Below are 181377 nucleotides of genomic sequence, written 5' to 3' on the forward strand. Positions count from 1 at the left end.
CGGTACGGCGCTTTCGGCGCGCATGGCGGTGCTGCATGCACGCGGTGAGATGAAAGAAGGCCAGACGCTGACGGCCGTGTCGCTCATCGGCTCCACCTTCACCGGTCGCATTCTGGGGACGACAACGGTGGGCGACCGCCCGGCCATCCTGCCGGAAATTTCCGGCCGCGGCTGGATCACCGGCATTCACCAGCACATGCTCGATCCTTCCGATCCGTGGCCGGAAGGATATCGTCTGACGGACACTTGGGGCGCTCGATAAGGACGATACACCGTACTTCCCTCATCCCTGTGACCAGCACAGGGATGAGGGAAGGAACGCCTCACCCGCCCACCCGCTTCGTCGTCTCGCGCACGATCAACTCGAACCCGACATCCACCCGCGCGCCTTCGGGAACGGCAGCGCCTTTTTCCGCTTCCAATATGGAAAGCAGCAATTCGCCCGCTTTTCGGCCGATCATCTGGGCGTCTACACGGATCGTTGAAATCGCTGGATAACATTGCCGGCCGATGTCGAAATCGCCGAAGCCGAGGATGGAAATCTGTTCGGGCACATGAATGCCGCGACGATGACACTCCATCAGTGCGCCGACGGCGGAAATATCGGAGACCGCGAAAATGCCTTCGACATCCGGCGCCTTCGCCAGCAATGAGCCGAGCGTTTTGGCCCCATGGTCGTAGGAGGCTGGGGCGCTGCCCTCGCGGATGATGAGGTCGTCGGCAATCCCGGCTTCGCGAAGTGCAGCACCAAAACCGAGCAGACGGCTTTCGCCGCGCCAGTCCTTTACATCGCCATCCGCACGCGATCCCAGTGCGCCAATTCTCTTAAATCCAAGCGATATTAAATATTTGGCGGCGTTTCTTCCCACTTCGTAGTTGGAAAAGCCTACCGCATGGTCGATCGGATGTTCGGGAACGTCCCAGATTTCGACAATCGGGATGCCGGCGCGCATCAAAACTTCGCTCGCCATCTTGGTATGCACCGTTCCGGCAACGACTATGGCGTCGGGCCGGCGCTCCATCATGGTGCGGATGACGCGCTCCTCCTCCTGGAGATCGTACATGGTATAGCCGATCAGCAGTTGGTAGTCGGCGGCGCGCAGAGCATTGGCGAGCCCCTGTGCGCTGTCGGCGAAGTTGGAGTTGGTGAGCGTCGGCAGGATGGCGGTGATGAAATTGGTGCGCCGGGAAGACAGCGAACCGGCGATCCGGTCAGGCACATAGCCAAGCTTCTCGATGGCCTTCATCACCTTCTGGCGCGTGTCCTCAGACACCAGCGCCGGATCGGCCAGCACCCGCGAAACGGTCATCTTGGAGACGCCCGCGAGTTTCGAGACGTCGCTCATGGTTGCTTTTTTTGACGTGACTAACGCTGCGGCCAAGGGCGTGCGCTCCACCAAAGCATGTCTCCCTGAATTAGAACCGGTTCAGGACAAGACATACACGAAGATATCAAGGGAAAGCACGCCGCATGATTGCAGATCGGTGCGGCGTGCACCGGATTTATGCGATGCGACGGTAGACGAGGTGATAGAAACGCCCGTCGCACATGCTCATCATCTCGTCCGTCAGCACCCGGCCTTCCAGTCTAACAGGCGAAACCAGCGCTTCTTCCACAGCCTCAATAGACGGATAGTCGATTTCCTGCACCATAATGATGGCCGCCGCGTCCGGGTCCGTGCGCTCGGTGCGCATGACGCGCACGGCCTGCGCGTTCGGCATGCGTTTCCAGACCGGCAGAAGCTTTTCCTCGACGATGCGGAAAAACTCCTCCTCCCTCCCGGCGTGGATCTTGCCTTCAAAAATTGCCGAGCGTGTATACATGGTTCCCTCCCGAATGAATGTCCGATGCAACAGTTCTGTAGATCGGACTTGCAATGATACCGATAACATGCATTATTGATCCTGCCAAGAACGCGAAATGGTGTCGACCAGAGGAAAATCGATAACCAGCCAAAAGCATTGAATTTAACGGGAAATTCTAACAGTTTTGGATCTTCGCGTCTTCTTGGGAGGAGTTTTTTGCAAATCGGGTTGAAATGTTATCGAGAACATTTTTCGGTTTGCGCAAAGGCCGCTGTTCCCGTGCGGACGGCAAATAAAGGGTTGGAGGAGAAACCATGAGCATTTCCAGATTTTTGAAGAACATGACCGTCGCAGTCGGTGTTGCCGCAGCAACGCTAGCCGCCACCACCTCGGCCCATGCCGTCTCGCTCAGCGAGATCACCGCGCGCGGCAAGGTCAAGATCGGCGTTCTCACCGGCGCGCCGCCGATGGGCATGGTGGACGAGAAGGGCAATCCTTCCGGATATGACGTTGATGTCGCCAATCTGATCGGCTCTTACCTGTCGCTGCCGGTCGAACTGGTGCCGCTGACGCCGCCGGCCCGCATTCCGGCGCTCCAGACCGGCAAGGTCGATTTCCTTGTCGCGACGCTCGCCCCGACCGGTGAACGCGCCAAGACCGTCATGTTCACGCAGCCCTACAGCGCCTTCAACATGGACATCATCTCCGGCAAGGACCAGAAATTCGAAAATCTTGATAGCCTCAAGGGCAAGCGTGTTTCGGTCAATCGCGGTTCCTCGCAGGAAACCGCGCTGCGCAAGGCCAATGTCGAAGGTCTCGAAATCGTCGTCTACGAAGACGATTCCACCAGCGCCCAGGCTCTGCTTGCCGGTCAGGTGGATGCCGTCGCCCTGCCGTCCACGGTGGGTGAGGCGATCATCAAGCAGCGTCCGGAGGCCGGTCTGCAGGTCGGTTTCACCTTCTTCCAGCAGGGCAATTCCATGGCGACGAAGATTGAGGATTTCGAGCTGCGTCAGTGGCTGAACACCTCCATCTATCTCATGAAGATGTCGGGCGATCTCGACCGCATCTCGGTGAAGTGGACCGGCCGTCCGCTGCCGCAACTGCCAAGCTTCTGATTGAGCCATTCAACGCGCCCGCCGGGAGAAATTCCGGCGGGCCGGGAAATGTCCACGGAGTGACGCATGTCCTATACATTTCAATTCGGCGCACTTGCCCAATATCAGAACGAATTGTTGAGCGGCATATGGCTGACGATCAAGCTATCGGTCCTCTCCATCGTGCTCGGTTGCGCGTTCGGCATTCTTTTAGCCTCGCTGCGTTCCATCAATGGCGGCATCGTCCGCATTATCGTGGACGGCTATGTTGAGGTGATCCGCAACACGCCATTTCTGGTGCAGCTTTTCATAGTCTATTTCGGTCTGCCGGGGCTCGGCTTTCGCGTTGGAGCCGATACGGCAGCTCTGATCGGCATGACGATCAATCTTGCCGCCTATTCCACGGAAATCATCCGCGCCGGCATCGAGGCGGTTCACAAGTCGCAGATCGAGGCGGGCGAGGCTCTGGGCTTCACCAAATATCAGATCTATCGTCACGTCATCATCGTGCCTGCCATCGCCAAGGTCTATCCGTCGCTGTGCAGCCAGTTCGTGCTGATGATGCTGGCATCGAGCATATGTTCGGCCATCTCCACCCATGAGCTTGCGGCCGCCGCTGCCTTCGTGGAATCGCAGACCTATCGCTCCTTCGAGGTCTATATCGTCGTCACGCTCATCTATCTTGCGCTGGCGCTCAGCCTGCGGCTCATCCTTGCCCTTGTTGGCATGTGGCTGTTCGGCCGCCGCGTGGCGCGCAAGACGATGACCGCCTTGCCGGAGGTGCAGTCATGACACTCAGAACTTTCGGCTGGAACGAGTTCGGCTTCCTGCTCACCGCCCTGCAATGGACCGTGCTTCTGACGATCATTGCGCTCATCGGCGGCGGCCTCGTCGGTTTCTTCGTGGCGCTTGCCCGCACCTCGGATCTGAAGGCGCTGCGTATCGCTGCCGGCACCTATATCCAGGTCATCCAGGGCATTCCGGTGCTGATGATCCTGTTCCTGTCCTATTACGGCCTAAGCCTTGCCGGACTTGAACTGCCACCGCTGATTGCCGCCGGCGCATCAATGACGATCTATACGTCGGGTTATCTCGCCGAAATCTGGCGCGGCTGCATCCAGGCGGTGCCGAAGCAGCAATGGGAGGCGTCGGAGTCGCTGGCTCTCACCCGCGCCCAGCAATATCGCTACGTCATCCTGCCGCAGGCGATCCGCATTTCCCTGCCGCCGACCGTCGGTTTTGCCGTTCAGGTCGTCAAGAATACGTCCATCGCATCGATCATCGGTTTCGTCGAACTGGCGAGAGCGGGGCAGCTTATCAACAATGCCACGTTCCAGCCGTTCCGCGTCTTCGTCGCGGTGGCCGTGCTTTATTTCATCGTCTGCTACCCGTTGTCCCAGCTGTCTCGTTGGCTGGAAAGGAGGCTTCATGCCGGAAGTAATCGTTGAAAACGTTCACAAGAGCTTTGGCGCTCTGGAAGTCCTCAAAGGCGTGTCGCTGACGGTCGGCCGTGGTGAAGTTTTCGCCCTCATCGGCCGCTCCGGCTCGGGCAAGAGCACGCTGCTGCGCTGCATGAACGGGTTGGAGAAGATCAATTCGGGCCGCATCGAAATTGCCGGCCATGCGCTGGGCGGAGATGCCACTGCGCTGCGCAAGCTGCGCACCGATGTCGGTATCGTGTTCCAGAGCTACAATCTTTTCCCGCATCTGACGGTCGGTGAAAACATCATGCTCGCTCCGCGCATCGTCAAGGACGTGGCAAAGTCGGAAACGAAGGACATTGCCCGCGAGGTTCTGCAACTCGTCGGCCTGTCGGAGAAATTCGATTCCTATCCCGACCAGCTTTCCGGCGGCCAGCAGCAGCGCGTGGCGATTGCCCGTTCGCTTGCCATGCGGCCGAAGGTGATGCTTTTCGACGAGGTGACCTCTGCACTCGATCCCGAACTGACGGAGGAAGTGCTGACGGTCATGGAAAACCTCGCCAAGGGCGGCATGACCATGATCCTTGTTACCCATGAAATGGCCTTTGCACGCCGTGTGGCGACCGAAACCATCTTCATGCACAAGGGTAAGATCTGGGAACAGGGCCGCTCGGCAGAACTCTTCGCCAATCCGCAAACACCGGAACTCCGGCAATTCGTCAAGGCCGATGTGAAATAGCGCCTGATCCACAAGGACATATCCATGACTACTGAAATCGTACAACTGTGCCCGCTGATCCCGGCACTGGAACAAGAACTCGCGCAGCGCTTCACTGTTCATCGCCTGTTTGAGGCGGCAGAAAAGGCGGCGTTCCTTTCTGAAAAGGGTGCTGCAATCCGCGGCGTCGTCACCGGTGGCCATATCGGCCTGCCGGCGGATATCGGCGCCGCACTCCCCAATCTCGAGATCGTCGCCATCAACGGCGTCGGTTTCGACAAGGTGGATCTGGCGGAAGCCAAGCGACGCGGTTTCCGCGTTTCCAACACACCGGATGTTCTGACGGCGGATGTCGCTGACCTCGCGCTCGGTCTTGCTCTGGCGCAGGCGCGCAAGCTGCCGCAGGCTGACCAGCATGTGCGCACGGGGCAGTGGCTGAAGGGTGATATGGGTCTTTCCACCCGTGTGGCCGGCCGCCGCTACGGCATTTTTGGCCTTGGCCGCATCGGTCAGGCGATCGCCAAAAGGCTGGAAGGCTTTGATGCGCGCATTTCCTACACCGCCAGAAACCGTCGCGATGTTCCCTATGATTATCACGACAGCATCGAGGCTCTGGCCGCAAATTGCGACGTGCTGATCATCGCCGCCGCCGCCACCGCCGAAACGCGCCATATCGTCAATGCGGATGTGCTGAAGGCTCTCGGTCCCCAGGGTGTGCTCGTTAACGTGGCGCGTGGTTCGCTGGTGGATGAAAAGGCACTGGTCGAGGCGCTTTCGAGTGGCACGATCAGTGGCGCAGCGCTTGACGTCTTTGAAGATGAGCCACGTGTGCCGGAGGCGCTTTTCGCCTTCGAAAATGTCACGCTCGCGCCGCATATCGGCAGCGGCACGCACCAGACCCGGCGCGCCATGGCCGATCTGGTTCTCGCCAATCTAGACGCGCATTTTGCCGGTAAAGAGCTCCCCACACCTGTCGTGTGATGGATAAGCAATTGACGGTTGCAGTCAAACGCTGCAGCCGTTGCAGCTCATGAGATAACTACAAAGTCCTGCAGCTCACGGTTCAGTGCTATGAAGTATTGAATGGGAAAAGCTTGTTTCACGGCGCAGATGCGCCGTGGCTCAATGCCAGCTCAAGGCTGGCATGTTGCAGGAGAGGTTTTGCCTTTGCCGACAATCTGATCGCGCGGTATTTGTCGCGCCATTTCGCTTCAATCCCCCACCGCCGTTCATATTTATATAATATGTATAATCCTACTATTCTGCTTCCTTATACAGTAACGAGGCGGATAGTTGCGTTCCAAAGGCCCGAAGTCACGCTTGCAGAACCGGCCGCCGCGGACGAAGTCCGATGCGCCGCCATCCGACCGGCATGCGCTGCTTGAAGCGATGATCGATCATGTGCCGGATTTTATCTACGCCAAGGACCTGGAAGGCCGCTTTCTCTTCGCCAACCGTGCCATCGTCACCGAAAACGGCTTCGACACAGTCGAGGAACTGATCGGTCTCACCGATTACGATATTAACGGCGATGCGGCGCAGCGTGCCGGCATTCCAGAGACCGAGGCGCGGGTGATGCGCACGGGAGAGCCGGATCTCGGTTTTGAGGAACGCGCAATGCGCGGCGATATCGACCGCTGGCTGATGATGTCGCGCGTGCCGCTTAAGGACAAGAACGGCGCGATCATCGGTGTGGTCGGTGCATCCAGAGATATTACCCAGAAGAAGGCCTCGGAGCGACTGCTTCAGGCGCAGGCGCATATTCTCGAAATGATTGTTGGGGCGGCGCGTATCGAGGATTTTCTCGAAGAATTCGTGAAAGCCATCGAAAACCTCGCTACGGGTCTTGCCTGCGCTGTTCGCGTATTCGATGCCGCGGCCGGCGAACCCTCGGTCTATGCCTCACCGGCGCTTTCACAGCATGCGGGGGTGACAGCACTCATCTCCAGCGTCAGCGATCCCGAAAGCCTGACCTATCCCGCCGGTAATGTGGCCTTCAGTTTCGATATTCCCGCCAGCGAAGGCAATGCGCACGGTTTCGTCTGGTGCATGTTGGCGGGCCGCAAACCGGATGCGGGGCTTCTGGAGTTCATCGCCGCCGCCGCGCGCATGGCGGGTCTTGCGATCGATCGCAAACGGGCGGCGGAACATATCGCGTTTCTTGCCGATCACGACATGCTGACACGGCTGCCCAATCGCCGCTTTCTGGATACGAGACTGCCGGAAATACTGGCAGCATCGGCAAAAGCGAAGCGGCATGTCGGCATCGGCTTTCTCGATCTCGATAATTTCAAGCAGATCAACGATACGCTCGGCCACAGCGTTGGCGATGCTTTGTTGTCCAAAACGGCTGAGCGCATCTCGCGCAGTCTCGGTCGAAACGATCTGGTGCTGCGGGTGGGCGGGGATGAGTTCGTCATCATTCTGCATAAGCAGAAGGACGATTTCGAAAGCCGCCTGCAACATATCCGGGCTGCGGTCTCGCAGCCGCTGCGCCTCGGCAACTACGATATCAAGGTCACATGCAGCATTGGCATGGCATTTTTCCCGGAGCACGGGGAAACCACGGCGGAAATTGTCGCTGCGGCCGATCTTGCGATGTATGAGGCCAAGCATAGCGGGCGAGATGGCATTGCAACCTTCACGCCGCGCATGGCGGATGATCTGAGGAAGAAGTTCACCCGCATCGAGGAATTGCGCAAGGCGGTAGAAAGAGATGAGTTCGTTCTCCACTATCAGCCGCAGGTCGATCTTTTGACCGGTCGCATCAGCGGCGTGGAGGCGCTGGTGCGCTGGCAGCACCCGGTGGAAGGTCTGCTCGGCCCCGCGGAATTCATCGGCCTTGCGGAAGAAACCGGCCTCATCGTGGAACTTGGGGAAAGCGTTCTGAAGAAAGCCTGCCTTCAGGCGCAGGCATGGTGCAATGCCGGGCTGCCGCCCGTCAAAATGGCGGTTAATATTTCACCCAGGCAATTTCAGGGCGGCCTTGTGGAGCAGATCAGGTCTGCGCTCACGCAATCCGGCCTTGCACCGTCTCTGTTGGAAATTGAGATCACCGAAACCCTCATCATTCAGGATGTGGAAACATCCGTGCGGATCATGCGCGTCATCAAGGAGATGGGCGTCAGCCTGGCACTGGATGATTTCGGCATCGGTTATTCCTGTCTCGGCATGCTCAAGACCTTCCCCCTGTCGTGCATGAAGATAGATCGGTCGTTCCTCACCCATCTGCCGGAAAAAACCAAGGACAGCGCCATCGTCTCCATCATGATCCAGCTTGCGGGGTCTCTGGGCATCGATGTCATTGCCGAGGGCGTCGAGACCGGCGAGCAGGCAGCGTTTCTGCGCGCTGCCGGCTGCCCCTATGGGCAGGGTTATTACTTCAGCCGCCCGGTGCAGGCGGATGCGATCGAGGCAATGTTGGGGAATATGATGACTTTCCCCGCTGGTCTATCGAACGACATGCAATAATTCCCACCTCGGTGGCCGGCCTCTAACCGGATTCGCCGGGCGCGAATTGGCGGAAGGCACGTTGCGCTGTCTTTGCCGCATAGTGGCGTCGGGAGGGAGTGCGGCTATATCACCCTTCTTGCGACCCCACGTGGCATTAAAAGCCCGCATCCCCTCATCTTCATCCATGAAACTTGATGCCTTTCCCAAGCGATTGCGGCATTCGGCGCAAGTTTGTTCTGGTATTATAATTCAAAAATATTAGAACTAATTTGCGCTATAACTAAGTAATAAATATCGAAATCACCGAATAAAACATTTATATATTATATATTTAACTATTAATTTGTTGTAATTTTACTACGAGATTTGAATGTATTCTCTAAGTGTATTTGTATTCTTTAGATTTGAATTGCGAGTCTCCCGAAGTTTCTGCCATTTGCTGGATCAGCGCAGAGAAGCGGGCGGCAGGGAAAAGACCAGCCCTCGGCTTTGCGCATTCGTTGAAAAATTTTTTGACTGGAGATTAAAAATGAACATCAAGAGCCTCCTCATCGGCTCCGCTGCCGCTCTCGCAGCAGTATCCGGCGCACAGGCCGCTGACGCTATCGTCGCTGCCGAACCCGAGCCCATGGAATATGTTCGCGTCTGCGACGCCTTCGGCACCGGCTTCTTCTACATCCCCGGCACCGAAACCTGCCTGAAGTTCCAGGGCTACGTTCGCTTCCAGACCGACTTCGGCCGTGACAAGGCTGGCAAGTCTGATTGGGACGCATTCACGCGCGCCCAGTTCGAAGTTGACACCCGTACCGACACTGAACTCGGCGCTCTGCGTGGCTTCATCGGCCTGCGTGGTGATGCTGATACCGGTTCTGCCGCTGCTTCCACCACTTCTGCTTCCAGCGACAAGGGATCCGCAGTTTTCGTTCATCAGGCCTTTATCGAAATCGCCGGCCTGAAGGTCGGTAAGTTCCTGAGCTGGTGGGATGATGGTCTCTCCGGTGAAACGGACGATGTGGCGACCAACGCTTTGTTCAATTCCGTTCGTTACACCTATGAAGCGGGTTCTTTCTGGGCTGGTGTCTCGGTTGACGAACTCGAAGGTATCGCGGTCGGCACGTTCAACAAGAACAACAACACAAGTAACAATGTCGGCGTCGTTGTTGGCGCTGGCGCGAATATCGATAGCGTCTCTCTTCAGCTCATCGGTGGTTATGACACTGACCGCGAAAACGGCTCTGTTCGCCTGATCGCAACAGCTGGTGTTGGTCCTGGCACGTTTGGCCTGTCTGGTGTTTGGGCTTCCGGCGCAAACGCTTACTACAATGCTTCCGAGTGGGCTGTTGCTGCCGAATACGCCATCAACGCAACCGACAAGCTGAAGATCACCCCAGGCTTCCAGTACTACAGTGGCTACGGCCTCGTCTCGTTCGACAAATTCTCGAACAACGACGCCTGGAAGGCTGGCCTGACGGTTGACTACAAGATCACGGACGGCCTCTCGGCAAAGGTTGCTGCAAACTACCTCGACGTCGACACCAAGCCTGAAGCCTGGACCGGTTTCGTTCGCCTGCAGCGCGCATTCTAATAGCCATAAGAAAAAAGCCTAAACCGGGTTAGATGACTCAGATCCACCCCGCTCTTGAGCGGGTGAGTGCTAGCTTCAGTCAAAGTTCCTGACATGATGTCAGGTTTGCTCCCCGGACCCCTCCAGGCCGGGGAGATTTTGTTTTGAGGAAAGTTCCGGCAGATTTTTGTCAACAATGTCGTTGCGGGCATTTGCGGGCGGGTCGCTGGGTTGGCGGGATGCCGGTCCTGGAGATCAGGTTGCGCTATCGCTCGCCAGGCATTGGTACCGGCGGCAGGGGAGGGTGGACCGGTTCTTCGAAGGTTCGCAGCAAACGGCCCCAGCCCGGATCATGCATATGCGCTTCAAGACCCGCGCGGGCGGCAAGCGCCAGTGCCTCTTCCTGTCCAAAGGAGAGAGCCGCATCGACGTCGGTCGTCAGAACCCGGCTGTTTTCCATCAGCATCTTGCCATCAACGAAAACGGTGTCGACGTCGCTTCCCAGAACCTGATGCACGAGACGGTGCGCCGGCATCCACATTGGCATCAGATGTGGTTTACGCATATCGATGATGACGACATCCGCCTTTTTGCCGATTTCAATCGAGCCGATTTCATCTTCCATGCCGATGGCGTGGGCGGCGTCGATGGTGATCATTTCGAATATCTTGCCCGGCGGCAACAGGTAGCGATCGTGATTGTGCAGCAGGTGTTGCGTGAACTGCGCAAGTCGGGCGGTCTGGAGCATATCGAAGTGACGGCTGGGTGCTGCGCCATCGGTGGTGATGGCGACTCGAATCCCCTTGGACATCATTTCCATGATCGGCGTTGAGCGGCCCGGCGGGGCGTGGGTCACGCGCGTGCCGGTTTCCGCCAGAATGTCGATCTCTTCATGCGAGATGCCCCAGCAGTGCTGGAGGTGGATATCCGGGCCGAGAAGCGCATTTTCCTTATCCTGAAACGCCATGCGGATTTGTCCCGCAAATGCATCCGAATGTAGCCTGACGCCCATTTTCCGGGCCGTCTCGCGTATTCGGCGCGCCTGCATGCGGTCGTTTTCCGTCAGTTTCACCGCCTGGTCGGGGCTTGAAGCGTTGGAGGGTTCCACCGAGGGAACGATGGTAAAGGGTGTCAGAAAAACACTGATGCGTCCGTCTGCCGTTCCGTTCAGTGCGTCGATCGTGGCTTCGCTGCCTTCGATCATTTCCTCGAAGCTTACATTTCGGCGCTCCGGAGAGCCGCTTTCCCATCGGGTCACCGGGTGCGGCCAGGGCAGGCCGGAAGGTCCAACGCAGATGATTTCACGAAGCCCGATTTCGTCATAAGCGCGGGCGTGGTTGATGGCAAAGACGGGGTCGTCGGCGCGTGGCATCGAGGTGATGATGCTGGCACCTGTCGTCACGCCGGCGCGAAGCCGCTCGATGCCGGAGACCAGGCCGTCCGCATACCAGTAATCGCGTGTGACGTAGTGATAGTAGGTCGGCGTCACGACCTTCATCCACATGGCGTTGGTGTCGGCCGCAATGCTGCGGATCAGCGCGTGCCCTGCATGGCCATGGGCGTCAATGAGGCCGGGGATGATGAGTTTTCCCCGGCAATCTATGATCTGCTTGTCGCTGTGACGTGGCGCCAGCTCCGCTGCTGTACCGATGTCGACAATACGGTCGCCCTGAATGGCAAGGCCACAATCCTCGATGATGCGTCTTTCACGATCCACCGTCACCATCGTGCCGTGCAGCAGCAGAAAATTCCCCATTTCGTCCTCTCCCTCATTGAAGTGCAGCTTGTATCCAGAACCTCGCGATTTTGGATACGATAATTGTCAACAATATTATTGACAATACGCCTGTGCGAAACAATACTCCGCCTTGTCCGGCCGGTAGGTCTGCCGGCTATCCAATGATTTATAAAAAGGGGGGATCAAATGTCCCGAATTAGAAGTTTCGTTCTGGCCGCCATGGCCGCCGCCGCCATTGCCGTTCCCGCAAACGCAGAAACCTTGCGTTGGGGCGGCCGCGCGGATCTTTACTCGCTTGATCCGTATTCGGTGCCTTCCACCTCCAACCTCGCCTTTCTAAATCACATCTATGAAGGGTTGGTGCGTTACGGGCCGGACTTCAAGATTGAGCCGGCGCTTGCGACGGAGTGGAAACTTGTTGATGAAAAAACATGGCGTTTCACCCTGCGCAAAGGCGTGAAGTTCCACGACGGTGCTGAGTTTACCGCTGACGATGTCGTTGCATCTTTCACGCGCGCTTCGGATGCCACCTCGCCATTGCGCGGCAATATTCCGGTTTTTGCGGGCGTGAAGAAGGTCGATGATTACACCGTCGATCTGAACGTCACCGCGCCCACCTCGCTTTTCCTCAACGACATCACCAATATCTTCATCTTCAATGCTAAGTGGTTGAAAGATAACAACAGCGAAAAGCCGACTGACTTCGCTTCCAAGGTCGATGGCTACACGACGATGCACACCAACGGCACCGGCCCGTTCAAGCTTGAGAGCCGCGTTCCCGATAGCAAGACGGTTCTTGTCGCCAACGATGCCTGGTGGGATCAGAAAAAACACAATCTCGATCGCATCGAATTCGTGCCGATTGCCTCGGCCGCAACCCGCGTTGCAGCTTTGCTCTCCGGCGAAATCGACCTGATCGATTCCGCACCGATCCAAGATCTGCCGCGTCTGGAATCCTCGCCGAACATCACGGTGAAGAAGCGCACCGAGCTGCGCACGCTGTTCATCGGCTTCAATCGCCGCGAAAAGCTTGAAGACGGCAAGCCTAACCCCTTCAACGATCTTCGCGTTCGCCAGGCATTCGAGGCCTCGATCGATCGTGATCTCATCAACAAGAAGGTCATGCGCGATCTTGCAAGACCGTCCGGCTCGCTTATTGCGCCTGAGATTGCGGGTTACGCCAAGTCGCTTGATACCTACCAGCCTGCCGATCCGGCAAAGGCGCAGAAGCTGCTTGCCGATGCAGGTATGAAGAACCTTGCATTCACCTATACCTGCATGAATGACGAAAGCATCAACGAGGAAGACATCTGCTCCGGCGTTGCCAACATGCTCAAACGCGGCGGTTTCCAGCCGACAATCGACATCGCCCCGCGTTCGGTACAGTCTCCCAAGCGCAATGGTGGCAAGGCCGATGTCTTCAACCTCAGCTGGGCGAACGAGCCCACGCTCGATGCCTTCTCGTTCCTGTCGCAGATCCTCTCGACCCGCAAGGGCGCGATGGGCGTATCCAACTATGGCGGCTGGTCTAACCCCGAGATCGACAAGCTGGTGGATCAGGCAGCACACGAGCAGGACAATACCAAGCGTCTCGCGCTTGAAGAAGCTGCATTGAAAATCGCCAAGGACGAGACGATGCTTGTTCCGCTGCACCAGCAGCCCATCGCCTGGGCCATGCTCGGAAAGGTCAAGAGCGTTGATTTCCGCGCCGACAACAAGCCGCGCCACTGGCTGACGCAGGTCGGCAAGTAATCCGGAATATCAGGGAGGCGTTGGGCATTTCGCTGAACGACTCCTGAATGCTCCGCTGCCGGTGCAATTGTTGACAATGTTACGGGCGCATGCGGCCCGTACCCCGTCTCTTGCAAAAATGGGCAAACCTGCCTGCCTTTTGGCCACGGGTTTGCATCCGAGAGGTTACAATGCTGGTTTTCATCATCAAGCGTATGGGAAATGCCATTCTGGTCATGCTTTCCGTCGCGCTTATTGCATTTCTCATTTTCAGGCTTGCCGGAGACCCCGTCGAGCTGATGGTGGGGGAGCAGACATCGCAGGAAGATCGCGCCGCCTTGCGTGAGCGTCTTGGTCTTAACGACAGTCTGCCAACGCAATATCTGCGGTTTGTCAAAGATGCCGCCCAGGGCAATTTCGGCGTTTCCTATCGCAACGGCCAGCAGGTGCTGCCGCTGATCGCGGAGCGGTTTCCAGCCACGCTGGAACTGGTTCTGGTGGCCACGATCATATCGCTTGTCGTCGGCCTGCCGCTCGGGGTGCTGACGGCGATCAGGCGCGGAAAGTGGTATACGGAGGGCCTGCAATTCCTGTCGATTGTCGGCGTCTCGCTGCCAAGCTTCGTTGTCGGCATTCTGCTTATTCTTGTCTTTTCGGTCAGCCTCGGCTGGGCGCCGGCCTTTGGTCGCGGTGATGTCGTGCAGCTCGGCTGGTGGTCCACCGGCCTGCTCACCTCATCGGGGCGTGCCGCACTCATTCTGCCTGCCATCGCGCTCTCGCTTTACCAGATCACGCTCGTCATGCGTCTGGTCCGCGCCGAGATGCTGGAGGTGCTGCGGTCCGATTTCGTGAAGTTCGCCCGTGCACGCGGCATTCCCCGCTGGCGCATTTATTTCCGCCATGCGCTGCGCAACTGTCTTATGCCTGTTGTGACGCTGACGACGATGAACGTCGGTTCGCTCATCGCTTTTGCGCTCATCACCGAGACGGTGTTTCAGTGGCCGGGCATGGGCATGCTGTTCATACAGGCGGTGACGTTTCTCGATATCCCCGTCATGGCGGCCTATCTCTGCATCATTTCCTTCATCTTCGTTGTCCTCAACACGTTCGTCGACATTGCATATGCGGTGATCGATCCGCGTCTGCGCACTGCGCGCTAACCGAAGGGAGCCGGTTTCATGGCCACAGACCTTCCGCAAACGGTAAAACCTGCCCGCCCGTCGCTCATCAAGCGCATACGCAACAGCGATCTCTACTGGTCGTTCAGCCACAGCAGATCGGCCAAGATCAGCGCGCTGATCCTTGCAGTCCTCATCCTCGCCGCCGTTTTCGCGCCCCTGATCGCACCGCAGAACCCTTATGACGGCGCGTCGCTCGACATGTGGAAGGCCGAACTGCCGCCGGTGTGGCAGGAGGGCGGCGAATGGCCCTATCTGCTCGGCACGGATACGCAAGGGCGCGACATGCTCTCCGCTATCCTCTACGGCACGCGCATATCGATAATCATCGGTGTTGCCTCGGTGGCGCTGTCCTTGGTCATCGGCATGACTGCCGGGCTTGTCGCCGGTTACTTCGGCGGTTTTGCCGATAATCTCCTGATGCGCATCGGCGATATCACGCTCTCCATTCCGACAATTCTGGTGGCAATTCTCGTCTCCACGGTCGTCAGACAGATGCTTCCGGACAATCTTCGCGAGGTCGGCGCATCTGCCGTACTCATTCTCGCCATCGCGCTTTCCGCCTGGGTGCAATATGCGCGCACCGTGCGTGCCCAGGCGATTGTCGAAACCGGCAAGGACTATGTGCAGGCGGCGAAGCTGATCGGCGTTCCCGCGCGCCGCATCATGGCAAACCATATTCTGCCCAATACGCTGACGCCGATCATGGTTGCCGCCACGCTCAACTTCGGCATGGCGATCCTGACCGAAGCGACGTTGTCGTTCCTCGGCATCGGCATGCCACCCAGCCAGCCGTCGCTCGGAACGCTGATCCGCATCGGCAACCAGTTCCTGTTTTCCGGTTCCTGGTGGATCGTGTTGTTTCCCGTTTTCCAGCTCTGCCTGCTCGTCGTCACCGTCAACCTTCTGGGTGACTGGCTGCGCGATGCGCTCAATCCGAAACTGAGGTGAGTTCCATGTACGATCTTCTGCTCCGCAACGTCAGGCCCATGGCGGGCGACACCTGCGATATTCTGGTAAGACAGGGAAAGATTGCCGGTTTTGGAAAATTCGAAGCCGAACCCGGCATGGCGGTCGAGGATGGCAACGGCGCAATCGTCGCGCCCGGTCTCATCGATGCACACACCCATCTCGACAAGACGACATGGGGCATGCCCTGGCATGAGAACAACCGTGCCGCCATCCTGCGCGGACGGATCGATTTCGAGCGCGAGAACCGCACCCAGATCGGTATCGATCCGCACCGCCAGTCCATGCGCCACGCCATCGGCCTTGCTGCAAACGGCGGCACGCATATCCGCAGCCATGTGGATATCGATCCGACCCACGGCCTGAAGCTTGTTGAAGGCATATGGGAAACACGTGAGAAGCTGAAAGGCATCATCGACATAGAGGTCGTTGCCTTCCCGCAGTCCGGCGTCATGGTCATGCCCGGCACGGTGGAGCTGCTGGACGAGGCCTTGAAACAGGGTTGCGAAGTCCTTGGCGGCATCGATCCCTGCGGCATCGATCGCGATCCCAAAGGTCAGCTCGATATCCTCTTTCAACTCGCGGTCAGGCACGGCGTGCCGATCGACATTCATCTGCATGAGGCTGCCGATCTCGGCGCCTTCACGATGGAGCTGATCTTCGAGCGTATTCGTGCCAATGGCATGGAAGGCAAGGTCGCAATCAGCCACGCCTTTGCGCTGGGCATGAATGATTACATCAGGGTCGGCAAGCTGATCGATGAAATCGCCCGGCTCGATGTGGCGATCCTGACGACGGGCGCGCCCTCGGCAACCGTGCCGTCGATCATGCGGTTGAAGGAAGCCGGCGTTCGCGTTGGCGGCGGTTGTGATGGCATTCGCGATACCTGGGGACCTTGGGGCCAGCCGGATATGCTCGACCGGGCCAAGATCATCGGCATGAAGAACGGCTTGCGCTCGGATATCGAGCTTGCGCATGTCCTGCATGTCGTCTCGCAGGGCGGTGCCGATGTCATGGGCCTCAAGGATTACGGTCTTGAGGTTGGCTGCTCCGCCGATTTCACGCTGCTGACCGGCGAAACATTGGCCCATGCCGTTGTCGATGTCGCGCCGCGGCCCATGGTCGTAAAGGGCGGACGCGTGACCGCCAGAGGCGGCAAGGCGGTGGTGGAGGCGCCATGATGAGCAATCCGCTACAGTCTATCGCTCTCGGTGAACGCCCCTCCGGTCGCACGCTGCTCACCGCAAGCTGGGTGGTCGGTCATAAGGACGGGTCTCACCGGCTGTTGAAAAACGGCGAAGTGGTTTTCGAGAACGGCGAAGTCCTTTTTGTCGGCCATGGCTTTCCAGGCGAGGTCGCGCGGCGCGTCGATTTCGGCAATGCCCTGATCAGCCCCGGCCTGATCGACCTCGATGCGCTTTCCGATTTCGATACGACTATTTTGGGGATCGACAATCATCCCGGCTGGGCGAAGGGCCGTGTCTGGCCGCGCTCTTATGTCGAGGCCGGTCCTTACGAGATGTATTCCGAGGAGGAGCTTGCCTTCCAGAAACGTTTCGCCTTTGGCCAGCTTCTCCTCAACGGCATCACCACGGCGGCACCCATTGCCTCGCTGTTTTATCGTGAATGGGGAGAAACGGTCGCTGAATTCGAGGCTGCGGCCGATGCTGCCGGCGAACTTGGTCTCCGGGTCTATCTCAGCCCCGCCTTCCGCTCCGGCGGCATGGTGCTGGAAGAGCCGGGACGCATGGTGCCCGTGTTCGATGAGGAGCGCGGTCTTCAGGGGCTGAAGGAAGCAGTGTCGTTCATCGAACGGCAGACCGGAAGACACGGCGACCTCGTCCGCGGCCTTCTGGCACCTGATAGGGTTGAAACATCGACGCTCACCCTGCTGGAAAGAACCGATGCGGCCGCCCGTGATCTCGGCTGCAAATTCCGGCTGCATATGGCGCAGGGCACCATGGAAGTTGACACGGTTCGCAAGCTGCATAGCTCAACCGCGCCGGTATGGCTCGCAAAAGCAGGCCTGCTGAGCGACCGCCTTATCGCGCCGCATGCCACCAATGCGACGCAGGAAGATCTGGCGCTCTATGCGGAAAACGGCGTGTCGATCGTCCACTGTCCGCTGGTGTCGGCCAGAAGCGGCAGTACGCTGTCGTCCTTCTCCGCGTGCCGCCAGCTTGGAATAAACATTGCGATGGGCACCGATACGGCGCCCGCCGACATGCTGATGAACCTGCTTGTCGGTCTCATAACCTGCCGCATCAATGACGGTGCTCCAGATAAGGTCCGCTCAGCCGATCTGTTCGACGCCGCCACACTCGGCGGCGCTCGGGCGCTGGGTCGCTCCGATCTCGGACATCTTTCCAAGGGTGCGCGCGCCGATATCGCGGTCTTCGATCTGGATGACACGGTCATGGCGCCGAGCCTCGATCCGATCACAACAATTGTCACCGGCGGTTCAGGCAAAATCACGCGCGCCGTGTTTGTCGATGGTCGTCTCTCCATGCGGGAAAGACAGGTCGCGAACATCGACATGGCGAGCGCCCGCATTCAGGCGCAGGCACAGTTCGATGGGCTGATCGCGAAATATCCCGAGCGAAGCTGGGCCAATCCGCCCGTTTCGGAAATCTTCCCCCCGAGCTACCCGGTGGAGGTGAATACCAATGGATGACATGAACCAGTCGGTTATCGATGTCCGCAATTTGAAAGTCGAGTTCCCTGGCCGCCGGGGAACGGTGACGGCACTTTCGGATATCAGCCTTTCCATCCGCCCTGGCGAAATCCTCGGCGTGGTCGGGGAGTCCGGTGCCGGAAAATCCATGACCGGCCTTGCGATACAGGGCCTGCTCGAAAAACCGGGTCGCATCGCGGATGGCGAAATATGGCTTGGGTCGCGTCGTATCGATCAACTCGATGACAGGGCGATGGAAAGCATCCGTGGCCGGGAAATCGGCGCGATTTTTCAGGATCCGCTCACCTCGCTCAATCCGCTGTTCACGGTTGGCGCGCAGCTTGTGGAGACAATCCGCCAACATCTGCCGCTTTCGAAAAGGGATGCAAAGGCACGCGCAGTCCAGCTTTTGCGTGATGTCGGTATTCCATCTCCGGAAGAGCGCGTCGATCACCATCCGCATCAATTCTCCGGTGGTATGCGCCAGCGCGTCGTCATAGCGCTCGCACTTGCGGCGTCGCCGAAACTGATCATCGCCGATGAACCGACGACGGCGCTTGACGTGTCGATCCAGGCGCAGATCATCTCGCTGCTGCGCAAGCTCTGCAAGGAAAAGCAGACGGCTGTCATGCTGGTCACCCATGATATGGGCGTCATCGCCGAGGCAGCCGATCGCGTTGCCGTGCTTTATGCTGGCAGGTTGATAGAGGTGGGGCCGGTCGAACAGGTTCTCCATGCGCCGAGGCACCCCTATACGCAGGGCCTGATGGCCTCCATTCCTTCGCTCGGCGCGCGAGTGGAACGGCTCAACCAGATCGACGGTGCCATGCCGCGTCTCGACGCCATCCCGCCCGGATGCGCCTTCAATCCGCGCTGCGGGTTCTCAGGACCGCGCTGTCTTCGCGAGCGGCCGGAACTGGAAGCGGTGGGTGATGGCGCCAGCGCTTGCTGGATGAATGCAGGAGGTACAGCATGAACACGCCGGTTCAAAGAACACCCGCATTGACGGTCAAGGGCCTCACCAAGACCTTCGATGTCTCTGCCCCATGGCTCAACCGGATCATTGAGCGCAAGCCCCGGCAATTCGTCCAGGCCGTAAACGACATCGATTTTACGGTTCCGGCGGGCGGCTGTCTCAGCATCGTAGGGGAAAGCGGCTGCGGCAAGTCCACGGTTGCCCGTCTGGTGACCGGGCTGTTCCGGCCAAGCGCGGGTGATTTCCACTTCGCCAAGGGTCGCAAGGATACACCGCTTTCGGCGCAGATGATCTTTCAGGATCCCTATGCCTCGCTCAATCCGCGCTGGCGGGTGAAGAATATCATTGCCGAACCCATCCGCGAACTGAAACTTCGTGCGACCCGGGCCCAGACCATGGAACGGGTGGAGGAACTGTTGCTGACGGTTGGTCTGTCTGCTTCGGACGGCGAAAAGTTTCCGCATGAATTTTCAGGCGGCCAGCGTCAGCGCATCTCCATTGCCCGCGCTTTGGCAAGTGAGCCCGAGTTTCTGGTCTGTGACGAGCCTACATCGGCACTCGATGTATCCGTGCAGGCGCAGGTGCTGAACCTGATGCGACGCCTCCAGGACGAGTTGGGGCTGACCTATCTGTTCATCAGCCATGACATGAGCGTGGTTCGCCACATGTCGGATCGCATCGCGGTCATGTATCTTGGCCGCATCGTGGAGGAGGGCGACACGGAGGAGCTGTTCGCCCGCCCGCGTCACCCCTATACCCAGCTTCTGCTGCAGACCATTCCCAATATCGACGCGCCGCGCCGTGACCGGGAACTGGTTGCCGGTGAAGTTCCAAGCCCGCTCAAACCGCCATCGGGATGCACGTTTCATCCGCGTTGCCCGCTTGCGACGGCGCGCTGTTCGGCGGAGGTGCCAAAGGTGCGCACGCTTGCCGGCGGCACACGTGTCGCCTGCCATCTGGTGGCGGACGAAGAAGAGCGGGTTGTGAAGGAGAGAGAACTCGTCTGACCGTCGGGTCAGGCGAGTGCGGCGCGCAGATCGTGGGAAAGGTCGCGGATTTCGCTGAGATCGAGTTCCGCTTCCACATGTTCCAGATGGTGGGTCATCAGATGCGTGGCTTTCGCCGGGTCGTTATTGGCAATCGCATCGACGATTTCCGCATGCTCGTCCGGTCCGCAATTGAAGCGGTCGGTGTTGCGGTAAACGGCGGTGATGAGGGAGGAACGCGAAATGAGGTCGCGCATGGTGGTGAACAGGAAATCGGAACCGGCCGTTTCCGCAAGCAGCAGATGGAACCCGCCGGAGAGCTTGATGATATCTGTGGTGATGTTGTGAGCATTGGCCACGCGCTCCTTGGCGACATGGTCGCGAAGCCGTTTCAGATCGGCCTTGGTGGCCGATTTGCACAGACGTTCAACGACACATTGCTCCACGGTGCGACGCACGAAGAACACATCTCTGGCTTCTTCGACCGATGGTTTCGAAACGAAGGCGCCGCGATTGGGAACGATGGTGACGAGACCGTCGCGCTCCAGAACGGACAGGGCCTGACGGATACGTGCACGGCTGACACTGAAAATTGTCGCCAGTTGTTCTTCCTTCAGCTGCACGCCGGGACGCAGCCGCCGCTCAGCGATGGATAGCCAGACTTTCTCGACAATTTGCTGTGTGGACTGGCCGTTCTGCTCGGTCATTTTGTTCGCTCTCCATTAGGGTTAGAAAAGCGTGATGCCGCCGAAAAAGTCAACTGTTTCAACAGGGTTTTGGTTGCATAATTGTCAACAATATGAAACAATATTGTATACTATAAACAGGGCAACGTCATGGAATTCGACTTCACCACGCTTGAGCCGCAGAGCCGCTATCGGTTGCTGACGAATTTTATTGGTCCACGGCCGATAGCGCTTGTCACGACCCGCTCGGAAGCGGGCCACAACAATGCAGCGCCGATGAGCTTTTTCAACGTCTTCTCCCATGATCCGCCCATCGTTGTTCTCGGAATCCAGCCGCGTCTGAATGGCGAGGAGAAGGACACGATGGCCAATATTCGCCGCACCGGCGAGTTTGTCGTCAACATGGTCGATATGACTATTTCCGAACATATGCTTGTCTGCGGCCTCGGTTTCGACAGCGAGGTCGACGAACTTTCCATGGCGCAGCTGACGCCGACGCCCTGCAACAAGATCGATGCAAGCTTTGCAGCGGAATCGCCCTGCGCCTTCGAGTGCCGGGTGGAGCGTCTGATCGATTATCCGCGCCGGACGCTGGTGCTGGGGGAGGTCGTGCACATGCATGTCCACCGGGACTGCCTCGACAAGGAGGGGCATTATGTCGATCCGGACCGATACCAGCCGATCGCACGCCTCCATGCCGACAATTACATTACCTCGGATCGCCAGTTCGTCTTGAAGGCGCCCCCGATTACCGACTTCATCAAGCCCGATGGCAAGTGACAGTCCCGAAAGGCTGACCTGAATGCATATTCGTCTGATCAACCCGAACTCAACCGCCTCGATGACGGCGCAGGCGCTCGAGAGCGCCTTGCGCGTCAGGCAGGCGGATACGAAGATTTCCGCTGCAAATCCTGTCGATACGCCGGTCAGTATCGAAGGCGGGGCCGATGAGGCGCTGGCTGTTCCCGGCATGCTGGAGGAAATCCGCAAGGGCGAGCGGCTGGGCGTCGATGCCTATGTCATTGCCTGCTTTGATGATCCGGGCCTGCATGCGGCGCGTGAAGTCGCGCGTGGTCCCGTGATCGGCATCTGCCAGGCCGGTATTCAGGTGGCGATGACGATCAGCCGCCGCTTTTCCATCATCACAACGCTGCCGCGCTCCATCCCCATTATCGAAGATCTCGTCGATAGCTACGGTGCACAGCGGCATTGCCGCAGGGTTCGTGCCATCAATCTGCCGGTGCTGGGTCTTGAAGAGGATCCGCTTGCAGCCGAGGCGATGTTGATCCGCGAAATCGAAGCGGCCAAGAAAGAAGATGCGGCAGAAGCCATCATCCTCGGTTGCGCCGGCATGTCCGCACTGTGCGACAGGCTGCGCGAGGCAACCGGCGTCCCTGTCATCGATGGTGTCACGGCCGCCGTCAAGCTGGCCGAAGCCCTGGTGGGCGCGGGTTACGTGACATCCAAGGTCAATGCCTATGATTATCCGCGGGTGAAGGAAACCAAGCTCGTCGCCTGACCGGGAAACGCGGGTGCGGCAAAGCGCCTCCACGGCGTTTGCGACAAAGCTCGCCTCGCTCTAGTGTCTGCTTTCGCGCCGGTCCGCAGAATGGCCGCGCGGGATGGGAGGCAGGATGATCGACAAGCTGGAGTTTTTCATTGCACTTGCGCGCGCGGAGCATTTCGGGCGGGCCGCGGAGGAGTGCGGCATCTCGCAGCCGACGCTGTCTGCGGCCATCCGGCAACTGGAAGATCAGCTCGGTGTCGTGCTCGTCGTGCGCGCGGCCCGATATCAGGGCCTGACGCCGGAGGGGCAGCGGGTGCTCGAATGGGCAAGGCGCATCGTTGCCGATACACGTACCATGCGGGAGGAAATGCGGGCTGCGCGTAAAGGTCTCGCCGGCCATATCCGGCTGGCCGTCATCCCCACCGCTCTCGCCATGGTGCCCAGGCTCACCGAACCCTTTCAGGCGCGTCACCCGGCAGTCACGTTTTCCGTCACCTCCCGCACGTCGTTGCAGGTTCTCAGCCAGATCGAAAATCTCGAAATCGACGCGGGAATCACCTATCTCGACAACGAACCTCTGGGCCGGGTGACGACGGTTCCGCTTTACTCGGAGCGATATCACCTGATTGCGGCTGCAGGCACGCCCCTTGCCGATCAAGAGAGCGTGACCTGGAAGCAGGTTTCGGGTCTTCGGCTTTGCCTATTGACTTCCGACATGCAAAACCGCCGCATTATCAACAAGCACATGGCCGAAGCGGGTGTTGAAGCGAAACCCACGCTCGAATCCAATTCGATGATTGTACTGTTTTCCCATATCCGAACCGGACAATGGGCTTCAATTATGCCGCGTAACATCGCGGAATCGTTTGGTTTTCCAAAACAGATTCGAATGATCCCGATTGTCGAGCCCGATGCCGAGCATCTTGTCGGCCTCATCGCCACCTATCGTGAACCGCATACGCCACTCGTTTCCGCACTGCTGCATGAGGCCCGATTGCGCGTCGCGGCCTCCGCTTTTGATAGAAATTTCCTATCGACTGACGGAAAGACGATATTGACCTGATCTTGCTCCGCTCGCCATTCTTTCGCCATCAGGCAGCGCGGCGCGCCGGATAAGGATGTGGAGGTCCTCCGGTTGAAACGCCCGCCACCTGTCGGTTTGGGAGGACTGGCTCATGAATATTCGTGCTGTTGCCGCAGATGAGGCGACGCGTGTGCAGGCTATCATTGACGACTGTCTGCATATGGAAGGGCCAATGCTGCCCATCCTGCACAGGGTGCAGGAAGAATTCGGCTATGTGCCTGATAGCGTCAAACAGGTGATCGCCCTGGCCCTCAACGTATCGCGTGCCGAAGTGCATGGTGTTGTGAGCTTCTATCCCGATTTCCGCGACCATCCCGGCGGGCGCCATGTGCTGAAGCTCTGTCGGGCCGAGGCTTGCCAGTCGATGGGCTGCGAGTCTCTTGCCGACACCATCAAGGGGAAACTTGGTCTCGACTGGCACCAGACGGCAAAGGATGGCTCGGTCACACTCGAGCCGGTCTTCTGTCTCGGGCTCTGCGCCCAGGCACCCGCGCTGATGCTGGATGGCGAGGTTCATGCCAGAGTGGATGAGCACTGTCTTGGCAACATTCTGGCGGAGGTGTGTCGATGAGCGTGACCGTTTTCGTGCCTTGCGATTCCGCAGCACTCGCCGTTGGTGCTGACCGCGTTGCCGAAGCAATCCAGAGTGAGGCCGCGGCCCGCAATCTTGATATTCGCCTTGTCCGCAACGGTTCGCGCGGCCTGCTCTGGCTTGAAGTGCTGGTAGAGGTCGACACCCATCATGGCCGCGTTGCTTATGGACCAGTCAAAGCTTCTGATGTTTCCGGGCTGTTCGATGCGGATTTTCTTGATGGCGGCGATCATGCGCTCTGTCTTGGGTTGACCGAAGAAATCCCTTTCCTGAAGAATCAGACGCGCCTGACGTTTGCGCGCTGCGGCGTGACCGATCCGCTTTCGCTGGAAGACTACCGTGCCAACAAGGGCATGAAGGGGCTGGAGAGAGCCGTTGCACTCACCCCCGCGGAGATCGTCAAACAGGTCACCGATAGCGGCCTTCGCGGACGGGGTGGCGCCGGTTTTCCGACCGGTATCAAGTGGAAAACCGTTGCGGATGCCACCGCCGATCAGAAATACATTGTCTGCAATGCGGATGAGGGCGACAGCGGCACCTTTGCCGACCGCATGATCATGGAAGGCGATCCCTTTGTCCTTATTGAGGGCATGGCCATTGCTGGCCTCGCGGTTGGTGCAACGAAGGGCTACATCTACACCCGCTCCGAATATCCCCATGCCGTTAGGACGATGGAAAAAGCCATCGACATTGCCCGGCGAGAAGGGGTTCTCGGCGCGTCTGTGCTGGGTTCGGGTCGCGCGTTCGATCTCGAGGTGCGCATGGGCGCCGGAGCCTATGTATGCGGTGAGGAAACCTCGCTGCTCAACAGTCTCGAAGGCAAGCGCGGCACGGTGCGCGCCAAACCGCCGCTTCCCGCCCTGCAGGGGCTGTTCGGCAAGCCGACGGTAGTCAACAATGTCATTTCTCTCGCTTCGATCCCTGTGATCATGGATCGCGGCGCGGCGTTCTACCGGGATTTCGGCATTGGTCGTTCGCACGGCACAATCCCGATCCAGCTTGCCGGAAACATCAGACATGGCGGACTTTACGAGACCGCTTTCGGTCTGCCGCTCGGGCAATTGGTCAACGAAATCGGTGGCGGCACCATTACTGGCCGGCCGGTCAAGGCGGTTCAGGTCGGCGGCCCATTGGGCGCTTATTTCCCGGTGTCGCTGTTTGATACGCTGTTCGACTACGAAGCATTTACCGCTGCAGGCGGCCTGATCGGTCATGCCGGCATCGTCGTCTTTGACGACACCGCCGATATGCTGCGCCAGGCGCGTTTTGCCCTGGAATTCTGTGCCGTCGAAAGTTGCGGAAAGTGTACGCCATGCCGGATCGGTTCGACACGCGGTGTCGAGACGGTGGACAAGATTTCCCTTGGAATAGAAGCAGAGCGAAATACGGCGCTGCTTGAGGATCTCTGCGAAACCATGAAGTTCGGTTCGCTCTGCGCGCTAGGCGGTTTCACGCCTTATCCCGTGATGAGCGCGCTCAGGCACTTCCCGCAGGATTTTGCACCCATCCCACGTGTCGAAGCGGCGGAGTAAGACCATGGCCCTTATATCTGAAATCGACTACGGAACACCAAAATCCACCTCGACAGAGATGGTCACGCTAACGATAGACGGCCGCGAGATCACCGTGCCGGCGGGAACGTCCATCATGCGTGCTTCGAGAGAAGCGGGCATCGATGTTCCCAAACTCTGCGCCACCGATATGGTCGATGCCTTCGGTTCCTGTCGCCTCTGTCTCATCGAGGTGGAGGGCCGCAATGGCACCCCCGCCTCCTGCACCACGCCAGTGGCGGCCGGTCTTGTCGTCCACACCCAGACGGAACGCCTGAAGCAGATCCGCAAGGGTGTGATGGAGCTTTATATCTCCGACCATCCGCTCGACTGTCTCACCTGCGCCGCAAATGGCGATTGCGAATTGCAGGATATGGCTGGCGCCGTCGGCCTGCGTGACGTGCGTTACGGGTATGATGGTGACAACCATGTGAAGGCCCGTGCCGGCGATGGCGACCTCAACGCCAACTGGATGCCCAAGGACGAGAGCAACCCGTATTTCACCTACGATCCGTCAAAGTGCATCGTCTGTTCCCGCTGCGTGCGCGCCTGTGAGGAAGTGCAGGGAACGTTTGCCCTGACGATCGAAGGGCGCGGCTTTGAAAGCCGTGTTTCGCCCGGCGCCCACGAGGCATTTCTTGATTCCGAATGCGTTTCCTGCGGCGCCTGCGTGCAGGCCTGTCCGACGGCGACGCTGACTGAAAAATCGGTGATCGACATCGGCCAGCCCGAACATTCGCTGGTCACCACCTGCGCTTATTGCGGCGTCGGCTGTTCGTTCAAGGCGGAGATGCGCGGCGAGGAGCTGGTTCGCATGGTGCCGTGGAAGGACGGTCAGGCAAACCGTGGCCATTCCTGCGTCAAGGGTCGCTTTGCTTATGGTTATGCCAGCCACCGCGACCGTATTCTCAACCCGATGGTCCGCGAAAAGATCAGCGACCCGTGGCGCGAAGTGACTTGGGACGAGGCATTTGCCCATGTCGCCTCCGAATTCCAGCGCATTCAGGGAACCTATGGCCGCGAATCCATCGGCGGCATCACCTCGTCTCGTTGCACCAATGAAGAGACCTTTCTGGTCCAGAAGCTCATCCGTGCCGGTTTCGGCAACAACAATGTCGATACCTGCGCCCGCGTCTGTCATTCGCCGACAGGTTACGGGTTGGGGCAGGCGTTCGGCACCTCTGCCGGAACGCAGAATTTCGATTCCGTCGAACATTCGGATGTTGTCCTTGTCATCGGCGCCAACCCGACGGACGGGCACCCGGTGTTCGGCTCACGCTTGAAGAAGCGGCTGCGCCAGGGCGCCAAGCTGATCGTCATCGATCCGCGCCGCATCGATCTCGTTCGCACGCCGCATGTGGAGGCGTCGTTCCATTTACCGCTGAAGCCCGGAACGAATGTTGCCGTGCTGACAGCCCTTGCCCATGTCATCGTTACCGAAGGATTGTTCGACGAGGCCTTCATCCGCGAGCGTTGCGACTGGTCGGAATTTGAGGACTGGGCCGCGTTCGTGGCCGAACCGCAGCATGGCCCGGAGGAAACCGAAAGCTTCACCGGCGTACCCGCCGAGGAGCTGCGTGGTGCCGCCAGGCTCTTTGCCAAGGGCGGCAATGGCGCAATCTATTACGGGCTTGGCGTTACCGAACACAGCCAGGGTTCCACGACCGTCATGGCGATTGCCAATCTTGCCATGGCGACCGGCAACATTGGTCGCCCCGGTGTCGGCGTCAATCCGTTGCGCGGCCAGAACAATGTGCAGGGTTCCTGCGACATGGGTTCCTTCCCGCATGAGCTTCCCGGTTATCGTCATATATCCGACGATGCCACCCGGGAAATATTCGAAAAGCTCTGGGGCGTTACCCTCAACAACGAGCCGGGGCTGCGCATCCCCAACATGCTGGATGCAGCCGTTGATGGCAGTTTCAAGGGCATCTACATTCAGGGCGAAGACATCCTCCAGTCGGACCCGGACACCAAGCATGTTTCAGCCGGTCTTGCCGCGATGGAATGTGTTGTCGTGCACGACCTGTTCCTGAACGAGACGGCGAACTACGCGCATGTCTTCCTGCCGGGTTCCACCTTCCTCGAAAAGGATGGCACGTTCACCAATGCCGAACGCCGCATCAATCGTGTGCGCAAGGTCATGTCGCCGAAAAACGGCTATTCGGATTGGGAGGTCACCCAGAAGCTGGCTCAGGCCATGGGGCTGAACTGGAACTATACGCACCCGTCGCAGATCATGGATGAAATCGCCGCGACGACGCCGAGCTTTGCCGGCGTTTCCTATGACTATCTGGAGAGCAGAGGCTCGGTGCAGTGGCCGTGTAACGAAAAATTCCCGGAAGGCTCGCCGATCATGCATGTGGACGGGTTCGTGCGCGGCAAGGGCAAGTTCATCCGCACCGAATATGTGGCGACGGACGAGCGTACCGGCCCGCGCTTTCCGCTGCTGCTCACCACCGGCCGCATTCTGTCGCAGTACAATGTCGGCGCGCAGACACGGCGCACCGAAAACGTCGTCTGGCATGAGGAGGATCGTCTCGAAATCCATCCGCATGATGCCGAACAGCGTGGCGTCAAGGATGGTGACTGGATCAAGCTCGCCAGCCGTTCGGGCGATACGACGCTACGGGCGCTGATCACCGATCGCGTTGCGCCGGGGGTGGTCTATACCACCTTCCACCATCCGGGCACGCAGGCAAACGTCATTACCACCGACTACTCCGACTGGGCGACGAACTGTCCGGAATACAAGGTAACTGCGGTTCAGGTCTCGCCCTCGAACGGGCCGACCGAATGGCAGGAAGGATATGACGCGCTCAGCCGCCGTTCGCGGCGGATCGCAGGCAAGCTCGAGGCGGCCGAATAGTCGGGGCCGGGGCAATCCCGGCTTTTTGAAAACGTGAACGTCGTCCGTCAGGCGGCGCGGGGAAAACAGCCATGTTGCTTAATCACACCGACGAAAAACTGGTGAGAATGGCGAACCAGATCGCGACTTTTTTCCTTTCCCAGCCGGAGGATATCCGCGTTGAGGGGGTCGCCACGCACATTAACAAATTCTGGGAACCCCGTATGCGCAAACGGTTTTTCGAGATGGTTGATGCCGGTGCCGGGGAGTTTTTGCCGCTGGTGCTCGCAGCAGCGCTCAAGATCAAGAGGCCCGGGGTGCCCGCCGCCGATGCGGTCGGGCTTGGCAAGGATGCCACGGGAACGCCGGAGGGCAAGGGCGTTGCTGCAGGCGAGTCCTTGTCCGAGCCGAGCATTCCCGAAACCACGTAAAGCCAGGCGGTAACACGCCGCAAACAGGTATTGCCGGATGGGGGACCTCCGGCGATCTCGGTAACGCCCGGTCGATGCGGCCAATGCGGGCGTATCATGGTTGTCCAGACATTCACGAGGGAGGTAGTGTCGATGGCAGTAGCAGGCGTATCTGCGGGAGGGCCGGCGCAAGCCGGGGTTCTGGACCGCGAACGGATCATAGCAAAACCGGGCTTCAACCGCTGGCTGGTGCCGCCGGCGGCTCTGGCCATTCACTTGTGTATCGGCATGGCTTACGGCTTTAGCGTCTTCTGGCTGCCGCTGTCCAAGGCATTGCCGGCAACGGACCCCAGTTGCTCCAGCCTCACCCTTGTCGGGGCGCTGTTCACCACCGAGTGCAACTGGCGTGTGGCCGATCTTGGCTGGATCTATACGCTCTTCTTCGTCCTGCTCGGATGCTCGGCGGCGATCTGGGGCGGTTGGCTGGAAAGGGTCGGACCGCGCAAGGCCGGTTTCGTTTCCGCCTGCTGCTGGTGCGGCGGCATTCTGGTTGCAGCGCTTGGCGTGATGACGCACCAGCTCTGGCTGATGTGGGTCGGGGCAGGTGTCATTGGCGGCGTTGGTCTTGGTCTCGGTTACATCTCGCCGGTCTCGACATTGATCAAATGGTTTCCGGACCGGCGCGGCATGGCAACCGGCATGGCCATCATGGGCTTCGGCGGCGGTGCAATGATCGGCGCACCGCTTGCCAATCTGCTCATGAACACCTTCAAGACGGATACTTCAGTCGGTGTCTGGCAAACGTTCGTCGTCATGGCATTGATCTATTTCGTCTTCATGATGGCGGGTGCCTTCGGTTACCGCATTCCACCGGCGGGCTGGCGTCCGGAAGGCTGGACGGCCCCGGCGGCCAAAAGTGCCATGATCACCAATCGTCACGTTCATCTGCGTGATGCGCACAAGACGAAGCAGTTCTGGCTCATCTGGGCGGTGCTGTGCCTCAACGTGTCAGCGGGTATCGGCGTGATCGGCATGGCATCGCCAATGTTGCAGGAGATTTTCGCGGGTTCGTTGATCGGTCTGCCCGGCGTTGGTTTTGCGGACCTCAATATCGAGCAGAAAGCATCGATCGCCGCCATCGCGGCCGGGTTCACGGGCCTGCTGTCGCTGTTTAACATCGGTGGCCGCTTCTTCTGGGCTTCCATGTCCGACAAAATCGGCCGCAAGAACACTTACTTCTGCTTCTTCGTGCTTGGCATCATTCTTTATGCGCTGGCCCCGACGCTGGCAACGATGGGTTCCAAGGCGTTCTTCGTTCTTGCCCTCGGCATCATCCTGTCAATGTATGGCGGCGGCTTTGCAACCATTCCCGCCTATCTTGCCGACATCTTCGGCACGCAGTTCGTCGGCGCGATCCATGGCCGCCTGCTGACGGCATGGGCAACGGCGGGTATCGCCGGGCCTGTTGTCGTCAACTATATCCGCGAAGCACAGATTGCGGCCGGTGTCGCGCCGGGTCCCGCGCTCTATACCAGCACCATGTACATCCTGGCGGGGATGCTCGCGATCGGCCTCATCGCCAACGCGTTTGTCCGGCCGTTGCCGGAGAAATGGTTCATGTCCGATGCTGAGGTTGCGACACTTCAGGCCAAGACTGCAGCCGCCAATGCAGGGCCCACCGGTTCCTTCGGTATCGGCAGGGGTGGCTTGGACGCCAAGGCCGCACTGGCCTGGGCAGCCGTCGGCATACCGCTTCTCTGGGGCGTGTGGGTCACGGTCAAAAGCAGCCTTGTGCTGTTTGGCTGATTGCGGCAAGCATCAGATCGTCCGGGCAGCCCTGTGGCTGCCCGGATTTGTTTTCAGGCCTTGAGTGACAGGCGGGCATTCTCGAAGGGCAGGCCGTCATCGTCAGTCGACCTGCGCGAGACTTCAAGGAAGCCGAGCGAACGGTAAAACCGCATCGCCTGCTCATTGGCGGTATAGACCTCAAGCGACAATTCACCCTTGAGATCAAGCGCGTGGGCGATGAGCCTGCGCCCGATACCCTTGCCCTGTTGTGCCGGTGCGACGAACAGGCCTCCGATGAAACTGTCGAGCAGGCTGATGAAGCCGACAGGGTCACCGGCCTGCGTTGCGACGAAAGTCTCCGATAGCGGCAGATAGGTATCTTCGATCAGTCTTTGCTGCTCGCGCAAACGCTGCGTGCCGATAAAGGGATGTGCCAGCAGCGAGGCATCGAGCCAGATGCGTGACAGGATTTGCGTATCCGCTGCCGCGTCAAACGGCCGGATGTCGATAGATTTGATATTCATGGAAATTCCGCAGAATTAGACATGCCAAAGGGTCAGCTCCGTTTTCAGAGCCGGCTGAAACCGCGATGGGCGGTCAGATTTTCAACCTCTGCGCATAAATCTCCCTGCTTCGAAACCTGTATTTAACGCTGCTGCGCATCAGGGTCAACAAAGGGAAAGGCGGGCTTTCCTCAAGCTCCTGCCGGCAGGGCCAGCGAACAGGTAAGCCCGCCATTTTCGCCGCGCTCCAGCCTGATGCTGCCGCCATGAAGCTCCACAAGTTCCTTGACGATGGTAAGACCGAAGCCGTCACCCGGAACGGTCTCGTCCATGCGTCTGCCCGGCTGGAAAGCCTCCGAAATCCGGTTGTCCTCGATGCCCTGTCCATCGTCCGAGATCACGATCCAGACGTCGCGTCCGGTCTTTTTCGCGGAAATACAAACCGCGCTTTTGGCCCATTTGAATGCGTTGTCGATGATATTGCCAACGATCTCGTCCAGATCCTCAGGCGTGACATGCAATAGCAACTCGGGGTCCACATCGACTGTTGCGACAATCCCCCGGTCGGCATGAATACGCGACATGATATCAACGATATCGTTGATCCTCGGTTTGAGGGCGGTCACCGTGGCCGTGCCGCCTGCTGCGGTCTTGCGGGCTCTAGCCAGATGGTGGCGGATGCGCTGGTCGATCCTGTCCACCAGCGCACGCATTTCGCGATCCGGGTCGTTGGTTTCGTTGAGCGCAATGTAGAGGCTTGTCACCGGGGTTTTCAGACCATGGGCGAGATTTGCAAAGTGCAGACGTGTTTCCGCAAGCCTCTCGATATTCTGCTCCACGAGACGGTTGATTTCGCCCGAGGCGGGACGCAGTTCCTCGACATCTGCCTCCGGCAACCTGTCGAGTGTGCCTGCCGAAATCGAGGAAATATCGGCGGTGAGTTGCCGCAGTGGTCGCAGACCATATCTGACCTGCAGGAAAATACCGCCGACGAGGCTCGCGCCCAAGAGGGTCATGGCAGTTATCAACCACAGAAGCGCGCTGCGGGCGGGTGCAACCAGCGCGAATTGCGGCGCCGTGGCAGTGATTTCGACGAGGCGCTGTCCGACCATGGTTTGAATGGATCTGAGATAGAGCTTCTCGCCGTGAAAATCGGCATTCGCGCCGGGACGAGGGCCGTGGCCCATCATTTTGCGCCATTCGAACGGGGAGGGCGGGTTGGTTATGGTTTGCCCCGCGAGCGACCGAGAGACGATAGCTACACCCTCGCCGGTGATCTGCCAGTACCAGCCGGAGCCGCGCCTGTCGAATGGCGGGCCGTCCAGCGCGGCGTTGAGTGTCACGCCGCCGCTTGCGCTGCCGGAGAGCGCGCTCCGCAATCCCTCTATCTGCGTGTCGAGCCGTTGGTCGATCTGTTCACGCACCACGCCGGCAACAATGAGATAGAGTATGATCGAGGCGACGATCACGGTCGCGGTTACGAAAACCACGGAAAAAACCGTGAGGCGGCGCGAGATCGACGAACCCGGAATGGCCGAAAACTCCCTCATGGCTCTGCCTTCAGCATGTAACCGCGCCCGCGAACGGTCTCTATATGCCCGGCACCGATCTTGCGCCGCAGGCGGGCAATGATCACTTCGATGGAATTGGAATCCACTTCCGCATCGCCCTCATAGACCCGTTCGATGAGTTCGCGGCGGTCGACCACCACTTCCTTGCGCAGGATGAGGCAGGAGAGGACCCGCCACTCCAGCGCGGTCAGCTTCAGCGGCAAGCCGTCCTGTTCGAAGGTTCCAAGCTGCGCATCGAAGATGAGCGAACCGCAGGTGATGGCGGAGGCGGCGTGGCCGGTGGCGCGGCGAACGAGTGCACGCAGCCGCAGCACCAGTTCTTCTACCTTGAATGGCTTGGTAAGAAAATCGTCTGCTCCCGCTTTGAAACTCGCCACCTTGTCCGGCCATCCGTCACGCGCGGTCAAAACGAGCACGGGCAGGTTCCGCTGCGCCGCCCGCCATGATTTCAGAACCGATACGCCATCGATTTTCGGTAATCCCAGATCGAGAACGGCCACGTCGTAAAGTTCGGTAAGCCCGGCATGTTCGGCATCCTCGCCGTTCTGGGCGATGTCGACGACAAAATTTTCCGCCCGCAGGCTGGTTGCGATGCGCCGGGAAAGATCGGTATCGTCTTCAACGAGAAGTATGCGCATGGTCCTGCCGTTTCGGTTTCCTGGGCGGTGTTTTAACTAGGCCCGGAAGGCTTAACTCAACCTGAACCACAAGGTTCAGGCTGCTGGTGGTGCCTGGCAGGTAAAAAGGCCCTGTCAAACAAACAGGAGACCACCATGTCCCACTCTGAAGAGAATAACGAAATCGCAGCACCGAAGGCCACTTCTGACACTCCCGTGCCGCCGCACCGGAAACATCGCCGTAAAACCGCAGCTTTCGCCTTTGCGGCCGTTGCCATGCTGGCCGTTGGGGCCGCTGCCGGAGCCGGTGCGGTGAAGCTGACGCAGCCGACGCCCGAGATGGCGCCGATGACGCCCGTTGCCATTTCCACCGTCAAGGAAGGAAATCTCGTGACCCTGAAGGGCAAGGTCGCCGAGATTTTCGGCAACAAGTTCATTGTTCAGGATGATAGCGGCCGCGCACTCATCGATACCGGCCCCGAGGGCGACAATGGGAAGGTCGTGACTGTCGATGAAGCGGTCAGCGTTCAGGGCCGTTTCGACAGGGGTGTCCTGCGGGCAAGCTATGTCGTCCGTCAGGATGGCAGTATCGAGGCACTAGGACCGGCAGGCCGTCCGCCGCATCATGGTCCTAAAGAGGATATGATGCGCGGGCCAAAAGGCGAAGGCCCGATGGGCGAGATGATGCCTCACCCCAAACCCTGATATTGGGGCCTGATCTGCGCCAGACGGCGCGGGCTCGAAGACGATAACCGTCCCGAGCCCGCGCCGCCGTTTTTATTAGGTTTAGCCCGCACGCTTCAACTGCAGACGCGAGACACCCGCAGCGATGTTAACGCCGGTGCCGACTTCGGCGCTGAGCGGCTGAAGCGCGAAGTTCTTGGCATTGCCGCCGATCAGTGCATTGGCGCCCAAGCCCACGCCGACCGATGCGGCAGCGGAGGCACCAACATAGTTGCCGCTCAACGCACCGTCACCCACGCGGCTGGCTGCGGTGTTCAGCACGATCCAGCTCATATAGGTCTTGCCGGTTACGCCGATATCGAGACCGAGCTTGCCGATCGTGCCGGTATAACGCTCGGTCTTGCCGGAGCGCTGGCGAAACTCGCAGGCCACGCTCTTGCTGGAGCCGACCACAAGGCCGATGCCGCCGGCAATTTCGCACGACAGGGTGCCGACGCGTTCCTTCTGCGCGGTTTCCATGGGGCGCTTTGCATTGTGCTTCGTTTCGGCTGAAGCAATCGGGGCAAGGGCCAGGGTTGCAATCGCGGTTGCGAGAACGAATGTCTTCATTGTTTTTCACTCCTGTTGTTATTCGCTAGATGGATGCGCCGGGACGGCGTCTCCAGATAGGTGCAAGGCCGCTGCCGTATCGCCAGATCGGCGATGATGGGCCGCGACGCGAAACATTCTGCGATGATGACCGCATGTTCGAAGGCAGAGAGTGTTTCCACCTCTCCGGAGAGCACGATACGGCCCTCCACGGAGGTGACGGAGATCGAGCTTTTTTCCTGCCCGTCCGCATAGGCGATCACGGCTTGCAACGCGGCGCACAGGCTGATCTCCTGGGGATCGCAGCTTGACACCTGGTTTGCATCGCACGAGAGCATCATCGTGAAACCTCCTGCCTTGAACATAGATGGTTCACTTGAGAACTTTGTTGACGGCGTCCTTTGCCTGTCCGAGCTTCTCCTGCGCCTGGCCAGCCAGTTTCTCGGCCTTGCCTTCTGCCTGAAGCTTGTCGTTGCCGGTGATCTTGCCGGCTGCTTCCTTGATTGTGCCCTTGGCTTGACGGGCGATACCTTCGATACGGTTATTGTCCATGACGAACTCCTTCCATCGTTAGAGGGTGCCGCTGTTGGTAGCGGCATGATGGTAAGGTAGTTCGGGAAAATCACAGTTTGCAGAGCAATAGCTACTAGTTGAACTGGTACAAACTGACCTATTTTCGCGTTCGGCTGCGGTTATTTTTCCCTATGGCCGGTAAAACCGCGCTCGCGTGCCCAGATCACGGCGGCGGTGCGGCGGTTGACACCGATCTTGCCGTAGAGTGAGGCGATATGGTTGCGGATCGTATGCTTGGACAGGTTCAGCCTGTCGCTCATTTCCTTGTCGCTGCATCCATCGCAGATCAGTGACAGGATTTGCTCCTCGCGCTCGGTGAGATCCTTGAGGGAGGCTGAAGACGTTGTGCCGCGGGAGTTCTGCCGCAGCCCTGCCAGCCGCTCGACAACCGTCCGGCTGAACCAGGATGTATCGGTCATGACGCTTTCGATCGCTTCAATCAGTTCGTTCTCGGTTCTACGCCGCTCAGTCACGTCCTGTATCGCCCAAATGACACAGAGCTGATCGTTGATCTCGGCGCGTTCGGCGGAAACGATGCATTCTGCCAAACCGCCACCGGAAAGATTCATGCGCATGTTCTCATCGCGGATGGGAATGTTGTCCTTCAGCCGCTTTTCGAGATCGCGGCGCGCGCCCGCGTCCTCCCACAGCCGCAATTCGCTGGCCGTCTTGCCCACGACTTCGGCCTCGTTGCGTCCGCACAGGACCAGAAACGCGTCATTGACTTCCATCAGCACGAAGTCGTCCAGCCTCGAAATCGCTGCCGGGACAGGCGACAGGCGAAAGGACTTGAAGAAGCGCTCCTCGCTCTGTCGCAGAGCGTTCTGGGCTTTGCGGCGGCCGTCCAGATCGGCGAAGGTGAACAGCATGCAGGGTTCTTCGGCAACGGCGATCGTTTCGCCGGCCACGATGACCAGCCTGTCGCCTCCGGGGATGGGAATGAGCGCCTCGCGCTGACGGATGAGCCGGCCATCCTCCAGCTTTTTCAGGGCGTCCTCGCCTGTGTCGCACTCGGAAAACAGTCCGAGTTCCTCGACACTGATGCCGATGATCTCTTCACGGCTGAACCCGGTCATCTCAAGGAAACCCTGATTGACGCGAATGAAACGCTTGTCCTCCAGCCGGCATATCAGCCCCGGCGCCGGATTGGCATTGAAGGCGCTCTCGAAGCGCGCCTCCGCCTCGAAACGCGGCGTTTCGTCCCGGATGATCAGGACCAGAACATCCGGTTTTGCGCCAGCATCTTCAAGAACGAGGCCGCGCACCGTGTGGACCCAGCATTCCGCTTCATCGCCGCTTGGCGATATCTCGACCGTCACATCTTCGAAGGTCTCGCCCGCCAGAAGCCGTTCAAGCGGATATTGCCCCTCGTCGAGCAGGTGGTTGTTGCGGTATCGAAGCGTGAAATTTCGCCGATAGGCAGCGGCATCCTCCCCAAGCTCAGGCATCGCTTCTATACGGTGCATCTGAAGGGCGGCCTTGTTGGCCCAGGCTATCGTTCCGTCGTTTTCGAGCAGGATCAACCCGTCGCTGAGGCCAGCTATGAGGTTTTGCAACACGAGCCGGTTGATCTTGGGAATGTTTACGCTGTCGTCCATGTTGCCCCCGGTATTTCAATGCTTTGTGCCCGCTATAACGCGCGGTTCCGCCAAGCGTTGCAGGGCAGGCGTGTCGCGTGGCCTTCCAGCATGGTTTGCGATGCCGGTTGCTTGCTCTCAGGTCCATTTGAGCTACTATGCGCTGATGGCGGGGAGGCCATTCTACAGGAGGGTTCATGAATTACCGGTCTTTGAAACGGCGTATGGTGTTGAAACTTGCGGCTACGGCTGCTTCTTTTTGCATGATGGGACTGACGGCGAGCGCGCAGGGTTTTCCTGATCGAACGATTACGCTGGTCGTTCCCTTCGCGGCAGGTGGCTCAACCGACGTGGTTGCGCGAGTCATCGCACAGAAAATGGGTGATGAGCTTGGTCACCAGATCGTCGTTGAAAATGTTGCCGGTGCAGGCGGTAATCTCGGTGCCGACCGTGTCGCACGCGCAGAGCCTGACGGTTACACGATCCTCATGGGCACCGTTGCGACCCATGCCTTGAACCCGCTCATTCTCAAGACAAAGCCTTACGATCCACAAAAGGATTTTGCCCCGGTCTCGCTTCTGGTCGTGGTTCCCAATGTGCTTGTTGTCAATCCGAAGCTGAACGTCAACAGCGTCGCGGAATTGATCGCGCTTCTGAAAGCCGAACCGGACAAATATGCCTATGCCTCCTCCGGCAATGGCACGCCGCTGCATCTTTCAGGGGAATTGTTCAAGAGCATGACCGGTGTGAGCATGCAGCACGTTCCCTATAAAGGTGCCGGCCCCGCGCTCAACGATCTTCTTGGCAACCAGATTTCGATCATGTTCGACAATCTGCCGTCGTCGTCCGGCCACATAAAATCCGGCACATTGCGGGCGCTTGGCGTAACGACTGCCGAGCGGGCGTCATCATTCCCGGATCTGCCGACAATTGCCGAAACCGTGCCCGGTTATGAAACCTACACGTGGAACGCGCTGTTTGCGCCTGCCGGCACACCGGCCGATGTGGTGGACACGCTGAATGCGGCGGCCAAGAAAGCGCTTGCCGATCCTGGTGTGGCGGCCCGCATGGCCGAATTCAGCGCCAAGATCGTCGGTTCTTCGCCCGATGAGCTGAAAAGCCACGTTGCGGCCGAAATCGCCAAATGGGAACCGGTCGTCAAGAACGCAAACGTCCAGATGGATTGACCAGAGACGTCTCGCCGCGCACCGGAGCCTGGGTGCGGCGGGAAGCGCCACCACGCAAAAAAACGTGGCCGAAGCTTTCATTGGCATTGGCCACGTTCGTTGCCGTCACACCAGCTGATGTGTCGTTTTCGCATCACTTGCCATAAGGTTGCAATTACCCGGTTGGCAACGGCGAACAGCTCAGGTACAAATTTCTCACCGCGTCAGATCGAACATAGGGAGGCGTTGCATGACATCATCATTCATCAAGTTTCTCCCGCGTGGAATGAACCGACACTAGGTCATTTCCATTCGTGGCCCGCCCCGAGCGCGCCCCACATGCGGTTTTGTTTTCCTTCATAGCCCGATTGATCTGACGGGATCATTTTTGTTTTCCGCCCGGGCTGTGCCATCCAACTTCCGTTTTTGAGGACCGGTTGCCGAACGCATGGCGCCGTGCTGGTTAAAATGTCTCGCAAGAAGCTCGATTTCCGCGCCGATGCCTATCGCCATGTGCTCGGCTTTGTTTTCCACCATTGGACCCACCGGCGGGCATTGGTGGGCTTTATTGTTGTGCTGGTGATTGCCAGCACGCTGGCCGAAGTCATGGTGCCGGTTTTCTCCGGTCAGATCGTTGATGCCATTGCCGGGGGCAACGGGGCTGACCGGGCGCTGCGCGCCTTTGTCGTCGTCGTGGCGCTGGGCTTGACCAGCGTAGTCCTGCGCTGGTTCGTGTTTACCGGCATCATCAGGCTGACGCTGAAAACCATGGCGGATGTGGCGAATAACGGTTTCTACCGGGTGCAGCGGTTCTCAACCGACTGGCACGCCAACAGCTTTGCCGGTTCCACGGTTCGCAAGATCACGCGCGGCATGTGGGCGCTTGATTCACTCAATGACGTGCTTCTTATCGCCCTGTTGCCCTCCATCGTCATGCTGGTGGGCGCCACCGTCGTACTGGGCAGTTACTGGCCGATCATGGGCTTGATCGTGGGCACGGGGTCGCTGATCTATGTCGGCGTCACCGTGTTGCTCTCCATGGGCTTCGTATCGCCGGCGGCAAGACTTGCAAACGCCTGGGATACCAAGCTTGGTGGCGCGCTGGCAGATGCCGTCAGCTGCAATTCGGTGGTGAAAGCTTTTGGCGCCGAGACCCGCGAAGAGGCGCGGTTGCGCCATGTGCTGGCCAAATGGGACAACCGTACGCGAAGGACATGGAAACGCGGCACGCTGAACGGCACGATCCAGGGCTTCATGATGGTGTCCATGCAGGCCGGTATTCTGGGAACAGGCCTTGTCATGTGGCAGCAGGGACTGGCGACGCCGGGCGACATCACCTTCGTGCTGGCGATGTTCTTCGTCCTGCAGGGCTATCTGCGTGATGTCGGTCAACACATCCGTAATCTGCAACGTGCCGTCAACGACATGGAAGAGTTGGTGTTGCTCGACAAAATGCCTTTGGGTGTCGAAGACAGGCCGGATGCCAGGCCGATCAGGATAGAGAAGGGCGAAATCGTTTTTGACAACGTCACTTTTCAATATGGCGCGCATCCCAGCCCGCTCTATGAGGACTTTTCAGTCACGATCAGGTCGGGTGAGCGTGTGGGGCTGGTCGGGCATTCGGGGTCGGGAAAGACAACATTCGTCAAGCTTATCCAGCGGCTTTACGATGTGAATTCCGGCTCGATCCGCATTGACGGCCAGGACATCGCCAAGGCCAGGCAGGCAAACCTGCGCAGCCAGATCGCCATCGTGCAGCAGGAACCCATCCTGTTCCACCGCACGCTGGCGGAAAACATCGCCTATGGCCGGCCGAGCGCCTCGCGGCGTGAGATCGAGCAGGCGGCGAGGCAGGCAAGCGCCCATGACTTCATCATGTCCCTTCCCAAGGGCTATGAGACGATGGTGGGTGAGCGCGGCGTTAAATTGTCTGGCGGGGAGCGGCAGCGTGTCGCCATTGCCCGTGCCTTCCTCGCGGATGCACCTGTGCTGATTCTGGACGAGGCGACATCGAGCCTCGACAGCGAAAGCGAAGTGCAGATCCAGGAGGCCATGGAACGCCTGATGGATGGCCGCACCACGCTGGTCATTGCGCACCGGCTTTCCACCGTGCGGGCGCTTGACCGTCTGCTGGTGTTCGACAAGGGCAAGATTGTCGAAGAGGGCGACCACCAGGCGCTGATCCGTCTGAACGACGGCATCTATCGCCGGCTGTTCGAGCGGCAGGCGCTGGAACTAACCAAGGGTCTGGTGGCTTAAAAATGAAACGCCGGGGCAATGCTCCGGCGTTTTTCTTTTGCGCGGCGGTCAACAAATGCTCACGGTCAACAAATGCTCACGGTCAAACACTTAGCTAATCGACGAAGTTTCCCTTGCGTTAGAGCCGTACTGTGTGATAGTTCACATTATGACTAAGCATTCGCCCGAACTATCGCTGATTTTTCAGGCTCTGGCCGATCCGACGCGCCGGTCTATTCTGACGAAGCTCGCGCAAGGGCCTGCCCGCGTCATGGAATTATCCGCTCCCACGGGGCTGCGCTTGCCGACCGTGATGCGGCATCTGTCGGTACTGGAGGAGGCGGGGCTTATCCGCACCTCAAAGGATGGGCGGGTGCGCACCTGCGCTATCGTGCCCGAGGCTCTGGAGCCGGTGCGGACATGGCTTGATGAACAGCGGGCCATTTGGGAGAGCCGGCTCGACCGGTTGGAGGCATTTGCAATGCAGGCTGCGAAGGAGCGCACGGAATGATGTCGAAACGCAATCAGGACGGCGCCCGTGCTGAACCCCATCTTGGCGATGGCCGCTTTGCAACACTGAGCTTCGAAAGGGTGATCGCTGTTCCATTGTCGGTCCTCTGGCAAGTGTGGACGTCGCCTGCCGCGCGGGCTGTCTGGGCAGCGCCCACGCCCGCCGTGACCGTGGAGTTTCTGGAAGCCGATACCAAAGTCGGCGGACGCGAAGTTTCGCTCTGCAAGGTCGATGGGCAGCCTGATATTCGCTGCGAATGCGGGTGGCTGGAATTGCAGCCAGCCTTGCGCAGCGTCAATTACGAGGTGGTGTCGTCCGGCGACGTGATGCAGTCTGCGGCGCTGGTGGCCGCTGATTTTTCGGCGACGGAGCAGGGCAGTCGCGTTGTCGTAACCGTGCAGCTTTCCTCATTGGCTGCGGATATGCAGGCGGGTTACCGGCAGGGCTTCGGTGCCGGTCTGAACAATCTGACCGAGGTGGCCAAACGGACAATGGTGCTGGAGCGAACGATAAGGGCGCCGCGCAACATCGTCTGGAAGGCCTGGATGAATTCCGAGACGCTGCCGCAATGGTGGGGACCGGAAGGGTTTTCGTGTCGCACGAAGAGGATCGATCTGCGAACCGGCGGCGAGTGGGTGTTCGACATGATCGGACCTGACGGCACTGTCTTCCCGAACCATCATCGATATATCGAGGTCAGGCCTGAGGAGAGGATCGGCTACACGCTGCTCTGGGGCGAAAATGGGCCGAAACATGCCGACGCGTGGGCTTCGTTCGAGGATCAGGACGGCGCGACGAAGGTCGTGCTCGGCATGGTGTTCAGCACGGAAGCCGAGTTCCAGGACGCGAAGGGTTTTGGGGCTATCGAACTGGGTCAGCAGACGCTCGGCAAACTGGAACGCTTTGTTTTCGCATCGTAATCGCACCGGGACTGAACTTCAACAGGGGCCGCGTCCAGCCGATGAATTCATCGCCTTTCACCGTCAGAACAGGTCGACATACGGTTCCGCTCCCGAGGTCATTCAGGTCGCCTCCGTCTAGGTTGAACGAGACCGGTGCGTCTTGACGCTACCCGTCGCTATCCGGCCAGTTCTTCCGTAATGACTTCGAACCGCTTCAGGATAGCCGGCCCGAAGGCGGTGGACAGGGCGACGTCCGTCGCATCTCGTCCTGTCGCCATCAAGATTCGTCCGATGCGGGGCCTGTTGTGACGGGCATCGACCGTATACCAGCGGCCGCTGAGATAGACCTCGAACCAGGCGCTGAAATCCATCGGATTGGGGTCTTTCGGCACGCCGATATCACCGAGATAGCCGGTGCAATAGCGAGCGGGGATATTCATGCAACGGCAGAGTGTGATCGCAAGATGTGCGAAATCGCGGCAAACCCCGGTCCGGTCGATGAAGCCGCCATATGCTGTCCTGAGCGGATCGGCTTTCTCGTAGTTGAAGACAATATGGGAATGCACAAAATCGAGGATCGCCTGCACACGGGGCCAGCCGAGCGGTGTTGCCGAGAAGTTTTTCCAGGCGAAGTCCGCCAGGCGGTCGGTATCGCAGTAACGGCTGCCCAGCAGAAATACTAGAACATCGTCTGGTAAATCCTTGATATCGTGCTGGAAAGCGTTTTCAGGAACCGGATCTGGCAGGCCGCCGTCATATATGTCGAACCGCGTCGAGATCGTCGTCACGCCTGGCGGTGCAGTTATGCGGCTGCAGGCGTTCCCGAAGATATCCATATAACCCCAGGCCTCGATCGGCCTGTCGAAGGTCAGCACCTGTTCGGTGAGCAGATCTGCGCGCCGGCTGGGGTGGAGATTGAGAACAAGCAGCATTGCCGTCTCATTCTCGCATTCATAAGCAATATCGAACCCGGCGCGAATCTTCATTCAGTACATCCTTTATGAGCCATCTTGATGTTGTTCACGCTGAAACGCTTTCACGCCCTCGGGCGGGCGATCATGCATCATCAAGGCGCGGCATTGTAGCCGCGCCCGCCTGTGATTTCACTTTACTGGCGGTGAAGCCTTGCCGAGTTTTACGGAAGGTTCCCGTCCCCAGACACGCAGCTTGCCAAGGTTCGACACGAAGCCAGCGAGGCCTTCCTCACCTGGGAGGATAATCGTGCCCTCGTCAAGATCGCCTGCGATACCGGCCTTTTCCAGCAATGGCAGCGCAGACTGGTCGTAACCGATGAACTTGCAGTGCTGGAAAGCATCGGCCACGAAGTCACGCGCCGTCGCGTCGTTGACCAGATCGTCTATCCCCTCGGCAGAAGTCAACAGTGCAACTGCATCGAAGAGAACCGATGGCCCGCCGTCGATCATGTGATGGGCCTCAATCCAGCTCCCGTCTGAGGCGGTGACGCCACCGACCTTCGGGGCTATCAATTCGCAGACGGCTTTTTCCTTGGTAATCGCCGACATCAGGCCGTTCAGCAATTTGGCGTCGACACCATCGGTGACGAGTATACCAAGCTTGCGGCCTTCGAAGCGTTTCGGACCACGCTCAACGATGCTGAGCGCCGGCGAGGGTTCCAGATCCTGACGTGTCGGCATAGCCGCGTCCGCCGGCTTCGGCATGGACTTGAAACCCAGCTTCTGCGCGACGGTGTTTGCCAGCGTCTCGTCGATGTTCATGAGATGCGATACCATGCGTTCGCGGATCACGGCTGTTTCCACCTTGCTCAGTTCGAATGTCAGGGCTGCCGCGATGTGACGCTGTTCGGGCGGGGTCTGGCTGATATAGAACTGTCTTGCCTGGCTGTAGTGGTCGGCAAAGCTCTCGGGGCGCAGCCGCGCCTTGATCCCCTGTTCTTCTGCCGGAAAATGGCGATAGCCCCGGCTCGGCGACTCTCTCGGGCCTTCACCGAACGAGTTCGGCTGGTAATTCACCCTGCCAACAGGATTGCGCATGGCCATGTGGCCATCCTGCTGGAAATGCGCGAAGGGACACTTCGGTGCATTGATCGGCAGATGGGTGAAGTTTGGCCCACCAAGGCGTTTCAGCTGGGTGTCGAGATAGGAAAAGTTGCGACCCTGCAACAGCGGATCATTGCTGAAGTCGATACCCGGCGGCACGTTCTGCGTCATGAACGCAACTTGCTCGGTCTCGGCAAAGAAGTTGTCGGGCATACGGTCGAGCACCAGTCGTCCGACCGGCTGCGGCTTCAGGATTTCCTCGGGGATGATCTTTGTCGGATCGAGCACGTCGAAATCGAAGCTGTCGGCAAACTCCTGATCGAAGAGCTGCACCTGCAATTCCCATTCCGGGAAGTTGCCGGACTGGATCGCCTGCCACAGATCGCGGCGATGGAAATCGGGATCGGCGCCATTGATCTTGACCGCCTCGTTCCAGGCGACGGATTGAAGCCCAAGCTTCGGCTTCCAGTGGAACTTGACGAAGGTCGATTCATTCTTGGCATTCACCAAGCGGAAGGTATGAACGCCGAAACCCTCCATAAAGCGGAAAGACCGCGGTATCGTACGATCCGACATTGCCCACATGACCATGTGCATGCTTTCCGGCGTCAGGCTGATGAAGTCCCAGAAATTGTCATGGGCCGTCTGCGCCTGCGGAAAAGCCCGGTCAGGTTCCTGCTTGGCGGCGTGGATCAGGTCGGGAAACTTGATGGCGTCCTGAATAAAGAAGACAGGAATATTATTGCCGACGAGATCCCAGTTGCCTTCCTGTGTATAGAGCTTCACTGCGAAACCGCGCACGTCGCGCGCAAGGTCGGCTGAGCCCTTGTTGCCCGCAACCGTCGAGAAACGGACGAATGCTGGTGTCTTTTCGCCGGCGCGCTGCAGGAAATCCGCCTTTGTGTATGCGGAGAAGGACTCGTAGGTCTCGAAGAAGCCATGCGCGCCGTAACCGCGCGCATGCACGACGCGCTCGGGAATGCGCTCGTGGTCGAAATGAAAGATCTTTTCGCGGAAATGGAAATCATCAACGACGAGCGGCCCGCGCGGCCCGACCCTTAGAGAATTCTGGTCGTCCGCGACCGGCCCCCCTTGAGCGGTCGTCAGCACCGGCGCGTCGTTTTCGGCTGTCTGATGCAGCTCGCCGCCAGCACCGCGCTCCAGCTTCTGGTCATGGATCGTCACGGTTTCGGTCTTGTCGCTTGGTGATGTGGAGGTGGTCTTGGCCATGGTGTGGCTCCTGAATTGGAAGGGGCCTATCCGACCCGGAAATGAAAAAGCCGCCCTAAAAGGCGGCCTGAGCTTGGAAGGGTCCCCGCACGGTCTTCGGCAGAGCCTTCAGCACTTGTTGTTCGGCGAGACAGATGTCCTTGAGCGTATCGAGGGACAGGTCATGCAATGTAGCTTCCGCAGGCATGTGGGAATCCGATCAACTTTGAATGATGTAACTGGACAACCCCTGAGTGGAGACGATGTTCCTGCTGCGGGAAAAGAATTCACATTCCGGTCTGCGGTGGCATCACAGCGATGCCAGTAACCGGTTGAATAGGCGGACGTTCCTCATCCGGCAGAGATAGTTCTGTGGCGTTCCGACGATGGTGGAACGGCAAGGCCTGCAAATTCTATTTTCAGATTGGCGGAACCATGAGGCCCGACATGTTGTTTCCCTGTCGAGCCTGCACTGAAGGCTACAACGAGGAAAAATCATGAAAAAGCTTCTTTTAGCCGCCGCGCTTCTCGGCGCGTCGACCCTTGGCGCCTTCGCTCAGACGTCCACCGCTCCAGCCACCGATGGCAGCAAGCCTGCCGTCGCTACGCCAGACACCAAGAATGCGACTGCGCCTGTGGAAGGCGCAAACAGCTTTACAGAGGAACAGGCGAATAAACGCCTTATGGACGCCGGATATGCCGAAGTGACCGGCCTTAAACTCGACGACAAGGGCGTGTGGCAAGCCAAGGCCTCGAAAGACGGCAAGTCCGTAAACGTGGCGCTCGACTATCAGGGCAATATTGTCGCTAACTAATTCAATCTTTGGGAGAATCCTATGAAGACCGTTACCGGACTTTTCGACGACTACTCCGATGCCAGCGCCGCCGTTACTGCACTGGAACAACGCGGCGTGCCGTCTAAAGATATCAGCATTGTTTCCAACAATGCAGACGAACGCCATGGCAATGATTCAAAAGCTGCCGAAGGCGCAGGCACGGGTGCCGGCATCGGCGCTGCCGTCGGTGGTGTTGGCGGCCTGTTGACAGGCCTTGGCATCATGGCAATTCCCGGCGTCGGACCGGTGGTTGCGGCAGGCTGGCTTGCCGCGACGGCGGCAGGCGCTGTTGCCGGTGCCGTTGCAGGCGGTGCCGCCGGCGGCCTTATCGGCGCGCTGACGGACGCAGGCGTTTCCGAAGACCACGCCCATGTTTACGCAGAAGGCGTTCGCCGGGGTGGCACGCTCGTGACCGCGAAGGTCGAGGACAGCCTTTACACGGACGCCGAAGAAGTCCTGCGCCAGTCCAACTGGGTTGATCCGGACAAGCGGCGCGCGGCCTATGCCGAAGACGGTTGGTCACGGTTTGACGACACGCTCGATCCTTATGAGCCCACTGAAATCGAACAGGAACGTCTGCGTTACAGACGCTAAGCGTTAAATCAAGGGAAGGTCGGCATGTGCCGGCCTTCTCTTTGATGGCCTCGGGGCAGGTGAAAGTGCCGGTCATTGCAACAGCTGGATGGTCCATCCCCAAGACTGTGGCGCACCGTTTTCCCGAAACGGGGAGTGGGCTAAGCCGATATGCTGCCGTATTCAACGGCGTCGAGATCAACTCCACCTTTTATCGGCACCACCGGCCGACGACGTTCCAGCGTTGGACAAACTCGGTGCGCGATGATTTCCGCTTCGCCGTGAAGCTGCCGCGCGAGATCACGCATGAGCGCCGGTTGCGGGAAATCGGACAAGTCTTCAAGGCATTTGTTGGGGAACTTGCGGCGCTGGATGGCAAGCTTGGACCCTTATTGTGCCAGTTGCCACCCAATCTCACATTTGATGTCTCCGACGCGGAGGCAGCGTTTGATACTATGCGTCAGACCTTTCCAGGCATGCTCGTACTCGAACCGCGTCACACAAGTTGGGCCACGCAGTCAGCGCAAGAGGTTCTTCAACGCTATGCCATTGATCGTGTGCTGGCCGATCCTGCACCGGTCTGGCCGGCCAGTGATTTCTCCGAGCCGCCCAAATATGTCCGGCTGCACGGCGCTCCCCGGATTTACTATTCCGACTACAGCGCCGCCGAAATCCTCTCGTTTAGAAAACGCCTTTCCGCCGAATCCTGGTGCGTTTTCGACAATACCGCCTCCGGTGCCGCAATAAAGAACGCGCTGGCAATGCTCGATGATTGCGCAACCACTAAACGGTGCGCAGACTGAAATCATGTTTCAACAGTTGGCAAAAGCGCATGAAGGCGTGACGCCTTAAAGCTGCCTTCGTGCGGTGCCGATCGCGATAACAGGCCCGGTTGCCTGACCAGTTGGTGAGCCACCGAAGGGTTCCACGCTGATCGCGAAGGTCGTGCCTTCCGAAATGTTGTTACGCATATCCGCCGGGATAATGAGATCGCCATTCGTTCCGGGCTGGAAGACACCGAGCGAACGGGTCTTGCCGCCATCCATCACAAGCCACAGTTCCAGTGATTTCTCATCGGCCTTGCCGGTCGCAACCGGTATAATGTGCATTCTGCCGGTCTCTGCATCATAGGATGCAAGCAGGTTGACCTGACTGTCCGTTGTCGAAAGTTCGGCTACCAGCGGAGCTGTGCCCTGCCATTTTTCGGGAAATGCGGCGTAAACGATCGCTGCCACGGCAGCCGCGCTCGTGGCGACAGATATCCATCGCCAGAAGGATGCGGAACTCCACAGGCTGCCATTGGCGTTGCTGGTCTTGCTGCCGAACAGGCGTTCTTCAATGCGGGCGAGAATGGCCGCACTCGGCGCCTGTTCTTCATAATCCACGTTGAAGTCTGAAAATTCGCTTTCCCAACGGTGGACCAGCTGCGCGAAGACCCTGTCGTCCTGCATGCGCCGCTCGACCTCACGACGCTTTTCAAACGGCAGCACGCCGAGCACATATTCGCCAGCGAGGATTTCGTCGCGCGAATGCATGCCCTCGCTGTTTTCGCTCGTTGTCATCGCTGCATGCACTCTCTGAGTTTGAGAAGGCTTCGCCGCAGCCAGGTTCTGACCGTGTTGAGTGGCACCCGCAATTCTTTGGCGAGTTCGATATAGCTCAGCCCTTCGATATAGGCCCGACGCACCGCCTGCGCATGAACGGTTTCAAGTTCCTGCATGCAATTGTCGATTCTGCGACCCTCATCGGCCAGAACGACCTGCTGCTCCGGATTGCGGATGCTGTCATCGGCAAGGTCATAGGCTTCGTCAATGTCGTCGCCCACGGGTTTGCGGGCCCTGATCGTATCGATCGCATGGTTTCGGGCGATTGCGGCGAGCCACGTCGACGGTGTGCCGGCGCTTGCTGCAAATGTGAGGGCTCGTTGCCAGATCTTGATATAGACTTCCTGAAGCGCTTCTTCGGCTTCGGTCCTGTCACGCAGGATTTTCAGGCAGATCGCATAAAGCTTCGGGCTGGTGGCTTGATAGAGGGAAACGAATGCCGAGCGATCGCCCATGCCGACGCGGTTTATGAGCGTTGCTATCTCTGTACCCTGCATTCGAACATCCCTTCTTGCGCCTCCTATATAGGGTTGTCCTTTGTGGGAAGGCAAGGCATGCGCGAAATGAAGTTCACGTCTTCCCGGCCAAAAATTGGCCGGGTGGAAGCAGGCGGCAGGGATGGTCGCTGTCATAACACACCTGCCGGATTTTGCAGTGGACCGACCAGCCGTACGGTGACGAGGTAACCGATGATGGCAGCGGCTGCGGACACGAAAGTGCCCCACAGAAGATCTGCGATGGTCAATGTCGTGGACCAGCTTTTCAACGTTGCCTGATTGGTGAGATCATATGTGGCATAGGCCATGAAGCCGACGGCTGCACCATAAACCAACGCGGTCGTCCACTGGCCTGATATGAGGGCTGGACGAACCGCAAGAAAGGTCAGTCCGGCCGCGTAGATGAGATAAAAGATGATCGCTGGGGCCAGTCGGAAGTTCTCAGCCAGAAGATCGCCGATCGCCGGGCGATAAAGCCGCGACGCCATGGTGCTTAGCCAGATGAAGTCGATCACCAGAAAGGCGATGAGGGTGAAGAAGTAGGCTGAGATATAGGTCTTCATCGGTTTGTCCTTTCCAGAGTCTAGTTGATGCGGGCCCAGGTAATGCCCTTGCACAGGAGACCAGCGACAATGCAGCCCTTGGTGGTCATGCTGTTGCCATCAACCGTCACGGTTATCTTGTAGGATTTGTCGCGTTGCGGATCGAAGGCGGTGCCCGAATAGACGCCTGTTTCATCTGGCTTTATGGTCATGATCAGCCGGTCACCGGTCTTTTCCTCGGGCGTGCCCGGCTTGATCCAGGTATTGGTGGCGCAAATATTGTCGCCGCAGGGCGCGATCAGCACTTTCGCGTTGCCGTCGCCGCGCGCCCAGTTTCCGTCGATCTCTGCTGCTCCGGCAGCAGAGGCCGCAAGCATCGGACCCAGGACGGATGCGATTATCAAAGGATTGATTTTCATCGTCTTTCTCCGCAGTTGTTGCCCTGCCTCTTATTTGTGCTCGATCGTGTAGAAGCCAACATTGATGGTTCCCTCGGTAAAGCCGGCTTCGCAGTAGCAGAGGTAATAATCCCAGAGCCGCCTGAAGCGGTCATCGAAACCCAGCAGCGAGATTGTCTGCCAGCGCGCATGGAAACGCTGCCGCCATTCCGCCAGCGTGCGGGCATAGGACTGGCCGAAAAGCTCGGTATCGGTGAGGCTCAGACCCGCCCTGCCGATTGCTCTTTCAAGAGCTTCGTCAGATGGTAGGAAGCCGCCCGGAAAGATGTATTTCTGGATGAAGTCCGCGTTTCGCCGGTAATTGTCGAACCGGGCAGGTTCAATTGAGATGATTTGCAGCACCGCGCGCCCGCCGGGTTTCAGGCAGCGCTTCAGTGTTTCGAAATAGCTCGGCCAATAGGCCTCTCCGACCGCTTCGAACATCTCGACGGAAACGATGCGGTCGAACTTGCCTTCGACATCGCGGTAGTCCTCGAGCCTGAGATCGATATGCTCAGCCTTGTCGGTTTTCTCCGCTGCCGCCTTTGCCCAATTCAACTGAGATGGCGAAAGGGTGAGGCCGGTAACGTTGGCATCCGCCTGGGTCGCGAGATGAATTGCGAGCGCGCCCCAGCCGCAGCCAATCTCCAATACGCTCTCACCGCCGCTCAATTGCAGCTTGTCGACGATGCGGTTAAGTTTTTTGAGTTGGGCCGCCTCAAGCGTTGGCGTCGTATCGTCGAAAATCGCCGACGAATAGAGCATCGAGGAATCGAGCCATTGCCGGTAGAATTCGTTGCCGAGATCGTAATGGGCCTCGATGTTGCGGCGGCTGCCGCGCTTTGTATTGGCGTTCAGCCGGTGGCCAAGGCGATTGATGAGGCGCATGGGCAGGCTACCGCGCGTCGATCCCCCGAAAGCGTCGTTGTTCTGTGCCGCAAAACGGATCAGGGCGGTCAGATCCGGTGTGGACCAGTCATCTTCGATGTAACCCTCGGCAAAACCGATGTCGCCATTGAGGATGAGCCGCCGTAGCGCGCGCCAGCGATGGAGAACAAGCGTCGCCTCGGTGCCCTCATGTTCCCCGGATTTCTCAATCACGCCGCCACCGGGCAGCATGACGCGCAGTCTGCCTTTGGAGACGTTGTTCAAGAGCTTGGCCATGAGCCAGCCTTCGGGACCGGTGCGTTGCCGCATCTGCGTGTTTTCCAGCGATAGTTCGTTGAGATTGTCAAACGGGGTCATGAAGTTTGGCCTCGATTTGCGATGGTGATGGGTGAATGAAGGAGACAGGGGCAGACGGTGGACGCGGTCGTTTTCTCAACCGCACACCCTTGAGCCATATTTTAAGTGCTTCCCAATGGATGCCTGCAACAACCTTGAGGGTAAGAAAGGGAATGGTGACGAAAGCCTTCAGCAACGCGCCATCGGTCAGCTCGACACGCCGCGCCAGATGCCTTGCAGTCAGGACTGGCCCCTCATCGTCAAATGTATCGATAACGATCTTCAGCTTGTCGCCGGGTGGAATGACCCGGAATACATAACGGAGATCCATGTCCATGAAGGGCGAGACATAGAAGGCCTTGTCGCAGCGCTGGACGATCTCGGCCGCACCCTCGGTCTCCACCGGAATAAAGTAGGAATGCCGCTCGCCGAACGTGTTGTCGACTTCCCAGAGAATGGCTTTGAGAGATCCGTTCCGGCCGTGGCAGAAAAACACGCTGAGTGGATTGAAGGCCCAGCCAAGTATGCGCGGCATGGTGAGCAGACGGATCGGACCACCATCGACGGTCATGCCTGCGGCCGTCATGGCGTTTTCGATCTGGTTGCGCAATTCCATCTTGCTCCCGTCGCCTCGGTCCCGGCGGTGAAAGGAAAACAGGTTGAAACGATCGACGGAGAACAGCCGCAGCTTACGGTCAAGCGCATCGAGTTCATCAAGGTCGAGAAGCAGCGAGTAAATGCGATAGGCGAGCCGGTGCGCTTTCGGCTTGAAGCGCGCATGCATGACATGTCCGGGAAAAAGGGCGGAGGAGAAATGAGACGTCATGGGATCGCCTCAACGAGTTTGATCGTTCTTTTCCGCGAAGCCAAATTCAGACGGACGATCCGGCCGCTATCATCGGTAACCTTCCAGGGCCTTGACAGGCCGCCCAGATCCTCGGCGACGGCAAGCCCTGCCTGAATGCCGTCTTCATGAAAACCCGACCCAAAATAGGCGCCGCAGAACCAGGTGTTTCTCAAACCCTGCAAGGCCCACAGTTCCTGCCTCATCTGCTCGGTGCCGGCATCAAAAACAGGATGGTGGTAGGTTTCCTCGGTGATGATTTTTCCCTTTTCCGGTTCGCGCGTCGGGTTCAGCGTTACGAAGGTGTCAGGGATTTCGCCCAGAGGCTGAAGCTTGTTCATCCAGTAGGTGATGCTCGGCTGCCCCGTTTCAATGCGTGTATCGGCCACATAGTTCCAGCTTGACCAGGCGGCGCGCCTGCGGGGCATGAAACTGCTGTCCGTGTGCAGTACCGCCCTGTTTTTCGTATAGCCAAACGCGCCGAGAATGCGCCGTTCGGCTTGCGTCGCGTCCGTCAGCATCTCCAGCGCCTGATCTGCGTGTGTGGCAATCACCACATCGTCGAACCGTTCGAATTCGCCATTAGTGTTGGCGATCTCGACCCCGTCCGCCAGCCGGTGGATGCGTGTCACGGGTGTCGAGAGCCGAATGCGATCGACGAATGGCGCAGTGAGGCGTTTCACATATTCCTGGCTGCCGCCGACAACGGTGCGCCAGACGGGGCGGTTGCGCAGCAACAGCAGGCCGTGATTGCTGCAGAACTTCACGAAATGTGCTGCCGGGTAACGGCCGACTTCCATGGCCGGGGTAGACCATATGGCTGCGGCCATCGGGTAAAGATGATCGTTGCGAAAGGCGTCGCCATAGTTGTTTTGAGAAAGATACTCATCGAGCGACATATCGCCCATCATCGGCAGATCGCGCGGGGCATTGCGATAAAAGCGCAAGAGGTCGGCAAGCATCGCCCAGAAGCGCGGCCTGACGGCATTTCTCTTCTGCGCCAAAAGGCCAAAGCCAGAGCCGCCGGAATATTCGAAACCGCCATCATCCAGCGAAACGGCAAAGGACATGTCGGATGCCGCGGTCGGCACTTCCAGCGTTTTGAAAAGTGCCGTCAGATTGGGATACGTCACCTCATTATAGACGATGAACCCCGTATCGACAGACACCACACCCTGTTCAGTTTTGAACGTCACGGTGTTGCTGTGGCCGCCGACGCGGTCCGCAGCCTCGAAAACCGTGACATCATGCCGTTTCGACAAAAGCCAGGCCGCAGACAGACCGGAAATGCCTGTTCCGATCACGGCGATGTTTCGCCGGCTGTCTTTTCTTTTGGCTTCGGTATCGAACATGGTTCCTCGCTATTGCATTCACAATTCAGTTTTACGGCCTGCGACAGATACGAAGGAGCGGATCGATAAGTTTCAGCGGCGCGCAAATTTTTCAGAATTTTGTCAGGCGCCTGAAACTCTTTTGCCGTCTCGCCCGTAGTTGCCACTGGAAACTTGGTCTGAAGTCCTTCGAATACAGTGAGCGGAATGGTGATGATGTCTGTTGTGGTGGCCCTTGCCGTGCTGATGTCGCTTCTGATGGCAGCAGCCTGGGCGTTGCAGCGTTACACAGGATCGAGTGGCTGGATCGACACCGTCTGGTCTGCGAGTGTCGGGCTCGGCGGCGTGGTTGCCGTCTTGTTTTCCGATGGAGATAGCTGGCGCCGGGGAGCGGTTCTCTTTCTTGTACTGGTGTGGTCGCTGCGGCTCGCGGGACACATCGGCATGCGGACGAGGGGAGGTGGCGAAGATCCACGTTACGCGAAGCTTATAGAAGAATGGGGCAGCAATGCCTCGTTGCGGCTTTTCGCTTTTCTCCAGATCCAGGCCGTTGCCGCATTTGTGCTGGTTCTCGCCGTCTATCTTGCCGCCAGCAATCCTTTGCCATTTCCAAGCATTATCGATGTGATAGCGTTGATCGTCGCGGCTGGTGCGCTTGTCGGCGAAGCGACCTCTGATGCACAGCTTTCACAGTTCAGAAAAACCCCGGAGGCCAAAACCGGCGTCTGCGAGACTGGTCTGTGGCGTTATTCGCGCCATCCCAACTACTTTTTCGAGTGGCTTTTCTGGTGCGGCTTTCCGTTGTTGGCCATCCATGCGCAGCCGTGGTCATGGCTGTCGCTTGCTGCGCCAGCCATGATGTACTGGCTGCTCGTGCACGTCTCCGGCATTCCCCCGCTCGAAGAACACATGCTGAAATCACGCGGAGAGAAATTCCGCGCCCTGCAAAACCGCGTCAACGCCTTCTTTCCGGGGCCACGCAAGAATGAGGACACGCCATGAACATGCTCGCATTCGCCATCAATGCTGCCGAACGCGCACCGCTGAGTGACAATATGACGCTTGCCGGCATCGACATGCTCTGCGCACGCACTAAACGGCGACTTGCCGGCGTTCCGGCGGCGGAAGAAAACGCTTTTGTGACTGATATGGCGAAATTTCCCGTCGCCACGCACACCGACGAAGCGAACAGGCAGCACTACGAGGTGCCGGCTGAATTCTTTGCAATCGTCCTTGGCGCGCAAAGAAAGTATTCGTGCTGCTTTTATCCTAATGCTCAGACAACGCTGGATGAGGCTGAAACATTGGCGCTGGAAGAGACTGTTTCCCATGCCCGATTGCAGGACGGGATGAATATTCTCGAACTCGGCTGTGGCTGGGGTTCGCTCTCCCTTTATATGGCCGGCCGGTTTCCCAATGCGCGGATTACGTCCGTTTCGAACTCGGCTTCGCAGCGCGAATATATAATCGAACGTGCAAATGAGCGTGGCCTGTCGAACCTCTCGGTGGTGACGGCCGATATGAATGATTTCACCACTGACGAGCGTTTCGACCGTGTCGTATCGGTGGAAATGTTCGAGCACATGTCGAACTGGCAGGCATTGTTCGAGCGCGTCCGCTCGTGGCTGACGCCCGAGGGCAAGTTTTTCCTTCACGTCTTCAATCACCGTGATCGATCCTATCGTTTCGACCATGGCAACCGGGCAGACTGGATCGCGCAGCATTTCTTCACGGGCGGCATTATGCCTGCCTTCGATCTTCCCCACCGTTTCCCGGCGCAGTTCACCGTGGAACAGGAGTGGCGCTGGTCGGGATCAAATTATCGCCGGACGGCCCTCGACTGGCTTGGAAATTTCGACCGGGAGATCGACCGTATCCGACCGATCCTGCAGCGGGTCTACGGCAACGATGCGCGCTTGTGGGAACGGCGTTGGAGACTGTTCTTCCTCGCGACGGCAGGTCTTTTCGGGCACGAAGACGGCAAGGTCTGGGGCGTTGGACACTACCTCATGGCGCGCGTCTAGATCGCTGCAAACACGCGCATGCGAACCCAATCCGGCGCCGCTTCGCCCTTCGTCGCGATGCGGCGAAGGTGTCTCCTCGGTTGGCGCAGGCCGCTGAGGCCGGCGAAGCGGGAAAAATGGATATGCGATTGATTGTGCATGATTTGATCGTGCAAAATTTGTGTATTTCATTCCTGTTTGCTTAACCCCGTTTTTTGAAATCTGCGAAGTTCGGCGACCTCGTCTAGCTTCCGTTCGGCTTTTGCATCAAGGAGCGGGCTCGCCCCGTAGTCCAAGCCAAGGGTCAGCATGCCTTTTCAGAAAACAAAAGACCGAGAGGAATATTCGCAGCATCTTCTTCTCCTGTGTCGAGTTGCAGCCTGGATGGGCGTGGCGCTGGCGACTGGCTGGTTTGTGTTTTTCATCCTCACGGAAAGATGGGGCATTGCGCTCAGCCTCCTCATTCTGGGGGTTGCGATCGTGCCGTGCTGGCTGACTTGCCTGATGGGCCACTTTTCCCTCGGACTCATTCTGGCTCAGAGCGCCTGTATCCTGTTCGTCTGCTGGTATTCCGTCGCTATCGATGTCTCCGACGATACCGTACCGAGGACGACGCATCTCTACCTGCTCGTCATCATCTTCGTCGGCTACATGAATTTTCAACGCCAGCGTTCCGCCGCCCAGTTTCTGGTCATCGCGGCAAGTCTCGCGGCCTTTGTTTATTTCTGCGCGTCGGCCGCGCGGTTTTCGTTCAGTACTCCCATGCCGCAGGATGTGCGCAGCATCAGCGCCTGGTTCAACAGCGTTTTCGCAGCGTTGATGCTGTGTGGCGGTGTCGCCGCCATGCAGGCGCAGTTTCGCAGTCATACGAAAAAAGCCCTGGAACTTCGCTCCGCGCTTTCGAATGGCCAGTTTGAACTTTTCTACCAGGCGCAGGTTCGCGCGGATGGCAAGCTGCTTGGCGCAGAGGCGCTGTTGCGGTGGAACCACCCGAAACGGGGATACATCCCGCCAGCCGATTTCATCGCGCTTGCGCAGCAAACCGGTTTCATGCCGACAATCGGCGCTTGGGTCATTGCCGAAGCCTGCAAGACACTTGCGAGATGGCAGGAGAACCCGGCAACCCAGAATCTCACCTTGTCGATCAACATCACTGCCGATCATTTCGTCGACGCGGGATTTTCCGGGCAGCTTCTTGATGCCGCCTCGTCTCAGGGCATCAAGCCACAGCTTCTAAAGCTGGAGCTGACCGAGAGCGTTTTCCTATTCGACATAGAGGCAGCGATCGCGAAAATGAAGCTACTTGATCGTTCCGGCTTTACGATTTCACTCGACGATTTCGGCACTGGCTACTCCTCACTGAGCTACCTCCGGCAATTGCCGCTCAAACAGATCAAGATTGATCGCAGCTTCGTGACGGGGGTGACCGAAAGCGGGCGTATGGCGACAATCACGCGAAACATCGTCCAGATGGGGCACGACCTTTCACTGGAAGTTCTGGCCGAAGGCGTGGAGACCGAGGCGGAGCTGCGGATGATGCTGTCATACGGCTGCCGATTGTTTCAGGGCTATCTTTTTGCGAGGCCGACGAGCCTTGTCGAGTTCGAGCAATATGCCGCCCGTCCATCGTCCTGACCGGACGTTTTGCGACAGGCTGAGGCATCCGGATCGAATTCAGTGGCGCGCCGACTGGTAGATCCGGGCGTTGAACAATGCACCATTCGTCGGGTAGAGCTATCTTGCCCGTCAGGATCGCAATCGATCCGCATCATTTCGTTGGTTCGCATGATCCCAGTTGCACTACCCTCCGTCGAAACGCTGCTTTTGCTTGCCTTCCTTCTTGCCACGACACTGGTCTGGGGTATCTGGACAATGGTTTTGATTGCACGATACGCAGGAGGCCGCTCGGCGCGCCCGATGATGCTGCCCTATGGCCTGGCGACCGCCATTGCGATTTTTACACTTTGGCAGTTCGGTAATTTCTATCTCCAGATGCGTATCTATGACAGGGAAATGGCGTCTAGCTATAGCCCGGAGCTCGGGGAGCCGGTGCGCCTTGGCCAGATCGACATGCCCAAAGGCACGAAACTTGAACTGGCCGTGGCCGATACCAGGGAATCCTTCAACCGCGCGGTCTTCCCCCATCCCGTGCGGGTCGCGAATGTCGATGCCGTCGAGATCGCCCGCTATATCGCGATAAAAACCAACGGAAATTATGAGACCGTCGGCTTTGTTCCGGAGACGATGCGGGTGACGGGCAACGGCGTGACCCTGCAGAGCGGCTGGCGCTGCGATGCGACACAACCGGTGGAGTTTGACCTGAAGGCTGACGGGGATGTATCCGCTTTCAGCCGATGTGTCCTTGCCGACGGGAACATCGTCGACGGCATTGTCTTGCCGAAGGGCACATTTCTGCGTGCCTCCACCGGCAATGTCTATACCGACGGTTTCATCGATTCCGACAGGTGGGTTCTCGACACGCCCACGGGCAAGGCTATCCGCATTGATGATTTCGCTCTTGAGGATGTCACGCTCGCCCTTGATGGAGAAAGAAAACTCTATGAAATCCGAAGCGCGGTTTTGTCGAAGGAAGCAACGGCGGGCGCGCTCCACTTCGCAGCCGGCACTGGAATTCGCCTCAATCCCCGGCACATCCGGACTGATTATTCCGGTGCATGGTTGATAACACCATCTCCTGCTTCCACCGGTTCTGAACCGGTGTCGCCTCGGTCAAGCGTGCTGAACAGAGGCGGGAAGCTTCTGGCCACCCTTTCAGACTAGCGCATTGGTGGACCAGATACTCTGAACGATCTCGATTGAGGGCTCTCTTGCGATCAGGTGCCCGCGACCCCAGATATCGCGCATTATTGAAAGTGCGCATTAATGAACCCTGAGACCTACCTACCGATAAAGACCGACCGGCTGATCCTTCGTAAATTCCAGGCCGCTGATCTCGCCTCATACGCCGATTACCACACGCGCGATGACGTCTACCGTTTCCTCTATGCCGCACCGCCTTCGGATGACGCGGTGAAAACGCAATTCGCAGCGCTGCTCGAGGCTCCGTTCGAAGAGGACGGCGATACGTTGCGACTTGCCGTTACGCGCAGTGACGATGACACGTTGATCGGTGAAGTCCTGCTTAAAATCGCGAGCAAGGCAGCTTTGCAGGCGGAAGTCGGTTATGTCTTCAATCCTGATTTTTCAGGTAAGGGATATGCGACGGAAGCCGTCCGGGCCATGATAAGCCTTGGCTTCGAGACGCTCGGATATCACCGGATTTTCGCGCGGCTGGATGCCCTGAACCACGGATCGATCGGCGTTGTTGAACGCCTTGGCCTGCGCAAAGAAGCGCATTTGATCGAGAATGACCGGTTTGGCGGCACCTGGGGGGACGAATTCATCTATGCCACCCTGAAGAGAGAGTGGGCATCTAGCCCGTGATCTTGCGCAGGTGATGATTATGTTGGGTTTGAAGGGAATTGTCGGTGTCTCAACTGGTCTTGATCCTCGGCGATCAATTATCTCCCTCCCTATCTTCGCTGGATGGGGTCGACAAGACGCGCGACACGATCCTGCTTTGCGAGGTAATGGCGGAGGCTACCTATGTCGGCCATCACAAAAAGAAGATCGCCTTCATCTTTTCCGCCATGCGCCACTTCGCCGAGGAACTGCGTGGCGAAGGATACCGGGTTCGCTACACGCGGATTGATGATCGCGACAATGCGGGCTCCTTCTCCGGCGAGGTGCAGCGGGCGTTAAACGACCTGACCCCTTCCAGGATTTGCGTCACCGAGGCTGGAGAATGGCGCGTCAAGTCAGAGATTGAGCGCTTCGCCAGTGCCTTCAATATCGAGGTCGATATCCGCGCTGATCGGCGCTTTCTTGCCAGCCATGAGGAGTTCGAGCGTTGGGCGGCCGGGCGCAAAAGCCTGACGATGGAATATTTTTACCGGGAAATGCGCCGCAAGACTGGCCTGTTGATGAATGGCGAAGAGCCGGTCGGTGGACGCTGGAATTTTGACTCGGAAAACCGCAGCCCCGCCAAGCCGGACCTGCTGAGGCCAAGACACCCGGTCTTCGCACCGGACAGGATAACAAGGGATGTCATCGACACCGTCGAGCGGCTGTTTCCCGACAATTTCGGCAAGCTTGAGAACTTTGGTTTCGCCGTCACGCGCGCCGATGCCGAGCGGGCGCTCAGTGCCTTCATAAATGATTTCCTGATGAATTTCGGCGCCACGCAGGATGCCATGCTGCAGGATGACCCGTATCTCAACCACTCGCTTCTGTCTTTTTACATCAATTGCGGGCTGCTGGATGCGCTGGAGGTCTGCAGGGCGGCGGAGCGCGCCTACTACGAGGGCGCGGCACCGCTCAATGCCGTCGAGGGTTTCATTCGCCAGATCATCGGCTGGCGGGAATATATGCGTGGCATCTACTGGTTTGCCGGGCCTGACTATGTCGACAGCAATTTCTTCCAAAACGACAGGCCGCTGCCGGGCTTTTACTGGACGGGCAAAACCCACATGAACTGCATGGCGACCGTAATTATGGAAACCATCGAAAATGCCTATGCTCACCATATCCAGCGACTGATGATCACGGGAAACTTTGCCCTTCTCGCCGGCATTGATCCGAAGGCCGTTCATCAATGGTATCTCGAGGTCTATGCGGATGCCTATGAATGGGTTGAGCTGCCGAATGTGATCGGCATGAGCCAGTTCGCCGATGGCGGCTTTCTCGGAACAAAGCCCTATGCCGCTAGTGGCAACTACATCAATCGCATGTCGGACTATTGCAGTAATTGCCGCTATGATCCCAAGGAGCGTCTCGGTGACAAGGCCTGTCCATTCAACGCGCTATACTGGGATTTTCTGGCCCGCAACCGTGAAAGGCTGAAATCCAACCATCGGCTGGCGCAGCCCTACGCCACATGGTCCCGGATGAGCGAAGACGTCCGCCATGATGTCAGGGCAAAGGCAGCTCTGTTTTTGAACCGCCTGAGCTGACGCGGCCCTTTCTCTGTTTTTACCGAACGGCGGGACACCCGATCAGAGCTGTCCCTGCGCATGTCTCAGTCATGACGCGGCTCGTAAAACCAGCTCCGCGTGGTACCGACAGCGCCGCCGGTCCATGCGGCAATAGTGCCAATGATAAGAGCGACGAAGGCGAGCTATCGGAAACGACGTGAAGCCTGCCGCGTTTCTCAGCTTACTTTAAACTATCACTTACCAGCCGTAGCTGAATGTCAGGCCGCTGCCGTTGTCTCCGTTCTGCTCCACGTTGGTTTCGGTGTTCCGCCCATACTGGAAAATGCCATAGGCATTGTTATTGCCGTTTTGCTGCAACGTTGCGGAATGGCCGTTGCCCCGCTGCCGGATAAAGCCGAGATTGCCGCGACCGTTCTGGGCGATGCCTGCCGCATTTCCCCGGCCCAATTGCCGGATGTCTGCGTCTTTCAGATCGCGATAAAGCGAGTAGGCGCGCAGCCCGGTTGAGAAAAGATCCCCATTCCCCGAATTGTCGGGCGCGAGGTCAAAGGAAATGCGGCCACCGGCATGGGCGGGAGCCGTAAATCCGAGCGGCACAAGGCCTCCAACAAGCAGAGTGACGGTGAGAAATTTCAACACGTTGCGGGTCATTCTGATCTCCATTCTGTCAGTGCCCTTGCCGATGATCCACTCTCGCATCCTGCAACTGAACCCGAACGGAATTGCCCATTCACATGTCGTTCAGTCGCTGCAAGAGGATCAAAGAAAAGGGCGCTCAACTGGCGCCCTCTCTGGTGGAAATGTATGGTTTAAGTCAGCCTAGTCGCCGCCAACCTGCTTCGTGCAGCTGAAGTGTCTGCCATCGATTTCGAGATCGAGCACTGCCTTGTACTGCGCTCCCTTCGCGCCAAGCGTTACCGAACTCAGAAGTTGCGAACGCCCGGCAGCGGCATCAAAGCCGCCGCCCTGGTTGATGACGGAACTCCCGCTGCCTCCTGAATTTTCGACGTGAAAGGCATAGGTACCTCCAGCACCGGTGTTGCCCTTTGCGAAGGCCTCCAGCCTGACCATGCCCGCCTGTGGTGTTGCCTTGATCTCGCAAAGCTTGCCTTCGCTCAGGTCATTTGCGGTCGACATGGCTGCAATGGCGCCGAAGGGAAGCAGTGCAACGGCAAGGATAGCCGCCAGGCGGCGTGGATGTGTGACGCTGTAGGGCATGGCTAGTCTCCTTGATGATCTGTTGACTTGATCTCGACCAGTTGCACGTCAAGGCCTGCGGCGGCTTACGGGCAGGCCTGCACGAAGGCCGCGACATTATCATTACCGCCCTGGTTCACATTGGCGCTGCAGCCACGGCCAACCTGAACGCCGGCCGCGATGTTGCCGTTGCCGTCTTGGGTCAGGATGGTGGTGTGGTTGGAGCCGAACTGGCCGATGCCCGCCACGTTGCGGCTGCCGTTCTGATAGGTGGAGCCGTAATTGTCATGCCCCTCCTGACCGACAGCCGAAAGGTTGTGACGACCATATTGATGGCCGACGATCCGGTTATAGCCGCCGTTCTGGTAGGTGCGGATCCGGTTGCCATAACCTTCCTGTGCGCCACCGGCAGAGTTCGACCAGCCATATTGTTCGATGCGCACATCGTTGGCCATGGCGGGAGCCGTGGCGGTGAAGCCAACGAGAGCGGAGAGTGCAATTGCAACGAAAGACGTACGGATCATGACTGTCTCCTCAGGCGGATAAGACCGCGGTTGAACGTCTTTGTTGTAGACGGTCTCGTTGGAACGGAAGCTGAAGAGATTATTCAGTCGTGGTTCATTGGCGGGGTATGGTCCCAGCGTCGCAACAATGGTGACGAACATGATGACTAAAGTTTTCTTGGCAGGATGAAACCAAATTGGCTCGCCTTTCGTACATGGCTTGCGCCTTCAATGTTCAGGCGAAAAGGGAGACGAATCTGGGTCCGATGGAGCTTCAAAGCCGCGCTAGCCAGCCCGCAAATGCAGGGTCTGCTGCAAGAGATGATCTGACACGAGCAACCCTAACCGTTGCCTGGGTCATCATCCTCAACAAGCCATTTTATCCGCTTTACGTGTGGTATCTGGTCGATGACGGAGCCGTGGCATCGCTTGTCACCCTATTGTCGGTGCCATTCTTTCTCGCGATACCATTCCTGGCGAAAAAAATCCCCGTTAGCCGCGCGCCTCGCTCTCCCCTTGGTGGGAACAATCGACACGCTGTTTGAAACCAAACTATTCGGCCAGGCTTCTGGCACCGAATTTTTCTTCGCAGCCTGCATCATGCTTGCAGCCATGTCGTTCCGCGCAGACGAGAAGCTCTGGCAATATGCGATGGCAATCCTCGTCTTCATCGCTTTCTTTTTCTCGCGGACGTTTCTGGGCGCGCCGCTGCAATCCTGGTCGGCAGACGATCTTGCAACGCTTCTCAATCTGAATGCGTTCTCTGCCGCCAGCCTCATGGTCTTTATCGCCCTTAGATATGCCGGCATTTCACGGCGAACCGAAATCTGAACAAGAGCCGTGCCATCGACAGGAGGAGTTTATGCTTAGACATTGTAACCGCGTGATTGGTGCCCTGACATTTTCGCTGTTTGTGTTTGCCGGTTCTGCGGTTTCCGCAGCCCCCAAACCGGTTGCCGTGGGTCTCGATCATTACCGCGGTACCTGGCTTGAAATCGGCCGTACACCCATGTTGCTGACAGACGGATGTGTTGCAGGATATTCCACCTATCGGCAGGGAGCATCGGCAGATGAAGTGCTGATAGAAGATGGCTGTCGAGCAGGAAATCCGAATGGTCGCCTCAAGACGGTGAACGGCGTCGGCAAGATCGAGGATTTCGGATCAACCAATGCGAAGATGCGCGTTCGCTACCCTCTTTTCATCACATTCAATTATTGGGTTTTCTACAAATCGCCTGATAAGTCCTGGTTCATCAGCGCCAACCCGTCGACCGGCGATGTGTGGATCTACGCCCGCAACATCCCGTCCAAAACGAAGCTCAATGAAATGATCATGAAAGCACGTGAGCTTGGCTACGACGTCAGCAAGCTCGAGTTTCCGGTCCAGAAATAACAGCTGATGGAGCGCATGGATGATGCAGTCGCTTGAAAATGGCTACAGGGCGATCGTCTTGGGCGCATCCGGCGGCATTGGTGGAGCCCTGTTGTCGTATTTCGAGGCCGACCCTCGTTGCGCGCTTGCCTTGCCGCTCTCGCGAAGCGTCGATGGTCTCGACATAACGAACGAAACCACAGTGCGCGAAGTTGCCGCCCGTCTGGAGGCTCAGCGCGGCTCCTTCGACCTGATATTCAACGCAACCGGTGCCTTGACGGTCGATGGTGCCGGTCCTGAAAAATCGATAAGGGCGATCGACGAAGTTCAAATGGCGAGGCAGTTTGCGGTCAATGCCATAGGCCCCGCTTTGCTCCTCAAGTATTTCACCCCGCTTCTGCGCAGAGACAGGCGAAGCATTTTCGCCTCCCTGTCCGCGCGTGTTGGCTCGATTGGCGACAACAGATTGGGCGGATGGATCTCCTACAGGGCGTCCAAGGCCGCTCACAATCAGATCATCCGAACCGCAGCCATCGAAATCGCCCGCACAAACCCACAGGCCATCATCGTGGCGCTTCATCCCGGGACAGTCGAAACAGAGCTGTCCCAGCAATTTTCGAAGGGCAAAGACTTGTTCACCCCGCAGCAGTCTGCCGCGCGCCTGATGGAAACAATCGATGGTCTCACACCGGTACAAACAGGGCAGTTTTTTGCCTATGACGGTTCAAGGATCGAATGGTGAGTGCCGGCATTCGTTGACGCCGGCGAATTTGAAGTGAGCGAATGATGGGCCATCATACCGCTGAAACTCTTTCCTGGCTGTCTCGTGATTTGCTCACTCCCATAAGGGAGTGTCCGGCTGAAGAGGGTGGAATCGGAAGGAAAAACTGGCTCTTCGTCAGCTAGAAAAAGAGCGCTAAGCGCATCATCCACGTTCTTGGCTGTACCAGACCAGCATAGCCCAAGGCTGATATCTATCTGAAATCGAGACATTCATGAGTTGGACACTGAAATCCAACGCATCAGCCGAACGCTTACTTTCAAGCAAATTGAATCACGCACTTAAAATGACGAATCTAGTTTTGTGGAAGCGTCTTCTCATAAGCGGCCAAAGCGGCGTCTAATTTTTGCCTGTCACCCCAAATAGCTCTTGAATCATATGCGCGAAGTGGGAACTTTCCCCAATCAAGCTCTATTTCGAGTGCGTGGTCTTTAACAAAACGTTGCACCATAGTCTTTAAGCTGACCGGTTCACCGCTGCAACAATTTATCACACCCACCACTTCCGTCTGAGACGACACTGCTGCAATCTGCGCGCCCAGATTTTTTACATGGATGAAGTCGTAAAGAAGTTCGCCACTGTTTAGTGGGAACGATTTCTTTCCATCATCTGTGGCTTGAAGCAGTTTGGCGAATATTGAATTATTAAGCTCGTCTTCGCCGTAAATGTAAAAGCACCTCAACCATTGATATACGGCAGAGAACTCTTTGCAATACAGTTCCTGTACCAGGCGAAGATGGTTTTTTGCTATCCCATAAGCATGGAGAGGCGATGTCGCCGTGTTCTCGGAAATTGGCCCAATATGATAGCCCACCTCATGCATGGTGCCGAGACCGACGACGTGCTTCAATCCACCTTCCAGCATGTTCCGGATGAAGTTGATGTGGCCAGGCAGATTTTTAAGATGTTTGTCGCTTGCGTGACTGAAACCATCCTCCCAGGCTAAATGAATCAAGATGTCCGGGCGCCCAACGGTTTCGAAGACGGACTTGTCTGAGTTAAGAATGTCGAGGTTAATGACCTCCGCACCCGGAACGTGTGTCGTTCCCCGTCGAGTAGTCAGAACGACATCGTGCCCTTGTTCTATCAGCCAAAGCGCAACATATCTTCCAACGTAACCTTCGCCGCCTGTTACAAGATACTTCAAAATTCACCACCCTTGCGCCTCGCGACGCCAACATTTCTCTACGTGACCATCCAGTAACCGCAAGGTATCTGGCAGTAGAATCGCCTGCGTATAATCACCAGGACGCAATAATAGGCAAAACTTCAGATATTTATGCCGTTGCTGCAACAATACCAAGGCGCTGCCCTGCATAGACGCCGTCCCGAAGCGGTCGCCACCACCATTCGTTCTCAAGATACCAGCGCACGGTTTTCTCTATGCCTGAATCAAAGTTTTCAGTTGCTTTCCAGCCAAGTTCATTTTCCAGCTTGCTCGCATCGATTGCATATCTTGCATCGTGGCCGGGCCTGTCAGTTACGTTCACAATTAGGTTGTCATAACGCTCGCCGGTTGGTCGCAATTGGTCCATCAGAGCGCATATACGCGTCACCACATCGACGTTGCGGCGCTCATTGCGGCCACCGACATTGTATTTCTCGCCAATCCGTCCTCGTGTTGCAATCAAGTGCAATGCTCGAGCGTGATCATCGACGAACAACCAATCGCGTACGTTAACGCCGCTGCCATAGATAGGTATATTCTTACCTTCGAGCGCATTAAGGATGGTGAGCGGTATCAGTTTTTCGGGGAAATGATATGGGCCGTAATTATTTGAGCAGTTCGATACGACGACGGGAAGACCATATGTCCGACACCAGGACATCGCCAGATGATCGCTGGCAGCCTTTGAAGACGAGTAAGGCGAGGATGGATCGTAAGGTGTTGTTTCTTTGAAGAGACCGTCATTCCCCAGAGATCCATAAACTTCGTCTGTGGAAACATGCAGGAATCTGAACGAACTTTTATCTGACGTCGAAAGACCGCCCCAATAACGTCGAGCCGCTTCCAGAAGCGTAAATGTGCCTACAACATTTGTTTGAATAAAATCGGCTGCCGTAGTTATGGACCTGTCTACATGACTCTCCGCAGCGAGATGCATCAGGAGGTTCGGTTTAAACTGGTCGAAAGCCTCGTTCATAGCAACTGCGTCGCAAATGTCGGCTTTAAGGAAACGATGGTTTGGAGCGTTCTCAACCTCACTTAGCGAGGCTAGATTGCCAGCATATGTCAGCTTATCCACTGTCAGGACTTCGGCGCGCACTTCATTGACAAGATAACGCACCAACGCAGAACCGATAAATCCCGCTCCGCCAGTTACAATAATACGCATGTATTAATTCCCATATATTAAACGGCAACGGCTGCCGAGGCGGCAACTTTCAAGAGATACTTTCCGTATACTGTCTTTGAAAATTGATGCCCATATTCGACAAGTGTATCGACCGAAATCCATCCGTTCGTAAACGCAATTTCTTCGATACAGGCGATGTGCGTGCCCTGTCTGTGTTGGATTGTGCGCACAAATTCCGACGCTTCGAGCAAGCTGTCATGTGTGCCAGTGTCAAGCCACGCATAGCCGCGAGACATGCGCTCAATATGCAATTCGCCATCTGCAAGATAAAGTTGGTTGAGGTCAGTGATCTCATATTCGCCGCGGGGCGAAGGTTTAATAGTTCTAGCGCGCTCAACCACAGATTCATCGTAAAAATAAAGCCCGGTTACCGCGAGATTTGATTTGGGTACCGTAGGCTTTTCTATGATCTGAATTGGCCGACCCGAACCATCCAACTCCACAATTCCGTATCGATGCGGATCATCGACTTCGTATGTGAATACTGTAGCACCGTGTTTTCTGGCCTTTGCGCTCAACAGAAGTTTCTCAAGCCCTGCGCCAAAGAAGATATTGTCACCCAGTACCAATGTTGCCGGTGAGCCGTTTAGAAATTCTGCGCCAATAGTGAATGCCTGAGCCAGTCCATCGGGGCTCGGCTGCACCGCATAGGAGATCGACATCCCCCACCTTGAGCCGTCGCCAAATAGCATTCGATAGTTACCGAGTGATTCCGGAGACGAGATTATCAGCACCTCTCTGATGCCAGCTTGCATCAACACCGACAGAGGGTAATAGATCATCGGCTTATCATACACTGGAATGAGCTGTTTATTTACAGCCAGAGTTGCCGGATGAAGCCTTGTTCCGCTACCACCGGCCAGAATTATTCCCTTTGTATTCATCACCAAATCCTTGCAGTCTTTACTCTATCCGGTTGTCCGGATTTTCGCCTTTTGGTTGCGCTCGGTACGTTGCACTTCGTCAGAGGAAGCTAGATCGCTCTATCTCGACAGCAAAGGACGTGGAATAGCTCGAAGTAATACACGATCAACCTCACGGCTCTACAAGTATCAGTGGCTCGCCACCATGCGCGCCATAGATGAACGGGCTATCAAATTCATTCAAGGTTGGTAATTTTAGATCTTTTTCGCTGAGCGTTGGTGTCACCCCTGGCAAAGCAGGCCATTTGATGTCAATCGCTTCGTCATCCCAGCGGATGCCGCCATCGTTCTGGGGGGCGTATCCCGAGGTAACTTTATAGGATACCTCCGTATTCGGCGCCAATGTCATAAACCCATGGGCGAATCCCACCGGTATGTACAATTGATGACCGTTCTCGGCAGACAACTCCACACCGACCCACTTGCCATAAGTGGGGGAGCCATTCCGGACATCCACTGCCACGTCAAAAATGCTGCCGCGAATACAGCGAACCAATTTTGCTTGCCCAAATGGAGGAGTTTGAAAATGCAGCCCGCGGATCGTACCAGCCGGAACGGAGAGTGAGTGATTGTCCTGCACGAACCGGTCTGTGATGCCCAGATTTTCAAATGCTTGCTCACTGTAAACTTCAGTGAACCAACCTCTCGCGTCACCAAACCGACGTGGTTTGATAAGTGTAAGTCTATAATTCATATGTCCCAAGCCGACTTAAAATTGAGTTCAGTTCACGTTTCTACTTCGTCGATTGGATATTGCAAGCCGTATGACACAAAATTACGAAATTCCTCAACCGGTGGGCGTTGTTTCTGGTTTCGCTAAATTTGAAAGCCCTATTCTTGATAAGCATTGTCTAGGAGAGCTTCTTCACAGACAGTCTGAACCGCTTTCCCCAGTGATGTGTACAAATCATTCTCTTGAACGGGCGACGCGGGTAGCGGAGTCTGCTCATTTTCCGAGGCAACGTGTTTCATGAACAAACGCATAACGTGTCCGACACCCTCTTCGGTAACCTCTCGCAATCCATCATCATAATAACGGCCGCGGTTGTAACTACCAGTTATAATCTCATATGACGGGAAATATGCGACGTTGTCGTGCAATTCACACACTGTCTCCGCCGCTACACGCAACACAGACTTGCTGTAGGTTGTGCTGACCAGAACATGGCGTGATATAGCTGTCGCGGCTAGAGGAACGGGTGACACTGTCAAGATTGCGCGAATAGACGGATTGATTGTCCGTAGCTTGATAAGGAATTCATTTAAATCAGCCACTACTTCACTCACGTTCAGGTTCGCGAACGCATATTTTTCATCACTGAATTCACCGCCTGCGACACCGGGGCACACAGGCAGAACCGTACCATCTTCGCGGCAGAACCAATGTTCTGTTAGGCCAAGCGTGAACACAAAAACATCAGCTTGCTCAAACATAGATCTCACGTGAGCAAGATGCTGCGCCCGATCTTGGAGCATTTCATCTTCGTTTATAAAGCCATTAGGCTGAATCGTCGGGCGCAAGGGATCAACTTTGCGTCCTGAAGGGATCGTCCATGCGCCTTCTCTCGGCTCAAATTCGCCAAATGCACGCTTCATCAGTTGCAGCAACTGCCGTGTGGTGTAGATATTTCCATATCTTGCGGAGAATGTTCCGTAGTTGTAAATTTGAGCGAGCCCGCTGGAAACGTTCAGCATCGGATGGGCAGACTCTGGTACAAAGTAGTTATATCCGTCGTTTTGAAGATGCCTAGCAATATGCTGGGCAAAACAACTGCCAGCCGTAGCAACCTTGTCAGATCGACTGATTTTAAATTGAAAATTTGTTACAGGATCGACTTCGTGGAAGTTTACTCCCGCAATGGCGCGTGACCAACGCGTGAAATCAGGTAGGTTTCTGTAGGGGTTTGAGGGCCTCCGAGTATTCATTTAATCCAGTCCCATCCCGCGAAATGTCCACCTAGGACTTTTTCGATATGCTTGAATATTAAGCCACCAAAGTGAACATTCCCGTGTGTCGCGTCACTGGAAATACAATCAGTCGCGAGCCATTTGCCGTCAGAAATTGCATCTTGGGGAGTGTAAATAACGTTGGCACCAATTTGGCTGCACTTCTCGATAAAAATACGATTGTGTACCTGCCATGATTTGTAACGAATTATTGCAGGAGTGACGCTGTTGCCGGTCTGAGCTAGTATCGCATCGTTGGTCACGATTTGGCTAACCAAATGATCGTCTTCGATCGTTGGAGGGGAAAGAACGTGATAAACTGGCTCCGATACGCTGCCAGCAAGACCTTCAAGGTCGATCAGGAACGCCTCAGTATTGCGATAAATCGCGGCGTGTACCGCATCGTATGGGATCAACTCCCGTTTTGAATCGAGGGGCAAATCTGTTTCACCTTCGAGCATAAAATCGTAAACTCGATCGGATGATAGTAGTGTCAGGGCGTTATGAGAGTTTCCGCCGAACATACTTATAAATACAATTTTTCTATCACACTGAACGCGCGCTCGAACTCGCTCGAGAAGAGACGGATTAAAATACACCCGTCCATTTTCGTTTATTCCGTAGGGTAATTTTGTCTCATCCTGATTAAATATATTTCGATTGTTATATATGTCGAAAACGTAATGCTCGATAGCGTTTCCCTGCTCTCCGTGCTCCAGCTCTCTATTGTAGAGGAATGGAATCATTGCAGCCAGATGGCTGTGACCGAAATAAACGGCAGCGATAGTAGCCATTGATTAGAAATCTCTCCTGCATGAACTGGATGCAGTTTTGGAATTTTGCCCATTCTTTGTCAATCAGCAACCGCGTAGCTTCGCCCCAAAGTCCGTCGGTCCATTTTCCGGATACATGGCTGGCGCATATAAAGCTATGAATCTGGATACATTGCATTTTTTAACCGCTTGAACACTTCAAATTGGTTTCAAGGTCCGTCGGCGATTGAAAAATTGACTACTGAACAGATTGATTGAATCCATTCCCCGCTGAAGTTAAAGGCAATAAATGACCTCCAACTATGAGGGAGATAGTCACTTACAAAATCTCGTTGATGGGATCGAGGTTCACCGGTTCTATCGCCCAATTTCGAGGATAAATACGGTCTGGCGCTTCGTGAGTACAAAATATTGGAGTTGTACCCGAAGACGAAGTCCTGCCGGCCGCTTCTGTATGAATACGGTTCATTTCCGAACTTTTGCCTCCGTCCTAAGCCTTCTTTGTACTTCTGCCACGTAATGAAGGAGTGGGTTGTTATCGTATTCATCCAAATTCCTGAAATGTCTCCGATAGTCGGCAACATCGAAGTTTTTATTCGGCCAACGGTTTTCATGAACGCCCATTTCGAGAAAATGAAGAAGCGGGTTCATGCCGCTCGCGTGGACGGCGGGATTTTCGCTTAAGTAGAATTTGCTGTCGAAAGCCCAATGCGGACTTCTTCCTTCACGGCCCCCGTAAACAAGAAAGTGGGAAAGAGGTTCAACGCCATGTTTGGCCACATCTTCGTTATTATCAAGGTAATAAGGTACCTCAAAGAGTGGATGTGGCGATAACCCCTCTTTCCAGCCAAACTTCACATAATCCGTCAGGGGATTTGCGACAGTTCTGCCACCGACTTGGGACATGTAATATGCAGAGTCAAACAGGGGGTGCGGATTGAGGAGACGTGTAGCTCCGACCGTCAGATAGTGGACAAGGGGATTGAACGCCGTTTCCGTCTCGAGATACTTCGTCGCATAGGTCCGAGAATCGAATAGGCTAACGAGTTCCTGCCCTTCGGCCCATGCGAAAAACATGTATTCGAGAACGTTGCGGCGCAGGACGGTCTGATTTTCTGTTTTTGTAGGTAAGCCTCTGATAGAACTTACAAAATTCTTGATCATCTCGGCATTATGTCGAACATCTTCGATGCCTGAATCACGGCGGCTTGTCTTGATTTTCGGCAAGAGTCGGCGATTAAAGCCGCATAAATCCATGAGTGTCTCAATGCAGACTTCGCGTTGATAGTGCAGGTCAGGTCGTTTTTGGATATCGACGTCCAGAGGAGGGCATTGACCTCCACAAATCGCCTGCAATTGTTGATGATTATTGGCGTGAATCCGTTTAATCACAACATCAGCATATTCTGATTTTGGCTCAGCATGCGCGGATATCTGGTTGAGAGCAAGATCACCCGATCCATCCGTTGTCGTGATTGGGTAGCCAGCTTTTTTCCACATCTCAAGCATGTGAAATTGCCAAGGCAGGTGCCAAGGCATAAATGACGAAATGTGCTCTAGCTTATATTCGAGCATCGCATAATTGTATTCTGCCTGATGTTTGCTCAGTATCTGCGTTGTCGTATATCCTGCGTCTTGGGCGCAATAGGTAATCAGCCGCTCCAATACATGCGCCAGCCCCCCATCGGTATGATTAGGTTCTGCGTTGAAGTCGGTCCAGTTCCAGCGGTGTTCGAATAGCTTACGCAGCGCCTTGGGGCGAAACCAGAACATTGTGCCATAGGCAGCCACAGGGGTGTTAGCGTCGAACTTGACCGAGATATCGAGCATTTCCGCAATTTTTATTGCTCTCGGTTTGTTTGCAAACCAGGCTTTACCCATCGTCGGAAAGGAAACATGCACCACTGGCGGAACGGCGACCCCTGTCCAAGGTTGCGATTCAAACATTTGAAGAACGCTATCGACAAGATCCGGAGTTCCGGCAATATTTTCAAGCATGTGCCGCTTGAACAGCTGTCCGCGTCCACCTTCGACTTGTGGAGATTTTTTTGTATGCAGCCGCAAAACGAGATCGTAACGGTCGCTCAAGAAGAATTCACGGCACGAGATAAATAGCGCCGACATGTCTCTGCCGCGATTTTCCTCAACGACGATGACGTGCAGTTTCTTGTACCCGCCAATTTTCGCTAATTTGGTTTCAATGGCGAGCTTTTTCTCCTGATCACTTGTCGTGATAATCAGATCGAACGGTGTGTTTATGTTGGCTGCATATTCCAATGTCTCTTCTAGGAGATCTGTATAATATATATGAGCGCATACGGCGATATTTAACTTAGAGCGCACCGAACCGTCGCTGCCGACGCTCGAGTCCGGTAGGATTTTTGTGAGGCCTGCATTTGTATTGAGTGTCCGCAGGTTCGAAGATCGCAGTATGTTTTTCCAGATCAAACCTTCGTCGTAATCAGACGTTTGGCGCATTATGCGCAATGCTCTCGGAAGATCTATTGCGTTTTGCTCAAGAAAAACGGAATCGTGGAAAAATACCCGCCGCTTCAAAATTGGGCAGCGCCTTTCAAGCGCGCTGTCAACGTTTATGAAGCAGGGATAAGGCGACGGATATGATTCATCGTCGTCGTAAACCCCACAACGGTAGCCTAGATCGATGAAGTGTTGAGTAAAATGAGACTCGTGTCGAAGTACAGAATCGACGTAACTTTCGATTTTCGGGATAGTCTGCCAGTAACGAGAGAAATCTTCTGAGTGAAGCATTTTCCCACGGGCTGTAATGAAGTGCGAGTTCAGGTGCCTGGGCAAAATTCCTTCATTTGTGAAGGGATTAGGTACCATCTCTTTGTGTGCGGTGATTCCCCAGAAATCACATTCATATTTTTCCATTTTACCAAACAGCTCGCTGAATGGAAAAATGGGTCCATAAAAAGTGTGATTTAGTAGTATGAGCTCGTCGTATTCTTTCAGGTTCTCATACCCGATATGTTCGATGCCTTCCTTGTACGCCCAAACATCAAATCCAACGTTGTCACGTTCAACGATTTCGCAATCCAGGTCGCAAAGACGCGCTTTTGCCTCTGCAGACAAAGGAGTATTTGACACGAACACGTTACGAGTGACGAAATCCCGAAGCTTTTCGACTAGAAAGAACATGTATTCATCAACAATGCCCTGTTCGTCGAAAAAGAATGTGACAGCAGCTCGTTTCACGTTTTCACCTGTAGAAAATTGGACTATTCTATTTTGCGTTGCGATCGCCAATTACATTGGCCGTGATTGCTTCGCCGAATTCTCCTATGGGTTGCCAAAAAATGCGCTCCACATCAATACCTTTATTTTACAAGGCAGCTGTGGTTCTCCTGAATATTGCTTCTAGGGAGGGACGCGGATATGAAGACCGGCATCTTCTCCGCAGAACTCATTAGATATTTGGTCAAGCATCTTATGGCCAGGAAGAGGTGCATTGATCTCGTCCGGCGGTAGCAAGGCAACAGCACCAGCCGATTTTATCCGTTTGCCGACGCGCGCTGATTTTAAGTGACAAGGGCTTGAGTTCCGCAGTGCGATACGGCATTAGGAATCTCGATACCCAACGCGAAGCTTATCCGTAAATTAGCGAGACGCGCGTCAGTCAGCTAGGGTTGTTGGTTGCCGTGTTAGGGAAGAAATTGACGAAAAGTTGTATTATAACCGGCGGTGCGGGATTTATAGGGGGCGCTATCTCGTCGTCCCTGGCTTCATCTTTCGATCGACTAGTGGTTATCGATAATTTTCATCCCCAAGTTCATGACGGTAGAAAGCAGAAACAGGCTTGCGATCCGCGCATTGAACTTGTCGTGGGAGATGTCGCAAGTGCCGACACATGGGACAGTGTGTTGGACAGTATTTCACCCGACCTTGTCCTGCATCTTGCCGCGGAAACCGGCACTAGCCAGTCGCTGAAAGAAAGTACGCGCCATGGCATGGTGAACGTGGTTGGCACAACCCAGATGCTTGATGCTTTTCTGCGGCACTCAGTGATACCGAAGCGGATTGTTCTCACATCCAGTCGAGCAGTGTACGGGGAGGGGGAGTGGATCGATGTCAATGGGCTAAGAAGTTACCCGGGACAGAGGTCGAAATCGATGCTCGACGAAAAAGTCTGGGATTTCCCCAATCTTAGATGTCTTCCCTTTGAAGCGGATACAACCCAAACGCGGCCAACCAGCATTTACGGTTCAACGAAGCTTGCGCAAGAGCATATATTGGAGTCGTGGACAAAATCATTCGGCGTTGAACTAGCGATACTTCGTCTACAGAACGTCTATGGCCCTGGACAGTCTCTTATCAATTCCTATACGGGAATAGTCCCGTTTTTTATGAGCACAGCGCGAAACAAGCAGAGTATTCCAGTATATGAAGACGGGAATATCGTGCGGGATTTCGTATACATCGACGATGTTGCTGAAGCAATTGTTAGTATTGCTCTGAATGGTCCCGATTCAGACGTTGCATACGATATCGGTTCTGGTCATCCAATCTCGCTCTACACTTTAGCAAGTAAAATTGCGAACTTCTATGGAGCTCCCCCGCCACATGTCACGGGGCAATACAGGCACGGGGACATACGGCATGCTAGTTGCAACATGCAGAAGACTATATCCAGACTAAACTGGTCTCCAAGTTGGGGCATGGAGGATGGTATCGATGCACTCAATCAATGGATTGTTACTCAGTAGCGAAAGTAGAGCAGACCAGGTGAACACTGAACCGCTCCGGGCTTGCCGGAGGCTGTTTCTGTGAAATCGTGGTGACGTAAACGATATACTTTCAAGGCGATTGCATCATAGGGGAAACCGAAGATGAGCCGTTTTTGGGGCACGCGTATTAGTTGATACCCATCTTCAGTCCTGAAAGATCACACGCCTTCTCAGCCATGCATGCGACGCGGGCACGTGTTGCATCAGCTGTATTTTCTCTCAAGTCTGCATCGTCGATGAGATCGACAATGGCCTCCGTCCAAAGCACCGAATCGTATGGCAGGAGAATTTCGTCTCCATCCCGGTTCGTCCCATATGCTTCGCTTAACGAAAAGACTGCGGCGGCTCCAAAGCGTGCCACGTCAATCCGTTTTGTTGGTGAGCGGCAGGCATTGACGTGTGAAGGGCAAAGAGGCACGAGCATGATATCGATGGGTCGGTTCGTGCTTTCCGCTAGGTACTCAGCCCAGGAGACCGGACTACGCACCGTAACTCGATCCATCTTATTCCAAATCTTCCTCGCGCGCTGGTCAGCAAAGACCTCAAACCGCGCGTTCGGCCGTTTTTGCAGGACCGTAGCGATTATCGGCTGAAGAAATCGATGTTCGCTGTAATGAACCGAGGTGGCGTGATAAGCGATCAGGACCTCGCTGCCTAAGGGGCGCGATGCTCTTTTGATATCCCACAATTGCGGAGGAGGGGCCGGTGGAACGACCAGGAATTCAACGCCGCCGAGGCTTTCACCAAGGCGTTGTGTGGAGACCCAAACAGCGTCGAGATAACGATTTAGCTGCTTCAGGGGATAGAGACCACGATAATACAGGAAGAAACGATATGCGAGAGAGGCGTCGCGTCCTAAAATGACTGCAGGTATGTCGTCGTCGAGAAACAGAACGACACCTGCAAGTTGGTCTTGGTTGCGCCTGATCCATCTCGTAGCGCTTGAGGAAGCGTACCGGCACAGAATGACCAGGGCACCCTCAGCGTTCAGATCGTCGAAATTCTTGCCTCTTATGTCGGCCAGCTGATAGTCGAGATCAGGGCGGTCGGCGAAGCGCGCAGTAAAATAATAGTCTGCAGTCGGATTGGGATGGCGGCCAAATACGATGACATTCTTTACCGGGCGCTGACGAGTTTCTCCTGCATTCTGACGTACAGCCGGTCTTGGCAGGAGTTTTTCGTGAATAGCGTGCCGGAAAATCTTGAGTATCGTCATGTTTGCGGTCCGCAGGCACGGCGTAACTTAGAGGTGTCAAATCTCATGGGTTGAGCAACCTCTTCGCCTCTGGTGTTCGATGGTGCAGCTTCCGCGGTGACGCATCCAATACATAATCTCCACCAGCCAGTGAGAGATTAGGATTATAGTGGGGATCATTCGACAGCAACGGTCCCCATTTTTCATGCATGTATTTCTCTTCGGCAGCAAAGCGCCGCTTCTTTTCAGGTGTATCGTCTGCTCGTCTGGATACTGATTCAAGGTGCGTCAGGCAAGCATGCGGGGTCCAGATAATTTTCTTGCCCTGAACGGAGACCTTCAAGCAATAATCAACATCGTTGAAGGCAACTGTCAGGGCTGCTTCATTCATGCCGCCCACATCTGCCCAAAGCTGTTTGCGGGTAAGAAGACAGGCCGCGGTGACTGCGCTAACCTCTCGCCTTTGGGAAATCAGGCCAATATCCTCGCCGCCCTGCGGATGGCGGAAGTGAAAACTGTGGCGGGCAACCGAACCTGCACCAAGCGTTACCCCGCCATGTTGGATGAAACCATCCGGGAAGAGGAGGAGAGCGCCGCAAGCTCCGACGTTTTTATCTTCCAGTTCCGTTACCATCCGCTCGAGCCATTCCGGGTGCAAGGGCTCAACGTCGTTGTTCAGAAGCAGGATCAGTTCTTGCCGCGCGGCATCCACGCCGAGATTGCAAGCCTTTGCGAAGTTGAATGGTCCGCGCATCTGGATGCGGCGGATCTGCCCACTTGCTTCGTATCTTTCGAAGAGCTGAAGCGTCTTCGCATCTTGGCTGTCATTGTCAATAACGATGACGTCAAGCTCTGCATTGGATGTTTTGTTGAAGAGGCCGTCCAGACACATCGACATGAGGTCGGCCCGATCTCTTGTCGGAATAACAACGCTTACTTTGCAAAGCCGGTCTAATGGCGGCGGCGCTATCACGCGGGCGGGAGGTCTGGGCGTTGGACGATGAAGCAGCGGAGCGGGGATATGAGCGATGCTGCCGTGGCGGGCGGCTGCAATGAGAAGCTCGCCCGCCGAACTACTGGTCAGGTCTAGGTCTGTTGGCAACGCAGCCACCCGAATTGCTGCTCCATCGGGAGCGAGCCAGCCGGATTGTGCCAGAGGTGCGTTGAAAGCCGGTTTGAAAAAGGGTTTTCTGTGGCCCGATTTCGCGTCGAAGTAATCCTCGTCGCAGTAGGTCGCACTGATTTGGTCATCGTCCGCGATAGGCTTGATAAGACGGGCAATGGCGTCACTGTCGAATTCCATCCCGGCCAGCAGGCGTATCCAGATAGCATCCCTCTCATTTGCAAATGCATCTGCACTCGAAGGCGACGGAGTTTCGCAGACGTATGGATATGTCTGATTGTCGAGGGATTTTCGAGTTTTCTCGGCGAGCGGTCCATTCCCAGTGATGGAGTAGAGAACCTTTGGGGTCTTTGCTAAATCCGCCGCATCTGACCGGATTTCGGACCGGTAGTGCACATCTCGCCACTCAAGATAGGAGGGCTCGGCCATGCTATCGAGCAGCCTGACGATGCGGAATTGGAAGCCGCGAATATTACCTATCGCAAGAAGATAAAGTGCTCGCGCCACGGTTCTGGGCGAGAAAAAACTGAGGCGCGCGATAAGCTCAATGGATGAGAGTTGCCGGGCTTGGTAGGGCAATTGCTCCATCTTTGAACCCTTGCCTGTGGTGACCGAGATTGACGATAGATCGACTGGCATCCAACCGAAAAATGTCCCCCGGCCATCCATGCCGATCAACAGGGAGCGAGTGACGACTTCAGGAACGCGATCGCGCCGATGAAGATTGACCATGCAGACATAGGGCTTGCCGATCCGCCGACCCTTAATCCTGATCATTACCGGTTTGTCCGCCAGCGCAATGAACCCTTGTTGTGCGCCTCCCTTACTCGCCAGCATCCCGTCAAAAATCCATTCTCAATTTAGCGATCAACTTCAATTATGTGCGTAAGGCGCCTGCCAGGAAACACCACATTATATCAGCCGTGGTTGCGGGCTTGCAATCTATTGTCGAAAAACCAACGGTAAGAATCAACGGCACCAAGCTGCGTCAGCGCTTAAGGAAAACTCTCTCCTTTCGTTGGGAGTTTCATCCAGTTTCTGCTAGATGCAGTTATGGGTGACGATCTGAGGCAGGTTTTGACTATTTTGCACGAAGCGGGCGGTGAAGGCGTCCCTTCCTATGAGATTGGCTGGGAAGCTTGTATGACGCCGGCCATCAACGTTGCGCTGAATATGGGCTATATGCGTTATCGTGAGCATTCGGGCGAACGGTATTTCTATCTGACACCAGCTGGCTATCAGAAGATCGGAATCGTGCCATTGTCTGCCTGGACCTATTTGGCATCCCTGTTAAAGAAAATAGTGGGGCTGGGGCGAAGATAGCAGTCGCCGCCCTCTCGCCCATCATCAGTTGAAATTGTTGTAAACGCCTGCACCACCGGCAACGATACCGACCGGCTGACCTATGATCGCCAGGAATCGTGTGAAATCCACCGATGGATGACGGGACGCATAAATGACGTCGCGGGCCTTAACGTCAAAGTTCTGTCCAGTCAGCATGCTGCCGGCTTTGGTCATGTCGAAGCGATAAACAATGGGGTAGCGGCCAAGTTTGTCCGTCCGCATGCCTTTTCTTATCAGCTCGTTGAAACGCTGCTGGCCCAGCAGGTCCATAACGATATCGGGCTCTTCATATCGGAACACAAAGTAACCCTTCATGTCGCTGGTCTCGGCCGAGCCACCGCCTCCAAGTGCGACAGCTTCCAAGAGATTGAGATCATTTGCCCCAAACTCCAGTCGGTTGTTGGACCTGACAGAACCCAGGACTGTAAATGTTCGTGGCTCTCGGGTTACGAAAACTTGATCTCCTGGCTGAACGTAGATGTTCTCTCTCGGGTTTTGCACCAGCGTCTTGAGCAACACGGTACCCGTCTTCGATTGGCGAGTAAGCGTGACGTAGCTTTCGTATGGCTGAGCTGTTGGCCCTCCCGCCTTTGCGAGAACTTCCATGATCGTTTCAGGAACCAGATTAAGCGGCACGACAGCCGGGCTCTTCACCGCGCCGGAGACGGTCACATTGCGAGATGCCGTTCCAGCGCTATTGATGATGACGTCCGGTTCGACCGCCTTGCTCACCAGAGCTGCCAATATTGTTTGCCGTGCCTGTTCAAGTGTCTTTCCGGCGAAAGTGACAAGTCCAACGTATGGAATAGCCGCCTTACCGTCCGGTTGAACCACAATATCGAGCGTTGTCTGTTTAGAATCGCCTGTTGAAAAGAGACCGTCAGAGCCAGCCTCGAAGATTGTGATCTTGAGCTGATCGCCAATTCCGATGACAGGACGCTTCACGCCTCCACCGATACCGAAACGGCTTTGCAACAGTTTTCCGTCAAATTTTGAGATGAGGGTCGCAGAATTAACGTCGATGTCCACAATGTCGAACACTACGTTTTGTCCCGTGGACGCCTGCGTCGTAGATTGCTTCGATTGCTCAAGCACATCGGACGCTAAGGGACCATCACCGGGAAGATTGTTGCACGACGTCAGGCTCAGCCCTACCAAAAACAAGCCAGCTTTCTTCACAATTTCCCCAATATCTAAAACCCACAAGCCGATCCCCAATAGCAAGAAAGTGTTAATGATGGCTAGCCCGCATAGCGAGCATAGAAAAAAAACCTTTCGTGGAACTTGAAAATTTGACATCACGGCATCATTGCAGCAGTTGTATCCGCATTGCAGCAATTGTATCTGATCGTAGTAATTTTTTGCGGCTTGTTGCTTGGTTGGTTTGTTTGAGCCACGCTAGGTTGTAAATGTTTGAATTGTTGGGCTAAGTTGAGCAAGGCCACGCGCTTAAGCGGGTGGTGCCCTAAAGTGGATTAAGTATGGCAGTCGAAATTCTTGGGCGTGCGTGTGTCGCTCCCTCTGCGGGAAATGTGCTGGAACTGCTGACTCTTCTGCGGGAAGAGGTATGCGCAGTCACTTCGATACCAGGCGATCGCTGGAACAAGGCGCGCTTCTGGCATCCTGCCAGAAGCATTCCGGGCAAAGCCTACACATTCTCTGCCGGCGTGGTCGATGATGTCTTTGAGTTTGATCCAGCATTGTTCGGCCTTTCCGCTCGCGAAGCAGCCTATATGGATCCGCAGCAGCGCATTCTCCTTCAGACGGTTTGGCGGGCGATCGAAGACGCAAGGATCGATCTTGTACAGCTGAAACAAGAACGCGTCGGCGTTTATATCGGTGCGTCGTCGCTGGACAGCGGAAATCTCCAGGTGGAGGATCCCGCATCCGGCAGTCCGCATTTTATGACCGGCAACACACTTTCGATCATTTCCAACAGAATTTCGCATATCTTCGGTCTGAATGGACCGAGCATGACGATCGATACGGCATGCTCCTCGTCTCTCGTTGCGCTTCATCAGGCAAGATTGGCGCTTGAAGGCGACGAGATCGACACCGCTATCGTTGGCGGCGTCAATCTTCTTTTGCATCCCTTTTCATTCATTGGTTTTTCGCAGGCCAGAATGCTGTCGCCAGAAGGGCTTTGCCGGGCCTATGGGGAGAACGGTGAGGGATATGTCCGCGCCGAAGGCGCTGGCGCAATTGTTTTGCGGCGTGCTGATCGCGTCGCTTCGGAAGGTAGCCGGAGCCGTGCGACCCTGGTTGCCACGGGCGCGAATTCGTCCGGTCGAACAAACGGAATTTCGTTGCCGTCCAGAGAGGCGCAGGCACAGCTGTTGAGTTCCGTGTACGATGACAACGGCCTTGATCGGAATGACCTTGTCTTCGTTGAGGGGCACGGCACCGGAACGAAGGTAGGCGATCCAGCGGAGCTGTGGGCAATTGGATCCGTCCTCGCGCAGGGCAGATCAGAGCCGCTGCCAATCGGTTCGATCAAGTCCAACATCGGACATGCCGAACCTGCATCGGGAATTCTTGGTCTTATCAAAGCAATGTTGGCGCTGGAAAATGACTTTGTGCCAGCTTCCTTGCATGCTGAGGAACTCAATCGAGCGGTAGACTTCGAGGATTTGAATATCGAAGTGAACCGTGTCGCACGACCGCTTCGACGGGGTGCGAGACGGCGGCTTGCGGGCGTCAACTCATTTGGTTTCGGCGGTACCAACGTTCATGTGGTCATCTCCGACCCCCCGAATTCAACATCTGCTCAAGCGGCACAATTTAGCGGCCTTTTCGTTTTATCTGCACACACACAGTCGGCGCTTCAGTCGTTGTTGCGAGACTACGATTCACGACTCTCGTCGTCTACGCGCGATCAAGTCGAGCAGCTTATTTCCGCCAGCCAAAATCACATGGCGCTCAAACATCGTTTTGCAGCTTCCGGCGCGAATGCAGCGGAGATTGCGACAGCGATATCGTCTTACCTGAACGATGGGAAAGGCCATTGTGCTGAAGTTGGCGAAATACCAAGCAAGTTGATCAAGACCGCGTTTGTCTATGCGGGTAACGGATCCCAATGGGCTGGAATGGGCTTGGATGCCTATAGAACAAATGCGGATTTCCGGGCTCGTTTCGATGTCTTCAGCGATTTATTCGTTGCGCGCGCAGGTCTTGATCTATCTGTGCTTCTTCAGTCGCCTGAATTGGAAAAGACCCTGCGTGACACGCGCGTTGCGCAGCCAATGCTGTTTGCCATTCAGGCCGCTTTGACGGACTGCCTGGTTGATAACGGGGTGAAACCGGACGTGGTTCTGGGGCATTCTGTCGGCGAGGTTGCAGCCGCCTATGCGGCGGGAATTCTGTCGGCCGAGGATGCCGTAACAATCGTTACAATCCGATCCAAGCACCAACATTCGCTGGCAGGCAAAGGCACGATGGCCGCTGCTGTGATGTCAGAGGCATTTGCCGTTGCGTTCGCGCAGGAGCATGGTCTTGATAACATCACCGTCGCGGGGGTGAATGCCCACAATTCGGTGACGATTTCTGGCCCGACCGAAGAGGTCAAGCAGTTCAAGGCATTGTCGCAGTTGTCGCGTCACGCGGTACATGTTCTTGATATTGATTACCCTTTCCATCATCCGGTGATTGATGGAGAGAAGGCGGAGTTTCTTGATGAGATTCCTTCGCTTACGCCAAAGTCCGGACATACTGCTTTCATATCGACGGTGACCGGATCGTTTGTCGACGGTGTGGAGCTCGACGCCGAGTACTGGTGGAGAAACGTCCGTGAACCCATTGCTTTCGAAGCGGCGGTCAGTCTCGCCACTGAAAATGGCTGCAATGTCTTTCTTGAGCTTTCGCCACGACCCATTCTATCGAACTACGTAGTAGAAACGGCGAAGCAGGCGTCTGCATCCGTCGTGGTTTTGCCGACCCTGAAACGGCCGGGTGCCGATGTCGGTGAAGACCCGATCATTTCGACGATCCTGCGCGTCGTTGCTCATGGCGTGGACGCGCAGCCAGCTGCGACGAATCGCTATGTCGCGCCCTTCGATCTGCCAACAATTCCGTTTGAGAATGTTAGCTGCCGGCCTAACTCCACAACTGACGCAATCAACGTTTTTGGTCGGGATGGCGCTGATGGGCCATACACCTTGTTGGGTTGGCGCAGCGACCCCAATTCTTCCGTATGGAAGAACCACGTGGATGCCCAACTGTTTCCGGATCTTGCCGGGCACGTTGTTGATGGCAAGTCTATTCTGCCGGGCAGCGCCTTTATCGAAATTGCCGTTCAGGCCGCACGGAAATATTACGATGTGGCGGAAGTCGAGATCACGAACCTCGAGATATTCCGCCCACTCGAATTGCGGGAAAGCAAGCTCGTCGAGCTCTCGACCAAGCTTTCTCCCGAAACGGGTCTCGTCGAAATCGCATCACGCGAGTATCTGAGTGATGACGGCTGGACGATCCACGCCACCGCACGCAGTCGCAAGCCAACGGACCGCTTCGGCGGGGTAAGGCTCCCGCTTCCCGGATGTGAGAAGATCCGTACGATCGGCGCTGTCGAGGCCTATCAGACGGCACGGAGTTTCGGTCTCGACTACTCCGCCGGTTTTCAACTTCTTACGCAGGCGGAAGTCTACGACACAAAGCACGTCTTGGTTCAGTTGCGACCTGCTGCGGCTCCTGTCCATCCCTATTTGAGTTACGGCCTCGATCCGGTATCGACAGACGCTGCGTTCCACGGGCTCGTCGCGCTCTTTGGTCTGTTGACGGGTGAGGGTGACGGTGCACCGTATATACCGGTTCGGTTTGGTTCTGTTCGCACCGCTTCATCAGCAAAAGCGATATCGAGCGCTGTCATCGAGATACAGCGTTTCAGCCCCCACAGCCTCAAAGCGAGAATTGATCTCATTGCAGAGGATGGGACACTGGTTGCTTTCCTTGATGACTGCCGGTTCCGCCGGACGTGGCTCAGGCAGCATACAACGCTGGAAACGGTTACGTTTCATTACGAAGCGGTTTCTGGAACAAGCGGTGGTTTCGGCCCGTTAAAAGCGGCGAATGCGGACCGGCGCGGTCGGCTGCCAGTCTTCGATTCTGTACCTGTCGGAGAAGCCACGCTCATACTCAATGCGGCTGTTCAGCGGGCTTCTTTTGACATCGCTCGACTGCTTGCTGACGATGAAGGCGCAGTTGCACTCGCCATGCTCCCGGGAAGCCAAGATTTCCAGTGCTATTTGTCAAGTTGCCTCTATGCGCTTGAGGACGCAGGAATGGCGCAGTCCAGTGAAGAGGGATGGCTGTTACAGCCTTCCTGTGACCTGCCGCCTGTCGAAGAGCTTCTCAGGCAAATCAACGCTCGTTTTCCTGACCGCGTTGCCGAGGCCGTGCTCGTTAACAACGCCTATAGAGAGACGCTGGAGCGGCTATCTCTTCAGCCTTCCCAGTTGCAGTCTGGTGGCAGCACTTCGTTCTTGAGCGAAGCGACGCTGGATCATGTTCGCCACCATACAGCCTTGGCACGTGAGCGCGAATCGCTCGTGCTGGCGGCGGTCGAGAATGCGCTTTCCGATGTATTGCCCGGTGATGACTTTACTATCATTGAGACTTGCGCGGTGTCCCCTGCGTTCAGTCAACGACTGTCTGAAATGGCGGTGCTCAAAGGGGCACAGCTCATCATTGTTGAACCTTCTGATCATCTGCGTCGGACGCTCGAAATAAACTTCGAACGCAATCCCTCCGTCTCCTGCCTGGACCTAGATGATGCAATTTCGCTTGCTCGCGCGGACCTGATCGTGAGTGCCAGCGGATATCTCTATGGAAAACTGGGCCGCAAAAAGGGACTGCAAGCGGTTCTGAGGACGGCAGCTTCGACCGGTGGCCGCGTTGCTGTTGTTGAGCTGGCATCATCCGGATTTGCCGATTTTGTCTTCGGCCTGACGGACGGCTGGTTCGCAGCTAGCGTTACGGCTGAGTTTCCGATTGGGCAGTTGTCCACTGAGACACAATGGGGCGACTTGCTCGCCGAGTGCGGTTTTTCTCAACCAGAGTTCAGGCAGCTCGATAATGCCGACGGCACGCTGCTGCTCGTAGAGGCTGTGGCTTCAGGCCACGTGACAGCAAATCCCGATAAGGTGAAGTCCTTTGAAACCGTTGTGGAAATCACGCAACGGCAAAAGGATTGCTCGCTCGTATCTGACGGCACCTTCAAGCGCCTGTACTGCACGGCAGAGAAAGCCGATGCGGTATTTGCTGAGTACTTTGCGAGCGCGCAGGGTCCCTTTGCATTCGTATTCGATACGGCGGGCCAAGGCGACGGATCTGACTGTTTGCAGGATGCGATTCAGATACTCAGCGCTTTTGCCGAAGCCGCACGCAATCATCTTCGCTCAGCGAGCTCACCTTCACGAATTAGACTGCTCGTCCTCGCTACGGGTGGCTCACCAGCGGGTTCGGTTGGGCTCGATCCGGCAGCAAGTGGGGTCTGGACTTTCGCTCGCGTCCTGCAAAACGAATATGACGAGTTGGACGTCTTCCTGCTCGACGCAGCCGATGATGGCGAGTTGCGGTCGAACGCTGTCTCCGTGTTGTTGTTTTACAAGGAGCGAGAGAGGGAGTGGGTGCAAGATCGAAGAACCGGTCTGCTCTCCGTCGTACGCGCGGTACCCGGCCACGCATCCCAAGCAATGCTGAAGACGACAGGTTTCGCAAGTGCGACGATCCGCCAACTTTCGGCGGGACGCATCGATTCCATCTCATGGGAGCAAACTGACGTTCCGGCTCCAGCTCCTGGGGAGGTCAGCATCAAGGTTGCTGCAACCGGGCTGAATTTTCGTGACGTCATGTGGTCTATGGGGTTGTTGCCGGAGGAAGCCCTCGAAGATGGCTTCGCCGGTGCTACAATCGGTATGGAAATGTCGGGCACCGTTGTTGCAGTGGGTACGGGTGTTACCGACCTTGTTCCCGGAGACGAAGTTATGGGCATAGCGTCGCAGGCGCTGTCCACCCACGTCACTGTCGCTCGAGACGGGGTCACAAAAACTCCCCCTGGTATCGACCCCGCTGCCGCCGCGACCGTTCCTGTGGCATTTTTGACCGCCTATTATGCGATGGTCGAACTCGGTCGCATTCGGAAGGGCGATACGATCCTTATCCACGGCGCAGCCGGTGGGGTCGGGCTAGCCGCCCTTCAGATTGCCAAGCTCCATGGAGCAAAGGTTATTGCGACGGCGGGTACGGTCGAAAAGAGACGATTTTTGTCGCTCCTTGGTGCCGACCACGTCTTCGATCCCGATCCCTTGCCTTTGTTGGCGATGTCTTGCGCGTGACCGACGGGCAGGGCGTGGAGCTTGTACTCAATTCCCTGTTCGCAGAGGCAATGGAGCGTAGTTTCGAACTCCTCAAGCCGTTCGGTCGTTTTCTGGAGCTCGGGAAAAGAGACTATTACTCCGATCGCAAGCTCGCTCTTAGACCTTTCCGTCGGAACATTTCGTATTTCGGCATCGATGCCGACCAGCTTCTCGTGAACGCACCTGATCTTACGCGGCGTATTTTTGCGGAGGTTGGATCGCTGTTTGAACAGGGCAAGCTTGCTCCGTTGCCGTACCGATCGTTCAATTACGATGAAACCGCATCCGCGTTTCGGTTGATGCAGAATGCGGGTCATATCGGCAAAATCATCATTCGCCCCCCTGTAACTGATAGGGACGCGGTGCAGAAAGCGAGTGCTGGCCAACTCGCACTGAGCCGAGGTGTCTATCTTGTCGTCGGTGGGATTGGTGGATTTGGATTGGCCGCAGCCGACTGGCTGTCGAGCAGAGGAGCGACGCATGTTGCTCTTTGCAGCAGGCGCGGAATTCCAGACGAGGAAACACTTGCCGCCATTGTGAAATGGAATGCTGCTGGCATCGCCTCAAGTGTGCATGCCTGCGATGTCGCGGACGACGCCTCACTTGGTATTCTGCTTGAAAAATTGCGCGCTCTTGGTCCGATCAAGGGTATCGTCCACGCCGCCATGGTTCTCGATGACGCGCTTATTTCCCATCTGGATCGTCAGCGCAATCGGGCGGTCATCGAGGTGAAGGCAAATGGCGCGAGTAACCTTGATCGCCTCACGCGAGAAGACGAACTGGAGCTATTTCTGCTCTTCTCGTCCGCGACGACGATGATCGGAAACCCGGGTCAGGCTAACTACGTGGCTGCGAATGGATATCTGGAAGGCCTAGCCAGATCGCGAAGGGCTGCGGGCCTGCCTGCATTGGCGGTTGGTTTCGGAGCGATTGCCGACGCAGGTTTCCTGTCGCGCAATACGGATGTGAACGATATTCTTGCGCGGCGTATCGGGAAGACGGCACTAAAGGCAAAGAGCGCTCTTGGCTTCGTTGAGCGTATTCTTGTCAACGATATCGGGACGATAGAAGCGGCCGCGGTAATGGTTGCGGAGATCGACTGGGCAAGTGCGTCATCACTACCGTTGACGTCGCAACCGCTGTTTTCCGCTATTCCTCGTCACGCCATCTCGAATTCGGGTGGTGGCGACGGTGAACGGGTCGATCTCGCTGCACTCGTCGCAGGGAAATCGCGTGAAGAGGCTAACGCCGTTCTTCACGAGTTCCTTGCTGGCGAAATTGCTTCCATCCTTAAAGTTGCGGAAGACAGTATCAAGCCCGACAAGGCCCTTAAGGACATTGGTCTGGACAGTCTGATGGCAATGGAGCTCGGAACCAGCTTCCAGCAAAAAACAGGAGTAGATATACCCTTATCGGGAATGGGAGATGGCGCGACGATCGGTGATATCGTGCAAAAGCTTCACGATAAGGTTGTATTCAGCACGGTTGCGGACCAAGCCGAGGGCGGATCGGAGGGAACCTCCATTCTTACGGAGCTGACCGAAAAGCATGGCACCAATGTGAATGAACGGAAATCAGCTTAAGATGGTGGACGAAAGTGACCGCAATGCCAGCGTGCCGAACGCAGCTGGTACCGACTACATGGAAGTACTTCGTAATCGGCACGAAGCCGCTGGCCAAAATCGTCTTGCCAGGGTCAACAGGCGAGCGCCGGCTCGCGTAAAGTCTCCCAAGCGCTTCGATGATCTGCCGGAATACAAAAAGATCGTTGCGCAGAAGGCCATCAGTGATCTTGCTGGGGTCGATAACCCTTTCTACCGCTCTCACGAAGGTGCTGCAGGCGCGACAACGCGCATCGACGGCAGAGAAGTCATCAACTTTGCGTCTTACGACTACCTTGCGACCAATACGCATCCGGCCGTGCATAAAGCTGCTGTCGCGGCCATCGATCAGTTCGGGATCTCCGCTTCCGCAAGCCGCCTGGTCGCGGGCGAGCGTCCTCAGCACGGGCTTCTTGAACAGAAGCTTGCGTCGATTTACGAGGCAGAGGAGGCGGTTTGTTTCGTGAGCGGCTATCTCACCAATTCGACCGTGATCAGCTGCATCGTAGGGCCAAAGGATCTGGTGATCCATGATGAGCTCATTCACAACAGTGTGTTGTCCGGTATCAAACTTTCAGGCGCCACCCGCCGGTTCTTCCGACATAACGACACCGCCGATCTGGAAAACATCCTGACAAGTATCGAGGGTGAGTTTGACCGCATACTCGTCATTGTCGAAGGCGTGTACTCGATGGATGGGGACGTCGCGGCACTTCCGCAGTTGATCCGCCTCAGGGCGCAGTTCGGTTTCTGGCTCATGGTCGATGAAGCCCATGCACTCGGAGTGCTTGGAGAAAAGGGCAGGGGCACGTTCGAACATTTCGGGATCGACCCTGCAAACGTTGACATCTGGATGGGAACACTTTCCAAAACGGCCTCCAGCTGTGGTGGCTATGTGGCGGGATGCTCCCCTCTCATTCAGATTTTGAAGGCGCATGCGGGCGGCTTTGTATACAGCGTTGGCCTTGCGCCAGTGCTGGCGAGCAGTGCGCTTGCGAGTCTTTCGATCCTTGAAAGCGAAACACATCGCGTTGTTCGGTTGGGTGAAAATGGCAGGTTGTTCCTCGAACTTGCCAAGCGCGCCGGTTTGGACACGGGTCCGAGTGCGGGCTATTCCGTGGTGCCAGTTATCGTCGGAGACTCACTGCGCGCCGTGCAATTATCGAATGAGCTGTTGAAGGTGGGCGTCAATGCCCTGCCTATCATCTATCCTGCCGTGCAGGAGGGCATGGCTCGCTTGAGGTTCTTTTTGACCTGCGACCACACGAGCGATCAGATCGAAACGGCTGTTCAGCTGACCGCTGACATCCTGAACGATCTCGTAGAACGCAAGGTCGGTCTCGCAGGCCTCGACATGCAACAGGTCGCAAAACTATTCACTTAATCTATCCCGAGTTTGGAAATGGCCTATGCCTCACATCATCATCACGGGCGGCTCGAGTGGTATCGGTTTGGAAGTTGCCAGGATATATCTCGCCAAGGGCTACCGCATTTCCCTGATCGCTCGTGAAGAGGCTCGGCTTCGCTCGGCCGCTCGAGCGCTTACCGGCACAGATTTGGTCGAGGACGATTCCGTTTTTGTAGTGTCGGCAGATGTGAGTGATGAAAACGCGTTGCAACGAGCGGTCATTGCTGCGGAAGCAAGGCACGGTCCCTGCGATGTTCTGGTCGCGTCAGCCGGTCGCGTCGATCCACAAGAGTTCGATAGGCAGCCCACCTCCGTCTTCGACGCACAATTAGCCGTCAACTTCCTGGGTTGCATTTATGCGGTTCGGGCTGTGCTAAGCGGTATGAAGCAGCGGTCTAGCGGCCGTATCATGTTGATCTCATCTGGGGCGGCCCTGATCGGCATTCCGGGCTACAGCGCCTATTGTGCCTCGAAGTCGGCGTTAGCAGCTTTCGGCGAGACTCTCAGAAGTGAGCTTCACGGTTCCGGTGTAACAGTGAGCATGAGTTTCCCGCCGGATACGCTCACGCCGCAATATGAGCGTGAAATTCTGCTTCGCCCTAAGCTTGCCCAGCGTCTGATGGGCACTGTGCCGCCGTGGCCAGTTGATAAAGTGGCCAAAAAGATCGTCTTGGGAACAGAGAAAGGAGCGCCTCAGGTCCACTTTGGTGCTTCGTTGACAATGTTGTCGTATTTCTCCGCTTTTATCAAACCGCTTTTATACTGGCGCATGCAACGGATATCAGCCTGATCATGGACCTTGACCTGTCTGAAATGGCGCCGCATGCCGACTACCCCTTTGCCATTACGGCCGCTTCCTTCGCTGTTGCTGTCATCATCGTGTATCTTACCGATCCGCTTGCCATGCCGCAGCAAGTGAGACGGGACAATCGCCTGCCACATAGTTGGCAGAGGGTTGTCATCGAGCATCTCGCCAGACTGCCGATCATCCTATTTGTGTTCTCGATTTTCTTTGCCATATCCTGGAGGCCGCTCTATTGCGGGCTTGGGACGATCAGCTTCTTCATCATATTTACTGGTATATCGCGCGTAAAATACGTTTTTATCCGAGAACCTCTGGTGTTTTCCGATATCGCCCTCGTGGTTGACGTCTTTAAATATAAGAGCATTTTTTACGCCACGAACCTCAACGTCCTGTTCTGGATCGTGGCTCTTTCCTATGTTTTCGGGGTATCCGCACTTTTCATGATCGCGGAGCCATCGATCATACCTGGTCAGCTCACGTGGCTGTGGATTCTGGTCGGGGTGCTCGTCCCGAGCCTGTCCGTCCTACTCCTGTTCGTCAAACCCATCGGACATTATGCAGCGTCGATAGCTCAGTGGCTCTTGACGACGCTGAATGTGAAATCGAACACGACGCGTTTCGGCACCTTTGCGTCTGTCAGCTATCATTTCATGATGTGGCTCGGCATGCGACGCGATGCAATCATCGAGGAACTGGCTCAGGGACTGCAAAGCGTCATCCACGATTTACTGGGGCAACCGAGCCGGGAATCGCCGTTGGTAATCTTCTGGCAATCGGAATCGTTTATGGATCTTCGCAACGTCGGCTGCGACGATCTCGAATTGCCGACGATCGACATGCTGAAGGACCGCGCCGCGCAATGGGGCAGACTCACCAGTGTCTTCGAAGGCGGATATACGCTGCGGACCGAGTTCGCCGTATTGAGTGGCTTGCAGCCGGATGATGTTCATGCAGATGCGAGCTATCCTTACCTTCGTGCATCACATTATGCCGACGTGGTCTGGCCGAACAAGCTACGCAAGGCAGGCTGGTATACGCACTTCATACACCCATATGACCGGACGTTTTTCCTTAGGCACAAGGCGATGCCGATTTTAGGTTTTCGCGACATGACGATGCTCGATGATTTCGATCACGTCCCAGCGCGCGATGGTGCATATGTCTCCGACATGCGTCTTACTCGGAAGGTACTGGATATCGCCGACACCATCGAGAAACAGCAGTCGGCGCTGCTCTTTGTCGCCTCAATGGCCAATCATGGTCCGTGGGAGCCAGGACGCTGTGAAGGCCTTACCGACCCGGTCGAAATCTACAAGGAACTTTTGCGCAAGGCAGATGAGGCTCTGGCTTACCTCATCGAAGAGCTCGACAAATATGATCGCCCGGTCTGGCTGGCATTTTATGGTGATCATGCGCCGCTTCTGAAAAAATATGCGGATCCTTTTCCTGATCCAAGAACGGACTATTTCATTGTCCCGCTTGCGAAAGCAAAAGAGGACAAGCACGTCACAACGCGCTCGAGGTTGGAGGCGCCCTGGACCCTGTTCGAGACGCTGCTGTGGCACGCGCATCTTTACAAGGAACAGTTCAAGTGACTTCACAAGGACCTTATCTTTTCCTGCAGGGACCATCCTCGCCGCTCTTCGCAAAAATTGCTGGACACCTCACGCGGGCTGGACATGCGTGCTACCGCATCAATCTCAATGTCGGCGACCAGATCTTCTGGCGCAGGGGCGGGGCGGTCAATTATCGCGGCCGCTTTGAAAACTGGGGTACCTTTATCCGCCGGTTCCTTATCGATCACCGTATCAGGACTATTATTCTGCTTGGTGAGGAGAGACCCTACCACAAGGAAGCGGTGAAGGCGGCCAAGGAGCATGGCGCAACTGTCGTCGTTATCGAAATGGGGTATCTGAGACCCGATTGGGTGACGGTTGAGCGGGATGGCATGTCATCCAACTCTCACTTTCCCAATGACCCCGAGGCAATCCTAAAAGCAGCAGAAAACCTTCCCGAGCCGGATTGGACGCGTAAGTTTACGCAGACATTTCTTGCCGAAGCGCTTTTCGATCTCGGCTATTATCTGCCGGCTTCTTTTCTATGGTTTCTGTTTCCCCATTATCGGTTTCACGGCATTTACCATCCCCTTGCTGAATATGCCGGATGGATTGGTCGCTTGGCGACTAAACGTCGGCGTGAAAACGGGGCGGAGCTCGTTCAGAACCAATTGAGGTCGTCACCGGGCTCCTGGTTCGTATATCCGTTGCAGCTCGAAACCGACTATCAACTGAGAGCGCATTCGCCTTTCAATTCGCAGAAAGAAGCAATAGCGCTCGTTCTGCGATCCTTTGCAGGAAACGCAGACAAGGCTGCACGGCTGGCGATCAAAGTTCATCCGCTCGACAATGGCCTCATATCGTGGCGGCGGGTTATCCAATCGAATGCCGAACAGTTAGGGATTGCCGACCGCGTTTTCTTTCTCGATGGAGGCGATCTTGGCGTTCTCTTGAAAGGCGCAGGGGGGATAGTTACGGTGAATTCGACTGCTGCACTCGCCGGTCTCACTCTCGGGATCCGGACAAAGGTACTTGGTTCAGCGATCTACGACATTCCGGGTTTGACAGAGCAACGATCCCTCAATGAATTTTGGCGGTCAGATATCAAGTCTGACAGCGCCTTGAGAGATGCGTTCTTCCGTTTGGTTGCGGCGTCTATTCAAGAAAGAGGAAATTTCTATGGGCGTGAGGGAGTTAGTGCAGCGAGCGATGCACTCGCCAAGCGCATAAGAGAGGACGCCTTAAACATGCCTGGCGGTGATGCTGGTTGGCCGCCGAGAAAAAGGACATCAAAATAAAAAGCCGCAGCGTGTTGAGGCATTGCTTGCTGTTCCTTTCAATACGGATAAAAGAGGCCGTGACTGGCTATCATTCTTGAGGTGCGATCTAGCTGTTGAAAGACAGTGCCTTCCTGAAATCAGAACTATCAAAACGCGGAATGACGGGTGAGACATGCAGCAGATATGGCGGGGTGTAAGTAAAGTTACCTCGAAGATTCTACTGAATCTAAGCGAAACTTTATTTTCGGTAGCGAATACTCTCAACGAGCGGGCAACCGTTACGACTTCCCATAACAGGCACCTCGATGTGAAATCGGAGGATGGTTTCGATCAATACGAAATGCGCATGCCTCATCCGCAAAACGCGATCGAGGCTTTAGCTGGCTGGACATCTGCATTTCCAATCGAAGGTATAGTTGCAGGGAATACTCCTCTATTTGCTGACGAGAGGATATTCGGCGCGCTTAATGCTTTCGGATCAGTTGAAGGCTTGCAACTCCTTGAGGTTGGGCCACTCGAGGGAATGCATACCTCAATTTTAAATCAACACCGTCCCGCAAACATTGACGTCGTCGAGGCTAACAAGTCCTGTTATCTTCGCTGCCTGGTTACGAAAGAGATACTCAAACTCGATCGCGCATCTTTTCATCTAGGGGATATTCAAGAGTGGCTGCGTCTCACTGATCGCCAGTATGATTTTGCGCTTGCCTGTGGGGTACTTTACCACATGCCTGATCCAGGTGAGTTTTTGCGATTGTTGGCGATGCGTGCAAACTCGATTTTCATCTGGACGCATTACTATGATGAAACAATGATGCCAGCAGGCGATGTACGAAGGACGCCGTTTAGTGGAAAAGTGGAGACCAGGTCCATTGCTGGGCTAGATGTCAGCTATTACGAACGTAGTTATCAACACGCGCAGGACAACGCCTCGTTTTGCGGCGGAATGAAGGATCGGCATTACTGGCTACAGAGAGACGAGATACTTGTCCTTCTTAGGCACCTCGGTTACAGCGAGGTCGTCGTGCAGGGCGAATATACGGAGCACCCCGGAGGCCCGTGTTTCTCAGTTTTCGCGCGTCGCTAACCCGTTTTCATGCTTAGGTCAGGTCATTGCTCTTTAATGTCGAATATGATCATGGAGATATTATCGAAGGGTACGTCATTCCCGATGGCTTTTCCGATGAGGCAACAGTCGTCGTAACGAAAGATGACGGAACCCTTATAGAGTTACGTTGCGACCAGTGGCGGCCAGCTGTCGTTCAGTCTGGCCGCCATGAATCCGGTCTAGTAGGTTTTCGTATCAGCACGGAAATGATTCCGGATCTTTCGCAACAAAAGCAATTGGCGATACACGACGTCAAGACAGGTTTGCTGGTCTATAGACGGGCACCTAAAGGTCGGGCCGTAAACCTTAAGATCATACGCGTCGAGTTCAACATGTTGCCGACGATGAAACAGGACGCGTTCTTTGGGAATATCTTTCAGTACGCCATCTCGTCCGTTGAGCGGTTTGGGCATGAAACTACTCTGCAAGTATTACATTTGAGTTCTGTGCCCTCAATTTACATCAGTGGTCGAATTCTTTTTCGGAATTATGAAGATTTTCTTGATAGAGGTTTCATAGCAGTAGCAGATATACCTGATCCTTACTACGAGTTGGCCAGCAGACTTTTCGTTATCAAAGGGTTGGCCAGAAACGTGGTGAGCTTCGTTAGCGACCGAGACAAGCTGATACTCGCGCCCGCTGCCGAGCACTTCAGCGACGTGAATTTGGATGATGATCTTGCGATAAAACGTGCCTTTAAAAGGGCTTCGGATAAGGTGAGAAGCGTTTTGACTTCACCTATTACGAGGCAATTGGTGTGCACTTATCCTGAACAAAAAGTCACTCGCAGCGATGTTGCTGCAGCCATAGGCACGCTTGCACGGTTTACGATCGTTGGTCGGGGAAGCGATGGTGTACATTTTCAGAACGCATTGAGCGAACTACTTGAGGTAAATCCGAGTATCATTCCCATTGCTCCGCAATATTCCACTATAAACTTACTCGCTGGACGTTTGCGAGAAATCCCGGCAGCTGAGGAGCTTTTAGAGGAAGACCTTATCTTTGACCACTACTTACGCGAAGCGATGAGCAAAGCGTCTTAAGGATGGCAGTAGTAAGCGATGAATGAAACCAATACGACACTTGCCTCAGAAAACGATAGAACGGTGCCGCCAAATTATGCGCCTGTATCGCCGTTGGTGCGCTTGTCGAACGGGATAAGACGCAGGCTAACGACGAGACAAGTTAGTGCAATTGACCAGACCGATGATGCACAGCAGGCCAATCCCCAAACGGGGGGGCCTCCTTGGATGTCCATCACGTTTTTACTGGTGGTTGTTATCCCCTCGGCATTATCCCTATTATATTTTGTTTTTATTGCATCTGACCAGTATGTGGCGGAGGCACGATTTTCGGTTCGTTCGCTCGTTGAAGGAAGTGAGACGGAGAATGTCGATTCCGGCCCAATAGGTATGCAGGCGTCGTCGCAGGACGCAAGCGTCGTGACAAGCTTCATTAGATCATCAGAGATACTGAAGCGTTTGGATGGGAAGATCGATTACCGTGGAATGTTCGCAACTTCTGATGCAGATTTCATTGCGCGCTTCGATCAAACCAAGTCGAAAGAAGTATTCCTCGAATACTGGATGAAACATGTGTCGGCTTACATCGACGGTCCTTCAGGAATTGTGACGCTTACAGCACAGACATTTTATCCCGAAGACTCCGTGAAGCTCGTTCATGCGATCTTAGAAGAGAGCGAAAAGCTGGTAAATGAGATGTCCGTCAGGGCGCGTGAAGATATGCTGGTAAGCTTCAGGAATGAAGTTGCTCGAACTGGTGATAACTACCGTGAGGCACTCACGAAGTTAAACCAACTTCAAAAGCAATTCGGCTTGCTGAGTCCTGCCGATCAAGCGACGCAGAAGAGTGCTCTGCTGACTGGCCTACTGTCTAAGAAAATGGAAATGGACAGCAGACTTTTTGTTCTGAGGCAGTCTAATGGCGCTGAATCGCCTGCTTATCGCCAATTGTTATTGACCCGTCAAAGTCTAGAAGAGCAGATCGCCAATCTAAGAAACCAATTGACCGGTGGTGAAGGAGCATCTTTATCAAATGTTATAACGGATTTTACCGCGCTTGAAACGAACAGATTGGTCGCAGAGCAACTATACGAGTCTGCTCGTAAAAATTATGAACAGGCATTTTCAGCTGCGCTGAAAAAAGCCCTGTACTTGACCGTATTTGTAAGCCCGGTCCTGCCAGATGACGCGGTATACCCGAGACGGTTACTGGCACCTTTTCTCGTTTTCATCGGCTTGGTTTTGTTCTGGTCCACTCTGGCATTGGTGTGGGCGTCCGTAGAAGATCACCGGTTGTGAGAGGGTACTATGATACGCTTCACTAACGTCTCAAAGCATTTCAAGACACAAAACCACAGAAAAGTCATACTGGATCGGGTTAGTATTGATTTTCAGCGGGGTTATTCATACGGCATACTTGGAGTAAACGGAGCGGGTAAGTCAACGACGATGAGAATGATCGCAGGCACAATCCTGCCGAACTCCGGTCGCATTAGCAAAGATGTCAGAGTTTCGTGGCCTCTTGGATTTGCCGGTGGTTTTAATCCGGACATGACCGGAAAAGAGAATCTCAACTTCGTTGCCCGCGCGTACGGTGAAGATGTTCTACGCGTGTCGCGGTTCGTTGAAGAGTTCGCCGAACTTGGTGATTACATTAACGCCCCCTACAGAACATATTCATCCGGCATGGCGGCGCGTTTGGCTTTCGGTCTTTCGATGGCCATTCAGTTCGATTGCTATCTCGTTGACGAAATTACAGCTGTGGGCGATGCCCGCTTCCAGGAGCGCTGCCGGGTTGCCTTCGACCATCGTAGAAAGAACTCTGACATAATTATGATTTCTCACGGAATGGACACTATCAAGAATTTTTGTGACAGGGCCTTACTTCTGGTTGATGGACGAATGATCTTTTACGACAATGTCGAGCATGCTATTGAGGCTTATTATCGGCTGAACCGGTGACATTATAGCGTTAGTAAGGCTTGCTTGCCGCCAAGTTGTACCCAGAAAAGTCGTGGAGATCGGTGACCTTTGAATGTCGCAGCATGGTGAGGAAATCAGTTCCAGTTCTTTGGTGAATCTGGAAACCAGTCGTAAAATATCTGAGCGTTTGGCGTCATCCGCGAGGAAATTGCGGTTTTCGACGTCCTCGCGAAGCAACCTTTACAAGATCGTGGGCCTAAGACCCCGCCTCTCCGATCGCATTTTCAAACTGGCGGTGATCCTGCTAACTTTGATACTGCTGATTGTCCCCAATGTTGTATCCATCGTGTATTTCGGCCTGCTGGCCTCTGACCAGTACCAATCCGAGTCTCGTTTCACGGTTCGTTCGTCCACCCCTGCCATGGGGAAAGATCAAGTCACGCGCGTCACAGGAATTCCATCGGCGAAGATCGTCCAAGACACACAGATCGTTATAAACTTTATCAAAAGCCACGAAATGATTGCTTTTCTAACTGAGCAAGATGTTGATCTGAAATCGATATTTGGGAAAGAGACGATCGATTGGTGGGCGCGACTGCCAGTGGACGCAAGTGGTGATGAAGTCAAAGAGTACTGGGACGGCATGGTAGATACGTCCGTCAGTGCAGCCAGCGGAATTGTAACTGTCAAAGTTCGGGCGTTTTCGCCTGAAGACGCAGCTATGTTGGTGTCGCAAATATTGAAAGCTTCGGAGGTTGTCGTAAACCGCGTGAACGACCGCATTTGGCACGATGTTACATCCACCGCGGAGAAGAACCTCGAGAACGCTCAAGCGGCTCTTCAAGCGGCGCGGAAAACTGTAGCTGAAGGCCGGAATCGTGACGGCGTCCTGACGGTGGAGGGAAGTGCCCAAGTCATAAACAATCTAGTCACCTCGCTGGAAGCCGAAAGGTTAAAATTACGGCAGCGATACGACGCGCAGCGCGCGCTCGTATCTGACAACTCGCCGCAGATGCGTGTCTTGCTGCGAGAGATCAGCAGCAAAGATCAACAAATCGCCGAATTGAATAGACGGCTTGCCGGGTCATCGGTCGATAAAAACAACGATGGGCGCAATCTGGCTGATGTATCTCAGGATTTTTCTCAGCTTGAACTGACGCTCAGTTTGGCTGAACAGCAATTCGCATCAAGCGTGCGAACTCTAGAACGGATACGCTTTGTAAGCAGGCAGCAACTTCTCTATCTCGATAGTTTTCTAAGCCCAAGAGTACCAGATGACGCTCGTTACCCGAAAAGAACGTTATGGATTGTGTTAACGCTCGTTGCGAGTGCACTGACGTGGGCTATCGCTTTGGCTTCGGCTAATCTAGCGCGTACACGATTGGCGCATTAAAAATGGTTTAGTCATGTGAACCTCGCTTATCGTTAAAAATAAACCTGTATGATTGGTTTATAAGTGGAACATCGACTAAGCCAAGTCAGAGAAATACCATCGTGCTGTTAATGACGACGTAGACTCGTTGAGAGCTTACTTCTAGAGCACTCAGATTGTAGGTGAATATATTTGAGCTCTGAAATTATAGCCTCGCGCATTCGAGTCCTTGAGGCTCTCCGAGAAAAAAGGAACGTTATGAAGGCCGTGTTGTTGCGCGATATGAGAACGCGCTTCTTTAATCACGGCCTGGGTTTCTTATTGGTATCGCTTTGGCCACTTGCACATATGTTAATTCTTCTGGCGATTTACACCTTTGTGGGCAGAAATACGCCTTACGGCGAGAGCTTGAATGTGTTTTTTGCGACGGGATTAATTCCAACCCTTATGTTTATGTACGTGTCGCGATTCATGTCTTTGTCGGTGTTGCTTAACAGGTCGATGCTTGCGTTTCCTGTCGTAACGGTCGTTGACATAATGATGGCGCGGGCTTTCCTCGAGATCATTGCTGCATTTTTGACACTCATTTTTATGTTCGTCATTTTGCTCGCTCTTGGAGAATCGCCTTTCCCAGTCGATCCGTATCAAGCGGCGTGTGCATATTTTGCGTCCATGCTGTTGGCGATAGGATGCGGTTTTCTGGCTGGCGTTGTCGTTATGTTCCTGCCGTTTTTTGCCACGATCTATGCACTGATGATGGTCGTAGTCTATCTGGCTTCAGGCACACTCTTTGTATCGTCGGCGATTCCTGATCCTATTGCCTATGCACTCTCTTGGAACCCAATTTTCCATGCCGTCGAATGGATGCGCGCGGCATTCTATCCTGACTACAACTCGAAGTGGTTGGATAAGACCTACTTAATTATCTTCGGCTTGCTTTGCCTTTGCGCTGGACTTGCGCTTGAAAGAATACTTCGAATGAAAATGCTTGAAGGTTAGCGACAATAGATGGCTATGAGAATATTACCCAGTTCAGATCTTGCGCGCAGACTTTCGCCAACCGGCGACGGATGGCGCTCCGTTGATGACGATCCTTATTTTGATATCCGTTACGGCGCGCTACGCGAGCCTGTCGTTGTCGCCTTTATTCACTCGGAATCTGAAACTCTAAATCCACGCGTTTATCTCAATCGTGGGCACGGGTATCGTGAAGACGATGCGATCGATGTAGCGCCCAATCGCAGCTTCATACTTATCGCAGATGTTGGGCGATTCGGTACGGCCAATTCGATGCGGATTGATCCTGCGAACTACCCATGTGAGTTCTGCTTTTCGGTGGAGTCATATCCTACAAGAATAGCAGCGCAGGCTGCCATTCGTGAGAGAATTTCCACAGACATGGGAGACGCCACCATTTGGGATATCGGAAAACTTCCTCGTTTTCGGCTTCCTAAGCTGAAACTAAAATCACGGCGTTTGAAGTCTGATACGGCGAGGTTTGTTGCAACGCAATATGAGCTAGCCAGTTCTGTTAGTGTATCGGCTCCGCAAGATGGCGTCTGGTTGAGCGTTGTGGTGCCGGTCTATAACGCGCCGGCGCGCTATCTCGATGACCTTGTCCGCTCTTTCGAAGCCCAAGATTTACCTGGGACTGAGTTGATATTTAGTGACGACGCCTCCACTTCTCTCGAGACCGATGCGTGGTATAAAACTCGATCTTTCGAACAGAACGTGCGTCTTGTGAGAAATGATCAGAATAGAGGGATCGCGATTGCAACAAATTCCGGACTGAAAGAAGCAAGAGGCACGTGGGTCGCGTTTCTGGATCATGACGATATGGTCGCGCCTCACGCTTTCAAAGTCATTTTAAAGGCAATCAGAGAAAACCACGACACGGATTTCATCTATACGGATGAACTCGTCGTTGACGACAGGCTTGAGCCGCTTGGGTTGATGCTCAAGCCAGCTTACGATCCGGTGTTATTGACTGGCGTCAATTACATAAATCACTTTTCCATTTACCGTCGGGAACGACTGGAGGCACTGGGATATTTGAGAACCGGGTTCGACGGTTCGCAGGATTACGACATGCTTCTACGCTATCTGGAAGGCGTGCCGGTCGAGAAGGTCCTGCATGTGCCTTACCCGGCCTATTGGTGGCGACGTACGAACCAGAGTTACTCACAACGTTTTCTAGATAAAGCGACTCAGGCGGCACGCGCCGCGATTACGGAGCGCTATGCGCGGGAAGGTAAACTCGTCAGTGTCTCCCCTGCACTGTCACCATCGCTGCACAAAGTGGAGTTTGAAGGGCTCAACGAACGTGGGTGGCCGAAAGTATCGATCATTATTCCGAGCTGCAACGGGTTCGACCTGATTAATATGGTACTTGAGGGACTCTACCAACGCACGGATTATCCAAATTTTGAAGTTGTCGTCGTTGACAACGGCAGTACCGATGAGCGCGTACTTGACCTGTATAGGAAATACCAAGACGAGCGTAGCAATTTCACGGTAGATGTACAAAAGGAGAAGTTTAATTTCTCTCGTGCGATTAATCGCGGGGTGAGGTTGGCATCAGGCGAGCATTATCTTCTCCTTAACAACGATATCGAAATCATCGACATGGGCTGGTTAAAGGAAATGGTCGCATGTTTGCATTTCGAATCCACAGGAATTGTCGGTGCAAAACTCCTGTATCCCAGCGGACGACTGCAGCACGCGGGCGTAATTGTTGGGCTGGGTGGTCTTGCGGGTCACTGGTATCTCAACAAGCCATCTGATTTTGGCGGCCCTATGAACAGGTTGCATTTGCGCAACTCTGTAACGTGTGTCACGGGCGCTGCGATGTTGATATCGGGCCAATGTTTCAAGGAGGTTGGTGCCTGGAATGAAGAACACTTTGGCGTGGCATATAACGATGTGGATTACTGCATTCGTGCACACAATCTAGGGTTCGGTATTATCTGGACACCGTTCGCGTGCATGTATCATCACGAGTCGGCTTCACGCGGTTCAGATAAGGCACAAAGACATCAGGCGCGTTTTGCTCTTGAAAAAGACAATCTGCGCCGCCTGCATCGAACCGATACGTTCTGCGATCCAGCCACTAATCCAGGTTATGGAAGGTGGCATTCGGTGCCTGACCTGGAGATTCCGACTTCCCTCGCAAACCCTCGTGTTCGTCAGACGCGACAGGGAGCCGCTTTTTTCGAGATTTGTTAACCGAGCCACTAAGAAAGGCGTAACCGGTGTTCTGCCCCCGCATTGTGCGCCGTCGCCTGATCTGTGATCGACGTTCCATGGATGAAGAACGGGAGTTTCTCCATGGAGACTACATTGGAGTTTCTCACATCCAGGAAGCCTGGGCGTGAGGTTCACCGGCATTGGCCAAACGAGGTCAAGGCGAAGATCGTATCAGAGAGCTTGAGACCTGGCACGACAGTCAATGAAGTTGCGCAACGATATGGATTGCGAGCCAACAGCCTTTCCACCTGGCGGACGATGGCGCGACAGGGCAAGCTGATCCTGCCAGCACCAGAGGATGCGGTAGAGTTCGCGGCGGTGATCGTCGATCCGCCTTTTCCGGAACTGCCGCCTAAAACGGTTGGTCGCCCCGAGATCGTCCTCGGTCCCATCACGATCCGTCTTGAGGAAGGCGCGTCTGAAGCCCGGATCGTCGCCATCGCTCTTTCCTTGGCAGCGGCGACATGATCTTTCCATCGAACCGCGTGCGGATCATGGTGGCGACCAAACCCGTGGACTTCCGCAAGGGGCATGATGGATTGACGGCACTGGTGAAGAACGAACTGCACAAGGACCCGTTTACCGGAACAGTCTTCGTGTTCCGGTCACGCAAGGCGGATCGATTGAAGCTGATCTACTGGGATGGCTCTGGGATCGTCATGGCCTACAAACGGCTGGAGGAGCACACCTTCACCTGGCCAGGCATCAAAGATGGGCTGATGACGCTGGCCCACGCCCAGTTCGAAGCCCTGTTTGCGGGCCTTGATTGGCGGCGGGTTCATGCCGTTCAGACGAGAACGCCGCAGACCGTCGAATAGCTGCGGCAAGATGACTCAGCACGGCAAATTCCAAAGGCAAATCGGCGCGGGATTTGATAGGTTCCAGCCATGCTGGACGCCGCCGATCTTCCCGACGATGTTGCCGCCCTGAAGGCGATGCTGATTGCGGCCCAGGTGCGCGCGGCAGACAAAGACGCCCAGATAGCCATTAAGGAAGAGCATATCGCTCGCAAGGACGAGCGGATCGAAAGGCTTGAGAAGCTCGTCGCAGCCTTCAAGCAGGCCGCCTTCGGACGCAAATCCGAGAAGACCGATCCCGACCAGTTCGATCTGGCCCTGGAAGACCTGGAAACGGCCATGGCCGTGATCCATGCCGAGGATGAAGCAGACGCTCCCACAGGAATCAGGATTGCCAAACCACGCGCGATCAATCGTGGCTCTCTTCCAAAACATCTTCCCCGTGTGGAGGAGGTGATCGAGCCGGAAAGCTTGATCTGCGCCTGCGGCGGTTGCCTTCATTGCATTGGGGAGGATGCCTCCGAGCGGCCGGATGTCGTCCCGGCGCAGTTCCGAGTTATTGTCACCCGCCGTCCCAAATATGCGTGCCGTGCCTGCACCGACGGCGTCGTTCAGGCCCCGGCTCCAGCGCGGCTGATCCAGGCAGGACTACCGACGGAAGCGACCGTCGCCCATGTGCTGGTCTCCAAATATGCAGATCACCTTCCGCTGTATCGGCAGGCTCAGATCATGAGCCGCCAGGGCATCGATCTCGACCGCTCCACGCTCGCCGACTGGGTCGGTCGAGCAGCGTTCGAATTGCGCCCCGTCTTCGATGCGCTGATTGCCGACCTGAAGCGCTCGACCAAGCTGTTCATGGACGAGACCCGTGCTCCGGTCCTCGATCCCGGCTCGCGCAAGACCAAAACTGGATACTTCTGGGCGCTGGCGCGGGATGACCGACCGTGGGGCGGCGGTGCTCCGCCCGGCGTCGCCTTCACCTATACGCCTGGTCGCGGGGGCATTCATGCAGAACGGATATTGCAAGGCTTCTCCGGCATCCTGCAGGTCGATGGCTATGCCGAATACAACAGGCTGATCGCTCCTGACCGTGTCGGCCCGTACATTCGGCTTGCCTATTGTTGGGCACACGCCCGTCGCAAGCTGGTGGAGATCACCCGCAACGGATCAGCACCCATTGCGGAAGACGGCGTCAAACGGATCGGAGCGCTGTATCGCATCGAAACCGAGCTGCGCGGCCTTGATCCTGACGCTCGCCTTGCAGGTCGGCAGGCACGATCAGCGCCACTCGTCGCAGACATGCAGGCGTGGCTCATCCATCACCGTGCCCGTGTTGCGTCAAAGTCCCCACTTGGCGAGGCTTTGGCCTACATCGCCAAATACTGGGATGGCCTGAAGCTCTTCCTGAGCGACGGTCGCGTCGAGATCGATAGCAACAGTGTCGAGCGCACCATTCGGCCGATTGCCCTCAATCGGAAGAATGCACTCTTTGCCGGACACGATGCCGGGGCCGAGAACTGGGCGACCATTGCCTCGCTTGTCGAGACCTGCAAACTCAATGCCGTCGATCCGCTGGCCTATCTGACAGCGACGCTCACCGCCATCGTCAACGGTCACAAGCAGAGTCGCGTCGATGAGCTTTTGCCGTGGAATTATGCGTGACCCGACGTGTGAACAAAGACCAAAAATCGGCAGAGATATTCGGTCGGAGCGGGGCGGTAGCTGCCTCTTGCTGTTCCCTCTAGCAAGGCGAACCGAGTGCAGATACAAAGCATCTCGTCGATGAACATGATAATTTTTGGTGCGACATGCAGGTTGGCCTTAGGATGGGTACTGCCGTTGATCCCCGTCGGCTAAATTGGGATGGAACAGCTGCGCGTCCCATGGTCTGGACGGCCTGGTATCCCGCTGACGAGAGTTCTATCGCTCACAGACCCTTAGAGAAGTCCTGGTTCAGGAAAGAACCCGTTGCCGTCAATGCGCCGGCAGCTCGCTCATACAATACGTTTCCGCTGGTTCTCCTGTCTCACGGGACAGGAGCTACGGCGGCGGGATTGGAGTGGCTAGGCTTCCGGTTAGCTCAACGCGGCTTTGTGGCGTTAGCGGTCAACCATCATGGTCACACTGGCTCCGAACCTTATCGCGCAGAGGGTTTTCTTTGCATGTGGGAGCGAGCGGATGATTTGAAAGCCATTCTCAATGAGCCAAGTTGGCGTGGTGCGCTGGGCGTAGAAACAGACGAACGGGTCTTCGCTGCTGGCTTCTCGGCTGGCGCATATACAGCTCTTTTGCTGGCAGGAGCCCGCATTGCATTTTCACAGTTTGAGCCAGACAACCCAGAGAAGAGTCCGATCCGAGGGCCACGAGAATTTCCAAATCTCGCAGATGAACTGCCAAAACTCTATGAAAACCCGGTTTTTCAAATTTCTTGGGACCGACGACGAACCGACTTTTCTGACAGCAGAATCCGCGCTGCGTTCGCAATTGCTCCAGGCCGTTCTGTCCTGGGCTTCTCGCAAGATAGTCTTCAGGTTATCAACAAGCCTGTCCAACTAGTCGGTGGTGACGAAGACACAGTCGCACCGCCTGGACAGTGCTGCGACTGGCTATCCCAAAACATCCCATACTGCAGGTCTGAGATTTTGACTGGTGGTGTCGGTCACTACACGTTCCTTCCGGAAGGATCGGAAATCGGACTAGAGGCAGCGCCTGAACTATTCATTGACCGAGAAGGCTTGAGCAGAACCGCAATTCACGACCACGTCGCGACAAGAGCTGCAGAGTTCTTCAAGGTGTGAGCGGCACGTCGCTTACAGAAAGGCCGGCCCGCACAACCGGACCAGCCCTTTCTGACAACTAAAATCCCCAGTCTACGACCCCAATCACATCGCGGGAAGAACAGTCATATCGCGCAAGCCGTTGTCTGCGCCTGTGATCCCGTCGATTTCGGTGGCAGCGCCGGTTTCGAGGTTGACGGTGTAAAGCGTGTTGCCGGCGGCCAGGTATGCGGTGTTCTTGCCGCCTTCCTCGCCGTGGATATCGAATGCGTAGGTCGCCGGCATGTCCTTGAGGCCGAGCTTGCCGATTGCCTTCAGTGTGCCATCATTCGGCTTCGTCTGCTGAACCAGGGCGCCGATGGTCGCGTCGATATTGTACATCGCCGTCTTTTCCGGCTTGCCGATAGAGTTGGTATAGGCGGCGGCAACGATGTTTGGCGCTTCTCCCTTGTGCATGTCGCCATCTTCAAAAGCCAGTGTTCCATCAACCGTCACCGCACCGGTATCGGGATGCACGCGGTGATTGGTCGTGCCGGTCATGAAACGAAGACGATCCGCTGCCGGGTTGAAATCGACCACAACAGGCGCTTCGGTCATGGTCAGCATCTTGTCCATCTTGGCCACATCGGTTGCAGCACCTGTCTCAAGGTTGATGGAGACGATGCGGTGGTCCGGCGTCACACCGATGACGGTCTTGTTCCCGGGGCGAAAATCGATACCAACGAGCTTGTCGACGCCGGTGACATCCATTGTCTTTGTGACGGCAGGCTTGTCAGTGTCGAACATGACGAGCGTCTTGTCGCCGGTCAGCCCGAGGACCGGTGCTGAAACCGCGATGCTTGCCGATGCTGCGAAAGCGGCGGAGGCGATCAGAGTGGAGCGGATGATATTCATGGTGTTTCTCCCGTGCGTTGAACCGTTCGGAAGGCGTCCAGCGGTTGGTTTTCGACGCTTCCACAGTTCAAGACACAGGGCAGGGTGCATTTGGATGCAGGCAGTGAAAAAATATTTGCGAGATGCATCCATATGCCGCCACGATGGGTATTATGCCCAAGTCGACCATGCTGGCGATCAGACGTTGAAAGGTTTCAAATGCAGATGGGCTCCGTGCCGGACGATCTACACAGGGCGCTCACTGCCTGCGCAAAAGGGGACAAAAACGCATTGCGTGCGATTTTCGATCGCGAGGCAGGCCGGCTGATTGCAGTGGCAGAGCGCATCGTCAAGCGCAGGGAACTGGCGGAAGAGGTGGTACAGGAGAGCTTCGTGCGCATCTGGACCCATGCGCACCAATACCGGGCAGATCAGGGATCGGCGCGCGGCTGGATTTACGCGATCGTCAGAAACCGGGCGCTTAATCTTCTGCGCGACAGCAGGCGTGAACTCCCCGTGGAGGATGTTGAAACGCTCCGCGATGGCGCGCATGCAGATGAAGTGATGGCCGCATGGCAGAAGCTTGATCGGAATTCACGCCTTTATGAATGTCTCGGCGGTCTTGAGGAGACAAAGAGACAGGGCATCCTGATGGCCTACGTGGCCGGATATTCCCACGGCGAAATCGCTGGCCGGTTGCGCATTCCGCTTGGAACGACGAAGTCCTGGATCAGGCGCGGCCTCTCGGCGCTTCGGGAGTGCATGGCATGATGATGGAGCGCAAAGATATTCCCGCCATCGCCGATGACTATGTATTGGGCTTGCTGGAGACCTCCGAAGCCACGGCTGTTGAGGCGGCAATGGAAACGGATGGCGAATTGCGGGCGGCAATCGCGGCCAGCCGGGAGCGTTTTCTGCCACTGGATACCACCGTCGAGCCGGCAGCCATCAAGGGCGAATTGTGGAGCAATATCGAATCTCGCCTGCCGCTCCAGTCGAAATCAGCATCCCTCAAGCCCACCCACACGGCAAACGACAACAGCACAAACCGCTGGCGCGCCATTGCCGGGTCCGCCATTGCCGCAACCGTTGTGCTCGCCGCCGGCCTCACCTTTAGCCTGACACGCACAACGGAGCCGCTGGTGATCGCAGTCCTCGTCAACGAGACGGGTGAAGTTCAGGCCGTTGTTGAGGATTTCGGCAACGAAAGAGCAACCGTGCGGATGCTGGCCGATTTTGCAGTGCCTGGAGACAAGACGATCCAGGTATGGACATTGCCCTCCAGGGAGGTTGGCCCGGTCTCGCTCGGCCTGATCGATGGCGTCCGTTCAGCGCGTCTCGATGGACCGGCTTTGCCAACCCCCAGAAGCGACCAGCTTTACGAGATCACGCTGGAACAGGCAGGCGGATCACCAACAGGAAGGCCAACCGGCCCAATCCTGGCAAAGGGCTTCGCGCGAATGCCGCGATAGATCCGCTAAAGGTCCAACCGATAAGATCGCGGCGAAATTTCCTTCGCCGCATTCTATTCGCCGGTTTCGGGAGCAGCAGCATCGTGATGTCCCGAAACCTGCCGCAAACAATCAGGCAATCTGCTTATCAGGCGCCAAATGCGCCATCGATCGTGTGCATCGCGCCCGTCACAAAACCGGCTTCAGGCCCGGAAAGCCAGGCCACCATGCCGGCCACTTCCTCCGGCCGTCCATGGCGCTTGAGTGCCATGAAGCTGTGCATCAGGTCCCTCATCGGCCCGTTTTCCGGGTTCGCATCGGTATCGATAGGGCCGGGCTGCACAACATTGATGGTGATGCCGCGTGGCCCGAAGTCGCGTGCCAAACCGCGCGCCAACCCCTGCAAGGCCGATTTGGAAACGGCGTAAGAGGCCATGCCCGGCACCGGCATCCGGTCTCCATTGACCGAGCCGATAACGATAATCCTGCCACCGTCAGGCATCCGCCGCGCCGCCTCCACAGAGGCGTGATAGGGCGTCTGGATGTTGATCTGAAACAGACGGTCGATGGCATTAGGGTCCTGCTCGAGAGCATCGCCAAAAATGGCAATCCCGGAGTTCACGATCAATATGTCCAGAGGACCACTGTCACGCACTACGCGGATGACTTCGTCGCGGTTAGCACTGTCCGCCCGTATGGCAGTGCTGCCCGTCTCCTTCGCCAGCTCTTCCGCCGCACCTTGGGACGCGCCATAGGTGAACGTTACCTTTGCACCTTCGTCTGCAAACCGCCGCACGATGGCTGCGCCTATGCCTCGGCTGCCGCCGAGAACCAGAACGGATTTTCCTTGAAACACGAGCACTCTCCATGACCTTGAAAATTAATTTAATGATCGATACATAAATACCGAATAACTCACTCGTCAAGATATTATGTAATGACCGATACAAAAAACATTCGCTCCCGCGGCCGTCCGCGCCGTTTTGATCCTGATCAGGCTGTGGCCACGGCCAAGCAGCTTTTCCACGCGCGTGGCTTTGATGCTGTCGGCGTCGCGGAGATCACCTCGGTGTTAGGCATCAACCCGCCAAGCTTCTATGCCGCCTTCGGTAGCAAGATGGGCCTCTACAAGAGGGTTCTTGATCTCTATGCCGGCACGGAAGTAATTCCTCTTGCCGATATCCTGCGGCCGGATCGTCCGGTTGGCGAGTGCCTTGCCGCGTTGCTGGAAGATGCAGCAAGGCGCTATGCCGCTCATTCCGCAGCCCCTGGCTGCCTCGTTCTGGAAGGTACGCGCTGCGATGATGAAGAGGCGCGTGCCGCAGCCAGCGTTTTTCACACGGCGGCAGAGGGCGTTATCCGCTCTTATATCGCCGTGCGTTATCCGGAGAAGGCAGAGCGCCTTGCGGATTTCGTGAGTTCAACCATGGTCGGCCTCTCCGCCATGGCGCGGATTGGGCGTGACGTGAAGCGGCTCCTGAGTATTGCGCGCGTTGCGGGGGGAGCGGTGAAGCAGGAGCTTTCCGAGGCTTGAATCTCAGAGCAGTCTCAATACTTCTTATTAGTGTAGGAAGCTGGCAGGTTTCGAAAACCCGGCTCATTCTCACCAGAGATCGATCAGGCCACCTGATGCTCCGTGCACGGGGTCGGTCGTCGGCTTTGGCAAAGACTTTATCTGTGCAAGCATCGCACTGGTTGGTGCAGACGTCTGAACATCGGCCTCCTGGCCGGGTGGATAAGCGCCGACAACCTGAAAATGGGCAGAGGATTTCAGCTTCATGTGGCCCGTACCGGCTGGCAAAACCAGACAGTCACCTTGCGTAACGTGCAAGGTTTGCCCATCCGGCCCGCCAATCTGCAACGTCGCTTCACCGCCCCCCACGCCCAGAACTTCATGCGCGCCGCTGTGGTAATGGTGATAGGCAAACACACCATTGCGCCAGATGCCGCGCCATCCGTTTCGTGCGAACAGTGCCTCGAAAGCAGCGGAATCGAATGGCGAGCTGACTTGCCGATAGATGATGACAGGGAAGGTCTGGTTATTGGGGATCCGACAGCTTGGATCGAAAGTGATTTTTTCAACTTTCATATGAATGTTCCTTGGGTATTTGGTCGGCTTAAGACCCTTTAAGCTAGCTACCACTTGTTCCGCCGCCAGAGCGAGGTTGGCCAGCCATTCGCGCTACGATTGGATAAACGTGCCGGCGCAGCAGTTCCATCAGTGACTATGATAACCCAAAAGTGGTCGCGGGAGCATGTTCGCGGATGATGTTCAAGGTATGGGGCTATGGCGACACTGGTCAGCAATATGCACAGCTTAATATTGTACGAGGTTTCGCCGTCATCGGCTTGAGTTTTGTGGCGAGGGGCCCCTCGATAAATTTCTTAAAGATTTAACCTCCTGCAACGATCACAACCGAAAGACGATTTGTATGGTGATCGCAGCTCGAAATACTGAGCTACAAACAAGCTGCGGTCTAGGGAAGAATCGTGTCCAAGGCAGCGGACGCTGCAAGAATGAACAATAAAATCCGCTCACTACTGCGGCATTTTTGTGCGTGCGTCGTATTCAAAAAGAGGCCTGTCGCTCGCAATACAGCGACGAGGCCTCATGCCGCGGCCTGTTTCAGGGGACGCGCGGCGGCATTTTTTATCGCTTGCGACTCATATTTGCAATCTATCTAAAGTATCAATCAGGAGAACACCTTGCGACTGTTTGGGAGGGGCGGGCCAATTGAACCACAGCGGCGCGGCGACTTTCAATCGATCGACCCGGAACTAGCGAAATAGATCGAGGATGGTCTCCGAGCGGCTGTTTGCGATTTGTAGCGATTGAACACCGAGCTGCTGCTGGGTTTGAAGGGCCTTCAGCCTGATCGATTCCTCATTCATATCCGCATCCACCAGGCGGCCAATTCCCCTGCTAATCGAATCTGAGAGGCTTGCGGCGAAACCCGCTTGCAAATCAATGCGGGTTTGAATTGCTCCGAGCATAGCTGCCCCGTCAATCGAATTGGCTGTCACATTTTCAATATACGTTATGTAGGTATCGATCAGATCGTGGTTCTTTACGATGTCAAGGTCGAGTAAATTTAGGGTGGAGCGTGGTTCGTTGCTAACCCGGATATTATCGAAGTTGATTCGTGTTCCAGCACCCCATTGTCTATCCACATCTGGATTTGACTTGATGACAACCGACCCTGCGTCAGCTTGAATAATGAGATCTGGCCAGTCTGTGCCAAGTAAGGCTTGCATTAGAGTAGCCATGTCCTCTGGCGACGAGACCTTGCCGTCGTCGCGGTTCAGCACTTCATTCACGTAGTGCCGGTTAAACGAATAGGAAACAGGTGAAGAACCGTTCACTGAAAATGTGAAGCTAACATCGATGCCGGCTTCGTCCTTTCCATCCCTATGAACGATAAATGGCTCGAAGTTCAGCGCGACGCCTGAGCCACGAAATCCGAAATCGAGGTCTGGCTGAAGGCCGCCTGTACTGACGCCAACGCTGTTGACGGCGGAGATCTCGACATAGGAGCCGTATCCGTGCTGCTGAAGCGTCGTGATTGCTATCGCTTCTGGATCGTGGATCGGAGGGGAGCCTGTCAATCGGTTAGCCGATGCTGACGCACCAAGTGACACGAGCTTTGCGTTGAGCACCCCGGCAAACTGGGTATTCGTAGAGACGATCCCGCCTAGCCCGACATTGTAGGCATCGACATCTGCTTTGGTAATGGTGACGGTTGCGGGGTAACCACCATAATAGGGTCCGGGAAGTTCCTGGATGTTGCCAGTAGCCCCGGCATGACCATCTGGATTGGAAGCCTCCTTGTCCAAGATGATTGTAAAGCTGATCTCAGCTCCTGGCTGATTGAAGTCCAAAGGTGTTGCAGCCGGGAACTTCAGAAAAACAGTGCCTGCGCTTCCCAATTCATATCGGGGAACCATATATCCCGAAGATCCATCAACGCCGTCATACGCTGTATAGTCGCTCACGATAGCCTCAGGATTCGACGTGGATATCAAGGATCGAAGTCCGCCGATTGTTTTTATGTCCCGCGCGTCTGCCTGAAGCAGCCCGCCGCCCGTGCTGTTAAAGAGCGATATCTTCGAAAGATCGATACCTATCGTTTTGACGGAGACGTCGGACGCCGAGCGCACGAACGAAGAAGCGACCGACGATCTATTCAACGCGCTGTCATATATGTCGATGATGTTGGTATTCAGCCAATTTTGACCGCTGAAACTCGCGGATTCTGCGGTGCTGACAATCTGCTTTTTTAGTTGATCCAACTCAGTCTGGATTTTCGTCTTATCCACACCTTCGTCGGTTGCAGCGACAAGCTTTGATTTGAACTTGTCCAGCACGGCGATAACTGAATCGATACCCGCGTAAGCAACATCAACCTTTGCCGCGCCAAGGCCAAGTGTGTCTTGAACCGCAGAGAGTGCACCATTGTCGGAGCGCATGGTTGTTGAAATTGACCAATATGCCGCGTTGTCGGAAGCCGTTACCACCCGTAGCCCAGATGACACAGCTTTTTGGGAACTCTCCAAGCTGGAAGATATTGAGCGAAGGGTTTGCAGCGCAGAGATGGCTGCACTGTTGGTCAGGATTGATGCCATGTACAAGCTCAGAATTTGCTAGAATCGGGCTCTTCATGAGCAATTTTTAATGTACTAATACAAGCATTTGGATGGTTAACGAAACGTTGTCAATGTGTTGTCAGGACTAGCAGCCTCCTCCCGTTTTCGCTCTCAGGATGTATGCTGCCGCGATCATTGCTGTCATCGCGCGTTGGAGTAAGCCTGATCCTGCCGTTTTCCTGGAAGGGATGAATGTGGGCTTAGGGTTTGTCAAAAGTCAGCGATCGACCGATACAAACGCGGACATCAAACCAGGTTTTGTAGGCGTGGAGGTACACCTTATCGTATCTGATCGGCCGCCAGAGGCGCTCGACGAAGACGTTGCCGCGCCACTCTCCCTCGGCGTCTAGTGAGGTAGCGCTCTCAGCATTCCTTTATTCAAAATTTAAATCGAATTCCATCGGAACGTCTTCAGACGCCAAGAAGGCCGGCTAGGTCTACGGCACCGCTGTGGTTGCCGAGGAGGACTTCGCGCGTCGGTAGGGCGTCGCAGGATGTTTCCTTCTGTGGCTGAAACCTAATTACCTCCATGAGATCGCGGCGATGTCCGACCCGGAATTCAAGCGCGAGGATGACCGCTGGTCGTATTCCTGCGCCATGCTGAGGGAGCTGATTTACCGCGCGGGCAGATCATAGAGCCTGAGTGACGTCCGCGATGGATAACGCAGGTTGTTAGGGATAGCATTTTTCGCTGATATAGAGATAGCGATCCACGAGCGTACCGCGGAGCCGTTTCTGATAGATTTCTTTCCTGTCGTGCACGCGTTGCGCAACCTTTTGCGAGGGTATGTTGTCCGAGCTGGTGATACTGACCACTCTGCGCAGACCAAGATTTTGAAAAGCATAGTCGCGGCAGGCGATCGCCGCCTCGGTTGCAAAACCCTGTCCCCAGAATTCGCGCCATAAATGATACCCGATTTCAGGCTCGAACCCCGCAGGGGTTTGCTGTAGCGTAATCCCGCAATCACCGATGACCTCGTTCGATGTTGCATCGACAACGGCCCATAGACCGAAGCCATGGCGATTGTAGCTGTCGAACGCGAGTTGCTGAAACCATGCGCGCGTCTCTAAATGCGACTTGATGCCAGCATAATATTGCATACAGACGGCGTCGCTATAAATCCTGGCGAGAAAAGCGAGATCGGCCTCCACGATTTCGCGTATGTGCAGCCGTTCGGTCGTTGTAATGAGGGGCACGTGACACTCCAGTGTGTTCAGGAATTTTTGCGATCGGGTATCAGGCCGTAACCAAAAATCAGGAGGTGACATGATGTCAATTAACCCGGGTCATGCACGATATCTTGGAGGCCCCACACCGTTTGTAACTGACCCACTTGAACAAGGAAAACGACGCGTCGTAATGCTGCCTAATGGTTGGCTGTTTCTCGCGCCTGTGAGAATGCTGTTACCTGAGAACTGATGACAGGAACTCGCGGGTCCTTTCTTCCTTTGGTGCGCCGAAGATTTCTTCTGGCGTTCCTTGCTCACAAATACGCCCTTTGTCGAAGAAGCAGACCCGGTCCGACACTTCCCGAGCGAAACGCATCTCGTGGGTAACAAGTAACATGGTCAAATCGTGCTCGTGGGCCAGGCCACGGATGACGGAAAGCACTTCGCCGACCAGCTGGGGGTCTAGGGCGGAGGTTGGTTCGTCAAAAAGCAGGACACGCGGGCGCATGGCAAGAGAGCGGGCAATCGCGACACGCTGCTGCTGGCCGCCGGAAAGCTGCACTGGATAGTGATCCTTCTTGTCGGCCAGGCCAACCATCTTCAGGAGTTCGATCGCCCGTGCTTCTGCCTCCGGACGGGCAATGCCCAGTACACGCACCGGCGCCTCCACGATGTTGCGCAGCACCGTCATATGAGGGAAGAGGTTGAAGCTCTGAAAAACCATGCCGACGTGGTTACGGATCTGGCGCAGGTGTTTTTCCGAGGCTTGGAAGGGGCCTTTGCCGCCGGCCTGATGGTAGGAAATGTCCGCCAGCGTCAGCTTTCCCTCCTGGAACGGTTCCAGCGTCATGAGAATGCGCAGAACCGTCGACTTACCGGAGCCGGAAGGACCGATGAGAGTGACTTTTTCGCCTTTTGCCACGGTGAAATTGAACTGGTCGAGGACCGTCAAAATGCCGAACCGCTTTGTGACATCGGAAAATTCGATCAGCGGCTGATTGGTGTTGTTTGTCATCGCAAGGGTATTCCTGCTTTTGGAAGCGCCCTTTGCAGGCGGCTGAGGCCTGCTGAGCAGATTATGGTCAGAAGAAGGAAGATCAGGCCGACAAGCGTCAGCGGCACCAGATATTCGAAGGTGCGCTCGCCGATCATGTTTGCCAGCCCCATCATCTCTAGAACCGTGACGACGGAAAGCACCGGCGTTTCCTTGATCATGGCGACAAGATAGTTGCCCATGGCCGGAACTATGCGCGGGATGGCCTGCGGGATGATGATATCCCGATACGTCTGCATGCGCGTCAGATTAAGCGCAGTCGCGGCTTCCCACTGGCCATGATGCACCGCCTCCATGCCGCCGCGATAGACCTCAGACGTATAGGCGGCATATTGAAGGCCGAGCGCCAGCGCGCCGGTGAGAAACGCCGGCAGAACGATGCCGAATTCCGGAAGAACGTAGTAGAGGAAGAAAAGCTGCACCAGAAGCGGAGTGTCGCGAAGGAATTCGACAACAACTGCGGTCGGCCAGGAAATCAATTTCACCCGACTGCGGCGCAGCAGCGCAAAAACCAGCCCCAGAATAAGCGCGATGGCAAAGCCGGCGGCGGCTGCTTTCAGCGTTACCGTCAGGCCGATCAAAATGATGGGCAGGATCGAGGTCGTGTAGGTGATCCAGGTGGTCGTGTCCCATTCGTAACCATACATCATGACTGAATATCCTTACGAATGGCGAGTGCGCGGAAACACATTGCCGCGCCGCACGACATGTTCGATCACCCGGATGATGGCCATCAGGATCAGCGACATCGCGAAATAACAGAGGAGTGTGATCGAATAGATGCTGGTGCTATCCAGCGTCAGGTTGCGGATCGACTGTGCCGCGAAGGTGAGGTCGGCAATCGAGATCAGCGATACGAGTGAGGAAAGCTTCAGCGTTTCGATGGCCAGATTGCCGAAGGACGGCATCATCTCGACGATCGCCTGCGGCAAGGAAATGCGAAACAGCGTCTGCATCCGTGTGAAGTTCAGCGCTCGTGCGGCTTCCAGCTGCTGCACCGAAACGGAAGATAACGCGCCGCGAACGATCTCGGCGCCATACCCACCCGCATGGGCGGCGAGCACCATGACGCCGGTGGTGACCGGATCGAAACTCAGACCGACGAGCGGCAGCGCGTAATAGAACCAGAAAAGCTGGACCAGCAGCGAGGTGCCGCGAAACACCTCCGTGTAGCACAATGCGACTGTCGAGAGGATTGGTCCACCCTCGACGCGAAGAATGCCGAAGAAAAAGGCGAGTACCGTGCCGACAACAAGTGCTGCGAGCGTAATCGTCATGGTGACGACGGCGCCTTGCCACAACATCGGCAGGTAGGCGGTCATGTCCATCTGGAGTGTTCCCGAGTTCATGGTAATCGGCGCCCGGTAACGCCCGGGCGCCGGCTGGCGTCATTTTCCGGCGCAGAGATCGGCGACCTTCTTTTCGGCCGCGGCCGCGATACTCTGTTCGGAGAGGCCGTATTTTGCGAGGATTTTCTTGTAGTCGTCGGTCTTGCGGAATTCGACGAGCGCGGCGTTGAAGGCGTCACGCAATTCTTTGTCCTCCGGCCGGAAAGCGAAACCGCCGTAGTTGCGCACAGGCGCATCCTTCACGACAGGATCAACGAAGGGCTTCACCTGCTCGACATTGGCTTGGCCCTTGGCCAGTTCTGACACTGTCAGTTCCGTGGCGGCATAGGCATCGGCGCGGCTCTGGACAGTGGGGATGGCATCTGCATTGGCAGGGATGAAGACGATCTGATCTTCCTTGACGCCGACGGCGCGCAGGAAGTCTACATTGTTGGCGCCAGATACGACGGCGACCTTCAATGCAGGATCCTTGGCAATATCGGCATAGGTGGTCAGCTTTTTAGGATTGCCTTTCTTCACCAGCAGGCCTTCGCCATAGGACGAGTTCGGTTCGGTGAAGGCCACCTGCTTGCAGCGCTCGGGCGAAATGTTCTGTTCGGCGGCTGCGAAATCGAAGCGACGCGCCTTCAGCCCGGGGATCAGCGTGCCGAATGGGGTCACCGTCCAGTTGACCTCCTCGATGCCCATCGATTTCAGAACTGCATTCGCGACATCGGGGCCGATGCCGGCAGAGGTGCCGTCGGGCTGCATGTATGAATAGGGCACTTCATTGGCAGTCGCTGCGCGAATGTAGCCTTGCTTCTTCACCTCCTCGAGGGTGAGTGCGCTGACCGCTGTCACGCTGATGGAAAGAGCAAGGGCGGAAAGCCCGGCGAGTTTTGTCATATTCATGTTCTAACTCCTCTGGTTGGGTTGCGTGGTCCGTTTTCGGATCTCACTTCATTCTTCGGACTAGGGATTCTCCGTGACCGTGGCGATGACGGAAAGGCAGTCGCCGGCCTTGATGAGGCCGGGAACGTGGCGCGCTGCGAGCACGCCACTGATAGAGGCGCGGTATTCGACCGGCGCAAGACCGGTTTTTCCAACAGGGTAGACCCTAGCGATGGTTTCACCTGCCGTGACCGTGTCGCCGAGATCGCGGACAAAGACGACGAGCCCGTCATCTTCGGCAAAGGTGAAGCAATCGCTGGAGGGCATATCCAGCCAGCGGCTCGGCGCCGGCACCGCGGCGCCGGTCAGGATGCCTGCATGGCGCAGCAGGTTGATGGTACCTTTGCGGGCGATGTCGATCGATTTTGCGCTGGCCGTGCCCGCGCCGCCAAGCTCGGTGGTGACAAAGACCTTTCCCAGTTCCTCGGCCGTCGTGTCCAGCATGCCGACGGCGTCAATCTCCAGCATCTTCATCGAATAGGGGGCAGCAAAAGCTGCCACCGCCTCAAAGCACCGGGCTTCCTGTATCTTGTCAGGTAATTCGTGAGCGGCAGCGTAAGGCAGGAAATCAAGCGTCCTGCCGCCTGAATGAAAATCAAGAACGATATCCGCGAGCGGTAACAATTGACGGGTCACGTAATCGGCGATCTTCTCCGTCACGGAACCGTCGGGCCGACCGGGAAAGCTGCGATTGAGGTTCCCGCGGTCGATCGGCGAGGTGCGTGTTCCCGCGCGAAAGGCCGGATAGTTAAGCGCTGGCACGATGATGATACGCCCGCTGACGTCATCTGGATCGAGTGTGTGGGCAAGTTCGAAGAGTGCGGCCGGCCCCTCATATTCGTCGCCGTGATTGGCGCCGGTCAAAAGGGCTGTCGGCCCCTCGCCGTTGGCGATCACGCAGATCGGGATCATTACCGACCCCCATGCACTGTCATCGCGGCTGTATGGTAGCCGCAGATGACCGTGCTGCACGCCTTTCTTGTCAAAATCGACTGACGACGTGATAGGTGAGGGGCGTAGCGCGGTGCTTAACATCGCTCAGCCTTTCACGAACAGTTGCCGCGGCACATTGGAGAGGCATTCGACACCCGTTTCGGTAATGGCGATACTCTCGGTGATTTCGAGCCCCATGTCGTCTAGCCACAAACCGGTCATGAAATGGAACGTCATACCGGGCTTCAGCTCCGTGCGGTCGCCGGGGCGCAGGCTCATGGTGCGCTCGCCCCAGTCCGGCGGATAAGAGAGGCCGATGGGATAACCGGTTCGGTTGTCCTTGATGATCCCGTATTTTTTTAGCACCGCAAAAAACCCATTGGCGATATCTTCGCAGGTATTGCCGGGTTTGGCAGCCGCAAGACCGGCCTCCATGCCCTCAAGCGTGGCCTTCTCCGCATCAAGGAACGCCTTCGTCGGCTTGCCGAGAAAGACAGTGCGAGAGAGCGGGCAATGATAACGGCGATAAGCGCCGGCGATTTCAAAGAAGGTGCCTTCGCCCAAGCGCATCGGCTTGTCGTCCCATGTCAGATGCGGAGCAGAAGCATCGGCACCCGACGGGAGCAACGGTACGATCGCGGGATAATCCCCGCCGAATTCCGCGGTGCCACGAATGCCGGCATCGTAGATCTCGGCGACGAGATCGCATTTGCGCATGCCCGGCTCGACTACGTCAACGATACGTTTGTGCATCAGCTCGACGATCTTGCCGGCCTTGCGCATATAGTCGAGTTCGGTCGGGCTTTTGACCGCGCGCTGCCAGTTTACAAGACCGGCGGCATCCTTGAAGCGGGCGTTCGGCAGATGTTTCCGCAAGGATGCAAAGGCAGCAGCCGAGAAATAATAATTGTCCATCTCAACGCCGAACGACAGGCCTGACCAGCCCCGGTCATCGACGATCTTCGACAACAGATCCATCGGATGCCGTTCGGTCGATTGAACGTAGTGGTCAGGATAACCGATGATGTTGTCCTGGGCGAGGTAGGCGGTGCGCTTGGCGCCATTGGCATCCTGCTTGCGGCCATACCAGATCGGCTCGCCTTGCGGCGGCACGAGCACGCATTGGTGGACATAGAAGGACCAGCCGTCATAGCCCGTCAGCCAATGCATGTTGGATGGGTCGGTGACGACAAGCAGGTCGATGCCTGCCTTTTCCATGGCGTCGCGGGTTTTGGACAGGCGCGCGGCATATTCCTCGCGCGTAAAGTTCAGCGTTACGCTCACGCTGCGTCTCCCATTTTCACACTGTTTTCGATGATTTGGCCGCTGCCGGCGTCTTTTGCGCGGGTAAAGGCGAGATTGGCGATGGCGGTGTCCTGCACTCCGGTGCCGGTCAGATCGGCAAAGGTGATGTCGTCCCTCGATACGCGCCCGCGTGCCTTGCCAGCGATGACAGCACCGAGCTCGGTGAATTCTTGATCCTGCGTTACAGGCCCCGCGGCGATAGCGTGGTGCAATTCACCGAGAATTTGGGTCTGCGAAAGCCGGTCTGCGATATAGCGCGCCCTGGAAAATACGGCCGGATCGATCTCGTTCTTGTGTTCGGCGTCCGATCCCATGGCCGTCAGATGCTGGCCTTCTTCAAGCCAGCCGGCAAACAGTATCGGCTTTTCGGCTGGCGTCGTGGTCACGACGATGTCGGCGCCCCGGACAGCGGTCTGCGGATCGGCCGCGGCGATGACCTCTATTCCGTGTTCGCGTGCCAGATCGCCTGCGAGCACCTCGGCCTTTTGATGGTCACGAGCCCAGATGCGTGCGGATTGAATGGGTCGCACCAGTTTCAGCGCATCGAACTGCAGACGGGCTTGCATGCCCGCTCCGAAAATTGCTGCGACGGAAGCGTGTTCGCGGGCGAGATGCCGTGCTGCGACCGCCCCGGCTGCGGCGGTACGCACATCTGTGAGATAGCCGTTATCGAGAAGAAGGGCCTCCACCAGTCCGGTCCTTGCGCTGAAGAGGATCATCAGCCCGTTGAGGCTCGGCAGACCGAGTTTGGGATTGTCGAAAAAGCCGGGGCTGACCTTGATGGCGAAACCGTCAAAACCCGGCACATAAGCCGTCTTTACATCCACCTCGCCACGAAACTCTGGTATATCGAGCCGCAAGATCGGCGGCATGGCGACCGCTTCGGTTGCGAGCGCTGCAAAGGCCTGCTCCACGCACTCGACTGCCGACAGGTCGAGCTTCACGACAGCGCGCAGATCTTTTTCGGTTAGGATCGTGATTTGGCTCATGCGGCAGGCCCTTCGATGATCGTCTTGTGAACCGCCGGATCGATATTTCCACCCGACACGATGATCGCGGTTGGGCCGGTGATGTCCACCTTGCCGAAGAGGATCGCCGCGAAACCGACTGCGCCGGCACCCTCGACCGTCAGACCTTCTTCATGCGTCGCATGGCGGATGCCGGCTGCGATCTCTTCCTCGGATACCAGCACGATCTCGTCGAGAAGAGATTGGCAGAGCGCAAATGTGATCCGGTTTTTCAATCCAATCCCCCCTCCCAGCGAATCCGCCAGCGTTTCTTCTTCCTGGATGGTGACGGGCCGCCCGGCAGTGACTGACGCATGCATGGCCGCGCCCCGCTGCATGGAAACGCCGATGACACGTGCCTCCGGCTTCAGCGCCTTCACCGCAACGGCGATACCGCCCGCAAGGCCACCGCCCGATAGAGGAACGAGAATTGTCTCCAGTTCAGGCATGTTTTCGACGACCTCGAGGCCGATAGTGCCCTGGCCGGCCACGACGTCGGCGTGATCGAAAGGCGGGATAGCGGTCAAGCCTCTGCTTTTGGTCAGGCGCTCCACTTCCTCCTGCGCATCATCCTGTGATCTGCCGACAATCCGGATTTCCGCGCCGAGCGCGCGGATCGCCTCCACCTTGTTTGCCGGCACCAGCGCCGACATGCAGATTGTGGCGGGGATGCCGAGTTTGTCTGCGGCATAGGCCACGGCCCGGCCATGATTGCCCGTCGAGGCGGTGACGAGGCCACGCTGGCGCGTCGTATCGTCTAGCGAGAGAATGGCGTTCATCGCGCCGCGCAGTTTGAAGGCGCCGATGGGCTGAAGGGTTTCAAGTTTGAGATGAACGGGATGACCACAGCGCTCAGTGAGAAAGTCCGAGCGAACCAGCGGTGTGCGCTCCACCTGTCCCGCAAGCCGCGCCGCTGCTCGCTTTATCGCGGCCAGTGAGACTGGAAGCAAGTTGTCGGCGGCGGATATGGACAGGTTTTCGCTCTTCATGATTGTCATGTTGAGAGCGAAATAAAATCATGTCAATTATTATATTGTAATGATTCAATGATTTTCGGCTGGCAACTTCAGCCGATTGACCCGATATCGTAGACCGGCGGCAGTTGCTCGAATGTCTGCCGCACGATGGTCAAAGCCCTGGCGAGGCTTGCATGATTGAGGCGGCCGCCGAGGCATATGCGAATGCCGCCGCCATGGCTAGGACCGGCAATAAATGGTTCTGACGGGGTTACCGCGACGTTCTGGTTCGTGAGCGCGCGCACCAGTCCGTCCTCCGTCCAGCGCCGCGGAACCTTCAGCCAGGCGCAGAGGGAGAGGGGGTGGGTCGACCCTATATGGTGGCCCAGTATGTCCATGGCGATTTTCTGCCGCGCACGGGCCTCGGTGCGCTGGACATCCAGCAGCAGCCGTGCCGTTCCGTTTTCGACCCAACGGGTAGCGATCTCGGCCGTGAGATATGTCCCGCTCCAGCTCGACACTCGCAGAATGGAGGCGGCGCGGATGGAATAGGCGGGTGGCACGACGAGATAACCGACGCGCAGCCCTGTCAACACTGTCTTGGTGAAGCTGGTGACGAAGAAGCCCAGATCAGGCAGCATTTCGGTGATGGATGGCAGATCATCCTCGATCATCGGACGGTAGACCTCGTCCTCGATGACAAAAATGCCGTACCGCTCGGCAATTGCGGCGATTGCCTGCCTTCGCGCTGCGCCCGACACATGCCCGGTCGGGTTGTTAAGCGTGGGAATGAGCACCAGAGCGCGGACACCTCCGGCTGCGCAGGCGGCCTCCAGCGCTTCGGGCAAAATGCCTTCTTCGTCGGTGGGTAAGCCCTTTAGGCTGAAGCCGAGAATATTAGACAGGCCGATAATGCCGTGGTCGGTCAGGTTTTCACAGAGCACCACGTCATTAGAGCGGATAATGCAGCTCAGAGCGAGAAAAATGCCGTGCGCCGCGCCATTGGTGACAAGAATGCGTTCTGGGCCGGCTGTCACGCCCATCATGCCAAGCCATGTTCTGGCCGTTTCGCGATGGCTCTCGAGGCCCGCGACCGGCCGGCAGGGGCGCATGAAGCCAGAATTATCACCATCGGCCATCTCGCGAAGAATGGCGCGCGAGGCATTTTCATGGTCATCGAGATAAACGCCGCGAATGATGGATAGATCGAGCACCTCGGTTGGGCTGTGATCAAGCATCATGCGACCAGCCCGCTCCGTCACCCGCGTCTTCACGAAGGTTCCGCGGCCAATTTCGCCGCTAAGATAACCTAGCCGCTCCGCCTCCTTGTAGGAAAGGCTGACCGTCTGGACAGAAAGGCCGAGTTCGCGGGCCAGATCGCGGTGTGTCGGCATGCGGTCCATCGGCTTCAGAACGCCGGCGTCGATATCAGCAATGATGCGTTCCGTCAGTGCAGAGTGTTTCGTTTCGCCTTTCTGCTTAGCTAGCGTCGGTCGCCATGCCACCGGTCTCGTTGTGGAAACTGGATCTGGGCTGGGTGAATTGGCTTGACGACGCATGAAATTGTCTCGTTTTCGACGAAGGTAATTTCATGACATTATGCATGCTTCTATAAAAAGATGAAGCCTTATGCAGCGCAGACAGCAACTGCGCTGCAAAGAGGCGCAGTTGCCGTCGAAATGAGCAGCATTTGCGACGTTGAAAACTGAAGCTGCCGATCAGATTTTCTCGCCGGCCTGGACCAGATCATCCATGACACTGCGGACAGCGGCTTCAGCAATGGCGATGATCTCGTCGACTTCCTCCCGGGTCGTAACGAGCGGCGGTGCAAAGCCCAGAATATCGCCATGCGGCATGGCGCGTGCTATGAGACCGCCGTTGCGCGCTGCCTTGGAAACGCGTGCACCCACCGTGAGTTGAGGGGCAAAACGCGTCTTTTTTTCCCGGTCCGCCACGAATTCGATAGCGCCCATCAGTCCCACGCCGCGCACCTCGCCGACGATCGGAAGCTGGGCGAACTTCGCCTTCAGTTGTTCCTGGAAATAGCTGCCAACGGCTCGTGCATTGCCTGGCAGGTCTTCCTTTTCGACGATGTCGAGCACGGCGTTTGCAGCCGCCGCTCCGATAGGATGGCCGGAATAGGTGTAGCCGTGGGAGAAGGCGCCGACGCGATCCGCGCCTTCCTCCATCACCTTGTAGACTTTCTCCCCGACGATGGCTCCGGAAAGCGGGAAATAGGCCGAGGTCAGGCCTTTGGCGACGGTGATCAGATCCGGCTCGATGCCGTAATGCTGTGAACCAAACATCGAACCCGTGCGGCCGAAGCCGGTGATAACCTCATCGGCAATCAACAGGATATCGTATTTTTTGAGAACCTCCTGAATGGCCGGCCAGTAACCTTCCGGCGGCGGTGTGATACCGCCCGTTCCGAGCACCGGCTCGGCGATGAATGCACCAATCGTGTCCGGTCCTTCGCGCAGAATAAGCGCGTCCAGCTCTTCCGCGCGCCGCCTCGAAAATTCCAGCTCCGTCTCACCGGCTTCTGCGCCCCAATAGTGATGCGGAACGCCTGTATGCAGGATGCCGGCCCGTGGAAGGTCCATATGGTCGTGATAAAAACTCATGCCGGTCATTGAGCCGGAAACCACGCTGCAGCCGTGATATCCCCGTTCGCGGGAGATGATTTTCTTCTTTTGCGGCTTGCCGCGCAGATTGTTGTAATACCAAACGAGCTTGGCCTGTGTCTCGTTGGCGTCTGACCCTGACATGCCGTAGAAGACCTTGCTCATTTTGCCTGGTGCCATTCTGACGAGGCGATCGGAAAGGATGGCCAGCTCATCCGTCGTGTGGGCGGCATAGGAATGATAATAGGCAAGGCGGTAGGCCTGGCGTGAAATCGCCTCAGCCACCTCGGTACGTCCATAACCGACATTAACGCAATAAAGACCGGCGAAACCGTCGATCAACTGCTTGCCGTGCGCGTCCTGAATGCGGATGCCCTTGCCGGTTTCGACAATGGTGGGCTCGCCGAGTTTGCCGCTGGCAAAATCCTTGAGCTGCGTGAAAGGGTGCAAAACGGCGTTTCGATCCATTTCCGCAATATTCTTGATGTCGATTGTCATAGGCGAGTTCCTTTTCACGCAGCCAAGTTGCCGAAGCAGACATATTTGGGTTCGAGATATTCCATGAGGCCATGACGCGAGCCCTCACGACCAAGTCCGGATTGTTTCCAGCCGCCGAAGGGAACGGGCGCGCCGGTAAATTTCGGCGTGTTGACGGCGACCATGCCATATTCCAGTTGATGCGTCAGACGCATCGCCCGGCCGAGATCGTTGGTGTAGAGATAGGCCGCGAGCCCCATCTCCGTCGAATTGGCGCGCCGCACGACTTCCCGCTCGTCATCGAATGGCAAGATCGCGGCAACCGGACCGAAGGTCTCCTCCCGCGCGATCAGCATGTCGTCTGTGACATCGGCCAGCACGGTCGGGTTGACGAAATTGCCGCCGAGCGGACTGTCCTGCCCGCCGCAGATGAGTTGTGCACCGGCAGAGAGCGCCTGCGCGATTTGCTTGCGGCACTTTTCAGCGACGGAGGGGCGTGTCATCGGCCCTATATCGATGCCAGCCTCAAAACCGTGGCCGACCTTGAGTTCGGCGCTTGCCTTGCCGAACTGACTGACGAAGCGGTCATAAATACCTCGCTGGACGTAGATCCGGTTGGCAGCGAGGCAGTCCTGCCCCGATGTTGCGAATTTCGCCCCGATGCAACCTTTTACGGCTTTGGAGACATCGGCGTCGTCGAACAGGATGAAGGGCGCGTGACCTCCAAGTTCCAGCGAGGCTTTCTTGATGGTCGCCGCCGATTGCGCCAGCAAAATACGACCGATTTCAGTCGAGCCGGTAAAGGAAAATGCGCGTACATCGGTGTGTTGCAACAGGCGGTGCGCAAGTGGTGCAGCGTGACCGGTGATAACCTGGAACACGCCGGCAGGCATTTCAGCTTCCTCAGCGAGCTTTGCCAAAGCGAGCGCCGAGAGGGGTGTTTCAGGCGCCGGTTTGACGATCATTGTGCAACCAGCGGCAAGCGCTGCGCCCGCTTTGCGGGTGATCATAGCAGAGGGAAAGTTCCAAGGCGTGATTGCCACGGTGACGCCTAGCGGCTGCATCTGGACCGAGACACGGCTGTCGGGCAAATGGCTCGGTATCGTCTCGCCGTAGGCGCGCTCGCCTTCGCCGGCAAACCAATCAAGGAAATTGGCAGCGTAAGCAATCTCACCAAGCGATTCCGAGAGCGGCTTGCCCTGTTCTGCCGTCATTATGACGGCGAGGTCATGCGCGTTGTTGCGCATCAACTTGCCCCATTCACGCAAGATCTGCCCGCGTTCGGTTGGAAGCTTGTCGCGCCAGTCTAGAAAGGCATTTTTCGCGGTATTGACGGCATCATCCGCATCCTCAAGCGAGCATGCCGCCACACCGATGAGATATTCTCCGGTCGCCGGATCAATGACACCGAGCGTTTCATCGCGAGCAACCCAACTGCCATGGAGAAAAGCGCGCTGCTCGATCAAATCGGGCCGCCGCAGGTTTTTTAATGCAGTGCTTGCAATACTTTTCATAAGGAGCTCCCGGTAGATTTACAGGGAGACTAATCAAGCGCATTGATCGGTTGACTGCGTTAATTATATCGTTCAAGCCGGAATTTCGCTTATTTTAGGTTCCATACGCAGGATTTGTGCATGCATACTCTCGATAGAGCGGACAAGGCGTTGCTTGAGGCCGTTCAAAAAAACAATCGCCTTACGTCGGAAGAGCTGGCGCAACTCGTCAATCTTTCGCCGACCGCATGCCAGCGGCGCCTCAAACGTCTGCGCGAAGATGGCGTCATCGAAGCGGATGTCGCCATCGTGTCGCCGAAGGCGGTTGGGCGAGGTATTACCATGATCGTGCTCGTTTCACTGGAGCGCGAACGCGCAGATATTGTCGATCGCTTCAAGGCGGCCATCCGCGCGACCCGGGAAGTGATGATCGGATATTATGTGACGGGAGACGCCGACTTCATTCTGGTCATCACTGCCAAGGACATGGAGGACTATGAGGCCTTTACCCGGCGGTTCTTTTACGAAAACCACGATATCAAGGGCTTCAAGACCATGGTCGTCATGGACCGGGTAAAGGCCGGATTCTCCTTTCCGATCGAGGTTTGACGACTTGCGGTTCACAGGTCTCGCCACCAGATGTCCGGGGTGGTTGAAAAGGCTGATGAATGTTTCCTGAGACCTCTCTACCCATCCAGACCTAGCGGCTAACCCTTCGCCGTTTTGAGCCTACGGATTTCGACGCCTATGCCACGTATCACAGGCGCGGCGACGCCTATCTCCCCTATACGCCTCGCGGAAAATTGACCTCGGTTAGGACAGGTTAACACGCTGGTCAATTTGCCGTTTCTTCGGCGTGGCGGGGGCAGCCTCCCGCGCCATGGAGGTGGTGGCATTCCAACGGTGTAAACAGGAAACAACTGCTTGGGATCGTTTTGAGGGCGGGCTGATTTCGGCGCTCCGCGATTGTTGAAGGCCTTGGCTCCTGCATCCGGTTTGGAGAAACCAATCGCCGCCACCGGAGTCGTTGTCCTGCTTATTTCTCATCGGTGCATTCTTGGAGTTTGCTTCGGCTGGATCCAAAAAGGTTGCGGAATGGTCACACCCTTTCTTTCGAGCGCAGGTTTTCCGTAAATTGCAACCGCTAAAGTTGTTGCGATGACGTGTCGGGATGTTATCTCTGCGTCAGGTTGAATCATTGAGGGGACGAGGGATGAAAAAGTTGGGGGCGATTTTGCTGATGGCTCTTTTGAGCGCATGTGCAAAGCCATCTGACGGACCGACCGCAGGCAACATCCGGTCTGCGACCCTGCCTCGAACCAACGAGAAAATTCCCGTCATCGAGCTGGCTAATGCATCGGCAACCACCGTTTCTGCTGGAAGCACGCAGAACGCCTCCGGGCCCGGCCTTAGCGCGCTTCGCAACACCGGTTACAACGCCCAGAGATTGCGGCGCGGCGACGTTATCGACATTACCGTGCTGGATACGGGAGAAGACGGACTTTTCTCCCCGACGCAGAGCAAGACGCTTAATCTCGGCCGCTTTACAGTGGATCAGAGCGGCTCGGTGAATATTCCTTTTGTTGGCAAACAGAGGGTTGTTGATTCCACACCCGAAGGGCTGCAATCGCAGGTCGTTGCCGGCCTCAAGGGGTCGGCCGTAAACCCGCAGGCCGTCGTTACTGTCGTCGATAAGCCGACGAGCGCCGTGATGCTCAGTGGTGCGGTGAAAAATCCCGGAAAGATCGTGCTCACCGCCCGGCAGGAGCGGGTGCTCGATGCGCTCAATCAAGCAGGTGGCCCTACTGTCGCTGCGGGCGCGGCCACGGTCACTGTCGTTCGCGGCTCGCAAAGGGCCAGCGCGCCTCTTGACCGCGTCATGCGGGAAGACCGTCAGAACATCCGCCTGTCACCGGATGATCAGATCATGGTCGATGGCGACGCGGCGAGCTACACCGCACTCGGCGCTTTCAAGAGTGCCGGTGAATTCCAGTTCGAGGCCGGAAAGCTGACCTTGGCGCAGGCCGTCGGCCGCGCCGGTGGCTTGCTGGATGACCGCGCAGACGCGCGCAATGTCTATGTCTTCCGCAATGAGATTGTTCAGGTTCCCGCCTCAAGGGTACCGGGCGCGAAAGGCCCGGTCGCGACGGCCACGACCATGCGGCCCGTGATCTATCACGTCAACATGCGCGACGCTTCCAGCATCGCCCTCATGCAGCTCTTCCAGATGCAGAAGGGTGATGTGCTCTATGCAAGCAACGCGCCGCTGGTGGATTCGGCAAAGCTGCTGACCGTGTTCCAGAAGAGTGTACCGACTGCGGCGGCGCCGCTTCCCGGCGGCGGCAACTGACCAATGAGGCGCTACAGAAGCTGTAAAGCCTCCATTGCCGATTGTGGGCGCAGAGCGGGATCATAATGGCAACAGGCCTGCGCAAAATCTGCGAGTCCTTGCGGTGACTGCGCCTTATCCGTTTCGATTAGCCGCCGGGCGAGCCTTCCCACGGCATATATGTCCTGATCCGGCTTTGCGGGTGCGCCTTGCATCTGTTCCGGCGGCGCAAATTCAGCCGAGGCCGCAAAACGCAGGCCCTTTTCCGCGTGTTTCCGGCCAATCTGCAGCGCGATGCCCAAGTCGCCCAGTCTTGCCGTTTCGAACTTGCCGTCCGACAGCAGAATATTGGCTGGGGTGACGTCGCAGTGCACATATCCAAGTGCATGTACTGCACTCAGGGCTTGCAGCACACGTCGAAGGATCACCATCGCCTGCGAGGCGACAATCGGTTGCGCAGATATGATCGATGCCAGTGAGTGCGCAAACCATGGCTGCAACAGGCCCGGCCGACCATCCGGCAACCGCAGAAGGGCGGATGTTTCCACGAGGCAGGGATGGCGCAGCGCGAGACCGATCTCGGCCTCGTCACATAAGCGTTGCAGCAGAACGGTGTCGTCCCTGCGGCCAGGCGGGACGGTTTTCAGCGCGTGCAGCGAGCCGAGATCGCGGTGGCGCAATTGGAGCAAAAGTGTCGTCTCGCTCTGGTAAGCTGTGAAATTCACGGCAAAGCTGTCCGCAATCCAGTCCGGTTTTTCGCCGGAAATATCTGGTAATTTTCGATCCAGTGCATTTCGGATCTGGTTGATCAGGTCTTGCTGCTCCTGATAGCTTCTTTCGCGCGTGCCCTCATGGCGGATGCTTTGCCATAGATCGGAAAAACGTGCGGCTACCTCCGAGTAGGCAGGTTCATTGTTCACGCCGGTTTCCAATCACAATAGCGCTTATATTCTCGCGGGCGTTTTCGATCAGCGCTTCCTGGACCAGGGCATTGGCGCAATCCTTGACCGGGGTGTTGAAGACGATCTCGGCAATGGCGCGTTCCCGGAGGATCTGCACCAGCGGGTAACTGCACAACAGGACCCTGTCCTGCAAACCCCACTCCTCGAAAACGATGTCCGGCCGGAACTGCTGGGAAAGCCCGACACATTGCGAAAGTTGCTTTCTCATGCCGACAACGACGTGATCGCGCGAAAGCGGGTGCATGGTGCCGTTTTTCAGGAGATAGGCGCGCGCATCACCGGACCACAGGACGCTCAGCCTGCGGCCGATGATCGAGGCGATGACAACGCTGGCCATCGGCCTGACATCGGCACCGGTCGTCTGGCGGGAGAGGAGCAGGCTGTTTATGGTGCCGAGCTTTCCCCTGATCTGTTGCGCCATCCTCTCCGGGTTTTCGACATCTGGCGTTTCCGCAAGAATATTCGTGGCGAAACGGGCGGCCTCTGCGGCGCTGTGTGAGTCACCTTGTCCATCCGCTATGGCGAAGAGGGACGGTGTCTGGGAAACGAATAGAGCGTCTGCATTCAGCGAAAGCCGCGTGCCCGGGTGTGTGGCATAGCTGTAGGTCACAGATGACGGCTGTTCCGCTGCCGGCGCAGGCGCTGGCACCACGGGCGGCATTTGCTGCTTTGTTTTCGCTTGCGCCGGTGCTGGAATTGGCGCTGGCGCTGAATGGTCCTCGTCGCCCTTTCCCGGCATGTCGCTAAAGAGACGCAGGAAATCGGACGCTTTGGGTTTGCCGTCAAATTTGAGGCCGCGGGCACGACGGCTGACGGGATCGATATACCACCAGAGGCTCGTCGGCATACGGCCGCGCACCATTTCCGGCACATCCTCCTCTTCCCGCGGCTTTGGCAGACGTAGTTTTTTGATCGAAGTCATAAACCGGGAGATGTCGAAATCGCCGGTCATCGATGTCTCCGCCAGCGCCTCCGCGGCCATGAACCAGGTGTCGTCGAGATAGAGGCTTCGTGGATGTTCGCGGAAGCCATTGAGCTGCGCGATTATGGCGAGCGGATATTTGCGTCCCACCCGGTCAGAACTCGGCATCATTACACCGACATAGGCGCAGTTTCCCCATATGCCGCGCTCGATGATGAAGCGTATGGGTGGCGACGAAGAGAATATTTCGGGCCATCGGCCCATAAACATATCCGCACAGGCGTGCATGCCGGATCGCATCCAGCCGTCAAAGGTACCGACCAATTCCCGCTCGAGCCCATCGGAGATGAAATCGCCATGGCTTGGAACCTTGCCGAAGAAACCGATGCGATCGCTTTCCGTCGCCGTTTGCGTGGACCTTGATGCCTGATCGGCCATCAGTTGCGATGACCCGCTGTCGTTATCGTGCCTGCCTTCATTCTAATCCCCTCCTTTGAAACATCAGCATTCCGTTCCGTCACTAGAACTGCGCGGGGCAGGCGAAGCTGGCAATTGCATCCAGCTTGAACGGATTGAGAACCGAGCCGAACTGAATATCGAATTCGGCAGCCTGTCCGCCATTCTCAAACCGCACCCGCAGCAGATCACCCGACTGGTTCTCGATATCGGCACCGTCGAACAGCCGGAAAGGCGACCAGTCGCCATTTTCGGTTTTGGCCTGCTGCCAGCCGCCGGGCTGGAAGGCGATGCGCGACAGGCTTGCCGTGTTTTCGCGCGAGGGCCAGGTGATCGATTTCGCCTGGATCGGACCATGATAATAAACCACCCGCTCGCCCTCGATCTCCAGCATCACCGCGCTGGAGGCATTGGTGAGGGACACGGGTTTGACATTGATCGAAACCGCCGGCGTCTCGCTCCCATTCGGGAAAAAGGCGCGCGAAATCTTGTCGGCATTTTCGAATTGGGCGACGGCGCTGCTGGGAAGGCCGGCCGCGCCAAAGGTACCTTTCCAGCTCCATGGGGTCGTCGTTTTGTCGACAAACGGCTCCATGCGCTGTTTGAAGAAGCTCTGGAAAACCCCTGCCGGGCCGAAGAGACGCGTGAAATCCGCAATGGCGACATCGCGGGTGGAGGTTCGGTCGAAGGGATAACGACCGGTCACGATCGAAGAGCACAGGGAGGCTGAATCTGATGTCCAGAGTTCGGCGATGCGGCTGCGAGCGGACTTCACCGCGAGCGAGCCGACATCCGCCGCCACGCCTGCCACCCAGACGTCGAGCGGTGCCGGCAGTTCGCGGGCCTGCTGCAGCAGGTCCTGATTGGCCTTGGTGAGCTGGCTGTCCACGTCGAACACCTTGGCCACTTCATCGGAGGTTGTTGCCGAGCGGGCAAGCTGTTCGTTCAGCAGCTTGAAATGCGCGAGCAACTGTTCCGATGGCGAACCACCGGTCTTGTCGCCATTGACCTGCTCGCCCGTTGTGGCTGCGCCTTTCGTCGCCAGCATGTCGCGCAGTCTCGCATAGGGATCGGACGCATTCACCGAGGCCGCCAGAACGGCTGTGGTTGCGTCACTTTCCGCAGCGGAGGCGAGGGTGGCGGGGTTTGCTCCGGGGCGGAGATCGGTCGCCTCCGCGATCGATCTGGCAGCCTCCATCACGATATTGCGCTCATTGGCAAGCGCGCGGGTGGTTTCCACTGCGTCGCCGAGGGTCTGGGACGGCTTGACCCGAAGGTCGGCCAGCGTATCAGCCCATTTTTTCTCGAAACGGTCGAAATAGATTTGCAGCGCGGCCTGCGCCACCTGCTCAACAGTCGCGCCCTTGATGGCATCATCAGAACCGCGCACCCAACCTTCGGAAAGTGCGATGCGGGCGGCATGCGCGACTTGCGGAATGACGACACTGTGATATCCATCCGCCGTGAAGAGGCCTTCTATGCCCTCCGCCATAGGCGCTTTGCTGCGACGCTCGAAAGCACGCTCCCCAAGAGGACCGAAAGCCGTTGCGGGTGTCCATTCCATCAATTCGCGCACCTGCGGAAGACCGGCGAGAATATCGTAGGCGCGTGTGCCAATCGCTTGATCGCGGATCGTTTCGCGGGCGGTAGCGATGAGCCGCGCATCGAGCTCGATCGGGGCAAGCACGCCGTTGGCCAGCGCCTTTGCGTGCTGGTCCAGCGCTTCTCTCACCGCAGCCCTACCATCTCCAGGGTAAAGCGATGCGAACATCTGATGCGTCTGCACGGTCAGGAAATCGCGGTCCAGTGCACCCATCCCGCCCAGCATTCCATAGAGTTTCAGCGAATTGAATGTGCGGGTGACATCCTTCTCGTCCTTAAGCTGCTTTTGCAGCTGCACGATCATCCGCGGCAGCAGCAGGGCGTTGAGCGCGCGCTGATAGGCGTCACGCTGGCGCCCGGCAATCTTGTCCTCCTGATCGAGACCGAAGCTGACATTCCAAATGCGTTCGCGGGCAAAGCCGGAATTGGCATCGCGCAGATTGTCGAGCGCGGGGAGGATGCGCAGGAAATCGGCATCTGCGACGTCTCGTACGGGAATTCCCTGAACGAGTTGCTCATAAGCGCCAAGTTTGCGATCCGCTTCTGCGAGCGCCTGTGTATTGGCGAAATAGGTGAAAATCCAGCCAGTAAAGACAATGGCGACCGCGGCGGCGGATGCGCCATAGGCAATGCGCCGCACCAGCAATTGCCGCCCGGAAAGGCGTTTGTCGCGCATCACCAATGCGGCTTCGGGAAAGATGACGTCCTTGAACAGCCGCGAGAGGAAGTAGCTGCGGCGGGTTCTGGGGGCTGCGGGAGATCCTTCCGTTTCGGGCTGCGTTCCCGACGCGAAATAAACACCGCGCAGAAGCGGTGCCTCAATGAGAGGCGAACTCGCGCAAAGCTCGGAAAGGGCTTCGTGCAGGCGGTCCTTCAGCCGCGCCAGCTCGGCCGGAAAGCGGAAGATGCGTCCGCGTATCTCCGCATTCTGTTCCTGCTGCAGGCGTTCGATCAGCATGGCATCGACCCGCTGCTGCAGCAGCTCGAATTCTTCCGTCAGGCGTTGCGGGAGGTTTTCGGCGGAGTAGCTCTCATCCAGCTTAAAGGTTGTGCCCCATACCTGCTGACGATCGGTCTTGTTGAAACCGTCGAAGAATTCCACAAAACCATGCAGCAGGTCGGCCTTCGTCAGAACGATATAGACCGGGACCCGAGCGCGCAGATATTCGTCGAGTTCCGAAAGCCGCTGACGGATGGAGCGCAGTTCCTGCCGCTGTTCCTCGGGATCACGGTTGAGCAGATCGGGGATGGAGAGGGTGACCAATGCGCCGTTGATCGGTTGAGAGCGGCGATATCGCCTCAGGAGGCTGAGAAAACCTTCCCAGCCTGCCTTTGAGGATCCGTCGAGGTCATCTTGGGTGGTATAGCGACCGGCAGTGTCGATAAGGATCGCCTCGTCCGCGAACCACCAGTTACAGTTGCGCGTGCCGCCGATACCCTTCACCGCATTTTCACCAAGCGCATCGCCAAGCGGAAATTGCAGGCCGGAATTGGTCAGCGCCGTCGTCTTGCCGGAGCCGGGCGCGCCGAAGATCACGTACCAGGGCAAGTCGTAAATGTAACCGAAGCGCTTTTTCGTGACGCGCCGCAAGAGCGCGAGCGCTTCCTTCAGGCGTGTCTGGATTTCGCCGATTTCCGCCTGTCGATTGGCCAGCGCCTCGCGCTCGATACTGTCGACAAGTTCCTTGTCCTGCTTGCGACCGCGGTAGATAGTGACGACGATGTACACAACCCATATGGCGACGATGGTGCCGATGGCGATGAGCCGGGCCTGCACCGTGCCAAGCGGTTTGAAATCGCCGAGCGCGATCAGATAGCCGTAGAACCAGATGACGACGCAGAGCGCGATCACCCATAAAAGCGAGAGGAAACGCCGGCCGACGAGGGCCGCATAGCTCTCGACATAGGAACGGATCGTATAAAAATAGCTCAATGGATTCATGGCTGGGTCTCTTCCGGCTGCTGTCCCGGACTGTTCTGTATAGGCGGCGAAAGAATGCCGGCGTCGCTCAGTTTTTCATCGGGATTGGTCAGGACCATGATTTCTGTTCGGCGGTTTATCTGGCGGCCTTCCTCCGTCTTGTTGTCGGCGATCGGGTCGCTGTCGGCCCGGCCTTCGGTCAGGATCGCTTCAGGACCGGTGAATTGTGAAAGAATGTCTCCGACGGCCTTGGCGCGCGCCTCGGAAAGGTGCCAGTTCGATGGAAACTCCACGGTCTTGATCGGTACGGTGTCGGTATAACCGATGACGACGGCACGGAATTTTTCAGCCGCAAGCGCGCCGCCGATCCGCTGGATAAGATCGCGGAACTGCGGACTGACATCGGCGCTGCCTGTCGTGAACAGGCCCGAATTGTTGATGCGAACCCGCAGCCGCCCGTTCACATCCGCAAGGGTCACGAGCTTCTTGTCGACTTCGGGCTGCAGGAAGGCCATCAGCTTTTCAAGCCGGGACGGTTGTCTCGGCTCCACGATTTTGGGTGGATCGACGACGCGGGGAGTTTCCACTTTAATTGGCGGCGGCGGTGCAGGAGGGCTTGCGATCAACACGCTCGGTGTTTCGTTCGGCGGCAGATGAGCAAGTCTTTCGAAAGTGACATCGGAGGCGTTGTTGAGCGACAGTGTGAAGAAGAGATAACCAAGCGCAAAGGCGAGCGCCATCAGCGACAGCAGGGTCCATAGCGCAGCCATCGTGCGCAAAGGCGTATGTCGGGCATCGACGCCTTTCCAATGCGGAGACAGCTCCCGTTCGAAGGCGCCATATTGGCCGATCAGCGTCTTGTAGAGGCTGTCGCGGATACGCGAGAGCTCCAGCGCACCCTTTGGCGAAACGCGGGTGCGTCCTTCAAAAGCCAGCGACAGGCACAGATAGATCAGCAGTAGCAAATCCTTGCTGGCGCCGGGCGACTGGTGGAAATGGTCGAGAATGTCGAAAACCCGGTCGCCACCGGTCACGTCATTGTGGAAGGTGGAAACGAGGCCGGAGCGCGCCCAACCTGCCCGCACACCCCAGGGCTTGCTGAGAATGACATCATCCACCGTCGCACAGACGACATAATGCGCAGCCCTTGCCCGTTCGGGGCTGATGCGGGCGGAGGCGAGGTCCCGTTCATAGCGTGTGATTGCTTCAACGCAGGCGCGGCGAAGCTGGTCGGGGTCCGGCTCGGCATCGCTGAAGCGCAGCAGATGTGCGAGGTTGAGAAGGGGAGCCGCCGATTGCACAAGTGTCGGCACCTCCTCTCCGCCGAAGTGGAAACCGGTCAGCAGTTGGTCGACCGGCAGGGTGGCCGCTTTCCCCCTGGCGGGGCGGGCCTGCTCGTCGGTCTCGACGATGTCTTCGAGGATCGCCGCCATGTTGCGGGCGTTCTGGTTGCGCCGGCGACTTTCCTCGGTGATCTCGACCACTGTCGGTAAATCCTGCCAGGAAGAAGGGTTTTCCGTGCTCATTCGCGTAACGCCCACATTTCCATTTCAAGCCCGGGGAACTCGCCCGCCAGATGCAGGGCAATGGCACCTGAGGTATCAAGCTGTTTCCAGAGCGGCGATTGCGTGTCTATCTCGAAATAGACGGTGCCGGATCGATAGGGCAGTTGCCTTGGCAGGACCGGCAGGGACCGCACGGGAATGCCCGGCAGCGCCACATTGACCAGTTCGGAAATCCGCTCCACTGGCCCAACCTTGATCTGAGCCGGCAGACGGCGGCGAATATCCTCAGCGGCCATGTCCGCGCGCACGGCAAGCACGAAACCGGCATCGCGCAGAAGCGCGCGGTCGTGGATGGTGCCGACGCGGACGCCGTGGCGGCGTTCCACCAGTTCGATGGCCACAGCCGCCTGTTCCAGAACCGCTGACAGCGATGTGCGCAGATCATCAAAAACCGCACCGAAGGTGGCCTTCAGATCTTCGTGCCGATAGGGCGGGAAATCCGTCGCCCGTTTTTTGTCCGTAGTGAAGGTGGCAAGCTCTCCGGCAAGCTGGATGCAGTCTTCGTAAAAGCGGATGGGGTGAAAACGTGTGGCGTTGGCACCGCGATGCGCCAGCAGCGGATCGGCCCGGTTGAGGATCTGCAGCAGGAAATAATCGCCCACTTCCGCCGTTCCCCGGATCGTCGGGTCGCCGATGCGTTCGGCAATCGCCTGGGCGCGATGGCGCACGATCCCAAGAAGCTCCGTCAGCAATTCGTTGAGGCGGGGCGCTGCTGCACAGCTGAGACAGGGGGGAATGAAATCTGGGTCGAGAATGACCGCACGGTCGGAGCGGACCTCGATCACTCGCGCCAGCCCGATGAGATCGTAACCGGAAAGATCGTCACCGGTTTTGAGGAACTTCAGGCTCAGGCGGCCGACGTCGATCGGGGCCACGAAATCCGTCTCTATATTTGTATCGGAGACTTCATAGGTAGATGCGGTGAAGCGCACATTGTTGATGTCATTGCGGCCGCTGGTGGACATATCCGCCTTGCCCGGCTGCCGGGCCGGCAGGGCGAGATAGATGATGGCGTTCTTGACGCTTTCGTCGAGATCGAGCGGTGGCGGCAGGTCGGAATCTTCAGGCGCTTCGAAAGGTGTCCCATCGGGAAGAACGCCGCGCAGGTTCGACAGAGCGAATTGCCCTATCGACAAGGCGCTGCGATCGACGCCGATTTCGGCAATGCCCCAGGGATAGGGCGAGAGGTTGCGCGTGGTGTTGCGCACCAGGCGTTCGGTCCAGCGGTCGGATTGCTGAAAATGCTGGACGCGAAGAAACATGCCCTCGCTCCAGGCAACACGGTTCTCATGTCTCATCGTGGTTATCTACCCCCTTTGCGCCGGCCGCTATAGCGTCAGGCTTCTGCGTGGGCGCGGTCTCACCGCGCGCTGCCCGCTGCAGGAACTGTCTGATGGGCAATGGACGGCCATTTTCCTCAAATTGCTTTTTGTACGTGGACCAGTAATCGGTCTTCATGATTAGACCCTGCCAGTCCCTGCGGCCGATTTTCGCCCGGAGATCGTTGCCGGCATCGATGGCGGCTTCGAGAAGCCTTGGTTCGAGCTTTTGCGTGCAGTTATGGATCAAGGTTTCAAGAGATGCGGCGAGACGCCGTTGCTGGTGGATGAGCATTTCCACCCGCTCGCTCAGAGAGGCTGACGAACCGTGGCCGGCGCGCTCGCTTTCAATGTCGAGAATGGCCAGACAATCGGCACTCTCCCGCTCCAGCGCGGTCAGAAGATCGCCAATCTCCTGCGCGGTCGAAGCATCAGCATTTGATGCTTTCTCCAGAGTCAGCTCTTCGCTTGCCTCCGGAAAAACACTGTCAAAATCTTCGCTACTTGTGGCCGAAACCGGGCGTGAGATCATGACCGGCGTGTTCAGTGCGTCGGTATGTTCGTGCTCATTGCTCGCAAGCGGCTCCTCGTCCCAGTTGTCAGGCAGAACGGTGCCGATTCCACGCGCCGAGGGCGGCTCGCTCCACCCGATCTCGACATTTCGCGAAATGGATTTGGCTTTCCGGTTCGCGCCCTCGCGCCATGTTTCGGACCAGTCATCGGGCGAAGTGGTGTTGCCCATCACGCCGCCGGCCGAACGGCCGTTCGGGGCGATATCCGCAAGGATCGCCGAAATGGTGAGCGGCTCGTCACTCATCCGCAGGGATGCGTCGGGATCGGAGAAATCCAGCTCGGCATCGCCACTGATGGCGACCTGAAAAACCTGCCCGCCAATGTTGATTTGCGAACCGTCGCGGAGACGTGCGCTTTCGCCTTCGAGCAGCAAGCGGCCATCGACCAGCGTGCCATTCGCACTCTGGTCCATTATCGTGAAGCCTTCGCCATCCCGGTTGAGCGTGCAGTGTTGCTTGGAAACGCGCCGTTCATTGTCGTCGATCTGCCAGTCGCACTCACGCGACCGGCCAATGACCCGGCGGCCGCGCTCGAAGGTCCACTGACTGGCTCTTGCTGCTTCGATATTGCGTGTGTTCTTGAGTGCAAGCTTCATATCCATGCCCTCATGCGGAAATCGCCGAGCCTTCCCGCTCGGTCACCACAGCGTCAGCGCTGTCTTGTTGGGCGGGTGCCACGCGAGCCCAGCTATTCCAGCCGAGACGTGCGGGCGCATCGGACTGGCCGAGGCGGCAAAACGGGATATCCTCCTTTTTCAGGATCACCTGGACATCGAAGTGCAATGCGCTTCCGACGAACAGGCGTGTCAGAGAAAATATTTCCGCAAGCCGTTTCGAACCGGGCGTCAGGGCCAGGTAATCCGCATAGGCGACAGGACCGATCACGACCCGGAAGCCGCCGCTCATATCTTCGACAGCGCTTCCCGCTGTGGTGTTCTTTCCGAGCCTCAGTCCTGATGCCTGCCCGAGTTGGCTTTGTTCATGAAGCGGCAAAGCCACCCATCGCCGGCGAAACTGTTCGATATGGACCGGAAGTCCCGTGAATTCGCAAAGCATTGATGTCAGGGCCGAAACGTTGCGATTGCGGCCCGCCAGAAGGCCGCTGAAACGCAGGAGTGCATCTTCGCTCACGCCTGCCTTCTCGACCAGACCGGCGGTGCGGAACCCGGTGAGGGCGAGCAGTGTTTTGCGGAAACCGTTATCCCGTTGCTCGAGCGACCAGCGCAGGCCCCTTGCGAGGCGGTATTTTTCCGTCGCGGATACGAACAGTTCGCTGAACCTTGCCGCGAACAGATTGAAGAAGCTGGCCAGCGCGCTCGAACGATTGCGTTCTTCCCTTTGCAGCAGTTCGCCATAGGTCGGCGGCAGCGAACCAAGCGGCCCGACGATGGGCGCGAAGGCTGATTTCAGTTCGGCATTACCGCGCTTGCGGCTGAAACCGCTGACTGCAAGTGGTGTCGGCTGTATTCCGCCATGAGCACCGATGACAATCGCGTTATCCGCCGAAACGAACTGGGCAACGCGAAAAGCGGTTGCAGGGTCAAAACGACCGGGATCGTCGCTGAGAAGCGCCGCCTGACGGTCTTTGATGGTTGGCGTCTGCTGTTCCATACCCGTCTCCTAAAGCAGTGGCCGGTCGGCCGCGCGGGCTGGCCAGCGGGCAATCGGTTTGGAGTGGCCGCGCATCGTCGCCGTCAGTCGCGTGAAACTGTTGATCGAGGTGTAGAGCCCGAAGAAATGGTTGAGGACGCCGGCGAAAACAAATGCGGCAGGTCGCGCGATCAGCGCGGGGTCGAACTCCACGGTGATATCCGTTCCCGGCACCATGGCCGAGCCGATCCGGGCATGGGAATTTTGCGCCTCGACATTGCTGATCGCCTCCACGAGCTGCCTGGTTTCCGGGCTGTCCCTGAAGGAATATAGCGACAGAATGTCCTTCAGCGGTGCGCCGCCGCTGTCGGTGAGGGACAGATGGTTGAGAAGAAGATGCGATATCAGCCGCCATTCGCGCGCCGAGCGTTCGTTGACGCGGATCGCCGCTGTCGGCGGCATCAGCGCATGGACTGATTTCACCGCTTCATTGCCGGTTGAAAGCTGCAGGAAGGGATGCCCGCCGCCAAACGGAAGCTGGCTCGGTAGCTCACGGTTGATGCAGAGGGTATCGATGCTCGCCACCACGTCGAGCGGCCCCAGCGGTCCGCGCTTTTCATCCACGAAGGCGATGTCCGTATCGGAAGAGCCGTCATCATCGAACCGGCGCTGTATCTGCCAGAACACATTCGCACCATTGTTGCGTTGGGTGCGGCCGAAGAAGGGAGAGGTTTTCTCGCTCTGCCCGGATCGGCTGGTCAGCTGGACGTTTTCGACCGCGTATATCTCGCGTGTCCGCTGGCGGCGTGCATCGGGTAGCAGGCGGTATTCGGTCCGGGTTCCGTCCAGGCTGAGCGGTTCGCAGCTTTGCTTGAAGAGGTTGATGACCGGGGAGGCGTTCACTACGAAATCCTTGACCGACACCATGCGCTCAAGCTGCGCATCGGCGGCATCCAGATAGATATAAAGCTCGCAATCACCGCCGCTCCATCTGTGCAGCCCGTCAATATCGAGAAAGAGAAACTTCTGTGGCAGCGCGAAGAATTCGGTGAGGAGCCGGTATCCGTCAAAGCTGTTGGCCGGATAGGGCAGCATGGCCTGATCGCGGGTGAACCCGGAAGGCCTGAGATTGCCGGCCGGCAGGAAGATGGCTTCCTTGTCCTCGGAATGACGGGCAAGCGCCATGCCGACGCAATGGTTGGTCAAAAGCTCGTAAAGTGCTGTCGCCTGCTGCCATGCGGCGGACAGGAAGAGCTGGAGTTTCGTCAGTCCCATTTCCGGGAAACTACCGCCGCGCGGGGCCGTGCTGCGCAGCGAAAGCCGCAAACAGCTGGCCGTGCCGGCAAAGGACGCCGAAAACGGCGCGTCGATCGGCTGACCGGTGAGCGTCGCAGCTGCGATCTCCAGTGGAACGATCTCGACGTCCTGCGTGGTGCGGAAACGGCAGCTTTCGCCGCCGACCGGTTCGGCGAGAATTTCGCTGTGACGGGGAAGCGTCTGCACGGTTGCCAGCACCGGGCTCGGAGCGAATTGCACGACGCTCATCGAAGGGATCGGGGCAAGATAATGCGGATAGAGCGTTTCCAGCAGACTGTCCGACAGTTCGGGAAATTCGTCATCCAGCTTCTGGCGCACCCGGGCGGCGGAATAGGCAAAGCTCTGGATCAACCGCTCGACATGCGGATCGTCGGCGACATCGCCCGTCATCCGCAGCCTGCCGGCGATCTTCGGAAACGCCGCCGCAAAACGGGATGCGCGCTTTCGCAGCGCAAAAAGCTCGTCATTGTATTTTTCGAGAAAGCCTTCAGCCATTCGTCGCCTCCACCAGAAATTGTTGCGTGGAAGGATCGATCCGGGATTCAAAGCTGATCGGCGGCATGCCTTCCTGAAGGCGGAAGCTTGCCTGTATGCGCATGCGAAGCGCCCGGTCACCATCCGTGCGGTTCTTCAGGATCGTCACATGCACGTCGGCAAGGCGGGTTTCGAACAGGGAAATCCGCCGCTCGATGCTGCGAGCGAGCCGCGCCTTGGAGGCATCCGTCACCAGATTGGCCGAAAGAATGCCGTCCACCCCATAGCTCACGAGCGCGTCGGACAGTTCCTTGAGTGCTGCCGGCGGGCCGGCCGGGTTGCGACGGGTATTGAGCAATGCCTCGAGATCGCGGCGGATCACCTCACGCATCTCGCGCGCCTGATCCTTCAGGCTGAGAAGCATATCCGTTTCCTCATCCGGTGCCTCATCGAGCAGCCGGTCCAGAACCGAGCGAGACAGCGTCCTTTGCCATGGGCGATATTGCTCCAGCGGATCAACCACGGGCGATCTGCCTTTCTTCGTCGCAGAGGGCAGAAAGAGCGCCGATCTCGTGGAACGGCACCACATCGTCGCCGATGAGCAGGCAACGCTGTCCAAAGCCCGTCGCAAGTGGCTGGTTGCCTTCGCTCCAGCGAGTCTCGCGACCAAGAAGCAGGCCGACATCGTCGCCCGCGCCATAATAGATCGCAGGAAGCAGCACGGTTGCGACTGCCCCGTCGCGCAACGTCAGTTCGGCGCCGCGAAAGGCCAGATCGCGCGGGCGGCTCATGGGGTCGATGGCAAGGCTTTCGATGCGCCCGTAGTCGATCCAGAGATAACGGCCGCCATTGGTCAGGACTTCGAGCGCATGCGGAATCCGGTCGTCCAGATCGCGGATGTCGCCAGCGCTCTTGCCATCGTGGCCGATTGGCACATTGCCGCGTTTGTCATCGAGTTCAGCAAGTGCTGCTCTGGCGGCATCCGCATCGTCGCTGCGTGCGGCAATATTCGCCCGGATGGCCAGCTGATCGAGTTCGGAAGGGCCGCCGGGGAAATCCGGTATCGCACCGTTCTCGAACCATGCATTGCGTGCGGCCATAGCGCGCAGCTGGTGGCGAAAGAGGGAAAAACCGACGCTGTCTTGCGGCGAAAATGTTGCGGCCAGATTGCATTGCGCATCGGCTTTTTCATAGTCGCCAGCGAGGACCAGCAGGTCGATGTAGAAATGGCGGCCATCCTTGTCGGTCGGCTTGGTTTTCACATGGTCCCGCGCCAACCCGATTGCGTCTTGCAGCTGGTTATCATCCAGGAGGCGAGAAATATCGTCGCGCAGCGTCATGCGGATATCCTTTGCGGCTCGGCTGAAGACCGTGATGCGGTGGTGGCCGGCATCATGGTTTCGGCAATGAGGTGGAAGCTCGTGGAGACGTCATCGAGCTGGAAATGTGGTTGAAGGCGCACGGTGCAGGAGAATGTTCCGGGCTTGCCGGGAACCTCGAAGACATTGATCCCCGCAGAGCGCAGCGGATAGCGCGTGCGTAACGCCGCCTCCGCATCGTCGTTGCCGAGCGTATAGGAGGAAAGCCAGCTTTCCAGTTTGCGCTCGATTGTCTTGGCATCGCTGAGCTGGCCGATGTCATCGCGCATGATGACCTTGAGGTAATGCGAGAACCGGGAGGCACACAGCACATATTGCAGCATGGCAGCAAGGCGGGCGTTCTGCCTCGCCGCTTCGGTGGAATAATGGCCGGGTGCATGCAGGGACTGGTTGGCGTTGAAGATCGCCATGCCGGAAAGATAGGTGGTGGAGACGGGCACGATGCCGAGGTCGGAAAATTGCTGCTCCTGCCCTGGTGTCAGCTGCACCTCGACAGGCGGCTGTGCGGAAAGGCCGTTGCTCTCGATACCGAGATCGAGCGGCGGCAATTGCCGGGCAGAGAGCATGCCGCCATCCACGGCGTCCTGCGTCACACCGCGCAGATCAGCGAACCAGCCGGAATCGACGAAATTGCGCACCACAACCGTTGCGAAGGCAAAGGCGGCGTTGCCCCACAAAAGGGTCTCGCCGCTTTCCGACACATGCTCGCGGAATGGGAATCCGTCATCCCTTCCGCGCGCATAGGGCCTGTAGGGAGAGCGTAGCAAAACGCGCGGTGCTACTAGGCCTACGAAGCGTGAATCGTCCCGTGCGCGAAGCGCATTCCACCGCAGCCGCGATCTCTCCTGTTTCAGCCAGGAAAAGTCATGGACCCGACTGAGTTCCGAAAAGTCCTGTAGGCCAACGGCGGAGGGCGAAGCCGCCGCTACGAAAGGGCAGAAGGCGGCCGCAGCCACCATGCCGATCTGTGACAGCGTTGTGATGGAATCGGCACCATCAAGATCATCAGGGGAAAAGGCGTAGTCGCCGATCAGAAGGCCGACCGGTTCGCCGCCCGGCATGCCGAATTCGCGGTTATAGACGACCTCGAAAAGATGGCTCTGGTCGAAATCGGTGGCGCGTTCCGTGTTGCGGGCAAGGTCGCGCCAGCTTGCGTTCAGCAGTTTCACCTTCACGTCGGTGCTGCGGGCCGCCTCGCTCACGACCATGGCAAGCCCGCGCCATCTCGCCTCCATCGCTTGAAAATCGGGATGGTGGAGAATGGCGTTCACCTGCCCGTTCAGCGCATCATCGATGAGGGCGATGAGCTGGTCGGCGAAAATGCGGGCGTCCGGAAAGGACTGATGCGCCATGAGCGGGCTCCGGATGATGAACGGGGCCGGGGTGGCCGAGCACCCCGGACCCAGGCTCAGTTCTTCGACGGAATACGGGCGACCATGCGCAGCGAGGTCGTCAGTTCTTCCATCTGCAACCAGGGCCGCATCCATGCGACCGCATTGTAGGCGCCGGGTTTGCCGGGCACTTCCTGCACGGTCACCTTGGCATCGCGCAGCGGATATTTGGCGCGGCTTTCCTCACCCGCTTCGTCATTGGCGTTGACATAGTTAGCGATCCAGCGATTGAGCCAGACTTCGCAATCGGACGCTTCCATGAAGGAGCCGATCTTGTCGCGCCCCATGACCTTGAGATAATGCGCGAAGCGCGACGTAGCCATGATGTAGGGCAGGCGGGCCGAGACGGCGGCGTTGGCCGTGGCTTCCGGCTTGTCGTAAAGCTTCGGCTTATGGGCTGTCTGGGCGCCGAAGAACACCGCGTAGTCAGTGTTCTTGTAGTGGCAGAGCGGCAGGAAGCCGAGTTTGCCGAGTTCGGCGTCGCGGCGGTCGGTGATGCCGACTTCGGTCGGGCATTTCAGATCCAGGTCGCCGTCATCGCTGGAGAAGACATGCATGGGCAGGTTTTCCACCTTGCCGCCGTTTTCAGCCCCTCGGATAGCCGTGCACCAGCCGCTTTTTGCGAAGGCATCGGTCAGCTTAGTGCCCATCACGTAAGCGGCGTTCATCCAGCAATATTCGTCATGCTCAAGGTCACCATTCACCGCACCCTTGGTTTCGTCGTAGGCGAAATCGTCGATTGGGTTGGTTTTCGGGCCATAGGGCATACGCGCCAGCACCCGCGGAAGAGCGAGGGTGACGAAACGGGAATCGTCGCTTTCGCGGAAGCTGCGCCACTTGGCATATTCGACCGTGTCGAAGATCTTCTCCAGATCGCGCGGACGGGCGAGATCGCGATAGTCCTCGAAACCGAACATATGCGGGCTGGCAGCCGAGATGAAGGGCGCGAAGGCTGCCGCCGCGATCGATGAGACGCCTTGCAGCAGCTGGACGTCATCGAAGGAATTGTCGAATTCGTAATCGCCGATGATGGCGCCAAGCGGTTCGCCGCCGGGGGTGCCGAATTCGTCTTCATAGATCGCCTTGAAGAGGCGGGATTGATCGAATTCGACGGCTTTCTCGAGATCACGCGCCAGTTCACGCTTGCCGGCATTCATGACGCGGATTTTGAGGTTGACGCTCGTTTCGGAGTTCTTGACGAGATAGTTCAACCCGCGCCAGGTGCCCTCAAGCTTGGCGAATTCGGGCGCCTGCATAATAGCGGCGAGCTGTTCGGAAATCGTGCGGTCCAGCTCCGCGATCGCGTGGTTAAGGGTAACGGTAAGGTTGCGGTCATATTTTACCGTCCCCTTCAGTGCCTGATCGGTCAGCGTACGCAGGAGGTTCTGCGCGCGGTCCGGTTCGGTTTGACGGGTAGCGGCAACCACCTTGGACAGCAGTCCCTGATCTTCGGCGGTCGTTGCCTGTACTTCATTTTTCAGCAGGCTCTCAGCGCTCATGTTTCAGTCCTTCCACATGCGGCTTTAAAAATGCCGCTTGAACAGTTGAAGCCCCGCAGGGCCGTTCGGGGAGGTTTTCCTCCGCACAGGCGATTATTCGCCCGCGCCGTTCTTTTCCTTCAGTTCGGAAACCAGCGTTGCGAGGTCGGTCTTGTTCTGCAGAATATCTTCCAGCATCCGCTCCAGATCTTCCGAACGGTCGGCCTTGGAAAGAAGGTCGCGCAACTCGTTGCGGGCATCCAGAAGCGCCTTGAGCGCCGGAACCTGCTGCACGACGGCACCGGGTTCGAAATCGTCCATGCTTTCGAACTTCAGGTTGACCTGCATGTCCGTGCCATCTTTTTGCAGCGTATTGGCAACGGAAATGTTGAGGCCCGGCGTCATGCGCCGCATGACTTCGTCGAAATTGTCGCGGTCGATCTGAACGAATTTACGCTCCCCGAACGGCTTGAGCGGCTGGGTGGGATTGCCGGAGAAATCACCGAGCACGCCGACCACGAAAGGCAGTTCCTTGACCACCATCGCGCCTTCGGTTTCGACTTCGTATTTGATATGAACGCGTGGTTTGCGAACACGCTCCAGCTTCTCATGTACACTTGCCATTTCAACCTCCTTGGTGCCCCTTGGCACAGACGACTGTTACGGAGCGGCGTTGCGCTCCGTGCTTTCTATTTTCCGTTGCTCTCCCCGCTTGGCTTGATGCCGGCGGCGGTTAAGACTGCGTTGCGGACCTGGGCTTCTGGCAAAAGCTCGGCCAGCAGTTCCGAAAAATCCATGCGTCCCCTGCGCACCAGTGTCTCTATGGCAAGGGAGATCGGTGAATGCGGCTCGGTACGGCGGAAGTAACGCGCAACCGAGAGAAGAGTTTCAAATGCCTCGTCGCGCGTTAATATGCCTTCCGGTGCGATTACGGCGGGACGCGCGGCCGTTGGCCCGCTCTCGTCTGAACCGCTGATGCCCACAGGTTCCTGTTCGACGGGTGCCGGTTCCTGGTCGCGGCCGCCGAGCGAGCGAATTGCAGACGCTGCTTCGACCAGCGTGTTGCGGATATGGGAACTCGGGGGTGCGGATTGCCCACAGCGCTCGGCAAGGATGGCCATGATGGCGTCAAACGAGGAGAGGCACGCAGTCACCTCTGCCAACTGGGATGACATGGCGGCAACGCCAGTTTCAGACGCAAGCCGATATAGCTCTTCGCGACGTTTGCTCTCATTTGGGCGCTGCGCGAGTTGAAAGTCCCAGAGACTATGTTCGCCAAATTTTCCGCCTGGGATCAATGAGGCGAGGCGCAAAGGCTGAACAAGCGTTCCTTCGCTGCCGACACCGTTCAATCCCGCTAAAGGTGCAAATTTTTCTTCGTCATTATCGTCGCTAATCGACCGCAGCGAGTCCCAGTGGTTGTAAAATAGCTCTTTGCAGAGATCGTAGATTTCGCGCAGACCATGGAAGCCACGCAGGCGCAGCGATGCTTCCGCAAGCCACGCCAATATTTCTACATCCTTGCTTTCGGAATATATAATCTGCAATCCAAGATTGCTGACATTGTCCCAGCTACTGGATATCTTGAGGTTATCCTGCGGAGACGCGGCGCGCTCTTCTGTGCGTGCCTGGTTTCTTTCATCCTTAATTCTGTAGTATATTTCACGCGTTCTTGCGTCGACCCGGATATTTTCTCCGCAGTCACTCGAAAATTCCAAATTTGTTTTAACGTACGGCGCGTTCAACGACAGTCTATCTCCAAGAACTAGTAATGGATTTTTTGTAGTTACTTCCCTTACGTAAGGCTATTCATAAGACAGACTTATTCTAAATGTGTCTAAATTGTGGCGTCTAGTGGATAATCTCATCTGACAAAAAATCAACTTCGGGGTGGACAAGTTGGTTTCATCATCATATTTACTCCACGTCACGTTGTGGAATGAACCCGGGCAGGAGGCTCATTGCATGTCGCATATCGATCTCAACCGCCTTGTTGGAGCGCTTGAGCCAGACCTGCGTGTTACCCTTGAAGCTGCGGCTTCTGTTGCGGTGCGCATGGGGCACAGATACGTGGATATCCCGCATTGGCTGCTTGCGGTTGTGGACTCCGGCATCTATGCGAAAACATTCGAGGAATTAAAAATTCCACTTCCGGTATTGCAGGCTGAAATCAGCCGCAGTCTGGAGGAGTCCATCATCGGCGACGGAGAGGCATTGTCGCTCTCCCAGAACATCCTCACGGCAGCCCGGGAGGCATGGATTCTCGCATCGCTGGAGGCTGGCCGCGACCGTGTTACGCTTTGCGATCTTCTGTTGGCGATGGATGAGGAAACCTCACTTCGCTCTTTCGTCCGCTCGGCATTTCCTTCTCTCAAGGCGATGGATCGCACCGCGCTTGAGCGTCTTCGCAACTCGACTGAAAATGGCGCAGGCGTGGATGTTCCTTCCGCGCTGGCAGGCTCAGGGCAGGCAGGGACAGGACAGTCTGCAGGCCAGAATGATTTCTTGCGCCTTTACACCCAGGACATGACCGCAGATGCCCGCAATGGCAAGGTTGATCCTGTTATCGGCCGCGATGATGAGTTACGCCAGCTTGTTGATATTCTAACGCGCCGCCGACAGAACAATCCCATCCTGGTAGGTGAGGCGGGGGTTGGCAAAACGGCGGTTGCCGAGGCGCTGGCGCTGGAAATCGCGTCTGGCAACGTTCCGGAAAAGTTGCGCAACGTCCGCCTGCTGAACCTCGATATTTCGCTACTTCAGGCCGGTGCCGGCGTTAAGGGCGAGTTTGAGCGCCGCCTTCATGGCGTGATCGATGCGGTCAAACGTTCGGCCGAACCCGTCATCCTGTTCATCGATGAAGCCCACGGCCTCGTTGGTGCAGGTGGTGCGGCCGGGCAGGGTGATGCGGCCAATATTCTCAAACCCGCTCTGGCGCGCGGTGAAGTGCGCACCGTCGCGGCGACGACCTGGAGCGAATACAAGAAATATTTCGAAAAGGATGCGGCACTGACCCGCCGTTTCCAGCCCGTGCACGTGCGCGAGCCGGATGAGACGACCGCTATACGCATGTTGCGCGGTGTCGCTGACAGCTTCGTCAGCCATCACAACGTTGTCGTTCGTGACGAGGCGATCGTGGCCGCGGTGCAATTATCCGCACGCTACATGCCGGCGCGGCAGCTGCCGGACAAGGCCGTCAGCCTTCTCGATACGGCCGCGGCTGCCGTCTCGCTTGCACGGCAGACCCAACCGGAGCGGCTGCGCGCTATGGAAAGCGAGCAGCGCCTTCTCACCGATGAGTTGAACTGGCTTCTGCGTGAACCGCAGGATGACGAGATTGACAGCCGTATCCAGTCGATACGGGGCGAAGTCGAAAAGCTTGAGAGCGGGATCGGTGATCTGCGTGAGCGTTACGACGCGGAGATGGCTGAGTTAAGCGAAGAGCAGCCGGCTGAAGGCGATGTTTCCAATGTCTCGCCCCTGCGGCCTGTGGTCGACATGAAGCCGGCAAATGCCGACAGACTTGTCCCGACAGTTGTTGATCGTGAGGCGATCGCCGCCGTCGTTTCGCGATGGACCGGAATTCCACTCGGCAAACTTCTGGCGGACCAGATCGAAAGTGCCCGGAAACTGGATGCGCGCATGCGGCAGCGGGTGGTGGGGCAGGATGCTGCAATTGCCCGGATTGCCGATGCCATGCGCACTGCGCGGGCCGGATTATCCGATCCGCGCCGCCCGCCGGCGGTTTTTTTCCTTGTCGGCATGTCCGGAACGGGAAAGACCGAAACCGCGCTGTCGCTCGCCGATATGCTCTACGGCGGCAACAGCCATCTGACGACGATCAACATGTCGGAGTTCAAGGAAGAGCATAAGGTTTCGCTGCTTCTGGGTTCGCCGCCCGGTTATGTCGGTTTCGGCGAAGGCGGCGTGTTGACGGAAGCCGTGCGCCGCCGGCCGTTCGGCGTTCTGCTCTTGGATGAGATCGACAAGGCTCACCCCGGCGTCCAGGACATTTTCTATCAGGTGTTTGACAAGGGCGTGTTGCGCGATGGCGAAGGCCGCGACGTGGATTTCAAGAACACCACTATCTTCATGACGGCCAATACAGGCTCGGAGTTGCTCTCGGCGCTGTCGGCCGATCCCGACACGATGCCGGAAGGCGAAGCGCTGGAAGCGCTTCTGATGCCGGAGCTTACCAAACAGTTCAAGCCCGCGTTCCTCGGGCGCACGATCATTCTGCCCTTCGTGCCGCTTGGTACGGAGGCGCTTGCAAGCATCGTGGATATGCAGATTGGCAAGATCAGGGAACGTGTGCTCGCAACATATGGCACCGGCCTGACCCTGTCCAATGTGGCGCGAGATGCCCTGGTGGCACGCGCCGGTGCAAGTGAGATTGGCGCACGCGCCATTGAAATCATGATCGGCAAGGATCTCCTGCCGCCTCTTTCCAGCTTTTTCCTCGAAAAGGTAATCGCGGGAGAGCGTGTCGGGAAGATTGTTGTCGATTTTGGTGAAAACGGGTTCGGCATTCGTGCCGAAGAGGCTGGGGAAGCAGATGAATTCGCCGTAACCGAAGAGGTTGGGGTGGATAAAGTTGCCGCGTCGGATGGGGCTACCCGGCGCATGCGGCATTAAACGAAGGGTAACTCGGCCTCGGAGCAAGAGGTCATTTCAGCTACAGGAGCTTACAGCATGCCAATTTATCTGCAGATTGACGGTATCCAGGGCGACGCCACCCATGAAGAACATCGCAAGTGGATGGATATTGAAGCCATTCACTGGAACGTGGCCCGCAACATGAACACCTCTGCTGGTTCTGCTGCAAACCGCGAGGCATCCGAACCGACCATTTCGGAAGTCATTCTGACCAAGGTTAGCGATTCCTCCTCCACCAAGCTTTTCCAGGAAGCCTGCGCCGGCCGTACCGGCAAGCTCGCAACCATTCATCTGGTGACCACGGGTAATCCGGGCAACACCTATATCGAGTATCTGCTGACAAACACGCTTATCGCCAGCTACTCGGTGGATTCCAGCGGCGACCGTCCGGTGGAAACCGTCAAGCTCAACTTCACGAAGATGGAAGTGAAGTACACGCCGTTCGACGACAACAACTCGCCGCAGTCTCCGATGATCGCCTCTTACGATCTGGCGACGACAAAGGCCGCCTGATGAGAAAGGTCCGGTGCCTTAGCGGGCACCGGACTATATCCGGGCTTGCGGGCCAACACCGCGAGAGTCCGACTGTGCCGCAGTTTTCTTTATGTCGTCCAGAGGGAGGCGTCTTGAATGCCTAATTTTTCCGTATCTACAGACACTTTCACCGTCCGTCCCGTTCGACAGGACGAGGTCCTGGCACCTCAGAAAATGGGTCGAGGACCCGATCTGTCCTATATGAGCCTTCCAGACGGCCCGAGGCAGTTCAATCAGCGCGCAGCTGTCGGTGGAGCGGCGGCAGCCGTGTTCAGCCAGGCTGCCGCCGCTCTGAACGAGGGCGCAATTTCCGTCTGGTTGCGGAAGTGGCTGCAAGCAAATGAAACCAAGATCGGCCAGGCTTTGCTGCAGCACCGGCACAACGCGTTCGCCTTGCAGGTGAATTACGCCGTGGCCAATTCGTTCGGCAATCAGATGTTTTTATCGAGAGACATATATCTTCTTGGAACTGCACCCACGGCGAAAGACATTGGGACCGTTCTTACCCCGGACGTGATGTTTGGCCCGAAAGCGGATGTGACGACGAACTATGCAACGAAACTCCAGTACGCTTATCTGGTAGGGGAGCGGCGCTGACGGAAATTCGAGCATTGAGACCCTGGCTCTTTTTCTGGCACGAACGAATTCAGGTGGTGAGTGATCTGGCCAAGCCCCCTCGCTTCACGATCAGCAATAGTTGAAGGCAAAGCCCATGCATGCCGCTTCTCATTCTGTACATTGCGGAGATAGACAATGAGCGATCAGCCCTCGTCGTCTGATTTCATTCAGGCGAGCCGCGTTCTGAAGGTCAAGTCCCCGTTGGGTGAAGACCAGCTTTTGCCGGAACGCCTGAAGGTCGAGGAAGGCGTGTCGCAGCTCTTCGATATCCGCCTGACGGTGCGCGCCAAGAAGGAAGCGGTCAAGCCCGACGAACTGATCGGACGGCTGGTCGATGTTTCAGTCGAGGTGCAACAGGGCGATGGCGAGGAGGGCAGCGGCGTGCGCCGCCCCTTCAATGGCCTGGTTACCGAGTTGCACGAGGGGCCGCCTATCACCCGGGGGCTTCGCTCCTATGCCATGACCATTCGGCCGCAGATGTGGCTGCTGTCACGCCGATCAGACTGCCGGATCTGGATGGACAAGACAGCGATCGAGGTGGTTGAGACGTTATTCTCCGAACATGGGATTCCGGCTCCTGATACGTCAGGCATCATTTCCCCTCCGCCTGCCCAACACTACAGCGTTCAATGGAACGAGACTGACCTCTCCTATCTCATGCGCCGTTTCGAGGAGGACGGTCTGTTTTACTGGTTTAGCCATGAGGACGGTTCCCACAAGCTGCATGTCGCCGATAGCGCCAGCGGCTGGCTCGGGCCATCACCGGCTGCTCAGGGCGAGGGAACGGTGCGCCTGGCGCAGGGCTCGTCGGATCGCAACCACATCAACGACTGGGCGCGGCGGTTCTCCTACGTCTCCGGCCAGCGAGCGGGCGCAGACTGGAATTTTGAGACGCCTGGCATGGTACCGGGCACGATGACGCCCTCACTGGTGCAGATGCCGGATGCGACGAAGCGCGAGCTTTACGAATATCCGGCCCGCATCAAGACGGTGGAAGAGGCGGAACGGGCGCAAAAACTGAGAACGCAATCGATCGAGGCGGATCACGACCGGGTATTCGGGTCCTCGACCTCACGTATTCTCGAAGCCGGCCGCCGCTTTACGCCTTATGAGGTTGCCCATCCCGAACATGCCTATGAAGAGCATGTGATCGTCAGGGCAAGCCACAACATCGTTGATCTCTCCTATGAGACAAACAGCAATGAACCGGAATATCGTAATCACTTCGAGGCAATTCCGGCTCGTGTGCCGCTGACGCCGCATCGGTCAACAAAACGGCCGCGCATCGAAGGCACGCAGGTGGCGATCGTTGCCGGCCCCGAAGGCGAAGAAATCCATCCGGACCAATATGGCCGCATCAAGCTGTGGTTCCCTTGGGATCGCAAGGCGAAGAAGGATGGTACGGATACGTGCTGGGTGCGGGTGGCGCAGAACTGGGCTGGCTCCACTTGGGGCGGCCAGATCATTCCGCGCATCGGCATGGAGGTGATGGTTGCCTTTGTTGATGGCGATCCGGACCGGCCGTTGGTAACGGGGGTGGTACCGAATGCGCGTCAGACAGTGCCTTATGAGCTGCCTGCGAACAAGACGCGTATGGTGCTTCGCTCCAACACCCATAAGGGACAGGGCTTTAACGAGCTTAGCTTTGAAGATGAGTCGGGCAAAGAACAACTATTCCTTCACGCCCAGAAGGACCACGACATACATGTCCTCAACGATACTCGCGAAAGAGTAGAACATGACAGGCATCAACATGTCGCTAACGATAAGACCGGATTCGTTGGCGGTGACTATGAGCAAGTAGTTGCTGGAAATGTCTCCATCGCGGTTGGACAGAACAAGCTGACTGAGTATTTGTTGTCACGTACGATGAATATGTTCGGAAATTTCTCCGAGTTTCTGCAGAAGATGCGAATTCCGGATCCATTCAATTTCGCGAAAGGCAACTATCAGATCTTTATCGAGAAGAACAAGTCGGAGATCGTTCATGGTGGCAGCTCAGAAATTGTGGGCGTTGCGAAGTCAACTATTGTAGGAAATCTTCTTCAAACTACGGTGGGCAAGAAGATGAGCCTGATTGTACGTGGGCGCTACGACGCTGATATTGGCAGAGTTCACAACATCAACGTCGGTGAACAATTCAACATTCGTGTCGGTGAGAATGTATTGGTCACGATGTCGAAGGAAGGTGACGTGACGATTAAGGCAAAGCGGATCCGCTTCCAGGCTGACCAAATAGACGAGAATTGATCGTTATGAACGACAAGACGCAATCGCGAGTGTCTGACCTCGATGCCTGGAGGGGCAACCGGAATTTCGCGCCCATCTTACCGCCGTTGCTGTTGCGTACCACAAAGCAGGAAAACGCATTGCGGCAGGTTGTACGAAAGGATCTGGAGGGTTTTTGCCCGGCCCCCTCCGTTTCAAGAGTGCAGCCGCCCTTCCGTCCAGGCTACGAACCTGGCTCGCTTCTAAATCCATGGGAGTTTTCGACTAGCGCTTATGGATCTGTCAGCCCGCTACTAGGCGGGCAAACTCCACGACCGCACCAAAATACGTTGCTCTCCTCCGATGGTTTTGCAAGGGACGCCTCTCACGTAGAAAACGAAGGCGATCCTCAAAAAGTTGCTAAGGAAGCCGAGCAACGTCCTGCCAACGAACTCATAAAAGAAGAAAACAAGCTCGGCGATCCAGAAGTCTCAGTCTCTGCCAAAACCAAGGTGGAGTCGGAAGAAGGCTACGAGAGGTCGAAGACAAGGTGGGCTGGCGGCGCCACCGAAAGCAAAAAAGGATATACGTCGACCTACCAGGAGACTGGCAAACCCATCAAGGGGAAATACGAGATGGGATCGACTGTCGAACAGAAGTATTTCGACAAGTCCTATCGCGTTGTTGAAGATACTGATGGTTTCGCTCAAGGAAAAACAGGCTTTCTCAATGCGACGACCAAGACCTCGGCGGGCTTTGCCGTTGCCGATGATTGGGCAGGCGGTAATGCCAATATTACCGCAAAAGCAGGCGCGTCCGCTTCCGCCAGTGTCCTTGAAATGCAAGGGTCGCTTAACAGGGACGGGCTTGTCTACGCGAATGGCGGCATCGAGGCCCTGAAGGCGGAAGCCGTCGCCGAGGCGGGTGTCAAGCTTGGCGCCTATAACGGTTCGCCAACGGTGACGGCACAAGGCAAAGTTGGAGTGGATGTCACACTTGCGCAGGTGAAAGGTGGATTGGGGGTATCGGTAACACCCTACCGCGCGGGGAATTTTGTGGTCCATTCCTTCAATGGCGTTGCTGAGTGGGCAAACTGGGATGCGCGCTTGTCCGAGCTCGATACGAGCTGGGATTGGGGCATATTCCTTGAGCTTGGTGGCCAAGCAGGTATCGGAGCTTCTGCTGCTGTGGAAGGCGAAGCGGGCACCCTCGAAGATGGAAAAATTGGAGCGCGAGCGAAGGCGAAGGCAGCACTTGGACCGGGTGCGGGGCTGAATCTGGGTCTCGGCGTACAGACACCGAAAAAGTAGGCAGATACGATGCGAGCACAATACTTGAAACTTTGGCCCGACTTGCGAACAAAACAAAAGTTGGGTCGCATTTTTGGCCTAGTGGCGGCCCTGCCTTTGCTTATTAACCTATTTATCTCTGAGGTAGCCATGGCCCAGACCTATTCGACTGAACGAATTCTTGCGACAAGCAACACGATTTCGGGAAAATTTTCACGCCAGAAGGTTGAGCTTGGTAAGACTGGGCTGAGCTTTTCCACGATACTGAATGAAAACATGCACGTCTGGACCGATCCGTCTCCTGTCAAAGAGGGTGTTGTAGCTCGTATTTATGACCCGGAAAATCGCGATAAACTGATGATAGAGGTGCACCACATCCTCTTTCCGTCATTCGCTGATGCAAGTACTGCCGGGTATGGGTTCCTTGCGCTCAACGGCTACAATCGGATCCTTCAGGACTCCAGCCATGGAAACAGCGTGTTTGGTTTTCTCGCGGGGAGTGAGTTCAAGGAGGGGCTCGGTTATGATCGCATGTCGCGCTTGGCCGTGGTTAGCCACGGCAGCGATGTGCTCATCATTCAGGCGACTTTCGATTACGATGACTATCCTGACTATGAGGATGCCCTATCCCGCTTCTTTGGTGGGCTGGAAATGGAAAGTGAGAGCGCTGCATTCAAAACCCTGAAAGAACAGACCGCAAAGGGCGGGGAGGTTTTTCTCTACCCGGAAGGGTGGGATCTGAAGACGGTCGACAGTAGCAACAAGCCAGAGGGCACATCCGACTACAACCTCTCCATCAACGGAGAGGAATATCCCAATCTCGTCGTCCACATTCGCCCTGTAGATCTCGCGAAAGGTCGGGAGGTGGCAGCGGATATGATTTCAACATTTACCAAGCAGATCGATGACAGTTCCCAAGCGTCTTTCGTCGGAGACGCGGATATGGAAACCATTAAGAGTTCATCCGGCGAGCCCATTGCGCATGCATATGCGCGTGGCTGGGATACGACGACCGGCGGGCATTTTGTGACCGAGATATTTGTCCAGAGGAATGCTGATGTCGCTTCAATCTCAGTCCTCGGACTCAATACTTACGATGCGCGCCGAAACATTCGCTCATTTGACAAAGAGACCCAGGACATCATCTTCAAGAGCTGGGTGACGGGAATCTCCGCATACTCGGTAGTAAAAAAGTCATTGGTGATGAACAGGGACGCGATCAAGCGGGATTTTGATTTGCGCGTTTTGGACCACTAAGCCGAAAAGCCCATGGAGATACTGGTATGAAAACCAATGTTGCAAAAGGCGTGCCGGTTTACAGACTGCTAGCGCGTTCATCGAACAGCCGGCGCGTTCTCCGCCCAGATCATTTTTTTGAGGAGGCTCAGAATGAATCAGGTTCCTGATCGCAAAGCGCTACTGGGAGAAGTTTTTCCTTTGCCAGAGGGTGCTTGGGAGACACTTTTGAAGCTCGCGACAATGATCGAGTTTGATGGCTCCGGGACGCTGACGATCCGCAACGGCGAAGCCCGCATCTCATTGGGTTCTGACGGGATCGTGAGGGTGGAAGGCAAGAAAATTATCCAGACGGCTCGCCAGAATATAGCACTGGATGCCGCCTATATCGATCTGAATTGACCAACATGTGGGCTGTCAGCAACAACACGCCCTTCTCCGCGGACGGCTATTTCGTTCGAGATCGAGACGGCAAGGAGTATTGGTGTGTCGCCGTGCGCGGGCGGTTTCGTGCGCGTCCCGATGGAATGACTGATCTTCTTGAGCCGCAGCCTATCCGCCTCTCGCCGGTGTATCGCGATGCCGACGCGAAAGAACTCCTCGCCGATGCTGATTTCGCACCTTTCCGGCCCGCAGCAGATATTCTTCTCCATGGTTCAGCCTTTGCACCTGATGAAAGGCCGTTAGACAGTATCGATGTCACGGTTGCGGTCGGTCCAATGATCAAGCGGGCCAGCGTTAGTGGTGAAGCGCGCATGATCAAAAAAAAGCGTGGCTGGGAGGTTGCCGACAGAGAGGGAGCCGCCCGCGTCGAACTGTCATGGACGCGTTCGCTCGGTGGAAGCGATCTCTTCGCGGATGAGGATGGGGCCGAGTGCGAAGCTAACCCGGTTGGCCGCGGCTGGTCCCGTCATTTCGAGCGTGCGCCGGAGGGAGCTGAACTGGCTGTGCCCCAGATAGCGGCTCCTGCGCAGGTTTTCCATCCCGATCGGCCGCTTTCGCAGCCGGTCGGTTTTGGCGCGGTTCAGCCGGCCTGGGCAACGCGGTATATCCACGCCGGCACCTATGATGACGCATGGATGAAACACCGGTCCCCGCTTTTGCCTTCCGATTTCTCCGAAAAATTCCACCAGACCGCGCCTGACGGTCAGATCTATCCGGGCGAACTACGCGGCGGCGAGCCGGTCAGGCTCGAAGGTCTACATGCTGAAGGCAGTTACGAATTTCGCCTGCCGCAATGTATCATAGAAGCGGACACGCGTATTGCTGGCCGGACATTAACGCATAGGTTCAGGCTGATTCAGGTGGAAATTACCGGTGATGAGCGTCTCGTGGATCTCGTATGGAACGCGCATGTACCATGTGGCGGTCGCGACCAGGATGTCGAAGTCTCTTTCCTTCGATTGAGGCAAATGGCCGGGGTGGTCTCATGAGAGCGGCGGTTTCAATTCTGGCGGCCGGCCTGACATGCCCTGCGGGCAAAAATTTTGAAACGGCAATTGCCGCCTATTCGCGCGGCGAACGGTTCACCGAGAAGGACCGCAACCTGGTGATGGCGGACGGGCGACCACCGACCCTTGCGCCGGTCTATCCGTTGACGGAAGAGCGGGACTATGTCGAGCGGCTGCGGACGTTACTCTCCTGCGCGCTTGACGATTGTCTTGCGCAATTGGCGAAGCGCGGACAGGAAAGTGTGGATTATGGGATGCTTCTACTGCTGCCCTATTGGATGGAAGGCGGAGTTGTCGCCGAGGCCTTTGATGCCAGGCTTAAACAAACCCCTCTTGCGCAGGTGAAGACCCTCTCCGTTTCCTTTGGCGGACAGGCGGAAAGCCTGCAACTTCTTGGTCGGGATGGTCTGGAAATCGTGAGGAGAACGGGGAGAGTTGTCCTTGTTGCGGTTGTCGACAGTTATATTCACTCCGATATGCTCGACAGTCTGGCCTATCACGGTGAACTGCTCACCCGGGACAACCCCTACGGTATGGTTCCCGGCGAGGCTGCGGCTGTGTTGGCGCTTGGGCCGGAAGATAATAGGCGGCTCGGCCGAATTGCGCGCCTTTCGATCATGGAAGAGCCTGAAAGCCCTATTGATCCCGAGCGCGGATTGATGGGCCGCGCCCTTGCTAGCTGTTATGGGGCTCTCCTCGAAGGCGGCTTTTCTCCGGATCGATTTATTGTGGATCTAAATGGTGATCGCGTACGTGCCGAGGAATTCGGATATGCGATTACGACCAACGCCGCGCAAATGGCCGACCTGTCCGAAAAAGCGGAAATCCCGTCGCTTCAAATGGGTGACCTCGGGGCTGCGAGCGGGCTTGTGATGGCGGCGCTTGCGCTTGGGCCCCCTCCTGGATCGCGCGTCGAAAAGGCAGAACCGAGGGGTGAGGAATTGCTCTACAGCCTTTTGTCCGCCAGTTCCCGCGATGGGTTGAGAGCAGCAACGATTGTGGAGAGCGTCCAGCGCGACATCGAAACCGGCAGGATAAACGCATGAAGGAAACAATCCGCATCAATGGGATTACGCTCTGCCACAAAAACTCGAATGGCTATGTTCGCTCGACGTTGCCGGATGTATGCCTGACCCCGCCCAAGCCGTTGCCCGTGCCATACACGAATACCGCATTTGCCCGCGACCTTGCCGACGGCACCACCACGGTGTTTTCGCATGGCGGGGCGATGAACGGCGTGCGCGGCTCCCGGTTCGCCAAATCGATCGGTGACGAGCCCGGTTCGTCGGGAGGGGTCAAATCGGGCACACATCTGCATGAGGCGACGTTCCTGTCCTGGTCTCCCAATGTGTTCATGCAAGGCCGCGCAGTAACGCGCCTTACCGACAAAATGCTCCTCAACAAAGGAAACACCGTCTCGGTCGGTGGCTACAAGACCGACCTGCCTGAAGGCCATCCTGAACGTTATCTTTGCGAGGTGGGCTGCCGATGTTATGCGCTGCATCGCCCCAGAAACAGCGTTACCGAGGGGCTTGAATGGATGGATCAGGTTTTGCCGCGCGACGACGAGGCAAGCCCGGGTCGCTACCAACGCTGTGTCGATGCAACGATCCAGGCGCAATATCCAAACACGGTCCTTGGTGGCAGCATGCCGGTCGGCGATCCGCGCACCAATTACGGCTATATTTCGGAGCTTGGATTCTGGGACCCGAACAATCCAAAAAACACGTTCCCGGACAAACCGCCCGGCAATATTATTCTGCAGGGAGAGGAACACGACATTCCTAAGGTTCCCCGCAGGGCGCCCTGGGGCGGTACGCGATGGTTCAATGTGCGTGGCTCGCGCTGGCTCGATGTGGTGAAAGTCGAGAACGGCCAGATGACCCATATGTACGATATGAAGTTTCCGGGGGATAAGTTTCCGAATGATCCCACGAAGAATGCCGCATATGAGGCTATCGCATTGCGTCACAGGGCTAGATACAGGGAATTCGTGGTGCTGGATGAATGTGACAATTGCGAGGAATCCGTGAGGCAGCGCGAACAGGAACGTCAATGGGAGGCCGAAGAACGATGGCGACAGCTCAAAAAAGGCCTTGAGAATGGCCCGCCGATCTGGCTTCCGTTGCCAGGCCCGAGGCTCCCTGGTGGACGTCGACCTCCGATACCAAGCTGGTAGGATAATATTATGAATTTAAATGAACTAGTCGGCACGATGGCAATCCTCGAAGAGCGCGGTGAACTCGAGAAATTGAGCGAGATCGGTTTGCCGCCGGGCAACGCGATTCAATGGCTGTTTGGCCTCACTGCTGGTTTCTATTTTGCAGGTGGTGAAACACCACGGATACGACGAGCCGCACTCGATCTGGCCGCGCGTTACTACGATGTGACGACAGGAAACACCAATCTGCTGACGGTCAGTGAACGTTCGCGCCGTCTGTCTTCGAGAGATGACATTGAGCGACATCTAGCACAAGCCAATTACCTTGATGAGAAGGAGACCGTAGGCTTCTATATCAGACACATGCCTGCCCAAGCTCTGCGGTCGACCGATCCGGTCCACGACTATTTGACGGCGCTTCTTCCCGGTATTGGGTATCGTGGCGGCTGTGGGCACCTGATGTACCAGACGAGGTTGTCGGAACTATCGCTAGATCCAGTAGGTGTCGTGCGTTCCTTCGTTGACGCCTGCCGTGATCTTCAGGTCTTTTATGCCGTTTCGGGGATGTCGCTTTTCTTTTATTCCTATGCGGCAGGAGCAACTGAAAAAGCCTATCCCTTGTTCCGTAGATTTCCCGGCCTTCTCTATGAGGATGGCATCCGTTTTGGGTTAATCATTTCGCAGCGCACCGATGTAATCCGTGATGTGAATTGGCTTACAGCCGTCAACGATGAACTGCTGGCGCGGGTCGGTGGTCTCGACAAGGCGAGAGAAGTGCTGGGAGACGAGATTGTCCTCCATCCCTACGAAGGAGGCGTCGTTTTCCAGGCGGGTGCCCGGCCTGTACTCGGCGACTTGAACAAGGGGCGAGTCCCTGCTGCGTATCGCGCAGTCAACGATTTTCTCAAGCCCCTGCGTTACGAGGCCTGGGATTATCCCTATCTGCGAGCGCCTTACGGTGTCGACGAGATGGAGTATACGCAATGGTGGACGCATCGATTTGACGATGGTGAACGTTGAGCTTGCTAAGCCTCATGAATTCAAACGAACTCACCACCACTATGGCAATCCTTGAAGAACGCGGTGAACTTGAAAAACTGGATGAAATCGGGTTGCCGCTCGGCAATGCCATCCAATGGCTGTTCGGGCTGACATCAGGGTTCTATTTTGCCGATGGAGAAACCCGTCAGATACGGCAATCCATGCTCGGTTTGGCAACGCGTTATTACGATCTGTCGGAGGGTAACCCCAATTTATTGTCGTTTAATGAGCGGACACGACGTATCTCAACAGGAAGACAGATCGAGGAATACCTGTCACAGGGCGACTATTACGACGAGAAGGAGACGGCGAGTTTCTATATAAGGCATATGCCAAAACAGGCGTTGCGTTCGACGGATCCGGTCCACGACTACTTCACTGCTCTCCTTCCCGGCGCCGGTTATCGCGGTGGCAATGGACATCTCATGTGCCAGACAAGGTTATCGGCGCTGTCGAGCGATCGGGATGGTTTGGTCCGTTTTTTCGTTGACGCCTGCCGCGATCTGCAGGTTTTCTATGCCGTATCGGGTTTGTCGCTCTTTTTCTATTCCTACGCGTCGGGCGCAACGGCAAAAGCCTATCCTCTTTTTCGTAGGTTTCCCGGGCTGCTTTACGAGGATGGCGCGCGTTTCGGATTGGCGATACGAGACAGGACGGACACGATCCGCGACGTGAACTGGCTGACAGCCGTCAACGATGAGTTGCTCGAGCGAGTGGGCGGCCTTGACAAGGCACGAACGGTACTCGGTGACGAAGTGATCCTTCACCCTTATGACGGCGGTGTCGTTTTCCAGGCCGGAAACAAGCCAGTGCTCGGTGACCTGAACAAAGGCCGGGTGCCTGCTGCATATCGTGCAGTCAACGATTTTCTCAAGCCTCTGCGTTATGAGAACTGGGAGCGTGCCTATCTCAGAGCGCCACATGATGTCGATAAGATGGAGTACACCGAATGGTGGATACGCCGGTTTGATGGTGGCGAGCGCTAGGGTGGTTTTTTGGATATTGGCGAACTCATCACCGCGATGGCGATCCTTGAGGAGCGCGGTGAACTCGGCAAAGCTGGGTGAGATCGGCCTGCCGCCGGGCAATGCTATCCAATGGCTGTTTGGCCTAACGTCCGGTTTTTATTTTGCGGAAGGTGAAACACGGCGTACACGCCAAGCCATGCTCTATTTGGCGCTACGTTACTACGACCTTGCGGAAGGCAACGCAAATTTGTTGTCCTTTAACGAGCGTGTACGCCGTATCTCGTCACGGGATGACGTCGCGAATTATCTGTCACAAGCTGAATATTTTGACGAGGCAGAGACTGCGAGCTTCTATATCAGGCACATGCCAAAGCAGGCGTTGCGTTCGACCGATCCGGTTCACGACTACTTCACTGTCCTTCTTCCAAGCGTCGGCTACCGCGGTGGTAACGGACGGCTGATGTATCAGACGCGGCTATCGGAATTATCACGCAATCCAACCGGCGTCGTTCGCCTCTTTGTTGACGCTTGCCGCGATCTTCGGGTTTTTTATGCAGTGTCCGGCATGTCGCTTTTCTTCTATTCCTATGCGGCAGGTGCGACTGAGGAGGCATATCCCTTGTTTCGTCGGTTCCCAGGCCTTCTTTACGAAGATGGCAGCAATTTCACGTTGGAAATATTGCGTCGCACCGATGTGATCCGAGACGTGAATTGGTTGACAGCCATCAACGACGAGCTACTGGAGCGCGTCGGTGGCTTAGAGAAAGCAAGAGACGTGCTTGGAGACGAGATTGTCCTCCATCCCTACGAGGGAGGCGTCGTTTTCCAGGCGGGCGCCCGGCCTGTGCTCGGCGACTTGAACAAGGGGCGAGTCCCCGCTGCGTACCGCGCAGTCAACGATTTTCTCAAGCCTCTGCGTTACGAGGCTTGGGATTATCCCTATCTGCAAGCTCCTTACGGTGTTGACGAGATGGAGTATACGCAATGGTGGACGCATCGATTTGACGATGGTGAACGTTGAGCTTGCTAAGCCTCATGAATTTAAACGAACTCACCACCACTATGGCGATCCTTGAAGAACGCGGTGAACTTGAAAAACTGGATGAAATCGGGTTTCCGCCCGGCAATGCCATCCAGTAGCTGTTCGGGCTGACATCAGGGTTCTATTTTGCCGATGGAGAAACGCGTCAGATTCGGCAATCCATGCTTCGCTGCGCCACCCGAGCTCGATCGAGAGGGCAACGGTTTGGATCTCGAGGAGGCGGTCGCGGCCGGGCCGGGCGGAATGCCGATTGTTTCGCGCATGTCGCGGATTGTTGTGACGGCCCGTTCGAGCATTCGCCGCTTCTGATAGCCGCCGAGGTGATCGAGCCTGTTGGCGTCGCGAACAAGTTCGGCAATGAAACTGTTGGTCACGGTCATTGTATGAGGTTGCCGGGTCGGCTGACGGGCGTCAATCCCAGACCTTCGAGGTGGGCTTCAGGCCCTGAAGTCGGCACCAGAATGTAACGCCGATGCATCACGGCGCTTGGGTGCAGAGGTTGGCTTTCTCACTCGCGTTTCGTAGTTATTTTCATTTTATCATAATGTTGATGGATTTTCCGGAAGCGAAACATGAGGCTTGCATCAAGCACGTTTGTGTTCCGGATGGCCGGTGGCCGGGCGCGGAAATCCGGGGTTGCGTTCAGTGTACAAAGAGAGGGCGACATGGAGATGTATTAGTGTGGCATCAAATTTGGGATTGCGATGACAATGAGGGGCAGTCTGTGGTGGTGTATTCTTCACCGGAGGAACCGAAATGCCCATTTGCGAACGCAAGTTACACCCGCAAAACTGCCTTCCTTCGACAGAGGAAGTGCAACACTTCCTGGCATCCAGTCTGGAGCCTCACATCGTTGAGACGCCGACCCGGCAGGTCGCATTCCAATACTTCCTGATCGGAATATCAGGACTAATGAAAAAAACTTTGTCGACGAAGAAAGCTCGTTAAAACCGCTGCAAAGCGAATGGATTTGAACTGAGGAATATCGGTAGGGATGAGAATCGTGAAGAATGCTGTCAGCTTAGCCGTCTTTTTTGCTTTGACTGTATCATCGTCATCAAGCCAGACGAAAGAGCCGAAATTCTCGACCCGTTTGATTATATCCGTTGATGAGCCGTTGAATAAAGAAGGTGGGGCGGTAATTATATCTGGTCGTCAGGTTTCTGATGATAATGGCGCGCCCTAGCTGAAGATTCGGGACATTTGGACGCTCGCGAAAAGGCGTTCCATATAAGCGTGTCGTCGCCTGCCTCTATCGTGGATGTTGTTTACCCTGAGAGTGGAACCTACAGATTTAAGTTTCAATCTCCTCCTGGCAGCAACGCCCCGCCCCTTGAAACTCGGGAGGTTTTAACTGGCAGTGCTGAGGTAACCAATCCGCAAACCAAAAAGCAGGTGAGTTGGCCCTCGATGAGCGTCATTTATGTTGAAGGTGCAACCTATAATGAGGGATGGGCGCGGATATTCGCTTCCACTTTCGATCTGGCTTTCAATAGCGAGGATAAGGCTGCCGTTTCTATCGAGCGTTTCCCTGCGGGCCGTGTTTTATCGTTATCCCGGAGCGAGATTGAAACCTTTGTGAGGGATTCCAAATGAGCGAGTTGCTCCCGGTGACGCTGTCATTTCGTCTCAATAGGAGAGATATCGGTCTGGGTGGTATTGGCTTCCACGGCGATTGGAGAGGATTATCGTAATTTCAGACTTCATTGGAAAAGATTGCGCGCTGGATCATCAGGCCATCCGAAACAGGAATTTCGCGGCGAGGATTTTTCCCGAATTTCCAAGCGGGGAGGAAATCGCTCTTGTCGCCGCGCGTATCGGTAGTGACGAGATTGATTTCGCTGCTTACGAGTTCGGTCAGCCTCCGCGCCAATTTTCACCGCAACCGGTAGGGTTGGTGCTTGACGCACTGTTTGAAAATTCGCCTTATGGCCTTCTGATCCATTTTTCAGGTCATGATCTCTGGATCTGGGCGCCGGAGGATCACGAATACCTCGTTGTCTTTGGTGATACCAATCTGGTGCAGGCGATAGAACGAAGTGGCATATTCTCATACAGCTTTGCTGAATATCTGGGCAAAGGTTTCTTGTCGCAAGCGACAGTCACACAACTTCGCGGCGTAGCATCGAACTATACGATCGGGTAATAGCGGGCGAGCCCACTGAGGGCGGATCATGGATGTGCTGGAAGGGTGCGGGAATGTGTTCGCTGGCCGGCACAAGGGTAACCAAAGCACAACATTTTCACGACGACACCTAACTATACGATCTTATAGTGCCTGCAAGCATATTAGGAGATGTTCGGCCAGCGTGATCTGTTCTGCATGAAGCAACGCCTCCGGAGGAGAAAACCTTTTCGCCATTCTGCTGACATAGAAGCCCGGTGCTTTGGTTAAAGCAGAGAGACTATCATCATCGCCCAAAAAAAGACGAGCATGGCGATACAGGCCGGACGGAAGAGATAAAATCGCTGCCAGTTCGTGAGGCGGAGGTCGTTGTAGTGCATGGATCTGTCAAGTCTGACGCGATCCATGTCGCTGTCGACAGAAAAATCGCCACCGTTCTTCTTGTAGAATCGATACTCCCGAACCTGCGTAACAATCTGTTGTACAGCCAGAAGGCTAACCGCGATCAGGGCCGCTAAAAAAATGACGATCTCAAGTATCAGCAAAGGGTTTCTCCTGTGCGATCGGTTGAAACGGCGACGTATCCGAGTTTGAATCAAATCGTGGGAGACGAATTGCCAAATCGCTTCGATGGATGCAATTGTTATTCAAAACTACGCAATGTCGATTTTTTCGTCCAGTATCTGACAATGATGTGGCGCGGTATTTCGGAGAGGTGAGAGATGGAATTGCGCGAGCTCGCTGCACACACAGGGATAAACTGTCATGTGACGTCGTATGTTCCTCGTCCTTCCTCCCGATCGCCTCTTGACCTATTCGCGCTGGCTGCGCCTACTTGTCTCACAAAGCCTGCTCGAAATGGCCCGCGATCCGACAAAGCCGGCGACACCGGTTCTCTATCTGCTTGATCAGTTCGCATTTTCTCGTCAAAGTACTTTGATTTTCGTTTCGGCATTATCGGGGATAACCATTCACGCATTCCACCGACCTTCTTCTTCCCAAGATTGCTCGTTATTTCTACAACCGGACACCTTGTACGACATCGTTTTCTCTCCTAGACATCACCATGTTTCCAGCGAGGACACTATCTTGGACGGACAAATCCGACCAACTTCAAAAGGTTATGATTTTCCTGCGGTTAGCTCGGACGCCGCGCGCGTCTTCAAGCCCACGAGTAGCACGTTTCAATTTTAAGGCAGCGGGCATGCCGACAAGGATATTGTGTTGATACATTTCGCTCCCGAAAATCACTCGCAGACAAATCGATATTATTGCGGACGATTTCGTCAATTACAAATTGAATTATTATCGGTTTATAACTTTTCACGATGGAAAGAATTGCGGCGGGTTTTCGGGTCCCCCCTTTCGAGGGCGGAACGAAACGTTGGGATAAAGATTGGTTCCGCAACTGAGCCCCTCGCAGTGTTGTGACGACTCGAGGCCTGCCCCTCCGGCCGATGAAGGGATCACGGCTTCGCTTCGGATACGCGGCAGTGTCGAGCGTTCACGCGATGAAGCTCGCCAGGACATGTTCGATTATATCGAGATGTTCTGCACCCCTACACGCAAACACGTCAGAAACGGAATGCTCTCTCCGGTCGCGACGGGTCAAGTCCATCGCGACGCCCACAAAATTTGGAAGCGTAGCGCGCTTCCAAGGCGGGGCCGCTAAACAACGCTAATGTAATTGTCGGCTCCCCACTATCGGCTCAACCCAAGCCCTCGAGATCGGACGAGCTGCCGTTTCAGCGCGTGGTCATGGCTGAGCTCGGCATGGCGTGCACGATGCACCATGCGGGCGATCGTCTGGATCTGCTCGGTCTGTTTTGCGAGCTCGGGGCGTTCCTCGAGCTCGCTGGCGAACCTGCGAGGATCGTAACTACCGAACCGCCGCGTGAGCGCTTCGGCCACCCGCTTGGCTTCATCAAGCGCGGCTCGGCCCTCAGATGACGATCGCAGTTCCGCGATAAACTGGCTCCGTTTCTCCAACGGCATCTTTTCCACCTGGGCAAGGATCTCGGTGCTGCGCGGCGTGAGGGCAGGGACCTCGATGACGTCACGCTGCTCACGCTGCCATTGTTCGCTCGCGCGTTCTTCGCCAAGCCGCCGCTCCCATGCCTCGGAGACGTAGCCAATATGGGCAGACAAAGACCTGGCATATTGCAGCGCCTCTTTCCGCTCCTTGTTGTTTCCGAACAGACCCGACTTGCCGCGTAGCTCCCCGAAGCGCTCTGGCTGCTCGGCCATGGCCTTTGCCATGATGTTGCCATTGCCTTCCTTCTCGGTCATCGCGGTGCGCAGTCTCGTGGCGACCTCGACAGGGTCGCGGAACACGTGCCGCACCAGAGATTCGACCGTATCGGATCTCTGGTCGATGACAGACATCGCTCTTTCCCGGGCCACCTCTTCGATGCTGCGGTGGTGACGCGTGATCGCTGGCACCAGCGGAGCTGGCTTGCCGGTTTCCATCAGCGATTGTTGGACTACAGTTTCTGCGGGGGCAGGGATGGCGCCGTCTTGCGACATGACCTCGGACCACCGGATGCGGCGATATCCTTTGCTGTCCTCTATCCGGTCGTCGCGCCGTCCGTCATCAAGTTTTCGGGCGAACTGATTGCGAGGATCTTCGCGGTGAACAGGGCCGGCCAGATCGCCGGCACGTTCCTCGTAAACCTGCTGACGCTCTGATGGCCGGCCCTGCTGCTCCCGTTGCAGATGGGCCGCACGGGACAAGACCTCTTGACGCTCATCTTTGGCGGAAGCAAGTTCAATCTCGCTTCTCACCCCAAACTCTTGCCCGATCCCTTGGTCGTTTACGATCCATGGGTCGCTTGCGATCCCGCGCCGCTCGGCAAAGTCGCTGATATAATCCAGTGTGGTTTCCTTCGCGCCGGAACGCGACAGGCGGCTTGTCAGCTGCTCGTACGCCAACGCGTCACCCTTGACGACACGCCATGCATTGCGCTCGGCCTTTGTGCCATCCGGAAGCGTGACAGGCGTGGCGCCTTCATGCTGCAGGGAAATCCTGTCACCGATCTTTGGCGATGCATCTCGCATGGCCCGCTTGAGATCGACGCCCCACACTGTGCGCTGCTCGCTCTTGTCATTCTCCAGCGTCACAAAATAGTTTTCTCGCGCCTGGCGATGATGCTCGTAGGGCGCAATGCCGTGATCAACCAGCCGGCCCGCATTGGTGAACTCCTTGATGTCCGCATAGAGCTGCACGCCGTCGCGATGCCTGGTCATGGCAACATAGGTCAGATGCCGATCCATGGTGCGGGACGCCAGCACAAAGGCGCGATCGACTGTCGCCCCCTGATTTTTATGGATCGTCGTCGCATAGCCGTGGTCGATCGCCTGATAGCTGTCTGTCGGAATGCTGACACTGTCGCCACCTCGACCATCGAGCCGGGCGATGATCTTGCCCGGCTCCACATGCTCGACCGTGCCAAGCATGCCGTTTTTGACGCCGAGGTCGCGGTTGTTTTCGAGGAAGATGATCCGGTCGCCGGGAGCGAAGGCGCGTTTGCCGTTATTGGTCTGGAAGGTTAGTTCGCGACCGGCCTCACCACCCACACGGTCCTCACCATTCCCACGCCCTGCACTGGTGCTCAGCCCGTGTCTGGCCTCCGGCCTTTGTCTGTTCTGAAGCTCGGAGCGAATAGCGGCATTGAGGGCGCGCACATCGGCTCGGCGATGCGCCATGGCAACCCGGGTGCCGTGCGGATGCTCTTCGCTATCGGCGACATAATCACGCACGATCTTTGCCATCGCCTTGTCGCGGCTGTCCGCAAAGTGGATGGCGCCGTGATCGCGATAGGCGGCGAGGCCCTCGGCCGTCTTGTGGGTCGCAAAGGCAACCGATGCCTGTCTCTGCCAATCCTGGCGCTGGCGGCGTATCCCGGAAAGTTCGACATGGCCGATCTGCTCGGCAATCGCCCTGAAGGGTGCACCGGCCCCGATTGCCTGCAGCTGCTCATGGTCCCCGACAAGAACGATCTTTGCGCCGCGCTCTTCCGCTTCTCCGATGAACCGGGCAAGCTGCCGGCTCCCGACCATGCCGGCCTCGTCAATGACGAACACGTCACCGCGACCGATCAGATCCCGACCATGGTCCCAACTGTAAGACCATGACGCAAGCGTGCGGCTCTCTATGCCGGAACTTTCCTCAAGAGCCTCGGCAGCCTTTCCGGCAAGTGCCGCACCATGGACCTGATAGCCTTGCGCCTCCCACGCCTCGCTAGCGGCTGCCAGCATGGTGGACTTTCCAGCACCGGCAAACCCGACCACAGCGGCGATGCGTTCTGGACCTGTAATATGCGCGATCGCATGACGCTGTTCGTCCGACAATCCCGCTGACGGATCGCTCGCAGCCGACGGTCCGCTGGAGCTTTTGCGAATGGCGTTATCCTGCCTCTCCATGGCTCGATCGACATGGTGAGGATCGACGCCATGGGACTGCGCGTGATGCAACCGGTTCGCCGATCGCGCCATGCCAAGTTCCAGGTCGATCATGTCCTGCGTCGAATAGCGCGCATTGGACACTTCGCCTGTCTCGGCATCGATGCGCTCAGGCTGAAGTTCCACGAGCGCTGGTGATGCCATGACAGATGCAAAGGCGTTCTGGAATGTCTGGGCGTCATTATTGATGTAGCGATGCAAGGTTTTGGCAATGTCGTGGCGATCGAACACGCTCTTCTCATGGCTGATCAGCGTCAGAACCTGTTCGGGTTTTTGGCGGATCAGCTCGGCATTTTGCCGTGCTGCCTCGTCATCCAGTCGCCCGCGCTCGACGGCCATTCCTTGCTGGCGCATCTGCGACGCATGCACGCCCATATGTTCGGTCGGCGACAACTCAAGACCGCGCTCAATATGCGAGCGATGATCGATGCGAACATCCAGGCCTTCGCGTTGAAGCTGACGGTTGGCGATGCCTTCCCATGACTGCCGGATATCGCGAAGCTGCATGTCGGTCGTCGCCATGCCATTTGCCAGCAGCCGTGCGTTCTTGTGCTCAAGAACAGTCTTCCCGCCAAGGCCGGCTTTCCCAACCTGTCGCGTCGTCATCAGAACATGCGCATGGTAGTTCCTGATATCACCATGCTCGCTTGGCGAATGGATTGCAAAATCCACGGCCGCGCCATAGCGGTTTGCCAGATCCTGAGCAAAGGCGCGTGCAGCCTTAAGTCGCCCTTCTACCGAAAGCTCATGCGGAAGCGCGATTTCGAATTCGCGCGCGACACGGGCATCCTTGCGCTTTTCTGCAAACTCGGCAGCATTCCACAATTTCGAGCGATCCAAAGCCCAGTCGGCAGACACGCCTTGCGGCAGCACGATCTCACTATGCTCCACACCTTCTTTCCGGGTGAAGTCATGCACAAGGCCATCGCGATGATTGACGAGAAGAACCGCGCAACGATAGGCGGCAGATGCGACGGCGCTGCGACCGGATGAGCGCGAGACAGGTTTGGTGCTGAGATGATAAATCGCCAAACGAAATCTCCGATACGCAAACGGGGAGACCAAACGCTCAAAGGCGCCGCAAGTCGTAAGTGCGCCCTTGTCTGTTTACCGGTGGCGACGCTAGCAACATCGAACGGGCATTTCGACTACTAAAAGTAGTAGTCGCCAAGTGGCAATTGCTCGTGTTTGAATAGGCATGCAAACGCATCATTCCGGGGAGGGCGATAGGCGCAGGCTGATCGCACAACGGATCAGGGACAGAGGACAAGAGACAAGCGAGCTGGAATAGTGGAGGAAGATATTGCAGGCGCGGCTCGGCAAACAGGAGAGGGCGCAGACAACGCGCCTGAAGATTGCGCGTGCGGGAGACAAGCATTCGATTGGCGGCTGCCAAAAATCGGAGTTTCAAAGAAGTTTACAATGGACCATACAGGATACCGTCCAGAAACGGAGCAGACATGAAGACCAGCCTTGAGCATTTGCCGGAACGAAAGCAACGCGAGCTCGCGCGCGTCGTCGGAATTATCCAGGAAGAGTTTGCTGATCTGGTCGAGCGCTCGAAGTCGGACGCCAAGAAGGATGGACGGATTTTCAAAATCATTCTGTTCGGTTCTTACGCGCGTGGCACCTGGGTGGATGAACCACATACGTCGAAAGGCTACCGCTCGGACTTCGACATTCTTGTCATCGTCAGCAACAAGGAATTGGCCGATCCCAAGTACTGGGACAAGGCAACAGACCGGCTGATGTGGGACAAGGAGATCGAGACACCCGTCGGCCTTATCGTGCATGGCGCCCGCGAGATCAGCAACTTTTTGAATGATGGCCAACCCTTCTTTGTCGATCTCGCACGTGAAGGCATCGTGCTTTACGAATTCGACGATAGGCCGCTGGCTGAACCGAAACCGCTCAAACCTGCTGATGCACTCAGGGTGGCAGAGGAGCATTTTGAAAAGCAGTTCAAAAATGCAGTGGGATTCCTCGAAGGCGTCGGATTTTACCTGAAGTCAGGATACCTTAATCTAGCAGCCTTTACACTTCATCAGGCTGTGGAGACCGCCTACAACTGCTACCTCCTGACACTGACAAATTATTCGCCTGCGTCGCACAACCTCAAATTCCTGCGTGGACTTTCCGAAGGTCGTGATCACCGTTTGATCGACATCTGGCCGCGCGATCGGCAGCGATTTACCACATGGTACAACATCCTGAATGAGGCCTACGTCAAGGCACGCTATTCGAAACGTTTCGAGGTTTCCGAAGAGGCGCTCACCTGGCTTCAGGAGCGGACCGCGGAACTTCATAAGCTGGTTGAGACGCTTTGCCGTGAGCACATCGAAAAGCTCGAACAGGCCGCAGGACAAGCCGCAAATTCCAGCGACTGAGATTCACGGGGTAGCACAAAGTCTCCTGTACTCAGGTGACGGCGACTACAGCCTCATGAACCCTATGGTCAAACCTGCTCTCACAATCGCTATGTCGATCTCCTCATAGAAACTGGTCTGTCTTCCAGGAGCAAAGCCGCGGTCAACAGCGGCAGTTCCGGTGCGACCGCAATCGGAAGGAACAATCGTGGCAAGGAAAACCATCGAACAGCGCCTGGCTGAACTGGATGCGCAACGTTCCGCCCTCAAGGCCCGTCTCTCGAAAACCGAGCGCAACAACGATATGCGCCGCAAGGTCCTGATTGGCGCGCTCGTTCTGCATCATCTGGAGACATCGAATGATCAGGAATTCAGCAGGCAACTCGGTGAATGGCTGCGCCGCGAACTACCGGGCTTTCTCACGCGCGACAATGACAAGGCGCTCTTTGCCGATCTGATCGGACCAACGCAGCCGGGCACAGCAGAGACTGGTGACGGCGTGCAGGGTGCTCCATGAACCGATTGCGACTTGCCAGGGACGCATTCAAAAACATGATGCGAGCCGCAGCACGTGATCCGCTTTGGGCATTTCTTACTTTGCTTGCCATGCCCTTCCGGATCTGGAAACGGCTCCTCGGATTTATGTTCATCCTGTTCATCGTCACGTTTGTGATCGGCATGGGTGGCGCTCACTTCCTTGATCAAATGGGTTTCGGGCACGGCTCGCCTGTCTACATTATCCCAGGTCTCTTAACCCTGCTGGCGCTTGCCGTTATCACCTTCTGGTTCATCACCACTCCACTGATTTTGCATTTCGGGGATAGCGACGATGAGACCCATGGCTCCGCCCGCTTCGCGACACATAAGGAGATAGCCGCTCTCACCTCATCCGGTTCCGGTCTCTTGATCGGTCGTGATACGAAAACGGCCAGGCCTCTGCGCTATGATGGCCCGGCCCATCTGCTTACGATGGCACCGACGCGTACCGGCAAGGGTGTGGGCACGATCATCCCGAACCTGCTGACCGCCGACCGTTCCCTTATCTGCGTCGATCCGAAAGGTGAGAATGCAAGGATCACCGGCCGTGCGCGCCAGCAATTCGGCCCGGTTCATGTGCTCGATCCTTTCGGGGTCACCGGCATACCCTCGGCAGCCTTCAATCCCCTGGCCCTGCTTGATCCCCACAGCCTCGATGTCGCCGATGACGCCAGTACCCTTGCAGACGCTCTCGTGTTCGACGAGCCGGGGATGGCGGGCGAGGCGCATTGGAACGAGGAAGCAAAAGCGCTGATTGCCGGATTGCTGCTCGAGATCGTTTCGGCGGAGCCTTTGCGACGCAGGCACCTCGCGACACTTCGCGACTATCTTACCCTTGCTCCGGAACAGTTTGCAGCACTGCTCAAGCGTATGCAGGAGAGCGATGCGGCAAGAGGTCTTGTCGCGCGCGCCGCAAACCGCCACCTCGGAAAATCCGATCGCGAAGCTGCAGGCGTTCTGTCCGCAGCCCAGCGTCATACGCATTTTCTTGATTCACCGCGCATGACGGCCGTCCTCAGCCGCTCGGATTTTCGGTTTGCCGATCTCAAGCACAGCAATGTGACGGTGTTCCTCGTGCTTCCTCCTGATCGCCTCTCGACCTATTCACGCTGGCTGCGCCTGCTTGTCTCGCAAAGCCTGCTCGAAATGGCCCGCGATCCGACAAAGCCGGCGACACCGGTTCTCTATCTGCTCGATGAGTTCGCATCCCTTGGGCATTTGGCACCAGTCGAACGCGCGATGGGTCTGATGGCGGGCTATGGTGTCCAGCTTTGGCCCATCCTCCAGGACATCCATCAGCTGCGTGCCACGTACGGTCACCGCGCCGGAACCTTCCTGTCAAATGCCGGCGTGCTGCAGGTCTTCGGCATCAACGATCATGACAGCGCCCGCCTCATCTCTGATTTGCTGGGGCAGGAGACGGTCGTGTTCCAGACGATGGCGAGAGCGCTCGATTCCGATAAGACCGGGATCTCCTACAGCCAACAGCATACCGGCCGCCCGCTGCTCACCCCTGATGAGGTGCGCAATCTGCCAGCGAACGGACAATTGCTGTTTCTGGCCGGGCAACGACCAATATTTGCTGAAAAGCTTGCCTACTTTGCCGATCCGGAATTCAGGGATATGTTCGATCCAGTTTAACGGGAATGGTGGTAAAAAGGCAGTTCGACAACCCATTAAATCCTTGTATGCGCGGCCTTCCGGCTATCTTGATTGTGAACGCAATTTGCGCGCAATTCACTGGCCACGCAGTTCGCGAACGCAAGTTATTCGGCCATATCAAAGTCCGACCGCTTAATGCTGTTCGGCAGAAAATCGAGAGCTTCGAGGCTGATGGAGAGAGTTTCACTTTTGCCAAGCCCGTCTTCGTAGTGACACGAGACGTGCACCCGGGCTCGATCTGCTACAGTCGCGTGCTTCAAAAGCTCGGAGAAATCCTCATCACCATCTTCAAAGTGAATCTCGAAGTCTAGCACGTGTGGAGCCGCTTGCCGATCAAGCCAGCCGTTAGCGGCATGAACCTCCTTTAGGTAGCCGTTCGGCCGAATAGGCGCGGGGAGTTTCTCGACTGGCGCTTCCGAATTTGGCTCGAAGAAAACCAATCTCATCGGCGGTTTTGTGATGAAACCCGGAATTTCAATCTTGATGCGTCGAATTGAAAAGACTCGCCTATTCCAGTTGACGATTCTGAAAATAGCTCTCTGGCCGTGCATCGAGCACAGGAAAACCTCAATGGTTGGGGTTCCGTCGCCTATGAGAAATGCCGTCTGCTTACGTTGCTCCGAAAGTTGGTGATAAACATAATAAGCAGCGAAAATCGCCACAACCAGTCCCGCCCACCCCGAGGTTGCGGAAAGCCAATCCTGCAGTGTGCATTGCGGTCTGTTGCAAAGCATGGAGGAGATTTCCTTTTAAGGGTGGAGCGCATCGTGGTCAATCAAACATGCGCTCCGGTTGAACCCGGAAATGAAACTGTTGGTCGCTGTCATCGTATGAGGTTGCCGGGTCGGCCGACAACGGTCAATGGTAGACCTCCACGGTGAGCTTCAGGCGTCGAAGTTGGCCCCCTGGTGTGACTCCGATGCAGTGCGTGGACCACGATGTGAATTGTTTCACTGAAGAGTTTCAGTACTAATCGTATTTTTATCGTAGGTTTGATGGAGGTTTCAGAAGTAAAACATGATGGCGATATTTATTGCAGGGGCAACCTGTCGCCTCGGCGTAGCCTTAAAACACAACGTGAGCGTGGACTCCTCAAAGAATGATTACCGCTGCCGTGACAAGCGGCTGAGGTACTACGAGTTTCCTGAGTTATTGAATATGAAGTCTTGATAGAGCGGGGCAGGCGGCGAATGGCTCGTTTCCACGCCGCCATCTTTGCTCCTGCCATCGAATACAGTGGCGAGCCGGACTTGATGTCCTCCGTCTCGCAGCATGGGCGTCAGGCTGTGTATATTGACCCATTCCAGTGGGTCATTTACGGTGGATTTTCAATTAATTGACCCATTGTAATGGGTGTTTCAGACGCATTCTTGCCGCCCGCGGAGATTTCACTGCGGTTTCAGCGTGACAAGCGCTGCTCATCATCTATCAGGATCAACTGATGTGGGAGAGTGTCTCCCCATGTCCAGAGGACGACGTTGAGGTCGGTATCAGTCGCACCCGGAGCAAAGCTCCTGACTATTAAACCGCAAAAGCCCTCGTTTTTCAGAGTCCGGGCAAGACGTTGTGTGGGTGCTTCACCGAAGACATTCATGTCGTCTCGCCAGGTCGCGGTGCCGAGGGTTTGAGCTTCAATGCCATGATCATGAAGCAGGGCGCCATCGCGCGTATCAAACAACGGTGTTATGTCCGCATCGTAGGAGACGAGAGTTGTAGGCTGTAAGCTGCCAGCCTGATTTGCTTCCTTCAGTGCCGTGATGACTGTCACTGACGTGTAGAGGGCAGGCATACCTTTCGGATTGAATCTGCCGCCATAAAGCTCGGCTCCTCGTCCGGAGAGGGGCTCACGAGCGAATACGGGATTAAGCGCCCGGTAGAGCTTGCCCCGGTAGTGCATCAGGTGGTCAGGCATGCACGCCGGCGTCTATCGCGTCGACGTATTCGAGTACTTCGTGAGCGCGCCCGTCTTGAACAAGCTGCATTGCCGTGTGGCCAGAGAAGCCTGAGAGAGGCTGTGAACGATACCAAGCATATGCCATCAGCGCGGACCCGAAACGGGCCTCAACCTTGTTGATGACTTCGATCATTTCGCGTAGTCGCCGTTGGGTTTTTTCGGACTTGATGCGTTCTTTGCGCTGTACCGCATCTTTGCCCAACCCGGCACTGCGGGCGATATCGTCGCTTGTTGTATGAAGAACGTCAGCGATTTTTCCTGGCGCGAACAGCCCGTTGTCAGCATATTGTGCGAGAGCCATGATCGCCTCCTCTGATTAGCCAAAGATATTGACGTAATATAGCGTCAAAATTACAGGCGTTCAAGGTGTGGGTGTCCCTTATAGCTGCAGGCCGCTATATCTTCTCCCTGGATGCCGTCGCCATGGACGTTCGTACAGTGGTGCCCTTGGGATACCGCCGAGCCGCAAAACCGCGTCCGGCAGCCGAAGTACGAAGCCCCCTGCCACGCGGTCGCAAGTGGCAACGATTGGGATTTTTCGGCGATGGCCCGATGGTCTCTCTTGCGCCCGCCAATTGCGGTGATTGCACGAACGGTGAAACCGAATACTTTGGGAACGGCTGCTTCGTCGAATATGGCAAAAACGCTCGACACAGTTATTTATCTAAGTCGTTCCGTGCACCAAATTTCCGCAGAAATAATGTAGCCGTAAATCGCGTAGCAATTGCCGCTAAGCCACAAATAGTAACGGCCAAAAAGGTAGACGCAGATATTTTTTAGCTGAGAGTTACCGGACAAATAAATGAACGGTAATACGCCGACAATGCCGCAACAAGCCGCGAACAAATACCCCGTCCCGAACCAACCCCGAAGATTGGCAAACAACACTCCACAGACGAACGCGGGTATCAAACCAAATAGCCAACCAAGGAAGGCTAGGGACATCACTGAAACGATCTCTTCACTTTTCACGAAGACCGCGAAAATTGCCGCGATAATAGAGCTAAACATTGGCCCGATGATCATCGCGAACAAGATGATGTTCCAAGTCGTAAAGGGGGGCGGACGAGACATCAGCGCTACCAGCTACTGCCTAATCGAACCCTTGCCGCACTTATGCCATTTCATCTGGTATCCGGCTTGTCCGCCCTTACCGTAGCACAAGCCTTCACGACCCAGCAGCATCGAGACCTCACCGCGAGAATCGCAGGCAGACCGCGTGGCTTTTTCATCGCCAGATGAGCCACGGCAAATATCGTTATGGGCATCGTACTGACCGATCAACCCTTCTATACGCGGTTCAAACGCAAAAGCAGTGTTTGATAAAGAAAGGGCCGTTCCTACAGCGATAATGATCGTTTTCATTCTTCGTTGATCCCCCAACCGAAAAGCACCGACTTTATACAATTCAGCGAAGTTTCGAATGTCGAACTCGCCAATTCCCTCAACCTTGAATTTCTTCGCTTTTTGCGAACTTCTTTTTGGTGGGAAGGCCCGAGGCATATTGTTTGACCGTTGACTTCGTCGGCGATCTTGCCAGCAATGTTACCAAGCTCGAAATCGGTGTCATATGATTTTTCAAGGCGATAGAGATTTTCTCGAATTCTATTCTCTTCCAATCGATACGCTGACAGGCCTGCTCGAAACCAGGTGTCAGTTGCTCCAACCAATCTGAAACCGGTCAAATCGGACTTCACTAATAGGATGTCCCGACGGGTCGAGTCTAATCGAGCGAAGCACGAGGTCCAAGCTGGGAGAGTAATATTGTTCAAAGATTATCGGAGACAGTCCTTGCAGCTCCATGCGGTCTTTCACCACCCAAACCGGATACGAGCATGATCCGATTGTTTCCTCGGCCCATCTTTCGAAGGTGATGGTGATTGTGCCCGCAACCGTTTTCTGACCATTCAGGAACAGCGTTGTACCGGATCGCCAATTTCGCTTTAGTGGCAAATCGTCGAGCGTCGTCGCATCCGAGTAGGTCAGCTCTTGTACGCCCTTCGCGCTGATCCGTTTGGTGACGAGCAAGGGGTGCAGATATTCCGCCGATATTGGCTCCAGTGAACCGCGCCGTACCATCAGGCGCTGCTCGGTTAACCCTGATTGCGTCGGTTTGTAGAAGACGGAGAAGAATGGCTGCTCTCTGGTGAGGAGCACGCCCTGCTTGGTTTCATTTGGGGTCAAGCAATGTCCAAACGCTGGAACAGCTGAAACTATACTAGCCAATAGAAATGAACATCTCAGCACAGCCGACCTCCCTAACCTGCATCCCATACTGCTACCATAACGCGTAAGAATAGTCATTCTAGCTGAACCGCCCCAGGTTTCTGGACCAACTGAGGCTAGAGTTTTCCGGCTTCATTCAGGGAGGCGGGCTGGTTGAGCCTCCTGATTTCATCAGCGAGATCGGCACCTTATTGCCGATCGCACCATGCGGCCGAAATTCATTATAGTCTATACGCCAATCCTCCATCTTTTCGCGGGCATCCGCAAGGGTCAGGAACCAGTGCTGATTCAGACATTCGGCGCGGAAGCGGCCATTGAACGCTTCAATGAACGCATTGTCGGTCGGTTTGCCCGGGCGTGAGAAGTCAAAGTGACGCCTTTGGCGTAGGCCCAGAGATCGAGATCGCGGGATACGAACTCGGTGCCCTGATCGACACGGATCGTCTTCCGGATAGCCAACTTTCCGACATACCCGTTCCAAGGTTTGCACGACATCTTCATCTCTATAGCTGTGACGTGGATCAAGCACCGGCACATAGCGCGAGAAGGTGTCGATCACCGTGAACACCCGCAGTTTCTTGCCGGTCGCGAGTTGGTCGTGAACGAAGTCCATGGCCCAGACATTGTTCGGTCCGACGGCCATTTTCCGATCTTCCCGCAGCTTGGCTTTGACCCGTCGCTTCGGCGTCTTGTTACGCAGTTGCAGGCCCAAGTCTCTGTAAATGCGATAGGTTCGCTTGATGTTGGTCTCCCAAACCTCGCGCTCCAACAGTACATGCACGCGACGATAGCCGTAGCGAACACGTATCTCGCAGATCTCACGAATCCGACGTTCCAGACCGGCCTGATCGGCACGGCGAGAGGTGTAATGGTAGGTCGACCGATCGAAGTTCAGTGCCCCACAGGCGCGCCGGATCGAGATCATCCAATCCCGGCACATGCCTTTCACCATCTCGCGTTTCCGAGCAGGCCTTAGAGCTTTCGCCGAATAACATCCTGCAACATCTCACGGTCCAGCGTCAGGTCCGCGACGATCTTCTTCAACCGCGCATTCTCGTCCTCGAGCTGCTTCAGCTTCTTCATCTCTGGCGGCAGCATGCCCGCGTATTTTTTCTTCCAGTTGAAATAGGTCGCCTGGCTGATCCCTGCCTTCCGGCAGATCTCCGCCACCGACACGCCTTCATCACCCTGCTTCAGAATGAACGCCTTCTGTGCGTCCGAAAACTGCGATGCTTTCATCGTCTTCCGTTCCTTTCCCAGCCAGGAAAATGCTCCGGAAAACTCTAACCAAAAACGGTCCAGTTTGAAGGGTTCAGATCACTCTCGGCATGCGCGAATTTTGAGGTTCGTGCGGGCGTTCTCATAACCAGCAATCAGGGTGCTTGCACTGATACGTGCGCTGGTTAGAGGATTTCGCTGGTCCAAGGTGCCGCCAGTGTGGCGGAGCGTGGTGAAGCCACTTCGGCTGACGCCAGACGGAGGTAGGTCTGGGTGAATGTCTCTCTGAAGATAGCGATATTCATATTGTCTCTGGTTCGCACGTAAACGGTCAACCCGTCAACGAAATCACCTTTTGCCCAGCCATAATTCCATCCTATAAGCTCTGCGTTTAATTCCCCAGCGCACCAGTGGAGTTCATCATCAATCTGGCGCCGATGTTGTGGGAGCAGGCATGCCTGATGTTGATAAAAGATCGAGAACGTGTCGATCGTGGTGCCGGTTATCTTTGGAAAATTGTCGGTGAGGTCCCAGTCCATGGCGATCGCGCGCATGAGGCACAGATCGCCACTCCTGGTCCGGCAATGATATTGCCGACGCCGTCCTGCCGGGATTTTCCGCAGAAACTACATATTACAGCGTTGTCGCCTTGGCCGAAGAGCACTCGGCGCGCTGCAAGCAATCGGTCTTTTATAGAGAGCTGGTTCATACGGCACTCGCCCTTAAACTGACAACCAGTCATTGTGCATAACTGTTCGTCGCTGCCAATACGAAAACAGGCTAACCACCCTCATACGCCCTTAGCAACAACGGCTGCGTTTTCTCAAAGTCCGCCATAGACTTCAGCGTGACCTGTAGGTCGCCGGTGCCAAAGTGGCCAACATTACTCACGTCACGCGTAAAGCCGCTTTCGAGCGCCACCGAGCTTGGCTCGAGCTTGAGGAAAAGCGTCACAGTTCGCGCCTGTGGGTAAATCTCCATGCAGACGAAGTTTTTCAGCCGCTTGAAGGCTGTGTAAAGCTTCAATTCCTTTACCTGAACATCGTCACCGAGACCGATCAGGAACTGGTATACAGCGTCGTAGATATCCCGGAGTTCCGCTGAGGACTGCGAGAGGCGGTAACTCATTCTCTGGCTGAGATAGGGGTCGTTTTCCGAACTGGTATGAGGTGTGGATTGCGATGAACTTAGACTTTTCGCCTCGGCTACCATTTTAGGGTTATTGAGCTTGCTGGTCTTCGGCACATGCACCAGTTCCAACATCAGCAGATCATCACCAAACCGCCTATAGCGGATCAGTTCGATGTTTCTGGCGAGCTTCGTTTACTAAAAGCTCTGGCGCTGTCTCCTCTGCCGCAGAACGTCTTGCCTGGCAGGCAAGCGCCTTGGTCGAGCAAGGTCGTGTATTTTTTTCGAATGTGCATCCCGATAAATCCCATGACGGATTTCGACCGAAACTGCTGGACGAAGTCGTACGATGCTCGATCATCGCGCAATATCTCCGAGAACATCCTGATGTTGCCCCAAGGGGAATTCTCAAAGACCAGATATGGATCGCGCGAAAGGCGCTCCGGCGAGACTTGCAGCGAAAAATCCATCTGACTCTTCTGCACGTCGACGAACATGACATTGGTGAATCGATTTCACACGATCCGATGACATGGCCAGCGCCGCAGACCGCACCGATAAGAGAGTATTCCAAAGGGTCATAGTGGACAAATGTTTGCAAAGAATCCGCTGGTAGTGACGGGCTGCTAGCGGTTTTTTATCATCGGGGACCGAATACAAAGCCCTCTGGGGATGTCCGTTGGGCGAGTTCAACGAACGCCGTTCTGTAGACGAGGTCAATATGTTTCATCGGCCGATCCGATTATAATGAGTTTGCGAAAACATTATAACTATGTTGTACGCCTATTCGGTATTGTGGTGTGCGGGCACAGAGACGGTTGCTTTTGGGCCGATCGTGACCTTCAGGGCGGAAATCGCCGATGACAGCCCGAGAAACGATAGGATCGAATTGGTTCCCCAAGACGATGGAGCAGTTAAGCATCTGCTTGAAATGGAAGTGCCACGCGTTGCTTTGCAGGCGACAGATGGGACCACAGTGGACCTTTGTGGTCCGGGCCTATCTGTAGTCTTCGCATATCCTCGGACAAGCCCACCGGGGAGGTAACGCCCTTGACGGGTGGGATGCAATATCTGGCGCGAGAGGATGTACAACGCAATCCTGTGCGTTCTGCGATCATTTCGCCGAATTGAAGGCGCAGGCGCGAGCGATCTATTCGGCCTCTCAACCCAGACCACGGAATATCAACGCGAGGCTGCGGAACGGCTTCACCTTCCGTTCCCACTTCTTTCCGATCATTCGCTCCGTCTGGCATCGGCATTTGGCTTACCGATGTTCCAAGCAAGCGGTCTGACCCTGTTACGCAGGCTAACGATGATTATCCAAGCGGGTGTCATCAGGCATGTCTTTTATCCCGTGCATCCGCCGGAAAAGAATGCAGACGCAGTCATCAGTTGGTTGAAAACCAATGTTGTTGTCGAAAAGGGTCCCATGACTGGTTTGGGTGGCTTCTGTTGAAAAGTCCTTGGGCTCTTCTTGGGAGGGCAGATCTTGAAATCATATTGCGCCGACAGTGTTCAGAACGGCCGCATATCGCGAATTTCATACGTGAATGGGCAAATTCGAGGAATTTCATTCGGACGATTTTGCTATAAGTCTGCTTAAAAGGGCGCCCCGGACTTTTTCAACAATACCGGCCAGCAGCAGACCAGACTGCCCTCTTTGGCTGAACTGTCGTGATCTTTTCTATGATGCTCCCGCGTTGTGATAGCAGGCCACTAGGGATCTCTTTTCCCGATGCTGGAAAGCACAGCTCGGCCTGTCAGGCCATCGAGAAGAAGCTCTCGGGCTGGGTTCAGTGAATGGGGACAGGTTCCGGCACTTGTCGCAAGACTATAAAAATTCTTGAAACTTTCATAAATTGGAAGTATCAATAATTATGTCTTCGTTGGTAGACCAGATTTCTGCAGCCGGATTGGCTGATCGGTTTCTGAATGACCGGCAACTCGCCGAGTTGCTGGGCGGCAGTGACGCGCGCCGTTATGGCCTTGTCAACCGCGCTTTGAAAGACGGGTCTCCTCATCCGCTTGAAGCGTGGCTGTTATGTGCTGGCGCGACGCTATCGACGTTACCCGGTTCATCCGTTTGCCGTCGCCCAAAACCTCGTGCCGGGGAGCTATATCTCTTTCGAAACAGCACTGTCGTTCCATGGATGGATTCCAGAGGCGGTGTTTGTTACCGCCAGTGTCTCACCTGGTCGCAAAAGCCAGGATTTTTTCGACGACCGGGTTTGGGACCTTCAGCTATCATCCTCTGGCGATCAACGATTACCGGTTCATGACGAGTGTTGACCGTGTCCCGCTCAACGGCTCGATTGCGTTTGTTGCGCAGCCTCTTCGGGCACTTATGGATCTGGTAGCACTTCGCAAGGTCGAATGGAGCGGACTTGATTGGCTGACGGTCGGTATGAGGATCGAAGAGGATGCCCTTTTCGGATTGCGACGCAGGGATTTTACTGCATTGAAGCCTGTGTACAAGCACAAGGCTGCGAATGCCTTTCTCCGGGCGCTGGAAGGCGCGGTGATGCCTTTGGGGCGTCTGTCTGATCTTGAGGTCAGGACATGATTGAAATTATCCGGGACAAGCTTCGGCAATATGCGGCAGAGAGTGCGATAGAGGAAGAGAAT

163 protein-coding genes and 3 pseudogenes (1 of these 166 cut by a window edge) are annotated in these 181377 nt (G+C 56.4%); 85 read left to right on the forward strand and 81 right to left on the reverse strand.

All coding sequences use genetic code 11. The annotated features are described in order from the left end of the window. On the forward strand, positions 1 to 262 hold the 3' end of the coding sequence (locus RBH71_RS12180) for a trans-3-hydroxy-L-proline dehydratase (protein WP_111803133.1). It extends 767 nt beyond the left edge of the window; the window shows 262 of its 1029 coding nt (coding positions 768–1029); its start codon lies beyond the left edge, outside the window; its stop codon occupies positions 260 to 262. A gap of 61 nt (positions 263 to 323) precedes the next feature. Here the strand turns inward: RBH71_RS12180 and RBH71_RS12185 are convergent, their stop codons facing one another. Together RBH71_RS12185 and RBH71_RS12190 are read right to left on the reverse strand one after the other, a co-directional pair. Continuing rightward, positions 324 to 1346, reverse strand: coding sequence for a LacI family DNA-binding transcriptional regulator (locus RBH71_RS12185; RefSeq protein ID WP_323687324.1), 1023 nt, complete (start codon positions 1344 to 1346; stop codon positions 324 to 326). Between the two features lie 157 nt (positions 1347 to 1503). Continuing rightward, on the reverse strand, positions 1504 to 1824 hold the full coding sequence (locus RBH71_RS12190) for a hypothetical protein (RefSeq protein ID WP_004431319.1): 321 nt from the start codon (positions 1822 to 1824) through the stop codon (positions 1504 to 1506). A gap of 296 nt (positions 1825 to 2120) precedes the next feature. On the opposite strand from RBH71_RS12190, the gene RBH71_RS12195 reads away from it, so the two are divergent. The 7 genes from RBH71_RS12195 to RBH71_RS12225 all read left to right on the forward strand — a co-directional run bounded on the left by RBH71_RS12195 (position 2121) and on the right by RBH71_RS12225 (position 10080). Continuing rightward, the gene (locus RBH71_RS12195) at positions 2121 to 2924 is read left to right on the forward strand and encodes a transporter substrate-binding domain-containing protein (protein WP_004431321.1); all 804 of its coding nucleotides are present in this window, start codon (positions 2121 to 2123) and stop codon (positions 2922 to 2924) included. 66 nt (positions 2925 to 2990) lie between these two features. Beyond that, positions 2991 to 3695: an amino acid ABC transporter permease gene (locus RBH71_RS12200; RefSeq protein WP_004431329.1), complete on the forward strand. Its 705-nt coding sequence runs from the start codon at positions 2991 to 2993 to the stop codon at positions 3693 to 3695. Beyond that, positions 3692 to 4351, forward strand: a complete 660-nt coding sequence (locus RBH71_RS12205) for an amino acid ABC transporter permease (protein ID WP_003505666.1) — start codon at positions 3692 to 3694, stop codon at positions 4349 to 4351. Before RBH71_RS12200 ends, RBH71_RS12205 begins: the two co-directional genes overlap by 4 nt. After that, complete coding sequence (locus RBH71_RS12210) at positions 4332 to 5063, forward strand: amino acid ABC transporter ATP-binding protein (protein WP_004431334.1); 732 nt, start codon at positions 4332 to 4334, stop codon at positions 5061 to 5063. The genes RBH71_RS12205 and RBH71_RS12210 overlap by 20 nt, the downstream gene beginning before the upstream one ends. Positions 5064 to 5087: 24 nt before the next feature. Beyond that, positions 5088 to 6023: a 2-hydroxyacid dehydrogenase gene (locus RBH71_RS12215; protein ID WP_111803132.1), complete on the forward strand. Its 936-nt coding sequence runs from the start codon at positions 5088 to 5090 to the stop codon at positions 6021 to 6023. A 339-nt stretch (positions 6024 to 6362) separates the two neighbouring features. Then, a complete protein-coding gene (locus RBH71_RS12220) occupies positions 6363 to 8513 on the forward strand; it encodes a putative bifunctional diguanylate cyclase/phosphodiesterase (RefSeq protein WP_111800825.1) in 2151 nt (716 codons plus the stop codon). A gap of 511 nt (positions 8514 to 9024) precedes the next feature. Continuing rightward, positions 9025 to 10080, forward strand: coding sequence for a porin (locus tag RBH71_RS12225; protein WP_111800826.1), 1056 nt, complete (start codon positions 9025 to 9027; stop codon positions 10078 to 10080). Positions 10081 to 10324: 244 nt separating this feature from the next. Here the strand turns inward: RBH71_RS12225 and RBH71_RS12230 are convergent, their stop codons facing one another. Beyond that, positions 10325 to 11815, reverse strand: coding sequence for an amidohydrolase family protein (locus RBH71_RS12230; RefSeq protein WP_323687326.1), 1491 nt, complete (start codon positions 11813 to 11815; stop codon positions 10325 to 10327). A gap of 168 nt (positions 11816 to 11983) precedes the next feature. Between RBH71_RS12230 and RBH71_RS12235 the strand changes: the two genes are divergently transcribed. From RBH71_RS12235 to RBH71_RS12265, 7 genes are all read left to right on the forward strand, one after another. Beyond that, entirely contained in the window at positions 11984 to 13549 is a 1566-nt protein-coding gene (locus RBH71_RS12235; protein WP_111800828.1) for an ABC transporter substrate-binding protein, read from the forward strand. A 170-nt stretch (positions 13550 to 13719) separates the two neighbouring features. After that, a complete protein-coding gene (locus RBH71_RS12240) occupies positions 13720 to 14688 on the forward strand; it encodes an ABC transporter permease (RefSeq protein ID WP_004431345.1) in 969 nt (322 codons plus the stop codon). Between the two features lie 18 nt (positions 14689 to 14706). Further along, positions 14707 to 15657 (forward strand): ABC transporter permease, encoded by a 951-nt coding sequence (locus RBH71_RS12245; protein ID WP_111800829.1) that lies wholly within the window; start codon positions 14707 to 14709, stop codon positions 15655 to 15657. A gap of 5 nt (positions 15658 to 15662) precedes the next feature. Then, positions 15663 to 16856 carry an amidohydrolase family protein gene (locus RBH71_RS12250; RefSeq protein ID WP_065660320.1) on the forward strand — a complete coding sequence of 398 codons (1194 nt, stop codon included), beginning with the start codon at positions 15663 to 15665 and terminating at the stop codon, positions 16854 to 16856. Further along, positions 16856 to 18349: an amidohydrolase family protein gene (locus RBH71_RS12255; protein WP_111803129.1), complete on the forward strand. Its 1494-nt coding sequence runs from the start codon at positions 16856 to 16858 to the stop codon at positions 18347 to 18349. The genes RBH71_RS12250 and RBH71_RS12255 overlap by 1 nt, the downstream gene beginning before the upstream one ends. Further along, positions 18342 to 19325 (forward strand): ABC transporter ATP-binding protein, encoded by a 984-nt coding sequence (locus RBH71_RS12260; RefSeq protein WP_004431353.1) that lies wholly within the window; start codon positions 18342 to 18344, stop codon positions 19323 to 19325. The genes RBH71_RS12255 and RBH71_RS12260 overlap by 8 nt, the downstream gene beginning before the upstream one ends. After that, the gene (locus tag RBH71_RS12265) at positions 19322 to 20332 is read left to right on the forward strand and encodes an ABC transporter ATP-binding protein (protein ID WP_111803127.1); all 1011 of its coding nucleotides are present in this window, start codon (positions 19322 to 19324) and stop codon (positions 20330 to 20332) included. Before RBH71_RS12260 ends, RBH71_RS12265 begins: the two co-directional genes overlap by 4 nt. Before the next feature lie 8 nt (positions 20333 to 20340). Here RBH71_RS12265 and RBH71_RS12270 read toward each other — a convergent pair whose 3' ends face one another. Continuing rightward, the gene (locus RBH71_RS12270; protein ID WP_004431355.1) at positions 20341 to 21018 is read right to left on the reverse strand and encodes a GntR family transcriptional regulator; all 678 of its coding nucleotides are present in this window, start codon (positions 21016 to 21018) and stop codon (positions 20341 to 20343) included. Positions 21019 to 21147: 129 nt separating this feature from the next. On the opposite strand from RBH71_RS12270, the gene RBH71_RS12275 reads away from it, so the two are divergent. The 8 genes from RBH71_RS12275 to RBH71_RS12310 all read left to right on the forward strand — a co-directional run bounded on the left by RBH71_RS12275 (position 21148) and on the right by RBH71_RS12310 (position 30794). Beyond that, the gene (locus tag RBH71_RS12275; RefSeq protein ID WP_004431356.1) at positions 21148 to 21777 is read left to right on the forward strand and encodes a flavin reductase family protein; all 630 of its coding nucleotides are present in this window, start codon (positions 21148 to 21150) and stop codon (positions 21775 to 21777) included. A gap of 22 nt (positions 21778 to 21799) precedes the next feature. Further along, entirely contained in the window at positions 21800 to 22516 is a 717-nt protein-coding gene (locus RBH71_RS12280; RefSeq protein WP_013761066.1) for an aspartate/glutamate racemase family protein, read from the forward strand. Positions 22517 to 22631: 115 nt separating this feature from the next. Next, positions 22632 to 23567 (forward strand): LysR family transcriptional regulator, encoded by a 936-nt coding sequence (locus tag RBH71_RS12285; protein ID WP_004431358.1) that lies wholly within the window; start codon positions 22632 to 22634, stop codon positions 23565 to 23567. A gap of 112 nt (positions 23568 to 23679) precedes the next feature. After that, complete coding sequence (locus RBH71_RS12290; protein ID WP_323687327.1) at positions 23680 to 24159, forward strand: formate dehydrogenase subunit gamma; 480 nt, start codon at positions 23680 to 23682, stop codon at positions 24157 to 24159. Next, on the forward strand, positions 24156 to 25712 hold the full coding sequence (locus RBH71_RS12295; protein ID WP_111803125.1) for a formate dehydrogenase beta subunit: 1557 nt from the start codon (positions 24156 to 24158) through the stop codon (positions 25710 to 25712). The genes RBH71_RS12290 and RBH71_RS12295 overlap by 4 nt, the downstream gene beginning before the upstream one ends. Before the next feature lie 4 nt (positions 25713 to 25716). Further along, a complete protein-coding gene (gene fdhF, locus RBH71_RS12300) occupies positions 25717 to 28599 on the forward strand; it encodes a formate dehydrogenase subunit alpha (RefSeq protein WP_065660325.1) in 2883 nt (960 codons plus the stop codon). Positions 28600 to 28670: 71 nt separating this feature from the next. Continuing rightward, positions 28671 to 29009, forward strand: coding sequence for a formate dehydrogenase subunit delta (locus RBH71_RS12305; protein WP_019566726.1), 339 nt, complete (start codon positions 28671 to 28673; stop codon positions 29007 to 29009). A gap of 132 nt (positions 29010 to 29141) precedes the next feature. Beyond that, on the forward strand, positions 29142 to 30794 hold the full coding sequence (locus tag RBH71_RS12310; RefSeq protein WP_013761061.1) for an OFA family MFS transporter: 1653 nt from the start codon (positions 29142 to 29144) through the stop codon (positions 30792 to 30794). Positions 30795 to 30847: 53 nt separating this feature from the next. On the opposite strand, the gene RBH71_RS12315 is transcribed toward RBH71_RS12310, so the two are convergent. From RBH71_RS12315 to RBH71_RS12325, 3 genes are all read right to left on the reverse strand, one after another. Continuing rightward, the gene (locus RBH71_RS12315) at positions 30848 to 31300 is read right to left on the reverse strand and encodes a GNAT family N-acetyltransferase (protein WP_323687328.1); all 453 of its coding nucleotides are present in this window, start codon (positions 31298 to 31300) and stop codon (positions 30848 to 30850) included. A 170-nt stretch (positions 31301 to 31470) separates the two neighbouring features. Continuing rightward, positions 31471 to 32829, reverse strand: coding sequence for a HAMP domain-containing sensor histidine kinase (locus RBH71_RS12320; RefSeq protein ID WP_323687329.1), 1359 nt, complete (start codon positions 32827 to 32829; stop codon positions 31471 to 31473). Next, a complete protein-coding gene (locus RBH71_RS12325) occupies positions 32826 to 33488 on the reverse strand; it encodes a response regulator transcription factor (RefSeq protein ID WP_013761058.1) in 663 nt (220 codons plus the stop codon). Before RBH71_RS12325 ends, RBH71_RS12320 begins: the two co-directional genes overlap by 4 nt. Before the next feature lie 135 nt (positions 33489 to 33623). On the opposite strand from RBH71_RS12325, the gene RBH71_RS12330 reads away from it, so the two are divergent. Beyond that, on the forward strand, positions 33624 to 34172 hold the full coding sequence (locus RBH71_RS12330; protein ID WP_112199190.1) for a hypothetical protein: 549 nt from the start codon (positions 33624 to 33626) through the stop codon (positions 34170 to 34172). A gap of 81 nt (positions 34173 to 34253) precedes the next feature. Here RBH71_RS12330 and RBH71_RS12335 read toward each other — a convergent pair whose 3' ends face one another. From RBH71_RS12335 to RBH71_RS12350, 4 genes are all read right to left on the reverse strand, one after another. Continuing rightward, the gene (locus RBH71_RS12335; RefSeq protein ID WP_013761056.1) at positions 34254 to 34760 is read right to left on the reverse strand and encodes a DUF992 domain-containing protein; all 507 of its coding nucleotides are present in this window, start codon (positions 34758 to 34760) and stop codon (positions 34254 to 34256) included. Beyond that, positions 34757 to 35080 carry a BON domain-containing protein gene (locus RBH71_RS12340; protein WP_004431370.1) on the reverse strand — a complete coding sequence of 108 codons (324 nt, stop codon included), beginning with the start codon at positions 35078 to 35080 and terminating at the stop codon, positions 34757 to 34759. Before RBH71_RS12340 ends, RBH71_RS12335 begins: the two co-directional genes overlap by 4 nt. Positions 35081 to 35111: 31 nt before the next feature. Then, positions 35112 to 35291: a CsbD family protein gene (locus RBH71_RS12345; RefSeq protein WP_004431371.1), complete on the reverse strand. Its 180-nt coding sequence runs from the start codon at positions 35289 to 35291 to the stop codon at positions 35112 to 35114. 140 nt (positions 35292 to 35431) lie between these two features. Continuing rightward, positions 35432 to 36910 carry a PAS domain S-box protein gene (locus tag RBH71_RS12350; protein WP_004431372.1) on the reverse strand — a complete coding sequence of 493 codons (1479 nt, stop codon included), beginning with the start codon at positions 36908 to 36910 and terminating at the stop codon, positions 35432 to 35434. Positions 36911 to 37086: 176 nt separating this feature from the next. Here RBH71_RS12350 and RBH71_RS12355 point away from each other — a divergent pair, with 176 nt between their 5' ends. The 4 genes from RBH71_RS12355 to RBH71_RS12370 all read left to right on the forward strand — a co-directional run bounded on the left by RBH71_RS12355 (position 37087) and on the right by RBH71_RS12370 (position 41724). Continuing rightward, complete coding sequence (locus RBH71_RS12355; RefSeq protein ID WP_025594897.1) at positions 37087 to 38076, forward strand: Bug family tripartite tricarboxylate transporter substrate binding protein; 990 nt, start codon at positions 37087 to 37089, stop codon at positions 38074 to 38076. Positions 38077 to 38523: 447 nt separating this feature from the next. Continuing rightward, positions 38524 to 40314 (forward strand): ABC transporter ATP-binding protein, encoded by a 1791-nt coding sequence (locus tag RBH71_RS12360; protein ID WP_112156262.1) that lies wholly within the window; start codon positions 38524 to 38526, stop codon positions 40312 to 40314. Positions 40315 to 40462: 148 nt separating this feature from the next. Further along, positions 40463 to 40804: an ArsR/SmtB family transcription factor gene (locus tag RBH71_RS12365; protein ID WP_025594895.1), complete on the forward strand. Its 342-nt coding sequence runs from the start codon at positions 40463 to 40465 to the stop codon at positions 40802 to 40804. Then, positions 40801 to 41724, forward strand: coding sequence for an SRPBCC family protein (locus RBH71_RS12370; RefSeq protein ID WP_323687330.1), 924 nt, complete (start codon positions 40801 to 40803; stop codon positions 41722 to 41724). Before RBH71_RS12365 ends, RBH71_RS12370 begins: the two co-directional genes overlap by 4 nt. A 158-nt stretch (positions 41725 to 41882) precedes the next feature. On the opposite strand, the gene RBH71_RS12375 is transcribed toward RBH71_RS12370, so the two are convergent. The 3 genes from RBH71_RS12375 to RBH71_RS12385 form a co-directional block, all read right to left on the reverse strand. Next, positions 41883 to 42692 (reverse strand): transglutaminase-like domain-containing protein, encoded by an 810-nt coding sequence (locus tag RBH71_RS12375; RefSeq protein WP_004431379.1) that lies wholly within the window; start codon positions 42690 to 42692, stop codon positions 41883 to 41885. A 117-nt stretch (positions 42693 to 42809) separates the two neighbouring features. Then, a complete protein-coding gene (gene catE, locus RBH71_RS12380) occupies positions 42810 to 44954 on the reverse strand; it encodes a catalase C (RefSeq protein ID WP_323687331.1) in 2145 nt (714 codons plus the stop codon). Positions 44955 to 45009: 55 nt separating this feature from the next. After that, a complete protein-coding gene (locus RBH71_RS12385; protein ID WP_323687394.1) occupies positions 45010 to 45141 on the reverse strand; it encodes a hypothetical protein in 132 nt (43 codons plus the stop codon). Positions 45142 to 45430: 289 nt separating this feature from the next. Here RBH71_RS12385 and RBH71_RS12390 point away from each other — a divergent pair, with 289 nt between their 5' ends. The 3 genes from RBH71_RS12390 (at position 45431) to RBH71_RS12400 (ending at position 47145) form a co-directional block, all read left to right on the forward strand. Further along, the gene (locus tag RBH71_RS12390) at positions 45431 to 45748 is read left to right on the forward strand and encodes a PepSY domain-containing protein (protein ID WP_065660336.1); all 318 of its coding nucleotides are present in this window, start codon (positions 45431 to 45433) and stop codon (positions 45746 to 45748) included. Positions 45749 to 45769: 21 nt separating this feature from the next. Then, positions 45770 to 46363, forward strand: coding sequence for a general stress protein (locus RBH71_RS12395; RefSeq protein ID WP_019566741.1), 594 nt, complete (start codon positions 45770 to 45772; stop codon positions 46361 to 46363). A gap of 65 nt (positions 46364 to 46428) precedes the next feature. Next, positions 46429 to 47145 (forward strand): DUF72 domain-containing protein, encoded by a 717-nt coding sequence (locus RBH71_RS12400; protein ID WP_111800840.1) that lies wholly within the window; start codon positions 46429 to 46431, stop codon positions 47143 to 47145. 45 nt (positions 47146 to 47190) lie between these two features. Here RBH71_RS12400 and RBH71_RS12405 read toward each other — a convergent pair whose 3' ends face one another. From RBH71_RS12405 to RBH71_RS12435, 7 genes are all read right to left on the reverse strand, one after another. After that, positions 47191 to 47904 carry an anti-sigma factor domain-containing protein gene (locus tag RBH71_RS12405; protein WP_004431391.1) on the reverse strand — a complete coding sequence of 238 codons (714 nt, stop codon included), beginning with the start codon at positions 47902 to 47904 and terminating at the stop codon, positions 47191 to 47193. Next, positions 47901 to 48443, reverse strand: coding sequence for a sigma-70 family RNA polymerase sigma factor (locus tag RBH71_RS12410; protein ID WP_004431393.1), 543 nt, complete (start codon positions 48441 to 48443; stop codon positions 47901 to 47903). Before RBH71_RS12410 ends, RBH71_RS12405 begins: the two co-directional genes overlap by 4 nt. 131 nt (positions 48444 to 48574) lie before the next feature. Further along, positions 48575 to 49006: a DUF2177 family protein gene (locus tag RBH71_RS12415; protein ID WP_025594888.1), complete on the reverse strand. Its 432-nt coding sequence runs from the start codon at positions 49004 to 49006 to the stop codon at positions 48575 to 48577. Positions 49007 to 49026: 20 nt separating this feature from the next. Continuing rightward, a complete protein-coding gene (locus RBH71_RS12420) occupies positions 49027 to 49404 on the reverse strand; it encodes a DUF2147 domain-containing protein (RefSeq protein WP_111800842.1) in 378 nt (125 codons plus the stop codon). Between the two features lie 30 nt (positions 49405 to 49434). Then, the gene (locus RBH71_RS12425; protein ID WP_004431399.1) at positions 49435 to 50667 is read right to left on the reverse strand and encodes an SAM-dependent methyltransferase; all 1233 of its coding nucleotides are present in this window, start codon (positions 50665 to 50667) and stop codon (positions 49435 to 49437) included. Further along, a complete protein-coding gene (locus RBH71_RS12430) occupies positions 50654 to 51472 on the reverse strand; it encodes a DUF1365 domain-containing protein (RefSeq protein ID WP_111800843.1) in 819 nt (272 codons plus the stop codon). The genes RBH71_RS12425 and RBH71_RS12430 overlap by 14 nt, the downstream gene beginning before the upstream one ends. Further along, on the reverse strand, positions 51469 to 52842 hold the full coding sequence (locus tag RBH71_RS12435) for an NAD(P)/FAD-dependent oxidoreductase (RefSeq protein ID WP_111800844.1): 1374 nt from the start codon (positions 52840 to 52842) through the stop codon (positions 51469 to 51471). Before RBH71_RS12435 ends, RBH71_RS12430 begins: the two co-directional genes overlap by 4 nt. A 192-nt stretch (positions 52843 to 53034) precedes the next feature. Here RBH71_RS12435 and RBH71_RS12440 point away from each other — a divergent pair, with 192 nt between their 5' ends. Together RBH71_RS12440 and RBH71_RS12445 are read left to right on the forward strand one after the other, a co-directional pair. Beyond that, positions 53035 to 53823 (forward strand): DUF1295 domain-containing protein, encoded by a 789-nt coding sequence (locus RBH71_RS12440; RefSeq protein WP_065661970.1) that lies wholly within the window; start codon positions 53035 to 53037, stop codon positions 53821 to 53823. Further along, entirely contained in the window at positions 53820 to 54845 is a 1026-nt protein-coding gene (locus tag RBH71_RS12445) for a cyclopropane-fatty-acyl-phospholipid synthase family protein (RefSeq protein ID WP_323687332.1), read from the forward strand. Before RBH71_RS12440 ends, RBH71_RS12445 begins: the two co-directional genes overlap by 4 nt. Here the strand turns inward: RBH71_RS12445 and RBH71_RS12450 are convergent. Further along, positions 54842 to 54985 carry a hypothetical protein gene (locus RBH71_RS12450; RefSeq protein ID WP_019566749.1) on the reverse strand — a complete coding sequence of 48 codons (144 nt, stop codon included), beginning with the start codon at positions 54983 to 54985 and terminating at the stop codon, positions 54842 to 54844. The genes RBH71_RS12445 and RBH71_RS12450 overlap by 4 nt on opposite strands. Before the next feature lie 148 nt (positions 54986 to 55133). Here RBH71_RS12450 and RBH71_RS12455 point away from each other — a divergent pair, with 148 nt between their 5' ends. The 4 genes from RBH71_RS12455 to phrB all read left to right on the forward strand — a co-directional run bounded on the left by RBH71_RS12455 (position 55134) and on the right by phrB (position 59836). Continuing rightward, positions 55134 to 56459: a putative bifunctional diguanylate cyclase/phosphodiesterase gene (locus RBH71_RS12455; RefSeq protein ID WP_111800845.1), complete on the forward strand. Its 1326-nt coding sequence runs from the start codon at positions 55134 to 55136 to the stop codon at positions 56457 to 56459. Between the two features lie 150 nt (positions 56460 to 56609). Then, positions 56610 to 57605 (forward strand): hypothetical protein, encoded by a 996-nt coding sequence (locus tag RBH71_RS12460; protein WP_112156268.1) that lies wholly within the window; start codon positions 56610 to 56612, stop codon positions 57603 to 57605. A gap of 102 nt (positions 57606 to 57707) precedes the next feature. Continuing rightward, positions 57708 to 58268 carry a GNAT family N-acetyltransferase gene (locus RBH71_RS12465; RefSeq protein WP_111800847.1) on the forward strand — a complete coding sequence of 187 codons (561 nt, stop codon included), beginning with the start codon at positions 57708 to 57710 and terminating at the stop codon, positions 58266 to 58268. Between the two features lie 44 nt (positions 58269 to 58312). Beyond that, a complete protein-coding gene (gene phrB, locus RBH71_RS12470) occupies positions 58313 to 59836 on the forward strand; it encodes a (6-4)DNA photolyase (protein WP_112156306.1) in 1524 nt (507 codons plus the stop codon). A gap of 219 nt (positions 59837 to 60055) precedes the next feature. Here the strand turns inward: phrB and RBH71_RS12475 are convergent, their stop codons facing one another. The 3 genes from RBH71_RS12475 to RBH71_RS12485 form a co-directional block, all read right to left on the reverse strand. Beyond that, positions 60056 to 60469: a curlin gene (locus tag RBH71_RS12475; RefSeq protein ID WP_162634572.1), complete on the reverse strand. Its 414-nt coding sequence runs from the start codon at positions 60467 to 60469 to the stop codon at positions 60056 to 60058. A 168-nt stretch (positions 60470 to 60637) separates the two neighbouring features. Beyond that, entirely contained in the window at positions 60638 to 61036 is a 399-nt protein-coding gene (csgH, locus tag RBH71_RS12480; protein ID WP_111783920.1) for a curli-like amyloid fiber formation chaperone CsgH, read from the reverse strand. 65 nt (positions 61037 to 61101) lie between these two features. Beyond that, a complete protein-coding gene (locus RBH71_RS12485; RefSeq protein WP_013761025.1) occupies positions 61102 to 61539 on the reverse strand; it encodes a curlin in 438 nt (145 codons plus the stop codon). A gap of 495 nt (positions 61540 to 62034) precedes the next feature. On the opposite strand from RBH71_RS12485, the gene RBH71_RS26655 reads away from it, so the two are divergent. From RBH71_RS26655 to RBH71_RS12500, 3 genes are read left to right on the forward strand one after another with little or no spacing between them, the layout of a single operon-like run. Then, positions 62035 to 62349 carry a hypothetical protein gene (locus RBH71_RS26655; RefSeq protein ID WP_416349575.1) on the forward strand — a complete coding sequence of 105 codons (315 nt, stop codon included), beginning with the start codon at positions 62035 to 62037 and terminating at the stop codon, positions 62347 to 62349. A gap of 31 nt (positions 62350 to 62380) precedes the next feature. Further along, positions 62381 to 62911 carry a lipocalin family protein gene (locus RBH71_RS12495; RefSeq protein ID WP_323687333.1) on the forward strand — a complete coding sequence of 177 codons (531 nt, stop codon included), beginning with the start codon at positions 62381 to 62383 and terminating at the stop codon, positions 62909 to 62911. A gap of 19 nt (positions 62912 to 62930) precedes the next feature. Further along, positions 62931 to 63632, forward strand: coding sequence for an SDR family NAD(P)-dependent oxidoreductase (locus RBH71_RS12500; RefSeq protein ID WP_323687334.1), 702 nt, complete (start codon positions 62931 to 62933; stop codon positions 63630 to 63632). A gap of 334 nt (positions 63633 to 63966) precedes the next feature. Here the strand turns inward: RBH71_RS12500 and RBH71_RS12505 are convergent, their stop codons facing one another. From RBH71_RS12505 to RBH71_RS12535, 7 genes are all read right to left on the reverse strand, one after another. Then, entirely contained in the window at positions 63967 to 64818 is an 852-nt protein-coding gene (locus RBH71_RS12505; protein ID WP_323687335.1) for an NAD(P)-dependent oxidoreductase, read from the reverse strand. 130 nt (positions 64819 to 64948) lie between these two features. Continuing rightward, complete coding sequence (gene rfbB / locus RBH71_RS12510) at positions 64949 to 66007, reverse strand: dTDP-glucose 4,6-dehydratase (protein WP_323687336.1); 1059 nt, start codon at positions 66005 to 66007, stop codon at positions 64949 to 64951. A 17-nt stretch (positions 66008 to 66024) separates the two neighbouring features. Then, positions 66025 to 66912 carry a glucose-1-phosphate thymidylyltransferase RfbA gene (gene rfbA, locus RBH71_RS12515; protein ID WP_112493193.1) on the reverse strand — a complete coding sequence of 296 codons (888 nt, stop codon included), beginning with the start codon at positions 66910 to 66912 and terminating at the stop codon, positions 66025 to 66027. Positions 66913 to 67063: 151 nt separating this feature from the next. Further along, positions 67064 to 67645 (reverse strand): dTDP-4-dehydrorhamnose 3,5-epimerase, encoded by a 582-nt coding sequence (gene rfbC / locus RBH71_RS12520; protein WP_323687337.1) that lies wholly within the window; start codon positions 67643 to 67645, stop codon positions 67064 to 67066. Positions 67646 to 67782: 137 nt separating this feature from the next. Further along, entirely contained in the window at positions 67783 to 68877 is a 1095-nt protein-coding gene (locus RBH71_RS12525; protein WP_323687338.1) for a GSCFA domain-containing protein, read from the reverse strand. Next, positions 68874 to 69692, reverse strand: a complete 819-nt coding sequence (locus tag RBH71_RS12530; protein ID WP_323687339.1) for a hypothetical protein — start codon at positions 69690 to 69692, stop codon at positions 68874 to 68876. The genes RBH71_RS12525 and RBH71_RS12530 overlap by 4 nt, the downstream gene beginning before the upstream one ends. 444 nt (positions 69693 to 70136) lie before the next feature. Then, positions 70137 to 72941 carry a rhamnan synthesis F family protein gene (locus RBH71_RS12535; RefSeq protein ID WP_323687340.1) on the reverse strand — a complete coding sequence of 935 codons (2805 nt, stop codon included), beginning with the start codon at positions 72939 to 72941 and terminating at the stop codon, positions 70137 to 70139. A 392-nt stretch (positions 72942 to 73333) separates the two neighbouring features. Here RBH71_RS12535 and RBH71_RS12540 point away from each other — a divergent pair, with 392 nt between their 5' ends. Next, positions 73334 to 74398: an NAD-dependent epimerase/dehydratase family protein gene (locus RBH71_RS12540; RefSeq protein ID WP_323687341.1), complete on the forward strand. Its 1065-nt coding sequence runs from the start codon at positions 73334 to 73336 to the stop codon at positions 74396 to 74398. 148 nt (positions 74399 to 74546) lie between these two features. Here RBH71_RS12540 and RBH71_RS12545 read toward each other — a convergent pair whose 3' ends face one another. Next, positions 74547 to 75635 (reverse strand): hypothetical protein, encoded by a 1089-nt coding sequence (locus tag RBH71_RS12545; protein WP_323687342.1) that lies wholly within the window; start codon positions 75633 to 75635, stop codon positions 74547 to 74549. A gap of 43 nt (positions 75636 to 75678) precedes the next feature. Continuing rightward, on the reverse strand, positions 75679 to 77574 hold the full coding sequence (locus tag RBH71_RS12550) for a glycosyltransferase family 2 protein (protein ID WP_323687343.1): 1896 nt from the start codon (positions 77572 to 77574) through the stop codon (positions 75679 to 75681). Between the two features lie 216 nt (positions 77575 to 77790). Between RBH71_RS12550 and RBH71_RS12555 the strand changes: the two genes are divergently transcribed. Beyond that, a complete protein-coding gene (locus tag RBH71_RS12555) occupies positions 77791 to 78060 on the forward strand; it encodes a hypothetical protein (protein WP_111796541.1) in 270 nt (89 codons plus the stop codon). Between the two features lie 24 nt (positions 78061 to 78084). Here the strand turns inward: RBH71_RS12555 and RBH71_RS12560 are convergent, their stop codons facing one another. Next, the gene (locus RBH71_RS12560) at positions 78085 to 79260 is read right to left on the reverse strand and encodes a polysaccharide biosynthesis/export family protein (RefSeq protein ID WP_174006480.1); all 1176 of its coding nucleotides are present in this window, start codon (positions 79258 to 79260) and stop codon (positions 78085 to 78087) included. A 302-nt stretch (positions 79261 to 79562) separates the two neighbouring features. Between RBH71_RS12560 and RBH71_RS12565 the strand changes: the two are divergent. The 16 genes and pseudogenes from RBH71_RS12565 (at position 79563) to RBH71_RS12645 (ending at position 104349) form a co-directional block, all read left to right on the forward strand. Then, positions 79563 to 87016 (forward strand): annotated as a pseudogene (locus RBH71_RS12565) (type I polyketide synthase). A gap of 1 nt (position 87017) precedes the next feature. Beyond that, positions 87018 to 88418 (forward strand): aminotransferase class I/II-fold pyridoxal phosphate-dependent enzyme, encoded by a 1401-nt coding sequence (locus RBH71_RS12575; RefSeq protein WP_323687346.1) that lies wholly within the window; start codon positions 87018 to 87020, stop codon positions 88416 to 88418. Between the two features lie 25 nt (positions 88419 to 88443). Continuing rightward, the gene (locus tag RBH71_RS12580; RefSeq protein WP_111800024.1) at positions 88444 to 89232 is read left to right on the forward strand and encodes an SDR family NAD(P)-dependent oxidoreductase; all 789 of its coding nucleotides are present in this window, start codon (positions 88444 to 88446) and stop codon (positions 89230 to 89232) included. A 2-nt stretch (positions 89233 to 89234) separates the two neighbouring features. Further along, a complete protein-coding gene (locus RBH71_RS12585; protein WP_323687347.1) occupies positions 89235 to 90842 on the forward strand; it encodes an LTA synthase family protein in 1608 nt (535 codons plus the stop codon). After that, the gene (locus RBH71_RS12590; protein ID WP_323687348.1) at positions 90839 to 92101 is read left to right on the forward strand and encodes a capsular biosynthesis protein; all 1263 of its coding nucleotides are present in this window, start codon (positions 90839 to 90841) and stop codon (positions 92099 to 92101) included. The genes RBH71_RS12585 and RBH71_RS12590 overlap by 4 nt, the downstream gene beginning before the upstream one ends. A 154-nt stretch (positions 92102 to 92255) precedes the next feature. After that, on the forward strand, positions 92256 to 93170 hold the full coding sequence (locus tag RBH71_RS12595) for a class I SAM-dependent methyltransferase (RefSeq protein ID WP_323687349.1): 915 nt from the start codon (positions 92256 to 92258) through the stop codon (positions 93168 to 93170). Positions 93171 to 93196: 26 nt separating this feature from the next. Beyond that, complete coding sequence (locus tag RBH71_RS12600) at positions 93197 to 94234, forward strand: hypothetical protein (protein ID WP_323687350.1); 1038 nt, start codon at positions 93197 to 93199, stop codon at positions 94232 to 94234. A gap of 18 nt (positions 94235 to 94252) precedes the next feature. Next, a complete protein-coding gene (locus RBH71_RS12605) occupies positions 94253 to 95512 on the forward strand; it encodes a capsule biosynthesis protein (protein ID WP_162692114.1) in 1260 nt (419 codons plus the stop codon). A 9-nt stretch (positions 95513 to 95521) separates the two neighbouring features. Next, positions 95522 to 96175 (forward strand): ABC transporter ATP-binding protein, encoded by a 654-nt coding sequence (locus tag RBH71_RS12610; protein ID WP_111800028.1) that lies wholly within the window; start codon positions 95522 to 95524, stop codon positions 96173 to 96175. A gap of 73 nt (positions 96176 to 96248) precedes the next feature. Continuing rightward, the gene (locus RBH71_RS12615; RefSeq protein ID WP_111800029.1) at positions 96249 to 97529 is read left to right on the forward strand and encodes a capsule biosynthesis protein; all 1281 of its coding nucleotides are present in this window, start codon (positions 96249 to 96251) and stop codon (positions 97527 to 97529) included. Positions 97530 to 97700: 171 nt separating this feature from the next. Beyond that, the gene (locus RBH71_RS12620) at positions 97701 to 98507 is read left to right on the forward strand and encodes an ABC transporter permease (RefSeq protein ID WP_323687351.1); all 807 of its coding nucleotides are present in this window, start codon (positions 97701 to 97703) and stop codon (positions 98505 to 98507) included. 9 nt (positions 98508 to 98516) lie between these two features. Then, complete coding sequence (locus RBH71_RS12625) at positions 98517 to 100733, forward strand: glycosyltransferase family 2 protein (RefSeq protein WP_111800031.1); 2217 nt, start codon at positions 98517 to 98519, stop codon at positions 100731 to 100733. A gap of 102 nt (positions 100734 to 100835) precedes the next feature. Beyond that, entirely contained in the window at positions 100836 to 101222 is a 387-nt protein-coding gene (locus tag RBH71_RS12630) for a transposase (protein WP_323687352.1), read from the forward strand. Next, a complete protein-coding gene (gene tnpB / locus RBH71_RS12635) occupies positions 101219 to 101572 on the forward strand; it encodes an IS66 family insertion sequence element accessory protein TnpB (RefSeq protein WP_323687353.1) in 354 nt (117 codons plus the stop codon). Before RBH71_RS12630 ends, tnpB begins: the two co-directional genes overlap by 4 nt. Positions 101573 to 101641: 69 nt before the next feature. Continuing rightward, positions 101642 to 103213, forward strand: a complete 1572-nt coding sequence (tnpC, locus tag RBH71_RS12640) for an IS66 family transposase (RefSeq protein ID WP_323687354.1) — start codon at positions 101642 to 101644, stop codon at positions 103211 to 103213. 146 nt (positions 103214 to 103359) lie between these two features. Continuing rightward, positions 103360 to 104349, forward strand: coding sequence for a hypothetical protein (locus tag RBH71_RS12645; protein ID WP_323687355.1), 990 nt, complete (start codon positions 103360 to 103362; stop codon positions 104347 to 104349). Between the two features lie 84 nt (positions 104350 to 104433). Here the strand turns inward: RBH71_RS12645 and RBH71_RS12650 are convergent, their stop codons facing one another. Further along, on the reverse strand, positions 104434 to 105222 hold the full coding sequence (locus tag RBH71_RS12650) for a DUF4394 domain-containing protein (RefSeq protein ID WP_323687356.1): 789 nt from the start codon (positions 105220 to 105222) through the stop codon (positions 104434 to 104436). Positions 105223 to 105426: 204 nt separating this feature from the next. Here RBH71_RS12650 and RBH71_RS12655 point away from each other — a divergent pair, with 204 nt between their 5' ends. Then, positions 105427 to 105972, forward strand: a complete 546-nt coding sequence (locus RBH71_RS12655) for a sigma-70 family RNA polymerase sigma factor (protein ID WP_111788558.1) — start codon at positions 105427 to 105429, stop codon at positions 105970 to 105972. After that, entirely contained in the window at positions 105969 to 106673 is a 705-nt protein-coding gene (locus tag RBH71_RS12660) for an anti-sigma factor domain-containing protein (protein WP_111803096.1), read from the forward strand. The genes RBH71_RS12655 and RBH71_RS12660 overlap by 4 nt, the downstream gene beginning before the upstream one ends. A gap of 127 nt (positions 106674 to 106800) precedes the next feature. Here the strand turns inward: RBH71_RS12660 and bdcA are convergent, their stop codons facing one another. Then, the gene (bdcA, locus tag RBH71_RS12665; RefSeq protein WP_211380715.1) at positions 106801 to 107508 is read right to left on the reverse strand and encodes an SDR family oxidoreductase; all 708 of its coding nucleotides are present in this window, start codon (positions 107506 to 107508) and stop codon (positions 106801 to 106803) included. A gap of 81 nt (positions 107509 to 107589) precedes the next feature. On the opposite strand from bdcA, the gene RBH71_RS12670 reads away from it, so the two are divergent. Beyond that, positions 107590 to 108186, forward strand: a complete 597-nt coding sequence (locus tag RBH71_RS12670) for a TetR/AcrR family transcriptional regulator (RefSeq protein ID WP_111803094.1) — start codon at positions 107590 to 107592, stop codon at positions 108184 to 108186. A 69-nt stretch (positions 108187 to 108255) separates the two neighbouring features. Here RBH71_RS12670 and RBH71_RS12675 read toward each other — a convergent pair whose 3' ends face one another. The 15 genes and pseudogenes from RBH71_RS12675 to RBH71_RS12745 all read right to left on the reverse strand — a co-directional run bounded on the left by RBH71_RS12675 (position 108256) and on the right by RBH71_RS12745 (position 124615). Then, positions 108256 to 108741 (reverse strand): cupin, encoded by a 486-nt coding sequence (locus RBH71_RS12675; protein WP_111803093.1) that lies wholly within the window; start codon positions 108739 to 108741, stop codon positions 108256 to 108258. A 689-nt stretch (positions 108742 to 109430) separates the two neighbouring features. Then, positions 109431 to 110597 (reverse strand): flagellin, encoded by a 1167-nt coding sequence (locus tag RBH71_RS12680; RefSeq protein ID WP_323687390.1) that lies wholly within the window; start codon positions 110595 to 110597, stop codon positions 109431 to 109433. 282 nt (positions 110598 to 110879) lie between these two features. Next, positions 110880 to 111275: pseudogene (locus RBH71_RS12685) on the reverse strand (flagellin); the annotation flags it as partial. 693 nt (positions 111276 to 111968) lie between these two features. After that, positions 111969 to 112493, reverse strand: a complete 525-nt coding sequence (locus RBH71_RS12690) for a GNAT family N-acetyltransferase (protein ID WP_038495529.1) — start codon at positions 112491 to 112493, stop codon at positions 111969 to 111971. A 208-nt stretch (positions 112494 to 112701) separates the two neighbouring features. Beyond that, positions 112702 to 113481, reverse strand: coding sequence for an ectoine/hydroxyectoine ABC transporter ATP-binding protein EhuA (ehuA, locus tag RBH71_RS12695; RefSeq protein ID WP_111803092.1), 780 nt, complete (start codon positions 113479 to 113481; stop codon positions 112702 to 112704). After that, entirely contained in the window at positions 113478 to 114170 is a 693-nt protein-coding gene (ehuD, locus tag RBH71_RS12700) for an ectoine/hydroxyectoine ABC transporter permease subunit EhuD (RefSeq protein WP_004431448.1), read from the reverse strand. The genes ehuA and ehuD overlap by 4 nt, the downstream gene beginning before the upstream one ends. A 12-nt stretch (positions 114171 to 114182) precedes the next feature. Then, on the reverse strand, positions 114183 to 114848 hold the full coding sequence (ehuC, locus tag RBH71_RS12705) for an ectoine/hydroxyectoine ABC transporter permease subunit EhuC (protein WP_019566767.1): 666 nt from the start codon (positions 114846 to 114848) through the stop codon (positions 114183 to 114185). 60 nt (positions 114849 to 114908) lie between these two features. Continuing rightward, on the reverse strand, positions 114909 to 115760 hold the full coding sequence (gene ehuB, locus RBH71_RS12710; protein ID WP_004431450.1) for an ectoine/hydroxyectoine ABC transporter substrate-binding protein EhuB: 852 nt from the start codon (positions 115758 to 115760) through the stop codon (positions 114909 to 114911). A gap of 60 nt (positions 115761 to 115820) precedes the next feature. Beyond that, positions 115821 to 116834, reverse strand: a complete 1014-nt coding sequence (gene doeB, locus RBH71_RS12715; protein WP_111803091.1) for a N(2)-acetyl-L-2,4-diaminobutanoate deacetylase DoeB — start codon at positions 116832 to 116834, stop codon at positions 115821 to 115823. 3 nt (positions 116835 to 116837) lie between these two features. Beyond that, positions 116838 to 118016, reverse strand: a complete 1179-nt coding sequence (doeA, locus tag RBH71_RS12720; protein WP_323687357.1) for an ectoine hydrolase DoeA — start codon at positions 118014 to 118016, stop codon at positions 116838 to 116840. Then, positions 118013 to 119026 (reverse strand): ectoine utilization protein EutC, encoded by a 1014-nt coding sequence (eutC, locus tag RBH71_RS12725; protein WP_111803090.1) that lies wholly within the window; start codon positions 119024 to 119026, stop codon positions 118013 to 118015. The genes doeA and eutC overlap by 4 nt, the downstream gene beginning before the upstream one ends. Beyond that, positions 119023 to 120042 carry a hydroxyectoine utilization dehydratase EutB gene (gene eutB / locus RBH71_RS12730; protein WP_162687009.1) on the reverse strand — a complete coding sequence of 340 codons (1020 nt, stop codon included), beginning with the start codon at positions 120040 to 120042 and terminating at the stop codon, positions 119023 to 119025. The genes eutC and eutB overlap by 4 nt, the downstream gene beginning before the upstream one ends. 68 nt (positions 120043 to 120110) lie before the next feature. Continuing rightward, positions 120111 to 121559, reverse strand: a complete 1449-nt coding sequence (locus RBH71_RS12735) for a PLP-dependent aminotransferase family protein (protein ID WP_111827880.1) — start codon at positions 121557 to 121559, stop codon at positions 120111 to 120113. Positions 121560 to 121718: 159 nt separating this feature from the next. Next, positions 121719 to 123122: an aspartate aminotransferase family protein gene (locus RBH71_RS12740; protein WP_111827879.1), complete on the reverse strand. Its 1404-nt coding sequence runs from the start codon at positions 123120 to 123122 to the stop codon at positions 121719 to 121721. Between the two features lie 14 nt (positions 123123 to 123136). Next, positions 123137 to 124615 (reverse strand): NAD-dependent succinate-semialdehyde dehydrogenase, encoded by a 1479-nt coding sequence (locus RBH71_RS12745; RefSeq protein WP_112176517.1) that lies wholly within the window; start codon positions 124613 to 124615, stop codon positions 123137 to 123139. A gap of 120 nt (positions 124616 to 124735) precedes the next feature. On the opposite strand from RBH71_RS12745, the gene RBH71_RS12750 reads away from it, so the two are divergent. Together RBH71_RS12750 and RBH71_RS12755 are read left to right on the forward strand one after the other, a co-directional pair. Continuing rightward, the gene (locus RBH71_RS12750; protein ID WP_035200482.1) at positions 124736 to 125203 is read left to right on the forward strand and encodes an Lrp/AsnC family transcriptional regulator; all 468 of its coding nucleotides are present in this window, start codon (positions 124736 to 124738) and stop codon (positions 125201 to 125203) included. Between the two features lie 604 nt (positions 125204 to 125807). After that, entirely contained in the window at positions 125808 to 126944 is a 1137-nt protein-coding gene (locus tag RBH71_RS12755) for a polysaccharide biosynthesis/export family protein (protein ID WP_111803088.1), read from the forward strand. Between the two features lie 11 nt (positions 126945 to 126955). Here RBH71_RS12755 and RBH71_RS12760 read toward each other — a convergent pair whose 3' ends face one another. From RBH71_RS12760 to tssA, 14 genes are all read right to left on the reverse strand, one after another. After that, a complete protein-coding gene (locus RBH71_RS12760) occupies positions 126956 to 127843 on the reverse strand; it encodes a protein kinase domain-containing protein (RefSeq protein ID WP_162632797.1) in 888 nt (295 codons plus the stop codon). Further along, positions 127833 to 129245, reverse strand: a complete 1413-nt coding sequence (tagF, locus tag RBH71_RS12765) for a type VI secretion system-associated protein TagF (RefSeq protein WP_111827877.1) — start codon at positions 129243 to 129245, stop codon at positions 127833 to 127835. The genes RBH71_RS12760 and tagF overlap by 11 nt, the downstream gene beginning before the upstream one ends. Positions 129246 to 129327: 82 nt before the next feature. After that, positions 129328 to 132807: a type VI secretion system membrane subunit TssM gene (gene tssM / locus RBH71_RS12770; RefSeq protein WP_111827876.1), complete on the reverse strand. Its 3480-nt coding sequence runs from the start codon at positions 132805 to 132807 to the stop codon at positions 129328 to 129330. After that, on the reverse strand, positions 132804 to 134312 hold the full coding sequence (gene tssL / locus RBH71_RS12775) for a type VI secretion system protein TssL, long form (RefSeq protein WP_323687358.1): 1509 nt from the start codon (positions 134310 to 134312) through the stop codon (positions 132804 to 132806). The genes tssM and tssL overlap by 4 nt, the downstream gene beginning before the upstream one ends. Next, on the reverse strand, positions 134309 to 135649 hold the full coding sequence (gene tssK, locus RBH71_RS12780; RefSeq protein WP_038495568.1) for a type VI secretion system baseplate subunit TssK: 1341 nt from the start codon (positions 135647 to 135649) through the stop codon (positions 134309 to 134311). The genes tssL and tssK overlap by 4 nt, the downstream gene beginning before the upstream one ends. After that, entirely contained in the window at positions 135639 to 136844 is a 1206-nt protein-coding gene (locus RBH71_RS12785; protein ID WP_323687359.1) for a type VI secretion system-associated FHA domain protein, read from the reverse strand. The genes tssK and RBH71_RS12785 overlap by 11 nt, the downstream gene beginning before the upstream one ends. Positions 136845 to 136848: 4 nt before the next feature. Then, a complete protein-coding gene (gene tssG / locus RBH71_RS12790; RefSeq protein WP_004431472.1) occupies positions 136849 to 137853 on the reverse strand; it encodes a type VI secretion system baseplate subunit TssG in 1005 nt (334 codons plus the stop codon). A 9-nt stretch (positions 137854 to 137862) separates the two neighbouring features. Next, positions 137863 to 139644, reverse strand: coding sequence for a type VI secretion system baseplate subunit TssF (gene tssF, locus RBH71_RS12795; RefSeq protein WP_323687360.1), 1782 nt, complete (start codon positions 139642 to 139644; stop codon positions 137863 to 137865). Further along, complete coding sequence (gene tssE / locus RBH71_RS12800; protein WP_111809885.1) at positions 139637 to 140146, reverse strand: type VI secretion system baseplate subunit TssE; 510 nt, start codon at positions 140144 to 140146, stop codon at positions 139637 to 139639. The genes tssF and tssE overlap by 8 nt, the downstream gene beginning before the upstream one ends. Further along, positions 140139 to 140963, reverse strand: a complete 825-nt coding sequence (locus tag RBH71_RS12805) for a type VI secretion system accessory protein TagJ (RefSeq protein ID WP_323687361.1) — start codon at positions 140961 to 140963, stop codon at positions 140139 to 140141. The genes tssE and RBH71_RS12805 overlap by 8 nt, the downstream gene beginning before the upstream one ends. Beyond that, on the reverse strand, positions 140960 to 142354 hold the full coding sequence (gene tssC / locus RBH71_RS12810) for a type VI secretion system contractile sheath large subunit (protein WP_111809887.1): 1395 nt from the start codon (positions 142352 to 142354) through the stop codon (positions 140960 to 140962). Before tssC (RBH71_RS12810) ends, RBH71_RS12805 begins: the two co-directional genes overlap by 4 nt. Before the next feature lie 56 nt (positions 142355 to 142410). Beyond that, positions 142411 to 143892, reverse strand: coding sequence for a type VI secretion system contractile sheath large subunit (gene tssC / locus RBH71_RS12815; protein ID WP_111827873.1), 1482 nt, complete (start codon positions 143890 to 143892; stop codon positions 142411 to 142413). A gap of 93 nt (positions 143893 to 143985) precedes the next feature. Beyond that, positions 143986 to 144495, reverse strand: a complete 510-nt coding sequence (gene tssB / locus RBH71_RS12820; RefSeq protein WP_038495588.1) for a type VI secretion system contractile sheath small subunit — start codon at positions 144493 to 144495, stop codon at positions 143986 to 143988. Positions 144496 to 144560: 65 nt separating this feature from the next. Then, entirely contained in the window at positions 144561 to 145616 is a 1056-nt protein-coding gene (gene tssA / locus RBH71_RS12825) for a type VI secretion system protein TssA (RefSeq protein WP_111827872.1), read from the reverse strand. Positions 145617 to 145836: 220 nt separating this feature from the next. Here tssA and tssH point away from each other — a divergent pair, with 220 nt between their 5' ends. The 13 genes from tssH to RBH71_RS12890 all read left to right on the forward strand — a co-directional run bounded on the left by tssH (position 145837) and on the right by RBH71_RS12890 (position 161054). Then, complete coding sequence (gene tssH / locus RBH71_RS12830; protein WP_112355542.1) at positions 145837 to 148506, forward strand: type VI secretion system ATPase TssH; 2670 nt, start codon at positions 145837 to 145839, stop codon at positions 148504 to 148506. Positions 148507 to 148563: 57 nt separating this feature from the next. Next, the gene (locus tag RBH71_RS12835; protein ID WP_004431488.1) at positions 148564 to 149040 is read left to right on the forward strand and encodes an Hcp family type VI secretion system effector; all 477 of its coding nucleotides are present in this window, start codon (positions 148564 to 148566) and stop codon (positions 149038 to 149040) included. A 117-nt stretch (positions 149041 to 149157) separates the two neighbouring features. Continuing rightward, positions 149158 to 149658: a hypothetical protein gene (locus tag RBH71_RS12840; protein WP_004431489.1), complete on the forward strand. Its 501-nt coding sequence runs from the start codon at positions 149158 to 149160 to the stop codon at positions 149656 to 149658. A gap of 156 nt (positions 149659 to 149814) precedes the next feature. Continuing rightward, positions 149815 to 151929, forward strand: a complete 2115-nt coding sequence (gene tssI / locus RBH71_RS12845; RefSeq protein WP_111827870.1) for a type VI secretion system tip protein TssI/VgrG — start codon at positions 149815 to 149817, stop codon at positions 151927 to 151929. Positions 151930 to 151934: 5 nt separating this feature from the next. Further along, on the forward strand, positions 151935 to 153197 hold the full coding sequence (locus tag RBH71_RS12850; protein WP_141566660.1) for a hypothetical protein: 1263 nt from the start codon (positions 151935 to 151937) through the stop codon (positions 153195 to 153197). A gap of 129 nt (positions 153198 to 153326) precedes the next feature. Next, positions 153327 to 154433 (forward strand): hypothetical protein, encoded by a 1107-nt coding sequence (locus tag RBH71_RS12855; RefSeq protein WP_141566661.1) that lies wholly within the window; start codon positions 153327 to 153329, stop codon positions 154431 to 154433. 132 nt (positions 154434 to 154565) lie between these two features. Then, entirely contained in the window at positions 154566 to 154814 is a 249-nt protein-coding gene (locus RBH71_RS12860) for a hypothetical protein (RefSeq protein ID WP_004431493.1), read from the forward strand. Positions 154815 to 154819: 5 nt separating this feature from the next. Beyond that, positions 154820 to 155845 (forward strand): DUF2169 family type VI secretion system accessory protein, encoded by a 1026-nt coding sequence (locus RBH71_RS12865; RefSeq protein ID WP_004431494.1) that lies wholly within the window; start codon positions 154820 to 154822, stop codon positions 155843 to 155845. Next, positions 155842 to 156909: a hypothetical protein gene (locus RBH71_RS12870; protein ID WP_004431496.1), complete on the forward strand. Its 1068-nt coding sequence runs from the start codon at positions 155842 to 155844 to the stop codon at positions 156907 to 156909. Before RBH71_RS12865 ends, RBH71_RS12870 begins: the two co-directional genes overlap by 4 nt. Continuing rightward, positions 156906 to 158042: a DUF4150 domain-containing protein gene (locus tag RBH71_RS12875; RefSeq protein WP_111809891.1), complete on the forward strand. Its 1137-nt coding sequence runs from the start codon at positions 156906 to 156908 to the stop codon at positions 158040 to 158042. The genes RBH71_RS12870 and RBH71_RS12875 overlap by 4 nt, the downstream gene beginning before the upstream one ends. Positions 158043 to 158051: 9 nt before the next feature. Continuing rightward, positions 158052 to 159044 (forward strand): type VI immunity family protein, encoded by a 993-nt coding sequence (locus RBH71_RS12880; RefSeq protein WP_004431500.1) that lies wholly within the window; start codon positions 158052 to 158054, stop codon positions 159042 to 159044. A gap of 92 nt (positions 159045 to 159136) precedes the next feature. After that, entirely contained in the window at positions 159137 to 160051 is a 915-nt protein-coding gene (locus RBH71_RS12885) for a type VI immunity family protein (protein WP_323687362.1), read from the forward strand. 58 nt (positions 160052 to 160109) lie between these two features. Continuing rightward, positions 160110 to 161054, forward strand: a complete 945-nt coding sequence (locus RBH71_RS12890; RefSeq protein ID WP_323687363.1) for a type VI immunity family protein — start codon at positions 160110 to 160112, stop codon at positions 161052 to 161054. A gap of 134 nt (positions 161055 to 161188) precedes the next feature. Here the strand turns inward: RBH71_RS12890 and RBH71_RS12895 are convergent, their stop codons facing one another. Continuing rightward, the gene (locus RBH71_RS12895; RefSeq protein WP_233283697.1) at positions 161189 to 161455 is read right to left on the reverse strand and encodes a hypothetical protein; all 267 of its coding nucleotides are present in this window, start codon (positions 161453 to 161455) and stop codon (positions 161189 to 161191) included. Positions 161456 to 162078: 623 nt separating this feature from the next. Here RBH71_RS12895 and RBH71_RS12900 point away from each other — a divergent pair. From RBH71_RS12900 to RBH71_RS12910, 3 genes are all read left to right on the forward strand, one after another. Then, a complete protein-coding gene (locus tag RBH71_RS12900; protein WP_205590170.1) occupies positions 162079 to 162261 on the forward strand; it encodes a hypothetical protein in 183 nt (60 codons plus the stop codon). Between the two features lie 224 nt (positions 162262 to 162485). Next, positions 162486 to 162671, forward strand: a complete 186-nt coding sequence (locus RBH71_RS12905) for a hypothetical protein (protein ID WP_111851283.1) — start codon at positions 162486 to 162488, stop codon at positions 162669 to 162671. 79 nt (positions 162672 to 162750) lie between these two features. Beyond that, the gene (locus RBH71_RS12910; RefSeq protein WP_323687364.1) at positions 162751 to 163221 is read left to right on the forward strand and encodes a hypothetical protein; all 471 of its coding nucleotides are present in this window, start codon (positions 162751 to 162753) and stop codon (positions 163219 to 163221) included. A 245-nt stretch (positions 163222 to 163466) separates the two neighbouring features. Here the strand turns inward: RBH71_RS12910 and RBH71_RS12915 are convergent, their stop codons facing one another. Next, positions 163467 to 163745, reverse strand: coding sequence for a hypothetical protein (locus RBH71_RS12915; protein ID WP_065661980.1), 279 nt, complete (start codon positions 163743 to 163745; stop codon positions 163467 to 163469). Between the two features lie 262 nt (positions 163746 to 164007). On the opposite strand from RBH71_RS12915, the gene RBH71_RS12920 reads away from it, so the two are divergent. After that, positions 164008 to 164394 (forward strand): hypothetical protein, encoded by a 387-nt coding sequence (locus tag RBH71_RS12920; protein ID WP_323687365.1) that lies wholly within the window; start codon positions 164008 to 164010, stop codon positions 164392 to 164394. Positions 164395 to 164901: 507 nt separating this feature from the next. Here RBH71_RS12920 and traA read toward each other — a convergent pair. Next, entirely contained in the window at positions 164902 to 168693 is a 3792-nt protein-coding gene (gene traA / locus RBH71_RS12925) for a Ti-type conjugative transfer relaxase TraA (RefSeq protein ID WP_323687366.1), read from the reverse strand. 428 nt (positions 168694 to 169121) lie between these two features. On the opposite strand from traA, the gene RBH71_RS12930 reads away from it, so the two are divergent. The 3 genes from RBH71_RS12930 to RBH71_RS12940 all read left to right on the forward strand — a co-directional run bounded on the left by RBH71_RS12930 (position 169122) and on the right by RBH71_RS12940 (position 172205). Further along, on the forward strand, positions 169122 to 170048 hold the full coding sequence (locus RBH71_RS12930) for a nucleotidyltransferase and HEPN domain-containing protein (RefSeq protein ID WP_323687391.1): 927 nt from the start codon (positions 169122 to 169124) through the stop codon (positions 170046 to 170048). A gap of 187 nt (positions 170049 to 170235) precedes the next feature. Next, positions 170236 to 170544: a mobilization protein gene (locus RBH71_RS12935; protein ID WP_162697292.1), complete on the forward strand. Its 309-nt coding sequence runs from the start codon at positions 170236 to 170238 to the stop codon at positions 170542 to 170544. After that, positions 170541 to 172205 (forward strand): type IV secretory system conjugative DNA transfer family protein, encoded by a 1665-nt coding sequence (locus RBH71_RS12940; protein ID WP_323687367.1) that lies wholly within the window; start codon positions 170541 to 170543, stop codon positions 172203 to 172205. The genes RBH71_RS12935 and RBH71_RS12940 overlap by 4 nt, the downstream gene beginning before the upstream one ends. Positions 172206 to 172330: 125 nt before the next feature. Here RBH71_RS12940 and RBH71_RS12945 read toward each other — a convergent pair whose 3' ends face one another. The 12 genes and pseudogenes from RBH71_RS12945 to RBH71_RS12995 form a co-directional block, all read right to left on the reverse strand. After that, a complete protein-coding gene (locus RBH71_RS12945) occupies positions 172331 to 172888 on the reverse strand; it encodes a hypothetical protein (protein ID WP_323687368.1) in 558 nt (185 codons plus the stop codon). Positions 172889 to 173625: 737 nt separating this feature from the next. Beyond that, entirely contained in the window at positions 173626 to 174123 is a 498-nt protein-coding gene (locus tag RBH71_RS12950) for an RES family NAD+ phosphorylase (RefSeq protein WP_080850243.1), read from the reverse strand. A 7-nt stretch (positions 174124 to 174130) separates the two neighbouring features. Next, a complete protein-coding gene (locus RBH71_RS12955; protein WP_323687369.1) occupies positions 174131 to 174481 on the reverse strand; it encodes an MbcA/ParS/Xre antitoxin family protein in 351 nt (116 codons plus the stop codon). A 359-nt stretch (positions 174482 to 174840) separates the two neighbouring features. After that, positions 174841 to 175215, reverse strand: a complete 375-nt coding sequence (locus RBH71_RS12960) for a hypothetical protein (protein WP_323687370.1) — start codon at positions 175213 to 175215, stop codon at positions 174841 to 174843. A gap of 51 nt (positions 175216 to 175266) precedes the next feature. Further along, a complete protein-coding gene (locus tag RBH71_RS12965) occupies positions 175267 to 175683 on the reverse strand; it encodes a hypothetical protein (RefSeq protein WP_323687371.1) in 417 nt (138 codons plus the stop codon). A gap of 150 nt (positions 175684 to 175833) precedes the next feature. Beyond that, on the reverse strand, positions 175834 to 176454 hold the full coding sequence (locus RBH71_RS12970) for a hypothetical protein (RefSeq protein WP_323687392.1): 621 nt from the start codon (positions 176452 to 176454) through the stop codon (positions 175834 to 175836). A gap of 88 nt (positions 176455 to 176542) precedes the next feature. Beyond that, the gene (locus tag RBH71_RS12975) at positions 176543 to 177358 is read right to left on the reverse strand and encodes an IS3 family transposase (protein WP_323687372.1); all 816 of its coding nucleotides are present in this window, start codon (positions 177356 to 177358) and stop codon (positions 176543 to 176545) included. A gap of 20 nt (positions 177359 to 177378) precedes the next feature. Further along, a complete protein-coding gene (locus RBH71_RS12980; protein WP_027690622.1) occupies positions 177379 to 177645 on the reverse strand; it encodes a transposase in 267 nt (88 codons plus the stop codon). A 164-nt stretch (positions 177646 to 177809) separates the two neighbouring features. Beyond that, entirely contained in the window at positions 177810 to 178178 is a 369-nt protein-coding gene (locus RBH71_RS12985) for a hypothetical protein (protein WP_323687373.1), read from the reverse strand. Beyond that, positions 178127 to 178366 carry a ClpX C4-type zinc finger protein gene (locus tag RBH71_RS26660; RefSeq protein ID WP_416349576.1) on the reverse strand — a complete coding sequence of 80 codons (240 nt, stop codon included), beginning with the start codon at positions 178364 to 178366 and terminating at the stop codon, positions 178127 to 178129. Before RBH71_RS26660 ends, RBH71_RS12985 begins: the two co-directional genes overlap by 52 nt. 38 nt (positions 178367 to 178404) lie before the next feature. Next, positions 178405 to 178944 (reverse strand): annotated as a pseudogene (locus RBH71_RS12990) (DUF5655 domain-containing protein); the annotation flags it as partial. Further along, positions 178920 to 179222, reverse strand: a complete 303-nt coding sequence (locus RBH71_RS12995; protein ID WP_142851488.1) for a hypothetical protein — start codon at positions 179220 to 179222, stop codon at positions 178920 to 178922. The pseudogene RBH71_RS12990 and the gene RBH71_RS12995, both read right to left, overlap by 25 nt. Positions 179223 to 179836: 614 nt before the next feature. Between RBH71_RS12995 and RBH71_RS13000 the strand changes: the two genes are divergently transcribed. Beyond that, positions 179837 to 180208 (forward strand): redoxin family protein, encoded by a 372-nt coding sequence (locus RBH71_RS13000; protein ID WP_323687374.1) that lies wholly within the window; start codon positions 179837 to 179839, stop codon positions 180206 to 180208. An 819-nt stretch (positions 180209 to 181027) separates the two neighbouring features. Continuing rightward, positions 181028 to 181315, forward strand: coding sequence for a hypothetical protein (locus RBH71_RS13005; protein ID WP_323687375.1), 288 nt, complete (start codon positions 181028 to 181030; stop codon positions 181313 to 181315). Positions 181316 to 181377 lie beyond the last annotated feature (62 nt).

The organism is Rhizobium sp. AN68, assembly GCF_030758035.1.
Lineage (GTDB): Bacteria > Pseudomonadota > Alphaproteobacteria > Rhizobiales > Rhizobiaceae > Agrobacterium > Agrobacterium tumefaciens.

What these genes read in the sequence shown, in the direction of transcription:
- RBH71_RS12605 (WP_162692114.1), top strand. Translation starts at nt 94,253, where the DNA reads ATGAATGAAACCAATACGACACTTGCCTCAGAAAACGATAGAACGGTG.
- RBH71_RS12310 (WP_013761061.1), top strand. Translation starts at nt 29,142, where the DNA reads ATGGCAGTAGCAGGCGTATCTGCGGGAGGGCCGGCGCAAGCCGGGGTT.
- RBH71_RS12435 (WP_111800844.1), bottom strand. Translation starts at nt 52,842, where the DNA reads ATGTTCGATACCGAAGCCAAAAGAAAAGACAGCCGGCGAAACATCGCC.
- RBH71_RS12500 (WP_323687334.1), top strand. Translation starts at nt 62,931, where the DNA reads ATGATGCAGTCGCTTGAAAATGGCTACAGGGCGATCGTCTTGGGCGCA.
- RBH71_RS12290 (WP_323687327.1), top strand. Translation starts at nt 23,680, where the DNA reads ATGAATATTCGTGCTGTTGCCGCAGATGAGGCGACGCGTGTGCAGGCT.
- RBH71_RS12320 (WP_323687329.1), bottom strand. Translation starts at nt 32,829, where the DNA reads ATGAGGGAGTTTTCGGCCATTCCGGGTTCGTCGATCTCGCGCCGCCTC.
- ehuB (WP_004431450.1), bottom strand. Translation starts at nt 115,760, where the DNA reads ATGAATATGACAAAACTCGCCGGGCTTTCCGCCCTTGCTCTTTCCATC.
- tssI (WP_111827870.1), top strand. Translation starts at nt 149,815, where the DNA reads ATGAGCGATCAGCCCTCGTCGTCTGATTTCATTCAGGCGAGCCGCGTT.
- RBH71_RS12285 (WP_004431358.1), top strand. Translation starts at nt 22,632, where the DNA reads ATGATCGACAAGCTGGAGTTTTTCATTGCACTTGCGCGCGCGGAGCAT.
- tssM (WP_111827876.1), bottom strand. Translation starts at nt 132,807, where the DNA reads ATGAATCCATTGAGCTATTTTTATACGATCCGTTCCTATGTCGAGAGC.
- RBH71_RS12850 (WP_141566660.1), top strand. Translation starts at nt 151,935, where the DNA reads ATGAACGACAAGACGCAATCGCGAGTGTCTGACCTCGATGCCTGGAGG.
- RBH71_RS12555 (WP_111796541.1), top strand. Translation starts at nt 77,791, where the DNA reads ATGGGTGACGATCTGAGGCAGGTTTTGACTATTTTGCACGAAGCGGGC.
- RBH71_RS12970 (WP_323687392.1), bottom strand. Translation starts at nt 176,454, where the DNA reads ATGGGATGCAGGTTAGGGAGGTCGGCTGTGCTGAGATGTTCATTTCTA.
- RBH71_RS12585 (WP_323687347.1), top strand. Translation starts at nt 89,235, where the DNA reads ATGGACCTTGACCTGTCTGAAATGGCGCCGCATGCCGACTACCCCTTT.
- RBH71_RS12805 (WP_323687361.1), bottom strand. Translation starts at nt 140,963, where the DNA reads ATGACGCTGCGCGACGATATTTCTCGCCTCCTGGATGATAACCAGCTG.
- RBH71_RS12465 (WP_111800847.1), top strand. Translation starts at nt 57,708, where the DNA reads ATGAACCCTGAGACCTACCTACCGATAAAGACCGACCGGCTGATCCTT.
- RBH71_RS12550 (WP_323687343.1), bottom strand. Translation starts at nt 77,574, where the DNA reads ATGCTGGCGAGTAAGGGAGGCGCACAACAAGGGTTCATTGCGCTGGCG.
- tssH (WP_112355542.1), top strand. Translation starts at nt 145,837, where the DNA reads ATGTCGCATATCGATCTCAACCGCCTTGTTGGAGCGCTTGAGCCAGAC.
- RBH71_RS12655 (WP_111788558.1), top strand. Translation starts at nt 105,427, where the DNA reads ATGGGCTCCGTGCCGGACGATCTACACAGGGCGCTCACTGCCTGCGCA.
- RBH71_RS12455 (WP_111800845.1), top strand. Translation starts at nt 55,134, where the DNA reads ATGCCTTTTCAGAAAACAAAAGACCGAGAGGAATATTCGCAGCATCTT.
- RBH71_RS12345 (WP_004431371.1), bottom strand. Translation starts at nt 35,291, where the DNA reads ATGGACAATAACCGTATCGAAGGTATCGCCCGTCAAGCCAAGGGCACA.
- RBH71_RS12235 (WP_111800828.1), top strand. Translation starts at nt 11,984, where the DNA reads ATGTCCCGAATTAGAAGTTTCGTTCTGGCCGCCATGGCCGCCGCCGCC.
- RBH71_RS12275 (WP_004431356.1), top strand. Translation starts at nt 21,148, where the DNA reads ATGGAATTCGACTTCACCACGCTTGAGCCGCAGAGCCGCTATCGGTTG.
- RBH71_RS12360 (WP_112156262.1), top strand. Translation starts at nt 38,524, where the DNA reads ATGTCTCGCAAGAAGCTCGATTTCCGCGCCGATGCCTATCGCCATGTG.
- RBH71_RS12895 (WP_233283697.1), bottom strand. Translation starts at nt 161,455, where the DNA reads ATGACCGTGACCAACAGTTTCATTGCCGAACTTGTTCGCGACGCCAAC.
- RBH71_RS12905 (WP_111851283.1), top strand. Translation starts at nt 162,486, where the DNA reads ATGAGCGTCATTTATGTTGAAGGTGCAACCTATAATGAGGGATGGGCG.
- RBH71_RS12735 (WP_111827880.1), bottom strand. Translation starts at nt 121,559, where the DNA reads ATGCGTCGTCAAGCCAATTCACCCAGCCCAGATCCAGTTTCCACAACG.
- RBH71_RS12545 (WP_323687342.1), bottom strand. Translation starts at nt 75,635, where the DNA reads ATGACGATACTCAAGATTTTCCGGCACGCTATTCACGAAAAACTCCTG.
- RBH71_RS12675 (WP_111803093.1), bottom strand. Translation starts at nt 108,741, where the DNA reads ATGAAAGTTGAAAAAATCACTTTCGATCCAAGCTGTCGGATCCCCAAT.
- RBH71_RS26660 (WP_416349576.1), bottom strand. Translation starts at nt 178,366, where the DNA reads ATGACTGGTTGTCAGTTTAAGGGCGAGTGCCGTATGAACCAGCTCTCT.
- RBH71_RS12525 (WP_323687338.1), bottom strand. Translation starts at nt 68,877, where the DNA reads ATGAATACTCGGAGGCCCTCAAACCCCTACAGAAACCTACCTGATTTC.
- RBH71_RS12630 (WP_323687352.1), top strand. Translation starts at nt 100,836, where the DNA reads ATGGAGACTACATTGGAGTTTCTCACATCCAGGAAGCCTGGGCGTGAG.
- RBH71_RS12240 (WP_004431345.1), top strand. Translation starts at nt 13,720, where the DNA reads ATGCTGGTTTTCATCATCAAGCGTATGGGAAATGCCATTCTGGTCATG.
- tssG (WP_004431472.1), bottom strand. Translation starts at nt 137,853, where the DNA reads ATGGAACAGCAGACGCCAACCATCAAAGACCGTCAGGCGGCGCTTCTC.
- RBH71_RS12365 (WP_025594895.1), top strand. Translation starts at nt 40,463, where the DNA reads ATGACTAAGCATTCGCCCGAACTATCGCTGATTTTTCAGGCTCTGGCC.
- RBH71_RS12405 (WP_004431391.1), bottom strand. Translation starts at nt 47,904, where the DNA reads ATGACAACGAGCGAAAACAGCGAGGGCATGCATTCGCGCGACGAAATC.
- tnpB (WP_323687353.1), top strand. Translation starts at nt 101,219, where the DNA reads ATGATCTTTCCATCGAACCGCGTGCGGATCATGGTGGCGACCAAACCC.
- RBH71_RS12530 (WP_323687339.1), bottom strand. Translation starts at nt 69,692, where the DNA reads ATGGCTACTATCGCTGCCGTTTATTTCGGTCACAGCCATCTGGCTGCA.
- doeB (WP_111803091.1), bottom strand. Translation starts at nt 116,834, where the DNA reads ATGTTAAGCACCGCGCTACGCCCCTCACCTATCACGTCGTCAGTCGAT.
- eutC (WP_111803090.1), bottom strand. Translation starts at nt 119,026, where the DNA reads ATGAGCCAAATCACGATCCTAACCGAAAAAGATCTGCGCGCTGTCGTG.
- RBH71_RS12940 (WP_323687367.1), top strand. Translation starts at nt 170,541, where the DNA reads ATGAACCGATTGCGACTTGCCAGGGACGCATTCAAAAACATGATGCGA.
- RBH71_RS12450 (WP_019566749.1), bottom strand. Translation starts at nt 54,985, where the DNA reads ATGCACAATCAATCGCATATCCATTTTTCCCGCTTCGCCGGCCTCAGC.
- RBH71_RS12440 (WP_065661970.1), top strand. Translation starts at nt 53,035, where the DNA reads ATGATGTCTGTTGTGGTGGCCCTTGCCGTGCTGATGTCGCTTCTGATG.
- RBH71_RS12965 (WP_323687371.1), bottom strand. Translation starts at nt 175,683, where the DNA reads ATGCCTCGGGCCTTCCCACCAAAAAGAAGTTCGCAAAAAGCGAAGAAA.
- csgH (WP_111783920.1), bottom strand. Translation starts at nt 61,036, where the DNA reads ATGCCCTACAGCGTCACACATCCACGCCGCCTGGCGGCTATCCTTGCC.
- RBH71_RS12265 (WP_111803127.1), top strand. Translation starts at nt 19,322, where the DNA reads ATGAACACGCCGGTTCAAAGAACACCCGCATTGACGGTCAAGGGCCTC.
- rfbC (WP_323687337.1), bottom strand. Translation starts at nt 67,645, where the DNA reads ATGAATTATAGACTTACACTTATCAAACCACGTCGGTTTGGTGACGCG.
- RBH71_RS12975 (WP_323687372.1), bottom strand. Translation starts at nt 177,358, where the DNA reads ATGGTGAAAGGCATGTGCCGGGATTGGATGATCTCGATCCGGCGCGCC.
- RBH71_RS12575 (WP_323687346.1), top strand. Translation starts at nt 87,018, where the DNA reads ATGGTGGACGAAAGTGACCGCAATGCCAGCGTGCCGAACGCAGCTGGT.
- RBH71_RS12350 (WP_004431372.1), bottom strand. Translation starts at nt 36,910, where the DNA reads ATGGACGACAGCGTAAACATTCCCAAGATCAACCGGCTCGTGTTGCAA.
- RBH71_RS12200 (WP_004431329.1), top strand. Translation starts at nt 2,991, where the DNA reads ATGTCCTATACATTTCAATTCGGCGCACTTGCCCAATATCAGAACGAA.
- RBH71_RS12950 (WP_080850243.1), bottom strand. Translation starts at nt 174,123, where the DNA reads ATGCACTACCGGGGCAAGCTCTACCGGGCGCTTAATCCCGTATTCGCT.
- RBH71_RS12995 (WP_142851488.1), bottom strand. Translation starts at nt 179,222, where the DNA reads ATGGATTTTTCGCTGCAAGTCTCGCCGGAGCGCCTTTCGCGCGATCCA.
- RBH71_RS12245 (WP_111800829.1), top strand. Translation starts at nt 14,707, where the DNA reads ATGGCCACAGACCTTCCGCAAACGGTAAAACCTGCCCGCCCGTCGCTC.
- tnpC (WP_323687354.1), top strand. Translation starts at nt 101,642, where the DNA reads ATGCTGGACGCCGCCGATCTTCCCGACGATGTTGCCGCCCTGAAGGCG.
- RBH71_RS12340 (WP_004431370.1), bottom strand. Translation starts at nt 35,080, where the DNA reads ATGATGCTCTCGTGCGATGCAAACCAGGTGTCAAGCTGCGATCCCCAG.
- RBH71_RS12860 (WP_004431493.1), top strand. Translation starts at nt 154,566, where the DNA reads ATGAATCAGGTTCCTGATCGCAAAGCGCTACTGGGAGAAGTTTTTCCT.
- RBH71_RS12375 (WP_004431379.1), bottom strand. Translation starts at nt 42,692, where the DNA reads ATGAAGATTCGCGCCGGGTTCGATATTGCTTATGAATGCGAGAATGAG.
- RBH71_RS12355 (WP_025594897.1), top strand. Translation starts at nt 37,087, where the DNA reads ATGAATTACCGGTCTTTGAAACGGCGTATGGTGTTGAAACTTGCGGCT.
- RBH71_RS12280 (WP_013761066.1), top strand. Translation starts at nt 21,800, where the DNA reads ATGCATATTCGTCTGATCAACCCGAACTCAACCGCCTCGATGACGGCG.
- RBH71_RS12645 (WP_323687355.1), top strand. Translation starts at nt 103,360, where the DNA reads ATGCAGGTTGGCCTTAGGATGGGTACTGCCGTTGATCCCCGTCGGCTA.
- RBH71_RS12425 (WP_004431399.1), bottom strand. Translation starts at nt 50,667, where the DNA reads ATGACCCCGTTTGACAATCTCAACGAACTATCGCTGGAAAACACGCAG.
- RBH71_RS12190 (WP_004431319.1), bottom strand. Translation starts at nt 1,824, where the DNA reads ATGTATACACGCTCGGCAATTTTTGAAGGCAAGATCCACGCCGGGAGG.
- RBH71_RS12865 (WP_004431494.1), top strand. Translation starts at nt 154,820, where the DNA reads ATGTGGGCTGTCAGCAACAACACGCCCTTCTCCGCGGACGGCTATTTC.
- RBH71_RS12930 (WP_323687391.1), top strand. Translation starts at nt 169,122, where the DNA reads ATGAAGACCAGCCTTGAGCATTTGCCGGAACGAAAGCAACGCGAGCTC.
- RBH71_RS12745 (WP_112176517.1), bottom strand. Translation starts at nt 124,615, where the DNA reads ATGAAAAGTATTGCAAGCACTGCATTAAAAAACCTGCGGCGGCCCGAT.
- RBH71_RS12985 (WP_323687373.1), bottom strand. Translation starts at nt 178,178, where the DNA reads ATGCGCGCGATCGCCATGGACTGGGACCTCACCGACAATTTTCCAAAG.
- RBH71_RS12485 (WP_013761025.1), bottom strand. Translation starts at nt 61,539, where the DNA reads ATGATCCGTACGTCTTTCGTTGCAATTGCACTCTCCGCTCTCGTTGGC.
- RBH71_RS12410 (WP_004431393.1), bottom strand. Translation starts at nt 48,443, where the DNA reads ATGCAGGGTACAGAGATAGCAACGCTCATAAACCGCGTCGGCATGGGC.
- RBH71_RS12650 (WP_323687356.1), bottom strand. Translation starts at nt 105,222, where the DNA reads ATGAATATCATCCGCTCCACTCTGATCGCCTCCGCCGCTTTCGCAGCA.
- rfbB (WP_323687336.1), bottom strand. Translation starts at nt 66,007, where the DNA reads ATGCGTATTATTGTAACTGGCGGAGCGGGATTTATCGGTTCTGCGTTG.
- RBH71_RS12260 (WP_004431353.1), top strand. Translation starts at nt 18,342, where the DNA reads ATGGATGACATGAACCAGTCGGTTATCGATGTCCGCAATTTGAAAGTC.
- RBH71_RS12205 (WP_003505666.1), top strand. Translation starts at nt 3,692, where the DNA reads ATGACACTCAGAACTTTCGGCTGGAACGAGTTCGGCTTCCTGCTCACC.
- RBH71_RS12495 (WP_323687333.1), top strand. Translation starts at nt 62,381, where the DNA reads ATGCTTAGACATTGTAACCGCGTGATTGGTGCCCTGACATTTTCGCTG.
- RBH71_RS12740 (WP_111827879.1), bottom strand. Translation starts at nt 123,122, where the DNA reads ATGACAATCGACATCAAGAATATTGCGGAAATGGATCGAAACGCCGTT.
- RBH71_RS12855 (WP_141566661.1), top strand. Translation starts at nt 153,327, where the DNA reads ATGGCCCAGACCTATTCGACTGAACGAATTCTTGCGACAAGCAACACG.
- RBH71_RS12250 (WP_065660320.1), top strand. Translation starts at nt 15,663, where the DNA reads ATGTACGATCTTCTGCTCCGCAACGTCAGGCCCATGGCGGGCGACACC.
- RBH71_RS12445 (WP_323687332.1), top strand. Translation starts at nt 53,820, where the DNA reads ATGAACATGCTCGCATTCGCCATCAATGCTGCCGAACGCGCACCGCTG.
- RBH71_RS12875 (WP_111809891.1), top strand. Translation starts at nt 156,906, where the DNA reads ATGAAGGAAACAATCCGCATCAATGGGATTACGCTCTGCCACAAAAAC.
- RBH71_RS12980 (WP_027690622.1), bottom strand. Translation starts at nt 177,645, where the DNA reads ATGAAAGCATCGCAGTTTTCGGACGCACAGAAGGCGTTCATTCTGAAG.
- RBH71_RS12785 (WP_323687359.1), bottom strand. Translation starts at nt 136,844, where the DNA reads ATGGATATGAAGCTTGCACTCAAGAACACACGCAATATCGAAGCAGCA.
- RBH71_RS12460 (WP_112156268.1), top strand. Translation starts at nt 56,610, where the DNA reads ATGATCCCAGTTGCACTACCCTCCGTCGAAACGCTGCTTTTGCTTGCC.
- RBH71_RS12370 (WP_323687330.1), top strand. Translation starts at nt 40,801, where the DNA reads ATGATGTCGAAACGCAATCAGGACGGCGCCCGTGCTGAACCCCATCTT.
- tssC (WP_111827873.1), bottom strand. Translation starts at nt 143,892, where the DNA reads ATGAGCGCTGAGAGCCTGCTGAAAAATGAAGTACAGGCAACGACCGCC.
- RBH71_RS12270 (WP_004431355.1), bottom strand. Translation starts at nt 21,018, where the DNA reads ATGACCGAGCAGAACGGCCAGTCCACACAGCAAATTGTCGAGAAAGTC.
- fdhF (WP_065660325.1), top strand. Translation starts at nt 25,717, where the DNA reads ATGGCCCTTATATCTGAAATCGACTACGGAACACCAAAATCCACCTCG.
- RBH71_RS12415 (WP_025594888.1), bottom strand. Translation starts at nt 49,006, where the DNA reads ATGAAGACCTATATCTCAGCCTACTTCTTCACCCTCATCGCCTTTCTG.
- tssF (WP_323687360.1), bottom strand. Translation starts at nt 139,644, where the DNA reads ATGGCTGAAGGCTTTCTCGAAAAATACAATGACGAGCTTTTTGCGCTG.
- RBH71_RS12670 (WP_111803094.1), top strand. Translation starts at nt 107,590, where the DNA reads ATGACCGATACAAAAAACATTCGCTCCCGCGGCCGTCCGCGCCGTTTT.
- ehuA (WP_111803092.1), bottom strand. Translation starts at nt 113,481, where the DNA reads ATGACAAACAACACCAATCAGCCGCTGATCGAATTTTCCGATGTCACA.
- RBH71_RS12390 (WP_065660336.1), top strand. Translation starts at nt 45,431, where the DNA reads ATGAAAAAGCTTCTTTTAGCCGCCGCGCTTCTCGGCGCGTCGACCCTT.
- RBH71_RS12210 (WP_004431334.1), top strand. Translation starts at nt 4,332, where the DNA reads ATGCCGGAAGTAATCGTTGAAAACGTTCACAAGAGCTTTGGCGCTCTG.
- tagF (WP_111827877.1), bottom strand. Translation starts at nt 129,245, where the DNA reads ATGGCCGATCAGGCATCAAGGTCCACGCAAACGGCGACGGAAAGCGAT.
- RBH71_RS12420 (WP_111800842.1), bottom strand. Translation starts at nt 49,404, where the DNA reads ATGAAAATCAATCCTTTGATAATCGCATCCGTCCTGGGTCCGATGCTT.
- RBH71_RS12880 (WP_004431500.1), top strand. Translation starts at nt 158,052, where the DNA reads ATGAATTTAAATGAACTAGTCGGCACGATGGCAATCCTCGAAGAGCGC.
- RBH71_RS12750 (WP_035200482.1), top strand. Translation starts at nt 124,736, where the DNA reads ATGCATACTCTCGATAGAGCGGACAAGGCGTTGCTTGAGGCCGTTCAA.
- RBH71_RS12870 (WP_004431496.1), top strand. Translation starts at nt 155,842, where the DNA reads ATGAGAGCGGCGGTTTCAATTCTGGCGGCCGGCCTGACATGCCCTGCG.
- RBH71_RS12625 (WP_111800031.1), top strand. Translation starts at nt 98,517, where the DNA reads ATGGCTATGAGAATATTACCCAGTTCAGATCTTGCGCGCAGACTTTCG.
- RBH71_RS12755 (WP_111803088.1), top strand. Translation starts at nt 125,808, where the DNA reads ATGAAAAAGTTGGGGGCGATTTTGCTGATGGCTCTTTTGAGCGCATGT.
- RBH71_RS12395 (WP_019566741.1), top strand. Translation starts at nt 45,770, where the DNA reads ATGAAGACCGTTACCGGACTTTTCGACGACTACTCCGATGCCAGCGCC.
- RBH71_RS12330 (WP_112199190.1), top strand. Translation starts at nt 33,624, where the DNA reads ATGTCCCACTCTGAAGAGAATAACGAAATCGCAGCACCGAAGGCCACT.
- tssK (WP_038495568.1), bottom strand. Translation starts at nt 135,649, where the DNA reads ATGAGACATGAGAACCGTGTTGCCTGGAGCGAGGGCATGTTTCTTCGC.
- RBH71_RS13005 (WP_323687375.1), top strand. Translation starts at nt 181,028, where the DNA reads ATGACGAGTGTTGACCGTGTCCCGCTCAACGGCTCGATTGCGTTTGTT.
- RBH71_RS12215 (WP_111803132.1), top strand. Translation starts at nt 5,088, where the DNA reads ATGACTACTGAAATCGTACAACTGTGCCCGCTGATCCCGGCACTGGAA.
- RBH71_RS13000 (WP_323687374.1), top strand. Translation starts at nt 179,837, where the DNA reads ATGTACAACGCAATCCTGTGCGTTCTGCGATCATTTCGCCGAATTGAA.
- RBH71_RS12185 (WP_323687324.1), bottom strand. Translation starts at nt 1,346, where the DNA reads ATGAGCGACGTCTCGAAACTCGCGGGCGTCTCCAAGATGACCGTTTCG.
- tssL (WP_323687358.1), bottom strand. Translation starts at nt 134,312, where the DNA reads ATGAGCACGGAAAACCCTTCTTCCTGGCAGGATTTACCGACAGTGGTC.
- RBH71_RS12385 (WP_323687394.1), bottom strand. Translation starts at nt 45,141, where the DNA reads ATGCCTGCGGAAGCTACATTGCATGACCTGTCCCTCGATACGCTCAAG.
- RBH71_RS12835 (WP_004431488.1), top strand. Translation starts at nt 148,564, where the DNA reads ATGCCAATTTATCTGCAGATTGACGGTATCCAGGGCGACGCCACCCAT.
- RBH71_RS12295 (WP_111803125.1), top strand. Translation starts at nt 24,156, where the DNA reads ATGAGCGTGACCGTTTTCGTGCCTTGCGATTCCGCAGCACTCGCCGTT.
- RBH71_RS12255 (WP_111803129.1), top strand. Translation starts at nt 16,856, where the DNA reads ATGAGCAATCCGCTACAGTCTATCGCTCTCGGTGAACGCCCCTCCGGT.
- RBH71_RS12595 (WP_323687349.1), top strand. Translation starts at nt 92,256, where the DNA reads ATGCAGCAGATATGGCGGGGTGTAAGTAAAGTTACCTCGAAGATTCTA.
- RBH71_RS12840 (WP_004431489.1), top strand. Translation starts at nt 149,158, where the DNA reads ATGCCTAATTTTTCCGTATCTACAGACACTTTCACCGTCCGTCCCGTT.
- RBH71_RS12305 (WP_019566726.1), top strand. Translation starts at nt 28,671, where the DNA reads ATGTTGCTTAATCACACCGACGAAAAACTGGTGAGAATGGCGAACCAG.
- RBH71_RS12660 (WP_111803096.1), top strand. Translation starts at nt 105,969, where the DNA reads ATGATGATGGAGCGCAAAGATATTCCCGCCATCGCCGATGACTATGTA.
- tssC (WP_111809887.1), bottom strand. Translation starts at nt 142,354, where the DNA reads ATGGCGCATCAGTCCTTTCCGGACGCCCGCATTTTCGCCGACCAGCTC.
- RBH71_RS12475 (WP_162634572.1), bottom strand. Translation starts at nt 60,469, where the DNA reads ATGACCCGCAACGTGTTGAAATTTCTCACCGTCACTCTGCTTGTTGGA.
- catE (WP_323687331.1), bottom strand. Translation starts at nt 44,954, where the DNA reads ATGGCCAAGACCACCTCCACATCACCAAGCGACAAGACCGAAACCGTG.
- RBH71_RS12955 (WP_323687369.1), bottom strand. Translation starts at nt 174,481, where the DNA reads ATGGCTCTCGCACAATATGCTGACAACGGGCTGTTCGCGCCAGGAAAA.
- RBH71_RS12580 (WP_111800024.1), top strand. Translation starts at nt 88,444, where the DNA reads ATGCCTCACATCATCATCACGGGCGGCTCGAGTGGTATCGGTTTGGAA.
- RBH71_RS12195 (WP_004431321.1), top strand. Translation starts at nt 2,121, where the DNA reads ATGAGCATTTCCAGATTTTTGAAGAACATGACCGTCGCAGTCGGTGTT.
- RBH71_RS12430 (WP_111800843.1), bottom strand. Translation starts at nt 51,472, where the DNA reads ATGACGTCTCATTTCTCCTCCGCCCTTTTTCCCGGACATGTCATGCAT.
- ehuD (WP_004431448.1), bottom strand. Translation starts at nt 114,170, where the DNA reads ATGATGTATGGTTACGAATGGGACACGACCACCTGGATCACCTACACG.
- RBH71_RS12615 (WP_111800029.1), top strand. Translation starts at nt 96,249, where the DNA reads ATGTCGCAGCATGGTGAGGAAATCAGTTCCAGTTCTTTGGTGAATCTG.
- RBH71_RS12315 (WP_323687328.1), bottom strand. Translation starts at nt 31,300, where the DNA reads ATGAATATCAAATCTATCGACATCCGGCCGTTTGACGCGGCAGCGGAT.
- eutB (WP_162687009.1), bottom strand. Translation starts at nt 120,042, where the DNA reads ATGACAATCATGAAGAGCGAAAACCTGTCCATATCCGCCGCCGACAAC.
- RBH71_RS12225 (WP_111800826.1), top strand. Translation starts at nt 9,025, where the DNA reads ATGAACATCAAGAGCCTCCTCATCGGCTCCGCTGCCGCTCTCGCAGCA.
- ehuC (WP_019566767.1), bottom strand. Translation starts at nt 114,848, where the DNA reads ATGGACATGACCGCCTACCTGCCGATGTTGTGGCAAGGCGCCGTCGTC.
- RBH71_RS12335 (WP_013761056.1), bottom strand. Translation starts at nt 34,760, where the DNA reads ATGAAGACATTCGTTCTCGCAACCGCGATTGCAACCCTGGCCCTTGCC.
- RBH71_RS12230 (WP_323687326.1), bottom strand. Translation starts at nt 11,815, where the DNA reads ATGGGGAATTTTCTGCTGCTGCACGGCACGATGGTGACGGTGGATCGT.
- rfbA (WP_112493193.1), bottom strand. Translation starts at nt 66,912, where the DNA reads ATGAATACAAAGGGAATAATTCTGGCCGGTGGTAGCGGAACAAGGCTT.
- tssB (WP_038495588.1), bottom strand. Translation starts at nt 144,495, where the DNA reads ATGGCAAGTGTACATGAGAAGCTGGAGCGTGTTCGCAAACCACGCGTT.
- RBH71_RS12610 (WP_111800028.1), top strand. Translation starts at nt 95,522, where the DNA reads ATGATACGCTTCACTAACGTCTCAAAGCATTTCAAGACACAAAACCAC.
- RBH71_RS12325 (WP_013761058.1), bottom strand. Translation starts at nt 33,488, where the DNA reads ATGCGCATACTTCTCGTTGAAGACGATACCGATCTTTCCCGGCGCATC.
- RBH71_RS12680 (WP_323687390.1), bottom strand. Translation starts at nt 110,597, where the DNA reads ATGGTTCCCCGATATGAATTGGGAAGCGCAGGCACTGTTTTTCTGAAG.